We start from the raw sequence: 230,686 nt of genomic DNA, 5'->3' as shown, positions 1-230,686 counted from the left end.
AGGTCGGTGGTCAACGGGCCTGGCGCGATCACCGTGAGGTCCGCCTGCACCAGCACGTGGTCCACCGGCTCCGGCAGCGCCGCCTCCATTTCGGCCTCGGCGTCGGCCACGCTGGTCGGCGCCGCGTGCAGCAGCGCCCGCGCCGCCGAGCCGAGCGCGCCGCGGCCGATCAGCCCGAGCGCCGCCGCCTCCGCCAACGTCTGTTCCACCACCTCCGGCCGGAAGTTCCTGCGCCTGCGCGGCTGCCGCCAGGCCAGTAGGCGGCCGATATCCGCCGCGGCCAGCGCCGTGCCGGACGGGTATTCCGCGAGGAGGGCGAGGATCGCGCGCCGGTCGCGCGGCGCGGTCGGGGTGCGCAGTTCCAGGGACAGAGCGGCCAGCGGCTTGTCGTTGGCATCGCGCATGCCGATCATCCACGGCATCCGGTCCAGATCCAGCCAGGTGAGTCCGAGGGTGGCCCAGCGCCGGGCGGGCGGCGCTTCCAGCCAGGCGTCCACCAGTGGTGTCGGCGCCCAGAAGTCGTCGGTCGTCTCGAAGTCGGGCGGCGGGTCCGGCAAACCCTTCTCGATCAATTTCGCGCCCGCCAGCAGCTCGACCAGCAAACCCGCGCGCTGCTCGTCGACACCGGCCTGCTTGGCGACGCGGCGCAGCTCGCGCACGCCCAGGCCGCCCGCGCGCAAGGCGGGAGCCGGGGCCTGGCCCAGTACCTCGAGCACGGCCGCGCAGTGCCGCAGCAGCTCGCCCACCTCGCCCGCCGCCACCGCGTTCACCTCGGCGGGCGTTTGTTTCGTGGTCTCGGGTCGCGGCGGCGTCAGAGCGTGCGGGTGGGTGACCGGTTCCCGCCGCAGCACCTGGCCGACGGTGACCGGAAGCTCGACGGTCTCGTCATCGATCCAGTGCAACAGCCTGCGCGCCAGCAGGCGCTGGATCGGCCGGTCGGCCGGAGTGCCCGGTGCGGCGTCCTTGGTGCGGCCACGCGGCCCGGTCGCGGCCAGTTTGTCCAGCAGGGATCGTTCGGCCGACGAGAGCTCGGGCAGCGCCGCGACCACTTCGGGTTCGGTGAGCGCGTCGGGGATCTCGGTCGCGGCGCCGATCGGCCACGGCAATGCCTCGGCGGCCGCCGGAATCAGGTGCAGTCCCTGCTCGGCGTCGATCCAGACCAGCGCGCGAGCGGTCAGCCGTTCCAGTGCCTCGTCGATCGCGGCGGCCCGCACCCGTTCGCTCAATTGCACATGCAAATCCGCGGGGCGCAGCGGGCCGCCGTCGGGCCGCGTCACCCCGTGCCTGGCAAGGGTTTCCACGAGGGCGAATTCGAGGGTGTTCAAGTCCTCCGTGGCGCGCAGCACGGACGCGCGCTGCTCGACGCGGGCGGCGAGCACGGCCATGGTGGACGGCAGCGGCACGGCCAGGTCTGGCCGAAGCTGCAGCAGCGTCACGAGCTGGGCATCACTGCGGGCGCCGAGCCATCCGGCAAGGGAGTCGGTCGCGGTCATCCGATCCAGCCTACGATGCTGGGCGATCGCCCGCCGACGTCCGGAGGTACGGGCTGCGGCGCATCCGAGCGCAGCGGCCGGGCTAGCATGGGGCCGTGGTGAACAAATCGAAGAAATCCTATGTCGACAACGGCTGGCCGAAGGTCGCCGACGGTGACCACGCGGTCACCGAACTCTCTTCGGCCCGCTCCGGTGGCCTCTCGCCTTACGGCGAGGACACCGAGTTCCCGGTTCCGGCTGAGCAGTTGCCCTACATGCACCCGAACACGGTGATCAACCGCTGAGCGCGCGACCGGAACGTTCTCGGCTACGAAGAAGGGCCCCGCATCCACGTTGATGCGGGGCCCTTCTTGCGAAGCGTTCCGGGTCAGGAGGGCAACAGGCCCTTGTTCGCCTCGTAGAAGTTCACGATCGCGGGGTCGAGGGTGACTCCGCTGGACTTGGCGGCGTTGAAGAAATCGAGCGCTTCCTTGGGCACCTGGACGCCCTGGCTCTGCACGACCTCGAGGGCGCGGTCGACGGCCGAGAAGATCTGCTGCGTGTCCGCCGGCGCGGCCTGGGCGGGCTGCGGCGCGGGGTTCCAGCGCGGGGTCTCGGCGGTGGCGGGCGCGGAGCGCGGGGTGGGCGCGCTGCTCAGGCCCAGCTTCGAGGAGCAGGAGGGCCAAGCGCCCCAACCCTGCGAGGCGAGCACCTTCTCGGCGACCGCGATCTGCTGTTCGCGGGTGGCCTGGTTGGCGCTGGCGGCGTATTCCTGGCCGCCGTGGGCGCGCCAGGTGCTGGGCGAGAACTGCAGCCCGCCCTGGAAACCGTTGCCCGTGTTGATGCCCCAGTTGCCGCCGGCCTCGCACTGAGCGAGTCGATCCCAGTCGGAGTCGGGTGCCGCGCTGGCGTTGCCTGCGAAGGCCACACCGGCGGTGCCGATGATGGCCCCGGTGACGGCAACCTTGGCTACCGTGCGTCCGGTCGAGCTTGGCTTGCGATGGCGTCCACTCATATCGGGTTCGTCTTCCTCTCGACGCACCTGCGACGTCTTCGGTTCTGGTTCGGACTGAGAGGTCGTCCGTTCCGCCCTCGCCCCTACGTTTCCGTCGGGGGTCCGGTACCCGCGGGGCGAGGCTCGGTGCGGCGGGCCGGTGGTCGCCGGGTGTGCCCCGGCTGGATAAGACGGTACGACGAACCGCGGGAAAAATCACTATTTGGTAACCGGCGTGTACCAATGGGTCTCGGCGCGGTATCGGTGCGAAAAATGGGGCTTCGCGCAGCTAGAGACGCTGCGGTCGGGTCCGCCACCGGTCGTCATCACTCCGTGACCTACTCGTAATGTGACGAGGATCACACACTGGCGTGGGTAACGATCGCGCGGGGTAACCGGTTCGTGGTCGGATCGGCGGTCGGCTCTCCGGGTCAGCGCGACCGCCGGCCGGAGCGCAGGGCGAACACGAGCGCGAGCACGAAGCCGAGCGGTGCGAGCATCGCCCCGAAGTAGAGCCACAGTCCCGGCTCCGCGTCGGTCAGCAAAGGGATCGTGAAGATGGCGATGATTGCCAGCAATCCCAGCGCGAACACCGAGAGCGCGAGCCGCAGCAACCAGTCGCCGCGCCGCCGCTCAGCGTCGCCGGGCGGGGTGGGAGTGGAAGGGTTCGTCACGGATCGACGGTAAAACTGATGTGCTTGCGTTATTCGCACCGGGGTAGACTCGATGGCAATCGCGTCCTGCAATCCTGCTGGGCGCGTTCTTTTCGCACAGGAAAAGAGCCGGTCGCGCGACCGGCTCGGCAGACGGATGTGCTCGGGCCGTAGGGGTCCGAGTTTTCGATGATGAACGGGTGAGCGCAGTGCCGACCGGCAGGGTGAAGTGGTACGACGTCGAAAAGGGCTTCGGCTTCCTTTCCCAGGACGAGGGTGAGGACGTCTACGTCCGCTCGTCCGCGCTGCCCCAGGGCGTCGAGGGCCTCAAGCCCGGCCAGCGCGTGGAATTCGGTATGGCCGCAGGCCGTCGCGGGCCACAGGCGCTGAGCCTCAAGCTGCTCGAGGCGCCGCCGTCGGTGCGGCAGGGCCAGGAACGCAACGCGCGCAAGGAACCTGCCGCGCGTAGGCACACGCCCGACGAACTGCACGGCATGGTCGAGGACATGATCACCTTGCTCGAGGCGAAGGTGCAGCCGGATCTGCGTAAGGGCAAGTATCCGGATCGCAAGACGGCGCAACGCATCTCGGAGGTCGTCCGCGCGGTGGCTCGCGAACTGGACCGCTGATTCCGCTCGGTGCCGCTTCCTTCGAGGCGGCCGTCGAGCTGCCGGTGGAACCGGTTCGAGGTCTGTTCGCCTCGACTGAGCTGAGCGTGGCCCCGTGCCTGCGCCGCGTGTCACCACGCGCGCCGGCACCCGCGAGGTCCACGAAAAGCGGTGCGCTCGGACTTGTCAAGCCGTGCTGATCGACCAGGTGGCGTGCGGCACGTAGAACTCACGGCCCGTTTCGTCGCGGGCCAGGATCGGCAGCTGGAACTCGACGCCGATGAGGCGCAGGTCCGGTTCCGGTTTCGAATCGATGGTGAGGGCGAAAGCCCGGTCCGGGTAGTCGTTACGGCTGATCACCTGGTCGACTTTTTCGCCGTTCGGCAAAAGGTAGACCAGTTGTGCGAGCCACGGCGCGTCGGCGACCTTCTTCGGAAGCGACAGCTGCAGTGGGTAACCGGCGGGGACTTCCAGTTCGACGGTGCGGCCACGGTGGCAGTCCGGTGTGTCCTGGCCGCAGTTCAGCGTCGCGAATACCGTGCCGGGAACGTTGTCTTCGGGCAGGATGCTGCAATCCTGCATGGTCACCGAGCAGTAGCTGAACGGTCGCACGGTGACCGTCTTCCCGTGCGCGTACGCGGTGAGCGTGACGTCGGGCTTCTCGGCGTCGCGGACCAGCACCGCGAGCGCGCCAGCGAAGGCGGCGGTGAGCACGAGCAGTGCGGCCGCGACCAGCGCGGCGATCGTGCGTGCGTTGAGCTTGCTCACCAGATCGGGTCTCCTTGCCCTCGTCGAAAGCGTGTGGTGTCGCCGCCGCGCGGCGCCGGATCCTCTGCCCGTGGCGCGTTCGCCGGATATCCGTGCGGCCGCGTCGTCGGCACTTCTTGTTCCGCGTGCTGGGGACGGTTGCCGCCGAGGCCCGGCAGCAGCGAATGACCTCGGAAGCTGAGGAAAGTCTGCACCAAGCCGAGCACGAGGATCACGGTGACCACCGCGAAGCCCTTCCAATAGTCGGTCGGCAGCAGCACACCGGCCGCCCCGCCGACGACCCAGCTCAGCTGGAGCACGGTCTCCGACCGCCCGAAGCCGGAGGCGATCGACTCCGGCGGCAGGTCGTCCTGGATCGAGGCGTCCAGCGACACCTTGGCCAGCGCGCTCGTCCCCGCCGCGACCAGGGCGGCGGCTGCCGCGCCGAGCAGGTTGTCCGCGAACGTCGCGAACAGTGACACCAGCGCGCACGCCGCCGTGCAGCCGAGCACGATCAGCGATGGCCTGCCCAGTTTCAGCCGGGCGCCCGTCGCGTTGCCCGCGAAATTGCCGACGGCCGCGGCCGCGCCGACCGCGCCGAGCATGAGGGCCTGCTGCACCGGCCGGTGCTCGGTCGCCTTGGCGACGAACGCGACGTAGAAGGTGAGGAACCCGGTCAGCACCCGGATGGCGCTGTTGCCCCACAGGCCGGTCACCACGGCGCGGCCGAGCGGTTGCCTGCGTTTGCGCGGCGGGACCGACGACTCCGCGCCGGAGGAGAGCACCTCGGTGCGCGCGTCGGCGCCGTGATAGCTCAGCGTCGCGGGGACCTCGCCCTCGGTCACCTCCACCCAGGAAGGGATGCGCAGGCTCAGATACGCCCCCGCGCAGGCGATCAGCGCCGCGAAGACCAGCGCGCCGTTGGAGTCCGCGATCGCCGCGGCCAGGCCGGCCAGCGCTCCGGCGCCCATGGTGCCGCCGACCAGCCCGAACACCGTGAGGCGGGAGTTGGTGCGGACCAGATCGATGTCCGGCGGCAGCACCCGTGGCGTGACCGCGCTCTTCAGCACGGAGAACGATTTGCTGCCGATCATCATGCACAGCGCGAGCGGATACAGCGCCCAGGTGTCGAATTGGAAGATCAGCACCACCGCGACCACCGCGCGCACCGCGAACGACGTCGCAAGCGCCAAGCGGCGACCGCGCTGCAGCCGATCGAGCAGCGGCCCGATCAGCGGGGCGATCACCGCGAACGGCGCGATCGTGATCAGCAGATAGAGCGCCACTTTCGTCTTGCTCTCCGCGGTCGCGCTGGCGAAGAACAAGGTGTTGGCCAGCGCCACCGCGATGGCGGCGTCCAAGGCGAAGTTCGCCATGGTGGCGTAGGTGAGCGCCGTGAGGCCGGACTTGTCCGCGCCGTCGGCCTTGGCCGCGCGCTGGAAGGTCGCGATGCCCTTTTCGGTGAGTTCCCTGCCGCGCATCGCGGCCACGCGGGTGACCGTGAGTTTGCGCGGCATCCGCCGTTCGCCGGGGGGCTCGGAATTCGCCGGCTGCTCGGCGTCGGGGCCGACAGGCAACGGCTTGGTCGGCGGGGGTTGCGCGGGCGGTGGCGCGTCGCGTCGCGGGCTCGGCGGCGGTCCCGGCTGGTCGTAACGCTCGGCGGCGCGTCCGGCTCCCGGGCCGAGCGGTGGCAGCGGCCTGCGGCGCCGCGGCGCGTTGGGTGGCGGGTACCGATCGAAACCGGGATGCCGATCGAACGGCGGGACCTCCTCGCCTTCCCACCGATCACGGCCGGGACCGGAAGGTTCGCGGGGAGTAGTCACGACTCCAATTCTGGCGCACTCCCGGGCCGGGCGTTCACGCGCGCTCCGTGGTGGCGGCGGAAAGTGATCGTTGTCGCGACCGCGATCGTGCTCAGGCGGGGGTGAAACGGACCTCGAACATGGTGGGCCAGTTCTTGCCCGTGATCAGGAACCGGTCGGTGCCGGGCAGTTGCGCGATGCCGTTGAGCGCGTCGGCTCCGGCCCGCGCGGTCGCGGGGAGCAGACCGGCGGCGTCGGCGGTCGCGAGCACCGCGCCGGAGTCCGGGTCGATGCGCAGGATGGTGTCGGTCGGCCAGTCGTTGGCGTAGACCGACCCGTCCGCTGCGCACTCGAGTTCGTTGAGACGCGCGCCGTTGTGGCTGGTCAGTTCGATCGAGCCGGTGGGGGCGAAGGTGACCGGATCGCGGAAGGTGAGGCGGTCGGTGCCGTCGCTCATGACCAGTCGTCCGTTCCTGGCGCACAGACCCCAGCCTTCGCCGTCATAGCTCACCCGGCCGCGTTCGGCCAGCGTCGCCGGGTCACGGGCGATGGCAACGCCGTCGTGCCAGGTCAGCTGCCAGAGTGTGGCGCCTGCGAGGGTGATGCCCTCGCCGAAGTACGGGGCGGGCAGTTCGGTTCTGGCCAATTCCTCCCCGGTCGTCAGCCGGGACGCGCGCACGCCGGACGCACCGGCCAGACCGGTGCTCTCGAACAGAACATCGCCGTCGATTTCCAGACCCTGGGTGAACGCCTTCGTATCGTGCGGACGGGTGCCGAGTACCTCGATGTTCATCTCGGGCGCCGGGTCCGCCGCGCCGCCGCATCCGCCCAGGATGAGCAGACCGACCAGCACACTGATGGCCAACGCACGCCGATTGCGCTCCATACGGCAAAATGTAGGCCGTGAGCGCAGTTTCTGTTTCGGAGTCCGGCGTGCGGCCGATTCTGGCTGATGCCGTCGACCTGGCCCGCCGTGCGCTCCTGGAGTTGGAACCGTCGGCCGTCGGCGCGCACCTCGGCGTGATCGCCGAGGACGAGAGCGCGGCGACCCATCGTTTCGAGGCCACGCTGCCCGGTTACCGCGGGTGGCAGTGGGCGGTCGTGGTGGCCGCACCGCCCGGTGCCGACCGCGCGACGGTCAGCGAGTCCGCCTTGCTGCCGGGGCCGGATGCTCTGGTCGCGCCCGAGTTCGTGCCCTGGGAGCAGCGGGTCCGCCCCGGGGACCTCGCGCCGGGCGATCTGCTCGCCCCGCCCGCCGACGATCCTCGCCTGGTGCCCGGCTACGTCGCGACCGGCGACCCGGTGGTGGACGAAGTGGCCTACGAGGTCGGCCTCGGCCGCACCAAGGTGATGAGCAGGGAAGGCCGCGAGGAGGCCGCCGAGCGCTGGTACAGCCAGTACGGGCCCGATTCGGAGATGGCCAAGGCCGCGCCCGCCACCTGTGGAAGCTGCGGCTTCTATCTGCCGCTCGCCGGGTCGCTGCGCGCCGCGTTCGGCGTCTGCGGCAACGCCATGGGCGCCGACGGTCACGTCGTCCACGTCGCCTACGGCTGTGGCGCGCACTCGGACACCAAGGTCCCCACCGGCAACGGGTCGCCGCTGTACGAGGCGTACGACGACTCGGCCATCGAGGTGATCACACTCCACAGGGACGAGCCGCGCGACGGTAAGCGCGAACAGGTCGAGGCAGCTCCGTCCGAGGACGTGGATCGGCATGGCGCGGCCGAGCACGCGGAGGACGTGGCCCAGACCGGTGAACTCCGCCCGGACGCGGACGCCACTGCGCGGGCCCGCGAGGCGGTGGTCGCCGAGGACATCGCGACAGACCAGAATTCCGGGCCAGCCGAGAAGCCTCCGGTCGGGGAGAACTCTGCGGTCGCTGAGAAAGCGGTCGCTGCGTCCGGCGAGAACGCGGTGGCTGAACACGCGGCCGTTGCCCCGGACTCGGTCTTCGCTCAGGGCGGTGCCGCTATCGCCGACACCGTCCCGAACACGGCGGCAGAGCCTGATCCAGGGGCCACTGCGACGGAGTCGGAAGCGCATGTGAGTTCCTCGCCCGCCGAGCCCGCAGCCGCGTCGAGCGTGACCGGTACGACCGTGGGCCAGGCAGAGGGCACGGCTGCTTCGGTGAGCGATGAGAGTGCCGGTCCCGCGACGTCCGAACCGACGGAAGCGGACGCGGCGGGATCGACCTCATCCGCGGCGCTGAGCAGCGGTGCACCGACGCACGTCGGCGAGTCGAATGCCGTCGGCACGAGCGCGCCGGAATCGGATACCGCATCGAGAGAGTCGGTCGCAGCGGCCGGCTCGGACGCCGTGCCGGCCGGCGCGGTCGAGTCGGCCCCGGCTGAAGCCGTCGCGGCGGAGTCGGCCCCGGCGTCCGACGCCGTGGCGGAGGCGCACGAGTCCGCTTCGTCGTCCCCCACTCCGGGACCGGAACCCACCGCTACGTCGGCCGGTACCGAAGACGTCGATGCGCCATCCGGGGCGGGTGTCGCCGAGGACGAGGCACGGCCGGAGTTCCAGTCATCGCCGCGGAGCTGAGCGGGACAGCCGACCCGTTCGGCACGTCGGCGTTGCGCGCGGCGGTGCTCGCCGCATGGCGTGACTCGCCGACCCGGTTGCGGGAGGACGCCGCCACCGAGAACGACTTGGTTCGCGCGGGTTACCGCGACCGATTGCTGACCGAGTTGGCGCAGAATGCCGCCGATGCCGCGCGCAAGGCGGGCGTGGCAGGGGCCGTCGCGGTCTGGCTCGACGGTCGCGACCTGCACATCGGCAATACGGGTGCGCCGCTGGACGTCTCGGGTGTGCAGGCGCTCACCGCCTTGCGCGCGTCGGGGAAATCCGACGGCGGGACCGTCGGCCGATTCGGCGTCGGTTTCACGGCGGTGCTCGCGGTGAGCGACGACATCGAGCTGCGGTCGGCCTCCGGATCGCTGCGGTTTTCCCGTACCGAAACCCGGGAGGCTCTGCGCGACAACGTGATTCCTTTACCCGCCGCTGACGCGGGTGAATTCGCCCCTCCGGTGCTGCGGTTGGCCTGGCCGATCGAGGTCCGCCCGGCGGACGGTCTCGACACCGAGGTGGTGCTGCGGCTGCGCGCCGACGTTGACGCCGAAGCGCTGCTGGCCGCGATGCACGCCGAAGCCGTCGATCTGCTGCTGGAGTTGCCAGCCTTGGGGCGCATCCGGATCGGCACGGCCAAATTCGTCAGCAGTGCCGAGGATATGGGCGACGGCCTGCACGAGGTCTACGTCGACGGCCCAGGCAGCGAACAGCGCACCTGGTGGCAGTACCGCACGCGGCGCGCCCGCTGGCTGCTGCCGGTGCGCGACGGCAGGCCGGTGGCCGCCGCCCCCGACGTGCTGCGGGCGCCGACCAGGTCGGACGAGGAACTGTCACTGCCCGCCTTGCTCATCGCCGATATCCCGATGCAGCCGGATCGGCGCAGGTTGCTGCCCGGCGCGCGGCTCGGCGAACTGGCCGACGGCTACGCGGATTTCGCTCGTGCTCTTCCGCCACGCGACCGGCTCGTGCTGGTGCCGACGCCCGGGTTCGCCCGCAGCGAGGCCGATGGCCTGCTGCGTGAAGCGTTGCTACGCGAATTGCGGACCCGTCCTTGGCTGCCCGTGGTCGCCCCGCACCGGCGCGTTCACTCGGAAGCCGCAATCGAGCGGCTCCCCGCCGATATCGAAGCGCTGGGCCTGCGGGGCTCGGCCTCGGGGACCGAGGCTCTCGATGTGCTGAGCGCATGGTCCGGCACCGAATCAGCCGACGTCACATCGCCTCCTGGCGAACCGGATGCGTTCGCTGTCGCCGCGGCACCGTCGACCGCCGGACCGACGCACCACCAGAACATCGCCGTCCCCACCCGCGCCTACATCTTCGCCGGTCTGACCGCCGAACTGGCCGACCTGCTCGACGAAGTGGTCGGTCCTCTCGTGCTCCCGGACCTGTCCGGGAGCGCGCACGCCGAAGCCATGGGCGTCCTGGACGTGCACCGGCTCGGGCTGGCGCGGCTGGCGGAGTTGTCCGTGGGCTTGGAGCGGCCGCCGAGTTGGTGGCGGTCCTTCTACGCCGCCCTCGAACCGTTCGTGGCGGATCCGCTCGCGGCGGAGGAGTTGGGCGCGCTGGCGGTACCGCTGGCCGACGGCAGGCTCGTCACCGGGCCTCGCACCGTGGTGCTGGACGATCAGCTCGAGGTCGCGATCCCGCTGCACTGGGCGCGGCTGGCGCATCCTGAGGCCGCGCATCCGTTGCTGGCTCGGCTCGGCGCGCGGTCGGCCACCGCCGAGGATCTTCTGACCGATCCCGGCTTGCGCGCCGATCTGGAGGACCACCCGGGCGACCCCGACACCGCGGATGCGATCTTGCGTCTCGCCGCGCATGCCGATCGGGAGGCCCTTCCTTCCTGGCTCGGTTTGCTCGAATTACCCGACGCGCAAGGGGAGTCGCGACCCGCCGACGAACTGCTGTTGCCCGGAGCGCCGCTGCGTGAGCTGCTCGTTCCCGACGCGCCGTTCGGCACGGCAGCCGCCGAACTCGTCGAGCGCTACGGCACGGAGGCGTTGCGCGCCGTCGGCGTCGGCTGGGATTTCGGTGTGCTCGTCGAAGCCGATCCGACCGGCCCCGACCACGACCTGGACGACGAGGAACACTGGTGGTCGACGCTCAAGGAGGACCCACCCGAGCTGGTGGCCGTCCGTGACCTCGATCTGATCGATGACGCCGCCTGGCCGGAAGCGTTGCGGCAGTTGGCCGCATCGCCGCGCACCCGTCGCCTGCTCGCCGACGCCGACGGCTACACCGCGTGGTGGCTGCGCCGGTACGCGCGGGTCGACGGCACTGCGCTGGGGTTGCTGCGCCATCCCGCCGACACCAATTTCGACGGACTGCTCCCGACGTTCACCATCGCCGGTGTCGACCCGGACGCTTGTCGCGCGGTTCTCGCCGACCCAGGGACGATCACCGACGAGTTGGCCGCCGCTTTGCTGGAGGCGCTGGCCGACCCCGTGCGAACACCATCGCCGGACGTGGTTTCGCGCACCCATGCCCGCTTGGCCGCCGCTGTCGCCGCCGGCCTGCTCGATCTCGCCGACCTGCAACCGCCCGATCGCGTGCGCGCGCTCACCGGCGCCGTGGTCGATCCGGAGGACGCGTTCGTCCTCGATCTACCGTGGTTCGGCCTCGCCGTGCCGCCGGATCGCTTGGTGGCAGGCGACACCGAAACGGCATCGTCCCTGGCGGCTCTGCTCGATCTGCCGCTGGTGTCGGAGGTCGTCACCGCCGAGGTGACCAGCACCGGCCGTCGCACGACCTGGGCGGCGGAGCCGCTGGGCGTCGTGCTGCGGCAGCTGTTCACGCTGCCTCCGCAAACGGGTGAGCTGGTGGTGCACCAGAACCTGACGGTGCGGCTGAGCGGTGCGATCGAGACCACGGTCGCGGTGCCCTGGTGGCAGACCGGCTCCGAGGTGCACGTCCGAGCGCCGCGGCGGGACTGAGCCGCGGGTTACTGCGCCGCGTACCCGGTCAGCATCTCGCTCAGCAGATCCAACTGCCCGCGCACGCTCTCGCTGTCGTTGTCCACCAGCCAGCGCAGCACCACACCGTCGATGACGTTCAGGGTGAACCGGCTCAGCGTCTGCACCGGGACCGACCAGGTGTTGCCGGTGGCGTCGCGCGCGTGCTCCAGGATGTCGGCGACCGTGGAGTCGTTGAAGTTGTACTGCTCGCGGGCGATCGCGAGTTTCGCCGGGGTTTGTTCGCCCTCGCGCAACGCGTAAGTGGTCGTTTCGTAAGTGAGCAGCTGTCGTTCCGGAGTGGCTTCGATGTTCAGCCACATCAGTTCCAGACCCGACCGGATCAATTTTTGAAGGGCTTCTTTTCCACTTCCGACGTCCTGCCATACCGTTTCGTTCGCATCGACGGAATCGCGTAATTCCATCGACAACGCTTTGACCAGCTCGGTCATCAGCGCGTCCTTGTTTTCGAAACAGTAATGCACCACACCGAGCGAGACGCCGGCCGCCTGAGCGACATCGCGCGTGGTCACGCCCGCAACACCCTTTTTCTCGGCAAGGCCGATCGCGGCCTCGATAAGGTGGGCCCGTCGTTCTTCGACGCTCAATCGGGAGGACACCCAAGGGAGTTAAGCGCCCACGGCCCCCGCAGTCAATTCATGGGCGGGAAAAATCTGGACTGGACGACTGACCAGTTGTGTGGTTCGCTGCATCCGGACAGAAGGGAGACGGGTATGCCGGTGTCACGCCGAACTGTTCTGACCCGCGCCGCGATCGGGTCCGCCGCGCTCGCGGCCGTGACGGGCACGAGCGACGCACTCGGCGTTCCGGCGGCCGCCGCACCGGATGCCGGCGGTTACGAGATCGGCGTCGGACTCTCCGACATCACCGGCCCGGCCGCCGAATGCGGGATGATGGGCTACTCCCAGCTCGAGCAGCAGACCGCGGGCATCCATCTGCGTCCGCGGGCGCGGGCGTTCATCATCGGCAGCGCCGGGCGGCGGATCGTCTTCGTGGTCGCCGAGAACGGGATGATCTTCCAGTCCGTGCACCGCGGCGTGCTGACCGAACTGGCCCGCCGTTTCGGCGATCGGTACACCGAGCAGAACGTGCTGTTGACCTCGACCCATTCGCACGCGACCTGCGGCGGCTCCAGCAACGACTACGCCTACAACCTGTCCATCCTCGGTTTCCAGCAGCAGGTGTACGACGCCGAGGTGAACGGGATCGTCGAGGCGATCGCCGCCGCGCACGCCGATCTCGGGCCGGGTTCGCTGGCCGTCGGCCGCGCCGAGTTGCGCAACGCGAGCGTGAACCGGTCGCGCGTGGCGTGGGAACTGAATCCACCTGCGGACAAACAACATTTCCCGGACGCCATCGACCCGGCGGTGACCACGCTCGTCCTGCGCAAGGGCGACCGGGTGGCCGGGACCATCACCTGGTTCGCCACCCACAACACCTCCATGACCAACGCGAACCGGTTGATCAGCTCGGACAACAAGGGCTACGCGTCGTTCCGCTGCGAGCACATCGAGCACGGCGTGCGCTACCTGGACGGCAAGCCCGCGTTCGTCGCGGCCTTCGCGCAGACCAACGCCGGTGACATGTCCCCGAACCTGAACCTGCGCCAAGGCTCGGGTCCCACCGAGGACGAGTTCGAGAACACCCGCATCCTCGGCGAACGGCAATACGCGGCGTCCGAGGAGGCGGCGGCTCGGGCCCGTTCGATCTCCGGCCCGGTCGACGGGATGCTGTGCTACATAGATCTCGCCGATATCGCCGTGGACGGCCGTTTCACGCCGGACGGGCTACCGCGGCGCACCGCACCGGCCGCGGCGGGTGTGTCGCTGATCGCGGGCAGCGTCGAGGATGGTCCCGGCCTGCCAGGCGGTCCGATTCCGGAGGGCGTGCGCAACCCGTTCCTGGACGCGCTCGGCGATCCCGCCCAGCCCGCTCCGGGCTGGCTGGCGGACGCGCAGGCGCCGAAAGCGATCGCGGTGCCCCTCGGCTTGCTGCCTCCGGTGCCCTGGGTGCCGAATGTGCTGCCGATTCAGCTCGTTCGCATCGGCGAACTCTATCTGGCGGCGGCGGGTGGCGAGTTCACCATCACGTCGGGCCTGCGCATTCGCCGGGCCGTGGCCGCGGCGCTGGACGTTCCGCTGGAGCAGGTGCTGATGCAGGGATACGCGAACGCCTACCACGAATACGTCACCACGCCAGAGGAATACGATTCCCAGCAATACGAGGGCGCTTCGACGCTGTTCGGCCGCTACACCCTGTGCGCCTATCAGCAGGAGTTCACCCGTCTGGCCACGGCATTCGCCGCCCGCAGGCCGGTGCCGCGCGGCCCCGCCCCGCGCGATGTGTCCCAGCTGCAGCCGAACTTCCAGCCGGGCGCGGGGCCGGACGCGGCCGTGCCGGGCCGCGACTTCGGTGACGTGCTGGTGCAACCGCACCCGTCCTACGGCCCCGGAGATCAAGTGCTGGCGGAATTCGTCTCGGCGCATCCGAAACACGACAACCGGCGCAACGGGACCTTCTTGGAAGTGCAGCGCAGGAACGCGTCGGGCGAGTGGGTGCGGGTGGCCAACGAGGGGGAGTGGGCGGTGAAATACCACTGGAGCAAACGCGGGCTCGCGGAGTCGGTGGCTCGGTTCACCTGGGACATCCCTTCGGACGCCGAGCCGGGACGCTATCGCTTCCAGCACTATGCGACCCGTCTGGATCCCGGCGGCGGGCTCTACCCGCTCACCGGCACCACCGACGAATTCGAGTTGGTCCGGGCGTAATCCGCCCTACAAGCCCGTCTGCGCGCCCTTGTCCCCGCGCCGGGCGCCGCGGCGCTGCACCAGGTAGATGACCAGCCCGATCAGTCCGACCACCAACCCCATCAGGCAGACCGGACGCGCCGACGCCCACCGGTCGCCGCCGGCCCACACCACCACGGTGGCGATCAGCCACAGTGCGCTGCCGACCGCGAGCACGGGGCGCGGGTCGGTCAGGCGCGGCGGAAGCTGCGGGACTTTCGGTGTCACGGGTTCAGCCTAATCGGGCCTGCCGGGCGGAGTCCGCCGACCGCGCGGAGCCGAGGTGGTCGGACCATGGCGGGAAGCCGCGACCGGCCGCCATCGGTCCCGTATCGTTTGGCACTGTGACAACGCCATCGGATGTCAGAGCCCTTGCTGGTGAGCTCTCGCTGGCGGTCGTTCGACTGACGCGACACCTGCGCGGCCGTCGGGCCGACTCGCAGATCTCGCTGACCCAACTCTCCGCGCTCGCCACGCTCGCGCGCGAGGGCGCGATGACCCCCGGTGCGCTCGCGGCGAAGGAACGCGTGCAGCCCCCCTCGATGACCCGTGTCATCGCCTCGCTCACCGACCTCGATCTGGTCGAGCGCAATCCGCATCCGACCGATGGCCGTCAGATCATCGTCTCGCTGTCCCCCGCGGGCCGCGCGCTCATCGCCGACGAAGCCAGCGCCCGCGAGGCGTGGATGACCGAGCAGCTGTCGACGCTCACCGAGGAGCAGCTCGTCGTGCTGACCCGTGCCGTGGCGATCATGAAGCAGATCGTGGCGGAATCCGAGTAGCCACCGCAGCAACAGGATTCGCCGCGCGCGGCGTGGATCAGCGCTTGGTCCGGATGATCCCGGCGCCCCACCACAGCAGCCCACCCGCGACGGTCAGCCACAGCACGAAGACCGGATAGACCAGAACTCCGTAATCGTCGGCCCATCGAGGCAGGTGCGGGAGCTGGGTGGCCGCGCCGATGAGCAGCAGCACCCCCACGATCACCGCGATCGGCGCGAGTGGCGCGGTGTCCGAGTCGGCCCTGCGGGCGGTTCGGTCGGTCATGGTGGAGCCCTCCTGCGCGGTCGGCTCGGCGCCCGCTCGGGACGCTGTGGGCACTGGAAATAAATCAGTTACCTTCTAGCTAACCATCGCACGGGGGTGTGACTTCGTTAACAGTCTGTGATTCAGATCACAGTACTGTCGCGATGCGGCGTGGCTCGCCGTCCCCGCCGCCCAGGGCGTAAACCCCGGTTGAGCTGCCGCTATTGCGCGCCGAACGGCCGGTCGCTGTCCACGATCTCCCGTCCCAGTGGGAACAGCGAAATCGGTATGAATTTCAGGTTGGCCCACCCGAACGGGATGCCGATGATCGAGACGAACAGCGGAATGCTGGTGAGCAGGTGCCCGAGCGCCAGCCACCAGCCCGCGACGACGAACCAGATGATGTTGCCGATCAGCGAACCCGCGCCCGCGCCCGGCTTCTCCACGGTGGTCCGGCCGAACGGCCACAGCACGTAGGCGGCGATCCGGAACGACGCGATGCCGAAGGGGATCGTGATGATCAGGATGAAGCAGATGATTCCCGCCGCGATGTAGCCGAGCGCCAGCCAGAATCCGGCGAGGACGAGCCACAGGATGTTGAGAACCAACTGGATCGGCTTCATGAGACCAGCATGCCAGGCGGCGCGGCGCGGTGCGCGCCCTCAGAAGAACCAGCCCAGCATCGCGTCCCGCTCCGCGCGGAAGGCGTCGTCGAAGGCACGCAGCCGTGCGGCGTCCTTCGCGCGCAACCGGTTCGCCGCCGCGAAGACCCGGGCGGGATACGCACCGAGATACATGCTCGCGAGCACATCGATGCCGAGTTCGATATCGGGCGCACGGTCGGTCGGCTCGCATTCGGCCTGTCCGTTCCGCACGCGCAGTGCGAACGTGCCGCCCGCGTTCCGGAACGGATCGGTCACCGCGAGCGTCACATCCAGGTCGCCGGCGTAAGCGCGCGCCGTCAACGCGGCGGGGACGTCCATCAGGCGCAGCCACAGTCCGTCATAGCGTGCGGTGGTGCGCACCAGCCGGGGATCGGTCAGCAGATAGGGCAGCGGGTCGTGGTCGGTGAGCACGGCATCCACCCGTCGGACCAGATCGAGCCCCAGCAGGGCCCGCCACAGGGCCGCGTGCGCTTCGGTCGTGACCGTCCGCAGTTCGACGACTTCCACCGTCCGCGCCCTGCCGTCCGCGTGGTACCGATACAGCGCGTAGCCGTCGGCGTGCAGGAGCCCGAACAGGGTGGTTCCGCCCTCGCGATAACGCTGTGGATCGTCGAAAACGATGTCCCAGGCCGCCGCCGGACGTACCTGTGCGCCCGGCACCAGCCTGCGCCAGCGGTCGTAGATCGCTTCCGCCGCCGCGCGCAGCTCGCTCGGCGAGCGCAGCGCCACACCGCCTGGATCGGGCGTCGACGGGAGGAATCCGGCGAAGCGCCGGTCGATGCCGACCGCGTTCTCCCGTGTGGCGGTGCCGTAGCCGAACCGGCCGTAGATGCCGCCCTCGCTCGCGGTGAACATGGTCAACGGCAGGCCGGCGGCCTCGACGCGCCGGTGTTGTTCGGCGTACATGGCGCGCAGGATGCCGCGTCGCCGGTGCGTGGGCGCGACGCCGACGCCCGCGATGCCGCACACCCGCACCGTTCGCTCGCCGGGCACGGTCACCGTCATGGTGGTGGACTGGGCGTGCCCGACGACCTCTCCGCCGTCGACCGCCACGATCGCGCTCTCCGGCGGGAACAGCAGCGGATATCGTTCGGCTTCGGCCGGGTCGGAGCGGGTGCCGAACGAGGTCTCCAACAGGGTCGTGATCGCGGGCGCGTCGTGCGCGGTGGCCGACCGAATGGTGATTCCCGGCGGGGTCATGCCTCGACCATCCCACCTTCGCATACCTGCCCGCACCGCATTTTCGCGGTCCGCGACCGCAGGGCGAACACCGATTCGGACCCGGCCGCGGCCGCCCGGCAGGATGGAGCGGTGGCCGAAGTGATCGACATCGATGACCCCGCCGACCCACGGGTCGACGATTTCCGCGATCTCAAGTCGGCCGATCGCAGGCCAGATCTGCCCGGCCGCAAAGGCCTGGTGATCGCCGAGGGCGTCGTGGTGGTCCAGCGCATGCTCGATTCGCGTTTCCAGCCGACCGCGCTGCTCGGCGTGGAGCGCAGGCGCGCCGAACTCGCCGACGACCTGGTGACCGTCGACGTGCCGTACTACCGCGCCACGGCCGAGGTGATGGCCGAGGTGGTCGGGTTCCACCTCAACCGCGGCGTGCTGGCCGTCGCCCGTCGCCCCGCCGAACTCGGCATGAACGAGGTGCTCGAGAAGGCGCGCACCGTCGCGGTGCTGGAAGGCGTCAACGACCACGAGAATCTCGGCGCCATGTTCCGCAACGCCGCCGGGCTGGGAGCCGACGCGATCCTGTTCGGTGACCGCTGCGCCGATCCGCTCTACCGCCGCGCCGTCCGGGTGTCGATGGGACATGTGCTCCGGGTGCCGTTCGCGTCCGTACCGGATTGGCCGGGTGGCCTGGATATACTGCGGCGCAAGGGATTCCAGATCATCGCCCTCACGCCCGATCCGGCGGCGGCGAATCTGGCCGCTGCGATGACGGGGGAGCGGGTGGCGTTGTTGCTCGGAGCCGAGGGGCCGGGACTGACCGAGGAGGCCATGCGGGCCACCGACGTCCGCGCGCGCATCCCCATGACGCCAGGCACCGATTCGCTCAATGTCGCGACCGCGGCCGCGATGGCGTTCTACGAGCGGGTGAGGACGGCGTGACCGAACCGTACCGGCCCTATCGGTCCTATCAGGACCCGACGCCGTGGGGCGCTGGCCTCACCGTGGCGTTCATGGTGGCGCTGCTTTCTGCGGTCGCGGTGTATTCCTTCGGGGCCGCGCTGGCCGAAGTGCATCCGTTGCTCGCGGTGGCGGTGAATCTGGTCGCGGCCGGCGGCGCCGCGCCCACCGCTTGGCGCTGGCGATTCACCCCCGTGACGCGGTGGGTGATCGGCGGCGGTGTGGCGGGCGTGCTGCTCGGATGGGTCGTGCTGGTGCTGGAGGGATTGTTCGGCTGAGGCGTACCTCCGCCTTCGCTCCGGCCGTGCGCGTTGTGCGTACCTCCGGTGTTCGCTCCGGCGGCGCGCGTTGTGCGTACCTCCGGTCTTCGCTCCGGCGTGCGCGGTTTGTCGGCGGACGGTGTCCGGCTGCACTGAGACAGCGCCGCCCGGGGCACGGCGAAGCGGCTAGCCGACGGGGTCGTGTCCGCTCAGCCAGCCGAACAGGCCGCGCTTGCGCGAAGTCGTGTGTGCCCCGCCATCGCCTGAGCCGCGCACCGGCGAGGCGGGCAGCTTGCCCTTCGGGTGCAGCGCGAACTTGCAGATGGGGATGTCCCCTGGCCCGAGCGCGCCGGGCGCGGCGGGACCGCGGTAGTGGAAGCCGAGCCATTCGTTGTTGGCCGCGTCGGCGAAGTCGGGCGGATCGAACGGCAGCGACTGCGGGTCGGGCAGCTCGCCGGCGCGCCAGCGCACCGGATGTTCTCCTGCCCAGTAGGACCGCTCCCACACCAGCGGAAGTCCTTCGTCCTCCAGGATGTGTACCCGCGTCGAGCTGAACGACCTGCGGAACTCGCCGCGCTCCCAGTGCGCGAACGCACCCCAGCCGTGCTCGATGTCGAACGACACCAGATAGGTGTGTTCCGAGGCCAGCGGGCGCACCAGCAATGCCGGGATCTCGGTCGGGCGGATGCGCGCGGCCTGCGCCGAGCACAGCACCGTCACGCCGGGAAAGCAACCGATGCAGACCTCGTCGCTCGCCGGGCCCGCGCAACCCGCCAGCGTGCCTGCCAGGATCGGCTGCACGTCGCGGTCTTCGTGCAGTTGCTTGGCCAGTGCCAGTGCCGCCTGGGGATCGGGATTACGGCTCGCGCGCAGTACTGCCAGCGGGTCCGGTGCGTCGACGTACCAGAGCGACCAAGCCTTGGATAGCATTCCGGCACCTCCCGATAGTCACACGAATCAACTCCGCGAACTTCGAGCAACGCACGACGGCGTAGACCGCGGCACCGCTGCGGCCACCGTCGGCGCCGACGCTCGTCGACCCACCGAAAATCTACTCGCCTCGCTCCGGCCTCGGTGCGGCTTCGCACCGTGAACACCGGTTCGTGACCGCTGATTTCACGCGCTCATCGGAGCCGGGCGAACCCGGGAAGCGCGCTACCGCGCCCCCGATCGGCGCGAAGAAGACCCGCGGTGGCGGGGGCGCTCAGTGACCCGAGCTGCGCACCCCGAGCAGCACGTCCTCCCAGGACGGCATCGGGGCCTTGCCGCGCTTGCTGCGCGTCGGCTTCGCCGGAGCCTTGGCCGCGGGCTTCGCGGGCTCCTCGGTCGCGGCGGGCGCAGGCGCGGCGGTGTCGGCGGGGGTGGCCGCAGTCGCGGCGGCCCCGTTGGCGGGCGCCGCGTTACCGGCGGCGGGAGGCGTGGCAGCGGCCGTCGCCGTCGCCGGCGCCGGCGCGTTGCCCGCCGGGATCGCGGCGGCGCTGCCACCGGCCGCGACGGCCCGCTGTTCGTAGTACTCGTCCAACGTCGGCTGGCTCTGACGGCTCGCGGTGCGCGCGGGCGGCGCGGCCGGGGCTGGACGCGGTTCGGCCACCGGCTCCGGCTGCGGCGCGGGCTCGGGTTCCGGCGGCACGATCGTGGCCAGCCCGCGCAGCGCGCGTCCGAAGTCCGGATCGATCAGGTCGGAGGCCGGGTCGTCGAGCGGAGAGACCGAGCCGCCGTGTGCGTCCGGCTGGTAGCGCCAGTGCGCCGCGATCTCCGATCGCCCGTTCTGCCACTGCAACTGGGCGACCCAGTAACCCTTCTCGTCCTTCCACGCGTCCCATTCGGCGCCCTCGATGTTGTGCCCGCGCGCGGTGAACGCGGCGGTGACCACATCGATGAGGGTGTCGACGGCGGGACCGTCGGGGCGGACCGGGTGGGCCTTCTGGGCGAGCTCGGCGGCGCGCGCTCGCTCCAGCAGCACCGGATAGGCGAATCGCTCGACGCGACTGGCCGGCATTCCGGATTCTTCGGTGACCTGTTCGACGGAGGCCCCTGCACGAATACGGGCCTGGATATCGCGGGGACGCATAGTTGCTTCCATTTCGATCTCGATCTGGCCGAATCGGGCAAGGTCTCCGCGCGCGGCGGCTCGCAGTTTGTCGTCGGCGGGCAGCCGGAACTTCTGACCGGACTCGGTGTCGATGCACACGATGTGCGTGGAGTCGGGCGTCACCCCGATCACTCGAAGTTCACGCACCGTTACCTCCTTATCGCGTCGACTCGCGACACCGCCCACTTTCCGAAACAGTAGTGCACATCTGAGATTCATGGGGCAGGACACGCGGCACGGAAATCTCCTCGGAGATGTCCGTGCCCCGCTAATCTGCTCTGTTCGATCCGCTTTGGCTAATTCAGCGGCGTGTCGATCCCGGGCGTGTTGCGCGCTCCGGACCGAGAAATGCGGCGCTCAGCCGAGATTCTGCACGACCCAATCGATGGAGCGGGTCAGCTGGCTGACGTCGTCCGGATCGATCGCGGGGAACATGCCGATACGCAGCTGGTTGCGGCCGAGCTTGCGGTAGGGCTCGGTGTCCACGATGCCGTTGGCGCGCAGGATCTTCGCCACCGCGGCCGCGTCGACCGAGTCGGCGAAATCGATGGTGCCGACCACCTGCGAGCGGTGCGCCGGGTCCGTGACGTACGGGGTGGCGTACTCGCTCGACTCCGCCCAGGAGTACAGCCGCGAGGAGGAGTCCAGCGTGCGCTTGACCGCCCAGTCCAGGCCGCCGTTGTTGTTGAGCCACTCGATCTGGTCGGCGAACAGCAGCAGGGTGCCCAGCGCCGGGGTGTTGTAGGTCTGATCCTTGGTGCTGTTGTCGATCGCGATCGGCAGCGACAGGAAATCGGGCGTCCAGCGGCCCGAAGCCTTGATCTCCTCGACCCGCTCCAGCGCGGCCGGGCTCATCAGCGCCACCCACAGGCCGCCGTCGGAGGCGAAGCACTTCTGCGGAGCGAAGTAGTAGACGTCGGCGTCGGTGATGGTCACCGGCAGGCCGCCCGCGCCGGAGGTGGCGTCGATGGCGATGAGCGCGTGCTCCGAGCCCGCGGGACGCCGCACCGGGATGGACACGCCGGTGGAGGTCTCGTTGTGCGCCCAGCCGATCAGGTCCGCCGACGGGTCCGACACCGGCTCCGGCGCGCTGCCCGGCTCCGCCGAGACCACGATCGGGTCGCCGATGAACGGGTTGCCCTTGGTCACGGCGGCGAACTTCGAGCTGAACTCACCGTTGGTCAGGTGCAGCGAACGCTCCCGGACCAGGCCGAAGGCCGCCGCGTCCCAGAACGCGGTGGTGCCGCCGTTGCCGAGCACCACCTCGTAGCCGTCCGGCAGGCCGAACAGCTCGCGCAGGCCGGAGCGCACGCGCGCCACCACGTCCTTGACCGGTTTCTGCCGATGCGAGGTTCCGAACACCGAGGCGCCGACGTTCACCAGCGACTGCAGCTGCTCCGGGCGCACCTTGGAAGGGCCGCAGCCGAACCGTCCGTCGGCGGGCTTGATGTCGTCGGGAATGGTCGGAAACGCAGAGGTCATGGCCAACAGGGTAGTCGGTGGTGTCGCTGTGGCGACGCCCACACTCCGGCTAACGTAAGCGCCCATGAGCATGCCGTCAGCAAACTCGGGGTGGCGACTGCGCGAGCGGGCGCGGAATTTCCGCCTGCGCGGCGCGACGGTCTCGGACGCGATGCGGCGGGAGTTGCTGATCCGCGGGGAGGCGGGTACCGCCACGATCCTCGGCGTGCGTCCGCGCCGCACCGAACCGGGCCATGTGTTCTGGGTCCGCGTGCAGCTGGCCGGCGAGTTCCCCTACGAGACCCGGGTGCGGCAGCGGGTGCCGGACGCGGACCTGGAATGGATGCGGCCGGGCGACGCGGTGTGCTGCCGGGTGGATCCGCGCCACCGCGATCGCCTGGTGCTGTACGTCCCCGACCTCGAAGACGCGGGCCGGGCGAGCATCGCGAAGATCCTCGCCGACGGCCGCCGCGCCGACGCCACCGTGCTCGCCGCCGCTCCGGTCGCGGCCGACTACTCCGGTCGTGACGATCCGGTGCTGCGGCTGGACCTCGAACTGCGCGCCTGGGACGAACCCAAGCCGTGGCGGGTGCGGCTGGTGCAGCCGGTGCCGCTGCACGCCCTGCGGCTGGTCGACCTGGGCAGGCATCTCGAGGTCGCCTTCTTCGAGGTGGACCGTGGCGATACGGTCGCCGTCGACTGGGTCGCGTCGCTCGAGGAGTGAATCGCCGGCGAATGCGGCCGGGCGGCTACAGGTGCACGAAGGTGAAACCCATGGCGCGAATCTTCGGCAACGCCGCGATCATCCCGGCCGCGGTTCCGGAGCGCGGCCGATGCATATGGGCCAGGGAAATGGCGCCGGACGCGGCGGCATTCATCGCCGACTGCACCTGGGTGGCCGACGCCGTCGCGCCGAAATCGGCGTTGATACTGAAACCGACCGGCGTTTCACCCAATTCGTTGACGATGGACACCGCGACGTCGTCGTAATGCGCGGTGCCTGCGCGGAAGAATCGCGGCGGTTTGCCGGTGATCGTCGTGAGCAACTCGTGGTTGGCCCAGACTTCGTCGGCCGCCTCCCGCGCCGAAGCGGTTCCGGCGATGCCATAGGCTTCGCGGCCGTTCACCGACAGCGGTTTGTGCGCCACACCGTGATTGGCCAGTTCGAAGAGAGGATTCGCCGCCAGCTGCGCGGTGCGCGCGCGGTTGGCTTCGATCCAGCGTTTGTTGAGGAACAACGTCGCCGGAATCCGCTCGCTGATCAGGAAATTCACCAGCGACTCGTCGATGTCGTTGTTGCCGGTTCCGCCGCAGGCGTCGAAAGTGAGCGCCATCTGTTTGCCCGCGGCGCTGAAAGTACTTGTGATGCCAGGCATCTCGACGCCCCACTGCCGCGGCAGGCTGCCGGCGTGCCTGGCGGCGACGGCGACGGGTGTGCCGGCGTCCAGGCCCGTCGAGACCGGCGCGGCCCGCATCCCCGTGGTCGCGCCGGGCGCGATCGACGCGCGCGCCTGCGCCAAAGACGTGTTCTGCGTGGTGCCGCACCCGGTGGCGGCGAATCCTGCGGCCAGAGCGGCGCCGACGCCGAGCATCCGCCGCCTCGATATTCCTTTGTCCAGCATCCCTCTAGTCCTCTAGCTTCCCCTCCCGGATGCTACGCGAGCCGGACCTGACAGCGGGACAACATCTTCCGCCCTCAGGTCCGGCTCGCGGTCGTGACGCCGTGCGCGCTACGTGTGCGCGATCGTGGCCCAGCCCTCGACATCCTCGGGCTTGCGGGGGCCGGGGCCGGTGTAGATGGCCGCGGGGCGGACCAGCTTGCCCAGTTGCTTCTGCTCCAGGATGTGGGCGCACCAGCCCGCGGTGCGGCCGCAGGTGAACATGGCGGGCATCATGTGCGCGGGCACCTCGGCGAAGTCGAGGATCACGGCGGCCCAGAACTCCACGTTGGTCTCGATGGCCCGGTCCGGACGGCGTTCGCGCAGCTCCGCGAGGGCGGCCTGCTCCAGCGCGGCGGCGACCTCGTAGCGCGGCGCGCCGAGGCGCTCGGCGGTCGCCCGCAGCACGCGGGCGCGCGGGTCCTCGGCCCGGTAGACCCGGTGGCCGAAGCCCATCAGCTTCTCCTTGCGGTCCAGGATGCCCTTGACCAGCGCCCGCGCGTCACCGGTTCGCTCGACCTCCTCGATCATCGGCAGCACGCGCGCGGGCGCGCCGCCGTGCAGCGGGCCGGACATGGCGCCGATCGCTCCGGACAGCGCGGCCGCGACGTCGGCGCCGGTCGAGGCGATCACTCTGGCGGTGAAGGTGGAGGCGTTCATGCCGTGCTCGGCGGCGGAGACCCAGTAGGCGTCGATGGCCTCGGTGTGGCGCGGGTCGGGGTCACCCTTCCACCGGGTCATGAAGCGCTCGGTGACCGTGGTGCACTCGTCGATCTTCTTCTGCGGGACTGCGGGCTGGTAGATGCCGCGCGCCGACTGCGCGACGTAGGACAGCGCCATCACCGAGGCGCGGGCCAGGTTCTCCCTGGCGGTCTCGTCGTCGATGTCCAGCAGCGGCTGGTAGCCCCAGATCGGGGCGAGCATGGCCAGCCCGGCCTGCACGTCGACGCGCACGTCACCGGTATGCACCGGGAGCGGGAACGGCTCGGCGGGCGGCAGGCCGCGCCCGAACGATCCGTCGACCAGCAGCGCCCACACGTCACCGAAGGTGACCCGGTTCCCGACCAGGTTCTCGATGTCGACTCCGCGGTAGCGCAGCGCGCCGCCGTCCTTGTCCGGTTCGGCGATGTCGGTGGTGAAAGCCACCACGCCCTCGAGGCCACTGACGAAATCGCTGGGTACGGTGGCCTGCCCACCGGAAACCGCGGGGCTGGTAGTCATGTCGCGACTCTCCTTGCACTTGGGTCGCATGTTCTCGCCGATGGGAATTGTCGGATTTGACGAGCACATGCCGATCATCAAGACCTTAGCTCCCCGCTACCGAAGAGTAACGTCTGGCCCATGCGTGACCTGGACAATTCATCGGATCTCGCCGCCATGCGGGTCGACTACGGCGGCCTGCCGCACGGCGGCAACGACGACGTCGACTTGGACGAGACCTGGCTGGCGGGCGGCTGGGAGCCGCTGCTGCGGCACTGGATCGAACAGGCCACCGCGGTGGGCATCGCCGAACCCAACGCGATGGTGCTGGCCACGGTGTCCCTGGCCGACGGCACGCCGCGGCCGGTCGCGCGGACCGTGCTGTGCAAAGGGCTCTCGCCCGACGGTGTGATCTTCTACACCAACTACGACTCGGCCAAGGGCGCCCAGCTGACCGCACTGCCGTATGCCGCGGTCACCTTCGTCTGGCCCGCGCTGGGCAGGCAGGTGCATCTGCGCGGCTCGGTCGAGCGGGTTCCCGCCGAGACGACGGCGGCCTACTGGCGTTCCCGGCCCAGGGACTCGCAGCTCGGCGCGTGGGCCTCGCGCCAGTCCCAGCCGATCGCCTCCCGCGCCGAACTGGACCGCACGCTGGCCGAGACGACCGCGCGGTTCGCCGACACCGACGAGATCCCGGTGCCGCCGCACTGGGGCGGTTTCCTGGTCCGTCCCGACGAGGTGGAGTTCTGGCAGGGGCGGCGCGGCAGGCTGCACAACCGCATCCGGATGCGGATCGACGAGGCGACGACCACCGTCGAGCGCCTGCAGCCCTGACGTATTCCCAGCGTGCGGGTGAGAATTCTCGCGTCGATCCGGAACGGAGGACTGATTACGCTGCGGCGGTGAAACTGCTCGCCGACACCACTCCACTGCGCAATCCCGACTTCCGACGCCTCTGGAGCTCGGGCATCGTCACCATGATCGGCGCGCAATTGTCCGTGGTCGCCGTTCCGCAGCAGATCTTCCAGATCACCGGCAGCTCCGGTTACGTCGGCCTGGCCGGTCTGTTCGGCCTGGTGCCGCTGATCGTGTTCGGCCTGTGGGGCGGCGCGCTCGCCGACGTGCTCGACCGGCGCCGACTCCTGCTGATCACCAATTCCGGAACCGGGCTCACGGCGCTGGCCTTCTGGCTGCAAGCGGCGGCCGGGGCGGACAACGTGTGGCTGGTGCTGGGTCTGTTCGCCGTGCAGCAGGCGTTCTTCGCGGTGAATCAGCCGACCCGCAGCGCGACCATCCCCCGGCTGCTGCCGGAAGACCAACTGGCCGCGGCGAATTCGCTGAACATGACGGTGATGCAGTTCGGAGCGATCGCGGGCCCGGTGCTGGCGGGGGTGCTCATCCCCGTCGTCGGGCTGGCCACGCTCTACCTGATCGACGCGGTCGCGCTGCTGGCCACCTTGTGGGCGGTGTGGCGGCTGCCCGAGTTGCCGCCGACCGGGACGGTGCGCAGCGCCGGATTCCGCACGGTGCTCGCCGGTTTCGGCTACCTCGCCACCCAGCGGGTGCTGCTGGCGTCGTTCGCGGTGGACGTGATCGCCATGGTGTTCGGCATGCCGCGCGCGCTGTTCCCGCAGATCGCGCACGAGACCTTCGGCGACCCGGCCACCGGCGGCGTCGCGCTCGGCCTGCTGTTCGCCTCGATGTCGGCGGGCGCGGTGCTCGGCGGGGTCTTCTCGGGGTGGATTCCGCGCATCCGCAGGCAAGGGTTCGCGGTGCTGGTCTGCATCGCGCTGTGGGGTCTGGCCATGGTCGGCTTCGGCGTCGCCGTCGGGCTCACCCGCCACGGTCTCGGTCTGGGCGCCGGGCTGTGGATCGCGCTGGCCTGCTCGGCCTTCGGCGGCGCGGTGGACATGGTCTCGGCCGCGCTGCGGGTCACGATGCTGCAAACGGTGGCGACCGACGATCTGCGCGGGCGGCTGCAAGGGGTGTTCACCGTGGTGGTCGCGGGCGGCCCGAGGATCGGTGATGTTGCCCACGGTTTCGCGGCAGCGAGCCTGGGTACCGCTGTAGCCGCGGCGGGCGGAGGCGCGCTGGTGGTGGCGGGCGTGCTGATCGCGGCGGTCGCGTTTCCCGCCTTCACGCGTTACCGTGTCGCTCGCGCTCATGCCGAAATCGCCGTGTGACGTGCACCGCGGCCACCTGGCGACCGCGTTCGGCCGGGGCAGGCGAACCTCACCGCGCCGGGACGTGTTTGTGAGCCGCCGCAGGACTACCCTCCGGTATTGTCCGCGTCGGCCAACGGCTAGCGTTGAGGCAAGCGCATCGTGCGCCACCGCGCCGGTGCCTGTGGTTCTAGCCTGAGAGGGATCCTTCCGTGCCCGCTGAGAACATCATCAACGTCGACGACGACGCCAAGCCGGTGCTTTCCTACCCCGGCGGCGAGTTCCCGATGACGGTCACCAGGGCCGCCGAGGGCAACGACGGGATCGAGCTGGGAAAGCTGCTGGCCAGCACCGGGTACGTGACGTACGACCCGGGCTTCATGAACACCGCCCCGACCAAGTCGGCGATCACCTACATCGACGGTGAGGCGGGCATCCTGCGCTACCGCGGCTACCCGATCGACCAGCTCGCGGCGGCCTCGACCTTCATCGAGGTCAGCTACCTGCTGATCTACGGCGAGCTGCCCACCCAGGCCCAGCTCGAGGACTTCACCGACCGCATCCGCAGGCACACGCTGCTGCACGAGGACCTGAAGCGGTTCTTCGACGGCTTCCCGCGCAACGCGCACCCGATGCCGGTGCTGTCCTCGGCGGTGAACGCCCTGTCGGCCTACTACCAGGACTCGCTGGATCCGCGCGACCCCGAGCAGGTCGAGCTGTCCACCATCCGGCTGCTGGCCAAGCTGCCCACCATCGCGGCCTACTCGTACAAGAAGTCGGTCGGCCAGCCGTTCCTCTACCCGGACAACTCGCTGAGCCTGGTGGAGAACTTCCTGCGGATGACCTTCGGCTTCCCCGCCGAGCCCTACGAGGTGGACCCCGAGGTCGCCGCGGCACTGGACATGCTGCTGATCCTGCACGCCGACCACGAGCAGAACTGCTCCACCTCCACCGTGCGCCTGGTCGGCTCGTCCGACGCCAACCTGTTCACCTCGGTGTCCGGCGGCATCAACGCGCTCTGGGGCCCGCTGCACGGTGGCGCGAACCAGGCCGTGCTGGAGATGCTCGACGGCATCAAGGCCAGCGGCAGCGACGTCAAGGAGTTCATCCGCAAGGTCAAGAACAAGGAAGACGGGGTGAAGCTCATGGGCTTCGGGCACCGCGTCTACCGCAACTACGACCCGCGCGCCTCGATCGCCAAGAAGCACGCCGACGCCATCCTGAGCAAGCTCGGCGGCCACGACGAGCTGTTCGACATCGCCCAGGCCCTGGAAGAGGCCGCGCTCACCGACGACTACTTCATCGAGCGCCGCCTGTACCCGAACGTCGACTTCTACACCGGCGTCATCTACAAGGCGATGGGCTTCCCGACCCGCATGTTCACCGTGCTGTTCGCGATGGGCCGGCTGCCCGGCTGGATCGCGCACTGGCGCGAAATGCACAGCGAGCCGCTGAAGATCGGCCGTCCCCGGCAGATCTACACCGGTTACGGCGCTCGCGATTACCGCGAGATCAACAACCGTTGACGATATCCATCCACCATCTATCGAAGGGGATAGCCGAATGACCAAACCGGAGATCGAGTTCCAGGCTGGGCCCGCGCCCACCGAGCTGGTGATCAAGGACATCATCGAAGGCTCGGGCAAGGAAGCCGTGCCCGGCGGCACCGTGGAAGTGCACTACGTGGGCGTCGAATTCGAATCCGGCGAAGAGTTCGACTCGTCGTGGAACCGCGGCGAGTCCATCACCTTCCCGCTGCGCGGCCTGATCCAGGGCTGGCAGGACGGCATCCCCGGGATGAAGGTCGGCGGCCGTCGTCAGCTGACCATCCCGCCGGAGCTGGCCTATGGCGGGGCGGGCGGCGGTCACCCGCTTTCCGGCAAGACGCTGGTCTTCGTGATCGACCTGCTGAACGCCAATTAGTTCGGCGGCGCCTTCGGCGCCGCGTGTTCACGGCCCCTTCATGGCTCGCGTCCGAGCGACCACTGCTTGCGACGTCGTCGCTTGCGCAGCGGCCGCTCGGACGCGAGCCGGGCCGTGAACGGCGCATGCTCGGTCTCGCTTCGCTCGAAAGACGTGGTCGAGGTGAGCTGGGCACGTCGGCAAGACGGTTGCGGATAAAAGCGCAGGCGGTTCCAAACGGTCGCGCGATCGGTAACCGTAAGACTCACCGTTGGCCCGCGCGTCGTGAGCCTGAAGATGTTATGGCCCGTCATCCGTGAAGGAAGACGGGCCATCGTCGTATCTACTTTCTGACGATCTCCACCGGGTCGGTCAGGGCGGCTGCCAACGCCGCTTGCTGGGTGCTGCTGCGCTGGGGCAAGGCGGCCACGGCCTTGTCGGTCTGGGTGCTCAGGTTGTGCACGATGTTCTGTAGCTGGCTCACGCCGCCGGTGAGCTGGCCGATGGCGTCGACCAGTTGGGCTCCGCCCTGTTCGGCGAGCTGAGGCAGGCCCTCCGCGAGCTTCGCGCCCTCGGACAGTTGCGCGCTCGCGCTGGTCATGCGGTCGACGACGGTGCGGAGCAGGGTGCCGAGGTCGGTGTCGGGGTCGACCGCGCCGCCGACGAGCGAGCCGAGGCCGGTCAGCTGGTAACCCGCCTGCGCGGACACGCCGCGCAGCGCCTCCAGCTTCCCGATGATGTCGGCGAGCGCCGGGTCGTTCGCGAACGGCAGCGCGCGCAGCAGCGGCAGCACCTGGTCGAGTCCGCCGCTCACCGTGTTCGCCGTCCGTTCCACCTGCGCGATGGTGATGCCGGTGGAATCGAGAGCCGCGGCGAGCCGACCGGCCTGCGCGGCGGCGCCGTCGACGGTGGAGTTCAGCAACGCGATGGCCGAAGTGAGTTGCGAAGACCCCGATTTCGCGAATTCGAGGAAGCCGAGCAACTGGTCGGCGCCGGAGCTGAACTGGTCGGCTCCCGCGGCGGCCGCCTCGACCCCGGCGTTGAGCAACTGGGCGGTGAACTGCACCTGCGACATCTGCGACCTGGCCTGCGCGACGGCGGTGAGCGCGGCGTCGACGCCGGCCGCGCCGATCCGGTGCGTCACCGCGGTCACCGCGCCGTGCACCAGGTCGGCGTCGGCATGTTCGTTGGTGTCCACGGTGACCTTGGCCCGCTTCGGTTCCGGCCCGGCCAGCGTGCCCATCGAGGCGGTGAGATCGGCGGGCAGCGTGATGACAGCGGCGTAGTCGTCGGCGCTCGCCTCGCCCGGCGCCACGACGGTCCATTCGTAGCCGCCCGCGTCCTGCAACGCCTTGACCACGCGCGCACCCGTCGGACCGGCATCGGCATCGACCAGCGCGATTCCCGTCGGCGCCCGATCCGTCCCCCTCCATACGGTGATCCCGGCGCCGAGCGCTCCGGCTGAGACGAGGGCAACGACGAGAAGGCCCCAGCGGGCGCGTTTTCCGATCACGCCGCCGACCCTAAGCCCGAGATATGGCGCGCCCCTTGGCGTTTCTCTGAGAGTTGTCTAAGTTGCCGACCGCTCGGGCAGGTCGAGGACCAAGCGGATGCCACCGAGGGCGCCCGCGTCGAAATACGCCCGGCCGCCGTGCAGTTGGGCCTGCTGGGCGACCAGCGCCAAGCCGAGGCCGGAGCCGCCCTTGCTCGCCTGGCTGCCGCGGAAGAAGCGGTCGAAGACGGCCTCGCGCTCCTGCGGCGGGATGCCGCGGCCGTTGTCGTCGACCGAGATCACGATGTGGCCGCCCGGCGCGCGGTGCGCCGAGACCAGGGCCTCGGTCGCTCCGCCGTGTTTCACCGAGTTGGCCAGCGCGTTGTCCACCGCGAGCCGCAGCCCGGCGGGCAGGCCGCGGGTGACCAGCTCGGCATCGGAATCGATGCGCACGACCAAGCCGGGGAAGTGCCGCATGGCGTCGTGCGCGGCCTGGTCGCACAGGTCGCCGACGTCGGTGGCGACGTGGTCGCGCTCGTTGGTCAGGTCACCGGTGGCCAGCCGCTCCAGCGCGGCGAGCGTGCTCTCCACCCGGCCCTGGCTGCGCTGCAGGTCGTTGAGGATCTCGGCCCGCTGCGCCTCGTCCAGATCGAGCGTGCGCAGCACCTCGAGATCGGTGCGCATCGCGGTCAGCGGGGTGCGCAGCTCGTGGGCGGACACGGCGGCGAAGTCGCGTGCGGTCTCCAGCGCGGCGGCGGTCTGCGCCTGCGCCTGATCCACTCGCTGCAGCATGGTGTTCACCGCGTCGGCCAGTTGTTCCGCCTCGTGCACGCCCGCGCCCTCCACCGGCGCCTGCGGATTGCTCGGATCCGGGAACGCGCTGCGTGCGCCCACCTGCCGGGTGAGCCGGACGATCGGGCGCACCGCCGCGCCCGCGAGCAACCAGCCGAGTCCAGCGGCCGCGGCGATGGCGAGCAGGGCGCCGCCGAGCACCCACCGTTGCTGCTCGGCGGTGGCCTCGGCCGCGTCCGCTGCGGGTATGCCGAGGGCGACCACCCGGCCCGAGGGTTGCTTCTCGGTGGTGGTCAGAATCCGGTACGGGATGCCGTTCACCGGGACGGTGCGGGAACCGACCGGCAGCTCGGGCAGTTCCGGGGGCGTGCTCGCGACGACCTCGCCGTTGTCACGGACGGTCACAGCCATGTTGTTGTTCAGGCCGGTCAGGCTGATGACCCGGACCGCGATCTGCGGCTCGATCAGGACGATGCGCGCGGCGACGTCGAGTTGCTGATCGGATTGCCGGACGTTGTTGCGCTCGATGGCGCGGATGCTGATCAGGCTGATCAGCGTGACGATGATGATCGCGCCCGCGGCGGCAGCGCCCGCGACGCGGGTGCGCAGCGAAAACGACCGGCGCCTGCGAGTTTCCGGCGGTGCGGCGGCGGGCGCCGTCATTTCGGCGCTCGCAGCACGAACCCGACGCCGCGGATCGTGTGCAGCAGGCGCGCAGTGCCGTCCACCTCGAGTTTGCGGCGCAGATAGCCGACGAAGACGTCCACCACATTCGTGTCGGCGGCGAAGTCGTAGCCCCACACCAGTTCCAGCAGACGTTCCCGGCTCAGCACCACCCCGACGTTTCTGGCCAGCGTCGACAGCAGTTCGAATTCCCGCTTGGTGAGTTCGATCTCGCGGCCGTGCAGCAGCGCGCGGTAGCCCGCGACGTCCACCTCGAGCGGGCCGACGGTGACCGCGCCCGGTGTCGCGGGGGCGGGTACGTCCGACCGCCTGCGCAGCAGCGCCCTGATCCGGACCACCAGTTCCTTCAGCACGAATGGCTTGACCAAGTAGTCGTCGGCGCCGGATTCCAGTCCGGCGATGCGGTCGTCCACCGACGCGCGGGCGCTGAGCACGCAGATCGGCACCTCGTTGCCCATCGCGCGCAAGGCGGTCACCACGCCGGCGCCGTCGAGCACCGGCATGTTCATATCCAGCACGATGGCGTCGGGCGCGTGCTCGTTCACACTGCGCAGCGCCTGGGCGCCGTCCCTGGCCACCAGGACTCGGAAGCCGGACAGACGCAGCCCGCGCTCGACCGAGGCGAGCACGTCCTCGTCGTCGTCCACCACGAGAACCGTCGGGTTCGAGGTCGAGGTCACGTCGTCCATTCTGCTCCCCGCCTCCGTAGATCTTCGGTCGTGCGAGCCGGGCGCGTGGACTCGCGTTCGGAACCCGCGGACGACCCGCCGGAACACGCGGATTCCGGCGGGTCACCCAGGTCACCGCGAATCAGTAGTTGTGGCAGGTCTCCGCCACGACGCGGATGGTGTCGCGCAACTGCGCGGTCCTAGGGTCGTTCTCCGCCTGGCGCACCGCGTCCGGGTTCTCGTCGATGGCCCGCCGCAACTCGGCCCTGCGCTGCTCGACCGGCTGGTCGAACCTGCGCTGCAGCTCGGCCTTCTGGCTCGGGTTCGCGTCGAGCACCGCGGCCAGCTGCGGCGCCTTGTCGTGCAGCGCCGCGTCGACCTGGGCGAACGAGCAGTCCGATGTCAGCAGCGGCTCGGCGTATTCCATCGGGCCCGCCGCGGCGACGGCGGGGCTCAGTAGCAACGTGACCGTGGCGATTCCACCTGCTGCCGCGGCGGCGATGGCGGGGCGGCCTACGGAACGTTTCATGAATCTGCCTCCAGATCATCGAGGGGTTTCGGGGCGGTCTCGAGGCTATTTCGAACTGCTGGCACCGATATGAACATCCTCTGAGGAAACTCTGAGGACGTCGACGGCGGACGGAAGTCAGGACGGGGCAACCGGATCCACGTCGGGCTCGACCACGTCGCCGGTGTGGTCGGCGCCGTGCGCCGGATCCAGCCACTCGGGGCGCGCGACGCGGATCTGCTGCTCGAGCGCCGCCAGGACCGCCGGGTCCTCGATGGTGGACGGCACCTCGAACGTCTCGCCGGAGGTGATCTGCCGGAGGGTCTTGCGCAGGATCTTGCCCGATCTGGTCTTGGGCAGCGCGGTCACGATGATGGCGTCGTGCAGCGTGGCGATCGCGCCGACCTGGGTGCGCACCCGCTTGATCAGCTCGTCGCGCAACCGGTCGGGATCGAGTTCGACGCCGGACTTGAGCACCACGTACGCCAGCGGCCGGTGCCCCTTGAGCTCGTCGGGCAGTCCGATGACGGCGCATTCGGCGACCGCGTCGTGCCCCGCGATGGCCGCCTCGATGCTGCCGGCCGAAAGCCGGTGCCCGGCCATGTTGATCACGTCGTCGCTGCGGCCGAGGACGTACAGGTAGCCGTCCTCGTCGAAGTAGCCGGAGTCGCCGGTGAGGTAGTGGCCGGGGTAGGCGGAGAGATAGGAGCGCTCGTACCGCGCCGCGTCACGCCATAGGCCGGTCAGCGTGCCGGGCGGCAGCGGCAGCCCGATGACGATGTTGCCCTCGGTGTTCGGCGCCACCGCGTTGCCGGAGGAGTCCAGCACGCGCAGTCGATAGCCGGGCACCGGCACCGAGGCCGAGCCCGGTTTGATCGGCAGCTGCTGCAGGCCGAGCGGGTTGGCGCAGACCGGCCATCCGGTCTCGGTCTGCCACCAGTGATCCACGACCGGGCAGTCCGAGCGACCCGCGAGCAGGGTCTGCTCGGCCCAGGCGTAGGTGGCCGGGTCGAGGCGTTCGCCCGCGCAGAACAGCGCGCGCAGGGAGGACAGATCGTGCCGGTGGGCCAGCTCGGCATCGGGGTCGGCCTTGCGGATGGCGCGCAGCGCGGTCGGCGCGGTGAACAGCACGTCGACCTTGTGCTTGTCGACCACCCGCCAGTACGCCCCCGCGTCCGGAGTGCCGACCGGCTTGCCTTCGTACAGCAGCGTGGTGGCTCCGACCAGCAGCGGCGCGTAGACGATGTAGGAGTGCCCGACCACCCAGCCCACGTCGGAGGCGGCCCACATCACCTGACCCGCGTCGACGTCGTAGATGTTGCGCATCGACCAGGCCAGGGCGACCGCGTGCCCGCCGTTGTCGCGGACAACGCCCTTCGGCTTCCCGGTGGTGCCGGAGGTGTAGAGGATGTAGAGCGGATCGGTCGCGGCGACCGACACCGGGTCGGCCCTCGGCGCGTCGCGGACGGCGTCGTCCCAGTCGAGCCACTGCGCGGCCACCGTCTCCGCCGAACTCGGCAGGTACTCGGTGGCCGGCTGCGGAGCGGGGAACGGGATCGTGTCGAACTGCGCCCGCTGCTTGACGATCACGGTGCGCGGCGCGGTCGTCTGGGCCAGGTCCAGCGCCCGCAGCACGATGGGCGGGTATTCGATCCGCTTGCCCGGTTCCAGGCCGCCGGACGCTGTGATGATCAACACCGGCTCCGCGTCATCGATGCGGGCGGCCAGCTCGGGGGCCGCGAATCCGCCGAACACCACGGAGTGCACCGCGCCGATGCGGGCGCAGGCCAGCATCGCGATCACCGCTTCGGGAATCATCGGCAGGTAGATCACCACGCGATCGCCGGCGGTGACGCCCAGCCGCACCATCGCGCCCGCGAACCGCGCCACCTCGTCGAGCAGTTCGGCGTAGGTGTAGACGACGGTGACATCGGTCATAGCCGAGTCGTAGATCAGGGCGGGCTGGTCGGCGCGGCTGGGAACGCCGGGGGCGGTGGGGTGGACGTGGCGGTCGAGAGCGTTGAAGGAGGTGTTGAGCCGAGCGCCGGAGAACCACCTGGCCACCGGGCGGGCACCGGAGTCGAGGATCTGCGCTGGCGGCACGTCCCAGTCGATCGCTTCGGCCGCGCCGGCCCAGAACTCGGCGGGATCCACCAAGCTGGTCTGATAGGCCGGTCGATACTCCTGCCGCACGTTCAACCCCGTGACTCCCTAGCCTCGCCTCGATGCCCGCCTCGATAGATCTGGTTGATTGTGGCAGACTTCACGCGACGCCCGGGTGGGTGCCGCGACCTTTGGTTTTGCCTGGAACCGGCAGGTCAATGATCGCGACATCACGCCCCGTCACCCAAGAAGTTATTGATCCGTTAGAATCTGATGTCACTTATTTGGGCCGTCGTAGACGCAATTTCTCGGCCAGCCGCAGCTCTCGGCCAGCTCCACCTGTCGAGCCAAGCACGCGATTGTGGAGGTTCGGTTGATGGCGCGTGGTAGAGGCCAGTTTGGAAAGTGAGTGGGAGATGCGTGACGCCGCTAGTTCCGGCAGTAGCCGCTGGGCGCTGGGCAACTGGGACCTGCGCTGGAAGGTGACGGCGGTGCTCGCCGTGCCGCTCGCGGTCGCGGTCGGGCTCGGCGTCTCCAGGATCTCGTCGGAGTTCGCGGAGTCGAACCGGCTCGCCGACATCTCGGAGAACGTCGCCGCCATCCCATCGGTCACCGCGCTCAGCGCGCAGACCGCCACCACCGCGGGCTCGCAGATGATCTCGCTGGGCACCAACCAGTCCGTGGTGACCGACCAGAACCTCGCGGACCTGGACAAGGCGATCGCCAACGCCGAGAAGGCGGTTTCCAAGCTCGACGGAGTGCCCGGTGCGCGCGCGGCCATCGACAGCATGCTCACCCAGGCCAAGGGCGTGCGCGCCCAGGGCAAATCGGTCTCCACCGGTCCGCCGTCGGACACCCTCGCGCTGATCGACCGCGTCCGCAGCGACAGCGTCCGGATCGTGGAGACGACGGTCGGCCAGGTCAGCGACACCGCGGTGGACGCGGCCAAACTGCGCTTGGTCGACTCGCTCAACACCCGCGCCACCCTGGTCAGCGAGCTCGCCGCCTTCCCCGAGGTGCTGCGCTCCCAACAGTCCGGCGTCCAGAACTTCCTCATCGCCTCCAACACCGAGCGCGCGCTGCTCAACGTGCTCGCGCACCGCTTCTCCGACGGCGACACCTCGATCGCCGACCTGCGCGCCGGCATCGACACCAGGATCGCGCTGCTGACCAGCCCGCAGTCGCAGGCGGGCCAGCTTCCCGTCGGTGATCTGAAGAAGTCGCTGACCGACAGCCTCGCGGTCTACGAGCACGTCGTCGGCAAGGCGACCAAAGACATCGACTCCGCGATGAACTCGCTGGTGACCAACGCCCAGCGCGACGCGTGGACCTACACCGCGGTCGTTATCGCCACCATCCTCGCCGCGCTGTTGCTCGCGGTCTTCGTGGCCCGCTCGATGATCGTCCCGCTGCATCGGCTGCGGTTGGCCGCCCTGCGCGTGGCCGAGAGCGACCTGCCGCACGAGGTCGCCCAGCTCCGCAACGGCGCCTCGCCGGAAGAGGTGCCGCTGGAGCCGATGCCGGTGCGCAGCACCGAGGAGATCGGTCAGCTGGCCCGCGCGGTGGACGACATCCACGGCCAGGCGCTGCGTCTGGCCAGCGACCAGGCGAAGATGCGTTCGCAGGTCAACGACATGTTCGAGACCTTGGCGCGGCGGTCGAAGTCGCTCGTCGACCACCAGCTCACGCTCATCGAGGCGATGGAGTACGACGAGAAGGACCCGCGCCTGCTGGAGAACCTGTTCCGGCTGGACCATCTCGCCGCCCGCATGCGCCGCAACGGCGACAACCTGCTGATTCTCGCCGGCACCAGGCAGCGCCGCGCCAAGTCCGCCCCGGTCGAGATCGCCGACGTGCTGCGCGCCGCGATCTCCGAGGTGGAGGACTACGAGCGCGTGAAGCTCGGCGCCACTCCCCGCGGTTCGCTGAAGGAACCCGCCGCCTCCGACCTCGCGCACCTGTTCGCCGAGCTGCTGGACAACGCGCTGCGCGCCTCGCCGCCGGAGACCGACGTCAAGTTCACCTTCGCGCAGGCGCACGATCAGGGCCTGCTCATCGAGGTGGCCGACCGCGGCATCGGTATGCCGCCCGCCGAGATGGCCGAGATCAACCGCCGTCTGGAGCAGACCGCCGAGCCAGGGCCGGACACGGCCAGGCACATGGGTCTGTTCGTGGTCGGCAGGCTCGCCGAGCGGCACGGTCTCACCGTGCGGCTGCGGCCGACCTTCGACACCGCGCGCGATCCCGGCGTGACGGTGACCGTGCACGTGCCCGTCGGACTCATCGTCGCGGGCAAACCGAGCGCGGGGCAGCCCGTCACCCCGCAGCCTTCGCCGCATGCCGCAGCTCCTCAGCGTCCGTCGGCGCCGTCGTCCATGCAGATGCGGGCCGTCCAGCGGACTCCTGGGGGCAATGTCGTGGTGACCGTCGATCCCGGGGTGAGCGGCCCGATTCCGGCCGTCAGCGCCAAGCCGGCCGCTCCGCCCAGCGGACCGGTCCCCACCGGCCCCGGCGGACTGCCGCAGCGGCAGCCGGGTTCGGCGATGTCGTCGTCCGGCATGCGCTCGGAGGCCCAGCAGTCGGCCACGAGTCTGCGGCCCGCGTCGGGGCAGCCCGCGCCGAGTGGTCCGCAGCGCGGCAAGCTGGCCGCGGCCAACCTGCCCAAACGCAACCTCAACCCCGGCGGTCCGCCGCCGCGCCAGCCCGGTGCCCCCACGGAGCGGCCCGGTTCCGGCCTGCCGCCGCGTGAGCCGAACTCGGGTGAACTGCCGGTGCGTCAGCCGGGCGCCAACGGCGTGCCGCAGCCGAGCACCGGTCTGCCCCAGCGTCAGCCGGGCGCCAATGGCGCGCCTGCGCGAGACGCGTCGAACGGTCTGCCGCAGCGCGAGTCCGCCTCCGGCGGTCTGCCGCAGCGGGAGCCCGGTTCGAGTGGTCTGCCGCAGCGTGAGTCCGCTTCCGGCGGCTTGCCGCAGCGTGATTCGGCGGCGGGTGGTCTGCCGTCGCGTGAGCCTGGGGCCACGGGCCTGCCGTCGCGTGAGCCGGGCGCCACCGGCCTACCGCAGCGGCAGCCGGGATCGAACGGTGTGCCGCAGCGTGAGTCGGCGGCGGGAGGTCTGCCGCAGCGTGAATCGGGTGTCACGGGTCTGCCGTCCCGTGAGCCGGGTGCCACGGGTCTGCCGTCGCGTGAATCGGGTGCCACGGGTCTGCCGTCGCGTGAGCCGGGTGCGAGCGGTATTCCGTCGCGTGAGTCCGGTATCACGGGCTTGCCGTCGCGTGAGCCGGGTGCGAGCGGTATTCCGTCGCGTGAGTCCGGTCTCACGGGCTTGCCGTCGCGTGAGCCGGGTGCGAGCGGTATTCCGTCGCGTGAGTCCGGTATCACCGGCTTGCCGTCGCGTGAGCCCGGTGTGAGCGGTCTGCCCTCGCGTGAGCCCGGTGCCACGGGTCTGCCGTCGCGGCAGCCCGCGCCGGGTCTGCCACAGCGCGACGCGGCGGCCAATGGTCTTCCGCAGCGTGAACCGGGCAACGGTCTGCCGCAGCGGGACGCGGGCGCGCATCGTCTTCCGCAGCGCGAGTCCACCGGTGGCCTGCCGCAGCGTGAGCCGGGCTCCGGCGCGCTGCCCGCGGTCGGCAATGGCCTGCCGCAACGGGATTCGGCCGGCAGCGGCCTGCCGCAGCGGGATGCCGGTGCGCTCAATGGTCTGCCGCAGCGTCCGCCCGCGCCGTCGAGTCTGCCGCAGCGCGAGGGCGGCCTGACCGGTCTGCCGCAGCGCGAGGGCGGCCTGACCGGTCTGCCGCAGCGGCAGCCGGGCGCCCAGGCGCCGCAGCGCCAGCCCGTGCCGCCGGGTGTCGCACTGCCGCAGCGGGATCGCGGTGGCCAGCACGCCGCGAGCGGCGAACAGCCCGCGGCGTCGGCGGGGCGCGATCCGGGCAAGCACAGCTTCCGGTCCAACCCGGCCAAGACGGCTTCGTTCTTCCAGACCAGGCTGCAGCCCGCGGAGGAATCGGATTCGGTGATGGGCGGTACGCCGATCTTCGCCGAGATGATGTCGGCATGGCTGTCGGATCCCAACACGGATAGGTCCCAGGTGGCTGCTTCCTTCGAATCGCCGGGTGACGAGGGATGGCAAGCGGCTCGCCGTGCCAGCGAGGCGCAGCCGGAGGCGAAAACGGCGGCGGGCTTGCCCCAACGCAATCCGGGCGGAAGGCTTGTCCCCGGCGGCGTGAGCGGTGCGGCGGATCGGGCGCCGCGCCGCGACCCAGAAACGATCAGGTCCAGCTTGAGTCGTCACCAGCAGGGCGTCCGGGATGGCCGCGCAATGAGAGCAATGAACCTAACCGGAGATAAAGGAGACCGATGAACCCCGATCTAGGTGGTACGAATCGTCAGCTGGATTGGCTGGTTTCGAACTTTGCCAACGAGGTTCCTGGCGTAGCCCATGCCGTCCTGGTCTCGGCCGACGGCCTACTCATGGCCGCGAGCGCCCAGCTGCCCGTCGACCGCGCCGAACAGCTCTCGGCCGTCACGGCCGGTCTGGCCAGCCTGTCGGTCGGCGTCTCGAACCTGTTCGAGGGCGGCACCGTGCTGCAGTCCGTCGTCGAGATGGAGCACGGTTACCTGCTACTCATGGCTGTCGGCGATGGTTCCTATCTCGCGGTGCTGACCAACACGTCGTGTGACATCGGTCAGGTCGGCTACGAGATGGCTCTGTTGGTCGAGCGGGTTGGCCAGACTGTTCAGGCCACACCACGCGTCACGATGGGTTCCTGATGGTGGGATGGACATAGAAGATCACCGCGTGGGGAGCGTCGAGCCCAGTCTCGTACGCCCATACTCGTTGACCGCAGGCCGCACCAGGCCCGCGGTCGAGTTGGCGTTGGAGGCCCTCGTCGCATCGCATCCGGTCGCCCTGGAGCGGCAGTTCGAACTGACCAACATCGAGACGTCAATCGTGGAGTTGTGCAGAGAATCGCCGTCCGTTGCCGAGGTAGCAGCCCGATTGGGTATCCCAATCGGGGTGGCCCGTGTGCTCGTGGCCGATTTGATCGAGGCCGGGCACGTGCGCGTTTCGGCGACATTGAAAGACGATTCCAGCGACGATGAACGTCGCGAGCTGATCGAAAGGGTTCTCAGTGGACTCCGGCGTATTTGATTCGACGGCGCAGGTCGACACTCGTACCAGTAAGCCAACATCGGCGAAGATCGTGGTCGCGGGTGGCTTCGGTGTCGGGAAGACCACGTTGGTCGGTGCTGTCTCGGAGATCGTTCCGCTGCGCACCGAGGCATTGGTGACCAATGCCAGCGCCGGGATCGACAATCTGACCGGCATCCCGATGAAGTCGACCACCACCGTGGCGATGGACTTCGGCCGGATCAGTCTCGCCGACGATCTCGTGTTGTACCTGTTCGGCACGCCTGGCCAGTACCGTTTCTGGTTCATGTGGGACGACCTGATCCGCGGCGCCATCGGCGCCGTCGTCCTGGTCGACACCCGCAGGCTGGAGGACAGCTTCGCGGCCGTCGACTACTTCGAAGCGCGCGGCCTGCCGTTCCTGGTGGCGCTCAACGAATTCGACGACGCGCCGCGGTACCCGATCGAGGACATCCGGCAGGCGCTGGCCGTGCCTGCCGATGTGCCGATCCTGTCCATCGACGCTCGTCGTCGTGAGCCGGCCAAGCAGGCGCTGGTCGCGCTCACCGAGTACGCGCTGCGCAAGGTGATGCAGGGCTACTGAGTGCTCGCGTGGCTCGCCGGAGCACCGGGTAGGGCCGGATAGGCTCGCCCGGTGCGTACTTCGGCGCGAGAGTTGCTCGAGCAACTGCTCGACAAGGACTCGTTCGTCAGCTGGGACCGGCCGCCGGTGACGGTGGCCGCATCCCCGCAGTACCGCGATGCCTTGCGGAAGGCGGCCGTCGCGGCGGGCACCGACGAATCGGTGCTCACCGGCGAAGGGTTGCTGCGTGGGCGACGGGTGGCCGTGATCGCCTGCGAATTCAGGTTCCTGGCCGGCTCGATCGGCGTGGCCGCGGCCGAGCGGATCGTCTCCGCGGTGGAGCGCGCCACCGAACTCGGTCTGCCGCTGGTCGCGTCGCCGACCTCCGGCGGGACCAGGATGCAGGAGGGCACCGTCGCCTTCGTGCAGATGGTGAAGATCGCAGGCGCCGTGGCGGCACACAAGTCGGCGGGGTATCCCTACGTCGTCTACCTGCGCGATCCCACGATGGGCGGCGTTTTCGCGTCGTGGGGCTCGTTGGGTCACATCACCTTCGCCGAGCCCGGTGCGCTCATCGGGTTCCTCGGCCCTCGGGTTTACCAGGCTCTGTACGGCCGACCTTTTCCGGAAGGCGTGCAGACCGCGGAGAACCTGTATCGGCACGGCGTCATCGACGGCGTGCTGACGATTCCGGTCTTCCGTCGGATCGCGCATCGCGCGCTGAGTGTGCTGAGCGGCACGGAGTTACCGGATCCCGCTACGGGACGCCGGTTTTCCGAGCAGATCGCGGCATCGCAACCGCGGTCGACTCACGATCCTGCTGCGTCTTCCAGATTTGTTGTGCCACAGCATATTCGGTCCGATGCCGAGCGGAATCGTCCTGCGGACGATCGGGTGTGGCAGTCGGTCCTCATCTCCCGCCGCTCACAACGTCCCGGCCTTCGTGAACTGCTTCGTCATGTGACGCAACGGGTTCCGCTCAGCGGCACCGGGCAGGGCGAGTCCGATCGCACCGCCGTGCTCGCCCTCGGCCGTTTCCGCGGGCAGCCGTGCGTCGTGTTCGGCCACGACCGGCGCGGTCAGCAGGGCGAGAACACCATGGGTCCGGCCGCGTTGCGGGAGGCTCGGCGCAGTATGGCGCTTGCTCAGGAATTGCGGCTGCCTCTGGTGCTGGTCATCGATACGGTGGGTGCGGCGCTGTCGAAGGAGGCCGAGGAACGCGGGCTGGCGCCCGAGATCGCCCGCTGCATCGCCGATCTGGTGACGCTGGACACCCCGACCGTTTCGGTGCTGCTCGGCCAGGGCACCGGCGGCGGCGCGCTGGCGCTGCTGCCCGCGGACCGGGTGCTGGCCGCGACGCACGGGTGGCTGGCCCCGCTGCCGCCGGAAGGAGCGAGCGCCATCGTCTTCCGCGACACCGACCATGCGGCGGAACTGGCTGCGGCGCAACGGATCAGCGCCGCCGACCTGCTGGAGGACGGTGTGGTCGACCGGATCGTTCCCGAGCACCCCGACGCGGCCGACGAGCCGATCGACTTCGCCCGCCGGATGGTCGCGGCGATCGCGCGCGAACTGGCGGACTTGCGCGCCCTGCCGGAACCGGAAGTGCGCGCGGCTCGGCACGCGCGTTACCGGCGCCTCGGCCTGCCCGGTATGCCGAGCTGACCGGCGGCGGAGGCGGCACCTCCGCACGGCGCGCCACTGGTTTCTCAGCAAATTGCGGGACAACACACCAGACCGCGTGATTGACGGTTCGCCGCCACACTTCTACCGTCGGAATGTGACCTTCAAAAGCGAGACCAGCACCGTTCCCTCGATCGTGCTGAACGACGGGAACGTGATCCCGCAGCTCGGCTTCGGCGTGTTCCAAGTGCCCGCCGGGGATGTCTTCTCGGTCGTCACCACCGCGCTGGAGGCGGGCTACCGCAGCATCGACACCGCCGCGATCTACGGGAACGAAGAGGGCACCGGCCGCGCGATCCGGGAATCCGGCCTGCCCCGCGAGGAGATCTACGTCACGACCAAGTTGTGGAACTCCGACCAGGGCTACGACTCGACGCTGCGCGCGTTCGACGCCAGTATGCAGCGGCTCGGTCTGGATTACCTCGACCTCTACCTCATCCACTGGCCGGTGGCAGCGGCCGGGCGCTTCGTGGACACCTTCCGCGCCTTCCAAGCGCTGAAGTCGCAGGGCCGGGTGCGGTCGATCGGCGTCTCGAACTTCACGGTGGCGCATCTGCAGCGGCTGATCGCCGAGACCGGGGAGATTCCGGCGGTGAACCAGATCGAGCTGCACCCCCGGCTGGCGCAGCCCGAACTGCGCGAGTTCCATGCCGCCAACGCGATCGCCACCGAGGCGTGGAGCCCACTCGGGCAGGGCACGCTGCTGGCGCAGGACACCATCACGGCGGTCGCCGCCGAGGTCGGTCGTACTCCGGCGCAGGTGATCATCCGCTGGCATCTGCAGCTGGGCAATGTGGTCATCCCGAAGTCGGTGACGCCGTCGCGGATCCGGGAGAATTTCGACGTCTTCGGCTTCGAGCTGACTCCGGAGCAGATGAACGCGATCACCGCGCTGAACACCGGTGCGCGCACCGGAGGGGACCCCGACACGTTCACCATGGGCCTGATCGACTGACGATCCGGGCGGGTGGCCGGTCAGCGCAGCCCGAGGTATCCGGTGAGTTCGTGAGCCGCCGCGCGGCCGGCGCGGTTGGCGCCGATGGTGCTCGCCGACGGTCCGTACCCGATCAGGTGGATGCGCGGATCGGCGGCCACCTGCGTGGCGAGCCGTCCCGTCATGGTGATGCCGCCGCCGGGACCGCGCAGGCGCAGCGGCGCGAGGTGGTCGAGCGCGCTGCGGAACCCGGTGGCCCAGAGGATCACGTCCGCTCGCTGGAAGGTTCCGTCGGCCCACCGCACCCCGTCGGGCTCGATGCGCTCGAACATCGGCAGGCGAGTGAGCGCGCCGCGGGCCCGCGCCGCCCGCAGCCGGTCGTCGAGGGGCAGCCCGGTGACCGATACCACCGATCCCGGCGGCAGCCCGCGCCGCACCCGGTCTTCGACCATCGCGACGGCGGCGCGCCCGGCGGCTTCGGTGAAGTCGCCGTCGCGAAAGCGCGGAGGTGTCCTCGTCACCCAGGTCGTCGTGGTGACCCGGGAGATCTCGTCGAGCAACTGGACCGCCGAGATGCCGCCGCCGACCACCACGACGTGCTCGCCCGCGAATTCCGCGGCGGTGCGGTAGTCGCGGGTGTGCAGCTGGCGGCCGGCGAAGGTCTGCGCCCCGGGATAGTGCGGAACGAACGGATGCTCCCAGGTGCCGGTGCAGTTGATCAGGCCGCGCACCCGGATCCGGCCGGCCGTGTCGGTCTCAGCGTCGAGCACCGGACCGCGCTCGGCGGGGGCGCCTTTCTCCGTGCGATCGCACACCACGGTGACCGATACCTGCCGGTGGACCCGCAGGTCGAACCGTTTCTCGTACAGCTCGTAGTAGTGCGGCACGGCGGATGCCGCCCGCGCGGACGACGAACCGGGCGGCAACGTCTCGGCGAACGACATACCGGGCAGATCGTGCACGCGGTTGACCGTGTCCAGGGTGAGGGAGGGCCAGCGGAACTGCCACGCGCCGCCTGGCCCTGGGGACCGGTCGACGATCAGATAGTGCCGCTCCGGGCGCAGTCCGAGGCGCTGGAGGTGGTATCCGGCCGAGAGTCCCGCCTGACCAGCGCCGATCACCAGGATGTCGAAGTCGGTCGGCACAGCCGGTGATCGTATCGCCCGGCGTGGAACGGGTAGTCCCCTGTGGCAGAGTGAAGAGATCAGACGGACCGTTCAGTCGGGGAGGTCGCATGCTCGGGGTCAGCCGCGATGGTGACGTGGTCACCATCGAACTGCAGCGGGAGGAGCGCCGCAACGCGCTCAATCACGAACTCGTGACACTGCTGCGGGAAGCAGTGCTCGACGCTGTCGCCGACCAGGCACGGGCCATCGTACTGACCGGGCGGGGCCCGGTGTTCAGCGCGGGCGCCGATCTGTCCGGGGTGTACTCCGGCGATTTCCTGTCCGGGTTGCTGGACATGTTGCACGCCATCGAATCGGCGCCGGTCCCGGTGATCTCGGCGATCAACGGCGCGGCGATCGGAGCCGGTGTGCAGCTGGCGCTCGCTTCCGACCTGCGGGTGATCGCGCCGGAGGCCTATATCGCGGTCCCGGCCGCGAAACTGGGCATCACCGTCGATCGGTGGACGGTGCGCAGGCTGGCCGCCTTGATCGGCGGCGGTCCGGCGCGCACGGTGTTGCTGGGAGCCGAGCAGATCTCGGCCGACGATGCCTACGCCTTCGGGTTCGCCAACCGGATCGGCACCGTGGCCGACGCGCAGGCCTGGGCCAAGCACATCGCGGCGCTGGCCCCGCTGTCCCTGCGGCACATGAAGCTGGTGCTCAACGACGACGGAACGCGCGAGCCGGAAACCGCGCAGCAACGCGCGGCGCTGGAGGCCGCGTGGACGAGCGAGGATGCCAAGGAGGGTCGTTTGGCCAGGCAGGAAAAGCGCCCAGCGAAGTTCGTGGGGCGATGATGGACATCAAACGTATCGCGGGCGCGGCGGCGGGTGCGCTCGGCATCAGCTGGCTGGTCCGGGCCGTGTGGGACATCCCGTCGGCCATGGGCGCGTCGATTTCGGCGATCCAGCCGTACGCGATGGGGGCGACGACCTATCGCGATCGGCAGTTCCACAACACCGAGCCCAGTAGCCAGGTGGTCGCCGGTTCGGCTCCCTCGCTCTTGGTCTCGGCGCTGACCCAGCGCAACGTGGGCAGGCCGCGCGGCCGCATCCCGGTACGGATGCCGCAGCAACCGGCCGCGGCGGGCGCTCTCGCCGTCACCTGGTACGGCCACGCCACGACGTTGATCGAGGTCGACGGATACCGGATTCTCACCGATCCGGTGTGGAGCGAGCGGGTTTCGCCATCGCCGCTGGTCGGTCCGGCGCGGATGCATCCGGTGCCGCAACCGCTGGCCGACCTGCCGCCGATCGACGCGGTGCTCATCTCTCACGACCACTACGACCACCTGGACAAGGAGACCGTCCGGGAACTGGTTGCACGCCAGAGCGCGCCGTTCCTCGTTCCGATCGGCATCGGCGCCCACCTGCGGCACTGGGGTGTGCCGGAAGACCGCATCGTCGAATTGGACTGGGGCGGTTCGGTGTCGCTCGCCGAGCTCGGCCGCGACCGCGATGGCGTGGATCTGACGATCACCTGCACGGAGGCGCGGCATTTCTCCGGACGCGGCCTGCTGCGCAACACCACACTGTGGGCGTCGTGGTCGATCGTCGGTCCCGCCAAGCGGGCCTATTTCGGCGGCGACACCGGCTTCACCAAGGCATTCGCCGAGGCGGGCGCGGCGCTCGGGCCGTTCGACCTCACGCTGCTTCCGATCGGGGCCTACGACGAGCGCTGGCCGGATGTGCACATGAATCCCGAGGAGGCGGTGCGGGCACACGCCGACCTGTGCGGCGGGAATCCCGGCCACGGACTGCTGGTGCCCATTCACTGGGCGACGTTCAATCTGGCCTTCCACGGCTGGTCGGAGCCGGTCACGCGGATGGTGGCCGCGGCGCGGGAGGCGGGCACCGCTGTCGCGGTGCCGATGCCGGGGCAGCGTCTCGACCCGTCGAGCGCCCCATCCGCGGATTCCTGGTGGGAGAATATCGGCTGAACGACTCCGGACAACGGCGACAGGAAGGATCACGGCGATGAGCTTCGCGGATACGGTCAAGGGCCTGGTCGACAAGGGGAAGGACGCGGCGGCCAAGAACGCCGACAAGATCAACAACGCGGTCGACAAGGCCGGTGACTTCATCGACCAGAAGACACACGGCAAGTACTCGGACAAGATCGCCAAGGGCAAGGAGGCCGCCAAGAAGGTGGTCCCGCCGGATCAGTCCGGGCCGCACGCCTGAGCCCGCGGCGGAGGCCACGTCGTGGCCTCCGCCGCTACACTTCGGATATGGCGGCCCGCCGCGAGTTCGGTGGTATCGAGGTTGAGCTGAGCAACCTCGAAAAGGTGCTGTACCCGGCCACCGGAACGACCAAAGGCGCGGTGATCGCCTACTATTCGGCCATCGCGCCCGCCATGCTGCCGCACATCGCCGGGCGGGCGGTCACCCGGAAACGCTGGCCCAACGGGGTCGACGAACCCTCCTTCTTCGAGAAGAATCTTCCGTCGCACGCGCCATCCTGGATCGAGCGGCGCACCCTGCGTCATTCCGACCGCAAAGTCGTCTATCCGCTGATCGATTCAGAAGCGGGGCTGGCGTGGCTGGCACAGCAGGCCGCGCTGGAAGTGCATGTGCCGCAATGGCGTTTCGACGGCGACGGCATGGGTCCGGCGACCAGGCTGGTGTTCGACCTCGACCCCGGCCCGGGAGCAGGGCTGGCCGAATGCGCCGAGGTGGCGCTCGCCGTGCGTGAGATGGTCGAGGGCATCGGACTGCACGCCTACCCGGTGACCAGCGGTAGCAAGGGGATTCATCTCTACGTGCCGCTGGATCGCGTGCTGAGTTCCGACGGCGCGTCCACGGTGGCGAAACAAGTGGCGACGAATCTGCAGCGGCTGCACCCGGCCTTGGTGACGGCGACGATGGCGAAGGCGGCGCGCGGCGGCAAGGTCTTCCTCGACTGGAGTCAGAACAATCCGGCCAAGACCACCATCGCGCCCTACTCGATGCGGGGGAGGGCGGAGCCGAACGTCGCCGCCCCGCGCACCTGGAAAGAGATCGAGAACCGGAAGAAGCTGCGGCATCTGCGGTTCGACGAGGTGCTGGCCAGGTACCGATCCGACGGCGACCTGCTCGCCGAACTGGATCCACCGCTGGCACCGGACGACTCGTCCGCGCCGGACGCGTTGACGAAGTATCGGTCGATGCGCGATCCGTCCCGCACGCCCGAGCCCGTTCCCGCTCAGTCGCCGGCGCCGGGGGAGAACAACCGCTATGTCGTGCAGGAGCATCATGCGCGGCGCCTGCACTGGGACGTGCGCCTGGAGCGCGACGGGGTGCTGGTGTCGTGGGCGGTGCCCAAAGGCCCGCCGACCTCGCCCGACCAGAACCGCCTCGCCGTGCACACCGAGGACCATCCGATGGAGTACCTCGACTTCCACGGCGCCATCCCGAAGGGCGAGTACGGCGGCGGGGAGATGACGATCTGGGACTCCGGCACCTACGAGACCGAGAAGTGGCGCGACGACGAAGTCATCGTGCAGTTCCACGGCAAGCGGCTCAACGGCCGGTACGCGCTGATCCAGACCAACGGCAACCAGTGGTTGATGCATCTGATGCGCGCGCGCAACGGAGCCGAACCGCAAGAGGAGCCGGACGAGCCGCCGAGCCGGATCATCCGTCCACCGAACGGACCCGCGACGTTTCCGCGCGGCCTGTCTCCGATGCTCGCTACGCTCGGCGACGTCACCGAACTCGGCGCCGACGAGTGGTGCTTCGAGACCAAGTGGGACGGCTTCCGGCTGATCGCCGAGATCGACAACGGTGCGCTGACGTTGCGCAGCCGGGCGGGGAACGTGGTGACCGACCGCTATCCCCGCATCGGGGCGTTGCGGCGGGAGCTGTCCGGGCATCAGGTGGTGCTGGACGGCGAGGCCGTTGTCTTCGACGATCACGATGTCGCGAACCTCGGCCTGCTGCAGGCCGACGCGGCGCGGGCGGTGTTCGTCGCGTTCGACGTGCTGTACCTGGACGGCACGTCGCTGCTGCGCAAACGATATTCCGATCGCCGCAGGGTGCTCGAGGCGCTCGCGGCGAACGCGCCGTCGCTGGTGGTGCCGCCGCGGCTGGACGGCTCGGGCGCCGACGCCCTGCGCTACAGCCAGCAGCGCGGGCTCGAGGGCGTGGTCGCGAAGCGAAAGGATTCGGTGTACTTGCCGGGCAAGCGCGGGCACGCCTGGGTGAAGCAGCGCAACTGGCGCACCCAGCGGGTGCTGATCGGCGGGTGGCGGCGCAGCGGAGCTCGGGAGTTCAAGTCGCTGCTGATCGGCATACCCCACGACGGCCTGCTGTACTACGTCGGGCGGGTCGGCACCGGCTTCAGCGAGCCGGACATGCGCGAGCTGGCCGCGCGGCTGCGCAAGCTGGAACGCAAGACCTCGCCGTTCGACAACGAACTCACCGCCGAGGAACGCAAGGAAGCGGTGTGGGTGACGCCGAAACTCGGTGGCACCGTGCGTTTCATGAATTGGACCGAGGCGGGCCGGCTGTGGCACCCGGCATGGCTCGGCCCGGCCCCCGGCGCTGGGTAGGGTTGTGGCGCGGTTGTTCTCAGCGCGACAACGAGGAGTGCACGGTGGACTTCAAGAACCTGGCGGGCAAGGCGATGGACCTGGCGCAGAAGAACGCGGACAAGCTGGACGCGGTCATCGACAGGGCGGGCGACCTGGTCGACGAGAAGACGGGCAACAAGTACTCCAGCCAGGTGGACGCCGCCCAGGACGCGGCCAAGAAGGCCCTGCGGGAGCAGTGAGCGTCGACCGGGACCAGGCGCGGGCCTGGTCCCGGTCTCAGGGTCAGTCGGCGCCCGCGAGCAGCGGGGTGATGGTCGCGATGTCGGTCACCAGCGCGTGGCCTTGGAACTCGAAATCCGCGTAAGCGCGCGCCATGGCGTCCTTGTCCCGGCCGCCGACCGCGTCGCTGATCACCACGGGAACGAATCCGAGATCGGTGGAATGCGTGACCGTGGGCGCGATGCCGATCTCCAGAGCGACACCCGCGATCGCGTACGCGCCGATACGCAGGTCGCGCAGCATCGAGGCCAGCGGAGTGCCTTCGAAGGCCGACATCGACGTTTTGTCGAACACCACCTCGTCGGCGCGCGGCCGCAGTTCGGGCACCAGCTCGAAGGCCGGGGTGTCGCGCTGGAGGATGAAGCGCACCTTGTCCACCGAATCCACCTGCTGCCAGTTCATGGCCATGCGCAGCGCGAAAGTCCCGCTGAGCCGTTCGGGCAAGAAGAAGTGGCGGAGGAAGACCACCGGGTAGCCGCCGGAGCGCGCCGCGTCGACCACCCCCGCCACCCGCTCGATGATCTCCTGGCCGTCCGGCAACTGACTGAGCACACCGACCTGCATGTCGTAGACGATCACCGCCATCCGGTCCGGCGCGCACACGTCGGCGAGTCCTTCCGGGATGTCCAGTCCGTTGCCATGCCGCATGCTCGGCTACTCCTCTTCGTCGCGCTCGCGCTGCGGGCGCCGGTCGCGCCGGGCAGCTATTCGCTTGCGCCGGGGGCGTTTTGGCCAACACTGTAACCAGCCGGGCGGACAACAGCGGCGGTGGGTGTGACCTGCGATCGACCGTTGCCGGGCCGGTCGGCCCGGCAGTACCGTTGAAGCAGGTAGGCCAGCTGCCGGCGCCGCCAGTGCCGGGACACTCGCCGCCTCGCCCGGACTGGGGAGGCCCTGATGAAGGTTGTTCACGCGGCGCCTGTCATCGCGCAGGCGAGCGACCATCTTGTGCGAACGACGATCCCGCGGGTCGTGCTATCCGTGTTGCTCGTGCTGGCAGCCTGTCTGGCCGCCGCCCCCGCGGCACACGCCGAGCTACCGCCGCCCGATCTGGACCCGTTCTACGCCGCTCCCGCCGATCTCGCCGCGTACCCCGACGGCGCCGTGCTGGACTCCCGGCCCATCGCGTTGTTCGGGTTGCCCCTGCCGATTTCGGCGTGGCAGGTGAAGTACCGGAGCACCGACTCGAGCGACGAGCCCGTCGCCGACGTGGCGACCGTGCTGGTCCCAATGCTGCCGTGGTTCGGTCCCGGCGCTCGGCCTCTGCTGTCGTATCAGGTGCCGGAGGACAGTCTCGGCACCCGATGCGCGCCGTCGTTCGCGCTGCGCGGCGGCTGGGACACCGGTGCGGTGAACACGCTGATCGACACCCCGTTCATGGCCGAGGCGCTGCGGCGCGGGTGGGCGGTGGTGGCCAGTGACTACGAGGGGCCGCGGTCGCGGTTCCTGGACGGTGTGAACTCGGGCCGCGGCGTGCTCGACGGCATCCGGGCGGCACGTGATCTGCCGCAAGCCGGGCTCGGGCCCGCGACACCCATCGGCGCGTGGGGCTACTCCGGCGGTGCGTTCGCCACGCTGTGGGCCGCGCAGATGCAGCCGTGGTACGCGCCGGACATCCGGTTCGCCGGCATCACTTCCGGGGGGATTCCGGCGGATTGGCCTGCCATAGCGCGCGACGCGGACGGCACGGTGCAGGCCGGGCTGGCGTTGCTCATCCTGTTCGCGCTTGCCCGCAACGATTACGGGACGGGCGTGCTGGACTTGCTCAACGAGCAGGGGCGCGCGGCGCTGGCGGCGAACGGCGCGGCCTGCGGGTCCGATCTGGTGCCGATCTACGCCGGCGCGCGGATCGCCGACTTCACCGCCGTGGCGGATGTGTTCGCGCACCCGGATTTCCGTGCCGCCACCGATGCCCAGGAACTCGGCGGCAGCGCGCCGGAGGCGCCGATGTACCTGTATCACAGCCGCACCGACGACGTGATTCCCGTGGCCGGCTTCACCGACCTGGTCGGCCGGTACTGCGCGCAGGGCGCGACCCTCACCTCGGTGCACTCGATGCTGCCCACGCACAACCCGGCGGCGATCGGTGAGGCGCCGGGCGCGATGAACTTTCTCGCCGACCGGTTCGCCGGTCTGCCGGTGGCTCCTGGATGCCGCGAGCGATAAGGGGACCGGCGCGCGACGGCTCCGGACCGGTTGGGTGATCTCGCGCGGCGTTGCCGCTGACCGCGCACAAACGAAAGCGCACCGAACCGCTTGCCGATTCGGTGCGCGTCGTGCCGAGGTCGCCGGTCAGTTCTGCGGACGCCCGGTGGTGTCCATCCATTTGGTGGTGCCGGGCGGGGCGGCCAGCGTGCTGATCAGATCGATACCGGCGATGATCAGCGCCGGCCCGCCGACGACGATCGTGCCGATGATGCCGCCGATGCCCGCACCGGCGACCACGGTGCCGATCCCGATGGGACCGCCGATCAGGCCGGTCAATCCGACGAGCGCGCCGATGACGGTGCCGATGAACCCGCCGACCGCGGTGGCGATGCCGAACTGCGAGAGGAACGCGTCCATCGCGCGCTGGTTCTCGAACGGCGACGCGACCGGCGTCGCCACCGGGCGGGCCTGCGCCGCGTCCTTGACCACGGTCAGTTCCAGCACGCGGCCCGCGTCCCGCACCACGTGCGCCATGGGATATTCGAGCCCGTCCTGTCGGAAGGCGAGCGGCAGCGTGACCGCGACGTTGCCGGCGGCGTCCTTGATGTCCACGGCGTCACCGCGCACGTCGAACGTGCCCGCGGTGAGTGTCGTGACGATCTTGTCGCCGACCAGCTGGGCTTCGTACCCGATATCGGGCACCGGCGCCGCAGCCGGTTCCGCGTGCACGACGCCTGCCCCGACCGCGAGCGCGGCGACCAGTGGAGCGGCGGCGGCGGTGACTCTCCGGAGAATCATTTCTCGGTTTCCAATCTTCATCAGGTTTCAAGCATTAGAGAACGCGGCACACGCCGAAATTCCTTCCCCCGCCGACGTGTACATCCGTGATGTGATCCAAAATACAGTTACTTCCGAGTGATAACTGTACTGTGGCCCAGGGGGTTTGGGACACGGATTCAGAGGGTAATCCTCCTCCTTTTGCCGAGCCTGGCGATATAGCAATTTGCTATTTCAGGGCCCCGATTCGAGGGGTTCAGGCGGTGCCGGTTGGCCTCCGTGTCGGGGCGTGTAGATGCATGCCTCGTAGTTGGGCATAAATCTCGAATCATTCATATCGCGTCGCGCATAGACGTAAGTCGCGGTAAGTCAAGGGCTTTCGCTGGCACTACGCGCGGGGCGGAGAGGATTGCGCGGTTTTGGTGTTCGACTGCGCACCCGGAGACTCGCGTGGTGGTACCGATCGGTCCCGGTTCGCCGCAATGGGGTCGGCCCGCTGCGCGTTGGAGACGTCAACCCTGTGCGCGAGGCGGGTCTGGGGGTTGCCCGCGGAGAGTTTTCGATGGATACCACTCAGTCTGCAAATGGTCAGCGAATTGGTTGGCCGTAATTTCCCGGTGACCATTAGGGGCCGCTACCGACCGAGGCCCGGTTCGGACCCCGCATTTGCGCGCCCGCGCTCACAGCGCGATGTGCAGCGCGATGGAGCCGAGGCAGACGCCGACGACCAGCGCGAGCGCCACCGCGTCACGCAGGCCGGGTGCGCTGGGACGGGCGGTGAGCTGCCCGGTGCCGCCGCGCGCGGTGATCGCCTCACCCAGTTCTCCGGCGCGGCGGGTGGACACCGCCATGGCCGCGGTGAGGATGTCGATGAGCGGGTTGTCGGCCGCGCGGGCGATCATCATGCGGTCCTTGGGCCGGAGCCTGCGAGCGGCGCGCAGTACCCGGATCTCCTCCATGAGCAGCGGCAGACCGCGGAAGGTCAGCGCGACCACGACAGCCCATTCGTCCACCGGCACCCTGAGCCGGCGCAACGGCGCGCCGAGCTTGGCCAGGGCGGGCGCGATGTCGCCCATCGGCGTGGTCCACGCGATGAGGAAGGAGGCCGCCACCAGGATCAGGCCGAAGAACAGCACCTGGGCATAGCGCAGCACGGCCGTGCCCCCGACCGGCACGTTGATCACGGCTCCCGCGACGAGCAGCGCCCAGAACCACCACGGCAGCCGCGGCACCGTGCCCAGCGGCAACCTGGCGACCGCGCCGACCAGCACCAGGAACGCCGCCATCACACCGAGCACCGGCCAGGACGGCAGGAACATCAGCAGCAGGCTGATCAGGAACACCCCGATCATCTTCGTGCCCGCCCACAACCGATGGACCGGGCTGTCGACCGGGACTTGGCGCAGCAGAACGGTGCTCATCATCGACCTCCGTGCTCGAACCGCCACGCGGTTTCGCCGTGCGCGCGCACCGAGCGGGGACCGGAATCGGCTCGCGCGGCGGAGTCGCTCGGCGCCTGCGCCGTCTGGCGCGCGGACTCCGCACCCAGAATGCGCCCCGACCGCAGCTGCACCGTCCGGTCGCACACCGCAGCCATGTCGGCCACGTCGTGGGAGATGACGATCAGCGTCAAGCCGGCATCCCGCAACCGCGCGAGCAACTCGACGATGTCGGCCCGGCCCTCCGGGTCGAGACCGGCCAGCGGCTCGTCGAGCACGACCACTTGGGGGTGACTGGCCACGATCGCCGCGAGCACCACCCGCTTGGCTTGGCCGCCGCTGAGTTCTTCGATCGAGCGCGCGGCCAGCGCGCGGTCCAGCCCCACCGCGTCCAGCGCTCGGCCGACGGCCCCGGAGCCGGTCGCGCGACCGCCCCAGTCCGCGATCTCCTCGCCGACGGTCTGCTTCTGTAATTGCAGGCGAGAATGCTGGAAGGCGAGTCCAACCCGTCCGATCTGCTTGCCGATCGGCTTCCCTTGCAGCTCGCATCGGCCCGAACTCGGTTCGATCAGGCCCGCCATGATCCACGCGAGGGTGGATTTGCCCGAGCCGTTCCCGCCGACGATGAGCAGGGCCTCGCCTTGGCGCACGGACAGATCGACGCCGTGCAGGGCGGGCGCTTCCCACGGCGTCGCGCGGTTGTAGGTGTGGCGGACGTCGCGTAATTCGAGGATCGGCGCGCCCATCGGCCTGCGTCGCTGATCCCGCGCCGGACGCGGCCACGCGGGCAGGTGCGCGACGGTGCCTCCCCCGGCCAGGTGCACCACCCGGTCGGCGACCGCGGCGTCGGCCTCGTGATGGGTCACCAGCACCACGGCCATCCCGTGGCGTTTCGGCAGCTCGGCCAGCAGGTCCACCAGTTCCCGCCGCCCGTCCGGATCGATCATCGAGGTCGCCTCGTCGGCGATCAGCAGCGCGGGACGCCGGGCCAGCGCGGCGGCGACCGCCAGTCGCTGTTGCTGTCCGCCGGAGAGCGTCGCGGTCTCCTTCGCTCCCATTCCGGCGAGCCCCACCTCGCCGAGAAGTGCGTCCACATCCACCTCGGCGGCGAGTTCGGCGGGCAGCCCCCACACGACGTCGTCGGCGACGAGCACCCCGAGGGTCTGGCTCTCCGGCCGCTGCAGGACCAGGGCCGTCCCGCCGAGCTTGCCGAGCCCGGCCGACCCGGGCCGCCGCACCGATCCCGAGGTGGGCGGCAGCCCTGCCAGCAAGCGGGTCAGGGTCGACTTGCCCGAACCGTTGTGCCCGACCACGGCGACGAACTCGCCGACATCGACGGTCAGGTCGATGCCGCGCAGCGCATCGCGCGCCGCTCCCGGATAGCGGAAGCCCGCGTCGTCAAGCGTGACCGGAAGCGGGGCGACGGGCCGGTCGTCGAGCGGTGCGTCCAGCCGGTCCCGGCCGGGCAGCCAAGCCAGCCGATCCAGCACCGAACCGAGGACGTACCAGGAGAAGACGCCGGTGGCCACCATGCCCAGCGCGACGCTGCCGCCGATCCACGCCCACCACCAGTGCAGCACCGAATCGGTCAGGTCCGCGGCGAGCCGGCCAAGCGGCGCCAACTGCTCCAGGCGCGCCGCGAGATCCTGCACGCCGCGCGAGGCGTTGCGGATGTTGTCGAACAGCAGCTCGCGGGTGGTGGACATCAGCGCGAGCGATCCGACGGCGAACCCCGCCCAGGCCAGTCCGGCGAGCACCGAGAGGCCGAACGCGGTGACGATCCCGCCGCCGCGCCGCTTGACGACGCCGATGATCCCGCCCACGGTGGCCGACGCGACCAGCGCCGTCGCGGACGCGACGCCGGCGGCGACGAAGGTGACCAGCGTCGCCGCGATCGTCGCGGTGACCAGGGCGCGCAGCCGGAAGCGGTGCGCGATCAGCCCGATCGGGACCGCGCCGACCAGTTGCAGCGCGGCGGCGAACGGGATGACCGATCCGATGGTCACCAGCCCGACGGCGGCTCCGCCGAGCACGGCGCCGGTGGCCAACTCGATCGGACGCAGCGGACCGCGCACATCCGATCCGCCCGGACGGGCCAGTTCATTCACAGCACAAGTCTGCCAGCCCGGCGGGCGGTGGCGGGCCGAGGTGAATCCGGGCGGGGCGCGTTCGTCACGAGACGGGCGTGAGGGTGTAGTGCCGTGGGTCGAAGCGACGGGTGCGGCGGCGGTAGCTCGTCTGCGAGCCCGGCCAGTTGTTGGTGATGCGGCCGGCGGAGTTGCGGTACCAGCTCGAGCAGAAGTTCCACGGGGTGCGGTCGAGACGCCGCTGGAGGGCGGTGTTGTAGTCCTCTTCCAGGTCGGCGCGGACGTCGACGCAATGGCCGGGGTGGTCGGCGAGCCACCGCACGGCCTGGCGGATGTAGCGGGTCTGCGACTCGATCATGTAGATGATCGAGCCGACGCCGAGATTGGTGTTCGGCCCGTAGACCAGGAAGAAATTCGGGAAGTCCGGCACCGTGATCCCGTAATACGCGTGTGCGCCGTCGGCCCATGCGTCGGCCAGCCTGCGTCCGCTGCGGCCCCAGATCTCCATCGGCCAGAGGAACTCCGTGCCTTTGAAACCGGTGCCGTAGATGATCACGTCGACTTCGTGCGTCGTCCCGTCGGCGGTGCGTACGCCGGCCGGGGTGATCTCGGTGATCGCGGTGGTCTCCACCCGCACGTTGGGCTGGGTGAGCGCGGGGTAGTAGTCGTTGGAGAACAGCGCGCGTTTGCACCCGATCGGATAGTCCGGGGTGAGTTCGGCCCGCAGCTGCGGGTCTTCGACCTGTTCGGCGAGGTGCCGGGAGGCGATGCGGGCCACCCAGCGGGCGATGGCGGGAACCTCCACCAACCCCAGCGAGACGATCTCCGCGATCGACCACCACCCGAACCGTTCGATCAGCAGCGCGCCCGGCACCCGCGCGAACAGGTTGTGCTGGATCGGCGAGTAGTCGGTGTCGAACTTCGGGATCACCCAGGCCGGTGTGCGCTGGAACAGCGTGAGCCGGGCGACCTCGGGCTGGATCTCCGGGATGTACTGCACGGCGCTGGCCCCGGTGCCGACGCAGGCGACGCGTTTGCCGCGCAGGTCGACGTCGTGGTCCCACTCGGCCGAATGGAAGTACGGGCCGGTGAAGGTGTCGATGCCGGGGATGGCGGGCAGGGACGGACGCGACAACTGGCCCACCGCCGAGATCAGCACGTCGACGACCCAGGTCCTCCCGTCGGCGGCCCGGACGGTCCACCGGCCGGTGGCGTCGTCGAATTCGGCGTCGCTGACGCTGGTGCCGAAGCGGATCGCCGACAGCACGCCGTGGCGTTCGGCGACGCCGCGCAGATAGGAATGGATGGCGGTGCGCCCCGAGTACCGCTGCGGCCAGTCCGGCTTGGGTTCGAACGAGAACGAGTACAGCGGAGAGGGGACGTCGCAGGCCGCGCCGGGGTAGGTGTTCTCCCGCCAGACCCCGCCGATGTCGGCCGCCCGCTCCAGGATGGTGATGTCCTCGAAGCCGTTGCGACGCAGCTCGATCGCCATGCCGATGCCGCCGAAGCCGGCGCCGATGACGAGAATCGATGGCCGATTGCGCGCTGACATGTGAGACTCCTCACTGCGACCGTAGCTCACTCCACTGTAAAAGCCGCCGTGTCGTCGCATAGAGAAATTCGGCCATAATGTCCGCGTGGAGCGGGTGCAGGATCCGGATATCCGCGATTGGAACTTTCCACGCGGTGTGGCCAGCGTGGCGTTGATGGTCGGCTACGCGGCCGAACACGGCGTGCCCACGGGACGCATGCTGCACGGCACCGCGCTCGGCGAGCAGCAATTGCGCGACCCGGACGTGCAGATCGATGCGCACACCGAACTGGCGGTCATTCGCAACCTCGTCCGCGAACTCGCCGATCGGCCCGCGCTCGGCGTGGAGGTCGGCCGCCGCTACCGGATCACCACCTTCGGCATCTTCGGCTTCGCCTGCGTCAGCAGCCCGACGCTCGGGGAGGCGATCAGCTTCGCGCTGCGCTACCTGGACCTCAGCTTCACCTTCTGCATCCCGGTGGCCGAGTGGGGCGAGCGCGAATTCGTCGCGGTGGTGCACGACGAGTCGGTGCCGATCGACGTGCGCCAATTCCTCGTCGAACGCGACGTCACCGCGATGCACCAGGTGATGAGCGATCTGCTCGGCACCCGCTTGCCGCTGACCAGGGCGGAATTCCGGTTCCCCGACCCCGGCTACGCGGAGCGGATCGCCGAGGTGACCCTCGTGCCGCCGCGTTTCGACATGCCGCACAACCTGTTCGCGATCGAGCCGATGCTGCTGGAACAGCCGTTGCCGCAGGCCAACGAGCAGACCTGGGCGATGTGCCTGGCGCAGTGCCGGGAACTGGTGCACCGCCGAAGGGCGCGTACCGGCATCGCCGCCGAGGTGCGCGAACGCCTCGTGCCGCGCGGGGGAGCGGATGGATTCGCCGCCCCGCCCGGCATCGACGCCGTGGCGAACGATCTCAACATGAGCACCCGCACGCTGCGGCGGCACCTCGACGCGGCCGGCACCAGCTACCGCGCCTTGCTGGACGAAGTACGGCGTGCGCTGGCGGAGGAGATGCTCACCGCCACACCGCTGTCGGTGAGCGACGTCGCCATCCGGCTCGGCTACGCCGAGGCCTCGACGTTCATATTCGCCTTCAAGCGCTGGACCGGTAATACCCCGGCGGCCTATCGCCGCGAACGCGCCGTCCGGCGTTAACTCTCTTCGCCGCGACCGCTCCTGCTGCCGGTGTAGGCCAGCTCGCGGATCTTGCCGATGGCCGCGGGAAACAGCTCCACCTCGGCGGGGTGATTGAGCATCGGATCGAAGTAATCCGTGCGGTACTCGGCGGATTCGGCGGGACGCAGCGTGAGTTCGGCGACCCGCCAGGTGGGCCCGCCGAGGCGGCCCGCGGTGAGTGTGAAGCTGACCAGGTCCTCGTCCAAGTGCGCCTGCATCGCCTCGAGCGACGCGGACGTGGGCTGCACGCTGTCCGGCTCGGCGAAGAACCAGGTGGGCGAGGAGTTGCTGATCCGATAGGGCATCAGGCAGCCGTACCGTGCGCTGGCCCAGCCGCGCGCAGGGGTGATCACGAACCGCCCCAGCGGTCCCCGTCCGGTGGTGGCGAGCGCGAAATCCCAAGGCTGCTCGTCGCGATCGAGCACCCGGAACGCCAAGCCCAGCACATCGGGCAGGCCGTTGGGCAGGCCGATGCCTTTGGACACCCGCGCGATGACCGCGCGGTCGCCGCTGCCGAAAAGCGGCTCGAATTCGGGCTCGGCGTGCAGACGACCGGCCAGGTGCAGGCCCGACGGGTGGAATACCCGCGCATGCCGGATCCTGGCTCCGGCCGCGAACGCGTTCTTCACCACTGCGGCTGGTAGATCGACCATGGCGAATCCTCCCGGGTAGGCGTCGTGTGCCTCCCGATTGCCCCCGCTCGGGCCGGGTAAACGCCGTCAGGCCGGTTGCACGCCGATTCGGCCGCCCATCGGAACCGTCCGGAAATGGCTGGTGAGCCGGTGATCGTCACCGATGACGTGCAGCGCCACCGCCGGGTCGGGCGCGTAGTCCATGACGTGGTCGGGCAGGTCGAGTTCCCACTCGCCGCTGAGCACCGACGCGGTGCTCGGGGCTACCAGCAGCGGGCGTCCCCCGAAGGTCGTCGCCGCGGCGGAGTGCGCGTGGCCGGTGACCACGCCGACGATCCGGTCGTCACCGGCCACCAGATCGGCGAGCCGTTGCGGATCGGCCAGCGAGATCACGTCGACGATCGGGCTGAACAGGTGCGCGGGCGGGTGGTGCAGGGCGAGCAGGATCGGCTTGCCCGCGGGCGCCGCGTCCAGCACGCCACCGAGCCAGTCGTAGGTCTCGTCCGCGAGCTGCCCGCCCGGCTGACCCGGGACGCTCGAATCCAGCAGGGCTACCGTGAGATCGCCGACGCGATGCGCGTGGTTGATCGGGGCGTCGGAGGCGGACTCGCCGAGCAGGGCGGTACGGAAGCCGGCGCGGTCGTCGTGGTTGCCGGGAATCGCGTAGATCGGGATCTCGCTGTCGAAAGCGGCCTTGGCCTCCGCGAACTGCTCGGGTTTGCCGGAGTCGGTGATGTCGCCGGTCACCACGATGGCGTCCGGCCTGCGGCGCAGCCCGGCGATGAAGGCCATCACCCGCCGCACACGCTGGGCGTTGCGGGTGCCGAGATCGAAGTGGGTGTCGCTGACCTGAGCAACCAGGATCATCGGCATTCGCTTTCGCTAGGGGTTCGCTGCATTGCGTCAGATGGGCGCGCGCGTCGCGTCCGCGGCACGTCATCAGGCTAATTGACCTGCGTATTACGCGTCGTCATGACGCTCGCCACCGTGCGGCGGTTGCCCGTCGGGTTGTGGGCGGAGTCACATTGTGTTCTTGCTATCTCTGCTGTCCGGACACCGCGTCGGACAGGCTGCGCAGAGCGCGCAGGAACGCGTCGCGGTCCGGCGCGGGAAGCCGCTCGAGCAGCCGGTTCTCGCCGGCCTGGATCTCGCGCTGGACTCGGTCGCGCAGGGTGCGTCCCGCCGGAGTGAGCGACAGCAGGTTGACCCGCCGGTCCGCGGGGTCGGCTTCGCGCGTGATCAGGCCGCGGCGCTGTAGCTCGTCGAGCACGCCGATGATGCGGGTCTTGTCGGCGCCGATCGCTTTGGCCAGCGCCGCCTGGGTGTAGACGGGTTCCGCGCCGAGGCCGAGGAGTACGGAGTACCCCCACATGGACAGGTCGTGCCGCTCCAGGATGGGCAGTTCGAGGGCCATGAGCGCCCGCCCGAGCGGCACGATCATCGCGGCGAGATCGGGACGGGCGTTCGGCATGGGTCGACGATACTGCTTGGCAAAATCGTAAGCTTGCGCATACGATACGCTTATGCTTACTGATGACTTGAAAGAATTGCGCGACCAGCACGCCCGTTCGGTGTGGTTGAGCGTGGACGCGGTCGCCGGAGTCCGTCCCGACCAGCTGGCCGCCGAAACACCCTGCGCGGGTTGGCGTCTTCGTGACCTGCTGGAACACATGATCGCGCAGAACCACGGCTTCGCCGCCGCCGCGCGCGGGAGCGAGGATCTCGAGGACTGGACCGTGCGCGCGTCCGCCGATCCGGTCGCCGACTATCGCGTATCGGCCGACGACGTGCTCTCCGCCTTCGCCGCCGACGAGGTGTTCGAGCGCTCGCTCGTGCTGCCGGAGGTCCTGCCCGGCCAGGGCATCCCGGCCGTGCGCGTGCTCGGCTTCCACCTCGTCGACAGCGTCGTGCACGCCTGGGACGTCGCGCGATCGATCGGCGCGACCGTCACCCCGGATCCCGACGTGGCCGAAGCCGCGCTGACCATCGCCCTCGCCGTCCCCGACGGTCCGGAACGATCCGCACCCGGCGCGGCCTTCGCCCCGGCACTGTCGCTTCCGGAGCAGGCGCCGACCCTCGACCGCATTCTTCTGCTGCTCGGCCGTTCGCCGAACTGGCCGAACTGATCCGCTCGGACCGTTGCTGTTCCGTGCACATGGGCGCCTGGGATGACTGGGGACGAACCTGGAGCCGCGTCCCTCGGGTCAGTGAGCGCGACGTAGCGGGGATTCCTTTACCCGACGTTCTCGGCTCCGCAGGTGCGAACGCCGCACGGCGCGACAAGAGCCGTGGATAGCCAGTTCGTACCGGGGACGATGCTCGGCCCGGACCGGTTCGCGCGGCGTCCAGTTGGGCGGCGGCCTCGAGGCAACTGCCGCTTTAGGCGATCGCGCTGCTCAGACGCTTGCTGTGCGTCCGGCATGGCCCTTCGAGTGCGGCCGAAGTCTCGGCGGTTCTTCGCGATGGTCGCCGCCAAGCCGATCGGGTAACGCGGTGCCGCTAGTCGAGCGTCCGCAACAGGCCGGCCGCGCGGTCGAGGGCCGCTGGGTCGGCGGACTCGTGCAGCGGCTCCCAGAAGGCCGCGTCGGGTTCGGCGGCCAAAGCCAGTTCCGGCGGGGTGCGCCAAGAAGCGGTGAGGCCGAGACGCCAGGAGTGCAAGTAGGTTCGCGGGTGCGCGCCGGAGCGGTCGAACAGGGGATCGCCGACTATCGGATGGCCGGTCCAGGCCAAGTGGACGCGAATCTGGTGGCGACGGCCGGTCACCGGGCGCAGCGCGAGAACGGTGTGCGAAGGGCCCCGCAGCACCGTCGCGAACCGGGTGAGCGAGGGGTAGTTCTTCGCGGGCAGCAGGTCGGCGTCGTCGACGAACCAGCGGCTCGCCTCCTGGCGAATGCTTTCGCGCGGCGCCGCGATGCGCACCCGGTTCTTCCGTCCCACGCTGAGCGGCAGATCGAACACGCCGGTGTCGGGCAGTCCGGTGGCCGCGACGACGGCAAGATACGCCTTGTCGGCGGTCTGCTTGTTGAACTGCCTGGTCAGTTCGCCGTGCGCGCGCAGCTCCTTCGCGAAGAGGATCAAGCCGGAGGTCACCTTATCGATCCGGTGCACCGGATAGAGCGTTTCTCCGGTGGCCGCCGCCAGCTCGACGAGATCGGTGTCGTGGCGCTCGCCCATGACCGAGATACCGGCGGGTTTGTGCAGGGCCAGAATCGCCGCGTCCTCCTCGACGAGGCAACGCGCGCGTAGCTGTGACCAGTCCTTGTCCACCGGACGAGCCTAGGGCCGACGGCGGCGGCCGGTGGCAGGCGGTCGGGCTACCTGCCGTTGCGGCCGTTGCGGCGCAGCAGGTGCGGACGCAGGCGATTGAAGCCGCGCACCCGGACGCTGCGAAGGTGCTTGATCGAGAACGCCGGGTCGCTGTCGAGTTCGGCGGCGGCGTGATCATCGATCAGGACGGTGCCCGGCCGGGCGACGCCGGTGAGCCGGGAGGCGATGTTCACCACCGAGCCGTACAGATCCCCGAATCGTTGCAGCACCGGGCCGTAAGCGAGAGCGACGCGCAGCTCCGGGGTGCCTCCGACCATCATGGTGGACTCCTGGATGGCCAGCGCGATCCGGGCGGCCTCGGCGGCGCTCTCCGTCGCGAACATGACCTCGTCACCGACGTTCTTGATCACCCATCCGCCGTTCTCGGTGATGGCGGCCGTCGTGGTGGACTCGAACGCCTCCAGCAGCATGGACAGTTCGTCGGGATGCAGATGCCTGGTCAGCCTGGTGTAACCGACCATGTCGGCGAAACCGACGGCCAGTTCGCGCACCGACTCGCCCGCGCTCGTCCCCGGGTCGAGCGACCGCGACAGCGACGCGGCCAGATGCCGCCGCCACGCATAGGTGTTCAGCTGCTCCAGCGTGGCGATGGCGCCCTCGGCGGCGACGCGCGCGGTCTCCGCGGGGTCGGCCCCCGGCTCGGCGCGGGCGATGCGCTCTTCGATCTCCGCGAGCACCAGATCGACCTGCCACTCCGCCAGGCGCGCCATTCCTTGGCCGAGCGTGCGCGCGGTCGCCGCCTGCTGTTTGGCGTCGGCCGAGGACAGCACGTTCAGCTGTTCGAAGTTGCGCACCGCCGTCACATCGGCGTCGGCGTAGTCCACCGCGTCGTCGCCGATGCTCGACGGGAAACCGAGCGCCATCCACAACCGCCGGGTCAGCGCCGTCGTCGCCCCCGACCGCTCGGCGACCTCGGTGCGGTTGTACCGGCGCGCTCCGTCGAGCAGATAGGACTCGACGGCCGCTCGCACCAATTCGGACCTCTCGGTGGGCACCATGATCGGTACCTTACGGGCCGAATCCGGCGCGGCGGCTTCCATTGGGGGAGTTCACATACGGGCCGGGACTTTCACCCGGCGGTCGCCGGGGTGCGTCCGCGGAAGGTGCGGCGCAGATCGTCGACCCACGCGGCGGGGATCTCCCACGGGATGAAGTGACCGCCGCGTTCGTGGACGGTGAGGTTGACGTGGTTGTACCAAGCGCCGCGGTCGCTGTCGACGAACGCCTGTACACGGCGGTCGGTGTCGACGCCGGGCGGGTTCTCGTAGGCGACGAACGTGATGCCGGTCGGCGCCTCGACGGGCGGCTGCCGGTCGTGCGACGGCGTCCAGGGATAGCGATTGTTGTTGGCGTAGGTGCGGATGGACGTGCCGATGGAATTGGTGACCCAGAAGATCATCGCGTGAGTGAGCAGGTCGTCCTTGCCGAAGACCGACTCGATGTCGCCGCCGTTGTCGCTCCATTTCACCCAGCGCTGCAGCAGCCAGGCCAGCACCCCGGCCGGTGAGTCGGACAACCCGTAGGCGAGGGTGCTCGGTTCGAGCATGTGCGCGGTCAAATGCACGGCGAAACGCCGTTCCAGTTCCAGGATCCGGTCGCGCACGGCGGCGGGCAGGCCCTCCGGGATGGGCATGCCGCCGGTGATGTCCCACGCGCGGTCGCCGTTGAAAAGGGTGAGCTTCTGACCGGAGCCGATGTGGATGCCGTACAGCTCCTCGGCGTACTTGTGCCCGAGCTGCCCGGTGACCAGCGCGCCCACGTCGCAGCCCGCCGCGGCGTACTTCGCATGGCCGAGCGTCTCGGTCATCAGGACGTGCCAGAGGTCGGCGACCTTCCAGTAGTTCATGTCCGGGTTGTTCGGCAGTGGCGCGGAGAAACCGAATCCGGGGAAAGACGGGACGATGACGTCGAAGGCGTCGGCCGGGTCGCCGCCGAACGCCGCCGGGTCGGCCAGCGGATCGATCACCTTGGCCCAGTGCCAGAAGGTCCAAGGCCAGCCGTGGGTGAGGATCAGCGGCGTCGGGTCGGGGCCTGCACCCGGCTTCCGCAGGAAATGCACCGGCACACCATCGATGTCGACGAAGTAGTGCTCGTAGGCGTTGAGCGCGGCTTCGGCCGCGCGCCAGTCGTAACCGGTGCGCCAGTACTCGACCAGCTCCTGCAGATAGCCGCGCGACACACCGTAGGACCAGTCCTCGTTGCCCGCGTCGACCGGCCAACGCGTCAACTCCAGGCGTCTGCGCAGGTCCTCGAGCACGTCGTCGGACACGTGGATGGGCGTGGGATCGAGCGGGAACGGCCGTGGTCCGGCTGCGCGCGAAGAGGTCTGCTGGCTCACCGGGCCAGTATGCTCCGCGCGCTACGCGCGGGCCGTCGAGCGCTTCCACGGCATGACGACAGAGGTCATCGCCGCCGGCGGCACGCTCCGCTAGCGTCGGGAGGGCGGATGGACGGCTGAGCGGAGGGGCGTTGTGGGCAAGAGCGGGCGGGCCGGGCGGCCCGAGATCGCCGAGGGCGTGCTCGAGCACGGCATGCCCTACTTCGCCCTCGGCGCGGGCCCGCCGCTGGTCTTCCTGCGGTGGTTCAGTCCCGACCACGCGAATCCGCGTGGTCGGATGCTCGCCTCCGAAGTGAAAGTGCTGCGGCCGTTGGCGCGGAACTTCCGCGTCTACGCGGTCAGCCGCGCGCCCGGCATGGCCGAGGGCACCACGATGGCGCGGATCGCGGCCGAGCACGCGGACGCACTGCGCCGCGAGTTCGGCGAGCCGGTGGACGTGCTCGGCATCTCCTCGGGCGGCTCGGTGGCGCTGCAACTCGCCGCCGACCATCCCGATGTCGTTCGCCGCCTGGTCGTCGCGTCGTCGGGCTGCCGCTTGGATCCGGTCGCCAAAGAAGGGCAGATGCGCTACGCCGAAGCGGTCCGGCACGGCCGCCGGGCCGCGCACCATCTCGCGTCGAGCAGCGTCTCCTCGCCCGTCGCCGCTCGTTTCGCGGCGGCGCTCATGTGGTTGCTCGACCCGTTGGGCCGCCCGCGCGACCCCGCCGACACGTACGCGTTTCTCCGCGCCGAGGACGGGTTCGATCTCACCGACCGTCTCGGCGAGATCCACGCGCCCACTCTCGTCATCGGCGGCGGACGAGACGCCGCCTACAGCCTCGACACCTTCCGCCGCACCGCCGACGGCATCCCCGATTCCCACCTCGTCATCTACCCGGGCGCAGGCCACGTGAGCGCGCTCCGGCACCCGCGCTTCGCCATCGACGTCACCGAGTTCCTCGACCGCCCCGCCTGACGCGCCATCGGTGCGCCTGCGGCCACCGAGACCCGAGCAGGCGCCGGCGCGCGGGAGGTGGATCGCGTCCGGCCGGGTCATGGTTTCGGTGTGGGAGTCCAGTAGCCGCGACGACGAGTGCCGGCCGCCGTGCGGATCGCCGCGTGGAGACGATCGGTCAACTGGGCGGGGGCGGACAGATCGCTCCAGCTCCAGCGCACGACCGCCCAGCCGAGGGCGCGCAGCCGATCCGTACGGACCCGCTCCGCGGTGACCGCACGAGCGGCGGGCAGCGGGCCGCGCGGTGCGGCCGTGCGGTGATCGCTTCCGTCGAACTCGCCGATCACGCCGAGATCGGCAAACAGGAAATCGACGCGGCCGACGCAGACCTCCTCATCGGAGAAGACGCGAGCTCGCACCTCGGGAGCAGGAAGACCCTCCCGGTGCAGCAGGATCCGGCTCAACGACGCCCCGACGCTCCCGCTGCGGCCGTCCAGGAAGTCCAGGGCGAGGGCGGCGCGGCGGCATCCGGGCCTGCGCCGGGCCCTGCGCAGGTGTTCGCGCAGTTCCGCCGTGGTGGTCAGGCCCTGGCGCAGTGCGGAATCCCCTAGGACGACCGATTGGTCGAGCCCCTCCGAGCGGGCGATGTCCAGGACCGTCCGCGCCGGGGTGGTCACGCGGATGTCGTCGACCAGGGTGATCTCGTCGGGTTCCATCCGCGCCGAATGGACCACCACCCGGCGGCTCAGCCTGCCGCCGTTGATCCGGCTCCTGGTCAGATGGACCCGGTCGAGCGGAATGCCCCAAGTCGTCATCCCGTGCAGCACCGCCGCCGAACAGTGGCTGGTGACGGCGGAGTCCGACGTGGACTCCGCGGTGGCCAGTGTCATCAGCAGATGCCTGCCGGTGGCGCCGAGACCGGAGCCCGGCGAGTTCAGGTAGTGCCCGGCGCGCAGCCGCTGCCATTTCCCGGTGCTGCACAGCCGGTGCAGCGTCTTGTCGGACAGACCGGATGCCAGCGCCTGCTGACGCGAGATCAGTTGCGGTGCTTCCATACCGGCAATCGTGATCGACCGGCGACCCCGCGCCGCCCGGCGCGGCGGCGGATGTGCACAACACTCGTGCTGTGGACAACTCCGGAGGGTCAGCCCAGCTGGGTCATGCCCGCCGCGACCACGCGAGCCACGTTCAGCACTTCGTCGGCGGTGGGCAGCGGCACGCCGTCGAGCGCGTGCAGCCGATCGGTGCTGGCGATCGCGAACATCGCCGAGACCCAGGCCGCGGCGCACGCGCGCAGGGTTCCCGGCCGGACCGGGCCGGGGGCGCTGGCCTGCAGCACCTTGGCGGTCACCTCCAGCATCTGGTCGCGCAGGCGCCGCAGTTGCCGCCGCACGTCGGGATGGGTGTCGGCCTCCCGCCACAGGATCACCCGCAGCACCGACGAGCGGTGATCGCGCAGGTTCAGCGCGGCGTCGAGATTGACCAGGCTCGTCGCCGGATCGCCCGGGGCCACCACGGTGCCGATGTCATCGATCGGCTGCGCGGGCACCCGCTCGGACATCAAGGCCGACAGGATCGAGTCCTTGGTCGGAAAGTAATAGAAGACGAGTCCTTTGGGGACGCCCGCCGCGGCGGCGATGGCCGCCGTCGCGGTGGCGTCGTATCCCTGTGCCGCGAAGAGTTCCTCCGCGGCGTCGAGGATCAGCTGCCGGGCGTCGCCGTCGGCTTTCGCGCTGCGGCGCCGCTCGGCGCGCCGGGCGCCCGGCCGCTGCATCAGTGATGGGGCGCCATGTCGTGCAGCCGCCCCGACACCGTCGGCAGCGCCGCCACCGCGACCACCGCCGTCACGACTCCGACCACCCATGCGGTCCAGGATGCGCTGCGGTACTCGGTGAAGTCCATGACCCACGGCGAGAGGAACAGCAGTACGCCGCACAGGCCCATCACGTAGTCCGCCGCCGCCATCTCGGGGCGGGACATCTGGGCCAGACCGGTCAAGGCGATGAGCACGCCGAGCACGATCAGCGACCACATGGCGTTGTCGTTGTGGTCCACCCACAGCGGGGACAGTGCGGCGAAGGCTCCGAGCGCGACGGCCAAGAGATCCTGCGCGCGGCTCTCGGTGAACATGTGTACCTCCTCAGGCTGTGCGTATGTCCTGACCTCGGTCTAGTCCTGATTGACCGCCCGATCAACATCGAAACGGACACGGTTGCGCGACAGTTGGCCGGTCGTTCGACGTGATGGTCCTCACAGGGGAATGAACCAAGCACCAGTTAGGGTGAGCTTCGTCGCCCCGCCGATTCCGCGGAATCGGCGGCCGGGTTCCAGCGAAGGGATGGCCGCATGACCGCGCCGATCGTGATCGTCGGAGCAGGCCTCGCCGGCCTGCGCACCGCGGAGGAATTGCGCCGTGCGGGTTATGCCGGTGAACTCGTGCTGGTCGGTGACGAGTCGCGGTTGCCATACGACCGGCCGCCGCTGTCGAAGCAGTTCGTGCGCGGCGAGACCGACGACACCACCCTGCGCCCGAGCGAGTTCTACACCGAGAAGCAGATCGATCTGCGCCTGAACACCGAAGCGGTCGGGGTCGACACCGGGACGCGCCGCGTTCGCCTCGCCGACGGCACGACGCTCGACTACGACCAGCTGATCATCGCCACCGGTCTGCGCCCGCGCCGCCTGCCCGGGCTGCCCGCCTTGCGCGGCGTGCACGTGCTGCGCGGTCATTCCGACGCCGTCGCCCTGCGCGCCGATCTGAGCGGCGCCAGGACGGCGCTCGTCGTCGGCGCGGGTTTCATCGGTTGTGAACTCGCCGCGAGTTTCCGGGCTGCGGGAGTGGATGTCGTGCTGGTCGAACCGCAGGCGACGCCGCTTGCCTCGGTACTCGGCGAAGCGGTGGGTGAACTGGTGGCGCGGATGCACCGCGCGGAAGGGGTGGATCTGCGCTGCGGCATCGGCGTGGACACCCTGCTCGGCGACGACGCGGGGCGGGTGCGCGGCGCGCGGCTGTCCGACGGTACCGAGATCGCCGCCGACCTCGTCGTGATCGGAGTCGGCTCGCGGCCGGTGACCGAATGGCTGAGCGATTCCGGGATCGACTTGGCCGACCCGTCGGCCGGTGGCGGTGTGCTCGCCGACGAGGTGGGCCGGACCTCCGCCGCCGGCGTGTGGGCGGTCGGCGACGTGGCGGCCTGGTTGCACGAGGCCGGATCGCGCAAGCGCGTCGAACACTGGACCAACGCCGGTGAACAGGCCAAATTGGTCGCGTGCGCGCTACTGGGCGCGCAACCGCCGACGGCGGCGCGCGTCCCGTACTTCTGGAGCGACCAGTACGACGTCAAGATCCAGGCGCTCGGCACCCCAGGCCCGTCCGACGAGGTGCGCATCGCCTCCGACGACGGCCGCAAATTCCTCGCCTACTACTCCCGGGGCGGCAACCTCACCGGCGTCGTCGGCGCGGGAATGACGGCCCAGGTGATGAAGGCCCGCGCCAAGATCGCGGCCGGGGCTCCGGTCACCGAGTTGCTCGCACCCAGCTGAGCCCGCGCCGGTGGCGACACCGGACGGGCGGAGGCGGCGAGCGTCGAACCGCGCCGAGCTGTTGACCGGGGTCGATGGCCTGCGATCTAAGGGGTAGCCGGTATCGCGCGCTCCACGATCGTGCGCACCAGTTCGGCGGCCCGCTGCTCGTCGAAAATTCCCGGCAGAGTGAGTCTTTCCAGGATGAGCCAGTTCAGGGCGAGATAGAGCAGTACCACGGCGTCCTCGTCGCCGGGCAGTTGCGACCCCTGATAGTTGGCGATATTGAAGTCCAGATCCGCGCGCACCCGCTCGGTGAGCAGTGCCTGCAATTCGGGGCGCCGGGTGGCCTCCAGCCGCAGTTCGAGGATCGCGAGATAGCCGGTCCGGAAGTGGAAGACCCGGTCGACGACCTCGGTCATGAGTTCGATCATGCTCTCGCGTGTCTGCGGTCCGCGTGATCTCGCCATGGTTTCGTCGCTGGGGATCAGCCGCTCGTAGTAGCGGTTGCCGACCTGGACGAGCAGCGCGTCCCGGTTGGGGAAGTAATTGGACGCGGTTCCGGCGGGCACGCCCGCCTCCTGATCAACCGCGCGGAAGGTCAGTCCTCGTGCCCCTTCGCGGGCCAGGACCTCGATCGATGCATCCAGCAGAGCTTGTCTGCGTTCCGGATTCGTGCGCACCACTTGACACCACTCCATGTGTAGTACTACGGTTCAAATCACTTCGTTCAGAGTACTACACGCTAGGCGGTTAAGTTGCGAAAGCTTGTCTACTACGTTGGCGTCTCCCTCGACGGCTACATCGCGGGGCCGCAGGGCGAATTCGACTTCTATCCGGTGTGCGACGACATGATGGCGTGGATCAACGAGCGGTATCCGGAGACGGTGCCGACGCCCCTCCGCGAATCCGTCGGCTTGCCCATCGACACGCCGAACAAGGTCTTCGACACCCTGGTGATGGGCCGCGGGACCTACGAACCGGGCCTCGCGATCGGCGCCACCAGCCCGTACAACCATCTGAAGCAGTACGTCTTCTCCAGCACCCTCGCACCGGTGGACAACCCGCAGGTGGAGATCGTCGACACCGATCCGGTCGAACTGGTCCGGCAACTGAAGAAGGAAGCGGGCCTGGACATCTGGCTCTGCGGCGGCGGCAAGCTGGCCGGTCAGCTCCTCGGCGAGGTCGATGGGCTGATCATCAAGAGCTACCCGGTGATCGCTGGTGCCGGCGTCCGGGCGTTCACCGGCGATTTCCAGCCGACGCAATTCACGGTCACCCAGCGCCGAGAGTTCAGTAACGGCGCGCAGGTCACCTGGTTCGACCGCGCCTGATCCCGCCGGATCGTCCGGCATCTGCTTCACCAGCTTTTCGAAAGGCGGCACCCATATGCGAAAGCAACGCAGCACCTTCCCGGCCCAGAACAACCAGCAGCGCTTCGCGCCTCGCCCGGCGCATCCGCGAGCGGTGACCAACGCCAAGAGCGGGTGGCCCCGGCACGGCAGGTACGGGGCGCGGTAGTCCGAGTGACGACCTGGGTGCCCGAAGGATCGTTGGCCGCGGCTCGGCCGGAATGGGAGTTGACATGCATACCGACGTGATCATTGTGGGCGCAGGCCCGACCGGCCTGATGCTGGCCGCCGAGCTGCGCCTGGCCGGAGTGCGGCCGCTGGTGCTGGAGCGGCAGTCGCGGCCGCGCGACACCCCGAAGGCCGGTGGTCTCGGCGGGCAGATCCTGGAGCTGTTGCGCTACCGGGGCTTGCTGGATCGGTTCGAGGCGGCCTGCACCGATCCGATCCCCGCTCCGCGGTTCCCCTTCGGCGGTGTGCACGTGGACCTCACCCAGCTTCCCGACTCCCCGCTGCACGCCTTGCCGCTGCCGCAACAGCGGCTGGAGCGACTGCTCGGCGAACGCGCACGCGAGCTCGGCGTCGACATCCGGCGCGGACATCAGGTGCTGGACCTGCGGCAGGACGCCGACGCGGTCACCGCGGAGGTCGGCGGTCCGGACGGGCCGTACCGGGTCACCGCCCGCTATCTGGTCGGCTGCGACGGCGCGCGCAGCCGGGTTCGCGACCTGGCCGGGATTCCGTTTCCCGGCACCGTCTATCCGGAGGTGAACCGACTGGCCCAGATCACCGTGCCGGATCTGGTGACGCGGCTCGACGACGGCGGCCTCGAGGTTCCCGGATTCGGCGCCATCCGCGCGGGCTTCACACGGACGGACCGCGGTCTGTTCGGGATGGGTGCATCGCCCGCGTCGGAGGTGCTGTCGGTCTACACGATCGAGGACGAGGCCGTCGAATACGACGACGACGTGCCGATGACCGTGGCCGAGCTGCGGGACAGCATCCGTCGCGTGCTCGGCGCGGATCTGCCGGTGGCCGACACGCTCCGGCTGTCGCGCTTCACCTTCAAGGCCCGCCAGGCCGACCGCTATCGCGCCGGCCGGATCCTGCTCGCCGGTGACGCGGCCCATCTGTTCCCCGCCACGGGTGTGGCACTCAACGCCGGAATGCTCGACGCGGTCAACCTGGCCTGGAAGCTGGCCGCCGAGGTCCAGGGTTGGGCGCCCGGCGGCCTGCTGGACACCTATGACGAGGAACGTCGTTTCGCCGGAGCGCGCACCATGCTGCACACCCAGGCGCAGGTCGCGCTGCGGCGTGGGCACGACCCGGCCGCCGAAGCGCTGCGGGAGGTCTTCCAGGAACTGCTCACCGACGAACAGCCGCTGCGGCGGATGGGAGCCCTCATCGCGGGCGCCGATATCCGCTACCCGCTGCCCAACTCCGACAACCATCCCTTGACCGGCGCCTTCGCGCCCGACCTCACCCTGCGCACCGACGACGGCACGACCAGTGTCGCCGAACTCCTGCATGCCGCACGGCCCGTCCTGCTCGATCTCGCCGACCGCGCGGACCTGCGCGATGCCGCCCGGGACCGGCGGCACCGCGTGGACATCCGCACCGCGAAAGTGGAGAACCGCACGGCCGACGCCCTGCTGATCCGCCCGGACGGCCACATCGCCTGGGCCGCGAGCGTCGACGAGCCCGCCGACACCGCCGAGCGCGGTCTGCGCGCGGCGCTGTCGTTCTGGTTCGGCGCACCTGCGTCAGGCGCGATCCCGGCTGACGGCTGACGCCCTCCTGTTCGGCGTCAGTCGGCGGCCCTGCTGTCGTACTCCGTTACCGAGCGGGTACGGCGGTTCGGCCGGTTTCTCGCGCCAGAGGCGGCCTGGTTCGCACACCCGCGGCAGCGGCGATCCTGACCGGCGGCTGACGCTCCTGCCGCCCCCGTTCGGCGTCAGTCGGCGGCCCTGCTGTCGTACTCCCTCATCGAACGAGTGCGGCGGTTCGGCCGGTTTCCCCGCGCCGAGGCGGCTGTCGCCGGGGCCGTGCTCGGCATGCGGGGCTGTCGCAGGGCTGTAATACGGTGGTGCGGTGATCGTCGCGCTCATCGACTCGGGTCTGGGGTTGCTGCCCACTGCCGCTTGGTTGCGCAAGTTGCGGCCCGATGTGGATCTGCTGCTGCAGTTGGACCCGGATGGCGCACCATGGGGGCCGAAGCCGGAGGAATGGGTGGTCGAGCGGGTGGTGAACGCCGCGCGGACGTCCCTCCGGTCGGGCGCGGAGGTGATCGTCCTTCCGTGCAACACCGCCAGCGTGACGGCGCTGGAGCATGTGCGGGCGGACGTCGGACCGGACGTGCCGGTGATCGGCACCGTGCCCGCGATCAAGCCCGCGGCGGCCGTGTGCCGGTCGGTGGCGGTGTGGGCCACCGCGGCCACCACTGCGAGCCGGTACCAAGCCGATCTGATCGCGAAATTCGGCGGTGACGCCGACGTGGTGGGGGTGGCGTGTCACGGGTTGGCCGATGCGATCGACCGGGGCGATCTGGCCGCCGCCGACGAGGCGATCGCGGGCGCGGCGCAGCGCACTCCGCCCGGCGTGGAAGGGGTGGTGCTCGGCTGCACGCACTATCCCCTGGTGACCGACTCGATCGTGGCCGCGCTGCCCACCGGCGTCCGGCTGTTCGACAGCGCCCAAGCCGTTGCGGCGCAGACCATCCGGCGCATCGATGCGCTGGGCCGCCCGAGCACCGGCAACGGCGAGATCCGAGTGCTGAACAGCGGACGCCCCGGTGCGCTGCCCGCCAGCGCGGCCGCTTTCGAGTCCGGCCGCGTGCTGGGTGCGCAAGGGTGAACCACTGTCCGGCACCGCGTCCGCCGTGCTGACGACCGGCGCCACCGCGTGCGGTGCGGACTTCGCCGAAGGCGCGGCGCGGAGGGAGGGAACAGGAGCATGGCTCGATGACCGACTCGGTGACCGCGGCCGACGTGCGCGCGGCGCTGCGGGAACTGGCCGACCCGGCCGACGCGGCGAACCTGCGGCGATTCTTCAAGACCGGGCCAGGTGAGTACGGCGAGGGCGAGGTGTTCCTCGGGGTCCGGGTTCCGGCGAGCCGCCGGGTCGCCAAGCGTTTCGCTGCGCTTCCGCTCGAGGAGATCGATCGGCTGCTCGACAGCGACGTGCACGAGGATCGGTTCGCCGCGCTGGTCATCTTGAACGCGCGATTCGCCGCGGCGTCCAGGCCGCGCTCCTTCGACGACGCCGCGCGCGCCGCCATGGTGCGGCTGTATCTGGCGGCCGTGCGCCGGGGCCGGGTGAACAACTGGGATCTCGTGGACGTGTCGGCGGAGCACATCGTCGGCCCGTGGCTGCTGGACAAACCGCGTGATCTGCTGTTCGAGCTGGCGGAATCACAGTCGCTGTGGGAGCGGAGGGTGGCACTGCTGTCCACCTTCGCCTTCATCAAGGCCGGTGACGCCTCGACCACCTTCGCGCTGGGCGAACTGCTGCTCGGCGACCGGCACGATCTGATCCAGAAGGCGCTGGGCTGGATGCTGCGCGAAGTCGGCAAGCGCGTCGACCGCGACCTGCTGACCGGATTCCTCGACCGGCACGCCGCCGCCATGGGACGCACCGCGTTGAGCTATGCGACCGAGCATCTGCCGCAGGAACTCCGCGCGGAATACCGCGCGCGATAGGCCGCCGCAATGGATCGGCAAATCCCGCTATCGCGGCAGAACGCGATAGTGCGTTCGAACTACCGGCGCGCTCAGAACTGGATCTTCAGGTGGTCGGTCACCGGATGCGCCTGGCAGCCGAGGATATAGCCGTTCTCGATATCCTCCGGGTCGAGGATTTCGGCGTTGTCCATTTCGACCTTGCCCTCGAGTACCGTGCACGCGCACGAACCGCATTCGCCTTCCTGGCAGGAATAGGGCACGTCCAGTCCCTTGGCCAGCATGATGTCCACCAGTGTCTGCTTGCGGGGCCAGGTCAATTCGTGCACTTCGCCGTCGAGTTCGACCTCGACGGTCGCCGCGTCGGCCGCCTCCTCCGCGGAGATCTCGACCGGCGCCTGGTCGGCGAACGGGTCGCCGGCCAGCGAGTTGAACACCTCGGCGTGCGTGCGGCTGCGCGGCACGCCCAGTTGCGCGAGCGCGTCGTGCACCCGGTCCATGAACGGCTTCGGCCCGCACATGAACGCGTCGTAGCCGCGGTACGGGGCGACCAGGGTGGCCAGCGCGTCGGCCGTCGGCAGGCCCTGCAGGTACTCGAGCCAGTGGATCACGGTGAGCCGCTGCGGGTGCTTTTCCGCCAGATCGCGCAGCTCGCCTGCGAAGATCACGGACTCGTGGTCGCGGTTGGCGTAGACCAGCACGATGCGGCCGGTGCCGCGGGCCAGCGCCGACTTGAGGATGGACATGACCGGCGTGATGCCGCTGCCCGCGCCGAACAACAGCAGGTCGTCGTCGAGGTCGGCCGGGGTGAAGACGCCCGAGGGCGGCAGCACCTCGATCCGGTCGCCCTCTTTCACGTTGTCGCACACCCAGTTGGACCCGTAGCCGCCGTCGGTCCGCTTGACGGTCACCTTCGGGCGGTCGTCGGTGTAGGGCGAGCTGGCCAGGGAGTAGCAGCGCGCCACCGAGCCGGTCCGGTCGCTGGGAATGCGCAGGGTCAGGAACTGTCCCGGCTGGTAGCGGAACTTCTCGGCCAGCTCGTCGGGAACGTCGAAGACCAGTGAGCGGGTGTCGGCCGTCTCGGCGATGACCGCGGACACCCGCAGCACGACCGAGCGCGAGCCGTGGGGAACCTCGACAGTGGTCATGTCGTCCTCTCGAACCTGGCACGGGCATCCCGCGACGCCAAAACTAGAACGTGTTTCAGTTTCATCGTACGTCGGTGGCCGCCTGGCGGACAAGCTGGGCCTCCAGACCGGCGATCAGCACCTCCATGCCGAAGTCGTAGGAGTAGCGTCCGCGCAGGTCGCCGATGTACCGGGTGGCCCGCTCGACCACCGGTGGCAGCGTGACGTCGGCCGGTGCGGAGCGGTCGCGGGGGTTCACCCGGCTGCGGCCGAACAGGTAGGTGTGGATGGTGGCGTAGGCGGCGAGGATGTTGCGATCGCCGAACCCCGCTTCGTCGAGGATGTCCATGATCGCGGCGATCAGGTCCAGCTGTTTGCCCAGCATCTGCTCGATCAGGATGTCGCCGAGGCCGGGATACTTGCGCAGCTTCTCGTCGATCTGGTCGACCAGATCGCGCAACCGGTGCTGCCAGGAGCCGGATTCCGCTGGTGGCGTGCGCACTCCGGTGAGTGCCGCGCTGGCGACCAGGTCGAGCAGCTCGCGCTTGTCGGCGACGTAGTAGTAGGGCGCCATGGGGGAGACGCCGAGTTCGCGCGACAGTCGCCGCATCGATAGTTTCTCCACGCCGTCCTCGCGTACCACCCGCAGCGCGGCCTCGACGATCTCGGACTCCGACAGTGTGCCGTTCGTGGTGCTCGCGGGCCCTCCGTGGTTACGCAAGGCGCTTCCGCCTCCGAGCCCGTCGCGCGCACGACCGTGTGCCGCCGCCCCCGTTCGCCTGCATTCGTCCGACTCCCATGCCACCTCTACCGCTGCGGGCGTGCCGCCCGTCACGTTCTGTTCAGCTGCTTGCCACCCGCAGTCTAGAGCGCCGTGCGCCGGCCTCGTCGCCGCCTGTTCCGCTCGGCTCCCGGACGCGGCGGCCTCTCGCCCGGCGCGCGGCGGCCGGTGCCTCCCCGCTCGCCGGAACTATGACTGAAACCTGTTCTTTTGTCAGTTCATGACGTTATTGTGTGAGCACGGACTGCGCCGTGCAGTTCGCACACGGATCGTCCTCGCGGAGGTAGCCATGCCGGAATACGGGTCCACCGGACACGCAGACACCGACAACACCGGACGGATGGAGGCCGCCGCGCGGTCGGCCGAAGAGGCCCCGCTGGTCGAGGAGAGCCTCATCGAAGAGGTGTCCATCGACGGCATGTGCGGCGTCTACTGACGGGCGGTCGACGACGATGCTCGATCTCGAGACCCGCTGGCAGCTGCATCCGAGAGTGGCGCTGCGTCCGGAGCCGTTCGGCGCGCTGCTCTACCACTTCGGCACGCGCAAGCTCTCCTTCCTGAAGAGTCCGCGGATCGTCGAGATCGTCCGGTCGCTGCCGGAGCACGCGTCGGCCCGCGCGGCCCTGCGCGCGGCGGGCGTGGCGGACGCGAGCGCGGCGGCTTACGCCAAAGCGCTGACACAGCTCGCCGAATCCGACATGATCATCGGTGCGCCGGCCGGCGCACCGACGGCGTCCTCCGTCGCGAGCGCGGCCACGGCGCCGCCGTCGACGGCGGGGGTGGTCCCGCCGTCGGACGCGGCGGTCCGCCTGGTGGACCGCTTCGAGTCCGGTCTCGCCGCGCCGATCTGCCTGACCTGGGAACTCACCTACGCCTGCAACCTGTCCTGCGTGCACTGCCTGTCGTCCTCGGGGCGCCGTGACCCGCGCGAGCTGAGTACCGAGCAGTGCAAGGCGCTGATCGATGAGTTCGAGCGCATGCAGGTGTTCTACGTGAACATCGGCGGCGGCGAGCCCACGGTGCGCCCGGACTTCTGGGAACTGGTCGACTACGCGACCGCGCATCACGTGGGCGTGAAGTTCTCCACCAACGGGGTCAGGATCACTCCCGAGATCGCGGCCCGGCTCGCGGCCAGCGACTACGTCGACGTGCAGGTGTCGCTGGACGGCGCCGACGCCGAGGTCAACGACGCCGTGCGCGGCCCCGGCTCCTACGCCATGGCCATTCGCGCGCTGGAGAACCTCGCCGCGGCGGGGTTCAGGGACGCGAAGCTGTCGGTGGTGGCGACCAGGCACAACATCGCTCAGCTCGACCAGTTCCGCGCCATCGCCGAAAGGTACGGCGCCACCTTGCGTCTGACCAGGTTGCGGCCGTCGGGCCGGGGCGCGGACGTGTGGGACGAGCTGCACCCGACGCCCGACCAGCAGCGCGTCCTCTACGACTGGTTGCTGCGCAATGGCGATGGCGTGCTCACCGGCGACTCGTTCTTCCACCTGTCGGCGTTCGGTCAGGCGCTGCCCGGCCTGAACATGTGCGGCGCGGGCCGGGTGGTCTGCCTGGTCGACCCGGTGGGTGACGTCTATGCGTGCCCGTTCGCCATTCACGACCGGTTCCGCGCCGGAAACGTGGTGAGCGACAGCGGTTTCGAGGCCGTGTGGCGATCCTCGGAACTGTTCGGGGAACTGCGCGAGCCCAGCGGCGGCGGCGCGTGCGCGTCGTGCAGTCATTACGACGCCTGCCGGGGCGGTTGCATGGCGGCGAAGTTCTTCACCGGGCTGCCCGCCGACGGGCCGGATCCGGAGTGCGTCCAGGGCTACGGCGAGGCGGCGTTGGCCGACACGGCGCGGATGATCCCGCGTTCGTCGGTCGACCATTCCCGCCGGGTCACGCCGCGCGCGGGTGGGCGCAGGAGCGGGCCGGTCCCGTTGACGCTCAGTGCGACGCGCCCGGCCGGATTCACGCCGGAACGCCGTCCCGCCCGGGCCTGCGACGAGAGCCCGCTGGCCTGAGGCCGTGAAGTTTGCTGAAAGTATGCTCCAGTACGGGGATTGGCTATCGTCCGGTTGTGGACCGGGCGATAGCCGTCACGTTGCCGGATGCTGGGAAGTGGGTGCGGGCGAACCCTCGGCATCGGGTGCGGCGCGCGGCCGTTCCGGTGGCGGGCCGGTTTCGCCCGAAATTCCGCCGTTTTTTCCGGACTGTTGATGTCTGCTCGCGAAAGTCCGCCTAGCATGCCAGGAATGCGCCATGATCGCCTGCCCGACGGATTCGGGGTGCGGATCGATCCTCGGGTACGCGCATACTCCGGCGGGCGGGTTCTGATCGGCGGTTCGCCGGCCAGGTTGCTGCGACTTGCCCCGGAGGCCGCCGAGATGATCGGCGACGGGTACCTCGAGGTGACCGGTCCCAAGTCCGCCGTCGTAGCCAGACGGCTGCTCGACTCCGGAGTGGCCAACCCCCGCCCCCGGCTGCTGCCTTCGCCGGAGGACGTCACCGTCATCGTGCCGCTGCACAACAACGCCGAAGGGCTGGCACGGCTGCTGTCGGCGTTGCGCGGGCACAACGTCATCGTGGTCGACGACGGGTCCGACCAGCCGGTCCGGATACCGCGTAACCGCGGCACCCGCTGCCGGGTGACCGTGCTGCGGCACGACCGCAAACAGGGCCCCGCGGCCGCGCGCAATGCCGGCTTACGGGCGGCGACCACCGACTTCGTCGCGTTCCTCGATTCCGACGTGGTGCCGCGCAGCGGGTGGCTGGAAGTGATGCTCGGCCACTTCAGCGACCCGGGGGTGGCGCTGGTCGCCCCGCGGATCGTCGCGCTGGACCCGGAGTCCAACGCGCTGGCGCGTTACGAGCACACCCGCTCCTCGCTGGACCTGGGCAGGCGGGAGGCGGCGGTGCACTCGCGCGGGCTGGTGTCCTACGTGCCGAGCGCGGCGCTGCTGGCCCGGCGCAGGGCGCTGCTGGAGCAGGGCGGCTTCGACGAGTCGATGCACGTCGCCGAGGACGTCGACCTGTGCTGGCGGCTGGAGCGCGCGGGCTGGCGGCTGCGCTACGAGCCCGCGGCGCACGTGGCCCACGACCACCGGGTGTCCTTCCGCGCGTGGTTCGGCCGCAAGCTGTTCTACGGCACCGGCGCGGCGCCGCTGGGCGAGCGGCACGCGGGAACGGTCTCGCCGCTGTCGGTGCCGTCCTGGACGGTGCTGGCCGCGTTCCTGTTCGCCACGCTCACCAAGTGGGGCCTGGTCGGCGGCATCGTCACGCTGATCACCGCGCTGGCCCGGTTGCGCCGCGTCTTCGCCGGGTTGGACAACCCGACCCGGATCGCCGCGATCTACCTGGCGCGGGGCTTCTTCGCCGGACTGTGGCGGCTGGCCTCGGCGATGTGCAGGCACTACTGGCCGATCACGCTGCTGGCGATGGTCTTCTCCGGGCGCGTGCGGCGCATCGCCATCACCATGGCCGTCGCCGACGGCCTGGCCGACTGGTTCACCCACCGCGACTCGGGCGGGCTGGACCCGGTGCGCTACGCGGTCTACAAGCGCCTCGATGACATCGCCTACGGCACCGGCCTGTGGCTGGGTGCGTTCCGCGCGCGCAGCGTGGAAGCGCTGAAACCGACCACACCATCCCACTGATCGACCCGATCGCCCGCGATGACCTGGATCTTGCCCGCACCCTCGCCGCGCCGCTTCCCGGCGACGCGGACCGCGACGAGATACTGAGACGGGAGTCCGAATGGCCGACACGCTCATCGTCGGGGGCGGTACCGCCGGGTGTGTCCTGGCGGAGCGGTTGAGCGCCGATCCGGCGCACACGGTGCGGCTGCTCGAGGCGGGGCGATTGTGGACCAGCCGCGACGCGATGCCCGCCGAACTGCTCGCCGCCGCGGCGCTGCCGATCGGTCCGGAGGCGGAATGGCTGTGGCGGTACGAGGTGGTCCTCGCCGACGACCCGCCGGTGCCGGCAACCATCGTGCGCGGCAAGGTGATCGGCGGCTCGGGGGCGGTCAACGGCGGGTACTTCGTCCGCGCCACGGTGGCGGATTTCGAAGCATGGAGCCGGGCGCTCGGCGGCTCGGACGCCTGGTCGTTCGACGCCGTGCTTCCGTTCTATTGCCGGATCGAACGCGACCTCGACTTCGGCGCGCAGCCCTGGCACGGCGATCGCGGCCCGATCCCCGTGGTGCGCGGCTCGGCTCCAGCGCCGGTGAGCGCGGCGTTCGAGCAGGCCTGCCGCGCGGCCGGATTCGCCGAGATACCCGACCTCAATGCGCCCGGCAGCGGTGAGGGAGTAGGCGCGGTGCCGTGCAATTGCGATGAGGGGAGGCGGATCGGTCCTTCGATCGGCTATCTGCTGCCCGCGCTGGCCCGCCCGAACCTGAGCGTCGCCGGGGGAACGCTGGTCACGCGCGTCCGCTTCGACGGAACCAGGGCGGTCGGCGTGGAGTACGTCCGCGACGGCGAGAGCGGCGTCGAGTGGGCCGACCGCATCGTGCTGTGCGCGGGCGCGATCGAGTCGGCCACGCTGCTGCTGCGCTCCGGCATCGGCGACCCGGAACAGTCGCGCTCCCTCGGCATCCCGGTCGTGCACGCCGCTCCGGTCGGCGCCTGGCTCAGCGACCATCCGGAAGTGGGCATCTCCTACCTGCTGAACGTGGCCCAACCGCCGACCGTCCCGCTGGAGACGGTGCTCGAAGTCGACGATGTCGAAATCCGGCCGTACGCCGTGTCGTTCACGCCCGGGGTGCACCGGCTCGGCGTCACCCTGATGCGTCCGCGATCCTCCGGGGTGCTGCGCTTGCGGTCGGCCGACCCCGCCGCCGCCCCGCTGATCGACTATCGCTACTTGAGCGCCGAAGCGGACCGCGCCCGATTACGCGACGCGGTGGCGACCGCCGGCGGGCTGCTGCGACGAATGAACGCGCGGCCGGTCGATCCGATTCCGCGACCGGCGGATCTGGACGGCTGGTTACGCGCGAATCTCGCCACCTCGCAACATTTGTCCGGCACCTGTCGAATGGGCCGGGAAAACGATGCGGCGGCCGTGGTGGACGAGCGGTGCCGGGTGCACGGAGTTACCGGGTTGTCCGTGGTGGATCTGTCCGTGGTCCCGGTGCCACTCGGTCGTGGTCCGCAGGCTACGACCATGATGATCGCGGAAAAAGCGGCCGCACACCTGTCGGCATGAAGTGAAAGACGGTTCGGTCACAATGTTCGGGGATGCGCACCGGGTGTGACCTGGCGGACAAAGCCCAACATCGGTCGTTGCCGCTTCGAATGCGCCGGTACAGTTTGGGGCGGGAAAGAAAGGCAAATGGTCAGCAACATCGCAGGTGGGCGACCCCCACGGCCGGGCGTCGAGCCGGGCGCCCAACTCGGTGCGCTCGAAGTCTACGCCGCGAAGGCGCACGGATATCTCGGCGCGGGTGGCGATCAACTTGCCCGCCTCGCCGGTCTGCTGCGTCCCGCCGTGCTGGAGTCCTGGCTGCGCAGTCTGCGCGGTGGAATCGACCCGATGGACGCGGTCGACGGCCGCGGTCTGCGCGGCGCCGACCTGCAGCGCTATTTCCAGGCGCATCCGATGGCCGCGCTCATGCCGCTGATCGACAAACTGCTCGTACAAGACACGGCCAGAACGGGTCTGATCGTCGTGGTGGCCGATCAGTTCGGCCGGGTGCTGTCCGTGCACGGCGGCGCCGAGCAGGTCGCGGCCGCCGCGGAGATCGGCCTGCGCGCCGGTGACGACCTGAGCGAACGCCGCATCGGGACGAACGCGGTCGGCCTGGTGGTGCGCACCGGGCGCGCCGCGTGGATCCACGGCCCGGAGCACTTCCTGCACCGGATGCATCAGATCACCGGAGCGGCGGCGCCGGTGCACGATCCGGACGGCAGGCTGGTGGGGGTGCTGATGATCGCAGGCGGTGTCCGCGTGGCGAAACCGGAGATCCTCGCCTTGGTCAAAGCCACCGCGACGGCCGCGGAGATGGACCTGCTGCTCACCGCGATGCGCTCCGGCGAGCGTCGCGCGGACGGTGGCGGCAGGCGCGACCCGGCGCAGCCGCACCCGGCCGGCCGGCTCGCGCTCGACGTGCTCGGTCTCGGGCAGCCGCAACTGAGCGTCGCGGAGGACCGGGTGCCCCTGTCGCAGCGGCATGCCGAGATCCTGCTGCTGCTGGCCGAACATCCGGAGGGGCTCGGCGCCGATCATCTCGCGCTGCTGCTCGACGACACCGATCTGGACAACGGCACCATCCGCGCGGCCGTGTCCCGGTTGCGTGCGGTGGTCGGACCGGCCGTGTTCGATTCGCGCCCCTACCGTTTGCGTGTTCCGGTCGCAACCGATGTGGAGGCGTTGCGCGCCGCGCTCGACTCCGGTGATGTCGATTCCGCATTACGTCTCCATGCCGGGCCGGTGCTGCCGCGCTCGACCGCGCCGGGCATCATCGACATTCGCGACGAATTGCGGGTCAGATTGCGCACCGCGGTACTGGCTTCGGGCGACGCCGCGGTGCTGCGCCGGTGGACCGCGTGCCCTGAGGGTCGCGACGACGCCGCGGCATGGGCCGCCTACCGCGCCACGGTCGATCGCGACTCGCCGCTGTACGCGCAGATCGAGGCCAAGATCCGGGTGCTGGACCGCCGTCTCGGCGCCGATGCAACGCGAATGCAACGTTTCGGCTCATAATCTGCACAGCCATCGGTGTCGCCGCGGTCGTCCGCGATCGCGCATCGCGCTTTGCCTGGACTTCCGGCCCTGGTAGCCGCGCTGGACGACCGTCCAGAAGTTTTTAGTGCAAATTGTTCCTTTTTATTAACGAAGCGCCTAATGTTCGCACTGCACGGATCAGGACCGTGTGACGTAGCTGACATAGCCGTGGCGCTCGCTCCACGGCGATGACGTTGGAGGATTGGCGGCTTTCCGCGCGAGCGTGCCCGAGCACCGCTCGCGCTCTCATCGAATCCACGTGGTGGCCGACGCCATGCGTCCGGGCTGGGCAGCCGGGCGCAGCGGCTTGTTCGTGCTGCTCGAAAGCGTTCGGACAGCCGCTTTTCCGCCGAGTAGGAGGCTCTGGTGCACGATACGGAGTTGGGTGGGGCCAGCGCGTTGCCGCCGCGTTCCGTCGGGCCGAAGCCGTCCGGGGCCGCCGAGCCGTTCGCCTTGGCGCCCGCGCAGCTCGGTGTCTGGTACGCGCAGCTGCTCGAGCCGGACGTGCCGGTCAACGTCGCGCAGTACGTGGACGTGCGCGGTGAGCTGGATGCCGTTCTGCTGCAAGAGGTCTCGGTCGAAGCGGCCCGCGAGTACCAGTCGGTGCTGGTGCGGATCGGGGAATCCGGCGGGGTGCCGCACCAGTGCGTCGACTTCGGCCTCTCGGTCGACATCCCGCTGATCGACCTGCGGGAGGAGACCGACCCGGTGGCCGCGGCGCACGCCTGGATGCGCGCGGACGCGAGCGCGCCGGTCGACCTGCGCGCCGACCGGCTGTTCGCGGGCGCGGTGCTGCGGGTCGCCGAGCAGCGGTACTTCTGGTATCTGCGGGCCCATCACATCGTGCTGGACGGTTACGGCGCGCTCACCAACACCAAGCGGGTGGCCGAGCGGTACACCGCGCGGGTGCTCGGCATCGAACCCGAACCCGTGCGGCCCGGCACCCTCGCCTCCCTGACCCAGTCCGAACTCGCCTACCGCAGCAGCGCCCGGTTCGAGGCCGATCGCGCGCACTGGGCCGGGCGGGTGGCCGGGCTGGACGGAGCGACCAGCCTCGCCGGTCGCCGCGCGCACCGCCGCGCGACCAACCTCACCGCGGGGCGAGGGCTCGCGCCCGAGCTCGTCGAGCGGATGAACGCCCTTGCCGCGAGCCAGGATTCGACGCTCGCGGTGGTGCTGCTCGCGGCGTTCGCCGCCTATCTGGGACGGCTCACCGACCGGGACGAGGCGGTGCTGAGCCTGCCGGTGACCGCGCGGACCACCGCGGGGCTGCGGCGCTCGGCGGGCATGCTGTCGAACATCGTGCCGCTGCGGTTGCCGGTCGACGGCAGCTGGGGCGCGTTGCTGCGCGCCACCCGCGTCGAGGTCGCCGGGGCGCTGCGCCACCAGCGCTACCGCCACGAGGACATCCAGCGGGATGCCGAGCGCGCCGCGGGTCCGGCGCGGCGCGGGCTCTTCGGGCCGCTGGCCAACATCATGCTGTTCCGCAGCGACCTGACCCTCGGCGCCACGGCCGGGCGGTACCACGTGCTGTCCACCGGCCCGGTCGAGGACCTGAGCCTCAACGTCTACTACGGCGACCTGGACCGCGTGCACGTGGACTTCGAGGCCAATCCGCACCTGTACACCGCCGACGACGTCGCACGGCAGCACGCCAGGTTCCTCCGCTACCTGGAGCGCCTGGTCGCCACCGAGCCGGACACCGCGCTCGCCGCGGTCGAGGTCGCGACCGAGCTGGAACTCGAGGTCAGCACCCGGATCTGGAACGAGACGGGATTCGACGTGGAAGCGCGGCTGCCGGGTCGCGGGCCCGGCTTCGCTCCCGTGGCGACGCTGGTGTCGATGTTCGAGGCGCAGGCGGCCCGCACGCCGAGCGCGGTGGCGCTGCGGGCCGCCGGTGCGCCCGACCTCACCTACCGCGAGCTCGCCGCGCGCGCCAACGGGCTCGCCCGCAGGCTGATCGCGCTGGGCGTCGGGCCGGAAACGCTGGTTGCGCTGCACCTGCCGCGCTCGCCGGAACTGGTGATCGCGATGTACGCGGTGCTCGCCGCGGGTGGCGCCTACCTGCCGCTCGACCCGGACCACCCGCCGGAGCGCACGGCGCACATCCTGGCGACGGCCCGTCCGGCGTGCGCGCTGATCACCGGGGACGACCTGCCGCCGGAGCTGTCCGGCCTGCCGGTGGTGCGGGTGGACCAGGCCGACGAGACGGCCGGGACGGGGCCGATATGGGACCGGGAACGAGTCGCGGCCCTGCGGCCGGAGCACCCGGCGTATGTGATCTTCACCTCCGGATCGACCGGTCTGCCCAAGGGCGTCGCCATCACCCACCGCGCGATCGTCAACCGGTTGGTGTGGATGCAGCAGACCTACCGACTATCGGCGCGAGACGTTGTGCTGCAGAAGACTCCGGCCACGTTCGACGTCTCGGTGTGGGAATTCTTCTGGCCGTTGCAGATCGGCGCGACGCTGGTGCTCGCCCAGCCGGACGGGCACCGCGATCCCGCTTATCTGCGCCGCGTCATCGACGAATATGGCATCACCACAGCGCATTTCGTACCCTCCATGCTCGCGGCGTTCCTCGCCGATCAGCCCGCCGCGTTCCGCACGCCGCTGCGCACGGTGTTCGCCTCCGGGGAGGCCCTGCCCGCGGCGCTGGCCCAGCGGATGCGCGAACTCACCGGCGTTCGCCTGCACAATCTGTACGGTCCGACGGAAGCGGCGGTCGACGTCACCTTTCACGAAGTCACCGACACCGATACCCTCTCGGTGCCGATCGGTGCGCCGGTGTTCAACACCAGGCTCTATGTGCTCGACTCGCGGCTTCGGCCGGTGCCGGTCGGGGCGCCGGGTGAGCTGTATCTGTCGGGGGTACAGCTCGCCCGGGGCTACGTGGCGCGGCCGGAGCTCACCGCGGCGCGGTTCGTGGCCGACCCGTTCGGCGGCCCGGCCGGGCCCGCGCGGGCCGGTGACCGGATGTATCGCACCGGTGACCTGGTGCGGTGGACCCCGCAGGGGGAGCTGGAATACCTCGGACGCACGGACTTCCAGGTGAAGCTGCGCGGCCTGCGCGTCGAGCCCGGCGAGATCGAGGCCGTGCTCGCCAGGGTGGACGGGGTCGATCGCGCGGTGGTCGTGGCGCGCGACGACGCGGGTGTCGGCGCGCAACTGGTGGCCTACGTCGTCGCGGCGCGGCCGGGAGCCGTGCGGACCGAACGGCTGCGCGCGGCGGCGGCCGAAGCGCTGCCCGGATATATGGCGCCCGCCGCCTACGTGCTGCTGGACACCTTGCCGGTGAACGCTTCCGGGAAGCTGGATCGCGCCGCCCTACCGGCTCCGAGCAGGGCTTCCACCGGTTACACCGCGCCCGCGACCCCTGTGGAGCGGGCGATCGCGCGGGTGTTCGCCGAAGTGCTCGGTAACAAGCTGGTCGGTCGCGACGACGACTTCTTCGCACTCGGCGGAAACAGTCTGGTGGCCACGCAGGTCGCCGCCCGGCTGTCCGCCGACCTGAACTGCCCGCTCGGAGTCCGCGACGTGTTCGCCGCCTGCACGGTGGCCGAACTCGCCGGGGTCGTCGAGCGGGCCGGTGGATCCGGCGGCGCGTCCTTGGTCGCGCAGCTGCGGGCACGGCCACGGCCGCCGCTGGTTCCGCTTTCCCCGGCGCAGCAGCGCATCTGGTTTCTGAACCGTTTCGAGCCGGGCGCGAGCTACAACATGCCGTTCGTGGTGCGGTTGCGTGGCGCGGTGGACGTCACCGCACTGCGGCAGGCGCTCGACGATCTGGTCATCCGCCACGAGGTGCTGCGCACGATCTTCCCCGCGCTGCCGGGCGACGGCACCGGTCCCGCGGCACGGCAAGTGGTGCTGCCCGCGGCGGAGGTGGCGGGCGCGCCGGAGGCGATCGCCGCCGCCGAGCTGGACGGGCGGCTGAGGGCGTTCGCCGCCGGTGGCTTCGACGTGGAACGCGAGATCCCGATCCGGGCCCGCATCTTCGCGGTGGACGACGGCACCCACGCGCTCGCGCTGGTCCTGCACCACATCGCCGCCGACGGGCTCTCGCTGCGCGTGCTCGCCCGCGACGTGATGACCGCCTACGGGGCGCGGCGCGGCGGCAGCGCGCCCGCATGGGCTCCGCTGCCGGTGCAGTACGCCGACTACAGCCTGTGGCAGCACGAACTGCTCGGCTCCGCGGACGAATCGTTCGCGGCCGCTCAGTCGTCCTTCTGGACCGATGCGCTCGCGGGCGCGCCCGACCAGCTCGACCTGCCCGCCGACCGGCCCCGCCCCGCGGTGGCCTCCGGTCGCGGCGCGGTGTTCGGCTTCGAGTTCCCCGGCGAACTGGTCGCCCGGATGCGCGAACTCGCCCGCGCGCGCGGCGTTTCCTCCTTCATGCTGACCCACGCCGCGCTGGTCGCCTTGCTGGCGCGGCTGTCCGGCGGCGACGACATCGTGATCGGCACCCCGGTCGGCGGCCGGGGCGACCGCGCGCTCGACGACTTGATCGGCATGTTCGTCAACACCCTCGCGCTGCGGACCAGGGTCGAGGCGGCCGAGCCGTTCACCGCCTTGCTGGCGCGGGTGCGCGCGGGCGACCTCGCCGCCTTCGGCCATGCCGAACTGCCGTTCGAGCGGGTGGTCGCGGCGGTGGATCCGCCGCGCTCGCAGGCGCGCCATCCGCTCTTCCAAGTGCTGCTCGCCTTCGACAATGCCGAGGCAATCGCCTTCGAACTGCCCGAACTGTCGGTCGTCACCAGTACCCTGGACACCGGAGTGACCAAGCTGGATCTCCAGCTCACGGTCACCGAGAACGCCGCCGGCGCCGGACTCGGGGAAGGTTCGGCACCGGCGGGCGTTCCCGCGGAATTCACCTACGCCACCGATCTGTTCGACGAAGCCACCATCGCGGGGTACGTCCGCGGGCTGATCGGCTTCTTGTGGGCGATCACCGCTGATCCCGCGATCGCGGTGCGCGACCTGCCATTGCTCGACCCGGACGAGCAAGCCCGCGCGCTGGAGGCCGGGCGGGCTCCCGTGGCTGCGCACGACCCGGCGGAGACTCTGCTGGACGCGTTCGAGGCGCAGGTGCGCAGCACGCCGGACGCGGTCGCGGTGCTCGACGCCGAGCGGCGGCTGACCTATGCGCAGTTCGCGGGCGCGGTCAACCGGCTGGCGCGGCGGCTGATCGCCGCGGGCGTCGGCCCCGAGCGGCTGGTCGTGCTCGGCATGCGGCGTTCGGTCGATCTCGTGGTGGCCGCGTACGCGGTGCTGACCGCGGGGGGTGGGTACGTGCCGGTGGACCCGGACCAGCCCGCGGCCAGGATCGCCCAGGTGATCGCCGCGGCCCGCCCGACGTGCGTGCTCACTCGCTCGCGAGCGGAGGCGGCCGAATTCGCCGATCGGTGCGCGCTCGCGGGCCTCCCCGCGACGCCGGTCGTCACGGCCGATGCCCCTGCGGTGGCCGGATACTCCGCCGCGCCGGTCGGCGACGCGGATCGCCTCGCCCCGTTGCGCGCGGCGTGCGCGGCGTACGTCCTCTTCACGTCCGGATCGACCGGACGTCCCAAAGGCGTGGCGGTGCAGCATGATTCGGCGGTCAATCAGATCAGGTGGATCGCGGAGGAATACCGGATCGCCGCGGGCGACGTCGTGCTGTTCAAGACCCCTGCCACCTTCGACGTGTCGGTGTGGGAGCTGTTCGCGCCGCTCACCCGGGGCGCGCGGATCGTGGTGGCCGACCACGACGGGCACCGCGATCCCCGGTATCTCGCCGCGACCATCGCCGCGCACCGCGTCACGATGACCTCGTTCGTTCCGTCCGTGCTCACGGTGTTCGCCGGCGCCGCCGCGCCGGAGGAGATCGCGTCCCTGCGCACCGTGCTGGTCGCGGGGGAGGCGTTGACCGGTGAGGCCGCCGCCGCGTTCGCCGCGGTGAGTCACGCGCGGCTGCACAACCTCTACGGCCCCACCGAATTCACCGTGCACGCGACGCACGCCCCCGTCGACCCGGCCGCGAGCGGTCCCGCACCGATCGGGCTTCCGGTGCCGGGCAGCCGGGCCATGGTCCTCGACGATCGGTTACGACCGGTTCCGGACGCGGTGGTCGGCGAGTTGTACCTGTCCGGCGTGCAGCTGGCGCGCGGCTACCACGGCCGCGCCGACCTGAGCGCGCAGCGTTTCGTCGCCGACCCGTACGGACCGGCGGGCAGCCGGATGTACCGGACCGGTGATCTGGTGCGCCGCCGCCGCGACGGCGCACTGGAGTACCTGGGCCGCGGCGATTTCCAGGTGAAGCTGCGCGGGCAGCGGATCGAACTCGGCGAGATCGAGGCCGCCCTGCTCGCCATGGACGACGTGCGCGCGGCGGCGGTCCGGATCGTCGCGCAGCCCTCCGGGCAGACGCTGGCCGCTTACGTGGTCGGCGCGATCGCCCCCGACCGGCTAACCGCGGAGCTGGAGCGGCGGCTGCGCCCCGTGCTGCCCTCGTACATGGTGCCCACCGCGTACGTCCCGCTCGCCGCGATGCCGCTGACTCCCTCCGGCAAGCTGGACCGCAAGGCGCTGCCCGATCCCGTGCCGGTCACCAGGGCCTTCCGTGCGCCGGGCACGCCAGCGGAGCGGGCCGTCGCCGCGGTGTTCGGGCAGGTGCTCGACGTCGATCCGGTCGGCTCGGACGACGACTTCTTCGCTTTGGGCGGCAACTCGCTGGTCGCCACGCAGATCGCGGCCCGCCTGGCGGACGCGCTGGACGCCGAAGTGCCGGTGCGGGCGCTGTTCGAGCACCCGACCGTGGCCGCGCTGGCCGCGCACCTGTCCTGCGGCCGGGCGCGCAAACGGGCGCCGCTGGTCGCCGGGCCGCGTCCCGCGCTGATCCCGCTGTCCTACGCGCAGCAGCGCATGTGGTTCCTCAACCAGTTCGACGCGGACTCGGTGGCCGACAATCTGGTGGCTGCCATCCGGCTGCGCGGCGCGCTCGACCAGGCGGCGCTGGCCGACGCGGTGCTCGACGTGCTCGCCAGGCACGAGTCCCTGCGCACGATCTACCCGGCCGCGGACGGCATTCCGTATCAACTGGCGCTTCCGGTCGGGGAGGCGCGGGTCGCGCTGGTGGCGGAGTCGATCGACGAGCGGCGGCTGACCGAGCGGATTCGGGAACTGGTGGCCACGCCGTTCCGGGTGGATCGCGAGCCGCCGGTGCGCCTCGTCCTGCTGCGCGTCGGCGCGGAGCACCATGTGCTCGTCGTCGCTCTGCACCACATCGGCGCCGACGGTTGGTCGCTCGCACCGCTCACCCGTGATCTCATGCGCGCCTACGCCGCGCGCCACGCGGGCGGAGCACCCGAATGGACGCCGCTTGCCGTCCAGTACGCCGACTATGCGCTGTGGCAGCGGGAGACACTCGGTTCCGAGGACGACTCCGGTTCTATGCTGGCCGAGCAGATCCGGTTCTGGCAGGGCGAGCTGGCCGGTCTGCCGGACCTGACGACGCTGCCCGCCGACCGGCCGCGCCCGGCCGTCGCGTCGGGTCGCGGCGCGCGCCATGCGTTCACCGTCGATGCCGCGACGCTGCGCCGGTTGCGCGCGCTCGCGGACGGAGCGAACGCCTCGCTGTTCATGGTGCTGCACGCGGCGTTCGCCACGCTGCTGGCCCGATTGTCCGGACAGCAGGACATCGTGATCGGCACCCCGGTGGCCGGTCGCGGTGAGCGGGCGCTGGACGAACTGGTGGGCATGTTCGTGAACACCGTCGTGCTGCGCGCCGACGTCCGTCCCGAGCTGACCTTCGCCGGCTTGGTCGCGGCGGTGCGCGATCGCGACCTGGCCGCTTTCGCGAACGCCGACGCGCCGTTCGAGCGCTTGGTGGAGGTGCTCGCGCCGGAGCGGTCGGCGGCCAGGCACCCGTTGTTCCAGGTGATGCTGGACCTGCGGAACACCGCGCGCACCGAACTCGAGCTGCCCGGCCTGACCGTATGCGGGCTCGACATCGACACGGGCACGGCCAAATTCGATCTGCACCTGTCGGTGGCCCAGGACGAGTCCGGTCTCGCGGCGGTCTTCGAATACGCGACCGATCTGTTCGACCCGGCCACCGTCGCGTCGTTCGCGCTGCGCCTGCGCCGGGTGCTGGACGCGGTGGCCGCCGACCCGCAGGCGCCCGTCGGCGCGATCGACGTCCTGAGCCCAGGGGAGCGCGCCCGCATCCTGGACACCTGGAACGCCACCGGGCATCCGGTGGATCCGGGCGCGACGCTCGTATCGCTGTTCGAGGCGCAGGCGGCGCTGACGCCGGAAGCGATCGCGGTGACCTGCGACGGCGCATCGCTCACCTACGCCGAGTTCGCGGACCGGGTGCACCGGTTGGGCAGGCTGCTGGTGTCCGTCGGCGTGCGGCCGGACCAGCCGGTGGCGGTGGGCATGCGGCGGTCGGCCGATCTCGTGATCGCCCTGTACGCGGTGCTCGCGGCCGGGGGAGCCTACGTGCCCATCGATCCGGAGCATCCGGCCGAACGGATCGCCGACATGCTGCGGACGGTGCGTCCGGTCTGCGTGCTGACCCGCTCCGTGGACGGGCTCGACCTGTCCGGCCGGGACGCCGGGATGTGGGCGGTGCTGGATGTCGATCTGTTCGACACCGGCGATTACGCCGGTGCGCCGCTCACCGACGCGGATCGGCTGGGCACGCTCACGCCGTCGAACTGCGCTTATGTCATTTTCACGTCGGGTTCGACGGGTCGTCCGAAGGGTGTGGCGGTTCCGCATTCGGCGATCGTCAACCGCCTGGTGTGGATGCAGACTGCCTACCGGTTGACGCCGGCTGATGTGGTGTTGCAGAAGACGCCCGCGACGTTCGATGTGTCGGTGTGGGAGTTCTTCTGGCCGTTGCAGATCGGTGCGCGGTTGGTGGTGGCGAAGCCGGATGGGCATCGTGACCCGGCCTATCTGGCTGAGGTCATCAGCGCCGAGCGGGTGACGGTTACCCATTTCGTGCCGTCGATGCTCGCGGTGTTCGTTGCTGATGTGGCTGCGGCGCAGTGTGGTTCGTTGCGGTTGGTGTTCGCCTCGGGTGAGGCGTTGCCGCCCAAGCCCGCGCATCGTTTGCGGGAGTTGACCGGCGCGTCCTTGCACAACTTGTACGGTCCGACCGAAGCGGCGGTCGACGTCACTTTCCACGAGGTCGTGGATGCCGATGTCGAGACGGTGCCGATCGGTGCTCCGGTGTTCAACACGCAGGTGTTCGTGCTGGATGCTCGGTTGCGCCCGGTTCCCGTGGGTGTCGCGGGTGAGCTGTACCTCGCGGGCGTCCAGCTCGCCCGTGGCTATGTCGCGCGCCCGGATCTGACCGGTGACCGGTTCGTCGCGAACCCGTTCGGTGAGCCGGGTGCGCGGATGTACCGCACGGGTGACTTGGTGGTCTGGACCGAGCACGGTGAGCTCGAGTACTTGGGCCGTACCGACTTCCAGGTGAAGTTGCGTGGTCTGCGTATCGAGCTCGGCGAGATCGAACAGGCGCTGACCGGCTTGGACGAAATCGCGCAGGCAGTCGTGCTCGTGCGCGACGACGCCGGGACCGGCGAGCGGCTCGTCGCCTACCTGGTGCCCGCCTCCGGCGCGGACCTCGAGCTCGGGGCGCTCGAAGCGACGCTGACCCGGCGACTACCGGCGTACATGATTCCCTCGGCATACGTCGTCCTGCCCGAGTTCCCGGTCAACGCCTCCGGCAAGCTGGACCGCCGCGCCCTACCGGCGCCCGCGGCGGAGCCCGCGCGGTTCCGTGCGCCCGCCACACCGGTGCAGCGGCTCGTCGCCGCCGCGTTCGGTGAGCTGCTCGGCGTCGAACGGGTGGGCCTGGACGACGACTTCTTCGCCCTGGGCGGCAATTCGCTCACCGCCGCCAGGGTGGTGGCCCGGCTCGGCTCCGCGCTCGATACCCGGATACCGGTGCGGGCGCTGTTCGACGCGCCGACGGTCGCCGCGCTGGCCGTCCGCGCCGAAACGCATCGAGGCGAGGGCGGACGCGTCCCGCTGCGCCCCCGCCCGCGGCCGCGGCGCGTCCCGCTGTCGCCGGCCCAGCAGCGCGTCTGGTTCGTCAACCGCTTCCACGCCGCCGAGCAAGCCGCCGCCGCCGACGCGATCGACAACATCCCGGTCGCGCTGCGCCTGTCCGGTGAACTGGACATCGCGGCGATGACCGCCGCTCTCGCCGACGTGGCCGCCCGGCACGAGATCTTGCGCACCGTCTACCCGGACGGTCCGGAGGGGCCCGAACAACGGGTCCTGCCGCAAGCCGCGCCCGGACTTCCCGTCACTCGACTGGCCGAAACCGCTGTGCCGGATAGGCTTCGGGAGCTGGCTGCCGCGCCGTTCGATCTGACCACCGACACCCCGCTGCGCGCCGCGCTGTTCGCGATCGACGGCGCGCCGAGCACGGAGCACGTGCTCGCCCTGGTGCTGCACCACATCGCCGCGGACGGATTCTCGCTCGGACCGCTGGCCGAGGATCTGATGACCGCCTACTCGGCGCGCCGGGCCGCCGCCGCGCCCGCGTGGGACCCCCTGCCGGTGCAGTACGCCGACTACACGCTCTGGCAGGCCGACCTCGCCGACACCGAGCGGCAGCTCGACTTCTGGCGCACCGCCCTGGACGGCCTGCCCGAGCAACTCGAACTGCCGACCGATCGCCCGCGTCCCCCGGTCTCCTCCTATCGCGGCGCGACGCACCGCCTGCGGATCGATTCCGATCTGCACAGCGAACTGGGCGAGCTGGCGCGCAAACGCGAGACCACGCTGTTCAGCACGGTGCACGCGGCGATGGCGGTGCTGCTGGCCCGGCTGTCGGGCAGCTCGGACATCGCGATCGGCACCCCGGTCGCCGGACGCGGTGACGCGGAGCTGGACCGGCTCGTCGGCATGTTCGTGAACACGCTGGTGCTGCGCACCGCCGTCGACACCAGAGCCAGGTTCGAGACCTTGCTCGACGCGGTGCGCGATCAAGACCTCGACGCGCTCTCGCACGCCGACGCGCCGTTCGAACGGCTCGTCGAACTGCTCGCGCCGGCCCGCGCGCGCAACCGTCATCCGCTGTTCCAAGTGGCGCTGACCTTCCAGAACTTCACCCTGCCCGACCTGGAACTGCCCGGCCTGCGGGTGCGCGCGCAGGAGTTCGACGCGCCCGTCGCCGAATTCGACCTGCAGTTCACCGTGCTCGAGTCGAACGACCCGGACGGGCGCGCCGACGGCATGCAGGTCGAGATCCGCTACGCCATCGACCTTTTCGACGCGCCCTCGATCGCCGTGCTCGGCAGGCGGTTCACCCAGGTGCTGGCCGCCATCGCCGCCGATCCCACGGTGGTCGTCGGCGACATCCAGTTGCTCAGCGCCGAGGAACAGCATCGCGCCCTGTACGAATGGCCCGTCGGTGCGGCGGGCGTCGTGGACGTCACCGGCAGCCTGGCCGAGCGTTTCGCGCGGGCCGCCGCGCTGGACCCGGCCGCCGTCGCGGTGCGCGACGGCGCGCGGTCACTGGCCTACGCCGAACTCGACGACTGGTCCAACCGGTTGGCGCGACGGCTGGTCGCCGCGGGCGTCGGGCCGGAAGCGCTGGTGGCCGTCGCGCTGCCCCGCTCGGCGGAGTTGGTGGTCGCCTTGCTCGCGGTCCTCAAAGCGGGCGGCGCGTACCTGCCGATCGATCCGGCCTACCCGGACGACCGCATCGAATACGTCCTGGACGACGCGAGACCGATCTGCGCGATCGCAGGAGCCGCCACCGAGTTGCCGCGCGGCTGGTTCGGCGGACCGGTGATCGATGTCGACGCGCCGAATCTCACCGAATTCAGCGGCGCGCCGATCACCGACGCGGACCGGCGCACCCCGCTGCGCTCCGGCGACGCGGCCTACGTCATCTACACTTCCGGCTCCACCGGCAGGCCGAAAGGCGTTGTGGTGCCGCATCGCAACGTGCTGCGGCTGTTGGACAACACGCGACGGCGCTTCGGCTTCGGCCCGGCGGACGTGTGGACCATGTTCCACTCCTACGCCTTCGACTTCTCGGTGTGGGAACTGTGGGGTCCGCTGCTGTCGGGCGCGACGGTGGTGGTGGTCGACTACTACACCTCCCGCTCACCGCGGCAGTTCCGCGAACTGCTGATCGCCGAGCGGGTCACCGTGCTCAACCAGACCCCGTCGGCGTTCTATCAGCTCGTCGCGGTCGATCTGGCCGAGCCGGAACCCGCCGCGTTCGCCTTGCGCACCGTCGTCTTCGGCGGCGAGGCGCTGGAGCCGCAGCGGCTCGCGGGTTGGTTCGCCCGCTACCCGGACGCGCCCCGCCTGGTGAACATGTACGGCATCACCGAGACCACGGTGCACGTGTCCTACCGCGAGATCGACGGACGCACCGGCTCCGCGAGCGTGATCGGCGCGGGACTGCCAGGACTGACCGTCCGGCTGCTCGACGACCGGTTGCGGCCGGTCCCGGTGGGAGTGCCCGGCGAGATCTACGTCTCCGGCGGCCAACTGGCGCGCGGCTACCTGCACCGTCCGGCCCTCACCGCGGGCCGCTTCGTCGCCGACCCGTACGCGGGCGACGGATCGCTCACCTACCGCTCCGGTGATCTGGCCCGGTGGACCGCCGACGGGGAGCTGGAGTACCTCGGGCGCGCCGACCAGCAGGTGAACCTGCGCGGCTTCCGCGTCGAACTCGGTGAGATCGAGGCCGCGCTGCTGGAGGCGTCCGAAACGGTGCGGGAAGTGGCCGTTGTGGTGCGCGCGGATCTGGTGGACGAACCGCGCATCGTCGCGTACGTGGTCGCCGCGGACGACTCGATCGACCCCGCCGCGCTGCGCCAAGCCCTGGTGTACCGCCTGCCCGAGCACATGGTGCCCGCCGCGATCGTCCCGGTGCCGCATATCCCGTTGACGGTCAACGGGAAGCTGGACCGCGCCGCGCTACCCGCGCCACGGTTCGAATCGACCGCCTACCGGGCGCCGTCCACACCGAGCGAACGGGTCGTGGCGCAGGTGTTCGCCGAAGTGCTCGGCGCCGAGCGTGTCGGCGCCGACGACGACTTCTTCGCGCTCGGCGGCAGTTCTCTGCTGGCCGCCAAAGCGGTCACCCGGATCGGTGCGGCGCTGGGCCGGACGGTCGGTGTGCGGGCGCTGTTCGAAGCGCCCCGGGTCGCGGACCTGGCGGCGGCGGCGAGCGCGGTGGCGATGGGAGGCAGCAGGCCCGCGCTGGTGGCGGCGGCGCGTCCGGAGCGGGTGCCGCTCTCGCCGGCGCAGCAGCGCATGTGGTTCCTCAACCGGTTCGATCGGTCCTCCACCGCCTACAACATCCCGGTGGCTCTGCGGCTGTCCGGTGAGCTGGACGTGCCCGCGTTGCGGGCCGCGCTCGGCGACGTGGTGGCACGGCACGAAACGCTGCGCACCCGCTACCCCGAAATCGACGGGGAACCGGTGCAGCTCGCCGAACCCGCCGTCGCTCCCGCGCCGGCGCCCATCGATGTCCCGGCAGACGAGCTGCCGCGGCGGGTGCGGGAGCTGGCGGAGACGACCTTCGACGTCACCGCCGAGATTCCGGTGCGGATACGGCTGTTCCGCGTGGTCCGCACCGGTGCGCGGAGTGAGTTCGTGCTCGCCGCGGTGCTGCACCACATCGCCGCCGACGGCTCCTCCATCGCGCCGTTCGTGCGGGACCTGATGGTCGCCTACACCGCGCGTCGCGACGGCGCCGCGCCGGACTGGACGCCGCTGACCGTGCAGTACGCCGATTACGCACTGTGGCAACGCGAACTGCTCGGCGCCGAGGACGACGCGGAATCGGTGGCGGCGCGCGAGATCCGGTTCTGGACCAGGACGCTGGCCGGACTGCCGGATCAGCTGGCGCTGCCGACCGACCGTCCTCGCCCAGCGAAGCAGACCCTGCGCGGGGACAAGGTTCCGCTGACCATCGGCGCCCGGCTGCACGCGGATCTCGCCGCCCTCGGCCGACGGCACGGCGCGACGCTGTTCATGGTGGTGCACACCGCGTTCGCCGTGCTGCTCGCGCGCTGGTCGGGCACCGGTGACATCGCGATCGGCACGCCGGTGGCCGGACGCGGCGCGGCCGAACTGGACGACGTGATCGGGATGTTCGTCAACACCCTCGTGTTGCGCGTCGGCGTCGACGGCGGCGAGTCGTTCGCCGGACTCCTGGCCCGGGCCCGGGCCGCCGACCTGGCGGCGCTGGAACACGCGACCGTGCCGTTCGAACGTCTGGTGGAAGTGCTCAACCCCGTGCGCTCCACCGCACGGCACCCGCTGTTCCAGGTCGGCTACTCCTTCCAGAACCACGAGCGCGGACAGCTTCGGCTGCCGGGCCTCGACGTCCGCGAGTTCGACTTCGACACCGGCGTGGCGCAATTCGACCTGCACCTGTTCGCGGTGGACGCCTACGACGCCGACGGCGAGCCCGACGGCATCGAGCTGTCGCTCGGGTACGCCACGGATCTGTTCGAGCGGGCGACCGCGCTCCGGTTCGCCGCTCAGCTGCGCCGGGTGCTCGAAACGATCGCGGTACGGCCGGAATTGCCGGTCGGCGACATCGACCTGCTCGGAACCGACCGTTCACAGGTGCTCGCCGAATGGAACCGGACCAGGCAGCCCGTCCAACGGGCCACGCTGGCGGATCTGATCGACGCGCGGACCGCGCGCAGCCCGCACGCGGTCGCGCTGGTGGACGCGACGACCGGCGACCAGCTGCTTTACGCCGAGTTCGACGACCGGGTGAACCGATTGGCGCGCAGGCTCATCGCATCGTGTGTCGGACCGGAGTCGACGGTGGTGCTGGCGATGCGCCGCTCGTTCGAACTGGTGGTCGCGATGTACGCCGTGGTGCGCGCGGGCGGGGCCTATGTGCCCGTCGATCCGGATCATCCCGCCGAGCGGGTCGCCCATATCGTGACCACCGCTGCGCCCGCTGTCGTGCTGACCACCTCGCGCGATGGTTTTCCGTTCGACATCGGCTGCGCCGTCATGGAGATCGATCGACTCGACGGCACGGAGTTCGCCGCGACCCCGATCACCGACGCGGAACGGGTCCGTCCGCTGCGTCCGGAGCATCCGGCGTACATCGTCTTCACCTCCGGATCCACGGGCCTGCCCAAGGGCGTGACGGTTCCGCACGCCGCGATCGTCAATCAGCTCGCCTGGCTGGCGGCGCGATACGGCCTCGGCCCGAATGATCGCGTGCTGCTGAAGACACCCGCGACCTTCGATCTGTCGGTGTGGGAGTTCTGGTCCGCGCTGGTCACCGGCGGCCGGCTGATCGTCACCTCGCCCGGCGCCGAACGCGACCCGGACCTGCTGCGCGCACTGCTGCGCCGCCACGGCGTGACCGTGCTGCACGCGGTGCCCGCCCTGATCGGCATGCTGCTGGCGGCCGAGCCCGCCGCCGCGCTGCCGGAAACCCTGCGCCACGTGCTTGCCATCGGCGAAGCGCTGCCCCAGGCAACGGCCGCCGATTTCCTGCGCCGCCACCGCGACCGGACCGCGCTGGACAACCTCTACGGCCCCACGGAGGCGGCGGTGTCGATCACCGCGTTCGCGGTCGACGCCGAGCCGGAGCACACCGTCCCGATCGGCTCGCCCGCCTGGAACAGCCGGGTCTATGTGCTGGACAGCCGGCTGCGGCCCGCGCCGATCGGGGTGCCGGGCGAGCTGTACCTCGCCGGGGTACAGCTGGCGCGCGGCTACCAGAACCGTGCCGCGCTGACCGCCGACCGCTTCGTGGCCGATCCGTTCGCGGCGGAACTCGGCGCGGCGGCGGGCGAGCGGATGTACCGCACCGGCGACATCGTGCGCTGGCGTCCCGACGGCGCCCTGGAATACCTCGAGCGCGCCGATTTCCAGGTGCAGATCGGCGGCTTCCGCATCGAACTCGGTGAGGTGGAGGCCGCCCTGCTGCGGCAGCCGGGGGTGACCGCGGCGGTGGCGGTGGCGAAAGCCGACGAGCGCGCCGGGGCCCGGCTCATCGCGTATGCCGCAGTCCCCCAAGCTGATCCGCCCACCTACGCCGACTTCGCCGCGTCGCTGCGCGCGGCGGTGGCCGCACGGCTACCCGGGTACATGACGCCCGCCGCCGTCGTCGTGCTGGCCGCGCTGCCGCTGACGCCCAACGGCAAGATCGATCGCGCCGCGCTGCCCGCGCCGGTGTTCGCCGAGGCGGCCTTCCGCGCACCGGCCGGTGCGCTGGAGCGCCTGGTCGCGGACGCGTTCGCGGAGGTCATCGGCGTGGAGTCGGTGAGCGCGGACGACGACTTCTTCGCCAGGGGCGGCAACTCCCTGATGGCCACCCGGCTCGCGGCCCGGCTCGGCGCGGCACTCGGCGGCCATGTCCCGGTGGCCGCGATCTTCGAAGCCCCGACGCCGTCCGCCCTCGCCGAGCGCATCGCGGCCGGCGAGCGCGGCGCGGCGCGGCCCGCCCTGGTCCGCAGGGACCATGCCGGACCGGCGCCGCTCGCGCCCGCGCAGCAGCGCATCTGGGTGGTCGAGCGGCTCGCGCCGGACTCGTCGGCCTACCACATCCCCACGGCGCTGCGGTTGCGCGGCGAGCTGGACGTGGCGGCGCTGACGGCGGCGCTCGGCGATGTGCTCGAGCGGCACGAGACCTTGCGCACCAGATACCCCGACACCGATGCCGGACCGGTCCAGGAGGTCGTGCCCGCGTCCCCGGTCGAGCTGACGCCTATTCCGGTGACGGTCGCCGAACTCGACTCGCGCATAGCGGAATTGGTGTCACTCGGCTTCGACCTCGCCGCCGCGCCTCCGGTGCGCGCCGCCCTGCTCGCCACCGCCGCCGACGAATACGTCCTGGTGGTCGTGCTGCACCACATCGGCGCGGACGGGTACTCGATCGCGCCGCTGACCGCCGATCTGGTACGCGCCTACCTGGCCAGATCCGCCGGGCACGCCCCGGACTGGGCGCCCCTCGCCATCCGGTACCGCGACTACAGCCGCTGGCAGCACGAGCTGCTCGGCGACGCCGCCGACCCGGACAGCCTGCTGACGCGCCAACTATCCTTCTGGCGCGCCGAATTGGCCGGTGCCCCGGAACTGCTCGCCCTGCCCACCGATCGCCCGCGACCGGCCCGACGGAACACGCGGGGGGCGAGCGTTGCCCGCGTGATCGACGCCGAGCGCACCGCCCGCCTGGGGCGACTGGCCCGCGAACACGGCGGCACACTGTTCACCCTCGTGCACAGCGCGCTCGCGGTGCTGCTGGCGAAACTGTCCGGCGCGGGGGAGGTCACGGTCGGCGTACCGGTCGCCGGGCGCGGAGTCCGCGAGCTGGACGAGCTGGTCGGCATGTTCGTCAACACCGTGGCGTTGCGCACCGAGCTCGACCCGAGGGCGAGTTTCGGCGAGCTGCTGCGGCAGGTCACCCGGCGGGACCTGGCGGCGTTCTCGCACGCCGACGCCCCGTTCGATCAGGTGGTCGAGGCGCTCGGCGTCACCCGTTCCGGCTCGCACGCGCCGCTGTGCCAGGTGCTGCTCACCTTCCAGAACCTGCCACGCGCGGCGGTGGAGCTGCCCGGACTGGCGGTGGAGGCGATCGATCTCTCGCCGGCGGAGGCGAAATTCGACTTGCAGGTGACCGTGCTGGAGCGCTTCGCCGCCGACGGCGCACGGGCCGGTCTGGAACTGCGCGTCGGCTATGCGACCGACATCTTCGACGAGCCGACGGCGCACGCCTTCGGAGACCGGCTGCTGCGGGTGCTGGAGACGGCCGCCGCGGATCCGGCGGTGGCCGTGCGCGCGATCGACATCCGATCCGCGGCCGAACGGCTGCCCCGGCCCGCCGCGTCGATGGCGGAACTGCCCGCGCTGATCGCCCGGGCGGCGCAGGCGGACCCCGCCGCCATCGCGTTCGAGCACGGTGACCGGCGCATCTCCTTCGGCGAACTCGACGCCAAGCTCGCGACCGTCGCCAAAGCGATGGGCGCGGCGGCCAAACCCGAAGCCATGATCCATGTCTCGCTCGCCGGGCTGGTGCCCGGCCTGCTCGCCGCCCTCGGCGGCAGCGGTCTCGCGGCCTTGCTGCGGACCCTGCCCGCCGCCGCCGAGGCACTGCTCGCCGACTCGGCGGCGGCCATCGATTCGGAAGGAAACCGCTGATGACCCACGCAGACGCCGTGCGCCGCGGCTACGGCATCGAGGACCTGCCCGGTCTCATCGCGACCGTCGCCGGGTCGGCGCCGGGGCGGGTGGCGCTGCGGCACGGGGAACGCACCGTCACCTACGCGGAGCTGGCCGCCGAACTCGCGGCGCTGTCCGACGCCATGGGCGCGGGGGTGGGCGCGGACGCGCTGGTCCCGGTGGTGATCTCCGGTCTCCTGCCCGCGCTGCTGGAATCCGGTGACGGCGCGCTCGGCGCGGTGCTGGACGCGCTGCTCGGCGACGCGCTCGCGATCGCGCCCGGCCTTCCGGTCGCCGCCGCGCCGGTCGAGACGTTGGTGAGCCTGTTCGAAGAGCAGGTGGCGCGGACCCCCGACGCGATCGCCGTCGAATACGGGGGCGGCGCCCTCACCTACGCCGAGTTCCACGGGCGGGTGAACGCGCTTGCCCACCGCCTGGTCGAACTCGGGGTCCGGCGGGACACGCTGGTGGGTTTGGCCGTCCGGCGGTCGATCGACCTGCTGGTGGGCATGTACGCGATCCTGCGGGCGGGCGGCGCGTATGTGCCGATCGACCCGGACCATCCGGCCGATCGCATCGCGTACGTACTCGCCGTCGCCGAACCGGTGCTCGTGCTCACCACCACGCGCGACGAACCCGACTTCGGCCGCACGGTCGCGACGCTGCGGATCGACGAATTCGCGGGCGCGCCGACGTCTGAGGCACCCGAGGTCGCCCGGTCGGCCGACGACCTCGCCTATGTGCTCTTCACCTCCGGGTCGACCGGCAGGCCGAAGGGCGTCGCCGTGTCGCACCGCGCGATCGTGGCGAATCTGCGCTGGCGGCAACGGATCTACCGGTTGCGCGCCGACGACGTGGTGTTGCAGAAAACGCCGTTCACCTTCGACGTGTCGGTGTGGGAGTTCTTCTGGCCGTTGCAGGTCGGCGCCCGGCTGGTCGTCGCGCAGCCGGACGGTCATCGCGATCCGGCGTACCTGGCGCGCGTGATCGCCGAACGTGGTGTCACGGTAGCGCATTTCGTGCCGTCCATGCTCGCGGTCTTCGTCGCCGAGCCGGGGGCGGCGGCGGTGGACTCGCTGCGGTTGGTCTTCGCCTCGGGCGAGGCGCTTCCGGCCGCCACCGCCGCGGCCTTCCGCGACGTCTGCGGCGCGACGCTGCACAACCTGTACGGGCCCACCGAGGCGGCGGTCGACGTGACCGGGCACGAGGTGACCGGCGCTGACGTGACGGGCGTGCCGATCGGCGTCGCCGCCGACGACACGGAACTGCTGGTGCTCGACGACAGCCTGCGCCCGGTGGCGCGCGGCGTCGCCGGCGAGCTGTACCTGGCGGGCGTGCAACTGGCCCGCGGTTACGTCGCCCGCCCCGGTCTGACCGCCGAGCGTTTCGTGGCCAACCCGGAGGGACCGGCCGGGGAGCGGATGTACCGCACCGGCGATCTGGTGCGCTGGGCGCCCGGTGCGGAAGGCGGGCCCGACGAACTGGAGTACCTGGGCCGCACCGACTTCCAGGTGAAGTTGCGCGGCCTGCGGATCGAACTCGGCGAGGTGGAGGCGGCGCTGCTGCGTCATCCGCGCGTCACCCAGGCGGCGGTGCTGCTGCACCGGCATGCGAGCGGCGATCACCTGGTCGGTTACGTGGTCGGTGCGGGGGTCGTGACCGCCGAGGTACTGGACTCCGTCCGCCGCGAACTGCCCGAGTACATGGTGCCGTCGCTGCTCGTCCCGCTGGCGGCGATGCCCTTGAACGCCAACGGCAAGCTGGATCGCAGGGCGTTGCCCGAACCGGAATTCGGCTCGCGCGCACCGGCCTATCGCGCGCCGGAAACCGAAGCGGAGGCGGCGGTCGCCGCGGTCTTCGCCGAGCTGCTCGACCTGCCGCGGGTGGGCGCGGACGACGATTTCTTCGCCATCGGCGGCAATTCGCTGCTCGCCGCCCGCGCCATCGCCCGGATCGCCGCGGCCATCGGCGCGACCGTGGACGTGCGCGATTTCTTCGACCGTCCGACCGTGGCCGCGGTGGCCGCGTCGGCGCGTCCGGTCGCGCCGCGTCCGCCGCTGGTGGCCGGTCCGCGCCCGGAGCGGATTCCGCTCTCGCCAGCGCAGCGGCGCATGTGGTTGCTCAACCGGTTCGACGCCGACACCGAGCAGTCCCGCGACCTGGGCGCCGCCGCCGTGGACAACATCCCGGTGGCGCTGCGCCTGCGCGGCCCGCTGGACGTCGCGGCGCTGTCGGCGGCGATCACCGATCTGGTGGCGAGGCACGAAGTGCTGCGCACCGTGTATCCGCAGACCACCGACGGGCCCGCGCAATCGGTGCGGCGGGTGCACGCGGTGTTCGACCTGTCGCCCGCCGAAGTGCCGCAGGAGCGGTTGGCCGCCGCGATCCGCCGGGCGGCGGCGCAAGGCTTCGACGTCGCCGAGGAGATCCCGGTACGGGTGCGCCTGCTGCGCTGCGGGCCCGAGGACCACACGCTCGTGCTCGTCATCCACCACATCGCGGCCGACGGCTTCTCGCTCGGGCCGCTGATGCGCGACCTGGCCACCGCCTATGCCGCGCGCCGGGACGGCCGCGGCCCGCAGTGGGCTCCGCTGCCCGTGCAGTACGCCGACTACGCGCTGTGGCAGCAACGGGTCCTCGGTGCGGAGACCGACGCCGATTCCGTTGCGGCGCGGCAACTCGCCTTCTGGCGCGCCGAACTGGCCGGACTGCCCGCGCAACTGGATCTGCCCGCCGATCGGCCGCGTCCGGCCGCGTCCTCGTACCGGGGCGCCACCTATGAGTTCGCCGTCGACGCCACGCTGCGCTGCGGTGTCGAGGCGCTGGCGGCACGGGTGCGCGCGACGCCGTTCATGGTGCTGCACGCGGCGCTGGCCGCACTGCTGGCCCGGCTGTCGGGCACCGCGGACATCGCGATCGGCACGCCCGTCGCGGGCCGGGGCGAGGCCGCGCTGGACGACCTGGTCGGCATGTTCGTCAACACCCTCGTGCTGCGCACCGAGGTGGACGCGGCGCTCGGCTTCGCAGACCTGGTCGCCCACGCCGCCGACCGCGATCTGCGCGCCTTCGCCCATGCCGACATCCCGTTCGAGCAATTGGTGGAGGCGCTGAACCCGCCGCGTTCGGCCGCCCGGCATCCGCTGTTCCAGGTCGCGCTGTTCATGCAGAACATCGGGCCGATCGCGCTGAACATGGCCGGTCTCGACACCGAGCAGGCCGACTTCGACTCCGGTTTCGCGAAGTTCGACCTCCAGCTCACGATCTCGGACGCCGCCGACGGCTACCGCGCCGAATTCACCTACGCCACCGACCTGTTCGACGCGCCGACGGTGCGGGAGTTCGCCGCGAAGTTCATCCGGCTGCTGAGCGCGGCCGTCGACGACCCGGACGCGCCGGTGGGCGACCTGCCGCTGCTGGACGCGGGCGAACTCGACTACGTCACCGCGAGCTGGAACGCCAGCGGACACAAGGTGCCCGATCGCTTCCTGCACGAGGGTTTCGACGCGCAGGCGCGCCGCACCCCGGATGCCGTCGCGGTGGTCGCCGACGGCGAACAGCTCACCTACGCCGAGCTGTCCGACCGCGCCGACCGGCTGGCCAGGATGCTCATCGGCATCGGCGTGGGGCCGGAAGCGCTGGTCGTGCTGGCCTTGCCGCGCTCGGTCGAGCTGGTCGTCGCCATGTACGCGGTGGCGCGGGCGGGCGGCGCGTACGTTCCGGTGGACCCCGCGCACCCGGCCGAACGCATCGGCCACATCCTCGCCATCGCGCGCCCGCACGCGGTACTGACCACCAGTCGGTTCGCCTTGCCCGCGACAACTGCCGCGCCGGTGTATCACCTCGATGAACTCGATCTCTCCGCGTATCCCTCCGGCAAGATCGGCGCCCGCGAACGCCACGGCACGCTGCACCCGCAGCACCCCGCCTACGTGATCTTCACCTCAGGGTCGACGGGCAAACCGAAGGGCGTGGCGGTCAGCCACCAGGCCATCGCCAACCAGCTGGCCTGGATGCACGCGGAGTACGGTCCGCGTACCGGCGATGTCTACTTGCAGAAGACCGCGAGCACTTTCGACGTCTCGCTGTGGGGTTACTTCCTGCCGTTGCGGGCGGGCGCGACCCTGCTGCTGGCCGCGCCGGACGGGCACCGCGATCCGCGCTATCTCGCCGAAACCGTCGCCCGCCATCGCGTCACGCTCACCGACTTCGTGCCGTCGATGCTCGCGGTGTTCGCCGCGCACGCCGAGCCGGGCGAACTGGACTCGCTGCGCGAGGTGTTCGTCATCGGCGAGGCGCTGTCGCCGGAGACGGTCGCGGCGTTCCGGCGGGTGTGCGGCGCGGGGTTGCACAACCTCTACGGCCCTACCGAGGCGGCGGTGTCGATCACCAATCGCGAGGTCACCGAGCTGGACTCGCCGCAGGTGCCGATCGGCGAGCCGGAGTGGAATTCGCAGGTCTATGTGCTGGACGGCCGGTTGCGGCCCGCGCCGATCGGTGTGCCGGGCGAGCTGTACCTGGCCGGAGCGCAGCTGGCGCGCGGCTACCACGGCCGCGTTGACCTCACCGCTGACCGTTTCGTCGCCAACCCCTTCGGCGCGCCGGGCGCGCGCATGTACCGCACCGGCGACCTGGTGCGCTGGAGCCGTGACGGCGAGTTGATCTATCTGGGGCGCACCGACTTCCAGGTGAAATTCCGCGGCCAGCGCATCGAGTTCGCCGAGATCGAGGCCGCGCTGCTGGCGGCGGACGGGGTCGGTCAGGCGGCGGCGCGGCTGGTCACCGGGCCGGCGGGCGAGTTCCTGGCGGGCTATGTGATCCAGGCACCAGGTGCGGCGCTCGATCTCGACGTGGTGAAAGGCGCTGTAGCTCAACGTATACCCCGCTACATGGTGCCGACCGCGTTGGTCGAGCTGGACGAGCTCCCCCGCAACACCAGCGGCAAGCTCGATCGCGCGGCGCTGCCCGCGCCCGTGCTCGCGGCCGAGCGCTTCCGTCCGCCGGTGAGCGCAGCGCAACGTCTGGTCGCCGCCGTGTTCGCGGAGGTGTTGCGGGTCGAACGGGCCGGGCTCGACGACGACTTCTTCGCTCTCGGCGGCAGTTCGCTGGACGCCACGCGGGTCAGCGCACGCACCGGCGAGGCGGCGGGCGTGCGCGTGCCGGTGCGCGCGCTGTTCGACGCGCCGACGGTGGAGGGCTTCGCCGCCGCCGTCGAGCGGCTCGGCGACACCGGGGCAGCGCGACTTCCCCTGGCGCGCCGCCCACGGCCGGAGCGGGTGCCGCTCTCGCCAGCGCAGCAGCGCCTGTGGTTCCTCAACCGCGTCGAGAGCCAGGACGGCGCCGACAGCGTCTACAACCTGCCGATCGTGCTGCGGCTGACCGGCCGTCTCGACGTGACCGCGCTCGAGCGCGCCGTGCTCGACGTGCTGGCCAGGCACGAGACGCTGCGCACCACCTATCCCGACACCGACGAGGGCCCGTGCCAGTCCGTTCGCGACGCCGCCGACATCGGTCTGAGCCTGCACCCGGTGCCGATCGACCGCCGCGCGGCGGAGGACGCCGTGGCAGGCATCGTCCGCGCCGGATTCGACGTGACCGCCGAGTTGCCCTGCCGGGTCGCGTTGCTCGCGGTGGACCGGGTGGACGAGGCGCGCGGCCGCACCGGCGACGAATACCTGCTGGTGTTCGTCGTGCACCACATCGCGGCCGATGCCATGTCGATGGTCCCGCTGGTCACCGATCTGGTGCGGGCCTACCGAGCGCGCCTGACCGGCGGACGGCCGGACTGGGAGCCGCTGCCGGTGCAATACGCCGACTACAGCCTCTGGCACCGGGAACTGCTCGGCGCCGAGGACGTTCCCGGCGACCTCGCCGCTCAGCAGTTGCGTTTCTGGCGCGACGTGCTCGACGGCGCGCCCGCGCAACTGCCCCTCCCGGCCGATCATCCGCGCCCCGCCATCCCTTCGCACGAGGGGGCGGCCGTCGAGTTCGTGATCGAGCCCGAGGTGGCGGCGGGCTTACGTGCGCTGGCCCGGCGCGGCGGCGCGACGCTGTTCATGACACTGCACGCGGCCTTCGCCGCCACGCTGGCCCGGCTCAGCGGCAGCTCCGACATCGTGATCGGCTCGCCCGTCGGCGGACGCGGGGAGCGGGTGCTCGACGGCCTCGTGGGCATGTTCGTCAACACCCTCGCCCTGCGCACCCGGGTTTGCGCCGACGCCTCGTTCGCCGCGCTGCTGACCGAGGTGCGCGACGCGGACCTGGCCGCGTTCGCCAACGCCGACCTGCCGTTCGAGCGCCTGGTGGACGCCATGGCGGTGGATCGCTCATCGGGCGCGCACCCGCTGTTCCAGGTGATGTTCAGTTTCGAGAGCGCGACGCCCGCGTTCGACACGGTGGAGGTGCCGTGGCTGTCGGTGCGCCCGGTCGAGATCCCCGATACCGGAGCGAAATTCGACCTGCACCTGGTTATCGCGGAAAACGGGAATTCCGCGGGGCTTTCGGGCGCCTTGCGCTACGCGACCGATCTGTTCGACGCCGCGACGGCCGAGTCCTACACCGAGCGCTTCCAGCGGATGCTGGCCGCCGTCGTGGCCGACGCCGCCGCGCGGATCGGTGACATCGAATTGCTGTCGGACGCCGAACGCGCTCGCGTACTGCGGGAGTGGAACGACACCGCGCACCCCTTGCCCGACTCCGACACGCTCGCTTCACTGTTCGCCGACCAGGTCGCCCGCACACCGGACGCGCCCGCCATCACTTTCGAGGCGACGACCCCGTCCCAGCTGTCGCCCGACGACCGCGCCCAGGTGGGTGGCTCCGCGCCGCTGGCCCATCTGTCGCCAGAGGACCGTGGTGCGCTGGGTGGCTCCGCGCCCCCTGCTCGCCCGTCGTCCGACTACGACCCCGCGACCAATCGCTCCGCGACGCTGACGTACGCCGAATTCGCGGGCCGGGTCAACCGCCTGGCGCGGTGGCTCGTCGCGCAGGGTGTCGGCCCGGAAACGCTGGTGGCGCTGGGTATGCGCCGATCTGTCGACCTGGTGATCGGCATGTACGCGGTGACCGTCGCGGGCGGCGGATACGTGCCGCTCGACCCCGACCACCCGGCCGAACGCACCGCCGACATCCTCGCCACCGCCGCGCCGGTGTGTGTGCTGACGGCGGGCTCGGACCTGAACTGCGGCCTGCCCGAGACGCGGATCGACCGGCTGGACCTGTCCGGCTACCCGGACACCCCGCTCACCGATGCCGACCGGCGCGCTCCGCTGCGCGCGGCCGACACCGCCTACGTGCTGTTCACCTCCGGCTCGACGGGCAAGCCGAAGGGCGTCGCGATGAGCCACCGGGGCATCGTGAACCGGTTGCGCTGGATGCAGTCGGCGTATGCACCGCTCGGGCCGGGGGATGTGCTGTTGCAGAAGACGCCCGCCACCTTCGACGTGTCGGTGCCGGAGTTCTTCTGGCCGTTGCAGGTCGGCGCGCGCATGGTGCTGGCACGGCCGGATGGGCATCGCGACCCGGCGTACCTGGCGCGCGTCATCCGCGCCGAGGGCGTCACCGCCGCGCATTTCGTGCCGTCCATGCTGGCCGTCTTCGTCGCGGGCGAGTTCGACGTGCCGTCGCTGCGCGAGGTGTTCTGCTCCGGCGAGGCGCTGCCCGTCGGCGTCGCCCAGCGGATGCGCGAAACCGGTGCGCGGGTGCACAACGGCTACGGCCCCACGGAAGCCGCGGTGGAGGTGACCTTCCACGAAGTGCGCGACACCGACTTCGAGACCGTGCCGATGGGCGTGCCGATCTGGAACACCAGAACCTATGTGCTCGACGCGCGGCTGCGGCCGGTGCCCGCTGGTGTGCCGGGGGAGTTGTACCTCGCGGGCGTGCAACTGGCGCGCGGCTATCTGGGCCGCCCCGACCTCACCGGCGACCGGTTCGTCGCCGACCCGTTCGGCCCGCCCGGCGAACGGATGTACCGCACCGGCGACCTGGTGCGGTGGACCGCGACGGGCGAGCTGGAGTTCCTGGGTCGCAGCGACTTCCAGGTCAAGATCCGCGGCCTGCGCGTCGAACTCGGCGAGATCGAGTCGGTGCTGCTCGCGACGCCGGGCGTGACGCAGGCCGTCGTCCTGGTCCGCGACGATCGCGGCGTGGGCGAGCGCCTGGTCGCCTACGTGGTGACGGACGGGCCGGTCGATGTGACGGCGGTGCGTGACGCGGTGGCCCAGCGGCTTCCCGGCTATATGGTGCCGCGAGAGGTCGTGGTGCTGGACCGGTTCCCCGTGAACGCGTCCGGCAAGCTGGACCGATCGGCGCTGCCCGCGCCCACCGTCGCCGCCGCGGCGTTCGAGGAGCCGAGCGGGGAAGCGGAAAAGCTGGTCGCCGCCACGTTCTCGGCCCTGCTCGGCAGCTCCGAGGTCGGAGCGGACGACGATTTCTTCGCCCTGGGCGGCAACTCGCTCAGCGCCACCCAGCTCGCCGCCCGGCTGGGCAAGGCCACCGGGGCCGAGGTGGCGGTACGCACGATCTTCGACGCGCCGACGGTGCGGGCGCTGGCGCGGCGGATCACCGTCGACGCTCCGGCCGAGACCGGGCCCGTCGCGTTACCGCCGCTCACCCCGCAGGAGCGCGGCGGGTCCATCCCGCTGTCGATCGCCCAGCAGCGCATGTGGTTCCTGAACAGGTTCGACACCACCAGCGGCGCGTACAACATCCCGTTCGCGTTGCGCCTTACGGGAGCGCTGAACGTGCCCGCCCTGGAGGCGGCGATCGCCGACGTGATCGCCCGGCACGAAACCCTGCGCACGATCTACCCCGAACACGACGGCGGCGCGACGCAGCTGGTGCTCCCCGCCGGGACCAAGCTGGTCGAACTGGTCGCACGGCCGGTGCCCGCCGCGCAGGTGCCGGAAATCGTCGCCGCCGCGGCGCGAGCCGGGTTCGACGTGACCGCCGAGGTGCCGCTGCGCGTGCGGCTGCTGCGGGTGGAGGACGACGCGGCCGCAGGCGCACATCGAGTGCACGTCCTGCTGTTCGTCGTGCACCACATCGCCGCCGACGGGTGGTCGTTCGCGCCGCTCACCCGGGACCTGGCCAACGCTTACGTCGCGCGGTGCGCGGGCACGGCTCCGGCGCCGGGGGCGCTGCCGGTGCAGTACGCCGACTTCGCGATCTGGCAGCGCGCCGCGCTCGGCTCCGCCGACGATCCGGCTTCGGCGCTGGCAGGTCAGCTGGCCTACTGGACCGAGCGGCTGGCCGGGCTGCCCGACGTGCTGACGCTCCCGTCCGACCGGCCCCGCCCCGCGGTCGCCACCAACCGGGGCGGCGCGCTGACCGCACGGCTCGACGCCGCCCTGCACGAGCGGATCCAGGAACTCGCCGCCGCCCACCGCGCGACCCCGTTCATGGTGCTGCACACCGCGCTGGCCGTGCTGCTGAGCCGCTACGGCGCGGGCCGCGACGTCGTCATCGGCGCTCCGGTCGCCGGCCGCGGCGAGGAAGCGCTGGACGAGCTGGTCGGCATGTTCGTCAACACGCTGGTGCTGCGCACCGAGGTCGATCCGGGTGCGACCCTGGCCGAGTTGCTGGAGTCGGTGCGCGCGGCCGACCTGGCCGCCTTCGACCACGCCGCGGTGCCGTTCGAGCAGCTGGTCGAGGCGGTGAACCCGGTCCGCTCGCAGGCGCACGCCCCGCTGTATCAGGTCGCGCTGACCTTGCAGAACCAGACCGCGCCGGAGTTCCGGCTGCACCGGCTGGCCATCGCGGCGCTGGAGGTGGGCGCCGCGCCGATCCAGCTCGACCTGGACTGGACGCTGACCGACCGCTACACCGCCGACGGCGCGCCCGACGGCATCGACGTGCACCTGCACTACGCGCTCGACCTGTTCGACGAACCGACCGTCGCCGGGTTCATCGCCGCCTTCGAACGGGTATTGCGCGCCATGGCGCGCGACGCCCGCATCCCGGTCGGCGCGGTCGAGCTGATGTCGCCGGCCGAACGCGGCCTGCTGCTGTCGGATCGCAACGCCACCGCGCACCCGCTGCCCGCCGAGACGCTCGACGACCTGCTCACCGCCCGCGTCGCGGCCACGCCCGACCGCGTCGGCGTGCGCTACGAGAACGAAGCGGTGACCTACGCCGAGTTCGCCTCCCGCGTCAACCGCTTGGCCCGCAGGCTGATTCACGCCGGTGCCGGCCCGGAGGACATCGTCGGGCTGGCCGCGGCGCGCTCGATCGACATGCTCGTGGCGATGTACGCGATCGTGCGCGCGGGGGCGGCGTATCTGCCGATCGATCCGGCGCATCCGGCCGACCGCTCGGCGCAGGTCGTCGCGAGCGCGGCGCCGCGGCTGATCCTGACGGCCGGTGGGGCGAGGCTGCCCGCGCTCGACGGGGTGCCCGTGCTCGATCTCGCCGATCTCGACCTCGACGACATCGCCGACGGACCGGTGGCCGATGCCGAGCGGACGGCCGCGCTGCACCCGGACAACACCGCCTATGTGTTGTTCACCTCCGGCTCCACCGGACGGCCCAAGGGCGTCGCGGTCACCCACCGCGCGATCACCAACCAACTGCGCTGGCTGGAATTCCGCTACCAGGTCACCGCGTCCGACCGCATCCTGCAACGGGCCCCGCTGACCTTCGACGTGTCGGTGTGGGAGTGCTTCCTACCGATCGCGGTCGGCGCGCCGCTGGTGCTCGCAAGGCCCGGCGGGCACCTGGACCTGGCCTACTTCGCGGATCTGCTGCGCGAACACCGGATCACCATCGCGGAGTACGTGCCCTCGGTGCTGGCCGCGCTGCTCGGCGAGGGCATGGGCGACGCGCTGCGGTCGTTCCGGCACCTGCACTGCGGCGGCGAGGCGCTCACTCCGGACCTGCTCGCCGCGCTGCGCGGCAGTTTCGACGGCGCGGTGCACAACGCCTACGGTCCGACCGAGGCCGCGATCTCGGCGATCTACCACGAATTCACCGACGCCGACGCCGAATCCGGGCGGGACGTGGCCATCGGCCGCCCGTGTTGGAACACCAGGGCCTACGTGCTGGACGCCCGGCTGCGCCCGGTGCCGATCGGCGTCACCGGCGAGCTGTATCTCGCGGGTGACCAGTTGGCGCGCGGCTACCACGCCCGCCCAGGGCTGACCGCGCAACGATTCGTCGCCGATCCGTTCGGGGTGCCCGGCCGAATGATGTACCGGACCGGCGACCTGGCGCGCTGGAACCGCGACGGCGATCTGGTGTATCTGGGCCGCAACGACTTCCAGGTGAAGTTGCGCGGCCAGCGGATCGAGCTGGGCGAGATCGAGGCCGTCCTCGCCGCCGCGACCGGCGTGACCAACGCGGCGGTGCTCGTCACCCGCGACGGCGCGGGACAGGAATGTCTCGTCGGTTACGTCACCGGTGCGGGCCTGACGCCCGAGGCGGTGCTCGGCGCGGCGCGGGCCCAGCTGCCCGCCTACATGGTGCCCGCGCACATCGCCGTGCTCGACGAGATGCCGTTGACCACGGTGGGCAAACTCGATCGGTCGGCGCTGCCCGCCGTCGAGTTCACCGCCGCGACGGGGGCGTTCCGCGCGCCGCGGGAGGGGACCGAGGCGGTGCTCGCCACGCTGGTCACCGACCTGACCGGCGCGGAGCGGGTCGGCGCGGACGACGACTTCTTCGCCCGCGGCGGGAATTCGCTGCTGGCCATGCGGCTGATCGCGCGGGTCAACGCGGCTTTCGGGTGCGCGCTGACCGTGCGCGAGGTGTTCGAAACGCCGACCGTCGCCGGGCTGGCCTCGCGAGTGACGGGATCGGAACGGGTGGACGTCGACCGGCCCGCGCTCGTTCCGCGAGAGCGGCCCGAGCGCATCCCGTTGTCGCTGGCGCAGACCCGGATGTGGCTGCTGCACCGGCTCGATCCCGACTCGGCGGTCTACCACATCCCGATCACCATCCGGCTCACCGGCGCGTTGGACCTCGCGGCATTGCGCGCGGCCGTGCGCGACGTGATCGAGCGGCACGAATCGCTGCGCACCGTCTTCCCCGCGGATGCCGACGGGCCCGCCCAGGTCGTTCGCGGCGGCGCGGATGTGCCCGAACTGCCGTTGCCGCCGATCGAGGTGGACGAGCCGAACCTGCGGGAGGCGGTGCTCACGGCGATCGGCGCGAGTTTCGACCTGCGCAGCGCTGTTCCGGTGCGCGCGAGCCTGTTCCGCGTCGCTCCCGAAGATCATGTGCTTGCCGTGGTGGTGCACCACATCGCCGCCGACGGCGTCTCCACCGCGCCGCTGGCCCGCGACCTCATGACGGCCTACACCGCGCGCGTCGCGGGTGATGCGCCGTCGTGGCCGCCGCTGCCCGTGCAGTACGCCGACTTCACCCTTTGGCAGCGCGAGGCGCTCGGTTCCGCCGACGACCCGGATTCGCCGCTGTCGCGCCAGATCGCCTACTGGAGAGCCGAACTCGACGGACTCGCGCCGGTGCTGGAACTGCCCGCCGACCGTCCCCGCCCAGCGGTGGCCTCTGGGCGCGGCGCCACCGTCGAGTTCGCGATCCCCGCCGATCTCACCGGCTCGATCGCCGAACTCGCCCGTCGGCACGGCGTCTCGACGTTCATGGTGCTGCACGCGGCCTACGCCGCGCTGCTCGCCCGCCTCACCGGGGTCGGCGATGTCGCGATCGGCACTCCCGTCGCGGGCCGAGGCGAGGCCGAACTCGACGACCTCGTCGGCATGTTCGTCAACACCCTGGTGCTGCGCACGCCGATCGCGGCGGACGCGTCGTTCGCCGCGTTGCTCGGCCGGGTGCGCGAGGTCGACGTGCGGGCCTTCGCCCACGCCGACCTGCCGTTCGAGCGTCTGGTCGAGGAGCTGAACCCGGTGCGCTCGCAAGCGCATTCGCCGCTGGTGCAGACGTTGCTCACCTTCGAGCAGCACGACGACACCGTGCTGCGCCTGCCCGGTCTGACGGTGTCGGCCTATCCGCTGGACAACCGCGTCGCGCAGTTCGACTTGGCGGTGGAACTGACCGAACACCGCGTCGAGACCGGCTACGCGCTGCGCGGCGTGCTGCGATACGCCACGGACCTGTTCGACCGTGCCACCGTCGAGACGTTCGGGGCTCGTTTCACGCGCGTGCTGCGGGCCGCGGTGGCCGACCCGTCGGCGCGCGTCGGCGACCTCGAACTCATGGACGACGCCGAACGGGCGCTGGTGCTCGACCACTGGAACGACACCGCGGTCCCCGTCGACCCGGCCGCCACGCTGATCTCGCTGTTCGAAGCCCAGGTGGCCAGGACTCCGGACGCGCCGGCGGTGACGGTGGAGGGGCGCACCCTGTCCTACGCCGAGTTCGCGGCGCGGGCGCGGCGGCTGGCGCGCTGGCTGGCCGCCCATGGCGTCGGCCCGGACACGCCGGTCGCGCTCGGCATGCGACGGTCGCTGGACCTGGTGGTCGGCGTCTACGCGGTGATCGTCGCGGGCGGCGCGTACGTCCCGCTCGACCCCGACCATCCGGCCGAGCGGCTGGAGTACGTGCTGTCGACCGCCAGGCCGGTGTGTGTGCTCACCTCCGGCCTCGATCTGGACACGGGAGCGGCGCGGCAGGTCCGCATCGACCGGCTCGATCTGTCCCGCTACTGCGACGACCCGCTCACCGCCACCGACCGGCTCGGCACGCCCGCCCCCGGCCACACCGCGTATGTGATCTTCACCTCAGGATCGACCGGCCGCCCCAAAGGCGTGGCCGTCACCCACGCGGCGATCGTGAATCGCCTCACCTGGATGCAGTCGGCCTATCCGCTGGCCGCCGACGATGTGGTGCTGCAGAAGACCCCGGCCACCTTCGATGTCTCCGTCTGGGAATTTTTCTGGCCGTTGGCTTTCGGCGCACGCTTGGTGGTCGCACGTCCAGATGGGCATCGCGACCCGGCGTATCTGGCCCGGCTGATCGTCGGGCAACGCGTCACGATCGCGCACTTCGTACCCGCCATGCTGGCGGTTTTCCTGGCCGATCCGCACACAGAAAAGTGCATTACGCTGCGCAACGTCTTCGCATCGGGCGAGGCATTGCCCGCGGTCGCCGCGCAGCGGGCGCGAGAGGTGATCGGAGCGCGGGTGCACAACCTGTACGGCCCTACCGAGGCCGCCGTCGACGTCACCTATCACGAGGTGACCGATCGGGACGTGGTGTCCGTGCCGATCGGCAGGCCGGTGGCCAACACCCGCCTGCTGGTGCTGGACGCCCGGATGCGGCCGGTGCCCGTCGGCGTCGCGGGGGAGCTGTACCTCGCGGGCGCGCAACTGGCCCAGGGGTATGTGGCGCGCCCGGAGCTGACCGCCGACCGGTTCGTGGCCGATCCGTACGGGCCCGCCGGTGCGCGGATGTACCGCACGGGTGATCTGGTCCGCTGGACGGGCCGAGGGGAGCTGGAGTACCTGGGCCGGACGGACTTCCAGGTGAAGCTGCGCGGCCTGCGCATCGAGCCCGGCGAGGTGGAGTCGGCGCTGCTGGCGCTGGACGCGGTCGCGCAGGCGGTGGTGCTGGTCCGTTCCGACGGGCGGCTGGGCGATCGGCTCGTGGCCTACCTGGTGGCGTCGGACCGCCACGCGATCGACACCGATGACGTGCGCGCCGCGCTTAGCGCCGAGTTGCCCGCCTATATGGTGCCCACCTCGTTCGTGGTGCTCGAGCGGTTCCCGGTCAACGCGTCCGGCAAGCTGGACCGCGCGGCGCTGCCCGCACCGCAGGTCGCGACCGCTGGTTACCGGGCTCCGGCCACGCGCACCGAGGCGACCGTCGCGCGGATCGTCGCGGCGCTGCTGGGCGTCGAGCGGGTCGGAGCGGACGACGACTTCTTCGCCCTCGGCGGAAACTCCCTGATCGCGACCCAGGTCGCCGCCCGGCTCGGCGCCGAGCTGGACGCCGAGATCCCGGTGCGCCTGCTGTTCGAGGCGCCGACGGTGACCGCGCTGGCCGCGCGCGCCGAACGGCTCGCGGGGACCGGCGGCAAGCCCGCGCTCGCGCCGCGGCCGCGCCCGGAGCGCGTTCCGCTCTCGCCCGCGCAGCAGCGCATGTGGTTCCTCAACCGCTTCGATCCCGCCGAGACCGTGCACAACATAGCGGTGGTGGTGCGGCTCGCCGGCTACCTGGACCAGGACACCCTCGCCGCCGCCGTCGGCGACGTGGTCGCCAGGCACGAGACGCTGCGCACCGTCTACCCCGACCACGAGGGCATCGGCTACCAGCGCGTTCTCGACGTCGATCAGGTGCCCGCGATCCAAGCGCTGGAGGCCGGCGCGCTGCGCGAATTCGTCGCGGTCCCGTTCGACCCGACCGCCGAGGTGCCGCTGCGCATCGGCCTGGTGACGCGGTCGGATCGCGACCACCTGCTGGCCCTGGTGGTGCACCACATCGCGGCCGACGGCTTCTCGATGGGCCCGCTGGCCCGCGATCTCGCCGCCGCCTACGCGGCCCGCGCGACCCGCACCGCCCCGGACTGGACCGAACTCGACCTGCAGTACGCCGACTACGCGCTCTGGCAGCGCGAGGTGCTCGGCGCCGAGGACGACCCCGGCTCGGTGGCCGCGCGCCAGCTGGCGTACTGGCGCGAGACGCTGCGCGCACTGCCCGCCCAGCTCGACCTGCCCGCCGACCGACCGCGCCCCGCCGTCGCCTCGCACGCCGCGGCGAGCACCACCGTGGCGCTTCCGCCGGAAATCGGTGCAGGCATCGCCGACCTGGCCGCGCGCTACGAGGCCACACCGTTCATGGTCGTGCACGCCGCGCTGGCCACCCTGCTGGCCAGGCTGTCCGGCACGGCCGACATCGCGATCGGCGCGCCCGTCGCGGGCCGAGGCGACGCGGCGCTGGACGATCTGGTGGGCATGTTCGTCAACACGCTGGTGCTGCGCGCGGAGGTTCCCGGCTCGGACACCTTCGCCGCCGTGCTGCGCCGGGTGCGCGAACGCGACCTGGACGCCTTCGCCCACGCCGACGTGCCGTTCGAGCGCTTGGTCGAGGTGCTGGACCCGCCGCGCTCGCAGGCCAGGCACCCGCTGTTCCAGATCGCGCTGTTCTTCCAGAATCTCGCGCCGGTCACCCTGGACATGGCCGGTGTCACCGTGACCGAGCACGACATCGACTACGAGACCACGCCGTTCGACCTCCAGCTCACCGTCACCGGTGACGCGCTGCGCTTCACCTACGCCACCGACCTGTTCGACGCGGCCACCGTGGCGACCTTCGGCGCGCGCTTCACCCGCCTGCTCGGCGCGGTCGCCGCCGACCCGGAACAGCTGGTCGGCGACATCGATCTGTTCGGCGCGGGGGAACTGCATCGCGTGGTCACCGAGTGGAACGACTCCGCGCACACCGCGCTGGCCGACGAACTGCTGCTCGACGAGTTCGAGGCGCAGGCCGCCGCGACGCCGGACGACCCGGCGCTGGTGTTCGTGCCCGACAGCGCGACGTCTGCGGTCACCGTGACCTACGGCGAACTCGACCGGCGCGCCAACCGGCTGGCCCGCCACCTGATCGCGACGGGCGCCGGCCCGGAAACGCTGGTGGCGCTGGCGATCCGGCGCGCACCGGAGCTGGTGATCGCGATGTACGCGGTGCTCAAGGCGGGCGGCGCGTACGTGCCGATCGACCCGGATCACCCCGCCCAGCGCATCGCCCACATTCTCGGCACCGCCACGCCCGCGGCCGTGCTCACCACGACGGCCGACCGGATCGATGTCGGCGAATCCGTCGTCACCGTCCTGGTCGACGCCGTCGCCCTGGACGGCTACTCCGACGACCCGATCACCGCCGAGGAGCGTCGCGCGCCGATCCACCCGGACAACCCGGCGTACGTGATCTTCACCAGCGGCTCCACCGGGAAACCCAAGGGCGTCAGCGTGTCGCACGCCGCGATCGTCAACCAGATGACCTGGATGCAGGCGCGGTACGGGCTCACCGCCGAGGACGTGTACCTGCAGAAGACGGCGACCACCTTCGACGTGTCGCTGTGGGGCTACTTCCTGCCGCTGCGCGTCGGCGCCACCCTCGTGCTGGCCGCCCCCGACGGCCATCGCGACCCGGCCTACCTCGCCTCGGTGATCGGCGAAAGACGGGTCACCGTCACCGATTTCGTGCCGTCGATGCTGAGCGTCTTCGCCGGGTACGTCGCCTCCGCAGGGTGCGGCGCCGCGCTCGCGTCGCTGCGGACGGTGTTCCTGATCGGCGAGGCGCTGCCCGCCGAGACCGTGCGGGCATTCGGCGCGGTGAGCGCCGCGCGGCTGCACAACCTGTACGGACCCACCGAAGCGGCGGTGAGCATCACCCACCGCGACGTCACGGGCGACAGCGGCCACACCGCCGTGCCGATCGGCAATCCGGAATGGAACAGCCGGGTCTACGTGCTGGATTCGCGATTGCGCCCGACATTGCCCGGCGTGGCGGGAGAGCTGTACCTCGCGGGTGTCCAGCTCGCGCGCGGCTATCACGGCAGGCCGGACCTCACCGCGGAACGGTTCGTGGCCAACCCGTTCGGCGCGCCGGGCCGGCGGATGTACCGCACCGGCGACCTGGTGCGCTGGCAGATCCGGGGGAACACCGCCGAATTGGTGTACCTGGGCCGCACCGACTTCCAGGTGAAGTTCCGCGGCCAGCGCGTCGAGCTCGGCGAGATCGAGGCCGCGCTCGCGGCCGCGCCAGGGGTGGCGCAGGCGGCGGCACGGGTGGTCACCACCGTCACCGGCGAGGACCACCTGGTCGGTTACGTCACCGCCGAACCGGGAACGGTGGTTCCGGACGCCGAGGTGCTGCGTGCCGCCGCGCGCACGCTGCCGTCGTACATGCTCCCCTCGGCGTTGGTCACGCTGGACGCATTCCCGCTCAACGCCTCCGGCAAACTGGACCGGAAAGCGTTGCCGGACCCGGTCTTCGATCGCGTCGCCTATCTCGCCCCCGTCACCCTGGCCGAACGGCTGGTGGCCGAGGCATTCGAAACAGTGCTCGGCGCCGGGCCGATCGGTGTGGACGACCACTTCTTCGCCCTGGGCGGCAACTCGCTCAGCGCCACCCGCGTCGCGGCCAGGCTGGCCGACCGGCTCGGTCGCCGTGTCCCGGTGCGGCTGCTGTTCGAAGCGCCGACGGTGGGAACGCTGGCCGCGCTGCTCGGCGCGCAGGCCGCCGCGACCGAACAGGCGGTGCCCTTGGTGGCCGGTCCGCGACCGGACCGGATTCCGCTCGCGCCGGTCCAGCGCGGCATGTGGTTCCTCAACCGGCTCGATCCGGCGTCCGCCGCGCACAACATCCCGGTCGCGCTGCGCATCGAAGGGGAACTGAACGCCGACGCCATGATCGGCGCGTTCGCCGACGTCGTGGCCAGGCACGAGACCTTGCGCACGGTGTACCCGGCCGACGCTACCGGCGCGGGTCACCAGGTGATCCTGCCCGTGGACGCCGCGGCGGTGCGCTTGACGGTCGAGGCGCTGGACGGTCGCGCCGCCGAGGACCGGATCGCCGAATTCCTCGACGCGGGCTTCGACCTCACCGCCGCCGTTCCGGTGCGCGCGGCGCTGCTGCGGGAACACGCCACCAGTCACGTGCTCGTCGCGGTGGTGCACCACATCGCCGCCGACGGTTACTCGATGAGTCCGCTGCTGCGCGATCTGCTGACGGCCTATCTCTCCCGCGTGCTCGGCACGGAACCGGCCTGGCCCGCGCTCGCCGCCCAGTACGCCGACTACGCCCTGTGGCAGGCCGCCGAGCTGGAAAACACTGCCGCGCCCCAGCTCTCGTATTGGGCCGAGACGCTGCGCGATCTGCCGGGCGAGCTGGAACTGCCCACCGACCGTCCGCGTCCGGCGATCGCGAGCAAGCGCGGCGCGAACGTGCGGGCCAGGATCGGCGGCGGCGTCGCGGGGCGGGTGCGCGAGCTGGCGCTGCGCCACGAGGCGACGCCGTTCATGGTGGTGCACGCCGCCCTCGCCGTCCTGCTGTCGCGGCTGTCGGGCTCCGGCGACGTCCCGATCGGCACTCCGGTGGCCGGACGCGGCGCCGCGGCTCTGGACGACCTGGTCGGCATGTTCGTCAACACCGTGGTGCTGCGCGCCGACGTGCGCGCCGACGAGTCCTTCACCGAACTGCTCACCCGGATCAGGGCCGTCGACCTCGCGGCGTTCGAGCACGCGGGCGTGCCGTTCGATCGGGTGGTGGACTCGCTCGGCGTCGAGCGTTCCCCGGCGCGGCATCCGCTGTTCACCGTGGCGCTGAGCTACCCGAACGCGGCCGCGGACGCCTTCACCGTGCCCGGTCTCGACCTCACCGCCGTCGCATTCGACGAGCCGGTGGCCCGTTTCGACCTGCAATTCACCGTGTCCGCCGAGCCGGATGCCGACGGTCACCTCGCGGTCGAGCTGGACTACGCCACCGACCTGTTCGACGGCGCCACCGCGCGCGCTCTGCTGCGCCGGTTCGGCAGACTGCTCGGCGCGCTCACGGCGCGCCCGGACGCGCCGATCGCCGCCGCCGACCTGCTCGCGCCCGCCGAGCGCGCCGACCTGCTCGGCCGCGGCGGCGACGCGCCGGTGCCGCCGCGCACCCTGGCCGAACTGCTGGCCGCAGCGGTCGCGGTCGATCCGGGCGCGGTCGCGCTGGTCGCGGGCGAGCGGCAGCTGACCTACCGGATGCTGGACGAGCAGTCGTCGCGGCTGGCGCGCATGCTGATCGGGCACGGACTCGGCGCCGAGGACGTGGTGGCCGTCGCGGTGCCGCGCTCGATCACCTCCGTGCTCGCGGTGTGGGCGGTGGCCAAGACCGGCGCCGCGTTCGTCCCGGTCGACCCGACCTATCCGGCCGAGCGGATCGCGCACATGCTGACCGATTCCGGCGCCGCGCTCGGCCTGACGATCGCCACCTGCCGCGCGGCGCTGCCCAGCGACGTCGACTGGCTGGTGCTCGACGCCCCGTCCACCGCCGCGCGGATGCGCCGCAACAGCGGAGCGCCGATCACCGCCGCCGAACAGATCCGTCCCGTCCGGTGCGAGAACCCGGCCTGGATGATCTACACCTCCGGCTCGACCGGGACGCCCAAGGGCGTGGTCGCCACGCACACCGGCCTGGCCGGCGTCGCCCTCGCCCAGCGGGACCGGTACCTGGTCACCGCGGACGCGCGCGTGCTGCACGTGGCCTCGCCCAGCTTCGACGCGTCCATGCTGGAACTGCTGCTGGCCGTCTCCGCGGGGGCGGCGCTGGTGATCGCGCCTCCCGGTGTCTACGGCGGCGCGGAACTCACCGCGCTCATCCGCGATCAGCGGGTGACGCACGCGTTCCTCACCCCGGCCGTCCTGCCCACGCTCGACCCGGCCGAGCTGGACTGCCTGCGGCGGCTCACCGTCGGCGGCGAGTCCTACGGCCAGGACACGGTGCGCCGCTGGGCGCCCGGCCGGTCGTTCCACAACACCTACGGCCCGACCGAGACCACCGTCATCGCGACGATCAGCGCGGCGCTGCGGCCCGGCGATCCGCTCGATCTCGGCACGGCGATCCACGGCATGTCCGCCGTGGTGCTGGACGGCGGATTGCGACCCGTCCCGGTGGGCGTCACCGGGGAGCTGTATCTGCGCGGTCCCGGTCTTGCCCGCGGATATCATGCGCGGCCGGGGCTTTCGGCGTCCCGGTTCGTCGCCGATCCCTATGGTCCCGAGGGCGGGCGGCTGTATCGCACCGGAGATCTGGCGCGCTGGACCAGTTCCGGCGCCCTGCGCTATGTCGGGCGTTCCGACCACCAGGTGAAGGTGCGCGGCCTGCGCGTCGAACTCGGTGAGATCGACGCCGTGCTCGCGGCGCACGAGACGGTGCGCACGGCCGTCACGGTCGGACACACCGACGCTGCGGGCGCGGTGTCGCTGGTCGCCTATGTGGTTCCGGCGGAGGGTCACACGATCGACACCGCCGACCTGCTGGCGCATGCCGCCCGCTCGCTCGCCGGGTACATGGTGCCGAGCAGCGTGCTGGTGCTCGACGAGCTGCCCCTGACCCCGGTAGGCAAGCTGGACCGGAAAGCCCTGCCGCGACCCGAGTTCCGCGCCGCCGAGTTCCGCGCCCCCCGCACCGCGACCGAGCGGGCGGTGGCGCGGACGATCGCCGAGGTGCTCGGGCTCGACGGCGGCGTCGGGCTGGACGACGACTTCTTCGCCCGCGGCGGCAACTCGCTGACCGCCACCCAGGTGGCCGCACGGCTCGGTGACCGGCTCTCGGTCGCCGTCGGCGTCCGTGCGGTGTTCGAGCACTCGACGGTCGAAGCGCTGGCCCGCGCGCTGGACGGCTCCGGCGCCTCCGCCCGCGCCGCGCTCACCCGGCGCGCGGTGACCGGCCCCGTGCCGCTGTCGCTCGCCCAGCAGCGCATGTGGTTCCTCAACCGCCTCGATCGGCAGTCCACCGCCTACAACATCCCGCTGGCGGTGCGGCTGACCGGCGAACTGGACGTGGCGGCGCTGAACGCGGCGATCGGGGACGTGGTCGCCCGCCACGACGTGCTGCGCACCGTGTATCCGCTGCACGCGTCCGGCCCGGTGCAGGTCGTCCTGCCCGTCGCGGACTGCACGCCCGTGCTCGCGCCGATCGCGGTGCAGGCCGACGACCTGGCCGCGGCGGTGGCCGACTTCGTCGGCGGCGGCTTCGACGTCACCGAGACCGTCCCGGTCCGCGCCCGCTTGTTCGCTCCGGTCGACGGCGACGCGGCGGGCACCGAGCACGTGCTCGTGGTGGTGGTCCATCACATCGCCGCGGACGGCTCGTCGCTGGCGCCGTTGGCCCGCGATGTCATGACCGCCTACGCCGCACGCAAACGCGGCGTCGCCCCGGACTGGTCACCGCTTCCGGTGCAGTACACCGATTTCAGCGTGTGGCAGCGCGAATCACTCGGCGCGGAGGACGATCCCGATTCGCCGCTGGCGCGGCAGATCCGGTTCTGGACCGAGACGCTGGCCGGTTTGCCCGCGCAACTGAGCCTGCCCGCCGATCGGCCGCGCCCCGCCGTCGTCTCCACGCGCGGCAGGCATGTCGATTTCGCGATCGCGCCCGAGGTGCACACGCGCCTGGCCGATCTCGGCCGCGCCTGCGGTGCGACGCTGTTCATGGTGCTGCACGCGGCGTTCACGGTGCTGCTGGCTCGCCTGTCGGGCGCCTCGGACATCGCGGTGGGCACCCCGGTCGCCGGACGCGGCGCGGCCGAACTCGACGACGTGGTAGGCATGTTCGTCAACACGCTGGTGCTGCGCGCCCGCGTGGACGCGGGCGAGGACTTCACCGGCCTGCTCGCTCGCGTGCGCGCCGCCGACGTCGCGGCCTTCGCGCACGCCGACGTGCCGTTCGAGCGTCTGGTCGAGGTGCTCAACCCGGAGCGCTCCACCGCCCGCCACCCGCTGTTCCAGGTCGGCTTCTCCTTCCACAACCAGGCGGAGGCCGACTTCTCCCTGGACGGATTGACCGCCCACGCGGCCGATTTCGATTCCGAGGTCGCTCAGTTCGACCTGCACTTGATCGTCACCGATCGTTACGGCCCCGACGGAACTCCGGCGGGCATGGCGGCATCGATCACCTACGCCACCGCCCTGTTCGACGAGTCCACGGTGGCCGGTTTCGCCACTCGCCTGCACCGGCTGCTGGACGCGGTCTGCGCGGACCCGCGGCTGCCGGTCGGCGATCTCGCGCTGCTGGACCCGGCGGAGACCGAGCGCGTGCTGGTCACCTGGAACCGGGCCGAGCTCGCCTTCGCCCCGGCCACGCTGGTCACCGCGTTCGAGGAGCGGGCGGCCCGGTCGCCGGGGGCCGTCGCGATCGTCGACGACGACGTCACGGTCACCTACCAGGAGTTCGGCGCGCGGGTCAATCGCCTGGCGCGCGTCCTCATCGATCGCGGCATCGGCCCGGAAAAGCTGGTGGCGCTGGCCATTCCGCGCAGCGTAGACCTGCTCGTCGCGATGTACGCGGTGGTGACTGCCGGTGGCGCGTACGTGCCGCTGGATCCGGCGCATCCGCTGGAACGCACCGCGAGCGTGCTGGCCGCCGCCGCGCCGCAGCTGGTGCTCACCTCGGCGCGGGCGCCGATGCTGCCCGCGACGGCGTCGGAGCACAGTGTGGTGCTCGACATCTCGGCCGTCGCCGACACCGTGCCCGACGGCCCGGTGCGCGATGCCGAACGGATCGCCGCGCTCTCGCCCGCCGATACCGCCTACGTCATCTTCACTTCCGGTTCGACCGGCGCGCCGAAGGGCGTCGCGGTGCCGCACGCTGCGGTCGCGCACCAGCTGGACTGGATGCAGTCGGAGTACGCGCTCGGCCAGGACGACGCGGTGCTGGTGCTGACCTCCGCCGCCTTCGACCTGTCGGTGTGGGAGTACTGGTGGGCGCCGCGCACCGGAGCCCGGCTCGTGCTCGCGCCCCAGGACGCGCAGCGTGATCCGGCGGGGTTGCTCGATCTGGTGCGCCGCGCGTCGGTGACGACGCTGACGCTGGTGCCTTCGCTGCTGGCGATGCTGGCCGAAGCGCCCGGCGAGCGCCGCCTGCCGCGTTCGCTGCGCCGGCTGCTGGTCATCGGCGAGGCGTTGCCCGCCGCGACCCTGCGGCGGGCCGAGGCGCGCACCGCGGCCAGGATCGACAACCTCTACGGCCCCACCGAGGCCGCGGTGTCGGTGACCCGGTTCCGTACCGCCGCGGGCGTCCGGCAAGCGCTGGCACCCATCGGCACACCGCAATCCGGCAATCGGGTCTACGTCCTCGACGACCGTTTGCACCCGGTGCCCGCCGGGGTGACCGGCGAGCTGTATCTCGGCGGCGCGCAACTGGCTCGCGGCTACCACGGCGGCGCCGCGCTCACCGCGGAGCGGTTCGTGGCCGACCCGTTCGGACCGCAGGGCGCCCGCCTGTACCGCACCGGCGACATGGTGCGCTGGTCCGCCGACGGCAACCTCGAGTACGTCGAGCGGCGCGACTTCCAGGTGAAGATCCGGGGCTACCGCATCGAACTCGCCGAGATCGAGCACGCCATGCGCTCGCTGCCGGAGATCGGCGACGCGATCGTCGTCGCCTACGCCACCGACGGCGCGAACGCCGTGCTCGCAGGCTATTTCACCGCCGCGCAGCGGCTCGAGCCGAGCGCGTTGCGCGCCGCGCTGGCCGATGTCCTGCCCAGCTACATGGTGCCCGCCGCGCTGCGGCAATTGGAGACCTTGCCGCTCACCGCGAACGGCAAGGTCGACCGCGCCGCCCTGCCACGGCCCGAAACGCACGCCAGGGAATTCCGCGCCCCCGGTACCGACTTGGAGCGTGCCGTGTGCGCGGGCTTCGCCGAAGTGCTCGCCGCCGAGCGAGTCGGCCTGGACGACAACTTCTTCGAGCTCGGCGGCAACTCGCTGCTGGCCACCCGCTCGGCCGCCCGGCTGAGCGCGGCGCTCGGCGAACAGATCCCGGTGCTGTGGCTGTTCGCCGCGCCGACGCCCGCCCGCCTGATCGCCCAGCTGGAGCAGCACCGGTCCGGTCGCGGCCGGGTGGACGCGGCAGCCGCGTTCGACGTCGTGCTTCCGCTGCGGACCGGCGGCGCGCGCGAACCGCTGTTCTGCATCCATCCGGCAGGCGGTGTCGCGTGGTCGTTCGCGGGTCTCGCGGCGCACTTGGAGCAGGACCGCGACGTGTACGGCATCCAGTCGCCGGTGCTGAACTCGGCGGCGGCGCTGCCGGAATCCATCGACGACTGGGCGAGCCGCTACGTGCGCGAGATCCGCGCCGTGCAGCCCGATGGCCCGTATCACCTGCTCGGCTGGTCGCTCGGCGGCGTACTCGCGCACGCGGTCGCGGTGCGGCTGCAAGAGCAGGGTCAGCGGGTCGCGGTGCTGGCCATGATGGACAGCTCGCTGCGCGTCCCCATGGACACGGCAGCGGCATTGCCGCTCGCCGACCTGCTCGGCGGGTTGCTCGGCGAAGCGGCCGACGACCAGGACGCCGAACTCGACCTGCCCCGCTTGGCCCGCAGGATCGCCGACCTGCCCGAGCCGTTCGCCTCCTTCGGCGCCGACCGCCTCGACCGTGTGCTCGGCGCGGGCGCCAGGTCACTCGAGTTGATCCGGCGCTACCGCCCCCGCCCCTACAAGGGCAACCTCGTGTACTTCACCGCCGCGCTGGACGATCCCACCGGCGCCGCGGGCGCGGCGAGCTGGGCGGACGCCGTGGACGGCACCGTGCACAACCACGCGGTGCACGCCTCGCACTGGCGGATGACCTCCGAATCCGCGCTGGCGCGCATCGGCCACGTCCTCACCGCCGCGCTGGCCGACACCGACCGCCCCTAGCCCCCACGAACCGACTCAGGAAGGAAATCCGAAATGACCAACCCGTTCGACGACGACAACGCCAAGTTCTACGTCCTGATCAACCAGGAGGGCGAACACTCGCTCTGGCCGGTCTTCGCCGCCGTCCCCGGCGGCTGGTCCATCGCCTACGGCGCCGCCAACCGCAAGGCCTGCCTGGAGTACGTCGAGACGCACTGGGTGGACATGCGTCCCAAGTCGCTCATCGAGGCCATGTCCACCGAGGGGAAGTGACCACCTGAATGCGCGGGGCGCGCCGGTCCACATCCCCCCTGCCGACCGGTGCGCCCCGCCTCGTCCGCCGGCTCAGACCTCGACGTGCGCCGCGTCGATCACCGCGTGCGCGTGCTGCCGCCATTCCGCGACGGCTTTGGTGCGCAGGCCGCCGAGCGCCGAGTCGAACTGTTTGGCGCGCTTGGTGACCGTGAGCCCGACGTAGGTGTGCGCGTTGGTGATGGCGCCGGTCGCCACCGCGCACGCCTCCTCGACTTCGCCCGAGGCCAGCAGCGCCGTGGCGTGCTCGAAGCGCACCAAGGCCGGTTCCATGGTCTCCGACGGGTCGTACAGCGCCATCGCGCGCGCGGCCGCCACGGCGGTCTCCTCGGCGCGGCCGAGGCGGGAATATCCGATCGCCTGATAAAAAGCGAGTTTCTCCGGGCGGAAAGAGAAGATACCGACCGAAAGGTCTTCTGTGCCGACGTCTTCCAACGCCGATGCCGATCGGGTTATACACCGTGCGAATTCATCGGCGTGGCCGAGACTGGCGTGCGCACGCGCCGCCATTCCCCACAACCACGCGGCGGCCGGGCCGTAGGACGGATTTTCTTGCAAGCGCCCGTCGAGTAACTGCAAAACTTCCTTCGGTTTATCGCTATACGTCGGCAAATACGCGAGCCCGGCCAGGGCGATGTCCTCCGAATAGCGGTCGCCGATGTCCTGCGCGGCGTGGATGGCGGTGGCGTACCACATGCGGGCCTGACCGAAGTGCCCCTCGTTGAACAGGATCTCGCCGACCACGTTCGCCAGCCGCCCCGCCGTGCGCACCAACCGGACCTGATGATGGGTCGGCTGCCGTTCGCCGAGACAGCCACGCACCAAACGGAATTGCTCCAGCCCCGTCTGCAACAGCTCGTGCGGCGGGACCTGCACCACCCGCGTGCCCAGGACCTCGGCCGACTGCTCCAGGAACGCCAGCCGCCGTTCGCTGATGGACCCCGCGTCGAGGGTTGCCAGCATCCGTTCGGGTTCACTCGCCACCAGGTCCGCCGCCTGGCCTGCCAGGCCCGCGCCGATGCAGGCCAGCAGTTCTCGCCTTCTCACGTCGTCTTCCTCGACTTCCTTGTCGAGCCCGATTTCCCTACCGAGCTTGGTGTGCCTTTCGGGCGCCGAATCGGCGCTTTCGTAGTCGGGGGCCGTCTCCTGGCGCGTGGTGATCGCGCGTTCGAATCGTTCGGCGACGACGGAATCGACGCCCGACAGGACCCTGTCCAGGAGACGCTGGCTAGCGGCGTGCATCCGGGTTGTTCGGCCGTTCTCCCACAGGACCACGGTGCGCGGTGTGACGCCCACCAGACGCGCGAATTCGTAACGGCTTCGCTTCATCGCCGTGCGAAGCGCATGTACAGCTTCGCCCGTCCAGTCGACCTCCACCATAGGTCTCTCTTCCTCGCTCCAGGCCGCTACAAACGGAAAGTACTCGCAATTACCGCATTCGGGTCTGTTATCTACCGAATCGCAACGCGCACTGTTGAATCGCACCCGGCATCGGGGGTCCGCCCAAACCCTGTCGAGGGCGCCCGTTGCCCGGAGCCCGGCGCACGGTCCCGACACGGCCCGATCCATCCGTGTCGAGCGCGGCTCCGGCGGCGCCTTCTCGATGCCGGGTGCACTGCGCTGATGGAGGTTGACGATGGACGTGTTGCACTCGGATGTCCGAGAGCTGTGGTTGATCCAGAGCCGCGACTGCACGCAGGAGCCGCTCGGCCTGACCTATGACCGCGCGCGTTTCCTGTGTGCTGTCCACGCCGGGCACGGCGCGCAGTGCAGGCAGTACCTATCCGCGTCGGCATTCTGTTCCCGGCAGGCCGCGGGCCAGTGAGCGGTCGTGAATCCGCTGCTGAGCATGCTCGGCGCGTGCACCTTGCTGGTGGCCGCGATCCTCGGCGTCGGCTCCTGCCTGCCGCGCGGCGGCGCCGAGGACGCGCACCGGCCGCCCGATGAGCCGTTCACCGTCGAACAGGCGCACCGGGTGATGCAGGGCCACCGGCCGTGCCGCGCCGACGTCTGCCCGCGCAAGCGAGCGGCCTTCCGCGCCCTGGTCGCCTCCGGCCGCGTCGTCCCGGACAACCGGGCCGACGGATACTCGCGCTGACCGAGCGTCGGCGTGCCGAACTCGTTGCCGTCCGGCGTGATCCGCCCGCCAACGAGATTCACCGCTGCCCGGGACTACGGCGAGGGAGCCCCGGCAGCGCCGGCGTCCTCGTATCCCCGTACCGCGGGGCTACGAGGACGCCCCGGAGCCCGCCGATGCGAGTCGCCGCGTGCCCGCCGCCGGGTCACGCACCGGAAGGGGTCCGAGGGCCGATGACGGAGAGAAGCCTCAGTTTCTCGTAGCTCTCACTGCCGGGGGCGGCGGTGTAGACGAGCAGCAGATGCGACTGCTCCGGGTCGACCAGTGTCTGGCAGGTCAGCTCCAAGGAGCCGACCTCGGGGTGTGTGTAGCGTTTGACGCCGTTGTAGTGGACGCCGATTTCGTGCTCGTTCCAGATGGCGCGGAATTCCTCGCTGCGGTCGAGCAGCAGGTCCATGAGGTGAGCGGCCCGTGAGCCCGGTCCGCGGAGCGTGACCATCTTGCGTAGTCCGGCGGCGAAGACGCGGGAGTGCAGCGCGTGGTCGTCCGGGTGGTACATCGCCCGGGTGGCCGGGTCGGTGAACCACCGGTAGCCGATGCTGCGGGACGGACCGGTGTATCGGGTGGTGTCGCCGGTGAGCGCGACGCCGAGCGGGGTCTGCCGGAGTGTCTCGCCGAGTTCGGTGACGATCTCGGCGGGGGTGTCGCCGAGCCGGTCGAAGATGCGCAGCAGTCCGGGACTGATGTGTTCGCTGGTCGCACCTCTCGCGGGCGGATTGTGCCCGGCGAGGCGGAACAGGTGATCGCGTTCTTCCAGGGACAGATGCAGACCCTGCGCGATCGAGGCGATCATCTGCTCGGACGGGTGCGGTCCGCGTTCCCGCTCGAGCCGGCTGTAGTAGTCGGTGGAGATGTGGCAGAGCGTGGCGACTTCCTCCCGCCGCAGACCGGCGGTCCTGCGCCGTCGCCCGCGGGGGAGACCGACGTCTTCGGGTTGCAGTGACTCCCGCCGGCGGCGCAGGAACTCGGCGAGCCCCGCTCGATCGATCACGGCTGCTTCCTCCCTTTCGGTCCGCTGCTGTTCAGTCTGCCTTCGTTGCCGGATGGCTGCCTGAGCGAGCCTGGGATCGAGAGGCCGTGGATATCCCGGTTGATCGGCCGCAGCCTGAGAGCACATCCACTTTCCAGGGAACCAGGAGCAGCACATGGCACGCACCCGACCGGACGTCACCGTTCCCGACCTGTCCGGGAAGCTCGCCGTCGTCACCGGAGCCAGCGACGGGGTCGGCCTGGGCCTGGCGGCTCGCCTCGCCGCCGCCGGTGCCGAGGTCGTCATGCCCGTCCGCAACTCTCGCAAGGGCGAGGCGGCGATCGCGAAGATCAGGCAGCGGCACCCGGAAGCCGTGGTGTCCCTGCGGGACCTCGACCTGTCGTCGTTGGACTCGGTCGCCGCGCTGGGAACCACGCTGCGCGAGGAGGGCCGACCGATCCACATCCTGGTGAACAACGCGGGCGTGATGACTCCACCGGACCGGAAGACCACCACCGACGGCTTCGAGCTGCAATTCGGCAGCAACCACCTCGGGCATTTCCCTCTCGTCGCCCACCTACTGCCCCTGCTGCGCGCGGGACGGGCGCGCGTGACCTCGCAGATCAGTATCGCCGCGAACGAGAACGCCATCAACTGGGACGATCTGAACTGGGAACGGTCCTACCACGGCCGCCGCGCCTACAGTCAGTCCAAAATCGCGTTCGGCTTGTTCGGGCTCGAACTGGATCGGCGCAGTGCGGCCGGAGGCTGGGAGATCACCAGCAACCTCGCCCATCCCGGTGTGGCTCCCACCAGCCTCCTGGCCGCGCGCCCCGAGGTCGGCCGGGCGCATGACACCGCCGCCGTGCGTGCCATCCGTGCTCTCTCTCGCCGCGGCATCGTTTTCGGGACGGTCGAGACCGCGCTGCTACCTGCCCTGCTGGCCGCCACCGCACCCGAAGCGCGCGGCGGCCGCATGTACGGTCCGAGCGGTCTCGGGCACCTGTCCGGCCCGCCCGCCGAGCAGGCCGTCTACTCCCGCCTTCGCAGCGAGGACGACGCCGAGCGCATCTGGCGGGTCTCCGAGCGCCTCACCCACATTCGCTTTCCGGCCATCGAGTCCGCCAGGCCCAGTTCGGCATCGATAGGTCCTCGCGGTCCGCGGTGATCGCGCTGCTTCTTGCTGTGGATCGTCCAGCGTCGATATTGATCGCGTTGCACATTTCGCTGCCGGAATCGGCACTGTCCGCACTGGGCGACCACGTATCCGGAGCGCCGGGCGCCGCCTCGGGCGTTCCGAATCGGGGAGACGGTGCGACTTCGAGGGTTCCTCGTCCCAGAACCCTCAACCACCGGCCGCGGGCCTAAGGTTGGTCCTGTGCCACAGTCACGTACGGTGCGATGGCTGCTCGGGGGGATCGTCGTTCTGGTCCTGCTCGGGGCGGTCTTCGTGGATACCACCTTCGGTCATACCGAGGTACGTAAGGTCCATACCCAGCCGGAGACCGTCGAATACGACGGGGCCACATATCACGTCGGCGTGGTCCGTCGCGAAAGCGCGCTGCTACGGCGGCGGTCTCCCGACGAGGTATGGGTGAGCCGGCAACCGGATATGAGCTACGGGCATGCGGTCGAAGTACGAATCACGGGCACGCCGGATCTAGTGATACTGGAGGCGCAATGGCGGGCCGACGGGGTTTCCGTCCGCTTCGAATCCGGACACGAACTGTTCGTTCCCGCACGGTTTTTCATCGGCGGTCGCTGAGTGCGTGCCCCTGGCGGGAGCGATGACGTGCGCATCGCCGCGCGGGCGTGACATGCCGCCATCGCTCGGCGCCGAGCATCATCCGCGCATGCGGTTGGCGACGCCATCGATGAGGGCGGTCAGCCCGAACTCGAATACCGCTGCCGCAGCGGCGTGCGCACCTTCCCGCTCCGGTGCGCCCTCGGCGGCGACGGCGATGAGGGCCGGAAAGCGTTCGGCGCCACCGAACTCGGTCATCACCGCCGGATCCAGGACCGGCCCCGCGTGGCCGGGAGCGCCACGCCCCTTGGTCGGGTCGATCTCGAGGCGGGTCACTCCCGCGGTGAACGCGCTCATCGACAGCAAGGTCTCGGTCACCAGACTCGGCGGCAGGCCTCCGTCGAGCAATGCGCGCGTGGCGACTTCCCCCCACAAGGCTTCGTTCGGTCCCAGGTAGCGGTTGCCCGTGCCGACGGCAAGCACCCAGGGGTGGCGCAGATACAGCTGCCGCATCGCGCGGGTCCATTGTTCGATCGCCCGCCGCCAGTCACCGGACGGCAGCTCCGGGGGCGTTGCCATCGCCGCGTCGAGCATGAGCGAGATCAGGTCGTCTTTGCTGGGCACGTGCCGGTAGAGCGACATGGTCGCGGCACCGAGTTGCTTGGCGACCCGCTGCATCGACAGTGCTCCGATGCCGTCCGCGTCGGCCAGCGCGATCGCTTCGGCGACGATGCCGTCGAGCGTCAGCGCGGGGCGCGGCCCGCGCCCGGATCCCCGCTGTCCCGACCACAACAACCGCGCGACCGCGGGTAGCTCATCGCTCACAAGTCACTCCTCATGGGCATTGCGTATGGCATACGCATCTGCGTATCTTATACGCAGTCATGCTTCTCGGTTACTCCCGGATGGTCCCTCATGAGTGTTCCGACCCGGCAATCGCCTCGTCCCGCCCCCACGTCCTGGTGGCGACGCCCGTGGACGGGGCCGCTGCTGGTACTGGTGTTCGCTTTCGTCGCGTTCTCCCTTCCGCCCTACCTGACTTTCGATCGTTCCCTGTCGCGAGTGCCCGACCCGGGTCTCGCCCTGCACTATCCCCTGCTGGTGGTGCACGTGATCTGTGCGTCGGCGGCCATTCTGAGCTGCGGCTTCCAGGTCTGGCCGTGGTTTCGCGCGCGGCATCCGCGGCTGCATCGGATCCTCGGCCGCGCCTATGTTCTCGCGGGCGTGCTTCCGGCCGGGCTCGCCGGGTTGGTGATCGGCGCGACCAGCCCGTTCGGTCCGGTCGCTCGGGTGAGCAATGTGATGCTGTCGCTGCTGTGGCTGGTCACGACGCTCGCCGGTCTGCGGGCGGCCCGTGAGCGCCGGTTCGGCGACCACCGGCGGTGGATGATCCGCAGTTTCGCGCTGACTCTGTCGATCATGCTCAACCGCGTGCTGGGGGCGATCTTGTTCCTGATGCTGAACCCGCTGCTGGACACCACCTTCCATGGGGACGAGACGCTGCTCATCCAGACCATCGCCGGCATCGGCACCTGGCTGGGCTGGACCTTGTCGCTGCTGATCGCGCAATGGTGGCTGGACCGGCGACCCGGCCCCGCGACGGTTTCCCCGATGAGGCGGCGCCGCCTCGATCCGGCCGCCTGATCCTGTGCGGTTCTCGGGCCGCCTCTCGCCACACACAAAGGCCGGCTGTGAATCCGGCGAAGCTCTGGCCGCAGGCGTTTCAGGGAGAACGCGGCGTGCGGCTGTAGTCCGCCGACCGAATCCGGCGGCGGCATCGATATTTTGAATCGACCGCGCTCAACGGGCGGCAAAGTGAGAAGGAGCATCATGACTACGGAGAACACGGTGCGGCGCTGGTTGATCACCGGTGCCAACAGCGGCTTCGGTGCGGCGTTCACCCGCGCCGTGCTCGCGGCCGGCGACGAGGTGGTCGCGGCTGTGCGCCGACCCGAGACGATGGCCGAGCTCGCTGCCGCACAGCCGGACCGGGTGCGGGTCGTGCCGCTGGACGTGCGGGATCCGGCGGCCGCCGAGCGCGCGGTGAAGGAGGCCGGGCGCGTGGACGTGCTGGTCAACAACGCCGGTTACGGCGTCGTCGGCGCGATCGAGGAAACCGATGAGGCCGATGAGCGCGCCGCCATGGATGTCATGTTCCACGCCCCGCTGCGACTGACCCGCTTGGTGCTGCCCCAGATGCGGGAACGCCGATCGGGCGCGATCGTGCAGGTGACGAGCATGGGCGGGTTCATGTCCTTCGCGGGCGTCGGCATCTACAGCGCCGCCAAGGGCGCGCTGGAACTGGCCAGCGAAGCCCTTGCCCAGGAGGTCGAGCCGCTGGGCATTCAGGTGCTCATCGTCGAGCCCGGCGCGTTCCGCACCGGTTTCGCCAAACCCGCCGCGCTGGCCGTCAGCGCCGCGATCCCCGACTACGCCGCCACCGCCGGCGTGGTCCGCGACGGGTTGCCCGAGTCCGATCAGCAGCAGGAAGGCGACCCCGACAAAGCCGCCGCCGCGGTCTTGGCCACCGTCGGCCGGCCCGGCGCACCGCTGCGCCTGGCACTTGGCCCGGATGCCGTCCAAGGCATCCGGGGCAAGCTGGCTCGAGTCGCCGCCGAGCTGGATGCGACCGCCGAGCTCGGGTTGAACACCGGCTTCGATTCCTGAAACCACACGCGAACCACCAAGTGGTCGCGTTCGGAGGCGCCCGCACACAGCGGGTGCCCCTCCGACGGCCGTGCCGACTATTTCCCGGCCGACCCGGTGGCGGCCGACAGCGCCTCGAATTCCTTGTCGGTCAATTCGATTCGCGCGGCGGCGATGTTCTCTTCGACGTGCGCGACGCTGGAGGTGCCCGGGATCGGCAGCACGACGGGGGAGCGGCGTAGCAGCCAGGCCAGGGCGAGCTGGGCGGGGGTCGCGCCGTGCCCGGCGGAGATGGCCGCCAGCGGACCGCCTGGGGCGGCGAGTTCGCCCGTGGCGATGGGGAACCACGGGATGAAGCCGATGTTCTCCCGCTCGGCGTAGTTCAGCACATCCTCGTCGGCGCGGTTGGCGAGGTTGTACAGGTTCTGCACCGAGACGATGGTGGCGAGTTCGCGCGCCTGCCGCAGCTGTTCGACGGTCACCTGGGAGAGGCCGATGTGCCGGATCTTGCCCTCCTGCTGGAGCGCCACGAGTTCACCGAGCTGATCGGCCAGCGGCACCTGCGGGTCGATGCGGTGCAGCTGGTAGAGGTCGATCCGGTCGACGCGGAGATGGCGCAGGCTGAGTTCGGCTTGCTGACGCAGGTATTCGGGTCGCGCGACCGGACGCCACTCGTTGGGACCCTGCCGGGTGAGACCGGCCTTGGTGGCGATCACCAGGCCCTCCGGATACGGGTGCAGGGCCTTGCGGATCAGTTTCTCGCTGACGAACGGGCCGTAGGAGTCGGCGGTATCGATGAAATTCACGCCGAGTTCCACCGCGCGGCGCAGCACCCGCACCGCCTCGTCGGGGTCCTTGGGATCACCCCATACGCCGGGGCCGGTCAGCTGCATCGCGCCGTACCCCAGCCGATGCACCGGTAGATCGCCGCCGATGGCGAAGGTTCCGGAGGCCGCGGCGGGTTGCGCGTCGAGATCTGTGCTCATGGATTCGTCCTTCCGAAGTCGGAAAACTACATCGATGCTCTACGAACGCCGCGCCGGTCGGGCCGCGCGCTCTTCCTGCCCCAACAGCGCTGTCGGCGGCTCGATTCCCGCCGCGCTGTTCGCCGGCGGCGTAAACCGCCCGCATCCTCGAGCCGGCCGAGGGCCTGCGCCCGAAGTCCGGCCTACCGGCAACGCCCAAGTAGCCGGCACGAGTCCCACCGTACTTCGGACGCGATGACCGAGCACCCCGAGCGACCGGCACCTGAACGCCGCGACCCCACCCGGACCGCCTCCCGGCGGGTACGTCCGGCCTCCCGTGCGCCGGGCTGGTCGACGTCGGTGGAGTGACACACCGTCGCGGGCCGCACTCGCGATTCGCCGCATCCATGTGCCACTCGCGGTGGACGCGCTGTGATGGGCTCAGCCGGTGCGTCACCGCCTCCGTCCGTGGATCGGTGGACGTCGCCGTGGAGCGTCGCGCTAGTGCGCTGGGCGGCCGAAGAGGATCACTTGCATCAGGCGGATGACGCGCCGGGGGGAGCAGGCCGGGTCGGTGGAGCCGAAGCGTTCGCCCAGGTCGACTACCAGGGCGAAGGCGGCGTGGACCAGTAGCCGCGCCTCGGCGGCGGACAGCTCGGGCCGCACATCGGCCAGTAGTTTGGCCCATTCCTCCACGTTGAGGCGCTGGATATTGCGCAGGACGGTGCGCTCATCCGGCGGCACGTTGCTGATCTCGGCGTAGTAGACGAAGGTGAGCTCGCGCTCGGCGAACGAGCCCGCCACATACAACTCGATCAGCGTGTCGAGCGCTTGTTCGGGCGTCTCGGCCGCGGAGACGGCAGGGCCGATGGCGGCCGACACCCGTTCCGCCGCGCGGCGGAACGCCGCCGTGAGGATGTCGCCCTTGCCCCGGTAGAACCGGTACACCGCCGAGGAGGCGGGCAGTCCGGCTGCGGTGGCGATGTCCTCCACGCTGACGTTCGGGTACCCGCGCTGGTGGAACAGTTCGACCGCGCGCATCAGCAGCAGCTCGTGTTTGAAGGTCAGCGGGATCTCGGTCGCGGTGAAGCGCTCGGCTTCGGCGCTGCCGGGCGGCGGCAGCTCGCACGCGGCAAGCGCCTGGCAGGCCGCGGTCAGTCGTGTGGTGAGTGTCCGTACCGGGATCGACACGTGGTGATCGCCGATGCTGCTGAGCACGCTCAGCTCCGCCGCGGCGAGCACGGCGCGGTCGGCCTTGGACAGCGCGGGCCTGGTCTCGGCGAGCAGGGAGGTGAGCGTCGCGTTCACGCCCGCGAGCTGATCGGCCAGCGTCGCCGCGTCCTGTTCCTCCAGGTAGCGCCGCTGCCAGCGCAGCAGTGCGGCGCTGCGCCGGTTGGCGATCGCGGCCTCGATCAGGGCGTCGAGCACCCGCGCAAGGCGTTGCTCGGCGGGCAGCTCGGTGGCATCGGGCAGCCGGACCGCTTCCGCGCTGACCGTGCCCAACCGGAGCACTTCCTCGCGGAACAGCGCGTATTTGCTCGGATAGTGGCGGTACAGCGCCGCGGAGCTGATGTCGAGCCGCGAGGCGATGTCGTCCATGCTGACGCCGTGGTAGCCCAGAGCCCCGAACGCCTCGGCCGACGCCGCCGCGATCTGGGCTCGGCGGTCGCGTGGTCGGCGCCGGATCACCCGTGCCGGTGTCCCGTCGGCCGCCTTGTCCGCCGCGTGGCGATCCTGGGCACCCATGCCGCGATGGTAGCCCACCACAGCGTTCGGTACGCCAACGCTACCCTGTGCCGAGAAGAAATGAATGGTAGATCACAAAAATCCTGTGATCAGCCTGCCAGGTCGCACTATGCGGCCAGAAGAACGTGAATATCGGCTAACTTATAGCGCTATCGCGCGGGCCGTCCGAACAGCACCAGCTGCATCAGCAGCCGCACCCGGTCCTGGGCGGCCAGTGGTTCGTCGCCGAACGCGCGGCCCAGGTCGACGACCACCGCGAAGGCCGCGTGCACGAGGATGCGCGCCTCCGCCGGAGCCAGTTCCGGACGCACCTCGCGCAGCAACCGGGCCCACTCCTCGACGCTGAGCCGCTGGATATTGCGCAGCACCGTGCGTTCTTCGGCGGGCACGTGCTGGAATTCGGTGTAATACACGAAGGTCAGAGCGCGCTCGGCGAACGACCCCGCGACGTATTGCGTGATCAGCGCGGTGAGCGCGTCCTCGGAATCGGTGGCGGCTGCCACGGCCGGGCCGACGGCGCCGGACACCCGTTCGGCGGCACGGCGGAACGCGGCGGCCAGGATGTCGCTCTTGCCCCGGTAGAACCGGTACACCGCCGAGGCCGCCGAAAGCCCTGCGGCGGTGGCGATGTCCTCCACGCTGACGTTGGGATAGCCGCGCTCGTGGAACAACTCGACCGCTTTGCGCAGCAGCAGTTCGTGTTTGAACGAATTCGGAATCTCCACCACCGCGACCGGCTCCACCGCGCCCGTCGCGGGCAGCTTCGCGTGCGCCACCGCCCAGCATGCCGAATGCAGCAGGCGCGCAAGGGCTTTCGCCGGGAGGGCGGCATGGTGGTCGGCGATGCTGGTGATCGTGCTGAGCAGCGCGGCGCGCAGCACGCGCACGTCTTCGTCGGAGAGTTCCGGGCGCAGCGCGGCCAGCTGGCCGCCCAGCGCGCCGAGCACCGTTGCCTGCTGTTCGTTGAGCGTGACCTGGTCGTCGGGCTCGAGGTACCTGACCTCCCAGCGCACCAGCGTGACGGTGGGGCGGTTGTCGATGGTGACCGCGATGAGCGCGTCGAGCACGTGCCGCAACCGCTGCTCGGCAGTCCACTCGGCCGCCGCCTCGGGCAACTCGACCGATTCGGTCATCGCCTGGCCGACGCGCAGCAGTTCCTCCCGGAACAGCGCGTACTTGCTCGGATAGTGGCGATACAACGCCGCCGAGCTGATGCCGAGCCCGGAGGCGATGTCGTCCATGCTCACGCCGTGGTAGCCGAGCGCGCCGAACGCGGCGGCCGACGCCGCGGCGATCTGGGCACGGCGGTTCTTCGGCCTGCGCCGGATCTCGCGGGGTGCCGAGTCGCCGGTGCTCGCCTTCCGCGCCGTACGGCGATTGTCGACACTCATGACGAACATCGTAACGACCTGGCCGTATGGCCGGGCCCGCCGTGTCACGGGATACGGCTCCCGGGGATGAGCGGCCCCCGGGAGCTGTACCTGTTCTCCGGTGTGCGCCGGCGCGCGACAAGGCGGGATGCGCGCGCCGGCGCGTCCGGAGGTCGACGACCGGACTCGGCCGAAGCGCGGGGCACCGTGCGCGCCGTGCCGTGGTTCGGTCTGTCGAACAGAGACCAACTTACACGAATATAGATCCAGTACAAGAGCTGCACTGGCAAAGAATCATTGTTCACATACTGGTTGGCTGCCGGTCGACCACCACCCGCGCCCTGCCGCGCGGCACGGTGGTGATGTTGCGGATCTTGCCGCGCTCCGGCGCGCTTCCCGCGGGGAGCGAAAGGTTGTGGCGGACGAGGATTTCCCGCAGCACCGTGGTGCCTTCGAGCAGTGAGAACCCCGCGCCGATGCACCGCCGCACGCCGCCGCCGAACGGTAGCCAGGTGTTCGGCGCCACTTCGCCGTCGAGGAAACGGGCCGGGCGGAAGACGGCGACGTCGGGGTAGGCCTCGGTACGCCGGTGTGCGAGGACTATCGAGGTGGCGACCACGGTGCCGGCCGGAAGCCGCTGCCCGCCGATCGTCATGTCTCTGGTCAGTTTTCGATTGGTGCCGGAGATGATGGTGCGCAGCCGCATGGCCTCCTTGAGCACCGCGTCCAGATATCGCTCGTCGCCGGTGCGCGCCGCCTCCGCCGCCTGCCGCTGGATCCCGGGATCGGCGGCGAGTTCGTAGAGTGCCCAGGACAGCGCCGACGCGGTGGTCTCGTGCCCGGCCAGCAGCAAGGTGATGAGCTGATCGCGGAGTTCGGCGTCGGTGAGCGGCGCGTCGCCGTCGTCGACTTGGAGCAGGCGCGAGAGCACGTCGGTACGCCCGGCCAGATCGGCCGCCCGCCGCCGATCGGCGATTTCCGCGTAGAGCAAGGCGTCCACCGCCGCGAGGTTCTCGGCGAAGCTCTTCCATGGCCCGATCCGGCGCAATCGGTCGCTTTTGAACCCGAGGAAGACCAGCGGGTTCAGGTGGACGATCCGGTTCAGGCGCGGGTTCAGCTCGGCCCTGATCCGCTCGTCGGTGACGCCGAAGACCACTCGGGTGATCACCTCGAGGGTGAGCGCGTTCATCCGGTCCAGCATGCGCACCGTGGATCCGGCCGCCCAGCTGCCGGCCTCCGCGGCCGCGATCTCGGTGATCAGCGCCCGGTAGCCGCGCAGCGCCGCACCGTTGAACGCGGGCATGAGCAACCTGCGCGCCCGCGCGTGCTCGGCCTCGTCGGTCAGCAAGAGCGAGTGCGGACCCATGATCGTTCCGAGGATCTGGTTGCCCTCGCCCGCGTGCAAGTCGCGCGGATCGCCCGCGAAGATCTCCTTGATGTGTTCCGGCCGCGAGTACACCACGACGTGGTCGGCGAACGGCGGGATCCGCAGCGTGAAGACGTCACCGTAGCGGCGGGTCATCGCGGTGAGGAAGCGGGCCCGGTCCCGCTGGAACAACGCGCTCTGCACGAGCGGCGGCAGCGCCGGTCCCGGCGGAAAGCCCGCGGGCCCGGTGCGTTCTCGGACGTCCTGTGCGGCCACGATGCCACCTCCACGCGGATGTCGAACCATCTGTCGCTTCCACGCTAGGAGAAACCCGGACGCCGGTCCATGCCACCTGCGAAAGCCGGATCGCCATCCGGCGCTCTCGTGCGTCCGGACGCGGCGAATCAGATGCCCGTGCCGGAGCGCCACCGCTCGATTCAGTCGAATTCGCCTGTACCGGTGCGTCTTTCTGGTAAGGAGTTCGTCATGGCGTTGGCTTTGCGCCCGGTGGACCCCATACCGGTGCTCGGCGCCGTGATCGCCGCGATACGGCGGATCACGGCGCGCTATCGGCTCACCCCACAGGAGAAGCGCAACCTGGAAGCCGCCCGCGGCGCACGTGCGGCGGTCTTCACCGCGTCCATCGGCGGCCGCGCCTACCGCGGATAAGACCCTGCGCCGCAGCCGAACTCGTAACAGCCCGGAAGCCTCACGTTCGGCATCCCAATTCGGTCCAGGTCGGGCGGGTAGTCGTGCGCAGCCCACCCGCACGCACCGTGACCGTGCACTTCCCGCGCCGGGTGCGACCACGCCGGTGCGAAAGTATTGCTGCCAAGGTTTCGCTGGATATATCCTTGCATATATGAAGACGATGATCGATCTCAACGACGAAGCTCTAGCCTTAGCCGCCAAGGAGTTGGGCACCACCACCAAGAAGGACACGGTCAACGCGGCGCTGGAATTCGTCGCCGACCGGCGCCGCCGGATCGAGCAAGTGTTGACCGACCCGTACGGGTTCGGAGTCGGCCCTGACATAGGTGACGCGGACGTCATGCGCGAGGCCCGCCGTTGACCGAGACCACTCCGCTCCGTTTGCATCTGGTGGACACCTCCGCGAGCGCCAGGCTCGCGTATGAGCCGGTACGCACGGTCATCGCCGGCCTGATCGCCGACCGTGCGGCCGCGACCTGCGTGACGGTGGACTTGGAGGCCGGTTACTCGGGGCGCAACCTCGCCGACGTGCAGAACGTCGCACAACGACGGCGCTCCCTCTACGTCAACCTCCCGATCAATGAGACGATCGCCGACCGTGCGCGCGAAGTTCAACAATTGATGGCGCGCAAAGGTCACCATCGAGCCGCGGGGATCGTGGATCTGCTCACCGCCGCGGTGGCCGAGTTCCACGGGGCCGTACTGGTCCACTATGACGCGGATTTCGAACACATCGCGTCGGTGACGAGGCAGCCCCATGTCTGGGTGGTGCCACAGGGCAGCCTCAACCAGGAAGTCGCCGTACGTGGTCCCGGACGCGCGCCGTCGTAGTCACCCGCGCACGCTGGGCCGGATGGTGGCGTACCAGTCGAGCAGGTCCGGGTTGTCCACGGCGCTGCGTTCGACGACGCGGCTCGGGTCGGCGCCCTGGAACAGTTTCTTGATCGGTACCTCGAGCTTCTTGCCGGTGCGGGTGTGCGGGATGCCGGGGGCCAGGATTATCTCGTCGGGCACGTGGCGGGGGGATACCTCGGTGCGAATCGTGCCGGCGACGCGCGCTTTCAGCTCGTCGGTGAGTTCCGCGCCGGGCGCCAGGGTGACGAACAGCGGCATCCAATATCCGCCGTCGGGTTGCTCGGCGCCGATCACCAGCGCTTCGGCGATCTCCGGGAGCCGTTCGACGGACTGGTAGATGTCGGCGCTGCCCATCCGGATGCCGTGCCGGTTGAGCGTGGAGTCCGAGCGTCCGTGCACGATCACGCTGTGGTGGTCGGTGATGGTGATCCAGTCGCCGTGCCGCCACACGCCGGGGAACATGTCGAAATACGCGTCGTGATAACGCTTGCCGTCCTCGTCGCGCCAGAAGGAGACCGGCATGGACGGCATCGGCGCGGTGACGACGAGTTCGCCCACCTCGCCGCGCACCGGCTGCCCCGCCGGGTCGTAGGCGTCCAGCGCGACGCCGAGGTAGGGCGCGGACAGCTCGCCCGGCCACACGGGCACGGTGCGCACGCCGCCGATGAACGCCGACACCACGTCGGTGCCGCCGCTGATGGACGAGACCTGGACGTGCTCGCCGACGTTCTCGCCCAGCCACAGCGCCGAGGAGGTGGGCAGCGAGGAACCGGTGATGCCGACGGTGCGCAGCGCCGACAGGTCGTGGTCGGCACGCGGCGCCGAGCCCGCCTTGATGCAGGCCAGGACGTAGCCGGGACTCGCGCCGAGCACGGTGGCGCCGACCTCGGCGGCGATCCGCCACAGCGCGTCCGGCGCCGGCGCGGTGGGGCTGCCGTCGTAGGTCACGATGGTCGCCCCGGTCAGCAGGCCCGCGATCTGGAAGTTCCACATCATCCAGCTCGGGCTGGTGTACCAGAAGAAGGTGTCCTCGGGGCCGATGTCCGATTGCAGGGCAACGGCTTTGAGGTGTTCCAGCAGCACGCCGCCGTGGCCGTGCACGATGCCCTTCGGCAGGCCCGTGGTGCCGGAGGAGAACACGATCCACAGCGGATGGTCGAAGTCGACCGACTCCGTGGTGATCACCGGAGGCGGCGAGTCCGTGGTGGTCACCGCCTCGTCCCAGGAGGTCGTGCCCGGCACGTCGAGCCCGAGCCGGGAGACCGCGATCGTGCCCTTCAGCGAGTCCAGGCCCGCTCGCAACGCGGCGATGTCGTCGCGCTTGTCGTGCGCCTTGCCGCCGAAGCGGTAGCCGTCGGCGGTGACCAGGACGGTGGGCTCCAGCTGTCCGAGCCGGTCCAGCGCGGCTTTCGGCGAGTAGTCCTGTCCGCAGGCGCTCCAGACCGCGCCGATGCTCGCGGTGGCGAGGAACGCGATCACCGCCTCCGGGATGTTGGGCAGGTAACCCGCCACCCGGTCGCCCGGCCGCACGCCCAGCGAACGCAGCGTGCGCGCGAAAGCGGCGGTGTGGTCGATCAGTTCGGCCCAGGACACCTCCCGGATCGGTGCGTCCTCGCTGACCGCCTTGATCGCGGGCCGGTCGGTGCGCAGCTGCCGGATCACCTGGTCCACATAGTTCAGCCGGGTGCCGGGGAACCACTGCGCGCCGGGCATCCGCGCGCTCGCCAGCACTTCGCCCGCGATGTCGCCGAGTTCGAAGTAGTCCCACAGCGCGTGCCAGAACCCGGCGAGATCATCGACCGACCACTGCCACAGCGCGTGATAGTCGGCCGCGCGCACACCGGTGCGCTCGGCCACGAAACGTGCGAAGTCGGTGATCCTCGCCGCGGCGATGTCCGCTTCGGTCGGCACCCATTGTGGTTGCATCGCGGTCCTCCTGACTGTGGAAACTCGGTGCTCAGGCGCGGTCGGCGCGCCGCACGATCTGCTCGGCGTGCCGGAACACGGGGCCATCGACCATCCTGCCCTCGAAGGCGAAGACGCCGCGGTGGTTCGGCGCTTCCGCCAGCACCCGGCGGGCCCAGGCGACCTCTTCTTCGGAGGGTGCGTAGGCGGCCCGCAACACCGGCACCTGGCGCGGGTGGATCGCGACCTTGGCGTCGAATCCGACGGCGACCGCGTCCTCGGCTTCGGTGCGCAGCCCGTCCAGATCGCGAATGTCCAGGTACACCGAGTCGAGCGCGAACTTGCCGTACGCCTTGGCGGCCAGCAGCGCGGTGGAGCGCACGTGCCGGGCCACGTCTCGATAGCCGCCGTCGGCGTGCCTGCTCGCGGTGCCGCCGAGCCCGGCGACCAGATCCTCCGCGCCCCACATGACGCCGATCGCGTTGCGCGCCGTCATCGCCGCGCCGACGGCGAGCGCGCCGAGCGGCGACTCGATCAGCGCGATCACCTCGTAGTCCGCCAACGTCGTCACCTGTTCGGCCGCTTCGCATTTCGGCAGCATGAGCCTTCGATAGGAGGTTTCGGCGATGGCCGCCAGATCGAGCGCGTGGTCATCGGTGCCCGCGGCGTTGACCCGCACCACCGTGGTCTCCGGATCCATGGGGGTATCCAGCAGCGCCTTCCGTGCCGCGGCCTTGTCGTGCGCGGCGACGCCGTCCTCCAAATCGAGGATCACCACATCGGCCGCGTCCGCTGCCTTCGCGAAGCGCTCCGGGCGGTCGGCGGGGCAGAACAACCACGCCGGGCCCGCCATCTCCCAGCTCACGCGGCATCACCTCCGGCATGCGCGCGGCACTGCCATCCCGAGGTCCGAAACCTCATGCCAGGGTGATCATGGGTACGTGCGCAGCCCGTGCCGACGCCGCGCTGTCGCCCACCCGGCCCCCTCATGCGCCGCCCTCCGGCGCCTTGCGCACCAGCGTCTTGCGCACCGCGGTCGCGACGATGTCGCCGTGCTGGTTGCGCGCCGTGTGCGCGAAGGTCACGATGCCCTCGCCGGGACGGCTCTTCGACTCGCGCGTGCCGGTGACCACGGTCTCGGCGTACATGGTGTCGCCGTGGAACAGCGGCTTGGGGAACGCGACTTCCGAGAAGCCGAGATTGGCCACGATGGTGCCCTGGGTCAGCTGCGCCACCGAGAGCCCGATCAAGGTGGACAGGGTGAACATCGAGTTCACCAGCCGCTGGTTGAACGGGGGCAACCGCTCGCTGAACGCCGCGTCCAGATGCAGCGCCTGGGTGTTCATGGTCAGCGTGGTGAACAGGACGTTGTCCGCCTCGGTGATGGTGCGGCCGGGCCGGTGCTCGTAGACCACCTCGGTGTCGAACTCCTCGAACCACAGGCCGCGCTGCACGACCGTCCGCCGGGTCACAGGCCCAGCTCCCGTCCGATCAGCATCAGCTGCACCTCCGTCGTCCCCTCGCCGATTTCCAGGATCTTGCTGTCGCGATAGTGCCGGGCGACGGCGTACTCGTTCATGAACCCGTAGCCGCCGAAGATCTGTGTCGCGTCGCGGGCGTTGTCCATGGCGGCCTCGCTGGCCACCAGCTTGGCGATCGACGCCTGCTTCTTGAACGGCTTGCCCGCCAGCATCAGCGCCGCCGCGTCGTAGTAGGCCGTGCGCGCCGCGTGCGCCCGCGCCTCCATCCTGGCGATCTTGAACGCGATGGCCTGATTGCGCCCGATGACCTGGCCGAACGCCTCGCGCTCCTTGGCGTAGCGCACGCTCTCGTCGACGCAGCCCTGCGCGGCCCCGACCGCGAGCGCGGCGATGGCGATGCGGCCCTCGTCGAGGATGCGCAAGAAGTTCGCGTAGCCGCGCCCGCGTTCACCGAGCAGGTTCTCCTCGGGCACGCGAACGTCGGTGAAGCTGAGCGGATGGGTGTCGGAGGCGTTCCAGCCGACCTTGTTGTAGGCGGGCTCGGCGACGAAACCGGGCGTGTCGGTGGGCACCAGGATGGTCGAGATCTCCTTCTTGCCGCCGGTGGTCCCGGTCACCGCGGTCACCGTGACCAGCTTGGTGATGTCGGTGCCGGAGTTGGTGATGAACTGCTTGCTGCCGTTGATGATCCATTCGCCGCCGTCGGCGACCGCGGTGGTCCTGGTGCCGCCCGCGTCGCTGCCTGCGCCCGGCTCGGTGAGCCCGAACGCGGCGAGGTTGCGGCCGCTGGTCAGCTGCGGCAGCCATTCCTGCTTCTGCTTGTCGTTGCCGAAGCGATAGATCGGCATCGCGCCCAGCGAAACGCCCGCCTCCAGCGTGATCGCCACGCTCTGGTCGACCTTGCCCAGTTCCTCCAGCGCCAGGCACAGCGCGAAGTAGTCGCCGCCCATGCCGCCGTACTCCTCCGGGAACGGCAGCCCGAACAGGCCCATCTCGGCCATCCCCGCGACCACCTCGTACGGGAAGGTGTGGTTCGCGTCGTGCTCGGCCGCCACCGGAGCGACCACCGACCGCGCGAAGTCGCGCACGGTCAGCGCGAGATCGCGGTACTCCTCCGGCAGCGTGCCGGTGGACAGGAAGTCGGTCATGCGGAAATTCCTTCTCGTTCGGGGTGATTCGTTGCGTCCTGCGCGACGATGCGCGCCAGCACTTGGTCCAGGCGCACTTGGGCGCCCGGTTCGACCAGTAGTTCGACGGTTCCCGCGACCGGCGCGGTGAGCGAGTGCTCCATCTTCATCGCCTCCACGATGACCACCGGATCGCCCGCGGCGACGGTGGCGCCGGAGGCGACCGGCGCCGCGATCACCGAGCCGGGCATGGGGGAGCGGATCTCGGCGTCGCCCACGTGCTCGTCGCCGCCGCGCACGTTGACTTCCGCCACTTCGCGCAGCGCCGCGATGCCGGAGGGCCCCGCCACCCACAGCAGGCCGTCCTGCTCGGCGACCCGGTAGGTGCGGCGCAGGCCGTCCAGCGTGAGCGTGAGAACGCCCGCGCCCCGATCGCCGGATGCGGTGAACGATGCGGTCAGCGAACGACTTTCGCCGTCGTCGACCCGTACCGTGCCGTCGTCCGGGGTGCCGGAGAGATAGACGTGCTCGATCCGTTCGCCGCCCGCGAGCCGGATCGGCGTGGGCGCGTCGGCCCCGATCCGCCAGCCGGACGGGATCTCCCACGGATCGCGCGGCGCGGCGGGCCAGCGGCGCAGCCAGTGCCAGGCCGCCGCGGCGGCGAACTCGTCGTCGCCTACTGCGGCGGGCCGGAAGTCGGTGACGCGCCGGTCCAGCAGGCCGGTGTCCAGCCGTCCCTCGGCCACGTCCTGGTCGTCGAGCAGGAAGCGCAGGAATTCGATGTTGCTGGTCACGCCGAGCAGCACGGTGTCGGCCAGCGCCCGATCGAGTTTCGCGAGCGCGGCCGAGCGGTCGGCGGCGTGCGCGATGACCTTCGACAGCATCGGGTCGTAGTCGCTGCCGACGCGCGTGCCGATCCGCAGACCGGAATCGACCCGGACGCCGGGACCCTCCGGCTCGTCGAGGTCGAGCACCGTACCGCCGGTGGGCAGAAACCCGCGACCGGGATCCTCGGCGTACACCCTGGCCTCGATCGCGTGCCCGACCATGCGGATGTCGTCCTGCGCCACCGCCAGTTTCTGCCCCGCCGCCACCCGGACCTGGCATTCCACCAGGTCGACGCCGGTGACCAGCTCGGTGACCGGATGCTCGACCTGCAGGCGGGTGTTCATCTCCATGAAGAAGAACTCGTCGGGCCGGTCGGCGGAGACGATGAACTCCACGGTGCCCGCGCCGACGTAGTCCACGCTGCGCGCGGTGTTGCAGGCGGCCGCGCCGATCCTGGCCCTGGTGGCCGCGTCCAGCAACGGTGACGGCGCTTCTTCGATCACCTTCTGGTGGCGGCGCTGCAAGCTGCATTCGCGCTCGCCCAGGTGCAGCACGTTGCCGAACTGGTCGGCGAGGATCTGCACTTCGATGTGGCGCGGCTGGGTGACGAACCGTTCCAGAAACAGCGTGTCGTCGCCGAACGCGGCGGCGGCCTCGCGCCGGGCGCTGCGCAGCGCCTCCGGCAGCCGGGCCGGATCGTCCACCCGGCGCATGCCCTTGCCTCCGCCGCCCGCGGACGGCTTGACCAGCACCGGATAACCGACTTCGGCGGCCGCGGCGATCAGGTCGTCATCGGTCAGGCCGGGTGTGGCGATGCCTGGCACCACCGGGACGCCGAACGCGGCCACGGTGTTCTTCGCGGTGATCTTGTCGCCCATCACCTCGATGGCGCGGGCGGGCGGGCCGAGGAACACGATCCCCGCCTCGGCCAGCGCGGCGGCGAAAGCGGCGTTCTCCGAGAGGAATCCGTAGCCGGGGTGCACCGCTTGCGCGCCGGTGCGCACGGCGGCGGCCACCACCCGGTCGATGTCGAGGTAGCTCTCCCGTGCCGGGGCCGGGCCGAGGCGCACCGCCGTGTCGGCTTCGTGGACGTGGCGGGCGTCGGCGTCGGCGTCGCTGTAGACGGCCACCGAGCGGATGCCCAACGCGCGCAATGTGCGGATCACCCGCACCGCGATCTCGCCGCGGTTGGCGACGAGCACGGTGTCGAACCCCACGGGAACGGATTTGTTCAGCATCGTCATCACATCCGGAAAACGCCGTAGGAGACGGGTTCGAGCGGAGCTTGCGCGCACACCGACAGCGCCAGCCCGAGCACGGTTCTGGTGTCGGCGGGATCGATCACTCCGTCGTCCCACAACCTGGCCGTCGAGTAATAGGGATTGCCCTGGCTCTCGTATTGCTCCCGGATCGGTGCCTTGAACGCCTCCTCGTCCTCGGGCGACCAGGGCCGCCCGCTGCTGTCGAGCTGGTCGCCGCGCACCGTCGCCAGCACCGACGCCGCCTGCTCGCCGCCCATCACCGAGATCCGCGCGTTCGGCCACATCCACAGAAACCGCGGCGAATACGCGCGCCCGCACATCGAGTAGTTGCCCGCGCCGTAGGAACCGCCGATGACGACGGTGAGCTTGGGCACCTGCGCGCAGGCGACCGCGGTGACCATCTTCGCGCCGTGCTTGGCGATGCCGCCCGCTTCGTAGTCGCGGCCGACCATGAAGCCGGTGATGTTCTGCAGGAACAGCAGGGGGATGCTGCGCTTGTCGCACAGCTCGATGAAATGCGCGCCCTTCATGGCGGATTCGCTGAACAGCACGCCGTTGTTGGCGACGATGCCGACCGGATGTCCGTGGATGCGCGCGAACCCGGTGACCAAGGTCTTGCCGTATTCGGCCTTGAACTCATGGAAACCGCTCTCGCCCTCGGCCGTGCCGTCGACCAGGCGGTGGATCACTTCGCGCACGTCGTAGGGGGTGCGCAGGTCGACAGGAACCACGTCGTAGAGCTCGGATTCCGGCGCGGCGGGCGCGATGACCGGCCGCACGTCCCACGGAACGGGGGTGCGCGGGCCGAGCGTGGCCACGATCCGGCGCACGATGCGCAGCGCGTCCTGATCGTCCTCGGCCAAGTGGTCGGTGACGCCGGAGGTGCGCGAGTGCAGCTCGCCGCCGCCGAGTTCCTCGGCCGTGACCACCTCGCCGGTCGCGGCCTTCACCAGCGGCGGGCCGCCGAGGAAGATGGTGCCCTGGTTACGGACGATCACGGCCTCGTCGCTCATCGCGGGCACGTAGGCGCCGCCCGCCGTGCACGAGCCGAGCACCGCGGCGATCTGCGGAATCCCCTTGGCGCTCATGGTCGCCTGGTTGTAGAAGATGCGCCCGAAATGCTCCCGGTCGGGGAACACTTCGTCCTGATGCGGCAGGTACGCGCCGCCCGAGTCGACCAGGTAGACGCACGGCAGCTGGTTCTGCAACGCGATCTCCTGCGCGCGCAGATGCTTCTTCACCGTCATGGGGTAGTAGGTGCCGCCCTTGACCGTCGCGTCGTTGGCCACGATCACGCATTCCCGCCCGGAGACCCGGCCGATCCCGGTGATGATCCCGGCGCCGGGGGACTCGTCGCCGTACATCCCGGTCGCGGCCAGCGGGGACAGTTCGAGGAACGGGCTTCCCGGGTCCAGCAGTTGGTCCACGCGCTGCCTCGGCAACAGCTTGCCGCGCGCGACGTGCCGATCGCGCGCCTTCTGGGGTCCGCCCAACGCCGCGGCGGCCAGCCGGGCGCGCAGGTCGTCGACCAACGCCGCGTGCGCGGCGCGGTTCCCGACGGCCTCTTCGGTAACGGTCATCACGCCATCCTGTCGTCCAGTTAGTCGACGATAACTGGAATTCAGGTTAGTGTTGATTAACCGAGTTGTCCAGATCGGCGGAAAGGACCGCGTGTGACCAGTGCCGAATCCGTCGCGCCCACGCGTCGTGAGCAGTTGAAGGCGCAGCGAAGGGCGCAACTGCTGGAAGCGGGAGCGCGCTTGATCGCCGACCGAGGCTTCCTCGGCATGCGCCTGGACGACCTCGGCGCCGCCGTCGGCATCAGCGGTCCCGCCGTCTACCGGCACTTCCCGAACAAGGAGGCGCTGCTGGTCGAGCTGCTGGTAGGGGTGAGCCAGCGCCTGCTCGACGGCGGCAAGAAGGTGGTCGCGGGCACCGATTCCGCCGAGCAGGCGCTGGCCGGACTGGTCGATCACCACCTGGACTTCGCGCTCGGCGAGCCGGAGCTGATCCGCATCCAGGACCGCGACCTGGACAACGTGCCCGCCCCCGCCCGCCGCGAGATCCGCCGCACCCAGCGCCAATACGTGGAGATCTGGGTGGGCGTGCTGCGCGAGCTGCATCCGGACCTACCCGAGGAGGCGGCGCGGGTGCAGGCCCACGCCGCCTTCGGACTGATCAACTCCACCCCGCACAGCGCTAGCGAGGCGACCGCGGCGCGGGCCCGGCCGGTGCTGCGCAGGATGGCGCTGACCGCGCTGGGGTGAGCGCGCCCTCATCGCGCGCTCCACCCGCCGTCCATCGTGTAGGCCGCGCCGTTCACCATGCCCGCCTCCGTCGACGCGAGCCAGGCCACCAGCGAGGCGACCTCCTCCGGCTCGACGAGCCGCTTGATCGCGCTCTCGGTGAGCAGGATCTTCTCCACCACCTCCTGCTCGGGCACGCCGTGCGCCCTGGCCTGATCGGCGATCTGCTTGTCCACCAGCGGCGTGCGCACATAGCCCGGGTTCACGCAATTGCTGGTGACGCCGTGCGGGCCGCCCTCCAGCGCGGTGACCTTCGACAGGCCCTCGAGCCCGTGCTTGGCCGTAACGTAGGCGACTTTGTATTCGGAGGCGCGCAGGCCGTGGATCGAGGAGATGTTGACGATCCGTCCCCAGCCCTGCCGGTACATGTGCGGCAGCGCCGCGCGCACCAGCAGGAACGGGGCTTCGACCATCAGCGTGAGCAGATCGCGGAAGCGCTGCGGCGCGAAGTCCTGGATCGGGCTGACGTGCTGCACCCCGGCGTTGTTCACCAGGATGTCGGCCTCGAGTTCCAGCGTCTCCAGCGCCGCGACGTCGAGCAGGTCCACCGCCCACGATTTCCCGCCCAGTTCCCCGGCCACGGTCTTCGCGCCGGCCTCGTCGACGTCGGCCACCGTGACGGTGGCGCCGCGCGCCGCGAGCGCGCGGGCGCATGCCGCGCCGATGCCGCTCGCGCCGCCGGTGACCAGGGCGCTGCGCCCCGCCAGATCGCTCATCGCACGGTCACTTCGGCGCGCGCGCCGACGGTCTCGGCGTCGGCGTGGTCGATGCTCTCCAAGGTCAGCCCCTTCGTCTCTCGTGCGACGAGCACGGCGATCGCGCTCACCGCCGCCGCGCCCGCCAGGTACCAGGCGATCGGCACCGCGGAGTGGTAGGTGTTCAGCAGCCGGACGGCGATGATCGGCGCCAGCGAACCGGCCACGATCGAGGTCACCTGATAGCCCAGGGACACACCGGAATAGCGCATCCGGGTGGGGAACATCTCGGCCATGATGGCGGGCTGCCCGGCGTACATGAAGGCGTGGAAGATCAGGCCGATGATGATGGCGGACATGATGACCGCGTTGTGGCCGCTGTCCATCATCGGGAAGGCGAAGAAGCCCCAGGTGCCCGCGGTGAGCGCGCCGATCAGATAGACCGGTCGCCTGCCGATGCGGTCGGACAGGCCTCCCACCAGCGGGATCACCGCGAAGTGCACGGCGTGCGCGGCCAGCAGCCACCACAGGATCACTTGGGTGTCGGCGTGCACCTGCGTCTTCAAGTAGGTGATGGTGAACGTGACCACCAGGTAGTACATGACGTTCTCGCCGAAGCGCAGCCCCATCGCGGTGAGCACTCCGCGCGGGTAACGGCGCAGCACTTCCACCACGCTCAGGGAGGTCGCCTTGATCTGCTCGGCTTCCCGCTGCGCCGCGACGAAGATGGGCGCGTCCGTGATCTTGGTGCGGATGTAGTAGCCGATCAGCACCACCACCGCCGAGAGCCAGAACGCGACTCGCCAGCCCCAGCCGAGGAACGCCTCGTCCGACAGCGTGGAGGTGAGCACCAGCAGCACCACCGTCGCCAGCAGGTTGCCCGCGGGCACGCCTGCCTGCGGCCAGCTCGCCCAGAAGCCGCGACCGCGGCTCGGGCTGTGCTCGGCCACCAGCAGCACCGCGCCGCCCCACTCGCCGCCGACGGCGAAGCCCTGGATGAATCGCAGGGCGACCAGCAGCGCGGGCGCCCAGTAGCCGATCTGCCCGAAGGTGGGCAGGCAGCCCATCAGGAACGTCGCGCTGCCCACCAGTACCAGGCTGAACTGGAGCAGCTTCTTGCGGCCGTACTTGTCACCGAAATGCCCGAACACCACGCCGCCGAGCGGCCGCGCCGCGAAACCGACCGCGTAGGTGACGAACGCGGCCAGAATGGCGTCCAGGTCGCTGGTGCCCTTGGCGAAGAACACCTTGCTGAACACCAGCGTGGCGGCGGTGCCGTACAGGAAGAACTCGTACCACTCCACCACCGTGCCCGCCATCGACGCGGCCACCACGCGGCGTAGACCGCTGGTCGTCGCGCCCGAATCCGCCGCTACGGCGTCGTGCTCCCTCATCGCACTTCTCCTTCGTGCCCGGGGCCACACTTCGGATCCCGATGTGACGGCCCCCACAATGCTTGGCTGCACCGAGTATTGGTGCAGAGGAATCGTGCCGCAATGACCATTTGTGCAGTGCGTCTCTGCAAAGATGCAGATATGCGCCCGGCCTCTCCCGGTCGTCCCAGCGCGGACGACCTTCTCGTCCTCCTGGCCGTCGGGCGCTCCGGCCGATTCGTGACGGCGGCCGAGGAACTCGGGATCAACCACACCACCATCTCCCGGCGCATCGCCGCCTTGGAACACACGCTCGGCGGCCGGGTGCTCACCCGGGTGACCGGCGGCTGGGAACTGACCGATCTCGGCAGGGAGGCGCTGGCCGCGGCCGAGGCGGTGGAGGCGGCGGTGAAATCACTGGCCGCGGACGCCGAAGGCAACCGGGTGCTGGAGGGGGTGGTCCGGCTCTCGGCGACCGACGGCTTCAGCGCCTACATCGCCGCGCCGGCGGCGGCGGAGGTGCAGCGGCGGCATCCGAAGATCTCGGTGGAGATCGTGGCGATCACCCGGCGCGCCTCGCAACAGCGCTCGGGGCTCGATCTCGAGATCGTGGTGGGCGAGCCGCAAGTGCACCGCGCCACCGCCACCCACCTGGCCGACTACTGTCTCGGCCTCTACGGTTCCCGCGAATACCTGCGTGAGCACGGCGCGCCCGCGACGATCGACGACCTGTCCCGGTATCCGCTGGTCTACTTCATCGATTCCATGCTCCAAGTGGACGACCTCGACCTGGCCTCCAGCTTCGTGCCCGCGATGCGGGAATCGGTCACGTCCACCAACGTTTTCGTACACGTGGAAGCCACCCGCGCGTCAGCGGGCCTTGGGCTGCTGCCCTGCTTCATGGCCGATCGCCACCCCGATCTCGTTCGGGTGCTGGCCGATTCGGTGACCGTCACCCTCGGCTATTGGCTCGTCGCCCGCACCGAAACGTTGCGCCGCCCGGAAGTGGCCGCCGTCGTGACGGCGATCCGGGCCGTGGTCGCCGATCAGCGCGACATCCTCCTCGGTCGTCTGTGATCCGAGCTGCTTCGGCTGAGTCGGGTTTCAGCCGCGATATTGACATTGCCAGTGATTTCAGTGAAGACTGAAATGACTAGCAACGACGGGAGATTTGATGGATCTCGAGATCGAGCATGTGACGTTCAACAGCCTTGGCACCGCGTGTGCGGGCGATCTGTATCTGCCCGCGGCGGACGGCTCGGCCCCCGGTCTGGTGCTGGGGCACTCGGGGGTGATGGTGAAGGAGGCGTTGCGGGTCTTCGCACCGTATTTCGTGCGGGCGGGGTTCGCGGTATTGGCGATCGACTATCGCACGGTCGGTGCCAGCGCGGGGGAACCTCGCGGCCAGGACTACCCGCAGCGACAGGCAGAGGATTTCCGTAGCGCGGTGTCGTATCTGCAAACCCGCGCGGAGGTGGACCCGGATCGAATCGGAGTCTGGGGGGTCAGCATCGGGGGGTCGGTGGCGACGCAGGCCGCGGTCTTGGACCGGCGCGTGAAATGTGTTGTGGTGCAGAGCCCGAGCGTGTGGAACGGGTGGCGGTATCTGGAGCGGCTGCTCGGCAGGGAGGGCGTGGGCGGGCTGCGGGATCGGTTGGACGAGGACTGGCAGCGCCGATATGCCGGCCACGAGAGCGCTCGGGTGCCGCACCTGACGCTGCAAGGCGAAAACGTCGAGAGCACACCGGATCTCGCCGCCGAGATGTTCCCGAACTATCGGAACGAGAAGACCCTCGATTCCGCCGAACATCTCCTGACCTTCGCGCCGGAGGACCTCATTCACCGCCTGGCGCCGACCCCGCTGCTGATGATCGCCAACGGCGGCTGGGACCCATACCACATGCTCGAGGAAGCACACAGCGCCTTCGCCAAGGCCGGTGAGCCGAAACGCCTCGAGATCCTGCCTTACGACGTGCTCGGTCTCTACACCGGTCCCGGGCTCGATGAGGCCATGGCTCTGGCCGTCGAGTGGTTCGACCGGTATCTGCGCCGGACCCGCCTCGTCGCTCCCACCCCGGCGCCTACCTGGGAGTCGGTGACCGCTGTGCCACAGTAATCCAGCCGAACACAGCGCAGGAGGACACAGCATGCCGGACACGGACCGACAGGACGCCACGCTGAAGTGGGTCGAGCGAGTCGCTACCTTCTGCGTCGAGGAATGGGGACTGCCCCCCATCACCGGCCGCATCCTCGGACTCCTGATGATCTGCGATCCGCCGGAGCAGTCCGCAGGCCGGATCGCCGAGGCGATCCGTGCCAGCCGCGCCTCGCTGACCTCCAACATGCGCCTGCTGACCACGATCGGCCTCGTCCGCAAGGTGCGGATCCCCGGTGACCGCACCGCCTACTACCGCATCGAGGACGACGCCTGGGAGAAGGTCATCGAGCGCAAGATCGCCGGCCTCGGCGCCTTCGGCGACATCGCCGAGGACGGACTCGCCTTGGTCGGGGGCGCCGATCCCGCGCTCACCGAGCGCATCCGGGCCGCTCAGCAGGCATTGACCTGGCTGCGCGACCTCGCCGCCCGACCCAGGGACACCACCACATGAAGGACCGATCGTGCTTCGAATCCGACCCGACCTGAACCCGATCCAGGAAACCCTGCTGCTCACCCTGCGAGCCCGAGCGCTGGACGCGACCACGCGCACCCCGATCCTGGACGACACCCACCAGGCCGAGCTGGCCGACCGGATCGACTACGACTACACCAAACTGAAGCTGAAACCCAGCCTCATCTGCGGAACGGCGCTACGCGCGAAGAAACTCGACGACGCGGTGCGGGCGTTCACCGCGACGCACCGAAATGCGGTGGTAATCGATCTCGGCTGCGGCCTGGACACCCGCATGCTGCGATGCGATCCCTCCGCCGATGTCGACTGGTACGACATCGATTACCCGGAAGTCGTCGAAATGCGCGGGCAATTGCTTCCGCACAGCTCCCATCTGTTGGGCGTCGATCTCACCCAGCCGGGCTGGACCGAGCAGCTGCCCGCCGATCGACCAGCCATGATCGTCGCCGAGGGCCTGCTGCCTTTCCTGCCCGGCGACACCTTCCACACCCTGATCCGCGAGGCGACCACGCATTTCCCGACCGGTGAACTCGCCCTCAACGGCTACACCCGTTTCGCCGCCTGGGCCATGAAGTACCACCCCTCGATCAAAGCCCTCGGCATCAGCGCCGCCCAAGGATTCGACGACCCCCACGAACCCGAAACCTGGGGCGCTGGCCTGAAATTGATCGAAGAACAACTCCTCACCCGAGCCCCCGAAGTCGCCCTCTTCCCCCAACCGCTACGCGCCACAACCCGCGCCACAGCCCTCAGCCCAGCACTGTCCCGGCAAGCCAACCGCATACTTCGATACGCCTTCTAACGTCTCGAATCGTTGGTCAGCGCCGTGGGAGGGAGTGTCGGCTGCGCCGCAACCTCACAGATCCGGTCGAACCCAGGTCACGCCGTGTGGGCGAGCGCGTCGAAGCGGTGGCGGAAGTGTTCGGCGTCGTCGCCTCGGGTGTGGGTGGCGGCGACGCGGACAGGGCGTAGTTCGGCCAGGAGGCGTGGGGAGTTGACCGGGCCTTCCAGCAGGGTGATTGCGGTGTGGGCTTCGGTGATGGCGGAGGGGGTATCGCCGAGGCCGGTGAGGGCGGCGGCGTAGTAGGCGCGGTAGGACGCTTCGTCGCGGGGGAAGCAATTCCGCTGGCCGACGCTCTCGCTGTACAGCTGAACCGCCCGGTTGTGGTGGCCCAGCATGCGGAGTCCGCGCGCCTCGTGGGCGCGCAACTCGGCCTCGTTGACGTGCTCCAACCATGCCGGGTCGTCCGGGTCGTCGAGGCCGCGGTCGGCTTCACGCCAGACGCGCGCCATCGCGCGGGTGAATTCCCGCTCGTCGCCGACGGCCGCATAAGCCGTTGCTTCCTCCGCGGCCTTCAACGCGTTCATGCGCGCCGACGGCATTCCCCTGACGAGTTCTGTCGAGCGCCGGGCGAGGCGCACGGGCTCGGCTGAGGAAGCAGGTGAGGAGGCGGCGAGGTTCGCGAGATCTCCGAGGGCGGCGGCCAATAAGGTGGTGTCACCGCATTGTTCGGCAAGCAGGATCGATTCTGTGAGGTGCCGCCGGGATGTGCCAGGGCGATTACTGTCCCGCGCCAGCCATGCGACGGTATTCGACAGCCACCCGGTGGCGCTGACCAATTCGACGCCGATGCGGTCGCCGTAGGTTCGGGAGTCGAGTAGCCGCCGTATGGACGCGTATTGCCTTGCCGCGTAATCGAATATCGCGCCGCTGCCGCGATGATGGTCATGCTCCCACAGCCGCTCTGTGAGCATGCGGATATATGTGACGTGCCCGGAGCCGACTCGAATCGGTTCCGCGGCCCTGGTCGGCGGTATGGAGACGCCCGTAAACGCCGTCATCGTCGCTGCCAGGCCGAATTGTCTGCGGTCCACGTCATCGACTCCTTCGCAGGCTCCGTTGTCGATGGTCCCCGTCTCGGGGGTCGCGAGCAAGAGGGGCAGCAATGCCGTGCGTGGCACCCCGAGTGCGTCGGCGGCGCGGACCAGTTCACGGATGTCGAAGATGGTCCCGACTTCCCCACGCTCCACGCGCCCGGCGTGGGTTCGGTCCCAGTGCAGGAGCGCGCCGAAATCGGCTTGAGACAGTCCCATTTTCTTGCGAACGAGCGCGAGGGCCTGACCTGGACGTCCCTCGCCGAGCAACTTACGAAAGTGCGGCGACTGCCATACGCGGTCGATTTCGCTGTTCGCCACATCCGCCCCCTGCGTCGAAGTCATTGTGCCGCCGCACTTTAGCGCCATGGCGCTGGCCCCGACGGACAACCGCAGATGTCGCACACCTGGTCGCGCGCGCTTGACAGCGTCGCGGTGGACCCTTCGTTGCTCGAGGCTGTGTCGTGCGCGCGCCGCCGGGGTGATGCCGTGCCGGGCACGGCACTTCGGACGCGGTGAGCCGCGGACGGGGGCGAGAGCCCCCGGCGGCGGGCGCTCCCATCGAACGAGAGGTGATGATGAAGCCGAAAGTGGTCGGATATCTGCGCCGCGATATCTCCGGACGCCGCGCGCGCAGGCATGAAATGGAAATTCGCGCGCTGGCGAAGGCGTCGGGGTTCGATCTGGCGCGGACCCTGGTCGCCGGGCCGACCGCGCCCGCTTCGCTCGCGGCGCTGCGCACCGTCGTGGTTCGCGTCGGCGCGGTCGCGGTGATCACGCCGACGCTGGAACATGTGGAATTCCGAGCGGACGAGATCATGGCGGTATGTGCGCTGATCACGCTCGGATCCCGGCACATCCCGCCGCGGGGGACGACACCCGGCCCGCCGCGTGATCCTTCGGGCCCGCACCGGCGATCGGACGGACGACTGAGGTGGTCACCGTGACTTGGCCGCTGGATCGGCCGAGCGCATGGATGCCGTCGCCGATCGTGCCCACCGGGTCCCGAGTAGCGCTGGAGGATGGGGTTTCCCGCGCTGCCGATCGGTCAACTAACGAGGCGGCGGACCGCGGGCCGGGAGCGCGGGCGCCGAGGAGCAGGTCTCGTTGCCCGGCATTCCAAGTGCGCCGGATCATGGCGCAGAAGGAGGACAGAAGTGCGTTCCATCCGAGCCGGTCTCATCGCCGTCACACTCGCCGCCGCCACCGTGGTCGGCGCGAGCGCGGCGCACGCCGAGGACACCCTGCCCGGCGCACCCGAGGACGAGATCATCTCGGTCGATATCAACCTGCTCGGCTGCTCGCTCGGAGCCGGACTCGGCCTCGACCTCCTGCTGGCCCTCACCGCAGGCAACGGTTCCAGCACCACCATCGGCTCCGGTCTGGCGACCCGCTTGCGCCTCGCGGGTTGCCTGCCCTGGCAGCGCTGACACCCGTGCCGGATACAGCGGCCGCCGGGTGAGATCCGGCCGTTCGGATCTATCCGGCCTGTGGGTGCGGGCGCCGTTCGATCGTGTTCCGCGCCCGTGCCCACACTTCCTCCGCTTCGAACTTCGCGGCCTGCCACGAGTCGGTGGCCAGACCGACTCGGCCGCGCCATTTCCGCATGATGTCGGCGTGCACCGGCCAGCGCACGAACCGTCGCATGTCGTGCTCGGTCTCCCACACCGAGATCGAGCCGCCGCGCGCCTCCGACGGCCGAGCCCACAGCCACAGGCCGACCGCGCCCTGCATCACCGGCCAGTTCCGTCCCAGGCGCATCCCGGTCTTGTAGATCGCCTGCACGTCCGCTTCCGAGGCGGCCAGGAAGTCGGTCACGCTGACGAACACCGCGCCTCCGGTGTCATGCAGCGGCCCCGCTTGCCAGGGCATCAGCACGGTCCCGTCGGAAAAGGGCTGCTGAACAGGCTCGCTGGGGTTGTCGTCGGATCGGTTGGCCAGGCTATTGGTAAGCATCCGCAGATGATATGCGCTCGCTTATCGAATAGCCAACCTTGTCCGTCGCTACAGGGCCTCGCGCGGCATGGCCGTGTGGCCGGGTACGGCAGGCGATGACTGATAAGGCCGGGCGGATTCGTGATCCGCCCGGCCTGTGCCGACACTTGGATGGGATTCCTCCCCGATCGATCAGAACGGTGTGAAGAAGAAGCCGAACCAGGCTCCGACGGCAGCGCCGACCGCGCAGCCGATGACGGCGCCGACCACGAAGAACCAGATGCCGATGGCGATGCCGATCGCGCAACCGATCGCCGCGCCCACCAAGGCGCCACCGAACAGGGCATCATGCATCAGGCCCTGCAATTCGGGTGTGACCGCGGCGGGCGACGGAACACCTGCCGCCGGCGTGAGCGTCAGCGTCCTTGCCGACGGGTCTACCGACGGTATGACGCTGAAGTTCTGGCCGGTCTCCATACGCAGCGTCGTCGGGATCGTACCGACGATCGCGCCGTCCTCGGACAGCACGTCGACCGCTGCCGGTGTCACCTCGAACCGTCCCGAAGCAAGATCGACCGTAGCGGTGCGGTGATCCGCCGCGAGGGTCGTCGTGTAGGAGATCGGTCCATCCACCCCGTTCATCGTGAGGTCTGCCAGGGTGCCCTCACCGTGTGCCGTGGCCATCGCTATGCCCGTCGACGCGACGGCCAAAAGGGCGGTAGCCACCAATTTCTTGATAAACATCGGAAGTCCAATCATCGGACGATGGTGTTGGAATTCCCCCGGACGGGCGACATCGACCGTCAATAGTTGATCCTTCTCCTTTGCCCTGGACAATGTCGATAGGTGATCGGTATGGGTAAATTTCGGAATTTCGGTCGGAAATTAACTCCCGCCCGCCGATCACGTTGTAGCGGCGGCATTCACCCCACCGGTAAAACGCCGCGATCGGGGTCGAACGGCGGATTATCGGTCGGAGCGGTTTCGGGTGCGAGGCGCCCGTCGACCATGCGGTAGACGGCGTCCATCCGGTGTAGATGGGAGCGGTCATGGGTGACCAAGAGGGTGGCGGTCGCGTGGTCGCGGGCGACCGACAGGATCAGGTCGATCACCGCCGCGCCGCGTTCGGTGTCCAGTGCGCTGGTGGGTTCGTCGATCAGCAGCAGGGCCGGGTCGTTCATCAGGGCGCGGGCGATGTTCACTCGTTGGCGCTGGCCGCCGGACAGTTGTGCGGGGCGTTTGTTCCGCTGCTCGGCGAGCCCGACCGAGTCCAGCAGGGCCAGGGCGCGGGCGCGCGTCGTGCGGCGCTGCCGGCGTGACGTGGCGATTCGCTGCCCGAGGCGGGCCATCGCCTCGAGGTGCTCGACGGCGGTGAGCGCCGGGATCAGGTTCGGTTGCTGGAAGACCACGCCGATCGACGAGCGGCGCAGCGCCGCGGCTTCGCGACGGCTCGCGGTGGCTAGATCGACTGAGAAATAAGGCGTTTGAAGTCCGATCCGTCCGGCGTCCGGGCGGATCAGGGTGGCGGTCACGGCCAGCAGGCTGGATTTGCCCGAGCCGGAAGGGCCGGTGATGGCGGCGATCTCGCCGCCGGCGACCCGCAGATTCACTCGGTCCAGTGCGGTGAGGCGGCCCGCGCCGTCCGGGTAGGTGAGCGTTACGTCCGCGAGGGTGAGTGTGGTCATGGGCAACTCCGGTGGCGTGGGCGGGCAGGCGGCGCGGGTGCTCGCAGGGCGAGTGTTACGGCCGCGGTCGACGGTCGGACGGCGTAGTTCAGCGGTTCACACCGAGTGCGGTGAGTGGGTCGGCGGTGAACACGAAGCGCAGGGCGAATGCCGCGCCGAGCAGGCCGAGGAGGATGAGAGCGGCCGAAGGGAGCAGCGTGGTGGCCGGGCTCAGCACGAACGGCACCGCGTCGCCGAGCAACGCCGCCGTCGCGGTGGTGATCCCGAGGCCGGTCGCTATACCGGCCGCGAGCACGATCGCGGCTTGGCCGAGTGCGTCGCGCACGAGTGAGCCCGAAGTCGCCCCCAACGCTTTCAGAATGGCGATGTCGGGCATCCGCTGAATCGTCCACACGGTGAAGAACGCGCCGATCACAAGCGCCGACACGGCGAACAGCAGCACGGTCATCATGGTGAGCGAGCCGTTCTCGGCGCGGTAGGAGCCGATCGCCGAACGCGCTCCGGGCACGTCGGTGGTCCGGGTGTGCGCGGTGGCGTTCACCGCGTCCGGATCGGTCGCGCCCGACACGGCGAGCACGGTGGCCGCGCCGGAACGAGGGTTGAGCGCCTGCCAATCCGCGAGCGTCATCCAGACCACGGGCGTGTGGCTGTACCAGTCGTCGCCGCGCACCGCCGACACGGTGAAGGCGCGTCCGCCGATCGCGACGGAATCACCCGGCACGGCACCGAGACCGGCGGCCGCGCCGGTACTGAGCAGCACCGTGCCCGCTTCGGTCGCCGAGTGATCGCCGAATGCCGTGTCCGTGCCGAACAGAGCGACCTGCGCGGGCGCGCGGCCGTCACCGGCCGCTTTGCCGCGGGCTATGCCGACCGGTGTCACGCCGTCGGCGGCGGCGCGCCAGGCCGCGAGCTGGTCCTCGGTCAGCACCGAGCCGTCGAACGAGGGAGCGCCGCCGGTGTCGGCGAAGACCACGGTGTCGCCGGGCATCGACTCGACGGCCGAGACGTTCTGATGCGCGAGCCCGGCCGTGAGCCCGCTGAGGAAGCTGACCAGCACCGCCACCAGCGTGACGACGAGTGTGATCAGTGCGAACCGGCCGCGGGCGGCGCGAAGGTCTCGGAGTGCGACGAACATGTTCCCACCTTCGCGCCGCGCCGGGGCGTCTCCATCGCACCGGGGGAGGAAGTGCGGATGAGCGAAAGTCGGCGACAGTTTTCCACCTTTCGATGGATGCCCGTGCGACAGCGGTCCATAAGCTGGCACCGTGCACTCGTCCCCGCTGACCCCGGTTTTCACCACGTTGCGGCTCGGGCTGCACGTGCTGATGACCGGCTTGGCGGCGGTGGTCGGGGTGCGCGCGGTGCTGCCGGGGGCCGCGCATCCGGCGGCGACCGTGAGTCTCGCCGCGGCCTTCCTCGCGACCTACTTCGCGGGCGCCGCGTTCGCCGGAGAACGACGCGCGATCCCGGCGTGGCTCGGCGCGCTGACGGCGCTGTGGCTCGGGCTCGTCGTGCTCGCGCCCGACGCCGGCTACCTCGCGTTCGGCCTGTTCTTCCTGTACCTGCACTTGTTGCCGCGCGTGTGGAACCTCTGCGCCGTCGCCGCCGCGACCGCCGTTGCGGTAGTGGGCTTCGGCCTGCATCGGGGCTGGTCGGCGGCCGGTGTCGTCGGGCCGGTCATCGGTGCGGCCGTCGCCGTCGGCATCGGGCTCGGTTATCAGGCGTTGTTCCGCGAGGCCGCCGACCGGCAACGCCTGATCGACGAATTGCTCAGCACCAGAGCGGTATTGGCCGAACGGGAACGCACGGCGGGCAAGCTCGCCGAGCGGGAGCGGCTGGCCGCCGAGATCCACGACACGGTGGCGCAGGGGCTCAGCTCCATTCAACTGCTGCTGCACGCCGTCGAACAGGAAGCGCCGGATCACCCCGCGCTGCGACGGATCCGGCTGGCCAGAGAGGCGGCCGCGGAGAACCTCGCCGAGACCAGGCGCCTGGTCGCCGAACTGGCTCCCGTCGCGCTGGACGGGCAGTCGCTGGCCGATGCGCTGGAGCGGATCACCCAGCGCGCCGCACCGCCCGGTCTGGACGCCCGGTTCGCGGTGGAGGGTCGGCCGGAGCGGCTGCCCATGCCGATCGAGGCCGCGCTGGTCCGAATCGCGCAGGGCGCGGTCTCGAACGTGGTCCGGCACGCCGGTGCGAGCCGGATGCGCGTGACGCTCACCTACGCGCACGACGCGATCCATCTCGACGTGGTCGACGACGGCGTGGGCATCGCTCCCGAACTGCTCGAGCGCAGCCCGTCGGGATCGTTCGGGCTGGCCGCCATGCGGTCGCGGGTACACGAGCAGGGCGGCGCCATGGCGGTCGAGTCCGAGCCGGGGCACACGGCGGTCACCGTGTCGTTCCCGCTCGACACGGTCCCGGCGGGCGAACGCGGCGCGGTGTCGCCCGGCTTGGCGCAGCCGCCGCGCACGGAACCGGCCGCCTGGACGGAATCGGCTGCGCCGAACCCCGGCGGGCCGGTCTCCGGCAATCACGGTAGATCCGAATCCGCTGCCGACCAGGGCAGGGCGGACACGCAGCCGCGCGACCCGGGCACGGAGGAGCAGGAGTGATCCGCCTGCTGCTCGCCGATGACCACGCGATCGTCCGCGCCGGGTTGCGCGCACTGCTGGATGTCGCCGACGACATCACCGTCGTGGGTGCGGCGGCCACCGCGGAAGCCGCCGTCGCGTTCTGCGCGACCACGCCGGTCGATCTCGTGCTGATGGACCTGAGTTTCGGGTCGGGCCGGTCGGGAGTCGAGGCGACCGCGCGGCTGCGTGAACTGGCGATGCCGCCGAACGTCCTCGTGGTGACCAACTACGACACCGACGCCGACATCCTCGGCGCCGTCGAGGCGGGCGCGTGCGGTTACATCCTCAAGGACACGCCGCCCGCCGAACTGCTGGCCGCGGTCCGGGCGGCCGCGGCGGGGGACAGCGTGCTCTCGCCCGCGGTGGCCTCCAAGCTCATGACCAGGGTTCGCCGCGCCGACACCACACTGAGCAGGCGCGAGATCGAGGTTTTGCGGCTGGTCTCCGACGGACGCTCCAACCGCGAGATCGCCAGACAGCTGTTCCTCAGCGAGACCACCGTCAAGTCCCACCTGGTGCATATATACGGAAAACTCGGCGTGCGCTCGCGCACCTCCGCGGTGGCGCGGGCCCGTGAGCGCGGCATGCTGTGAGGCCGAGCGCGACCGAGTTCGCCATGCCACCGTTCGGGCGGATCGCCGCGCGAAGAGGTCATCACTCGGCCACTCGTCGCGTGCCCGATCAACTACTGTGACCGGCATCGGATTCTCTATCTCTGGGGGTTTCACATGCTGATCTGGGGCTGGCAGAAGCGTGTCCACACGCTCGCCATGATCACCTTGATCTGCGGTCGCTGCGGCAACCCCGCCGCACACGCGCTGCGCAAACTCGTCACCAAGTTCACGCTCTTCTTCATCCCGCTTTTCCCGATCAGCACCAAGCACCACTTGGATTGCACCTGGTGCGGCGCGTCGTCGCCGATCGCAGGACCGCAGGTCGCCGACCTGCTCGCCCGCGCAGGCGCCGAGAACGCCCAGTACCAGCACCCCGCTCCGGGCGCGCAGTGGCCCCAGCCGCCGGCCCCCAACCCGACCGACACCAATTGGCAGCGCTGACCCGGCGTACGCGCGACACCGAGGCATCCCGCGCATCGACCGCCAGGCTTCGCCTACGGGCCCTTACCGCGTCGAGGCAGCTCATCCGCGGTCCGCGGCGGATCGAACGACCCCCCATCAGCCGAACGGTGCCGATCTGATCAACCGTGCCGAGCGATCGCGAAGCGACACCTAGGGTGAGCGGATGGCTTCTCTTTCCGATCCCGAAGTGCGCGAGTTTCTCACCCACGGCACCCGCACCGGCAAGGTGGCGTTCGTGGCCGCCGACGGCACGCCGATGGTGACGCCGGTGTGGTTCGTCGTCGAGGGGGACGACCTGGTCTTCAACACCGGCAAGTCCACCGTGAAGGGCAAGGCGTTCGCCAGGGACGGGCGCGTCGCGGTGTGTGTCGACCTGGAAGAGCCGCCCTACGCGTCGGTCCAGCTGCGGGGCACGGTCACCCTCTCGGAAGACCCGGACGAACTGCTGCGCACCGCCACCGAGATCGGCGGCCGCTACATGGGTGCCGACCGCGCCGAGGAATTCGGCAAGCGCAACGGCGTGCCGGGCGAACTCGTCGTCCGCCTCCGCCCGGACAAGGTGATCGCCCACTTCGACGCCACCGCCTGACCGGCGCGTCCGCGCGACGCTCGATTGCCGGGCCTCCTGAGCGCTGACGCGCTGGAACGGGGTGGGGCGAGAAGATCGACTGGGCTGCGGGTGAGACCGCCGCGCCCACCGGACATCGGCTTCCGGTGTTCCCGCCGCTCCGGAGGGATCGGGCGCACTCCGGCGCTCGGTCGCCGAAGGAGCGATGCCCGGTGGTCAATACACTCGCGCCCATGACCGTGCACTTCATCGGGGCCGGGCCGGGCGCGGCCGATTTGTTGACGGTGCGCGCGGTCGAGTTGCTGCGCGCGTCGCCGGTGTGCCTGTACGCGGGGACGTATCTGGATCCGGACGTGCTGGCGTACTGCGCGCCGGACGCAGAGCTGGTGGATACCCAGCACTTGGACCTCGACCAGATCACCGAGCATCTGCTGCGGGCGCACCGGGACGGCCGGGACGCGGCCCGCCTGTGCTCGGGCGACCCGTCGCTGTATTCGGCGCTGACCGAGCAGACCCGCAGGCTGGACGCGCTCGGGGTTCCTTGGGACGTCACACCGGGCGTGCCCGCCTATGCCGCCGCGGCGGCGGTGCTCGGTGCGGAGCTGACGGTGCCGGAGCTGGTCCAGTCGGTCGTGCTGACCCGCGCGCAGGCACGCTCCACCGCGATGCCCGAGTCCGAAGCGCTGGCGAACTTCGCGGCCACCGGCGCCACGCTCGCGCTGCACCTGGCTATCACCCGCATCCGCGTCTTGGCCGCCGAACTGGCCGCCGATTACGGGCCGGACTGCCCGGTCGCCGTCGTCTACCGGGCCAGCCAGCCCGAGCAGCTGATACTGCGCGGCACCCTGAACGACATCGCCGACCAGGTCGAGGCCGCCGGACTGCGGCAGGCCGCGGTGATCCTGGTGGGCCGCGCGCTCACGCCCGCGGTGTCGTGCGCGCAGTCCCACCTCTACGACCCGGCGCGCGTGCGTGGGCCGGCGGGCGCATCGCGCGATTAGTCGTGGCGGCCGCCCATCTGCCCTGGTCGGCGGGCAGCAGTCGGCGGGGCAGTGCGGTCGGAGTAGTGCGGTCGGCGGGGCAGTGCGGTCGGAGCAGTGCGGTCGGCGGGGCAGTGCGGTCGGAGTAGTGCGGTCGGCGGGGCAGTGCGGTCGGAGTAGTGCGGTCGGCGGGCAGGGCGGACAGCGTGGTCGGTGGGCAGGGGGTCGTCGCGGGATCGGCTGGGTAGGCGTGGCTCGGGAACCCAGGCGGCGGCGCGCGGCGATCCTGGTCCACGGTGCCCCCGTCCGGTGACGGCAGCTGCCGTAGGCGCCCGCCTCCCTCGGCGCGAAAGTGCCGGTTTGATACGCGGGTGACTCATGTGAGAACCGCAACATCCTCCTGGCAAACCTTTTCCAGGGCGGTAACCAGCACTGATGTTTATCGGCTATGACCGTTGGTTGGTTGCCCGCCGGGGGCGACGGTAGATTGATCCGGTGATTCGCAAAGAAGGTCCCGGCGGAGCCGGTCGGTGGGTGCTGGGCGCGGTCGAGCCCATGTAACGAGCCCGGCCGGTTGGACAGATAGTTCAAATGAACATTTTTTGCCTGATTTGATGTGAGAACTGAACCTGGAGACGCAGGCGCCACGCTCGGATAGGTGGGCGCCCTCTCCGGGTGTGGTCGGGGAGCGCTTGCGTGGTGTTCCGGAAGCGAGGTTACGGTTGGACCGGCTGGATTTCGGCGGAAACGGCGAAACTGGTGGCGAACGGACGGACGCTGGTGCAGGGGTTGACCCCGGCTTGTCCGGCGCTTTCCCGTTGTCCCCTGCTCAGCTGGGTATCTGGTACGCGCAGCATGTCGACCCGCAGGTGCCGGTCAACATCGCGCAGTACGTCGACCTGCGCGGGGAGCTGGACGTCGAGCTGCTCAACCGGGCCAGCATCGACGCCTCGCACGAGCTGGGTTCGGGTTTCCTGCGGATCGTCGAGCGTGACGGCGAGCCGTTGCAGTTCGTCGACCACTCGATCGCCGACTACGACCGGGTCGAGTACGTCGATCTGCGCGCGGAGGCCGATCCGGAGGCCGCCGCGCTGGCGTGGATGCGCGCGGAATACAGCCGCCCGCTCGATCTGACCACCGACCGCCTGATCAAGGCGGCCGCGCTGCAACTGGCCGACGATCACTGGTACTGGTACAGCCGCTCGCACCACATCGCGCTCGACGGCTTCGGCGCCATGACGAACGTCAACCGGATCGCCGAGCTGTACACCGCGTACGCCGAGGGCGTCGAGCCCGCGCCGTCGAAGGCGACGGACCTGCGCACGCTGTTCGAGCAGGAGATCGCCTACCGGGAGAGCTCGCGCTTCACCTCCGACAAGGAGTACTGGGCCCAGCGGGTGGCGGGGCTGGAGGAAGGCACCAGCCTGACCGGCCGCTCCGCGCCGCCCGCGGCGATCAACGGCATCGCCAGCGCGGCGCTGTCGGACGAGCAGAACGCCGCGCTGGACGCGGCGGTCGCGCGACACGATTCCTCGCCCGCCGGGCTGCTGCTGGCCGGCTTCGCGGCGTATCTGGCGCAGTGGAACGGCGTCGAGGACGTCATCCTGAGCCTGCCGGTGACCGCGCGCACCACCGCGGCGATGCGCCGCTCGGGTGGCGCGTCGTCGAACATCGTGCCGCTGCGGTTGCGCGTCGGCCACGACACGACGGTGGCTGAGCTGCTCAAGCAGGTGCAGGTCGAGGTGTCCGGCGCGCTGCGGCACCAGCGCTACCGGCACGAGGACATCCGCCGCGACGCGGCCGGTGACGGCGTGGTGACCACGGAGTTCTTCGGTCCGTGGGTCAACATCATGCTGTTCCACGACGAGATCGCGCTCGGCTCGGTGGTCGGCCAGATGCACGTGCTGTCCACCGGCAGCATCGAGGATCTGGGCGTCAACTTCTACCAGTCGGTCGCGGGCACCCGCTCGCACATCGATTTCGAGACCAACCCCAACCTCTACACCGAGGACGAGGCGCGTCGTCACCACGGCCGCTTCCTGGAGTTCTTCGATCGCTTCCTCGCCGCGGAAGCGGACGCCACGGTATGGGCGCTTCCGGTCACCACCGCCGACGAGCGCGAGCGGACGCTGCTGGAGTGGAACGACTCCGAGCAGGATGTCCCGGACACCACGCTCGCCGCGCTGCTGGACGCGCAGATGGCGCTGACCCCGGACAACGTCGCGCTCGATTTCGAGGGCGCCACGCTCACCTACGCGGAGTTCGACGCGCGGGTCAACCGGCTGGCCCGCTTCCTGATCGCCGACGGCGTCGGCCCCGAGTCGCTGGTCGCGCTGGGCATGCGCCGTTCGCTGGAACTGGTGATCGGCATGCACGCCGTGCTGAAGGCCGGTGGCGCGTACGTGCCGATCGATCCGGACCATCCGGCCGAGCGCACCGCCTACATCCTCGACAGCGCCGCGCCGGTGTGCGTGCTGACGCTGTCGGCCGACGAGCTGGAGCTGCCGGATTCGGTGCGACGGGTGGAGATCGACACCCTGGACACCTCGGCGTACTCCGCCGACCCGGTGACCGACGCCGACCGCCTCGCGCCGTTGCGCCCGGACAACACCGCCTACGTCATCTACACCTCGGGTTCGACCGGTCGCCCCAAGGGCGTCGCGGTCACCCATCACGCGATCGTCAACCAGCAGCTGTGGATGCTCGACGAGTACCGGCTGACCGCGGCGGACGTGTATCTGCAGAAGACCGCGACCACGTTCGACGTGTCGCTGTGGGGCTACTTCCTGCCGTTGCTGGTGGGCGCGAAGCTGGTCATCGCCTCGCCCGACGGGCACCGCGACCCGCTGTACGTGGCGGAGATGATCCAGCGGCACGGGGTGACCGTCACCGACTTCGTCCCGTCCATGCTCACGGTGTTCGTCGCGCACGCCACGCGGGCCCAATGCGCCACGCTGCGGGCGGTTTTCGTGATCGGCGAGGCGTTGCCGCCGGAGACCGCGGCTGGTTTCCGCGCGATCACCGACGCGGGGCTGCACAACCTGTACGGCCCGACCGAGGCCGCGGTCTCGGTGACCTACTGGGAGGCGACGGCCGCCGACACGGTGACCGTGCCGATCGGTATCCCGGAGTGGAACGTCCAGGTCTACGTGCTGGATTCGCGGCTGCGCCCGGCCGCGATCGGCGCGCCGGGCGAACTGTACCTCGGCGGGCGTCAGCTCGCGCGGGGTTACCGCGGCCGTCCCGACCTGACTTCCGACCGCTTCGTCGCGAACCCGCTGTCGACCACCGGTGAGCGGATGTACCGCACCGGCGACCTCGTGCGCTGGAACGAGGCGGGCACGCTGGAATACATCGGCCGCACCGACTTCCAGGTGAAGTTCCGCGGCCAGCGCATCGAGCTCGGCGAGATCGAGACCGATCTGCTCGCCCATCCCGCGGTCAGCCAGGCCGTGGTGCTGGTGGTGGACACCGCGACCGGTCAGCAGTTGGTGGCCTACGTCGTGCCCGCTCCCGGCCATACCGTCGAGCCGGTCGAGCTGACCAGGTTCGCCGCCGAGCAGCTGCCCAGCTACATGGTGCCCGCATCGATCATGGTGCTGGACGCCTTCCCGCTCAACACCAGCGGCAAGCTGGACCGCAAGGCCCTGCCGGAGCCGGTGTTCAGCGCCGACGCCGGTGACTTCCGCGCGCCGCGCACCCAGGCCGAGCAGATCGTGGCGGGCATCTTCGCCGACGTGCTCAGCCAGGACCGCATCGGCATCGACGACAACTTCTTCGACCTCGGCGGCAACTCGCTGGTCGCCACCCAGGTGGTGGCGCGCATCGGCGCCGCGTTCGGCACCCAGATCGGGGTGCGCGCGCTGTTCGAGACCCCGACCGTCGCCGGTATCGCCGCGCGCGCCGAGAACGCCGCTCCCGTGGGCGAATCGCGTCCGCCGCTGGTGGCCCAGCAGTTGCCGGAGCGGGTGCCGCTGTCGCTGGCGCAGCAGCGCATGTGGTTCATCAACCAGTTCGACCCGACCGTGCCGACCTACAACCTGCCGTTCGTGGTGCGGTTGCGCGGTCAGGTGGACCTGGACGCGTTGCAGTCGGCGCTGCTGGACGTGGTGGAGCGACAGCAGTCGCTGCGCACGGTCTTCCCCGAGTCCGGCGACGGCGGCTACCAGCAGGTGCTGCCGGTGGATCAGGTCGATCTCGGCATCGAGGTGCAGCCGATCGACGAGGCCGAACTGCACGGCGCGCTGGCCGAATTCGCCGCGCGCGGGTTCGACGTCTCGCGCGAGCTGCCGATCCGGGTGCGGGTCTTCGCGGTCACCGGCGGGCGCGGCAACGGCGCGGCCGACTACGCGGTGGCGTTCGTGGTGCACCACATCGCGGCCGACGGCTTCTCCTTCGGACCGCTCGCGCGCGACGTGGCCGCCGCCTACCTGTCCCGCGCCGCGGGCGAGGCGCCGAGCTGGGCGCCGCTGCCGGTGCAGTACCAGGACTTCAGCGTCTGGCAGCGTGAACTGCTCGGCGCGGAATCCGATCCCGCGTCCATGGCGGCGCGCGAGATCGCCTACTGGCGCAGGGCGCTGGCGGGCCTGCCGGATCAGCTCGACCTGCCCGCGGACCGCCCGCGTCCGCCGGTGCAGAGCTTCCACGGCAGCCGGGTGAGCTTCGACATCGACGCCGAGCTGCACCGGCGGCTGGTCGCGCTGGCCCGCGCGCAGGGCGTCAGCCTGTTCATGGTCATGCACGCCTCGCTGGCCGTGCTGCTGGCCCGGTTGTCCGGCACCAGCGACATCGCGATCGGCACGCCGGTGGCCGGGCGCGGCGAGCAGGCGCTCGACGACCTGATCGGCATGTTCGTCAACACCCTCGTGCTGCGCTCGGAGGTGGACGGCAGCGAGTCGTTCGCCGAATTCCTCGGCCGCACCAGGGAAACCGACCTCGCCGCGTTCGCGTTCGCGGACGTGCCGTTCGAGCGGCTGGTCGAGGTGCTCAACCCGACCCGCTCGCAGGCGCGCCACCCGCTGTTCCAGGTGATGCTGTCGTTCCAGGAGATGTCGCACGCGACGCTGGAACTGCCCGGTCTCTCGGTCACCGCCGACGAGCTCGAGGTGGACATCGCCAAATTCGACCTGCAGTGGACGGTCACCGAGGAGCGCGGCGCGAACGGCGAGCCCGCGGGCATGGGCGCGGTCATCTCCTTCGCCACCGACCTGTTCGACGCGCCCACCGTCGCCGAATTCGGCCGCCGCTACCTGCGTGTGCTGGAAGCCGCGGTCGCCGCGCCGGGAACCACGGTGCGCGACATCGAGATCCTCGACGAGGCCGAGCGCGCCCGGGTGCTGACCGAGTGGAACCACACTCGCCACGACGTGCCCGCCGCCACCGTGCTCGACCTGTTCGAAGAGCAGGTGCGGGGCAGGCCGGACGATCCGGCCGTGGTGTTCGACGGCGGCTCCCGCGGCGCGGAGGAGTTCGGCGCGCCGGTCGAGCTGACCTACGCCGAGTTCGCCGCGCGAGTGAACAGCCTGGCGCGCAAGCTGATCGAAGCGGGCGTCGGCCCGGAGACGTTGGTCGCCGTCGGCATCCGCCGCTCGGTGGACATGCTGGTGGCGATCTACGCCACGCTGACCGCGGGCGGCGGCTACGTGCCGATCGACCCCGACCACCCGGCCGAGCGCACCGAGTACGTGCTCGACAGTTCCTCGCCGGTGTGCGTGCTTACCACCACCGCCGACAACGTCACCGCCGCGGACATCCCGGTGCTGACGCTGGACACCCTCGACCTGAGCGGGTTCGACGAGGGCCCGGTCACCGACGCGGAGCGCCGCGCCCCGCTGCGCCCGGCGAACACCGCGTACGTGCTCTACACCTCCGGTTCCACCGGCCGCCCCAAGGGCGTCGCGGTCAGCCACGCGTCGGTGGTCAACCAGATCGCCTGGATCACCGCCGAATACCGGATCGGCCCGGCCGACGTGATTCTGCAGAAGACGCCGGTCACCTTCGACGTGTCGGTGTGGGAGCTGTTCGGCACGCTGGCCGTCGGCGCCCGCATGCTGATCGCCGCGCCGGACGGTCATCGCGATCCGATCTACCTCTCGGAGATCATCGGTCGGCACCGGGTCACCATGACCTCGTTCGTGCCGTCCATGCTCTCGGTGTTCGCTGGCGCCGCGGACACCGCCGAATGCGCTTCGCTGCGTGCGGTTCTCGTCGCCGGTGAGGCGCTGCCGCCCGCGACCGTCACCGCGTTCCGGCAGTTCTCCACCGCCGCGGTGCACAACCTGTACGGTCCGACCGAGTTCACCGTGCACGCCACCGCCTGGCACCTCAACGAGGTCGCGCCGACGTCGGTGCCGATCGGCCGCCCGGTGTGGAACGCGCAGACCTACGTGCTCGACGAGGGCCTTGCTCCGGTGCCGGTCGGCGTGCCCGGCGAGTTGTACCTCGGCGGCGTGCAGACCGCCCGCGGTTACCACGGCCGCGCCGACCTGTCCGCGGAACGCTTCGTCGCCGACCCGTTCGGCCCGCCCGGCTCCCGCCTGTACCGCACCGGCGACCTGGTGCGCTGGGTGCGGCCGCGCGATCCCGAAGTGGGCAGCGCCGGTGTGCTGGAGTACATCGGCCGCACCGACTTCCAGGTGAAGTTCCGCGGTCAGCGCATCGAGCTCGGCGAGATCGAGACCGCCCTGCTCGACCACCCGGCCGTCACCCAGGCCGTGGTGCTGGTCATGGAGACCGTCGCGGGTGATCAGCTGGTCGCCTACGTGGTGAGCACCGGCGGCCCGGTCGACATCGACAACATCAAGAACGCCCTGCACCGCACGCTGCCCGCGTACATGGTGCCCTCGGCCATCGTGGTGCTCGAGGCGTTCCCGCTGAACGCCTCCGGCAAGCTGGACCGCAAGGCGCTGCCCGCGCCGGTGTTCGAGGTGCGCGAATTCCGCGCGCCCACCACGCCGATCGAGGAGATCGTCGCGCAGATCTTCGGCGAGGTGCTCGGCATCTCCCGCGTCGGCGTCGACGACGACTTCTTCGAGCTGGGCGGCAACTCGCTGATCGCCACCCAGGTGGCCTCCCGCCTCGGCATCGCGCTGGACACCAGGGTGCCGGTGCGCATGCTGTTCGAGGCGTCCACGGTCGAGGCGCTGGCCGCGCGGGTGGAGTCGCACGCCGGTGACGGCGCGCGCAAGGCGCTGGTCGCCAGGCAGCGCCCGGAGCAGGTGCCGCTGTCGCTGGCGCAGCAGCGCATGTGGTTCCTCAACCGGTTCGACACCTCGTCGGCGGTCAACAACATCCCGGTCGCGATCCGGTTGTCCGGCGATCTGGACATCGCCGCGTTGCAGGTCGCGGTCATCGACGTGATCGACAGGCACGAGTCGCTGCGGACGGTGTTCCCGGAGACCAAGACCGGCCCGGTGCAGGTGGTGCTGGACGCGGCGCAGATCGTGCCGGACCTGACCCCGGTGCCGGTGACCGAGCACAACCTGATCGATCACTTGGTCGAGCTGGCGTCGATGGCGTTCGACGTGACCAGCGAAGTGCCGCTGCACGCGCGGCTGTTCGAGATCAGCGAGACCGAGTACGTGCTCGGCATGGTGGTGCACCACATCTCGGCCGACGGCTGGTCGATGGGCCCGCTGGCCCGCGACGTGATGGTGGCCTACGCCGCGCGCACGTCGTGGGAGGCGCCCGCCTGGTCGGCGCTGCCGGTGCAGTACGCCGACTACGCGCTGTGGCAGCGCGAGGTGCTCGGCTCCGAGGACGACCCGAGTTCGCTGATCTCCAATCAGATCCGGTACTGGACGCGCGAACTGGCCGACCTGCCCGACGAATTGACGCTGCCGTCGGATCGGCCGCGCCCCGCCGTGGCGTCCTACCGCGGCGGCACCTACCCGTTCGTGATCTCCGGCGAGACCCAGCGCGCGCTGATCGAGCTGGGCCGCAAGCACAACGCCTCGCTGTTCATGGTGCTGCACAGCGCGCTGGCGGTGCTGCTGGCGCGCGCGAGCGGCACCAGCGACATCGCGATCGGCACCCCGGTCGCCGGTCGCGGTGAAGCCGCGCTGGACGACCTGATCGGCATGTTCGTCAACACCCTGGTGCTGCGCACCGAGGTGGACGGCGCGATGAGCTTCGCCGACCTGCTCGCCCGCGCCCGCGAGACCGACCTGCACGCGTTCGCGCACGCCGACGTGCCGTTCGAGCGTCTGGTCGAGGTGCTCAACCCGGCGCGCTCGCAGGCGCGCCACCCGCTGTTCCAGGTCATGCTGACCTTCCAGAACACCAGGCAGGCCAGCCTGGAGCTGCCCGGTCTCTCCGTCAACGGCATCGACTACGACGCGCGGCTGGCCAAGTTCGACCTGCAGCTGACGCTGTCGGAGACCCAGGACGAGCAAGGCGATTCGGCGGGCATGTCGGCCGAGTTCTCCTACGCCCTCGATCTTTTCGACGAGCCCACCGTCGCGGCGTTCGCCCGGCGCCTCGACCGCATCCTCGCGGCCGTGACCGCCGACCCGGACGTCCCGATCGGCGACATCGAGTTGCTGGCGTCCGAGGAACGCGCTCGGGTGCTGGTCGATTGGAACGACACCGGACACCCGGTGGATCAGGTCGCGACGCTGGTCTCGCTGTTCGACGCGCAGGCGGCGGCGACGCCGGACGCGATCGCGCTGGACTTCGAGGGCGAGCGGCTGACCTACCGTCAGTTCCAGGAGCGGGCCAACCGCATCGCCCGCCAGCTCATCGGCGCGGGCGTCGGCCCGGAATCGCTGGTGGCGCTGGCGCTGCGGCGTTCCACCGAACTGGTGGTCGCGATGTACGCGGTGGTGCAGACCGGCGCGGCCTATGTGCCGCTGGACCCGGACCAGCCCGCCGAGCGGATCAACTACATCATCGAGACCGCGCGCCCGCGGATGATCCTGTACCGCTCGGCGGACGGATTCGGCCTCGACCCGCAGCCGGAAGTGACCGCGCTGTCGGTGGAGGGCATCGAGGGCGTGCCCGGGTTCGCCGAGACCAGCGGCGCGCCGATCACCGACGCCGAGCGCACGCGCCCGCTGCGGCCGGAGAACACCGCGTACGTGATCTTCACCTCCGGTTCCACCGGTCGTCCGAAGGGCGTGGCGGTCAGCCACGCCGCGATCGTGAACCGGCTGCTGTGGATGCAGCACGAGTATCCGATCGGCCGCGACGACGCGGTGCTGCAGAAGACGCCCGCCACGTTCGACGTGTCGGTGTGGGAGTTCTTCTGGCCGTTGCAGACCGGCGCAAGGCTGGTCGTCGCGCGCCCGGACGGTCACCGCGACCCGGTGTACCTGTCCCAGATCATCGCCGAGAAGCAGATCACCACGGCGCATTTCGTGCCGTCCATGCTGTCGGTGTTCGTCTCCACGCTGGGCAACGAGAACGGCGACGGACTGCCGTCGCCGCGGCTGCGGCAGGTCTTCGCCTCCGGCGAGGCGCTGCCCGCGCAGACCGCGCAGCGTTTGCGCGAGCTGACCGGCGCGCGCCTGCACAACTTGTACGGCCCGACCGAGGCCGCCGTCGACGTGACCTATCACGAGGCGACGGACGCCGACACGGTGTCGGTGCCGATCGGACGCCCGGTGTGGAACACCCGCGTCTTCGTGCTCGACAGCCGCCTGCACCCGGTCGCGCCGGGTGTCGCGGGTGAGCTGTATCTCGCGGGCGAACAGCTGGCGCTGGGCTACCTCGGCCGCACCGACCTGACCGCCGACCGGTTCGTGGCCAACCCCTACGGCGCGCCGGGCGAGCGGATGTACCGCACCGGCGACCTGGTGGCCTGGACGCCGCACGGCGAGCTGGACTACCTGGGCCGCACCGACTTCCAGGTGAAGCTGCGCGGTCTGCGCATCGAGCTGGGCGAGATCGAGGCCGCGCTGCTGGCGCAGCCCGGGATCGCGCAGGCGGTGGTCGTGCTGCGCTCCGACGCGCACGCCGGCGACCAGCTGGTGGGTTACCTGGTCTGCGAACCGTATGTGGCCGTCGACATCGACGAGGTGAAGACCGCGCTGGCCGGGGCGCTGCCCGGCTACATGGTCCCGGCCGCGCTGGTCGTGCTGGACGCCTTCCCGGTCAACGCCTCCGGCAAGCTGGATCGCAAGGCGCTGCCCGCGCCGGTGTTCGAGGCCAGGGTGTTCCGCGCGCCGTCGACTCCGATCGAGGAGATCGTCGCGGAGATCTTCGCCGACCTGCTCGGCGTGCCGCGCGTCGGCGTGGACGACGACTTCTTCGAGCTCGGCGGCAACTCGCTGGTCGCAACGCAGGTGGTCGCCCGGGTCAGCGCCGCGCTGAACACCGAGGTCGGCGTGCGTGTGCTGTTCGAGGCGCCGACCGTCGGCGCGCTCGCCGCGCGGATCGAGTCGCACGCGGGAAGCGGTGCGCGCCAGGCGCTCACGGCACAGGTGCGTCCCGAGCACCCGCCGCTGTCGCTGGCGCAGCAGCGCATGTGGTTCCTCAACCGCTTCGACGCCGACTCCGCCGCGAACAATATCCCGGCCGCGGTGCGGCTGGAAGGCGCGCTGGATCTGGACGCGCTGCGCGGAGCGATCGCCGACGTGGTCGGCCGCCACGAATCGCTGCGGACCATCTACCCGTCCCGCGACGGTGTGGCCTACCAGCGCGTGCTGAACGCCACCAGGGCGATCCCCGAACTCGACGTGGTCGAGGTGGCCGAGGGCCAATTGCTGGGCGTGCTCTACGAGTTCGTCGAGCGCGGTTTCGACGTGACCACCCAGCCGCCGGTGCGCCTGCGCGCCTACCGGCTCGCCCCCGACGACTACGTGCTGGTCGTCGTGGTGCACCACATCGCCGCGGACGGCTTCTCCATGCGTCCGCTGGTCCGCGACCTGATGACCGCCTACGTGGCGCGCACCTCCGCGGCCGAGCCCGGCTGGCCGCCGCTGGCGGTGCAGTACGTGGACTTCGCGCTGTGGCAGCGCGACACGCTCGGCTCCGAGGAGGACCCGACCTCGCTGATCTCCGAGCAGCTCGACTACTGGCGCGAAACGCTGGCCGGACTGCCCGACGAACTGCGCCTGGCCGGTCGCCCGCGCCCCGCGGTCGCCTCCTACGGTGCGGGCACCTACCGGTTCCGCGTGCCGGGCGAGCTGATCGAGGACCTGAACCGGGTCGCGCAGACGCACGGCAGCACGCTGTTCATGGTGGTGCACGGCGCGTTCGCCGCCCTGCTGGCGCGGTTGAGCGGCTCCGAGGACATCGCCATCGGCATCCCGGTCGCCGGTCGTGGCGAGCAGGCGCTCGACGATCTGGTCGGCATGTTCGTCAACACCTTGGTGCTGCGCGCTCAGGTGGACACCGCCGAGTCGTTCGCCGAGCTGCTCGGCCGGGTCCGCGAACGCGACCTGCAGGCGTTCGCGCACGCCGACGTGCCGTTCGAGCGGCTGGTCGAGGTGCTCAACCCGGCGCGCTCGCAGGCGCGCCACCCGCTGTTCCAGGTGATGCTGTCGTTCCAGAACCTCGGCCGCACCGCGCTGGAGCTGCCCGGTCTCACCGTCTCCGAGCTGGGCATCGACCAGCCGACGGCGAAGTTCGACCTGCAGCTCACGCTCAGCGAGGTCCCCGGCGCGGAGACGGCGATGGACGCCGAACTCGTCTACGCCACCGATCTTTTCGACGGGGTGTTCGCCGGGACGTTCGCCGAGCGCTTCGTGCGCGTGCTGCGCGGCATCGCCGCCGATCCGTCGGTCACCGTCGGCGACATCGATCTGCTCGACGACGCCGAGCGGGCCCTGGTCATCGAGCGGTGGAACGCCACCGAATTCGCGGTCGACGCCGCGCTCACCTCGCCGGTCGGCGACGCCGCCGCGACGCTGGTCTCGCTGTTCGAAGCCCAGGTCGCGCGGACCCCGGACAGTCCCGCCGTGACGTTCGAGGGGACAAGTCTCTCCTACGCCGAGTTCGCCCGCCGGGTCCACCAGCTTGCGCGCTGGCTGAAGGTCAACGGCGTCGGGCCGGAATCGTATGTGGCGCTGGGCATGCGCCGCTCGATCGACCTGGTGGTCGGCATGTACGCGGTGAACGCCGCGGGCGGCGCGTACGTGCCGCTGGATCCGGACCATCCGGCCGAGCGCATCGACTACATCCTGGAGACCGCGCGCCCGGTGTGCGTGCTGACCTCCGGTTCCGATCTGGAGACCACCGTCTCCCGCCAGGTGCGCATCGATCAGCTCGACCTGTCGGAGTTCTCCGACCAGCCGCTGACCGACGCCGACCGGCACAAGCCGCTGCGTCCGGCCAACACCGCGTACGTGATCTTCACCTCCGGTTCGACCGGCCGCCCGAAGGGCGTCGCGGTCTCGCACGCCGCGATCGTCAACCGTCTGGTGTGGATGCACGCCGAGTACGGCTTGGCGGCCTACGACGTGGTGTTGCAGAAGACGCCCGCGACCTTCGACGTGTCGGTGTGGGAGTTCTTCTGGCCGTTGCAGGTCGGCGCGCGCCTGGTGGTGGCCAAGCCGGACGGGCATCGCGATCCCGCGTACCTGGCGCGGCTGATCGTCGACGAGCAGGTCACCACGGTGCACTTCGTGCCGTCGATGCTGTCGGTGTTCGTCGCCGAGGAGCGTGCGGCCGAATGCACCAGCCTGCGCAACGTTTTCGCCTCCGGTGAGGCGCTGCCCGCGGTGACCGCGCAGAAGCTGCGCGAGCTGACCGGCGCGCGGCTGCACAACCTGTACGGCCCCACCGAGGCCGCGGTCGATGTCACCTTCCACGAGGTGACCGACCACGACACCGTGTCGGTGCCGATCGGCGCCCCGGTGTTCAACACCCAGGTGTACGTGCTGGATTCGCGGCTGCGGCCGGTTCCGGTCGGCGTGCCCGGCGAGCTGTACCTCGCGGGCGCGCAGCTGGCGCACGGCTATGTGGGCCGCCCCGACCTGACCACCGAACGTTTCGTGGCCAACCCGTTCGGCGACGCCGAGCGGATGTACCGCACCGGCGACCTGGTGGCCTGGACCGAAGACGGTGAGCTGGAGTACCTGGGCCGCACCGACTTCCAGGTGAAGGTGCGCGGTCTGCGCATCGAGCTCGGCGAGATCGAGTCGGCGCTCACGGCGCTGGATTCGGTGGCGCAAGCGGTGGTCGTGGTGCGCACCGACGAGCGGACGGGTGACCAACTGGTCGCCTACTTGGTGACGGACCCGGACCGGGTGGTGGACGTCGAGTCGGTCAAGGCCGAACTCGGCGCGCGGCTGCCCGGGTACATGGTGCCCGCGGCCTACGTGGTGCTCGACGAGTTCCCGCTGAACGCTTCCGGCAAGCTGGATCGCAAGGCGCTGCCGGAGCCGGTGTTCGAGGCCAAGGTGTTCCGCGCGGCCACGACGCCGGTGCAGGAGATCGTGGCCGAGACCTTCGCCGAGGTGCTCGGCGTGGAGCGGGTCGGCCTGGACGACGACTTCTTCGAACTCGGCGGCAACTCGCTGGTCGCCACCCAGGTGGCGGCGCGGCTGGGCGAGGCGCTGAACACGCAGGTCCCGGTGCGCACACTGTTCGAGGCGTCGACCGTGGCCGCGCTGGCGGCGAAGGTGGAATCCGTCGCGGACGAGGGCGGCCGCACGCCGCTGGTGGCGCGGGAGCGGCCCGAGCTGGTGCCGTTGTCGCTCGCGCAGCAGCGGATGTGGTTCCTCAACCGGTTCGACAACCGCACCGCGGTGAACAACATCCCGGTCGCGCTGCGGCTGACCGGTGCGCTGGACGTCGCCGCGCTGGGCGCGGCCATCGGTGACGTGCTCGCGCGGCACGAGGCGCTGCGCACCATCTACCCCGAGGTGGAGGGCACCGGGTATCAGCGCGTGCTCCCGGCAGGCGAGGTCGGCTTCGACCTGGTCGCCGAGCCGGTCGCCGCGGAGGAACTGCCCGCGCGGATCGTCGAGCTGGCGAGCGTCGGTTTCGACGTGACCGCCGAGATCCCGTTCCGAGCGAGCCTGCTGTCGCTGTCGGCGACCGAGCACGTCGCGGTGCTGGTGATGCATCACATCAGCGCGGACGGCTTCTCGCTGCGGCCGTTGCTGCGCGATGTCGTGCTCGCCTACACCGAGCGCGCTCGCGGCGAGGTTCCCTCGTGGGCCCCGCTGGAGGTGCAGTACGCCGACTACGCGCTGTGGCAGCGCGAGGTGCTCGGCGCCGAGGACGACGCGGACTCCGTGGCGGCCAGGCAGATCGCCTACTGGACCGAGCAGCTGCGTGACCTGCCCGACCAGATCGAGCTGCCCGCCGATCGGCCCCGGCCCGAGATCGCCTCGAACGCAGGCGGCACGCACGACTTCGCGGTGGACGCGCAGGTGCACGAAGCGCTGGCGGAGCTGGCGCGCGCTCGCGGCGTGACGCTGTTCATGGTGGTGCACGCCGCGCTGGCGGTGTGGGCGGGCCGGTTGTCGGGCAGCACCGACATCGCGATCGGCACGCCGATCGCGGGCCGTGGTGAACGCGCGCTCGACGACGTGGTGGGCATGTTCGTCAACACGCTCGTGCTGCGCAGCCAGGTGGAGCCGGGCGCGGGCTTCGACGAGCTGCTCGAGCAGGTGCGCCGCACCGATCTGGCCGCGTTCGCCAACGCCGACGTGCCGTTCGAGCGGCTGGTGGACGTGCTCAGCCCGGCGCGCTCGCAGGCGCACCATCCGCTGTTCCAGGTCGCGCTGACCTTCGAGGCGGCCTCGGCGGCCGATCTGGGTGCGGTCGCGCTGCCCGGCGGCCTCGAGGTCGCCGCGGTCGAATTCGACCCCGGGACCGCGAAATTCGATGTGCAGCTCACCGTGGGCGAGGCCGCCGACGGCGGGCTGACGCTGTCGTGGAACTACGCCACCGAACTGTTCGATCCCGAGACGGTGGCCGCGTTCGCCGATCGTTTCGTGCGCATCCTGCGCGGCGTCGCCGAGGATCCGCGAGTCGTGATCGGCGACATCGATCTGCTCGGCGAGGGCGAGCGGCTGGACGTCGCCCAGCGCTGGGTGTCGTCGGGCTCCGAGAGCGTCGCGGGCCTGTTCGCCGATCCGGACATCACCCTGGTCGGATTGTTCGACGCGGCCGTGGCCGCGCACCCGCACCGCGTGGCCGCCCGCTTCGGCGTGGAGACGCTGACCTACGCCGAGCTGGACCGGCGCGCGAATGTGCTGGCGCGCAGGCTGATCAGCGACGGCGCCGGGCCGGAGACGCTGGTCGCGGTGATCCTGCCGCGCTCGCTGGACCTGGTGGTCGCGCTGCTGGCCGTGGTGAAGACCGGCGCGGGTTACGTGCCGGTCGACCCGACCTACCCGGCCGAGCGCATCGCCTACGTGCTCGCCGATTCCCGGCCGACCAGCGTGGTGCTCGACTCCACGGTGCAGGTCGAGGTGCCCGCCGGGCTGCCGTCGGTCGTGCTGGACGGGTTCGCGGTGGAGACCGGCAACATCGAGGACGCCGACGACGCCCCGATCACCAACGCCGACCGCAACTCCGCGCTCACGCCGGACAACGTCGCGTACGTGATCTACACCTCCGGCTCGACCGGCCGCCCGAAGGGCGTCGCGGTCGCGCACCGGAACGTGGTGCGGCTGTTCGCCAACACCGACCGCGACTTCGGTTTCGGCCCCGAGGACGTGTGGACGCTGTTCCACAGCTACGCCTTCGACTTCTCGGTGTGGGAGCTGTGGGGTCCGCTGCTGTTCGGCGGCACCCTCGTGGTGGTCGACTACTACACCTCGCGCTCGCCGGAGCAGTTCCTGGAACTGCTGCGCGCCGAACGCGTCACGGTGCTCAACCAGACCCCGTCGGCGTTCTACCAGCTGGCCGAAGCCGACCGGAACGCCGCGGCCGACGCCGCGCCGCTGGCGCTGCGGTACGTGGTGTTCGGCGGTGAGGCGCTGGAGCTGCGCAGGCTGTCGGAGTGGGTGGCGCGCCACGGCGACGGCACCGGTGCCTCCACCGGGCCGCTGCTGGTCAACATGTACGGCATCACCGAGACCACGGTGCACGTGTCCTACCGCGCGCTGGACGCCGCGACCATCGCCGCCGCCTCCGGCAGCGTGGTCGGCCGCGCCATCGCCGGGCTGCGGGTGTACGTGCTCGACAGCAGGCTGCGCCCGGTGCCGGTCGGCGTCGCGGGTGAGATGTACGTGGCAGGCCCGCAATTGGCGCGCGGCTACCTCGGACGCCCCGACCTGTCGGCGACCCGTTTCGTCGCCGACCCGATGGGCGACACGCCGGGTGGGCGACTGTATCGCTCCGGCGACCTCGCCCGCTGGAACCGCTTCGGCGAGCTCGAGTACCTGGGCCGCGCCGACGATCAGGTGAAGGTGCGCGGTTTCCGCATCGAGCTCGGCGAGATCGAATCCGCGATCCTGGCCCAGCCCGGCATCGCCCAGGCCGCGGTCATCGTGCGCGAGGACCAGCCCGGCGATCAGCGGATCGTCGCGTACGTGGTGTCCGAGCCGGGCGCCGAGCCCGCGCTGGACGCGGTGCGCGACGGCGCGGCCGCGCAGCTGCCCGCCTACATGGTGCCCTCGGCCGTGGTGCGGCTGGAGTGGATCCCGCTGACGGTCAACGGGAAACTGGACCGTCGTGCGCTGCCCGCCCCGACCGCGCAGTCCCGTGCGTTCCGCGCGCCGGTCACCCCGGTGCAGGAGACCGTGGCGGCGGTGTTCGCCGACGTGCTCGGCCTGGACCGGGTCGGCGTGGACGACGACTTCTTCGACCTCGGCGGCAACTCGCTGATCGCCACCAGGGTCGTCGCCCGCATCGGCTCCGCGCTCGGCACGACCGTCGCGGTGCGCACCCTGTTCGAGGCCTCGACGGTGGAAGCGCTCGCCGCGCGGGTGGAATCGCACGCCGACGGCGCGGCGCGGGCTCGTCTCGTCGCCCGCGAGCGCGCGGCGGGCGAACTGGTGCCGCTGTCGTTCGCGCAGCAGCGCATGTGGTTCCTGAACAAATACGACACCTCCTCGGCGGCCTACAACCTGCCGATCGCCATCCGGCTCACCGGCGCGCTGGACGTGGAGGCGCTGCGGTTGGCGGTGGCCGATGTGGTGCGCAGGCACGAATCGCTGCGCACCCGCTACCCCGAGCACGGCGGCACCCCGGTCCAGGTGATCGTGCCCGCCGAGGACATCGCGCTGGATCTGCATCCCGAGCCGGTCGATCCGGCGCGGCTGATCGAGACCGTCACCGAGTTCGTCACCACCGGCTTCGATGTGGCCGAACAGGTTCCGCTGCGCACCCGGCTCTACGCGGCCGGCCCGGACGAGCACGTGCTCGTCGTCGTGGTGCACCACATCGCGGCCGACGGCTTCTCGATGGGCCCGCTGACCCGCGACGTGATGGCCGCCTACACCGCGCGCAGCACCGGCAGCGCCCCCGGTTGGGCGCCACTGGCGGTGCAGTACGCCGACTTCGCGGTCTGGCAGCGCGAGATCCTGGGCTCGGAAGACGATCCCGATTCGCTGCTGGCGAAGCAGGTCGCCTACTGGCGGCACGCCCTCGACGACATCCCCGACGAGCTGGCCCTGCCCACCGACCGCCCGCGGCCTGCCGTCGCCTCGCACCGCGGCGCGACGCTGCACCGCGAGCTGTCCGGTGACCTGGTCGCCGCGCTGGAGGAGATCGCGCGGCAGCGCGGCGCGTCGCTGTTCATGGTGATGCACGGCGCGCTGGCGGTGCTGCTGGCGCGGCTGTCCGGCAGCGACGACGTCGCGGTCGGCACGCCGGTCGCAGGACGTGGCGAGGCCGCGCTGGACGACCTGGTCGGCATGTTCGTCAACACGCTGGTACTGCGCACGGGCATCGCGCCGGGCGAGTCGTTCGCCGATCTGCTCGACCGGGTGCGCCGCACCGACCTGGACGCCTACGGCAACGCCGACGTGCCGTTCGAGCGGCTGGTGGAACTGCTCGCGCCGGAGCGCTCGCAGGCCCGCAACCCGCTGTTCCAGGTGATGCTGGCGTTCCAGAACCTGGAGCGCACCACCCTCGAGCTGCCCGGCCTCTCGGTGTCCGCGCTGGACCTGGAAGAGAACGTCGCGCGCTTCGACTTGCAGTTCACCCTCGCCGAGCGCGGCGAAACCGGTTCCGGCGCCATGGCGCTGGCGCTGACCTACGCCACCGAGCTGTTCGACGAGACCACAGCGGCGGCCATCGTGGACCGCTGGGAGCGTGTGCTCGCGGCGGTGGCGGCCGATCCGTCGGTGACCGTCGGCGCGATCGACGTGCTCGACGCCGCCGAGCGCGCCGACCTGGTCGCGCGCACCGGCGCCCCCGCCACACCCGCGCGGACGCTGCCCGACCTGATCGCCGAGGCCGCCGCCATGAATCCCGAAGCGCCCGCCGTGGTGTTCCAGGGGAGAAGTGTGTCCTACGGCGAGCTGGACGCGCGGTCGAACCGCCTGGCCCGCTTGCTGATCGAGCGCGGCATCGGCACCGAGGATCTGGTGGCGGTCGCCGTGCCGCGATCGGACGAGTCGTACTTCGCCGAGTGGGCGGTGTCGAAGTCCGGTGGCGCGTTCGTGCCGATCGACCCGACCTATCCGGCCGACCGCATCGCGCACATGGTCACCGACTCCGGCTCCCCGATCGGTCTGACCGTGGCGTCGGTGCGCGCCGAGCTGCCCGAGTCGGTCGAGTGGCTGGTGCTCGACGAGCTGGATCTCGACGGGTTCGACGCCGCCGCGATCACCGACGCCGACCGGGTGCGCCCGGTGCGGCCGGAGCACCCGGCCTACGTCATCTACACCTCCGGTTCCACCGGCGTGCCCAAGGGCGTCGTGGTCACCCACGCGGGCCTTGCCAACTTCCGCGACGAGCAGAACGAGCGCTACGACGTCGATTCCGACACGCGCGCACTGCATTTCGCCTCGCCCAGCTTCGACGCATCGATCCTGGAATTCCTGCTGGCGATCGGTCGCGGCGGCGCGCTCGTGGTCTGCCCGCCCGGCGTGTACGGCGGCGAGGAACTGTCCGAGCTGATCCGCGCCGAGCGGGTCACGCACGCCTTCATCACCCCATCGGTGCTCGCCTCGCTGGATTCGGCCGCGCTGGCCGGGATGCGGGTGATCGTTGCGGGCGGCGAGGCGGTGCCCGCCGATCTGGTCGCCAAGTGGGGTGGCGCTCCCGACGGTTCTGGCCGCCGTTTCCACAACGGTTACGGTCCGACCGAGACCACGATCATGACCAACATCAGCGACGCGCTCACGCCGGGCGACCGGGTCACCATCGGTGGCCCGACCCGTGGCATGCAGTCGCTGATCCTGGACGCCCAGCTCAGGCCCGTTCCGGTGGGTGTCGCAGGTGAGCTGTATCTGTCGGGCGTCCAGCTGGCGCGCGGCTACCACGCCCGCCCCGGCCTGTCGGCGGAGCGTTTCGTCGCCAACCCGTACGTGCCCGGAGCGCGGATGTACCGCACCGGTGACGTGGTGCGCTGGACCCGGGTCGGGCACTCCGCAGGCTCCGCGCCCGTTGGAGGAGTCGAGTCGCTTGTCGTCGAATACGTAGGCCGCTCCGACTTCCAGGTGAAGGTCCGCGGTTTCCGCATCGAACTCGGCGAGATCGACGCCGCGCTGGCCTCGCACGAGACCGTCGACTTCGCCGTCACCGTCGGCCACAAGAGCGCCGCGGGCGCGGTGTCGCTGGTGTCGTACGTCGTTGCCGCGCAAGGACAGTCGATCGACGTGGCGGCGCTGACCGCGCACGTCGAGGAGCGCCTGCCCGCCTACATGGTGCCCTCGTCGATCATGGTGATCGACCACGTGCCGCTCACCCCGGTGGGCAAGCTGGACCGCAAGGCGTTGCCGGAGCCGGTGTTCGCGACCGAGGTCGTGTTCCGCGCGGCGCGCACCCCGCTCGAGCAGACCATCGCGGAAGTGTTCGCCGAGGTGCTTGGCGTGGAGCGGGTCGGCGTGGACGACTCCTTCTTCGCGCTCGGCGGCGACAGCATCGTCTCCATCCAGCTGGTGTCGCGGGCCAAGGCGCGCGGCGTGGTGTTCACCCCGCGGCACGTCTTCGAGCAGCGCACGGTGGCGGGTCTGGCGTCGGTCGCCGAGACCACCGAGGCGGCCGAGGCGTCGGCGACGACGCTGGCCGAGCCGCCGGGCGGAGGCGTCGGCGTCATGCCGCTGACGCCGGTGGTGCGGTTCATGGCCGAGCGGCGCGGCTCGTTCGGCCGGTTCAACCAGACGCTGGCGCTGGAACTGCCGGTCGGCATCGACCGCGCGGGCATCGCCGCGACGGTCGGCGCTGTCATCGATCGCCACGACATGCTGCGCGCGAGCCTGCGCCGCGACGGTGACGACTGGGTCGTCGAGACCGCCGCGCCGGGCACGGTCGAGGTGGATGCGCTGATCGACCGCACCGAGTTCGCCGCGGGCGTCACCGACGTCGAACTGGTCGAGATCGCCTCGGCCGCGCTGGACGAGTCGCTGGACCGGCTCGATCCGGCCGCCGGCGTGGTCATCCGGTTCGTCTGGCTCGAGCCCGACTCCGCCGAGCGCGCCGGACGCCTGATCGTCGTCGCCCACCACTTGGTGGTGGACGGCGTCTCCTGGCGCATCCTGGTGCCGGACTTCGTCACCGCGTGGGGGCAGCGCACCGCCGGGCAGACGCCCGAGCTGGTGGCTCCGGCCACGTCGATGCGCGCCTGGGCGCACGCGCTGGAGCGCGAGGCGGCCAGCCCGGAGCGGGTGGCCGAACTCGACTACTGGCGTTCGGTGGTCGCTACCGCCGATCCGCTGCTGACCGAGCGTCCGATGGACCCGGCCGTCGACACCTCCGGCGTCATCGCCAAGCATCAGGTCGAGGTGTCCGCCGAGGTCACCAAGGCGCTGCTCACCACGGTTCCGGCGCTGTTCCACGGCGGTGTGAACGACGGTCTGCTCACCGCGCTGGCGCTGGCCACCGCCAAGTGGCGGGCGCGCCGGGTGGCCGCGGACGCCGGGGACGCGCTGCTGCTGCGCCTAGAGGGTCACGGCCGCGAGGAAGACGTGGTGCCCGGTGCGGATCTGTCGCGCACCGTCGGCTGGTTCACCGCGATCTACCCGGTCGCCTTCGACCTGTCCGGCATCGACGTGGACGCCGCGTTCACCGGCGGCCCCGCGCTGGGCGCGACCCTGAAGGCGGTCAAGGAACAACTGCTCGCGGTGCCGGACAAAGGCATCGGCTACGGACTGCTGCGCTACCTGAACGCCGAGACCGCGGCCGAGCTGCCGCGCGAACTGCCCGGTCAGGTGAGCTTCAACTACCTCGGTCGCGTCTCCGAGGGCGACGTGCCGGAGTCGCTGCGCGGCTTCGGCTGGATTCCCGCGCCGGAACTCGGCGCGCTGGGCGGCGCCTACGACGCGGACATGCCCGCGATGGCGCCGCTGGACGTGAACGCGATCGTGGTGGGCGACAAGCTGACCGCGAACATCGGCTACCCGTCCACCCTGCTGTCGGCCGACGACGTGCGCGAGTTCGGCGAGCTGTGGACCGCCGCGCTGGAAGCCGTGGCCCGGCATGCCAATTCGGCGGGCGTGGGTGGGCACACCCCGTCGGACTTCACGCTCGTGCGCAGCACCCAGCGGGATATCGACGTCTGGGAGCGGCGCTTCCCGGCGCTGGCCGACGTGTGGCCGCTGTCGGCGCTGCAGGCCGGTCTGCTGTTCCACGCCCGCCTCGCGGCGAGCTCGGTGGATGTGTACACCGCCCAGGCGGTGCTGACGCTCACCGGCCGGGTGGACGCCGCCCGGTTGCGCGCGGCCGCGCAGGCGCTGGTGGACCGCTATGAGAACCTACGCACCGCGTTCGTCACCGACCACGACGGCAACCCGGTGCAGATCGTGCTGGACAGCGTCCGGGTGGCGTGGGCCGAGCACGACCGGATCGAATCCGGTTCGGCCGAAGACCTGATCGAGGCCGACCGCATGCGCCGGTTCGACCTGGCCGAGCCGCCGCTGATCCGCTTCACGCTGATCCAGGTGGCAGACTCTTCGGCGGAAGGAGGGGCCCGCTGGCAGTTCGTGGTGTCCAACCACCACATCCTGCTCGACGGCTGGTCGATGCCGCTGCTCATGCGGGATCTGCTGGTGCTCTACGCCGCGCACGCGGACGTCTCCGCGCTGCCCGCGGTGCGGTCCTACCGCCACTTCCTGGACTGGACCCGGCAGCAGGATCACGCGGCGTCGCTGGCCGCGTGGGCGCGCGCGCTGCGTGGCGTCGGCGAGCCGACCCTGCTGGCGCGGCCGGACGCCGGTCGCGAGATCACCTCGCTGTCCGGCGAGTACTTCTTCGAGCTGGACGAGGCGACCACCGCGCGGCTGACCGCGCTGGCCGGCTCGCTGGGCGTCACGCCGAACACGGTGCTGCAGACCGCCTGGGGCATCCTCGTCGGCCGCATGACCAGCCGTGACGACGTGCTGTTCGGCACCACCGTCTCCGGTCGTCCCGCGCAGCTGTCCGGCGTGGAGGCGATGGTCGGCCTGTTCATCAACACCGTGCCGGTGCGGGTGCGTTTCGACTCGTCGGAATCGGTGCGCGACCTGCTGACGCGGACCCAGGGCGAGCAGGCCGATCTGCTCGACCACCACTACGTGGGCCTGGCCGACATCCAAGCGGTCGCGGGCATCGGCGGCCTGTTCGACACCCTGGTGGTGTTCGAGTCCTACCCGGTCGACGCCGCGGGCTTGCAGGCGCAGGCGGCGGATATCGACGGCATGGCCGTGGTCGGCCTGGACGCGGCCGACGCCACGCACTACCCGCTGACCTTGATCGCGCAGCTGGATTCGCGGTTGCGGGTGCGCGCGGGCTACCTGCGCGACCTGTTCGACGAGCAAACGGTGCGCCGCATCGCCGACCGCCTGATCCGGGTGCTGACCGCGATCACCGCCGAGCCCGACGCGGTCGTCGGCGACATCGAGTTGCTGGATGCCGCCGAGCGCGAGCTGGTGGTGTCGGGCTGGAACGACACCGCGCACCCGGTGGACAACACCGGCGCGACTCTGGTCTCGATGTTCTACGACCAGGTCGAACGCACTCCGGACGCGACCGCGATCACGTTCGAGGGGACAAGTCTGTCCTACGCCGAGTTCTCCTGGCGGGTGAACCAGCTGGCGCGCTGGCTGATCGCGCGCGGCGTCGGCGCGGAATCGTATGTGGCGCTGGGTATGCGCCGCTCGATCGATCTGGTGGTCGGCATGTACGCCGTCGCCGTGGCCGGTGGCTCGTACGTGCCGCTGGACCCGGATCACCCGGCCGAGCGCACCGAGTACATCCTCGCCACGGCCGATCCGGTGTGTGTGCTGACCTCCGGCAGCGATCTGGACATCGATACCGCGCAGGTGCGGATCGATCTGCTCGATCTGAAGGGCCTGTCCGAGGCGCCGGTCACCGACGCGGACCGTCGTGCGCCGCTGCGTCCGTCGAATACCGCCTACGTGATCTTCACGTCGGGTTCGACGGGTCGTCCGAAGGGTGTCGCGGTTCCGCATTCGGCGATCGTCAACCGCCTGGTGTGGATGCAGACTGCCTACCGGTTGACCGGTGCTGATGTGGTGTTGCAGAAGACGCCCGCGACGTTCGATGTGTCGGTGTGGGAGTTCTTCTGGCCGTTGCAGATCGGTGCGCGGTTGGTGGTGGCGAAGCCGGATGGGCATCGTGACCCGGCCTATCTGGCTGAGGTCATCAGCGCCGAGCGGGTGACGGTCACCCATTTCGTGCCGTCGATGCTGGCGGTGTTCGTCGCGGATGCCGCTGCGGCGCAGTGTGGTTCGTTGCGGTTGGTGTTCGCTTCGGGTGAGGCGTTGCCGCCCAAGCCCGCGCATCGTTTGCGGGAGTTGACCGGTGCGTCCTTGCACAACTTGTACGGTCCGACCGAAGCGGCGGTCGACGTCACTTTCCACGAGGTCGTGGATGCCGATGTCGAGACGGTGCCGATCGGTGCTCCGGTGTTCAACACGCAGGTGTTCGTGCTGGATGCGCGGTTGCGCCCGGTTCCCGTGGGTGTCGCGGGTGAGCTGTACCTCGCGGGCGTTCAGCTCGCCCGTGGCTATGTCGCGCGCCCGGATCTGACGAGTGACCGGTTCGTCGCGAACCCGTTCGGTGAGCCGGGTGCGCGGATGTACCGCACGGGTGACTTGGTGGCGTGGACCGAGCACGGTGAGCTCGAGTACTTGGGCCGTACCGATTTCCAGGTGAAGTTGCGTGGTCTGCGTATCGAGCTCGGCGAGATCGAACAGGCGCTGACCGGCTTGGACGAAATCGCTCAAGCCGTCGTCGTGGTGCGCTCCGACCCGCACGCGGGCGACCAGCTGGTGGCCTACGTCATCCCCGCGCCGGACGCCGCGCTGGACACCGACCTGGTCCGCGAGGACCTGGGCCGTCAGCTGCCCGCCTACATGGTGCCGTCGATCGTGATGACGCTCGACGAATTCCCGCTCAACGCCTCCGGCAAGCTGGACCGCAAGGCGCTGCCCGCGCCGGTGTTCGAGGCCGCGGTGTTCCGCGCCCCGACCACGCCGGTCGAGGAGATCGTCGCCGCCACCTTCGCCGACGTGCTCGGCCTCGAGCGGGTCGGCCTGGACGACGATTTCTTCGCCCTCGGCGGCAACTCGCTGTCGGCCACCCAGGTCGCGGCCAGGCTGTCGGCCGCGCTGGACACCGATCTCGGCGTGCGCGAGCTGTTCGAGGCCTCCACCGTGGTCGCGCTGGCGGCGCGCGCGGAGACCAAGGCGGGCGCGGGCGGCCGTGCGCCGCTGGCGCCGCAGCAGCGGCCCGAGCTGGTGCCGCTGTCGCTTGCCCAGCAGCGCATGTGGTTCCTCAACCGCTTCGACCCCGACTCGGCGGTGGACAACATCCCGGCCGCGGTGCGGCTGTCGGGCCTGCTGGACCGGCAGGCGCTGCAGATCGCCGTCGCCGACGTGCTGGCCCGCCACGAGTCGCTGCGCACCTTCTACCCCGAGGTGGACGGCGCCGCGCATCAGCAGATCGTGGCCACGGCCAAGGTCATCCCGGACCTGACGCCGATCGACGTCACCGAAGCCGAACTGCCCGAGCGCCTTTCGCAGCTGATCGGCACGGCCTTCGACGTCACCGCCGAGGTGCCCTTCCGCGCCAGGCTGTTCGAGATCAGCCCCACCGAGCACGTGCTCGCCCTGGTGGTGCACCACATCTCGGCCGACGGTTTCTCCATGGGCCCGCTGACCCGCGACGTGATGACCGCCTACGGCGCCCGCGTCGACGGCGGCGAACCGGCCTGGCGTCCGCTGGAGGTCCAGTACGCCGACTTCGCGCTGTGGCAGCGCCAAGTGCTCGGCGCCGAGGACGATCCGGCTTCGGTGATCTCCGAACAGATCTCGTTCTGGTCGGACACGCTGCGCGGGGTGCCCGAGCAGCTGGACCTGCCGTCGGACCGGCCGCGTCCCGCGGTGGCCTCCGGCCGCGGCGCCACGCACGTCTTCGAGATCGACGCGCAGACCCACGCCCAGCTCACCGAACTCGCCCGCACCAGGGGCGCGACGCTGTTCATGGTCGCGCACACCGCGCTGGCCGTGCTGCTGTCGCGGCTGTCCGGCGAGGAGGACATCGCGATCGGCACGCCGGTCGCCGGACGCGGTGAGCGCGCGCTCGACGATCTGATCGGCATGTTCGTCAACACCCTCGTGCTGCGGACCCCGATCGAGTCCGGTGCGACGTTCACCGAACTGCTGCGTGCGGTGCGCGCCACCGACATCGCCGCCTTCGGGCACGCGGACCTGCCGTTCGAGCGGCTGGTGGAGATCCTGAACCCGGCGCGTTCGCAGGCGCGGCATCCGCTGTTCCAGGTGATGCTGTCGTTCCAGAACACCGGCCAGAACAGCTTGGAGCTGCCCGGCCTGACGGTGAGCGGTGTCGAGCTGCCCATCGACGTCGCCAAGTTCGACCTGCAACTGGTGCTCTCCGAACGCGACGCCGAAACCGGCGCAGGCTCGGCTCCCGCGGGCATCGCGGCCGAGCTGATCTACGCCACCGACCTGTTCGACCCGGCCACCATGGCCGAGTTCGGGCGGCGCTTCGGCCGGCTGCTGAAGGCCGTCGTCGCCGCGCCGGACCGGCCGATCGGCGATATCGTCCTGCTGGACGAGCCGGAGACCGAGCAGGCGCTGCGCGGCTGGAACGACACCGCGCGCGACCTCGGCCCGGCGAGCACGCTGGTCGACGAGTTCGCCGCGCAGGCCGCGGCCACGCCGGACGCGGTCGCGGTGATCGACCCGGCCACCGGGACGCACCTGACCTACGCCGAATTCGCCGCCCGCGTGCGGCGGCTCGCGCGTCGCCTCATCGAGGCGGGCGTCGGCCCGGAGACCCTGGTCGCCCTGGGCCTGCGCCGCTCGGTGGACCTGGTCGTGGCCGCCTACGCGGTGCACGCGGCGGGCGGCGGTTATGTGCCGCTGGATCTGGACCAGCCCGCCGACCGCGTGCACTACGTGCTCGACTCGGCCGACCCGGTCTGCGTGCTGACCACCGCGCGCGACGCGTTCGACGGCGCTGGCCGCCCGACGCTGCGCATCGACGAGCTGGAGCTGTCCGGCTACGCGGACGCCCCGGTCACCGACGCCGAGCGCATCGCGCCGTTGCGCCCGCAGCACCCGGCGTACGTGATCTTCACCTCCGGCTCCACCGGACGCCCCAAGGGCGTCGCGGTGCCGCATTCGGCGGTCGTCAACCAGATCCGCTGGATCACCGGTGAATACGGCATCGGCTCGGGTGACGTGGTGCTGTTCAAGACCCCCGCCACCTTCGACGTGTCGGTGTGGGAGCTGTTCGGCCCGCTGAGCACCGGCGGGCGGATCGTGGTCGCGAGCCCGGACGGGCACCGCGACCCGCAGTACCTGGCCGAGGTGATCGCGGCCGAGCGGGTCACCATGACCTCGTTCGTGCCGTCGATGCTGACCGTCTTCGCCGGCGCCATCGACCCGGCCGACGCCGACGCGCTCGCCTCGCTGCGCACGCTGTTCGTCGCCGGTGAGGCGTTCACCGCCGACGCAGTGGTCGCGATCCGCCGCGTCAGCGACGCCGCGCTGTACAACCTGTACGGCCCCACCGAGTTCACCGTGCACGCCACGCACGGTCCGGTCGCCGACCAGGTGGACGGTGCTGTCCCGATCGGCCTTCCGGTGTGGAACGCGCAGGCGTACGTGCTGGATTCGCGGCTGCACCCCGTACCGGCGAACGTCGCGGGCGAGCTGCACCTCGCGGGCGACCAGCTGGCGCGCGGCTACTTCGGCCGCGCCGACCTGACCGCCGACCGCTTCGTGGCCAACCCGTACGGCGCGCCGGGTGCGCGGATGTACCGCACCGGCGACTTGGTGCGCCGGGACGCAACTGGCGCCATCGAGTACTTGGGCCGCACCGACTTCCAGGTGAAGCTGCGCGGTCTGCGCATCGAGCTCGGCGAGATCGAGACCGCGCTCACGGCGCACGAATCGGTCGCCCAGTCGGTCGCGCTGGTGCGTTCCGACGCGCGCACCGGCGACCAGTTGGTGGGTTACGTGGTGCCCGCGAACGGCGCGACCGTGGACGTCGAGGCGTTGCGCGCGCACCTGGCCGCGCAGCTGCCGTCGTACATGGTGCCCGCCGCGATCGTGGTGCTCGACGCCATGCCGCTGAACCCGAACGGCAAGCTGGATCGCCGCGCGCTGCCCGAACCGGTCTTCGAGGCGCGGGAATTCCGCGCGCCTTCGACGCCGGTGGAGGAGATCGTCGCCGACGTCTTCGCCGAAGTGCTCGGCCTGGCAACGGCCGAACGCGCCGTCGGCCTGGACGACGACTTCTTCGACCTGGGCGGCAATTCGCTGATCGCCACCCAGGTGGTGGCCCGCCTCGGCGCCGCGCTGGACACCAGGATCCCGGTGCGCACGCTGTTCGAGGCGCCGACCGTGGCCGCGCTGGCCGCGCGGGTGGAGACGCACCAGGGCACCGGCCGCCGCCGCGAGCTGGTCGCCGGACCGCGCCCGCCGAAGATCCCGCTGTCGCTGGCCCAGCAGCGCATGTGGTTCCTGAACCGGTTCGACAACCAGACCGCGGTGAACAACATCCCGCTCGCGGTCCGGCTCACCGGCACCCTGGACACCGAGGCGCTGCGCCAAGCTGTCGCCGACGTGGTCGACCGGCACGAGGTGCTGCGAACGGTCTACCCGGAGACCGCCGACGGCCAAGGCGTGCAGGTGGTGCTGCCCGCCGGGCACAGCGCCATCGATCTCACCCCGATCGAGGTGTCCGAGGCCGAGATCTCCGATCGGATCAGCGAACTGGTGCTGACCGGCTTCGACGTCACCGCCGAGGTCCCGGTGCGCGCACAGCTGTTCCGCATCGCGGGCTCGATGGACGGCTCCCAGCCCGACACCCACGTGCTGGTGTTCGTGGTGCACCACATCTCCGGCGACGGCTGGTCGGTGCGCCCGCTGGCGCGTGACGTGATGGTGGCCTACTCGGCGCGTTCGCGCGGCGAGGCGCCCGCGTGGGCTCCGCTGCCGGTGCAGTACGCCGACTACGCGCTGTGGCAGCGCGAAACCCTCGGCTCCGAGGGCGATCCCGCCTCGCTGATCGCCCAGCAGGTCGCGTTCTGGTCCGACACCCTGGCCGGGCTGCCCGACCAGCTGGACCTGCCGTCGGACCGCTCGCGTCCGGCGGTGGCGTCCAACCGCGGCGGCGTGTACGAGTTCTCGCTCGACGCTCAGCTGTTGCGGGAGCTGAACGCGCTGGCCCGCGCGAACGGCGCCAGCCTGTTCATGGTGGTGCACGCCGCGTTCGCCGCGCTGCTGGCGCGGTTGTCCGGCAGCGACGACATCGCCATCGGCACCGCGGTCGCCGGCCGCGGCGAGGCGGTGCTCGACGACGCCATCGGCATGTTCGTCAACACTCTGGTGCTGCGCAGCGCGGTCGATCCCGCCCTCGCGTTCACCGAACTGCTCGCGCGCACCAAGGACACCGACCTCGCGGCGTTCGCGCACGCGGACCTGCCGTTCGAGCGGCTGGTGGAGATCCTGAACCCGGCGCGTTCGCAGGCGCGGCATCCGCTGTTCCAGGTGATGCTGTCGTTCCAGAACACCGGCGAGGCCACCTTCGAGCTGCCCGGCCTGGAAGTGGCCGGGGTGCCGCTGGACGTGGTGACCGCCAAGTTCGACCTGCACCTCAACCTCGCCGACCGGTTCGACGCCTCGGGCTCGGCCGACGGCATGACCGCCGAATTCGCCTACGCCACCGACATGTTCGACCCCGACACCATCGCGGGCGTCGCGGCGCGGCTGGTGCGGCTGCTGACCGCGATCGCCGCCGATCCGTCGGTGGCCATCGGCGATGTCGAGCTGCTCGACAGCGTCGAGCGCACCGAGGTGCTGGAGCGGTGGAACGACACCGCGCACCTGGTCGACCCGGACGCCACCCTGGTGTCGATGTTCGCCGCGCAGCTGGCGCGGACTCCGGACGCGACCGCGGTGACGTTCGAGGGGACGAGTCTGTCCTACGCCGAGTTCGCTGCCAGGGTGAACCGCCTCGCCCGCCATCTGATCTCGCTGGGCGTCGGCCCGGACTCGATGGTCGCGCTCGGCATGCGCCGCTCGATCGACCTGGTGGTCGGCATGTACGCGGTGAGCGTCGCCGGTGGCGCGTACGTGCCGCTGGATCCGGACCATCCGGCCGACCGCACCCGCTACGTGCTCGACACCGCACAGCCGGTGTGCGTGCTCACCACCTCGCGCGACGGGTTCGACGCGGGCGCGACCAAGGCCGTCGAGATCGATGTGGTCTCGCTGGCCGGCTACTCCGACGAACCGGTCACCGACGCGGACCGCCGTGCGCCGCTGCGCCCGTCGAACACCGCCTACGTGATCTTCACCTCCGGTTCGACCGGCCGCCCGAAAGGCGTGGCGGTCTCGCACGCCGCGATCGTCAACCGCCTGGTGTGGATGCAGGACGAATACGGCTTGGACGACACCGACGTGGTGTTGCAGAAGACCCCGGCCACGTTCGACGTGTCGGTGTGGGAGTTCTTCTGGCCGTTGCAGGTCGGCGCGCGCCTGGTGGTCGCGAAGCCGGACGGGCATCGCGACCCGGCCTACCTCGTGCAGGTCATCACCGGCGAGCGGGTCACCACGGCGCACTTCGTGCCGTCGATGCTGTCGGTGTTCGTCGCCGAGGAACGCGCCGACGAGTGCACCAGCCTGCGCAACGTCTTCGCCTCCGGTGAGGCGCTGCCCGCGCAGACGGCGCAGAAGCTCGTCGAGCTGACCGGCGCGCGCCTGCACAACCTGTACGGCCCGACCGAGGCCGCCGTCGACGTCACCTATCACGAGGTGACCGAGGACGACGCGGTGTCGGTGCCGATCGGCGCTCCGGTGTTCAACACGCAGGTGTACGTGCTGGATTCGCGCCTGCACCCGGTGCCGGTGGGTGTCGCGGGTGAGCTGTATCTCGCGGGCGTCCAACTGGCCCGCGGCTACGTCGCGCGCCCCGACCTGACCGCCGACCGGTTCGTGGCCAACCCGTTCGGCCGGCCGGGCGAGCGGATGTACCGCACCGGCGACCTCGTCTCCTGGACCGACAAGGGCGAGCTGGAATATCTGGGCCGCACCGACTTCCAGGTGAAGCTGCGCGGTCTGCGCATCGAGCTCGGCGAGATCGAGTCGGCGCTCACCGCGCTGGACTCGATCGCCCAGGCCGTGGTGGTGGTGCGTTCGGACGAGCGGCTTGGCGATCAGCTGGTCGCGTACGTCATCGCGACGGCGGGACGCTCGGTGGACATCGAGGGCGTGCGCGCGGAACTCGGCGGCGAACTGCCCGCGTACATGGTGCCGTCGGCGTTCGTCGTGCTGGACGCGTTCCCGTTGAACGCCTCCGGCAAGCTGGACCGCAAGGCGCTGCCCGCTCCGGTGTTCGAGGCCAAGGTGTTCCGGGCGCCGTCCACCCCGATCGAGGAGATCGTGGCGGGCACCTTCGGCGACGTGCTCGGCGTCGCGCGGGTCGGCTTGGACGACGACTTCTTCGAACTCGGCGGCAACTCGCTGCTGGCCACCCAGGTGACCGCGCGGCTCGGCGCCGCGCTGGACACCCAGCTGGCGGTGCGCGACCTGTTCGAGGCGTCCACCGTGACGGCGCTGGCCGCCCGGGTGGAGCGCAACGCCGGGTCCGGCCGGGCCCGGCCGCGCCTGGAGGCGGGGGAGCGCCCGGAGCGCATTCCGCTGTCGCCCGCGCAGCAGCGGTACTGGTTCCTCAACCAGTTCGACACGGCCACCTCGGCGGTGGACAACATCCCGCTGGCCGTCCGGTTGTCCGGCACGCTCGACGTGGCCGCGCTGGAGCAGGCCATCGGCGACGTGTTCGCCCGCCACGAGGTGCTGCGCACCACCTACCCGCGCTCGGCGGAGGGCCCGCATCAGGTGATTCGGCCCGCCGACCGGTCCGCGGCGGCGCTCACCCCGATCGACGTCACCGAGGACGACCTGCTCGGCGCCGTCATCGGGTTCGCGCTCACCACCTTCGACGTCACCGTGGAGGTGCCGTTGGCGGTGGCGCTGTTCCGGATCGCCGACAACGAACATGTGCTGGCGTTCACCGTGCATCACGTAGCGGCCGACGGCTCGTCGATGGGCCCGCTGGCCCGCGACGTGATGGCCGCGTACGTGGCCCGCGTGCAGGGCGAGGCGCCGCAGTGGCAGCCGTTGCCGGTGCAGTACGCCGACTACGCGCTGTGGCAGCGCGCGGTGCTCGGGTCGGAGGACGATCCGGAATCGCTGGCCGCCCAGCAGGTGGCGTACTGGAAGCAGGCGCTGGCCGGCCTGCCCGATCAGCTGGAACTGCCCGCCGACCGGCCGCGCCCGCCGGCGCAGTCGTTCCAGGGCAAGGCGATCCGCTTCGAGATCGACCCGCAGCGGCACGCCCGCCTGCACGAGCTGGCGCGCGCGCACAACGCGTCGCTGTTCATGGTGGTGCACGCGGCGCTCGCGGTGCTGCTGTCGCGGTTGTCGGGTACCGACGACATCGCGGTCGGCACCCCGATCGCCGGTCGCGGCGAGCGCGAACTCGACGACCTGATCGGCATGTTCGTCAACACCCTGGTGTTCCGGACCGAAGTGAAGGCCGGTGACTCGTTCGCCGCTCTGCTCGGCGACGTCAAGGAACGCGACCTGGAGGCGTTCGCCAACGCCGACGTGCCGTTCGAGCGCCTGGTCGAGGTGCTCAACCCGGTGCGCTCGACCGCGCGCAACCCGCTTTTCCAGGTGGGCCTGTCGTTCCAGAACCTGGCCGAGACCACCTTCGAGCTGCCCGGCCTGACGGTGAGCGCGGTCAACTTCGACTCGCAGCTGGCCAAGACCGACCTGCACGTCACGCTCTACGACCGGTACGCCGAGGACGGCACGCCCGCCGAGATCATCACCGAATTCGGCTACGCCACCGACCTGTTCGACGAGGACACGGTGCAGGGCTTCGCCGACCGGTTCCTGCGGGTGCTCGACGCCGTGCTGGCCGACGCCACGGTGCGGGTCGGCGAGATCGATCTGCTCGCGGCCGAGGAGAGCGAGCGCATCCTCACCGCGTGGAACGCCACCGAGCACGAGGTGGACACGACCGCGACGCTGGTGTCCCTGCTGGATGCCACGGTGGCCGCGACCCCGGCGGCGGTGGCGCTGGTCGCCGACGAGCCGACCGGCCGCCGCGAGCTGACCTACGCCGGGCTGGACGCCCGGGTCAACCGCCTGGCCCGGTACCTGATCGGCCGCGGCGTCGGCCCGGAGGACCGGGTCGCGCTGGCGATCCGCCGCAGCAGCGATCTCGTGATCGCCATGTACGCGGTCGCCAAGGCCGGTGCCGCCTACGTGCCGATCGATCCGGATCAGCCCGCGGAGCGCACCGACTACATCCTCGGCACCGCCGCGCCGGTGTGCGTGCTGACCACCGGCCGCGACGGGTTCCACACCGCGGCGGCCGACGTCGTGCAGATCGACGCCATCGACCTGACCGACCACCCGACCGCCCCGGTGACCGCTGCCGAGCGCAGGGGCGCGCTGACCCCGGCGAACACCGCGTACGTGATCTTCACGTCCGGTTCCACCGGCCAGCCGAAGGGCGTCGCGGTCCCGCACGCCGCGATCGCCAACCAGTTGCAGTGGGAGACCTCCGTCTTCGAGCTCGGCGCGGCCGACGCGGTGCTGCTGAAGACGGCGGCGACCTTCGACCTCTCGGTCTGGGAGTTCTGGTCGGCCGCGGTCTCCGGTGGCCGCCTGGTGATCGCCTCCGCCGACGGACACCGCGACCCGGCGTACCTGAACGAGCTGATGCGTGCCACCGGCGTCACCACCCTGCATGTGGTGCCGTCCATGCTGGACGCGCTGCTCACCGAATCCGGTGGCCGCCTGTCGGATTCGCTGCGGCGAGTGCTGGCCATCGGCGAGGCGCTGCCCGCGGCGACCGCCCAGCGGTTGCGCCGCAACAACGCCGCCGAACTGCACAACCTCTACGGCCCGACCGAGGCGGCGGTGTCGATCACCAGCCACCTGGTCACCGACGCCGACGAGGCGTCGGTGTCGATCGGCGCGCCGGAGTGGAACAGCCGCGTCTACGTGCTCGACTCGCGCCTACGGCCGGTTCCGGTCGGCGTCTCGGGTGAGCTGTACCTGGCCGGTGCGCAGCTGGCGCGTGGATACTTCGGCCGCCCGGACCTGACCGCGGACCGGTTCGTCGCCGACCCGTTCGGCGCGCCGGGCCAGCGGATGTACCGCACCGGCGACCTGGTGGCCTGGAGCGCCACCGGCGAGCTGGACTACCGCGGCCGCACCGACTTCCAGGTGAAGATCCGTGGTTTCCGCATCGAACTCGGCGAGATCGAGGCCGCGCTGCTGCGGCAGGACGCGGTGAGCGCCGCTGCCGTCGTCGCGCACACGGATCCGAACATCGGTGACCGGCTGGTCGCCTACGTGGTGACCCGCACGGGCGCGCTCGACAAGCGCGCGCTGCAGTCCGCCCTGTCGGCCGAGCTGCCGTCGTACATGGTGCCGTCGATGCTGATCCAGCTGGACGCGTTGCCGCTCAACGCCAACGGCAAGCTGGACCGCAAGGCGCTGCCTGAGCCCACCTTCGAGAAGGCGGTGTTCCGCGCGCCGGTCACGCCGATCGAGCAGATCGTGGCGAACACCTTCGCCGAGGTGCTGCGGATCTCCGATCGCGACGGCGGCTCCGGCGGGTCCAAGCGGCTCGGTCTGGACGACGACTTCTTCGCGTGGGGCGGCAACTCGCTGCTGGCCACGCAGGTCGCCGCCCGGCTGGGCGAGGCGCTCAACACGCGGGTGCCGGTGCGCCTGCTGTTCGAGGCGTCCACCGTGGCCGCGCTGGCGGTGCGGGTGGAGCAGCACGCCGACATGGGCGGTCGCCGCGCGCTGACCGCGGGACCGCGTCCGGAGCACATCCCGCTGTCGCTGGCGCAGCAGCGCATGTGGTTCCTCAACCGGTTCGATACCCAGTCGGCGGCCTACAACGTGCCGATCGCGGTGCGCTTGTCCGGCGCGCTGGACGTGGCCGCGCTGCGTGCCGCGATCGCGGACCTGGTGAGCAGGCACGAGATCTTGCGGACGGTCTACCCGCAGACCGAGGCGGGGCCGGTGCAGGTCATCCTCCCGCCCGCCCAGGCCGTGCCGCGGCTGGAGGTGCGGGTGGTCGCGCCGTCGCAGATCGAGGCCGCCGTGGTGGCGCTGACCTCGACGATCTTCGACGTCACCACCGAGGTGCCGGTGAAGGTCGCGCTGTTCCAGGTCGCCGGGGATGGCGCGCAGACTCCGGCGGACGGGTCGGTGGACTACGTGCTGGCCATGGTCGTGCACCACATCTCCGGTGACGGCTCCTCGGTCGGCCCGCTGACCAGGGACCTGATGATCGCCTACGCCGCCAGGTCGGCCGGCGAGGCGCCGAACTGGGCGCCGCTGGAGGTCCAGTACGCGGACTACAGCATCTGGCAGCGCGAACTGCTCGGCGACGAGAACGATCCGGAATCGCTGGCCGCCAAGCAGGTCGCCTACTGGAAGCAGGCGTTGGCCGATCTGCCCGATCAGCTGGACCTGCCCTCGGATCGGCCGCGCCCCGCGGTGCAGTCGTTCGCGGGCGGCAAGGTCGAACTGCGGGTGGACGCGCAGACCCATCAGGCGCTGATCGAACTGGCGCGTGCCGAGGGCGCGACGCTGTTCATGGTCGTGCACACCGCGCTGGCGGTCCTGCTGGCCAGGTTGTCCGGCACCGACGACATCGCGATCGGCACGCCGATGGCGGGCCGTGGCGAGGCCGCGCTGGACGATCTGATCGGCATGTTCGTCAACACCCTGGTGTTCCGCACCCAGGTGGACGCGGGCGAGGCGTTCACCGATCTGCTCGGCCGTCAGCGCGAGATCGACATCCAGGCGTTCGCCAACGCCGACGTGCCGTTCGAGCGCCTGGTCGAGGTGCTCAACCCGGTGCGTTCGACCGCGCGGCACCCGCTGTTCCAGGTGGGTCTGTCGTTCCAGAACCTGGCGCAGTCGGCGCTGGAACTGCCCGGCCTGAGCGTGTCCGGTCTGGACATCGACACCGAGCTGTCCCAGTTCGACCTGCACCTGATCGCGACCGACCGCTACGACGACGCCGGCGCGCCCGAGGGCATCACCGGCTTCTTCACCTACGCGACCGACATGTTCGACCGCGCGACGGTGCAGGGCTTCGTGGACCGGTTCGCGCGCTTGCTCGGCGAGATCGTCGTCGCGCCGCGCACCCCGGTCGGCGACCTCGAGCTGCTCGACGCCGCCGAGCGGACCCAGCTGCTCACCGCGCGCAACGCGACCGACCAGCCGGTGGACACCTCCGCCACGCTGGTGTCGCTGCTGGACGCGACCGTGGCGGCCGGGCCGAAGGAAGTCGCGCTCGTCACCGAGGACGGCGAGTCGATCACCTACGCCGAACTCGATGTGCGGGTGAATCGTCTTGCGCGGCACCTGATTTCGTTGGGTGTTGGTCCGGAGTCGCGGGTGGCGCTGGCGTTGCGTCGGTCGGTGGATCTGGTTGTGGCGATGTATGCGGTGGCGAAGTCCGGTGGTGCGTATGTGCCGGTGGATCCGGATCAGGCTGCTGAGCGGACGAGCTACATTCTCGAGACGGCGGCACCGGTGTGTGTGTTGAGCAATGCCGAGGCGGAGTTCGGCACTGATGTCGCGCCGGTGGTGCGGATTGATGATCTGGATCTGTCGGGTGTGGATGCCACGCCGGTCACGGATGCCGATCGGGTCGCACCTCTGCGTCCGGAGAACACGGCGTATGTGATCTTCACGTCTGGTTCGACGGGTCGTCCGAAGGGTGTGGCGGTTCCGCATGGGGCGATCGCGAACCAGTTGCAGTGGAAGAGTGTCGAGTTCGGTTTGGATGCGGCGGATGCGATTCTGCTGAAGACGGCGGCGACGTTCGACTTGTCGGTGTGGGAGTTCTGGTCGGCCGCTGTCTGCGGCGGTCGCTTGGTGATCGCCTCCCCGGACGGTCACCGGGACCCGGCGTACCTCAACGAGTTGATGGCTCGCGAGTGGGTCACCACCCTGCATGTGGTGCCGTCCATGCTGGACGCGCTGCTGACCGCCGGTCTGCCGAACTCGCTGTGGCGGGTGCTCGCGATCGGTGAAGCCCTTCCGGGGTCGGTCGCCCAGCGGTTCCTGCGGGAACACCCGCGCACGGAGCTGTTCAACCTGTACGGTCCGACCGAGGCGGCGGTGTCGATCACCAGCCACCGGGTCACCCTCGCCGACGAGACCTCCGTGTCGATCGGCGCGCCCGAATGGAACAGCCAGGTCTACGTCCTCGACTCCCGGCTGCGGCCGGTGCCGGACGGCGTCTCCGGCGAGCTGTACCTCGCTGGTGCGCAGTTGGCGCGGGGCTACTTCGGTCGTGCGGATCTGACCGCGGATCGGTTCGTGGCCAATCCGTTCCAACCCGGTGAGCGGATGTACCGCACGGGTGACTTGGTCGCGTGGACCAGCACGGGTGAACTCGAGTACCGGGGTCGTACGGACTTCCAGGTGAAGATCCGAGGTTTCCGTATCGAGTTGGGTGAGATCGAGGCTGCGTTGCTGGCGCTGCCGCAGATCGCGCAGACAGCGGTGATCGCGAAGTCCGATCCCAAGACCGGCGACCGTTTGGTGGCCTATCTGGTGGCGAGTGATGCCGAGGCCGGTGTCGATGTGGCCCAGGTGAAGTCCGAACTCACCGCTGGGTTGCCGTCGTACATGGTGCCCGCGGCGTTCGTGGTCCTGGATGCGTTGCCGTTGAATGTCAACGGCAAGCTCGACCGTAAGGCGTTGCCGGAACCCGAGTTCGAGGTTCAGGCGTTCCGTGCGCCGTCGACGCCGATCGAGGAGATCGTGGCGAACGTGTTCGCCGAGGTGCTCGGTGTGGAGCGTGTCGGCGCGGACGACGATTTCTTCGCGCTCGGTGGTAACTCGCTGTTGGCGACGCAGGTCGCGGCGCGGATCGGCGCTGCGCTGGATGCTCGTGTGCCGGTGCGTGTGCTGTTCGAAGCCTCCACCGTCGCCGGACTGGCCGCGAAGGTCGAGCAGCACGCGGGCGCCGGTGGCCGCCGCGAACTGGTCGCCGGTCCGCGTCCGGAGCACATCCCGCTGTCGCTGGCCCAGCAGCGCATGTGGTTCCTCAACCAGTTCGACACCGCATCGGCGGTGAACAACATCCCGGTGGCCGTGCGGCTCACGGGCGAGCTGGATGTCGCAGCGCTGCAAGCAGCGGTCGGCGACGTCATCGCCAGGCACGAGACCCTGCGCACCGTCTACCCCGAACAGGACGGCGCCGCGCACCAGGTCATCGTGCCCGTCGAGCGGGCCATGCCCGACCTGCGGCCGGAAGCGGTTGCGCCCGAGGACATCCGGCACCGGATCATCGAGGTGATCTCCGCCGGATTCGACGTGACCACCGAGGTCCCGTTGCGGGCCAAGCTGTTCCGCGTCGCCCCGACCGAATACGTGCTCGTGTTCGTCGCGCACCACATCAGCGCCGACGGCTGGTCGATGGGCCCGCTGACCCGCGACGTGATGCTGGCCTACGCGGCCCGTTCGGCCGGTGTGGAACCGGGCTGGGCGCCGCTGCCGGTGCAGTACGCCGACTTCAGCCTGTGGCAGCGCGACGTGCTCGGCTCCGAGGACGACCCGGAGAGCCTGATCTCCCAGCAGGCCGAGTACTGGCGCACCGCGCTGGCCGGGCTGCCCGACGAGCTGAACCTGCCCGCCGACCGGCCGCGTCCGACGACGCAGTCCTTCGCGGGCGGGCGCGTGGTGTTCCCGATCTCCGGCGAGCTGCACGGCAAGCTCACCGAGATCGCCAGACAGCAGAACGCGACGCTGTTCATGGTCGTGCACGCCGCGCTGGCGCTGTTCCTTGCGCGCATGTCCGGCACCGACGACATCGCCGTCGGCACCCCCATCGCGGGCCGCGGCGAGGCCGAACTCGACGACGTGATCGGCATGTTCGTCAACACCCTGGTGCTGCGCTCGCACGTCGAGGGCGACCTGACCTTCGACCAGTTCCTGGCCCGCACCAAGGACGCCGACCTGCAGGCGTTCGCGCACGCGGACCTGCCGTTCGAGCGGCTGGTGGAACTGCTCAACCCGGAGCGCTCCACCGCGCGGCACCCGCTGTTCCAGGTGGCGCTGTCGTTCGAGAACCTGCCCGAGAGCAGCTTCGAATTGCCGGGGCTGCACGTGGGCGCGGTCGACTTCGACGTGGACACCGCCAAGTTCGACCTGTCGCTGACCATCCGCGAAGCCGGGGAGAACCCCGACGACGCGGGCATGTACGCGGAGTTCTCCTTCGCGCGCGACCTGTTCGACGACGAGACGGTGCGGGTGTTCGCCGAGCGGTTCACCAGGCTGCTCACCGCGATCGCCACCGACCGCGAGACCCCGATCGGCGACCTGCCGTTGCTGGACGCGGCCGAATACCACCTGCTCACGCACGTGGCAGGCGAGGACGTCATGGCCACCGGCCTGCTGCCGGACCTGCTGCAGCACGGCGCGCGGCTGGACCCGGACCAGATCGCGGTGCGTTACCAGGGCCGGTCGATCACCTACCGCGAACTGGACGAGTACTCCTCGCGCCTGGCACGGGTGCTCATCTCGCGCGGTGTCGGGCCGGAGCGCATCGTGGCGCTGTCGTTCCCGCGCTCCTACGAGATGGTCGCCGCGTTCTGGGCGGTGGCGAAGGCGGGCGGCGCGCACGTGCCGGTCGACCCGACCTACCCCGAAGACCGCATGCGGCACATGGTCAACGACTCCGGCGCGGTCATCGGCATCACCGCCAGCGAGTACGTCGACCGGTTGCCGCGCGACGTGGAGTGGCTGCGCATCGACGACCCGGCGCTCGGCGAGCTGATCGAGCGCGAGTCCGGCGAGCAGATCACCGATGCCGACCGCAACGCCGCGCTGGCGATGCGCCACCCGGCGTACGTCATCTACACCTCCGGCTCGACCGGTATGCCCAAGGGCGTCACCGTGACCCACGCGGGCATGGGCGGCCTGGTCGGCGTCGCGGCGGATCTGTACCAGCTGGAATCGCACCACCGGTTCCTGCACATCTGCTCGCCGAGCTTCGACCCGTCGGTGCTGGAATGGCTGTGCGCCGCCTACACCGGCGCGACGCTGGTGGTCGTGCCATCGACCATCATCGGCGGACCGGACCTGGCGGAGCTGCTGCGCACCGAGCGGGTCAGCCACACCATCATCACCCCCGCGGTGCTCGGCACGGTCGATCCGGAAGGCATGGAGGCGCTCGAAGTGGCCTCGGTCGGCGGTGACGTCACCACGCCGGAACTGCTGGCCAAGTGGTGGCCGGGCCGCAAGTACTTCAACGCCTACGGCCCGACCGAGACGACGATCATCTCGTCGTACGCCCAGCTCAGCCCGGGCAGGCACATCACCATCGGCCGTCCGGTGCGCGGCATGTCCGCGCTCGTGCTCGACAACCGGCTCAACCCGGTGCCGCCTGGCGTCGCGGGCGAGCTGTACCTGGCCGGTGGCGCGCTGGCGCGCGGCTACCACAACCGCCCCGACCTCACCGCGGAACGGTTCGTCGCCAACCCGTGGAGCGACGAGGGCGCGCGGATGTACCGCACCGGTGACGTGGTGCGCTGGTTCGCCGAACCGGGCGAGCGCGCGGGCAACGCCGCATTGCCTTCGGTGCCGTGGCAGCTCGACTACGTGGGCCGCTCGGACTTCCAGGTGAAGATCCGCGGCTTCCGTATCGAGCTCGGCGAGATCGACACCGTGCTGGCCGGCCACTCCGACGTCGAGTACGCGATCACCATCGGCCGCAAGACCGACGCGGGCGCGACGATCCTGGTGTCCTACGTGCTGGCCGCGCCGGGCCGGGAGATCGACACGGCGAGGCTGTCGGAGTACGCCTCGCGCACCCTGCCGCCGCACATGGTGCCGACGGCGATCGTGGTGATCGACGAGATCCCGCTGACCCCGGTCGGCAAGCTGGACCGCAAGGCGCTGCCCGAGCCCGAGCTGGCTCCGCGCGAGTTCCGCGCGCCGGCCAGCGAGGTCGAGGCCGTCATCGCCGAGGTGTTCGCCGAAGTGCTCGGCGTCGACCAGATCGGTCTGGACGACTCGTTCTTCGCGCTCGGCGGCGACTCCATCCTGTCGATCCAGCTGGTTTCGCGGGCCAAGGCGCGTGGCGTGCTGTTCACTCCGCGCGACGTGTTCGAGCGGCGCAGTGTGGCCGCGCTGGCCGAGGTCGCCGCGCTGGGCGCGGGCACGGAACAGACGCGGCTGGAGGAACTGCCCGGCGGCGGTGTCGGCGAGATCCCGCTGACCCCGATCATGCGGCAGATCCTCGCGAGCGGTTCGACCTACCAGCGGTTCTCGCAGACCATGGCGCTGCGGCTGCCCGAAGGCATCGACCGGGAGACCCTGGTCGCCACCATCGCGGCGGTGTTCGACCACCACGACGTGCTGCGGTCGCGCTTGCGCCGCACCGGCGCGGACTGGACGTTCGAAGCGCTGCCGCACGGCGCGGTCGACGTCGACGCCTTGGTGCGGCGGGTCGACCTGGCCGCCGACACCGACGAAGCGGAGCTGGCACGGGTTGCCACCGAAGCGCTCGACGGTGCGCTGGGCAGGCTCGATCCGGCGGAAGCGTCGATGGCGCAGTTCGTTTGGTTCGCCTTCGAGGGCGAGCGGCGGGACGTGCTGCTGATCGTCGCGCACCACTTCGTGGTCGACGGCGTGTCCTGGCGCATCCTGATCCCGGATCTGGCGGTGGCCTGGTCGCAGCTGGTCGCCGGTCAGCCGGTGACGCTGCCCGCCAACGGCACCTCCATGCGGCGCTGGGCGCACAGCCTGGTCGAGGCGGCGAGCGCGCCGGACCGGGTCGCGGAACTGCCGTTCTGGCAGCAGGTCACGGCCACGCCGGATCCGCTGCTGGGTGAGCGTCCGTTCGATCCGGCGGTGGACACGTTCGCCACCGTCGAGCGGGTCGAGGTCACCGTGCCCGCCGAGGTCACCGACGCGGTGCTCACCGCGATCCCCGGCCTCTACCGCGGCGGTGTGAACGACGGCCTGCTCACGGCGCTGGCCATGACGGTCGCCCGCTGGCGCGGCGACGGCCCGGATGCCGCCTTGATCAAGCTGGAAGGCCACGGCCGGGAAGAGGACGTCGTGCCGGGCGCGGACCTGTCGCGCACGGTCGGCTGGTTCACCTCGGCCTACCCGGTCCGGCTCGATCTGGCCGGCGCCGACCTCGCCGACGCGTTCGCCGGTGGCGCCGCGCTGGGCGAGATCGTGAAGTCGATCAAGGAGCAGTTGCTCGCGGTGCCCGACAAGGGTCTGGGCTACGGCCTGCTGCGGCAGCTGAATCCGGAGACCGCGCCGACCCTCGGCTCGTCCGGGCAGATCAGCTTCAACTACCTGGGCCGGATGTCGGCCGGGGAGATCCCCGAACAGCTCGCCGAGATCGGCTGGGTGCCGGTGGCCGACCTCGGTCAGCTGGATGTCGACATGGACCTCGACATGCCCGCCAACGCGACGATCGACATCAACGCGATCGTCACCGACTCCGACGAGGGTCCGCGGCTGGGCGCGTCGTTCGCCTTCCCGACCGGTCTGCTGACCAGGGAACGGGTCCAGGAGTTCGCCGACCTGTTCGTCGCCGCGCTCACCGCGCTGGCCACGCACGCGCGGCGGCCGGACGCGGGCGGTTTCACGCCGTCGGACATGCCGCTGGTGCGGGTGGGGCAGCAGGACATCGAGCAGTGGGAACAGGCATACCCGGCGCTGTCGGAAGTGTGGCCGCTGTCGCCGCTGCAGTCGGGTCTGCTGTTCCACGCGATGATGACCCAGTCCACCGTGGACGTGTACACCATGCAGGCCGTGGTGGACCTGGGCGGCACGCTGGACGTGGCGCGGCTGCGGGCGGCGGCCCAGGGCATCATCGACCGGTACCCGAACCTGCGCACCGCGTTCGTCACCGACGCCGACGGACAGGCCGTGCAGGTGGTGCTGGACCGGGTCGAAGCGCCGTGGCGCGAGGTGGATCTCACCGAGCTGCCCGCCGACGAGCGGACCGCCGAGCTGCGCAGGCAGGTCGCGGCCGATCAGGCGACGCACTTCGACATGGCCACCCCGCCGCTGATGCGGTTCACGCTGTTCCGCAGCGATGCCGCGCAATGGCACCTGGCCATCACCACCCACCACATCCTGCTGGACGGCTGGTCGATGCCGCTGCTCATGCGGGACCTGCTGGTGCTGTACGCGGTGCGCGGCGACCAAGCCGCGCTGCCGCGGGTGACCCCCTACCGCAACTTCCTCGGCTGGCTGGCCGGGCGGGACCGGGACGCGTCGCTGCGTGCCTGGGCGGCGGCGCTGGAAGGGGTCAACGAACCCACCCAGCTCGCGCCGCAGCCGCGCGGAGCGGAGACCTACGAGATCGGCAAGGTCGTCACCGAACTCGACGCCGACCGCACGCGCCGGATCACCAAGCACGCCGCCGAACTCGGCGTCACGGTGAACACGCTGGTACAGGCCGCGTGGGGCATCCTGCTCGGACGGCTCACCGGCCGCGGCGACGTGGTGTTCGGCGCGACGGTGTCCGGCCGCCCGGCCGAGCTGCCCGGCGTCGAGTCGATGGTGGGTCTGTTCATCAACACGCTGCCGGTGCGGCTGCGCATCGATGACCGCCAGAGCATCGGCGAACTGCTGGCGCGGTTGCAGGGTGACCAGGCGGGCCTGCTCGAGCACCACTACGTGGGCCTCACCGACATCCAGCGGGTGGCGGGCACCGGGTCGCTGTTCGACACGCTGCTGGTGTTCGAGTCGTATCCGATGGACAAGGAGGCGATCTCGGCCGCCAGTTCGATCGACGGCATGTCGGTGACCGGTGTCGGCGTCAACGACGCCACGCACTACCCGATGACGCTGCTGGTGATGTCCGAGGCCACCATCGAGCTGACCCTGAAGTACCTGGGCAGCCGGTTCACCGCCGAAGAGGTCGAGACGCTCGCCGAGCGGCTGGTCCGGGTGCTCGACGCGCTGCTCGGCGATCCGGACGCCTTGGTCGGGGACATCGACATCCTCGACGAAGGCGAACGCGCCCGCCTGCTGGCCGAATCCGGCGTCACGGCGGCGGCTGCCACGCCGGAGCCGGTGGGCCGGGTCGGCGCGCGCACGGTGGCCAAGGTGCTCGGCGAGGTCGTCGAAGAGGACCCGGAAGCGCCCGCGCTGCTGGCCGGCGAGGACGAGGTCGCCTTCCACGCGCTGGACCGGCGTTCCTCGCAGCTGGCCCGGGTGCTCATCGACCGCGGCGCCGGACCGGGCGACGTGGTGGCGGTGACGCTGCCGCGTTCGGTGGACGCGGTGGTCGCGGCCTGGGCGGTGCAGAAGGCCGGTGCGGCATGCCTGTTCGCGGGCGACCTCACCGCCGAGGCGCTGACCGCGGCCTGCGCCGCGTTCGGCATCGGGTCGCCGGTGGCCGACAGCGACATTCGCTGGCTGGCGCTCGACGACGCCCAGGTGCGGGCCGACATCGACGCGGCGGCCGCGCACCCGGTGTCCTACGCCGACCGGGTCCGCCCGCTCGGCGAGGAACATCCTGCGTTCGTCGTCACCACGGCGAACGGGGTCGTCGCGATCACCCAGTCCGAGGCGCTGGACGAGGCCGAACGCGTCCGCGAGGAGCACGAGATCGACTACGAGTCGACCACGTACACCACGGCACTGTCCGGCCGCCCCGCGATCATGGAGTTCCTGACCTCCGCCACCGCGGGAGCCCTGTCCGTCCTGCCGACCGGCGACCTGGAAACCGACCTCACTGAGGGCGAGGTCACCCACTGGTTCGCGGGTCCGGGCGAAGCGACCGACGCGGCGGGCGAGGAGATCACGATCGTGACCGCGGAGTAGGTCCCGGTTGAAACCGACGAGCCCCACCCAACGCGGGAGGGGCTCGTCGGTTCACGTGGACAGATATGATCGACCGTCGACACTCGGCCTGATCAGCCTGGTGGATGTGGGTCAGGTCGGTCCGCCCGACCGGCGACTGCCGTGTCGCCGTCGTTCGACGAAGTCGGGAGGTTCGACACGATGCCGGTTCCACGCGGCGACAGGTGGACGGCCGCCGATCTCGATCACATGCCCGAGAACGGTCTTCGTTACGAGGTCCTGAACGGTCAGCTTGTCGTGAATGCCGTGCCTACGCCAAGGCATCAGTGGTTGATAAAATCGCTCGTCCGGGCTCTGGATGCGGTATCGCCGCCAAACCATATCGTGCTAACCGGCATCGGGCTGCGTTCCGGCGACGACGAGCCGATACCGGACCTGGTGGTCGCGGTCGGCCCGATCGATCCGAACGGCAAGGGGATTCCCGCCGACCGGATAAAGCTCGCAGTCGAGGTGGTATCGAGATCTACGATGATGTCCGACAGGCTCGTCAAACCCATTCTTTATGCAGAGGCGGGCGTCAGAAACTATTGGCGCTTGGAGCCCGAACCGTTCCAAGGACAGCTACCGGGCGAGTCCTTCCCCGTTCTGTTCACGTACGAACTCGGTGCCGCCCGCAACTATGAGCTGACCCACAGGGTGTCCGCGGGCAACACGGTCACTCTGCGCAGTCCCTTCGACTTCACGTTCGACCCGGAGACGTTGCTGCCCTGACCTCGCTGTAGCGGAATCTCCGCAGTGTGGTGACGGGCGGTTCCTCTCGCCGCCGGGGGGCCATCAGCCGAGCCCGTGGTCCGGTCCGGCGCGAACTGCAATGATGTGCGCTATGAGCGGTCCCGACGACGCCCCGCGTGTGACGGCCGAGCAGTTCGCCGATGGGGCGACTGCCGGGCTCGGCGACATCGAGATCGTCGACGGGCGCGTAGTGCGACTGATGGCCCAAAGCCCCGTGCACAGCCGTGTGGTGCGGCGGCTGGCCGGAATGCTCGAGGCAGCTCGACGCGATGGCGGGCCGTGTATGGTCGTGGACTCCGATGTGGCCGCTCGATTCGCCGACGCGGAAGCCGCGGCGGCGGATCGGCGGTTGAACATCCGCTATCCCGATATCTGGATCCGGGACTGCGAGCCTTACGACGTCAACACCGTGCGTGACCATATCTTGCTGATAGTCGAGGTGACCTCCGTATCGACCATCGACGCCGATATCACCGACAAGCGAATCCAGTACGCTGCCGCCGGAATTCCTCGGTACCTGATCGTCCGGCTGGATCAGAAGGAAGAACGCATCGAGGAGATCGAGGAATACCGTCTGGACTGGTCCGGCCGCCGCTATCTCGCCCACACCGTCCACCGCCGCGTCCTGCTCCTCGACGACCCGGTCGAAGCAACCATCCCTTTCGACATCCTGGAACAGCCCTGACGCCCGGCCCGCGAGTGGCACATCATCGCGGCGAAGCGCGAGAAGCCCCTCCACCATGTGCCACTCGCGGAATGGTTCAGGGGTTGGTGGGGCGGAGGGTGGTGGTTACGAGGAGTGTGAAGGCCACCAGGGCGCAGGTGGTTCGGGCGATGTGGAAAGTTTCCCATCGGCCGAGGATTTCGGCGTAGTCGGCGGGCGGGCCGGTGACTGCCCAGACCTTGATCTTCTGGTTGATTGGGACGTTGCCGAGGCGGGTGATCAGGAAGGCCGCGACGGCGAGGGCGCTCGCGGTGCCTGCGAGCAGGCGTGCGCGGCCGGTGGAGCGGATGGCGAGTACCAGGGCGCTCAGGATGGTCAGGCCCATCAGTGACTGCATGACCACGCCGTTGACGCTCATCAGCGCGGTGTGGAAGGTGAAGCGCACATCCAAGGGGACTTTGCGGAACGCGTACAGGACATTGACCGCCCCGTAACCGAATGCCCCCGCGAGCAGCCCGGCCGGGATCACCGCGAATGCCCGCGCAGGCAAGGGTCTCTCGGCGATTCTCACGCGTGCCGCTCCGCCGGGACGAGCGCGAGCAGTTCGTCGACCGACCACTGGTCGTTGACGTGCGCGCCGTGCTTCGCCGCGAGCACCCGTCCGTCGGGGGAGATCAGGAAATCGCCGGGCAGCCCGAGACTGCCGCCCTCGGGTTTGGTGGGCGGGGCGGCTTGCTTGCGGCGCAGGGTCGCGTAGGCGTCGTGGGCGACACCGCGCAGGATGGCGGGCCAGCCGCGCGGGTCGAGCAGGGCGCGCGGCGAGGTCTCGACGCCGAACTCGCGGTAGAGCTTCCGGTCCGGATCGGCAATGAACTCCAGCGGCAGTTCAGCGGTGTACTTGCGCAGTTCCGCCGCGCTGGAATGGAAGACGATCACTTCGCGGACGCCCGCGGCGGCGATCTCCGCGTGCCGCGTGACGATCGAACGCAGGTGCAGGTTGCACACCGGGCATCCGGCGAAACGACGGAATTGCAGGTGGATCAGGCGATCCGGGTCCGGCACCTGGACTTGTGCACCGGAGACGGTGACCAGTGTCCGGTCCGGAACAGCGGTCGGCAGCGACATCAGGGCTCCTTTCGTAGGTGTACTTTGTACGCCTACGACCAGTATGCGCGTAACGCGTACGCTGTCAATCCGTGCCCCGCCCGCGCTCGCTGACCACCGCCGATCTCGCCGCGGCGGCCCTCGCCGTGCTCGACCGCGAGGGGTCTTCGGCGCTGACCATGCGCGCGGTGGCCAAGGAGCTGGGTATGGCCACCATGGCCCTGTACCGCTACGTGCGCGATCGCGACGAACTCGAGGTGCTGGTGGCTGACCAAGTGTTCGCCGCGATCGACACCACGCTCCCGGACGGCCGCGACTGGCGAGAACGCGTGACGGTGCTGCTCGAGAACATCCGGGACGGGTTCTCGGCCCATCCGGCCGCCGTGCCTATCGTGTTGCGGCGCAGGCAGTCGGCGGTCGAGTCGTTGCGCGTGATGGAATCCATGCTCGCCGTGCTCACCGAGGGCGGCTTCACCGGGCCCGCCCGCGTCATCGCCCAGCGCACCCTGATCGCCTTCCTGATCGGCTACCTGCAGAACAAGCACTACGCGCCACTGCCGGGTCAGGGAACGATGGTGCTGGCCGAGCTGCCCCCGGAGAAATACCCGCATCTGGCCCAGACCGCGGGCCAGGCCAAGGGCATGTCGGCCGACGACGAATTCCGCGGGGGAGTCGAGATCGTGCTGCGCGGTCTGCAACCTTAGCGTTCGGCCGCATCCCGGCCGAAAAGGGCTGTGAGGTCAACCGTCTCGGCCATGGCGCGAGCGCCCGCGTCGTTGAGGTGCATACCGTCGCCGCTGTCGAGATCGGGTCGGATGAAGTCCGGCCGCTGCGGGTCCTCGACCGCGCGGGCGACGTCGAACACCGAATCGAAAACGTCGGTGCCGCGCAGCCATTCGTTCACCCGGCGGCGGGTCGGCAACGTCTCGGCAATCGGCAGGCCCTCGTAGACGCAGCCGCCGTAGGGACCGATGGTCGCGGCGTGGATGGGCAGCCCCGCCGCGTGCGCGCGCCGCGCGATGGCGGTGAAGCCCGCGATCAGTTCCTCGGCGGTCGCGGGCGGCTGTCCCGCCATCCCGCCCAGGATGAGGTCGTTGATGCCGAAGTTGATCAGCACGCTCGTCACGCCGGGCACGGCGAGCACGTCATGCTCGAAACGCTCCAGTCCCGGCTCGCCGATCTCGTCGGTGAGCAGGCGATTTCCCGAGATGCCCTGGTTGACCACCCAGCCTCGGTCCAGTCGCGCGTTGAGGTAGTCCACCGACCTGTGGTTGGCGCCCACGGTGGTACCGAAACCTTCGAACCACGAATCGCCGAACGCGACGGCCACCGGCGTCCGCGCGGGCGCGAGCACGTCGACGCCCGTGACGTAGAACCGCGCGGGGATCTCGCCGGCGTCGCCGAAAGCGGTCGCGGTCGCGACGTTTCCGGCGGCGACGTAAGCGATTTCGCCGGGTTGGTGGGAGTAGGTCGCGAGCCCCGTCGGGCCGGGCAGGTAGAGGCTCAGCGTCAGATCCGCACCCGCGGGCGCGGCCAGATCCACCGGGTCGCTGAACACTTCGCCGCCGACCGGGATGATCACCTGCTCGGCCCCGTCGAACCGCAACGCGGTATCGGTCTCGGCGACGATCTCGCTGCCTGTTTTGCGGAGAGCGACCCTGGCAGCGCCGATCGTCAGCGGTGTCTTCCCGTAGCGATTGGTCAGCCCGACCCGCACTCGCGCGCCACCGCCCGCCAGATGCAGCACCTGGCGCACGGTCTGGTCGGTGAACGCGCGCGGCTCCGCGAGCTTGATCTGCTCGTCCGGGCGAATCACCGCGGAGCGGAATCCGGCGATCCAGGCGGTCGACGACATGGGAACCTCCAGTATTTGACGCGAGGAATATTGCTCACGCATATTTCTACGGTGACTTATTCCTCATGTCAACTATCCGCAGCAAAACTTTGCGCTAGGTTTGCCATATGGACGTGACGGAGCTGTTCGAAGATCCGCGCCTGACCACGATGGGTCTGCTGTTCGAGGCACACGGCGGTGTGCTCGCCAAGCTGGAGCAGGTGTGGAAGGCGCACGGGCTGTCCGGACTGGATCTGAACGCCCTGATGCGGCTGAGTCGTTCGCCGGGGCGGCGGCTGCGCATGACGGAGCTCGCGGTGCAGACCGCGCTGTCCACCAGCGGGGTCACCCGGCTCGTCGATCGGCTGGCCCGCGCCGGCCTGGTGGAGCGGGAACTGGACCCGGGGGATCGGCGCAGCGCGTACGCGGTGCTCACCGAGGCAGGCGCGGCGCGGCTGGCGCAGGTGCTGCCGGACTACCTCGCCGCCGTCGACCGCTGGTTCGTCGGATTGCTCACGCCCGAACAGCTCGCGGCGTTGTCCGAGGCGCTGCGGATCGTGCGGGACACCGCGAACCCGGATGCCACGTTCCGGATGGATTGAGCTCGTCCACCTGCTTCAGAGTCCGCTGATGCCTCTTCCGGTTACGACCGCGCCCATGATCGCGAGCACCAGGGCCATCACCACATGGTTGTTGGCTTGCAGCCAGCCTCGGGTCCACTCCAGGGGTTCGCGGAGCCGATCGGCGGCGAGGCTGTAACCGAGGACCACCGCTACCACGCTGGAGGCGGCGAGCACGGTGAACACGACGACCGCGACCGCCTGCTCGCCGACGCTGATTCCGGCCGAACCGATCACCACGCCCGCGGACAGGCACAGCAGCAGGTTCTTGGGATTCACCGCGGAAAGCGCCGCTCCCAGCACGGTGGCCTTCACGATGGTGAGCTGGTCGATGGCGCGCATCCAGCCCGGCACCGCGGTATCGGCCCGGGAACGCCACTGTGCGATGGCCAATCCGAGCAACAGCACCCCCAGCACGATCCGCACCCACGACCCCGCCGCCGAGGGCTGCCGGTCACCGGCCCCGCCCAACGGACCGGCCGGCAACACCACGATCGCGGTGGCCGCCGCGATCCCGGCCACCCAGCCGAGCGCGAACCCACGGGCGGCCGCGCCGGCGTGCGCCGCCAGGATCATCAGAATCGCGGCCAAGATCGGGATCGGGGAGATCGCCACCCCCACCGCCAAGGGAAGCAGATCACCGAGCGCAGCGCCCATCCCCGGAGAGTAGAGCAGAAGCCCAGCTCAGCGCCGGTGTATCCGGTGGGGCCCCGTGTCGTTGTCGCATCGTGACCCTCCGTTCCCCTCGACCAGCGGGTTTCACCGGCGCGGGGTGATGCGCTGAGGGCGGCAGGCCGTGATCGGGTCAGGTCGCGGGCGAGCCCGTCCCGGAGGCAGTGATCGTCGTCTGAGCCGGACGCCGGGTCATCCGGCCGAGACCGCGCCCCGGCGCTCCGCCAGATAGTCGGCCCAGGTCAGCTTGCCGACATCAGCCCCGTCGGTCACCAGGTTCCCGCCCGCGCGGTAGACCCGGCCCGCCTTGCCGGGCACCCGGACGGTCAGCAGCGCGCGCCGCTTGCCCAGCAGCGCCACGTAGTCGCGCACCAGCTCGCGCATGCCGATCACCTCGGGCCCGACCAGATCGGGGACCCGTCCGGCGGGCGCGCCTGCCGTCAGCTCCGCCAGCCGCGCCGCCACCTCGCGCACGTGCACCGGTTGCAGCCGCACTCCGCCGAGCACCGGGAGCACCGGTGATTTCAGCATCGAGTCCACCAGCTCGGGCACGAAATCGTGGAATTGCGCGGCGCGCAGCGTGGTGAAGGGAATGCCCGACTCGGCGACAGCCTGCTCGGCGGCGAACTTCGCGCGGAAGTAGGTCATCGGAAGCAGTTCGGCGGCGGTGACCGAGATGTACACGATGTGCCCGACGCCCGCGGCCGTGGCGGCGCGCAGCAGATTCGCGGTCGCCACGTCGTCGCCCTTCGCGTCGCCCGCCAGATGCAGGATGGTGCCGACTCCCGCCACCGCGGCGTCGATGCCGGTGCCGCCCAACAGGTCTCCCGTGACGAACTCGAGGCCATCCTTCGCCGGACGTTCGGTGCGGCTCAGCACGCGCACGTCGGCGCCCGCGTCGCGCAGCAGCGGGAGCACCGCACGACCTAGGGTGCCCGTGCCGCCGGTGACCAGGATCTTCGCGGTCATGACTGTCTCCGATCTCGTCGGTGCCGATGGGGCGCTCCCATCGCTTCACCGAGACGACGACGCATGAGCGGGGAGTGTGACACCCGGGGTCACTCCCGCTCGCGGTAGCGGCGAACCTTGCTGAGGTTGCCGCAGCGGTCCATCGAGCACCAGCGGCGGCGGCCGGGACGCGAGGCGTCGACGAACAGCAGGCCGCAGTCGTCGGCGGCGCAGACGCGGATGCGGGCGGACAGCGGACCGGCGAACAGGTCGATGGCGTCCCTGGCCAGCGTGGACAAGGCGGCCGCCGCCGTCGGGCGCGCGTATCCCGCGGTGGCGTCGCCGCGCAGCTGCGGGATCAGTGGAGGCTGCGCGGCGACGGCGTTGATCGCCGCGATGTCGTCCGGCCGCAGCGGTTCTCCGGCGGCGAGGCCGTACGCGGCGCTGGTGATCGCGGCCCGCAGGGCGCGCATCGTCGGCAGATCCGCTTCGTCGGCGTTCAGCTCGTCGAGTTCGAGGATGACCGCCAGGAAGCGGCGCAGGTCCTCGACGGTGTGCACGATCTCCCACGCCGCGAGCTCGCCCTCGCCTCCGGTGTGCGCGAGGTCGAGGGCGGCGCGCCCGGTGCGGAAGCGGCGGCGCAGATCGGGTGGCAGGCTGGCGCGGGATTGCATGACACCAGTTTAACTGGTTACAGTGCTGGCATGACGATCACCACGCACATCAATCCCGCCTCCATGCACAGCAACCCGGCTTTCACCCAGGTAGTGCGGGTGTCGGCCGCGGCGGACACGATCTATGTCGGCGGGCAGAACGGGGTCGACTCCTCCGGGCGTGTGGTCGGTCCCGGCGTCGCCGAGCAGGCGCGTCAAGCGCTCGCCAACTTGCAGACCTGCCTCGCCGCCGCGGGCGCTTCCCTCGAGCACGTGGTGAAGTGGACGATCCTGATCCGTGAGGGCGAGCCTTTGGGAGACGGATTCGCGGCGTTCGGCGAAGTGTGGGGCGGCCGCCCGAACCCGCCCGCCATCACGGTCGCGCAGGTGGCGGGCTTCGCCGTGCCCGGCGCTGTATGCGAGATCGAAGCCGTCGCCGCCGTACCGGTCTGAGCGAGGTCAGTCGACCGCCGCGCCGAGGCGCGCGGCGAGTTCGCGCAGGTGCGTGCGAAGTTCTGGCGGTTCGTGCACCCGGAAGGGAAAACCGAAGCCCGCGACGTAGACGGCGAGTTCGTCCAGCGAATCGGAACCGGTGCGCAGCACACAGCTCTCGGCGTCCACCGCCTCGATCACCCCGACGGTCGGGGCGATGCGCTCGGCGGCAATCTCCGCGGCGACACCGAGGGTGATGCGGGCCGCGTAGCGGTACGGCGCGGTCGTGACGCCATGGGAGAGATACCCGGGCAGGTCCGCGTCGGGCGCTTCGCGCGGGGTGAAGCGGGGGCCGGTCGGTATGCGGGGCCGCAAGCGGTCGACGCGGTAGGTCCGCCAGTCCGCGCGGTCGACGTCCCAGCCGATCAGATACCACCGCCTGCCCGTGTGCGCGAGCCGATGCGGTTCGGTGACGCGCAGCGATATGACGCCGTCGTGCGCGCGGTAGTCGAAGCGCAGGCGGTGGTGGTCGCGGATGGCGGCCGCGACGGCGGTGAGGACGTCCGGGTCGACGGTCGGGCCGCCCGCTGGCACGGTGACCATGGCCGCCTGGAGCATGCCGACCCGGTGGCGCAGTCGCGCGGGCAGCACCTGCTCGAGCTTGCGCAGCGCGCGCAGCGAACTGTCCTCGATTCCCGCGATGGTGCCGCCCGCCGCGGTGCGCAGGCCGAGTGCCACCGCCACCGCCTCGTCGTCGTCCAACAGCAGCGGCGGCAGCTGCGCGCCCGCGCCGAGCCGGTAACCCGCAACGCCGGGCGTCGCGTCCACCGGATAACCCAGCGCGCGCAGCTTGTCGATATCCCGGCGGACGGTGCGCACATCCACGCCGAGCCGTTCGGCGAGCGCGGCGCCGGTCCAGTCACGCGGAGTCTGAAGCAGCGACAGCAGGCGCAGCAGCCGCGCCGAGGTTTCCAGCATGGGAAAAGTGTGCCGGAAAGCTAGGGCCGAAACTGTCCTAACCGGGTCATACCGTCGAGGACATGACCAACGACATCACACCGTTCCGTATCGACATCCCGCAGCGGCAACTCGACGATCTGCGTTCTCGTCTGGACGCCACCCGCTGGCCCGCCCCGCTGCCCGGCGACGGCTGGGACACCGGCGTGCCGACCGCGTGGCTGCGCGAACTGGTCGACCACTGGCGCACCGGATACGACTGGCGCGCGGCCGAAGCGCAGCTGAACGCCTATCCGCAGTACACCACCGAGATCGACGGGCAGAACATCCACTTCCTGCACGTGCGCTCACCCGAGAGCGGTGCGCTGCCGCTGCTGCTCACCCACGGTTGGCCCGGATCGGTGGCCGAATTCCTCGACGTCATCGGGCCTTTGAGCGACCCGAGGGCACACGGTGGCGACCCGGCCGACGCCTTCCACCTGGTCATCCCGTCGCTGCCGGGTTTCGGCTTCTCCGGCCCGGTCGCCGAGGCGGGCTGGACCATCGAACGGATCGCGAAGGCATGGGCCGAACTCATGCGCAGGCTCGGTTATGAGCGATATGGGGTGCAGGGCGGCGACATCGGCGGGGCGGTGAGCCCGGAGGTCGGCCGGACGGCGCCGGACCAGGTCGTCGGCGTCCACGTCAACGGCGCGCCCGGTCTGCCGCCGTTGCCGCGCGCGGAGGCGGAGCTGGCGAGCCTGACCGAGTTGGAGCGCGATCGCGTGCGGCGGATGCAGGCGTTCATGCGGGAGGAATACGGCTACATCGCCGTGCAATCCACCCGTCCGCAGGCGCTGGCCTACGGACTGACCGACTCGCCGGTGGGACAACTGGCCTGGATCATGGACAAGTTCCGGGAGTGGACCCATCCACGCACCGTCGAGCCGGACAAGATCCTCGGCCGGGACCGGCTGCTGACCAACGTGATGATCTACTGGCTCACTGGCACCGCGGGCTCGTCGGCTTATGTCGGCTACGCCCAGGACGCGCCGTGGGGCGAGCCGAAGCGCAACTCCGGCGTGCCGACCGCCGCCCTGGTCTTCGCCCACGACGTCGGCATCCGCCGCTACGCCGAGGAAGAGCACACCATCACGCGCTGGAACGACGTCGATCGCGGCGGCCACTTCGCCGCCATGGAGGAACCCGCGCTGCTCACCGCCGACATCCGCGAGTTCTTCCGCGACCTACGCTGAGCTCTTACGGTCTGCGCGCGCGCCGATCTCGCACGCGGTCGTGAGCTATGTGGATCTCACCCTGTGCGCTCGTGCGCAGAGGTCGGTTGCCGTCGTGGTCTGTGTGGATAGTTCGTCTGGTGTACTGCGTGCGCAGAGGTCGGTTGCCGTCGTGGCCTGTGTGGACAGTTCGTCCGGTGCGCTCCTGCGCAGAGGTCGGTTGCCGTCGTGACCTATGCGCACACCTCATCCCGCGAGTTCCCCAGCCGAACGCCAGGAATTGCGTTCGGCGGTGAACGCTTCCGTCTGCTTCGCGCGGAACGCCTCTATGGATTCGGCGTTCTCGGCGAGGAACGCCCGATACTCCGCCAAGCGGAATTCGCCGTCCTCGGCACGCACCCGCGCGTTGCCCGCGGCGAAGTCGGCACGCAGGTCGAGCAGTTCCTCCGCTTCGACGGGATACCAGCGGATCCGGTCGAAATAGCGCAACAGCCAGGGTGTTTCCGCTCCCGAGGCGGCCCGGTCCGCGCCAGGGGGAACCGGGGCCGCACCGGCTCGGTGGTTCCACACCTGCGTGGTGCGCCCGACGAACTGATAGCCGCCAGGCCCTTCCATGCCGTAGACGCACAGGTAGGCGCCGCCGATCCCGACCGCATTCTCCGGTGTCCAGGTGCGGGCGGGGTTGTATTTCGTCGTGACCAGCCGGTGCCGCGGATCGGTGGGGGTGGCGACCGGCGCGCCGAGGTAGACGTCGCCGAGGCCGAGCACCAGATACTCGGCCCCGAACACGGTGTCGTAGACGTCCGCGACGGAATCCAGGCCGTTCATGCGCCGGATGAACTCGATGTTCCACGGGCACCACGGCGCGTCGGCGCGCACGCCGTGCATATAGCGGGTGATCGCCTCGCGCGTGGACGGATCGTCCCAGGACAGCGGCAGATGGACGACCCGGCTCGGCACGATCAGCTGGTCGGAGGCGGGCAACCGCGCCTCCGTCTCGGCGAGCAGATCGAGCAGCGCGGCCACGGACAGCACGTGCGGATCGACCCGGATCTGCAACGAGCGGATGCCGGGGGTCAGCTCGGTCACCCCGCGCACCCCGGCGGCGAGCAGGTGCTGATGCAGCGCGTGCACGCGGGCGCGCAGGCCGAGATCCAAGGTCATGGCGCCGTATTCGACGAGCACGCCGTCGTCGCCTGCGCGCCGATACGTCACGGCGGTCTCGTCATCGACGTCGCAACGCCGCAGCACCCCGTCGTCGCCGTCGCCGCCCGCCGAGAGCACCGTCGGCCACCCGGCCCGGCGCGCGGGCCCGAACTCCCGGATCGAGGCCGCGCGGTCGCCGCGGACCGGCACGAACCGCACCTTGTCGCCGGGCGAGAGCTGTCCGAGCTTCCAGCGGTCGGCCGCCACGACCGTGACCGGGCAGACGAAACCGCCGAGGCTCGGTCCGTCCGGGCCGAGCAGGATGGGCGTGTCGCCGGTGAAGTCCAGCGCGCCGACGGAATACGGGGTGTCGTGGATGTTGGACGGGTGCAATCCCGCTTCGCCGCCGTCGGTGCGTGCCCACTCCGGTTTCGGCCCGATCAGCCGGACGCCGGTGCGGTCGGAGTTGAAGTGCACTTCGTAGTCGGTGCCGACGACGGTCTCGAAGTCGGCGCGGGTGAAGAACTCGGGCGCGCCGTGCGGGCCTTCGGTGACCGCGAGTTCCCAGCGCCGGGTCAGCACGGGTTGCTCGTCCATCGGCACGGCGGTGGCGACCCGGCCGTGGTGCGCGCCCAACGCCAGGGATTCCCCCGCGCGCAACGCGCCGCCGGTGCCGCCGCCGAAGCGCCCGAGCGTGAATGTGGCGCTGCTGCCCAGGTATTCGGGGACGGCGATACCGCCCGCGATCAGCACGTAGCAGCGCATCCCCGGTCCGCGCACCGCGCCGACGTCCAGCACGCCGCCCGCGGGCACCGGCACCGTCCGCCACTGCGGCACGGCCGCACCGTCCACGGTCACCTGCGCCGGAGCGCCGGTGACACAGACCCACCCCGGTGCGGTGAACCGCAGCGCGGGGCCGCCGAGGGTGCATTCCAGTCCGGCGGCGCCCTCGGCATTGCCGAGCGCGCGATTGCCGAGGCGGAAGGACAAATCGTCCATCGGACCCGACGGCGGGACGCCGATGTGCCAGTACCCGACCCTGCCGGGCCAGTCCTGCACGGTGGTGAGCATGCCGGGACGGACGACCTCGATCCGGCCGGGTCGCGTGGCCCGCTCCGTCCTGGCCGCCGGTAGCTCGACGACGGTCATCGCGACACCACCATGCGCACCGGGGTCGGGTCGAAGCCGTTGCACGGGTTGTTGATCTGCGGGCAGTTCGACACCAGCACCAGCGTGTCGATCTCGGCGCGCAGCGTGACCCGCTTGCCGGGCGCGGACAGTCCGTCCACGATGCCCAGCGTGCCGTCGGCCTCGACCGGAACGTTCATGAACCAGTTGATGTTCGACACCAGATCGCGTTTGCCCAGGCCCCAGCGCAAGGCCTCGGTGAGGAAGTTCTCCACGCAGGCGTGCTGGTGGCGGGTGTGGTGGCCGTAGCGCAGCGTGTTGGATTCCTGAGAGCAGGCGCCCGCGATGGTGTCGTGATTGCCGACCTCGTCGGCCACCACCGTCATCAGGGCCGTGCCCGCGTCGCTCAGCAACACGCTGCCGGTGGTGAGGAAGATGTTGCGCTGGGCGGTGATCGTGGCCTGCGCGCTGTAGCGGTCGGCGTGATCGGCCGCCGAGTACAGCAGGCAGTCCACCGCCTGATTGCCGTGCAGATCGATGATCTCCAGGTGTTCGCCCGCCCGGACCACCGCCGACCAAGGCGAGCGGGCCGGAACGGTCTCGTCGAGCACGACGGTGCGTGTCGTGGTCATGCGGTTGCCTCCAGGGTGAGCGCGGCGGTCCAGGCTTGTTCGGTGTTCTCCAGCGCCCGGAGGTATTCCGGGTCTTCGCTGCCGGGTACGGCGAGGTCTTCCGGCGCGGCCCACGCGACGAAGTCGAGGTCCGTCGCCGGCCGGTCGTCCAGCGGGTGCGCGGAGTTGGCGACCAGCACGGTGACCGGCAGGTGCACGAGCAGATCCACCGAAGAGCCGGGGGCGGCGCTGCCGGTGGCGACGAGCGCGCCGTCCCGCGCGACGCGCACGCCACGGAAGAACGAGACCGTCGGCCCGATGTCCCTGGGCTCCAAACCGTGTTTGGCGCCCGCGAGGCGCAGCGAGTGGCGGGCCTGGGCGGTCGGTCCGCAGAGCGTGTCGTGGTGGCCGGAGGTGTCGGCGAGCACGGTCGCCAGCACACGGCCCTGGTCCGACAGCAGCGGATGACCGCTGCCCAGGTACGCCTGCCACGGCACCTTGACCGTGTCGGCGACGTTGAGGCGCTCCCACGGCGCGTCGGTGCGCACCAGCAGCAGGTGCGCGCAGGCCCCGCCGTCCGGGTCGGACAGGCGGACGCGGGTGCCGCGTCCGAGCGCGATGTTCGCGTAACCGTCCGCCGGGATCCGCTGCGCGAAGGTGATCTTCGAGGCCGGTATCCGGGCGGGGAGCACGGGAGTCGCGATCGCCGCCGCCGCGGCCTGCGCCCGTGCGTGCGCTCGCGCGCCGGAGGTGTCCGCAGTGCTTGTCACGATGATTCCTTTCGGATGCTGCGTGTGTGGGTGTGCGGCGGCGCCGGGCGCGCCGCCGCATCGGAGGCGCTCAGGCCGGTTGCGGCGCGGGCTCGGCGGCGGCGACGCCGCGCGACCAGCCGACCACGAAGCGATGCACCAGAACACCGACGGCGAGCACCAGCAGCACGAACAGCGGTGCGGCCCAGAGCATCCACCAGCCGCCCCCGGCCGGGGTGTATACCTCGGCGCGCGGCCAGGCCAGGTTCACCACCATCGCGACGCCCCAGACCACGGCGAGCGCGTTGACCGGAATGCCGAACCGGCCCAGCCCGAACAGCCGCGCGTCGGTGCCCGCGTCCGGCAGGCCGGTGAACCGGCGGATCAGCAGCGGCACGGTCACCAACAGGTAGGCCAGATACAGGGTGACGATGCAGACGCTGGCCAGCGTCGCGAAGATCGCGGCGTTGCCGAGGTTCAGCACCAGCAGGCCGATGCCGAGCGCGCCGATCACGATCGCGGGCAGCGCCGGCGTGCCGTACCGCGGGTGCACTGCGGCGAGCCTGCGGGCGAACGGCAGTTTCCCGTCCCGCGCCATGGAGAACATCAGCCGCGAGCCCGCGGTCTGAATCGCCAGGGTGCACACGGTGATCGCCACCGCCACGCAGCCGAGCAGCACCTTGCCCGCCGGGCTGTCCAGCTTCGCGGTCAGGACGTAGGCCAGGCCGTCGGAGGCCAGCGCGCCGTCGGACAGGCTCGGCGCGGCCATCAGCGCGCCCAGCAGCATCAGCCCGCCGCCGAGCGCCGAGACCGACAGCGCGGTGAGAATGGTGCGCGGCGCGACCCGGCGCGGGTTCTTGGTCTCCTCGGAAAGCTCACCGGCGGAGTCGAATCCGACCATGACGTAAGCCGCCATCAATCCCGACACCAGGAACGCGGCCCAGTAGGGCCCCGGCGCGGCCTGGTCGGTCTCCAGTACCACGCCGGGCCCGCGCTCGGTGTGGGTGAAGAACAGCGCGATGATCGCCAGCACGCCGACGATCTCCACGGTGACCCCGATCGAATTGATCCGCGCCATCAGATCGATGCCGATGACGTTGATCAGTGTGGTGACCACCAGCAGGATGCTGCCCAGCAGCACGGCGTTGGTCGCGCCGGACGGCGAGGTGAGCGCGGTGTCGGTGCCGACGAGCTGGAATCCGCTCCAGATCGATGGCAGCACCACTTGCAGGGCGATCGCCGCGGCTGCGGCCGTGACGATCTGCGCGATGATCATCATCCAGCCCGCGAACCAGCCGACGAGTTCGCCGCCGAGCCGCCGCGACCACTGGTAGATGCAGCCGGAGATCGGGTAGCGCGCGGCCAGCTCGGCGAAGTTGAGCGCGACGAGGAACTGTCCGGCGAACACGATCGGCCAGGTCCAGAAGAAGGCGGCTCCGCCGAACGAATAGCCGAAGCCGAAGAACTGGAAGATCGTGGTGAGGATGGAGACGAACGAGAAACCGGCCGCGAAGGAGGCGTAGCGGCCGAGCTTGCGGTGCAGGACGGGCTGGTAGCCGAACCGGGCGAGGTCGGCGCTGTCGCCGGTCAGGTCGGGCGGCGGGGTCGGGGCGAGCGTGGTGGCCATGGGCGGTCCTTCGGCGTGCCAATAACTATCAGGCGATAGTTTTGCCGCCGCGATCGCGCTTTCGGTGACCTGCGTGTATCGCTTTCGAGACCTTCGGTAACTTCTGTGTTGCGGGGATTTCTGTCAAATGACAGAAAACGCACCGCGCGCCGTCACGGAGCTGTGCGCACGACCACCGCGGCAGAGCTTCCCCGCGCCGACCTGCCAGAATGAACCCGTGGCAAACCTCGGGCCCGGACGGCCGCGTCTCGAACAGCGACGCAGGCGCGGATCGACGCCGCGCGCCGAGATCCTCGACGCCGCAGGTGAACTGTTCACCACCAACGGGTACGCCAACACCTCCACCCGTGCGATCGCCGACGCCGTCGGCATCCGCCAGGCCTCGCTGTACCACCACTTCGCGGCCAAGGACGACATCCTCGACGCGCTGCTCGCCGAAACCGTCGCCGCGCCGATCGAACTGGCGCACCGGCTGCGGGCGGCATCCGAGCCGCCGCCGGTCCGGCTGTACGCGCTGGCGCTGTTCGACGTGCGGCAACTGTGCGCGTCGCGCTGGAATCTCGGTGCGCTGTACCTGCTTCCAGAGCTGCGCACCGAGCGCTTCGCCGCCTTCCGCCTGCGCCGCGACGAGTTGCGCAGCCACTACGAGGCTTTGGCCGCCCAGGTGCTGGCCGAGGTAGGGGCGGTGAACGTGCCGGGCACCGAATCGCTGCCGTTCCGTCTGGTGGAGACGGTAATCAGCATTCGCTCCGACGAAGGGACCGCGCCCAGGTACGCGGAGCGGGCGATCCCTGGGGCGGTGCTGCGCACGCTCGGCTGGTCCGGTGATCTCGACCCGGTCCGGGCCGAAGCGGCCGTGCTGCTGGACCGCCTGGCATCGCCCACCCCATGACCAGGAACTCGTGCGACTACCGGTTGCGCTCGATTCCCCGGCTCCGATCCTGGCTGTGCCAATACCCCCGCACAGCTGACGGAGCATGACCCGGCGGCTCCCGCACCGCCGCCGACGGTGGTTCCGCTTGACCGAGCCCGAGAATCTTAACCACCTCCGGCGGCATTCCCTGCGCTTGCAGCCGCGCGAGATGTTCCGCGCGCTCCTGCTCCGCTGCCTCGCGCTCCTGCTCCGCTGCCGCGCGTTGCTTCTCCGCTGCCTCGCGTTCTGCCGCACAGGCCTCGGCCGCCTCTCTGGCCGCCCGTTCCTCGGTGTCGGCGGCCGATCGCTCCTGGTGCTGATCGGGCGCTGGGAATTCCCGCGCGACCCGCTCGGCGGCCTCACGTGCAACCCGTGCGGGCTCGGTCTCCGGCGCTCGAGGTGCTTGCCTGGCTCGCTCGGCTTGCTCGTGGACTTGCCTGGCGTGTTCGGCTCGCTGCGGGGCTTCCACCCGCCCACGAGCGGCGCCTTCCCGGAACCGGAGCATATTCCGGAACTTCTCGGCCCGCTCGCGTGCCTTGTTCGCCAGCTCCGCTAATTTCGACCGGTGCTCGCGCTGTTGCGCCTTCTGCTGCCGCGCCTTCTCGCCGACACCGGGCAATTCGAGCTGCTGGCCTCGCTCCAACGCCAGACCGCGTGCCCAGATCTCGCGTGCATCGGCGCGCGAGATGACCCGGTGCGTGAACCGATCCCCGAAATCCCGGAGCAATCCTCTGATGAGTTCCTGGGCCTTACTCGAGATGAATTCGCCTTCGACGGATCGCAATGTGTGTTGATGCACCTCACGATTGGCGAGAAGGGCACGTATCACCTTGAGCTGAGTTTCGTCCTTGTCTCCCTCGATTCTGCCGGATTTCTCTTCGATGGAGCTGATTATTCCTCGATCGTCTTTGATCTTGTCGAATCGGGTTTTACCCACGCCTTCGACGCGGTATAACCGCGACTGCTGAACGTATCCGTTCTCGCGGTCGCTAAAGAAACGGCCGGTGCCGTTTTCGAATATTCTGCCGCGCTCATGATTCCTGACCTTGTCGCGGTCCCGGTCGTATCCGTCCGGCATAGCTGGACACACCCCCCGGTGTTCGTGGTGTCCTGGTGAGAAGGCGTGGAGAATCAAGCCTTCACGTGCGGTCGGTGGATTCCTCTTGCCGCTTCTCTTCGTGGTAGGAGGCGTATTCGCGCACTGCAGCGGCAATGTAGGAGAACATGCCGTCATGATCTTCGGGGTTGTAGCCGATCATGCTGTCTACCAGTCGCCACATCACGATTTCGTCTTCGTCGTAGGTGTCGCATTCCACTGCGGGATTCACGCGCGGGTAGAAGGAATAATCTCGGCCGAACCATTCGCAATCGAACCATCGTGCGCCCGCGAATCTGATGAAGCATTCACCGACGAAGCAGATGAAAGCGTCCACCATGTCGGCATTCTCCGGAGCCATCGCGGTAGCCAGGTCCGGGAACAACTCCGCGACGATGGGGTCCAGCCGTTTCACCTCCGGCGAGTCTTCCGGCCACGGTTCGGAAGGGATGCGGCTTATGCCGGCATGGTCCATGAACTTCTGTGCCTGCGCCTTGCGGCGCTCAGGGTCTACCCATTTGCCCCATTCGGTTTGTTCGACGGGTACGCCGAGATCGATGGTCAACTGCTCGTCATTTCCCACGCCCAGCTCCTTCTCGTCATGGTCCGAACAGGTCAGTGTCGCGCGTGCACCGGCCAGCGGGCAAGGAACTCTCCAGAGTTCCAGGTACAACCTCTCGTTCGGCAACCTGGGCCAGCCCTCGGCATTATCTGGGAGTATGTGCACCGCGTCGACGTAGTGGCGTTTCCGGTGGTCTTCCATGAACGTCAACGCGGCGGTGAGGCAGGCCGTGAAGTCGAGCCGGACGCCGTGCAGGAAGACCGACAGATGTACATCCGGATCGTTCGGCAGCGGAGAAGTCATCGCGTTTTCTCCCGTCATCGCCTGCCTGGATCGGCACATGCCCGGATGGCCTGGACTACAACCATTCCGGACGGGCGGTATCTGTCCTGCGGTGTCTCTATCCAATGCCGGACAGCGCCGGACTCGGCTGTGGGCGACGGCAGTGCCACCGTGCCGCCCTCCCGGACAATCGACACGTCGAGCCGGAACATCTCCGCGAAAAGCTTTGTGTCGTCGGGAAGATCCGGCCGCACAATGTAGGTCCACCTGTTCGAGCGAGGATGCGCCACAATCGGCCCAATGGCATCCCGGCGGCGCTGCATGACTTGCCTTACGGCTCGACCCAACGGAGCGGGCATGGTCAACGCTCCAACGTACGACGCGCGCATGATGATGCGCCCCAGCTCCGGCGGGTCGATGACAGCGGGCAAATCACACACGCGCCGGTAGAAGTGGCAGCGAGACCGGGGTGTGTCCCCGAAAGATATGTGTGCCATCGGTGTTAGACCTCTTGGTCAGCTTGCTCGGCCTTGGTGTGGGCCCGCCGCCGGGGAGCCGATCAAGGCATCGCATCGACCCGGCGACGGGGCTCTTCCAGCTTGTCCGTGCTGAGCATGTGATCCCAGGCACACAACTCGCCTCGAGGTCGTACGCTTCTCGTACGGACCGTTGGAGGGCACGGGCGAGGGGTGGGTATTGATCGTCAGCACATGGACACGAAAAGAAGTCCGAGCGCTGCGCGAGGTTGCTTTGCGCATGACACAAGAGGAGTTCGCCGAGAAGGTCGGATTTCAGACTGCGACTGTGCAGAAGTGGGAACAGAGGACCACAGCGGAGCGTCCGGTCAGAGGGCGGTCGGCCGAAGCGCTCGACACGATCTACAACGGCCTCGAACCGGCGCAGCGGGAGCGGTTCTGGCATCAGTTGGCAGGTGCACCACCGAAAACCGGAGGGCATCCTGTTCTTAGCGGGGCAGAAACCATCCATCCCGAACCGGCCAATGCTGGTGACGGTGCGGTCGGTATGCATGTGCGGGAAGTCGAGGACGATGTGAAGCGGCGTGAGTTCAACAAGCTAGCCGCGGTAGGCGCGGTCGCGGTGCTTGTCCCGGACAGCGCCGACCGAATCGGCATGAGTATCGGCATGAGTGATGCCGAACGGCTGTTGGCCGAAGTCGATGCGCTCGGTCAGGAGGATCAGCGCACAGGCGGTGCACAACTGGTCGGTTTCGCTGTTGACAAGCTGGCGCACGCCCTGGACCGGCTTCAAACCGGTGTATTCGATTCCGCTACTGGCAGCGCCTTCACCAAGGCGACCGGAGAACTCGCCGTGCTCGCCGGGTGGTTGGCCTATGACGCGGACCGGCACCCTCTTGCGCGCCGGTGCTTTGCTGATGCCATGGCTCTCGGCACCGAGGCGAACGATGATGACCTCATTGCACACACTTGCCTGATTGCGGCGAATCAATCCAGCTCCCTTGCTCGCGCCAATCGAGGAGGAAGCCCCCACAAGGCACTGCAACTCGCTGATCGTGCCCGCACCTTGATGCGCGGTCGGCCACCAGGTCGGATACATGCTCTGATAGCCGTTCGTGAGGCGCAGGCGTACGGAATACTAGGTGACAGAATGGCATTCGGGCGTGCTATCGCGACAGCATGGCGAGAGCTGGATCATGCCATGCAGTCCGAGCCGCTGGAAGAAGTTCCGCAATGGCTGCAATTCGTCACTTACTCGGAGGTCGCCGACCACGAGGCTCGCGGCTATGCAGATATCGGCGACCTGCGCCGATCTGTCGAACTGTACTCGGCTGCGGTCGATCACCCTGCGGCGATGCGTAACGCCACAATCGTCCGCGCATGGTCGGCCGCGACCAGGGCTCGTCTCGGCGATATCACCGGCGCGCTCGAGCATGGGTTCCCGGCGTTGTCGGAACTGTCTGCCATTGCATCGACACGCACATTGCGTCGACTCGAGCCGGTTCGGACAGCAGTCGATCGAGTGCCCGCCGGTGCGGAGTTCCGCGACTTGTACGACTCCCTGGCACAGAAGGCGGTGACCGTATGACCGGTCTCCCGGATGGCCTGAAATTCGAGCACTACACCGCTGACGAAGCACGCGCGCGAAGAGAGATTGTCGAGGATGTCTACCGGCGTTCGTACGTCGATGCCATCGCCTCCGGAGACCCATTCGACTCGCCCTCGGAATTCATGCGCCGGTTCGATTCCTATACCGGTCGTCGTGACAGCGGATTCGAGTATGTGCTTGCCCGAGTCGACGGTGAACCTGCGGGGCAAATCTGGGGATGGCCGTTACCGCCGAACGCGCGATGGTGGACGGGATTGCATCTCGACAGTGGCGACCTCGAAGAGTTCACTGCCGAAGACGGC

143 protein-coding genes and 3 pseudogenes (2 of these 146 cut by a window edge) are annotated in these 230,686 nt (G+C 70.3%); 74 read left to right on the top strand and 72 right to left on the bottom strand.

Annotated features, from left to right (window positions below; genetic code table 11):
* Positions 1-1,493: the 5' portion of a helicase-associated domain-containing protein gene (locus ACWDMM_RS08055; protein ID WP_449936647.1), read on the bottom strand. The gene continues 802 nt to the left of window position 1, outside the view; only the first 1,493 of its 2,295 coding nucleotides appear in the window; the start codon lies at positions 1,491-1,493; the stop codon falls past the left edge of the window.
* Between the two features lie 95 nt (positions 1,494-1,588).
* On the opposite strand from ACWDMM_RS08055, the gene ACWDMM_RS08050 reads away from it, so the two are divergent.
* A complete protein-coding gene (locus tag ACWDMM_RS08050) occupies positions 1,589-1,777 on the top strand; it encodes a hypothetical protein (protein WP_039795086.1) in 189 nt (62 codons plus the stop codon).
* 83 nt (positions 1,778-1,860) lie between these two features.
* Here ACWDMM_RS08050 and ACWDMM_RS08045 read toward each other — a convergent pair whose 3' ends face one another.
* Together ACWDMM_RS08045 and ACWDMM_RS08040 are read right to left on the bottom strand one after the other, a co-directional pair.
* Positions 1,861-2,487, bottom strand: coding sequence for a resuscitation-promoting factor Rpf1 domain-containing protein (locus ACWDMM_RS08045; protein ID WP_195078230.1), 627 nt, complete (start codon positions 2,485-2,487; stop codon positions 1,861-1,863).
* 410 nt (positions 2,488-2,897) lie between these two features.
* Positions 2,898-3,140, bottom strand: a complete 243-nt coding sequence (locus ACWDMM_RS08040; RefSeq protein ID WP_357206549.1) for a hypothetical protein — start codon at positions 3,138-3,140, stop codon at positions 2,898-2,900.
* 188 nt (positions 3,141-3,328) lie between these two features.
* Here ACWDMM_RS08040 and ACWDMM_RS08035 point away from each other — a divergent pair, with 188 nt between their 5' ends.
* Entirely contained in the window at positions 3,329-3,748 is a 420-nt protein-coding gene (locus tag ACWDMM_RS08035) for a cold-shock protein (protein ID WP_063023190.1), read from the top strand.
* A 165-nt stretch (positions 3,749-3,913) separates the two neighbouring features.
* Here the strand turns inward: ACWDMM_RS08035 and ACWDMM_RS08030 are convergent, their stop codons facing one another.
* The 3 genes from ACWDMM_RS08030 to ACWDMM_RS08020 form a co-directional block, all read right to left on the bottom strand.
* Entirely contained in the window at positions 3,914-4,495 is a 582-nt protein-coding gene (locus ACWDMM_RS08030) for a DUF2771 domain-containing protein (protein ID WP_195078231.1), read from the bottom strand.
* Positions 4,492-6,297, bottom strand: coding sequence for an MFS transporter (locus tag ACWDMM_RS08025; RefSeq protein WP_357112768.1), 1,806 nt, complete (start codon positions 6,295-6,297; stop codon positions 4,492-4,494). Before ACWDMM_RS08025 ends, ACWDMM_RS08030 begins: the two co-directional genes overlap by 4 nt.
* Before the next feature lie 91 nt (positions 6,298-6,388).
* Positions 6,389-7,162: a glutaminyl-peptide cyclotransferase gene (locus ACWDMM_RS08020; RefSeq protein ID WP_195078233.1), complete on the bottom strand. Its 774-nt coding sequence runs from the start codon at positions 7,160-7,162 to the stop codon at positions 6,389-6,391.
* Positions 7,163-7,179: 17 nt separating this feature from the next.
* On the opposite strand from ACWDMM_RS08020, the pseudogene ACWDMM_RS08015 reads away from it, so the two are divergent.
* Together ACWDMM_RS08015 and ACWDMM_RS08010 are read left to right on the top strand one after the other, a co-directional pair.
* Positions 7,180-7,914, top strand: a pseudogene (locus ACWDMM_RS08015) (DUF3027 domain-containing protein); the annotation flags it as partial.
* Positions 7,915-8,852: 938 nt separating this feature from the next.
* A complete protein-coding gene (locus tag ACWDMM_RS08010) occupies positions 8,853-11,780 on the top strand; it encodes a sacsin N-terminal ATP-binding-like domain-containing protein (RefSeq protein ID WP_449936643.1) in 2,928 nt (975 codons plus the stop codon).
* Between the two features lie 8 nt (positions 11,781-11,788).
* Here ACWDMM_RS08010 and ACWDMM_RS08005 read toward each other — a convergent pair whose 3' ends face one another.
* Positions 11,789-12,406: a TetR/AcrR family transcriptional regulator gene (locus ACWDMM_RS08005; RefSeq protein WP_228827672.1), complete on the bottom strand. Its 618-nt coding sequence runs from the start codon at positions 12,404-12,406 to the stop codon at positions 11,789-11,791.
* Positions 12,407-12,532: 126 nt separating this feature from the next.
* Here ACWDMM_RS08005 and ACWDMM_RS08000 point away from each other — a divergent pair, with 126 nt between their 5' ends.
* Positions 12,533-14,587, top strand: a complete 2,055-nt coding sequence (locus tag ACWDMM_RS08000; protein ID WP_195078235.1) for a neutral/alkaline ceramidase — start codon at positions 12,533-12,535, stop codon at positions 14,585-14,587.
* Positions 14,588-14,593: 6 nt separating this feature from the next.
* Here the strand turns inward: ACWDMM_RS08000 and ACWDMM_RS07995 are convergent, their stop codons facing one another.
* Entirely contained in the window at positions 14,594-14,833 is a 240-nt protein-coding gene (locus tag ACWDMM_RS07995; protein WP_195078236.1) for a DUF2530 domain-containing protein, read from the bottom strand.
* Between the two features lie 116 nt (positions 14,834-14,949).
* On the opposite strand from ACWDMM_RS07995, the gene ACWDMM_RS07990 reads away from it, so the two are divergent.
* Positions 14,950-15,387, top strand: coding sequence for a MarR family winged helix-turn-helix transcriptional regulator (locus ACWDMM_RS07990; protein WP_043686798.1), 438 nt, complete (start codon positions 14,950-14,952; stop codon positions 15,385-15,387).
* 37 nt (positions 15,388-15,424) lie between these two features.
* Here ACWDMM_RS07990 and ACWDMM_RS07985 read toward each other — a convergent pair whose 3' ends face one another.
* From ACWDMM_RS07985 to ACWDMM_RS07975, 3 genes are all read right to left on the bottom strand, one after another.
* Entirely contained in the window at positions 15,425-15,652 is a 228-nt protein-coding gene (locus ACWDMM_RS07985; RefSeq protein WP_195078237.1) for a hypothetical protein, read from the bottom strand.
* A 200-nt stretch (positions 15,653-15,852) separates the two neighbouring features.
* On the bottom strand, positions 15,853-16,254 hold the full coding sequence (locus ACWDMM_RS07980) for a YccF domain-containing protein (protein ID WP_195078238.1): 402 nt from the start codon (positions 16,252-16,254) through the stop codon (positions 15,853-15,855).
* A 39-nt stretch (positions 16,255-16,293) separates the two neighbouring features.
* Positions 16,294-17,496, bottom strand: a complete 1,203-nt coding sequence (locus tag ACWDMM_RS07975; protein WP_195078239.1) for a GNAT family N-acetyltransferase — start codon at positions 17,494-17,496, stop codon at positions 16,294-16,296.
* A gap of 111 nt (positions 17,497-17,607) precedes the next feature.
* Here ACWDMM_RS07975 and ACWDMM_RS07970 point away from each other — a divergent pair, with 111 nt between their 5' ends.
* Both ACWDMM_RS07970 and ACWDMM_RS07965 read left to right on the top strand, forming a co-directional pair.
* Positions 17,608-18,411: a TrmH family RNA methyltransferase gene (locus ACWDMM_RS07970; RefSeq protein WP_195078240.1), complete on the top strand. Its 804-nt coding sequence runs from the start codon at positions 17,608-17,610 to the stop codon at positions 18,409-18,411.
* Positions 18,408-18,707, top strand: coding sequence for a DUF2537 domain-containing protein (locus ACWDMM_RS07965; RefSeq protein ID WP_195078241.1), 300 nt, complete (start codon positions 18,408-18,410; stop codon positions 18,705-18,707). The genes ACWDMM_RS07970 and ACWDMM_RS07965 overlap by 4 nt, the downstream gene beginning before the upstream one ends.
* Before the next feature lie 168 nt (positions 18,708-18,875).
* Here the strand turns inward: ACWDMM_RS07965 and ACWDMM_RS07960 are convergent, their stop codons facing one another.
* From ACWDMM_RS07960 to serC, 3 genes are all read right to left on the bottom strand, one after another.
* Positions 18,876-19,619: a DUF6928 family protein gene (locus tag ACWDMM_RS07960; RefSeq protein ID WP_357206544.1), complete on the bottom strand. Its 744-nt coding sequence runs from the start codon at positions 19,617-19,619 to the stop codon at positions 18,876-18,878.
* A 274-nt stretch (positions 19,620-19,893) separates the two neighbouring features.
* Positions 19,894-20,928 carry a septation protein SepH gene (sepH, locus tag ACWDMM_RS07955; RefSeq protein ID WP_357206542.1) on the bottom strand — a complete coding sequence of 345 codons (1,035 nt, stop codon included), beginning with the start codon at positions 20,926-20,928 and terminating at the stop codon, positions 19,894-19,896.
* 210 nt (positions 20,929-21,138) lie between these two features.
* Entirely contained in the window at positions 21,139-22,263 is a 1,125-nt protein-coding gene (gene serC, locus ACWDMM_RS07950) for a phosphoserine transaminase (RefSeq protein ID WP_357206540.1), read from the bottom strand.
* Between the two features lie 64 nt (positions 22,264-22,327).
* On the opposite strand from serC, the gene ACWDMM_RS07945 reads away from it, so the two are divergent.
* Complete coding sequence (locus tag ACWDMM_RS07945; RefSeq protein WP_357206538.1) at positions 22,328-22,966, top strand: hypothetical protein; 639 nt, start codon at positions 22,328-22,330, stop codon at positions 22,964-22,966.
* Positions 22,967-22,991: 25 nt separating this feature from the next.
* Here the strand turns inward: ACWDMM_RS07945 and ACWDMM_RS07940 are convergent, their stop codons facing one another.
* A complete protein-coding gene (locus ACWDMM_RS07940; RefSeq protein ID WP_357206536.1) occupies positions 22,992-23,864 on the bottom strand; it encodes a polysaccharide deacetylase family protein in 873 nt (290 codons plus the stop codon).
* 108 nt (positions 23,865-23,972) lie between these two features.
* On the bottom strand, positions 23,973-25,121 hold the full coding sequence (locus tag ACWDMM_RS07935) for a citrate synthase 2 (protein WP_195078246.1): 1,149 nt from the start codon (positions 25,119-25,121) through the stop codon (positions 23,973-23,975).
* A gap of 120 nt (positions 25,122-25,241) precedes the next feature.
* Between ACWDMM_RS07935 and pdxH the strand changes: the two genes are divergently transcribed.
* The 4 genes from pdxH (at position 25,242) to ACWDMM_RS07915 (ending at position 29,185) form a co-directional block, all read left to right on the top strand.
* The gene (pdxH, locus tag ACWDMM_RS07930; RefSeq protein ID WP_357206534.1) at positions 25,242-25,934 is read left to right on the top strand and encodes a pyridoxamine 5'-phosphate oxidase; all 693 of its coding nucleotides are present in this window, start codon (positions 25,242-25,244) and stop codon (positions 25,932-25,934) included.
* 68 nt (positions 25,935-26,002) lie between these two features.
* Positions 26,003-27,283, top strand: coding sequence for an MFS transporter (locus tag ACWDMM_RS07925; protein ID WP_195078248.1), 1,281 nt, complete (start codon positions 26,003-26,005; stop codon positions 27,281-27,283).
* A gap of 191 nt (positions 27,284-27,474) precedes the next feature.
* Positions 27,475-28,788 (top strand): citrate synthase, encoded by a 1,314-nt coding sequence (locus tag ACWDMM_RS07920; RefSeq protein WP_083880375.1) that lies wholly within the window; start codon positions 27,475-27,477, stop codon positions 28,786-28,788.
* A 37-nt stretch (positions 28,789-28,825) separates the two neighbouring features.
* Entirely contained in the window at positions 28,826-29,185 is a 360-nt protein-coding gene (locus tag ACWDMM_RS07915; protein WP_039795159.1) for an FKBP-type peptidyl-prolyl cis-trans isomerase, read from the top strand.
* Between the two features lie 322 nt (positions 29,186-29,507).
* Here ACWDMM_RS07915 and ACWDMM_RS07910 read toward each other — a convergent pair whose 3' ends face one another.
* The 5 genes from ACWDMM_RS07910 to ACWDMM_RS07890 form a co-directional block, all read right to left on the bottom strand.
* Positions 29,508-30,677: a YhgE/Pip domain-containing protein gene (locus ACWDMM_RS07910; protein WP_195078249.1), complete on the bottom strand. Its 1,170-nt coding sequence runs from the start codon at positions 30,675-30,677 to the stop codon at positions 29,508-29,510.
* Positions 30,678-30,734: 57 nt separating this feature from the next.
* The gene (locus tag ACWDMM_RS07905) at positions 30,735-32,111 is read right to left on the bottom strand and encodes a sensor histidine kinase (protein WP_449936631.1); all 1,377 of its coding nucleotides are present in this window, start codon (positions 32,109-32,111) and stop codon (positions 30,735-30,737) included.
* A complete protein-coding gene (locus tag ACWDMM_RS07900) occupies positions 32,108-32,821 on the bottom strand; it encodes a response regulator transcription factor (RefSeq protein WP_195078251.1) in 714 nt (237 codons plus the stop codon). Before ACWDMM_RS07900 ends, ACWDMM_RS07905 begins: the two co-directional genes overlap by 4 nt.
* Positions 32,822-32,942: 121 nt before the next feature.
* Positions 32,943-33,329: a hemophore-related protein gene (locus tag ACWDMM_RS07895; protein WP_195078252.1), complete on the bottom strand. Its 387-nt coding sequence runs from the start codon at positions 33,327-33,329 to the stop codon at positions 32,943-32,945.
* 117 nt (positions 33,330-33,446) lie between these two features.
* Positions 33,447-35,507 carry an AMP-binding protein gene (locus ACWDMM_RS07890; protein ID WP_449936628.1) on the bottom strand — a complete coding sequence of 687 codons (2,061 nt, stop codon included), beginning with the start codon at positions 35,505-35,507 and terminating at the stop codon, positions 33,447-33,449.
* Between the two features lie 320 nt (positions 35,508-35,827).
* Here ACWDMM_RS07890 and ACWDMM_RS07885 point away from each other — a divergent pair, with 320 nt between their 5' ends.
* The 6 genes from ACWDMM_RS07885 to ACWDMM_RS07860 all read left to right on the top strand — a co-directional run bounded on the left by ACWDMM_RS07885 (position 35,828) and on the right by ACWDMM_RS07860 (position 43,761).
* Positions 35,828-39,769 carry an ATP-binding protein gene (locus ACWDMM_RS07885; protein WP_449936625.1) on the top strand — a complete coding sequence of 1,314 codons (3,942 nt, stop codon included), beginning with the start codon at positions 35,828-35,830 and terminating at the stop codon, positions 39,767-39,769.
* Entirely contained in the window at positions 39,766-40,179 is a 414-nt protein-coding gene (locus ACWDMM_RS07880; RefSeq protein ID WP_011207200.1) for a roadblock/LC7 domain-containing protein, read from the top strand. Before ACWDMM_RS07885 ends, ACWDMM_RS07880 begins: the two co-directional genes overlap by 4 nt.
* Positions 40,180-40,186: 7 nt before the next feature.
* Complete coding sequence (locus ACWDMM_RS07875) at positions 40,187-40,561, top strand: DUF742 domain-containing protein (protein ID WP_039795171.1); 375 nt, start codon at positions 40,187-40,189, stop codon at positions 40,559-40,561.
* Entirely contained in the window at positions 40,542-41,144 is a 603-nt protein-coding gene (locus ACWDMM_RS07870; protein WP_174186021.1) for a GTP-binding protein, read from the top strand. The genes ACWDMM_RS07875 and ACWDMM_RS07870 overlap by 20 nt, the downstream gene beginning before the upstream one ends.
* A gap of 51 nt (positions 41,145-41,195) precedes the next feature.
* The gene (locus ACWDMM_RS07865; RefSeq protein ID WP_449936621.1) at positions 41,196-42,788 is read left to right on the top strand and encodes a carboxyl transferase domain-containing protein; all 1,593 of its coding nucleotides are present in this window, start codon (positions 41,196-41,198) and stop codon (positions 42,786-42,788) included.
* A gap of 115 nt (positions 42,789-42,903) precedes the next feature.
* A complete protein-coding gene (locus ACWDMM_RS07860; protein ID WP_195078256.1) occupies positions 42,904-43,761 on the top strand; it encodes an aldo/keto reductase in 858 nt (285 codons plus the stop codon).
* Positions 43,762-43,781: 20 nt separating this feature from the next.
* On the opposite strand, the gene ACWDMM_RS07855 is transcribed toward ACWDMM_RS07860, so the two are convergent.
* Positions 43,782-44,885, bottom strand: a complete 1,104-nt coding sequence (locus ACWDMM_RS07855) for an NAD(P)-binding domain-containing protein (protein WP_195078257.1) — start codon at positions 44,883-44,885, stop codon at positions 43,782-43,784.
* Between the two features lie 89 nt (positions 44,886-44,974).
* Here ACWDMM_RS07855 and ACWDMM_RS07850 point away from each other — a divergent pair, with 89 nt between their 5' ends.
* Genes ACWDMM_RS07850 through ACWDMM_RS07830 form a run of 5 tightly spaced genes read left to right on the top strand, consistent with a single transcriptional unit; the run spans position 44,975 to position 49,658 of the window.
* Positions 44,975-45,703, top strand: a complete 729-nt coding sequence (locus ACWDMM_RS07850; protein WP_195078258.1) for an enoyl-CoA hydratase — start codon at positions 44,975-44,977, stop codon at positions 45,701-45,703.
* Positions 45,703-46,845 carry an MBL fold metallo-hydrolase gene (locus ACWDMM_RS07845; RefSeq protein WP_195078259.1) on the top strand — a complete coding sequence of 381 codons (1,143 nt, stop codon included), beginning with the start codon at positions 45,703-45,705 and terminating at the stop codon, positions 46,843-46,845. Before ACWDMM_RS07850 ends, ACWDMM_RS07845 begins: the two co-directional genes overlap by 1 nt.
* A gap of 37 nt (positions 46,846-46,882) precedes the next feature.
* Entirely contained in the window at positions 46,883-47,089 is a 207-nt protein-coding gene (locus ACWDMM_RS07840) for an antitoxin (RefSeq protein ID WP_067795782.1), read from the top strand.
* 47 nt (positions 47,090-47,136) lie between these two features.
* On the top strand, positions 47,137-49,437 hold the full coding sequence (locus ACWDMM_RS07835; RefSeq protein WP_195078260.1) for an ATP-dependent DNA ligase: 2,301 nt from the start codon (positions 47,137-47,139) through the stop codon (positions 49,435-49,437).
* A 44-nt stretch (positions 49,438-49,481) separates the two neighbouring features.
* A complete protein-coding gene (locus tag ACWDMM_RS07830) occupies positions 49,482-49,658 on the top strand; it encodes an antitoxin (protein ID WP_449936615.1) in 177 nt (58 codons plus the stop codon).
* Positions 49,659-49,701: 43 nt separating this feature from the next.
* Here ACWDMM_RS07830 and ACWDMM_RS07825 read toward each other — a convergent pair whose 3' ends face one another.
* The gene (locus ACWDMM_RS07825) at positions 49,702-50,346 is read right to left on the bottom strand and encodes a cysteine hydrolase family protein (protein WP_195078261.1); all 645 of its coding nucleotides are present in this window, start codon (positions 50,344-50,346) and stop codon (positions 49,702-49,704) included.
* A 249-nt stretch (positions 50,347-50,595) separates the two neighbouring features.
* Between ACWDMM_RS07825 and ACWDMM_RS07820 the strand changes: the two genes are divergently transcribed.
* Positions 50,596-51,864, top strand: a complete 1,269-nt coding sequence (locus ACWDMM_RS07820) for a lipase family protein (RefSeq protein WP_449936611.1) — start codon at positions 50,596-50,598, stop codon at positions 51,862-51,864.
* A 126-nt stretch (positions 51,865-51,990) separates the two neighbouring features.
* Here the strand turns inward: ACWDMM_RS07820 and ACWDMM_RS07815 are convergent, their stop codons facing one another.
* The 4 genes from ACWDMM_RS07815 to ACWDMM_RS07800 all read right to left on the bottom strand — a co-directional run bounded on the left by ACWDMM_RS07815 (position 51,991) and on the right by ACWDMM_RS07800 (position 57,701).
* Positions 51,991-52,644: an ammonium transporter gene (locus ACWDMM_RS07815; protein ID WP_195078263.1), complete on the bottom strand. Its 654-nt coding sequence runs from the start codon at positions 52,642-52,644 to the stop codon at positions 51,991-51,993.
* A 659-nt stretch (positions 52,645-53,303) separates the two neighbouring features.
* Positions 53,304-54,044 carry an energy-coupling factor transporter transmembrane component T family protein gene (locus ACWDMM_RS07810; RefSeq protein WP_449936608.1) on the bottom strand — a complete coding sequence of 247 codons (741 nt, stop codon included), beginning with the start codon at positions 54,042-54,044 and terminating at the stop codon, positions 53,304-53,306.
* The gene (locus tag ACWDMM_RS07805; protein WP_449936605.1) at positions 54,044-56,170 is read right to left on the bottom strand and encodes an ABC transporter ATP-binding protein; all 2,127 of its coding nucleotides are present in this window, start codon (positions 56,168-56,170) and stop codon (positions 54,044-54,046) included. The genes ACWDMM_RS07810 and ACWDMM_RS07805 overlap by 1 nt, the downstream gene beginning before the upstream one ends.
* A 64-nt stretch (positions 56,171-56,234) precedes the next feature.
* Positions 56,235-57,701 (bottom strand): flavin-containing monooxygenase, encoded by a 1,467-nt coding sequence (locus ACWDMM_RS07800; protein WP_449936602.1) that lies wholly within the window; start codon positions 57,699-57,701, stop codon positions 56,235-56,237.
* 85 nt (positions 57,702-57,786) lie between these two features.
* Between ACWDMM_RS07800 and ACWDMM_RS07795 the strand changes: the two genes are divergently transcribed.
* Positions 57,787-58,848, top strand: coding sequence for an AraC family transcriptional regulator (locus ACWDMM_RS07795; RefSeq protein WP_323124135.1), 1,062 nt, complete (start codon positions 57,787-57,789; stop codon positions 58,846-58,848).
* Here ACWDMM_RS07795 and ACWDMM_RS07790 read toward each other — a convergent pair.
* From ACWDMM_RS07790 to ACWDMM_RS07780, 3 genes are all read right to left on the bottom strand, one after another.
* Positions 58,845-59,522 carry a phosphodiesterase gene (locus ACWDMM_RS07790; RefSeq protein ID WP_195078266.1) on the bottom strand — a complete coding sequence of 226 codons (678 nt, stop codon included), beginning with the start codon at positions 59,520-59,522 and terminating at the stop codon, positions 58,845-58,847. The genes ACWDMM_RS07795 and ACWDMM_RS07790 overlap by 4 nt on opposite strands.
* Positions 59,523-59,588: 66 nt before the next feature.
* Positions 59,589-60,374: a metallophosphoesterase gene (locus ACWDMM_RS07785; RefSeq protein WP_323124136.1), complete on the bottom strand. Its 786-nt coding sequence runs from the start codon at positions 60,372-60,374 to the stop codon at positions 59,589-59,591.
* A gap of 163 nt (positions 60,375-60,537) precedes the next feature.
* A complete protein-coding gene (locus tag ACWDMM_RS07780) occupies positions 60,538-60,972 on the bottom strand; it encodes a MarR family winged helix-turn-helix transcriptional regulator (protein ID WP_195078267.1) in 435 nt (144 codons plus the stop codon).
* A gap of 52 nt (positions 60,973-61,024) precedes the next feature.
* On the opposite strand from ACWDMM_RS07780, the gene ACWDMM_RS07775 reads away from it, so the two are divergent.
* Entirely contained in the window at positions 61,025-61,627 is a 603-nt protein-coding gene (locus ACWDMM_RS07775) for a TIGR03086 family metal-binding protein (RefSeq protein ID WP_357206522.1), read from the top strand.
* 373 nt (positions 61,628-62,000) lie between these two features.
* On the opposite strand, the gene ACWDMM_RS07770 is transcribed toward ACWDMM_RS07775, so the two are convergent.
* The 3 genes from ACWDMM_RS07770 to ACWDMM_RS07760 form a co-directional block, all read right to left on the bottom strand.
* On the bottom strand, positions 62,001-62,768 hold the full coding sequence (locus ACWDMM_RS07770; protein WP_195078269.1) for an RluA family pseudouridine synthase: 768 nt from the start codon (positions 62,766-62,768) through the stop codon (positions 62,001-62,003).
* Between the two features lie 47 nt (positions 62,769-62,815).
* On the bottom strand, positions 62,816-63,826 hold the full coding sequence (locus ACWDMM_RS07765; protein ID WP_195078270.1) for an adenylate/guanylate cyclase domain-containing protein: 1,011 nt from the start codon (positions 63,824-63,826) through the stop codon (positions 62,816-62,818).
* Between the two features lie 71 nt (positions 63,827-63,897).
* Entirely contained in the window at positions 63,898-65,166 is a 1,269-nt protein-coding gene (locus ACWDMM_RS07760; protein ID WP_449936594.1) for an epoxide hydrolase family protein, read from the bottom strand.
* A gap of 133 nt (positions 65,167-65,299) precedes the next feature.
* On the opposite strand from ACWDMM_RS07760, the gene ACWDMM_RS07755 reads away from it, so the two are divergent.
* Positions 65,300-66,121 (top strand): alpha/beta fold hydrolase, encoded by an 822-nt coding sequence (locus ACWDMM_RS07755; RefSeq protein ID WP_323124137.1) that lies wholly within the window; start codon positions 65,300-65,302, stop codon positions 66,119-66,121.
* A 77-nt stretch (positions 66,122-66,198) separates the two neighbouring features.
* On the opposite strand, the gene ACWDMM_RS07750 is transcribed toward ACWDMM_RS07755, so the two are convergent.
* The 3 genes from ACWDMM_RS07750 to ACWDMM_RS07740 all read right to left on the bottom strand — a co-directional run bounded on the left by ACWDMM_RS07750 (position 66,199) and on the right by ACWDMM_RS07740 (position 68,230).
* Entirely contained in the window at positions 66,199-67,155 is a 957-nt protein-coding gene (locus ACWDMM_RS07750; RefSeq protein ID WP_195078272.1) for a type IV toxin-antitoxin system AbiEi family antitoxin domain-containing protein, read from the bottom strand.
* An 89-nt stretch (positions 67,156-67,244) separates the two neighbouring features.
* Positions 67,245-67,874, bottom strand: coding sequence for a TetR/AcrR family transcriptional regulator (locus tag ACWDMM_RS07745; protein ID WP_195078273.1), 630 nt, complete (start codon positions 67,872-67,874; stop codon positions 67,245-67,247).
* A complete protein-coding gene (locus ACWDMM_RS07740; RefSeq protein ID WP_449936589.1) occupies positions 67,874-68,230 on the bottom strand; it encodes an SPW repeat domain-containing protein in 357 nt (118 codons plus the stop codon). The genes ACWDMM_RS07745 and ACWDMM_RS07740 overlap by 1 nt, the downstream gene beginning before the upstream one ends.
* Before the next feature lie 216 nt (positions 68,231-68,446).
* Between ACWDMM_RS07740 and ACWDMM_RS07735 the strand changes: the two genes are divergently transcribed.
* Complete coding sequence (locus ACWDMM_RS07735) at positions 68,447-69,643, top strand: NAD(P)/FAD-dependent oxidoreductase (RefSeq protein ID WP_449936586.1); 1,197 nt, start codon at positions 68,447-68,449, stop codon at positions 69,641-69,643.
* An 86-nt stretch (positions 69,644-69,729) separates the two neighbouring features.
* Here the strand turns inward: ACWDMM_RS07735 and ACWDMM_RS07730 are convergent, their stop codons facing one another.
* Positions 69,730-70,308: a TetR/AcrR family transcriptional regulator gene (locus ACWDMM_RS07730; RefSeq protein ID WP_357104056.1), complete on the bottom strand. Its 579-nt coding sequence runs from the start codon at positions 70,306-70,308 to the stop codon at positions 69,730-69,732.
* Positions 70,309-70,380: 72 nt separating this feature from the next.
* On the opposite strand from ACWDMM_RS07730, the gene ACWDMM_RS07725 reads away from it, so the two are divergent.
* The 5 genes from ACWDMM_RS07725 (at position 70,381) to ACWDMM_RS07705 (ending at position 74,669) form a co-directional block, all read left to right on the top strand.
* Positions 70,381-70,956 (top strand): dihydrofolate reductase family protein, encoded by a 576-nt coding sequence (locus tag ACWDMM_RS07725; protein WP_357104053.1) that lies wholly within the window; start codon positions 70,381-70,383, stop codon positions 70,954-70,956.
* Positions 70,957-71,011: 55 nt separating this feature from the next.
* A complete protein-coding gene (locus ACWDMM_RS07720; protein ID WP_357462310.1) occupies positions 71,012-71,143 on the top strand; it encodes a hypothetical protein in 132 nt (43 codons plus the stop codon).
* Between the two features lie 64 nt (positions 71,144-71,207).
* Complete coding sequence (locus ACWDMM_RS07715; protein WP_449936580.1) at positions 71,208-72,761, top strand: FAD-dependent monooxygenase; 1,554 nt, start codon at positions 71,208-71,210, stop codon at positions 72,759-72,761.
* A 301-nt stretch (positions 72,762-73,062) separates the two neighbouring features.
* Positions 73,063-73,824: a glutamate racemase gene (locus ACWDMM_RS07710; RefSeq protein WP_195078277.1), complete on the top strand. Its 762-nt coding sequence runs from the start codon at positions 73,063-73,065 to the stop codon at positions 73,822-73,824.
* 107 nt (positions 73,825-73,931) lie between these two features.
* Complete coding sequence (locus tag ACWDMM_RS07705) at positions 73,932-74,669, top strand: DNA alkylation repair protein (protein ID WP_195078278.1); 738 nt, start codon at positions 73,932-73,934, stop codon at positions 74,667-74,669.
* 71 nt (positions 74,670-74,740) lie between these two features.
* On the opposite strand, the gene ACWDMM_RS07700 is transcribed toward ACWDMM_RS07705, so the two are convergent.
* The gene (locus tag ACWDMM_RS07700; RefSeq protein WP_195078279.1) at positions 74,741-75,796 is read right to left on the bottom strand and encodes a 2Fe-2S iron-sulfur cluster-binding protein; all 1,056 of its coding nucleotides are present in this window, start codon (positions 75,794-75,796) and stop codon (positions 74,741-74,743) included.
* Positions 75,797-75,857: 61 nt separating this feature from the next.
* Positions 75,858-76,496 (bottom strand): mycofactocin system transcriptional regulator MftR2, encoded by a 639-nt coding sequence (mftR2, locus tag ACWDMM_RS07695; RefSeq protein WP_195078280.1) that lies wholly within the window; start codon positions 76,494-76,496, stop codon positions 75,858-75,860.
* A gap of 400 nt (positions 76,497-76,896) precedes the next feature.
* On the opposite strand from mftR2, the gene mftA reads away from it, so the two are divergent.
* From mftA to ACWDMM_RS07650, 9 genes and pseudogenes are all read left to right on the top strand, one after another.
* Complete coding sequence (mftA, locus tag ACWDMM_RS07690; protein WP_157111451.1) at positions 76,897-76,992, top strand: mycofactocin precursor MftA; 96 nt, start codon at positions 76,897-76,899, stop codon at positions 76,990-76,992.
* Positions 76,993-77,008: 16 nt separating this feature from the next.
* Positions 77,009-77,203: pseudogene (gene mftB / locus ACWDMM_RS07685) on the top strand (mycofactocin biosynthesis chaperone MftB); the annotation flags it as partial.
* Positions 77,204-77,254: 51 nt separating this feature from the next.
* Positions 77,255-78,565, top strand: coding sequence for a mycofactocin radical SAM maturase (gene mftC, locus ACWDMM_RS07680; protein ID WP_449936665.1), 1,311 nt, complete (start codon positions 77,255-77,257; stop codon positions 78,563-78,565).
* A gap of 231 nt (positions 78,566-78,796) precedes the next feature.
* The gene (mftF, locus tag ACWDMM_RS07675) at positions 78,797-80,197 is read left to right on the top strand and encodes a mycofactocin biosynthesis glycosyltransferase MftF (protein ID WP_195078282.1); all 1,401 of its coding nucleotides are present in this window, start codon (positions 78,797-78,799) and stop codon (positions 80,195-80,197) included.
* A gap of 100 nt (positions 80,198-80,297) precedes the next feature.
* Complete coding sequence (gene mftG / locus ACWDMM_RS07670) at positions 80,298-81,749, top strand: mycofactocin dehydrogenase MftG (RefSeq protein ID WP_195078283.1); 1,452 nt, start codon at positions 80,298-80,300, stop codon at positions 81,747-81,749.
* A gap of 126 nt (positions 81,750-81,875) precedes the next feature.
* Positions 81,876-83,246 carry a GAF domain-containing protein gene (locus tag ACWDMM_RS07665; protein WP_195078284.1) on the top strand — a complete coding sequence of 457 codons (1,371 nt, stop codon included), beginning with the start codon at positions 81,876-81,878 and terminating at the stop codon, positions 83,244-83,246.
* A gap of 387 nt (positions 83,247-83,633) precedes the next feature.
* On the top strand, positions 83,634-101,414 hold the full coding sequence (locus ACWDMM_RS07660) for a non-ribosomal peptide synthase/polyketide synthase (protein ID WP_449936572.1): 17,781 nt from the start codon (positions 83,634-83,636) through the stop codon (positions 101,412-101,414).
* On the top strand, positions 101,414-126,748 hold the full coding sequence (locus ACWDMM_RS07655; RefSeq protein WP_449936570.1) for a non-ribosomal peptide synthase/polyketide synthase: 25,335 nt from the start codon (positions 101,414-101,416) through the stop codon (positions 126,746-126,748). The genes ACWDMM_RS07660 and ACWDMM_RS07655 overlap by 1 nt, the downstream gene beginning before the upstream one ends.
* Positions 126,749-126,781: 33 nt before the next feature.
* Positions 126,782-127,000 (top strand): MbtH family protein, encoded by a 219-nt coding sequence (locus ACWDMM_RS07650; protein WP_195078286.1) that lies wholly within the window; start codon positions 126,782-126,784, stop codon positions 126,998-127,000.
* A 72-nt stretch (positions 127,001-127,072) separates the two neighbouring features.
* On the opposite strand, the gene ACWDMM_RS07645 is transcribed toward ACWDMM_RS07650, so the two are convergent.
* Positions 127,073-128,524, bottom strand: coding sequence for a helix-turn-helix domain-containing protein (locus tag ACWDMM_RS07645; RefSeq protein WP_195078287.1), 1,452 nt, complete (start codon positions 128,522-128,524; stop codon positions 127,073-127,075).
* Positions 128,525-128,675: 151 nt separating this feature from the next.
* Between ACWDMM_RS07645 and ACWDMM_RS07640 the strand changes: the two genes are divergently transcribed.
* Positions 128,676-128,864, top strand: coding sequence for a hypothetical protein (locus ACWDMM_RS07640; RefSeq protein ID WP_195078438.1), 189 nt, complete (start codon positions 128,676-128,678; stop codon positions 128,862-128,864).
* Positions 128,865-128,870: 6 nt separating this feature from the next.
* Positions 128,871-129,137 (top strand): hypothetical protein, encoded by a 267-nt coding sequence (locus ACWDMM_RS07635; protein WP_323124139.1) that lies wholly within the window; start codon positions 128,871-128,873, stop codon positions 129,135-129,137.
* 184 nt (positions 129,138-129,321) lie between these two features.
* On the opposite strand, the gene ACWDMM_RS07630 is transcribed toward ACWDMM_RS07635, so the two are convergent.
* Entirely contained in the window at positions 129,322-130,167 is an 846-nt protein-coding gene (locus ACWDMM_RS07630; protein WP_449936566.1) for a helix-turn-helix transcriptional regulator, read from the bottom strand.
* Between the two features lie 154 nt (positions 130,168-130,321).
* On the opposite strand from ACWDMM_RS07630, the gene ACWDMM_RS07625 reads away from it, so the two are divergent.
* Entirely contained in the window at positions 130,322-131,314 is a 993-nt protein-coding gene (locus ACWDMM_RS07625; protein WP_449936564.1) for an SDR family oxidoreductase, read from the top strand.
* 228 nt (positions 131,315-131,542) lie between these two features.
* A complete protein-coding gene (locus ACWDMM_RS07620; RefSeq protein ID WP_195078290.1) occupies positions 131,543-131,911 on the top strand; it encodes a hypothetical protein in 369 nt (122 codons plus the stop codon).
* A gap of 78 nt (positions 131,912-131,989) precedes the next feature.
* On the opposite strand, the gene ACWDMM_RS07615 is transcribed toward ACWDMM_RS07620, so the two are convergent.
* Complete coding sequence (locus tag ACWDMM_RS07615) at positions 131,990-132,715, bottom strand: TetR/AcrR family transcriptional regulator (RefSeq protein ID WP_357206506.1); 726 nt, start codon at positions 132,713-132,715, stop codon at positions 131,990-131,992.
* 90 nt (positions 132,716-132,805) lie between these two features.
* Between ACWDMM_RS07615 and ACWDMM_RS07610 the strand changes: the two genes are divergently transcribed.
* Together ACWDMM_RS07610 and ACWDMM_RS07605 are read left to right on the top strand one after the other, a co-directional pair.
* Complete coding sequence (locus ACWDMM_RS07610) at positions 132,806-133,534, top strand: DUF2306 domain-containing protein (RefSeq protein WP_449936559.1); 729 nt, start codon at positions 132,806-132,808, stop codon at positions 133,532-133,534.
* Between the two features lie 186 nt (positions 133,535-133,720).
* Positions 133,721-134,557 (top strand): SDR family NAD(P)-dependent oxidoreductase, encoded by an 837-nt coding sequence (locus ACWDMM_RS07605; protein WP_195078293.1) that lies wholly within the window; start codon positions 133,721-133,723, stop codon positions 134,555-134,557.
* A gap of 77 nt (positions 134,558-134,634) precedes the next feature.
* On the opposite strand, the gene ACWDMM_RS07600 is transcribed toward ACWDMM_RS07605, so the two are convergent.
* From ACWDMM_RS07600 to ACWDMM_RS07585, 4 genes are all read right to left on the bottom strand, one after another.
* Positions 134,635-135,522 (bottom strand): aldo/keto reductase, encoded by an 888-nt coding sequence (locus ACWDMM_RS07600; RefSeq protein ID WP_449936556.1) that lies wholly within the window; start codon positions 135,520-135,522, stop codon positions 134,635-134,637.
* 480 nt (positions 135,523-136,002) lie between these two features.
* Entirely contained in the window at positions 136,003-137,247 is a 1,245-nt protein-coding gene (locus ACWDMM_RS07595; protein WP_195078295.1) for a TetR/AcrR family transcriptional regulator, read from the bottom strand.
* A gap of 149 nt (positions 137,248-137,396) precedes the next feature.
* Positions 137,397-138,638 carry a TetR/AcrR family transcriptional regulator gene (locus tag ACWDMM_RS07590; protein WP_195078296.1) on the bottom strand — a complete coding sequence of 414 codons (1,242 nt, stop codon included), beginning with the start codon at positions 138,636-138,638 and terminating at the stop codon, positions 137,397-137,399.
* 280 nt (positions 138,639-138,918) lie between these two features.
* On the bottom strand, positions 138,919-140,259 hold the full coding sequence (locus ACWDMM_RS07585) for a cytochrome P450 (RefSeq protein ID WP_323124140.1): 1,341 nt from the start codon (positions 140,257-140,259) through the stop codon (positions 138,919-138,921).
* A 210-nt stretch (positions 140,260-140,469) separates the two neighbouring features.
* On the opposite strand from ACWDMM_RS07585, the gene ACWDMM_RS07580 reads away from it, so the two are divergent.
* The 3 genes from ACWDMM_RS07580 to ACWDMM_RS07570 all read left to right on the top strand — a co-directional run bounded on the left by ACWDMM_RS07580 (position 140,470) and on the right by ACWDMM_RS07570 (position 141,525).
* Positions 140,470-140,652 (top strand): hypothetical protein, encoded by a 183-nt coding sequence (locus ACWDMM_RS07580; protein ID WP_357104013.1) that lies wholly within the window; start codon positions 140,470-140,472, stop codon positions 140,650-140,652.
* Between the two features lie 193 nt (positions 140,653-140,845).
* A complete protein-coding gene (locus ACWDMM_RS07575; protein WP_084485632.1) occupies positions 140,846-141,055 on the top strand; it encodes a type II toxin-antitoxin system VapB family antitoxin in 210 nt (69 codons plus the stop codon).
* A complete protein-coding gene (locus ACWDMM_RS07570; protein WP_323124141.1) occupies positions 141,052-141,525 on the top strand; it encodes a PIN domain nuclease in 474 nt (157 codons plus the stop codon). The genes ACWDMM_RS07575 and ACWDMM_RS07570 overlap by 4 nt, the downstream gene beginning before the upstream one ends.
* Here ACWDMM_RS07570 and ACWDMM_RS07565 read toward each other — a convergent pair whose 3' ends face one another.
* From ACWDMM_RS07565 to ACWDMM_RS07540, 6 genes are all read right to left on the bottom strand, one after another.
* Entirely contained in the window at positions 141,526-143,475 is a 1,950-nt protein-coding gene (locus tag ACWDMM_RS07565) for an acetoacetate--CoA ligase (RefSeq protein WP_357104008.1), read from the bottom strand. It abuts the gene before it with no gap.
* A 31-nt stretch (positions 143,476-143,506) separates the two neighbouring features.
* Positions 143,507-144,319 (bottom strand): HpcH/HpaI aldolase/citrate lyase family protein, encoded by an 813-nt coding sequence (locus ACWDMM_RS07560; protein ID WP_195078300.1) that lies wholly within the window; start codon positions 144,317-144,319, stop codon positions 143,507-143,509.
* 121 nt (positions 144,320-144,440) lie between these two features.
* The gene (locus ACWDMM_RS07555; protein WP_449936549.1) at positions 144,441-144,926 is read right to left on the bottom strand and encodes a MaoC family dehydratase; all 486 of its coding nucleotides are present in this window, start codon (positions 144,924-144,926) and stop codon (positions 144,441-144,443) included.
* Positions 144,923-146,083 carry an acyl-CoA dehydrogenase family protein gene (locus ACWDMM_RS07550; RefSeq protein ID WP_195078302.1) on the bottom strand — a complete coding sequence of 387 codons (1,161 nt, stop codon included), beginning with the start codon at positions 146,081-146,083 and terminating at the stop codon, positions 144,923-144,925. The genes ACWDMM_RS07555 and ACWDMM_RS07550 overlap by 4 nt, the downstream gene beginning before the upstream one ends.
* The gene (locus ACWDMM_RS07545) at positions 146,080-148,128 is read right to left on the bottom strand and encodes an ATP-binding protein (protein ID WP_449936547.1); all 2,049 of its coding nucleotides are present in this window, start codon (positions 148,126-148,128) and stop codon (positions 146,080-146,082) included. Before ACWDMM_RS07545 ends, ACWDMM_RS07550 begins: the two co-directional genes overlap by 4 nt.
* A 5-nt stretch (positions 148,129-148,133) precedes the next feature.
* The gene (locus ACWDMM_RS07540) at positions 148,134-149,732 is read right to left on the bottom strand and encodes a carboxyl transferase domain-containing protein (protein ID WP_449936544.1); all 1,599 of its coding nucleotides are present in this window, start codon (positions 149,730-149,732) and stop codon (positions 148,134-148,136) included.
* A 93-nt stretch (positions 149,733-149,825) separates the two neighbouring features.
* Here ACWDMM_RS07540 and ACWDMM_RS07535 point away from each other — a divergent pair, with 93 nt between their 5' ends.
* Entirely contained in the window at positions 149,826-150,419 is a 594-nt protein-coding gene (locus ACWDMM_RS07535) for an SACE_7040 family transcriptional regulator (protein ID WP_195078305.1), read from the top strand.
* Between the two features lie 8 nt (positions 150,420-150,427).
* Here the strand turns inward: ACWDMM_RS07535 and ACWDMM_RS07530 are convergent, their stop codons facing one another.
* Together ACWDMM_RS07530 and ACWDMM_RS07525 are read right to left on the bottom strand one after the other, a co-directional pair.
* Complete coding sequence (locus ACWDMM_RS07530) at positions 150,428-151,174, bottom strand: 3-hydroxybutyrate dehydrogenase (RefSeq protein ID WP_195078306.1); 747 nt, start codon at positions 151,172-151,174, stop codon at positions 150,428-150,430.
* Positions 151,171-152,547 carry an MFS transporter gene (locus tag ACWDMM_RS07525; RefSeq protein ID WP_357103997.1) on the bottom strand — a complete coding sequence of 459 codons (1,377 nt, stop codon included), beginning with the start codon at positions 152,545-152,547 and terminating at the stop codon, positions 151,171-151,173. Before ACWDMM_RS07525 ends, ACWDMM_RS07530 begins: the two co-directional genes overlap by 4 nt.
* Before the next feature lie 141 nt (positions 152,548-152,688).
* On the opposite strand from ACWDMM_RS07525, the gene ACWDMM_RS07520 reads away from it, so the two are divergent.
* The 4 genes from ACWDMM_RS07520 (at position 152,689) to ACWDMM_RS07505 (ending at position 155,958) form a co-directional block, all read left to right on the top strand.
* On the top strand, positions 152,689-153,603 hold the full coding sequence (locus tag ACWDMM_RS07520; protein WP_449936540.1) for a LysR family transcriptional regulator: 915 nt from the start codon (positions 152,689-152,691) through the stop codon (positions 153,601-153,603).
* Positions 153,604-153,700: 97 nt separating this feature from the next.
* The gene (locus ACWDMM_RS07515; RefSeq protein WP_449936537.1) at positions 153,701-154,642 is read left to right on the top strand and encodes an alpha/beta hydrolase; all 942 of its coding nucleotides are present in this window, start codon (positions 153,701-153,703) and stop codon (positions 154,640-154,642) included.
* Between the two features lie 31 nt (positions 154,643-154,673).
* The gene (locus ACWDMM_RS07510; protein WP_195078310.1) at positions 154,674-155,135 is read left to right on the top strand and encodes a GbsR/MarR family transcriptional regulator; all 462 of its coding nucleotides are present in this window, start codon (positions 154,674-154,676) and stop codon (positions 155,133-155,135) included.
* Positions 155,136-155,145: 10 nt separating this feature from the next.
* Positions 155,146-155,958, top strand: coding sequence for a class I SAM-dependent methyltransferase (locus tag ACWDMM_RS07505; RefSeq protein ID WP_449936534.1), 813 nt, complete (start codon positions 155,146-155,148; stop codon positions 155,956-155,958).
* 77 nt (positions 155,959-156,035) lie between these two features.
* On the opposite strand, the gene ACWDMM_RS07500 is transcribed toward ACWDMM_RS07505, so the two are convergent.
* Complete coding sequence (locus ACWDMM_RS07500) at positions 156,036-157,376, bottom strand: helix-turn-helix domain-containing protein (RefSeq protein WP_195078312.1); 1,341 nt, start codon at positions 157,374-157,376, stop codon at positions 156,036-156,038.
* A gap of 230 nt (positions 157,377-157,606) precedes the next feature.
* On the opposite strand from ACWDMM_RS07500, the gene ACWDMM_RS07495 reads away from it, so the two are divergent.
* Positions 157,607-157,978, top strand: coding sequence for a hypothetical protein (locus ACWDMM_RS07495; RefSeq protein ID WP_449936530.1), 372 nt, complete (start codon positions 157,607-157,609; stop codon positions 157,976-157,978).
* Positions 157,979-158,188: 210 nt separating this feature from the next.
* Entirely contained in the window at positions 158,189-158,461 is a 273-nt protein-coding gene (locus tag ACWDMM_RS07490; protein ID WP_195078314.1) for a hypothetical protein, read from the top strand.
* 49 nt (positions 158,462-158,510) lie between these two features.
* On the opposite strand, the gene ACWDMM_RS07485 is transcribed toward ACWDMM_RS07490, so the two are convergent.
* The 4 genes from ACWDMM_RS07485 to ACWDMM_RS07470 form a co-directional block, all read right to left on the bottom strand.
* Positions 158,511-158,987, bottom strand: a complete 477-nt coding sequence (locus tag ACWDMM_RS07485) for a hypothetical protein (protein ID WP_357103985.1) — start codon at positions 158,985-158,987, stop codon at positions 158,511-158,513.
* Between the two features lie 171 nt (positions 158,988-159,158).
* On the bottom strand, positions 159,159-159,773 hold the full coding sequence (locus tag ACWDMM_RS07480) for a hypothetical protein (RefSeq protein ID WP_323124142.1): 615 nt from the start codon (positions 159,771-159,773) through the stop codon (positions 159,159-159,161).
* Positions 159,774-159,889: 116 nt separating this feature from the next.
* Positions 159,890-160,651 carry an ABC transporter ATP-binding protein gene (locus ACWDMM_RS07475; protein ID WP_357103982.1) on the bottom strand — a complete coding sequence of 254 codons (762 nt, stop codon included), beginning with the start codon at positions 160,649-160,651 and terminating at the stop codon, positions 159,890-159,892.
* 88 nt (positions 160,652-160,739) lie between these two features.
* Positions 160,740-161,786 (bottom strand): ABC transporter permease, encoded by a 1,047-nt coding sequence (locus tag ACWDMM_RS07470; RefSeq protein WP_195078317.1) that lies wholly within the window; start codon positions 161,784-161,786, stop codon positions 160,740-160,742.
* 130 nt (positions 161,787-161,916) lie between these two features.
* Between ACWDMM_RS07470 and ACWDMM_RS07465 the strand changes: the two are divergent.
* The 8 genes and pseudogenes from ACWDMM_RS07465 to ACWDMM_RS07430 all read left to right on the top strand — a co-directional run.
* Positions 161,917-163,065, top strand: a pseudogene (locus ACWDMM_RS07465) (sensor histidine kinase); the annotation flags it as partial.
* Between the two features lie 197 nt (positions 163,066-163,262).
* Entirely contained in the window at positions 163,263-163,880 is a 618-nt protein-coding gene (locus ACWDMM_RS07460) for a response regulator (protein ID WP_195078319.1), read from the top strand.
* Between the two features lie 135 nt (positions 163,881-164,015).
* Positions 164,016-164,342: a zinc ribbon domain-containing protein gene (locus ACWDMM_RS07455; protein WP_195078320.1), complete on the top strand. Its 327-nt coding sequence runs from the start codon at positions 164,016-164,018 to the stop codon at positions 164,340-164,342.
* Positions 164,343-164,526: 184 nt separating this feature from the next.
* The gene (locus ACWDMM_RS07450; RefSeq protein WP_195078321.1) at positions 164,527-164,952 is read left to right on the top strand and encodes a PPOX class F420-dependent oxidoreductase; all 426 of its coding nucleotides are present in this window, start codon (positions 164,527-164,529) and stop codon (positions 164,950-164,952) included.
* A gap of 212 nt (positions 164,953-165,164) precedes the next feature.
* Positions 165,165-165,932 (top strand): precorrin-4 C(11)-methyltransferase, encoded by a 768-nt coding sequence (gene cobM / locus ACWDMM_RS07445; RefSeq protein WP_357206477.1) that lies wholly within the window; start codon positions 165,165-165,167, stop codon positions 165,930-165,932.
* A 701-nt stretch (positions 165,933-166,633) separates the two neighbouring features.
* The gene (locus tag ACWDMM_RS07440; RefSeq protein WP_449936519.1) at positions 166,634-210,316 is read left to right on the top strand and encodes a non-ribosomal peptide synthase/polyketide synthase; all 43,683 of its coding nucleotides are present in this window, start codon (positions 166,634-166,636) and stop codon (positions 210,314-210,316) included.
* A gap of 180 nt (positions 210,317-210,496) precedes the next feature.
* Positions 210,497-211,066 (top strand): Uma2 family endonuclease, encoded by a 570-nt coding sequence (locus ACWDMM_RS07435; protein ID WP_449936516.1) that lies wholly within the window; start codon positions 210,497-210,499, stop codon positions 211,064-211,066.
* Between the two features lie 112 nt (positions 211,067-211,178).
* Positions 211,179-211,772: a Uma2 family endonuclease gene (locus ACWDMM_RS07430; RefSeq protein ID WP_195078325.1), complete on the top strand. Its 594-nt coding sequence runs from the start codon at positions 211,179-211,181 to the stop codon at positions 211,770-211,772.
* A 76-nt stretch (positions 211,773-211,848) separates the two neighbouring features.
* Here the strand turns inward: ACWDMM_RS07430 and ACWDMM_RS07425 are convergent, their stop codons facing one another.
* Both ACWDMM_RS07425 and ACWDMM_RS07420 read right to left on the bottom strand, forming a co-directional pair.
* Positions 211,849-212,322, bottom strand: a complete 474-nt coding sequence (locus tag ACWDMM_RS07425; RefSeq protein WP_323124144.1) for a DUF1772 domain-containing protein — start codon at positions 212,320-212,322, stop codon at positions 211,849-211,851.
* Entirely contained in the window at positions 212,319-212,876 is a 558-nt protein-coding gene (locus ACWDMM_RS07420) for a peroxiredoxin-like family protein (protein WP_449936511.1), read from the bottom strand. Before ACWDMM_RS07420 ends, ACWDMM_RS07425 begins: the two co-directional genes overlap by 4 nt.
* Before the next feature lie 71 nt (positions 212,877-212,947).
* Here ACWDMM_RS07420 and ACWDMM_RS07415 point away from each other — a divergent pair, with 71 nt between their 5' ends.
* Positions 212,948-213,559 carry a TetR/AcrR family transcriptional regulator C-terminal domain-containing protein gene (locus ACWDMM_RS07415; protein ID WP_195078327.1) on the top strand — a complete coding sequence of 204 codons (612 nt, stop codon included), beginning with the start codon at positions 212,948-212,950 and terminating at the stop codon, positions 213,557-213,559.
* On the opposite strand, the gene ACWDMM_RS07410 is transcribed toward ACWDMM_RS07415, so the two are convergent.
* Positions 213,556-214,710, bottom strand: a complete 1,155-nt coding sequence (locus ACWDMM_RS07410; RefSeq protein ID WP_449936508.1) for a GDSL-type esterase/lipase family protein — start codon at positions 214,708-214,710, stop codon at positions 213,556-213,558. The genes ACWDMM_RS07415 and ACWDMM_RS07410 overlap by 4 nt on opposite strands.
* A 107-nt stretch (positions 214,711-214,817) precedes the next feature.
* Between ACWDMM_RS07410 and ACWDMM_RS07405 the strand changes: the two genes are divergently transcribed.
* Positions 214,818-215,291, top strand: a complete 474-nt coding sequence (locus tag ACWDMM_RS07405; protein ID WP_195078329.1) for a MarR family winged helix-turn-helix transcriptional regulator — start codon at positions 214,818-214,820, stop codon at positions 215,289-215,291.
* A 15-nt stretch (positions 215,292-215,306) separates the two neighbouring features.
* Here ACWDMM_RS07405 and ACWDMM_RS07400 read toward each other — a convergent pair whose 3' ends face one another.
* From ACWDMM_RS07400 to ACWDMM_RS07390, 3 genes are all read right to left on the bottom strand, one after another.
* Positions 215,307-215,966, bottom strand: a complete 660-nt coding sequence (locus ACWDMM_RS07400) for a GAP family protein (protein WP_195078330.1) — start codon at positions 215,964-215,966, stop codon at positions 215,307-215,309.
* Between the two features lie 207 nt (positions 215,967-216,173).
* Positions 216,174-216,950: an SDR family oxidoreductase gene (locus tag ACWDMM_RS07395; protein WP_195078331.1), complete on the bottom strand. Its 777-nt coding sequence runs from the start codon at positions 216,948-216,950 to the stop codon at positions 216,174-216,176.
* A gap of 89 nt (positions 216,951-217,039) precedes the next feature.
* The gene (locus tag ACWDMM_RS07390; RefSeq protein ID WP_449936503.1) at positions 217,040-217,603 is read right to left on the bottom strand and encodes a CGNR zinc finger domain-containing protein; all 564 of its coding nucleotides are present in this window, start codon (positions 217,601-217,603) and stop codon (positions 217,040-217,042) included.
* A gap of 30 nt (positions 217,604-217,633) precedes the next feature.
* On the opposite strand from ACWDMM_RS07390, the gene ACWDMM_RS07385 reads away from it, so the two are divergent.
* Positions 217,634-218,035 (top strand): RidA family protein, encoded by a 402-nt coding sequence (locus ACWDMM_RS07385; RefSeq protein ID WP_357103959.1) that lies wholly within the window; start codon positions 217,634-217,636, stop codon positions 218,033-218,035.
* 6 nt (positions 218,036-218,041) lie between these two features.
* On the opposite strand, the gene ACWDMM_RS07380 is transcribed toward ACWDMM_RS07385, so the two are convergent.
* Positions 218,042-218,992 (bottom strand): helix-turn-helix transcriptional regulator, encoded by a 951-nt coding sequence (locus tag ACWDMM_RS07380; protein WP_449936499.1) that lies wholly within the window; start codon positions 218,990-218,992, stop codon positions 218,042-218,044.
* Between the two features lie 62 nt (positions 218,993-219,054).
* Here ACWDMM_RS07380 and ACWDMM_RS07375 point away from each other — a divergent pair, with 62 nt between their 5' ends.
* Positions 219,055-220,206 (top strand): epoxide hydrolase family protein, encoded by a 1,152-nt coding sequence (locus tag ACWDMM_RS07375; protein ID WP_195078335.1) that lies wholly within the window; start codon positions 219,055-219,057, stop codon positions 220,204-220,206.
* A 225-nt stretch (positions 220,207-220,431) separates the two neighbouring features.
* On the opposite strand, the gene ACWDMM_RS07370 is transcribed toward ACWDMM_RS07375, so the two are convergent.
* The 4 genes from ACWDMM_RS07370 to ACWDMM_RS07355 all read right to left on the bottom strand — a co-directional run bounded on the left by ACWDMM_RS07370 (position 220,432) and on the right by ACWDMM_RS07355 (position 225,446).
* Positions 220,432-222,480: a 5-oxoprolinase/urea amidolyase family protein gene (locus ACWDMM_RS07370; protein ID WP_449936496.1), complete on the bottom strand. Its 2,049-nt coding sequence runs from the start codon at positions 222,478-222,480 to the stop codon at positions 220,432-220,434.
* Positions 222,477-223,091: an urea amidolyase associated protein UAAP2 gene (locus ACWDMM_RS07365; RefSeq protein ID WP_449936495.1), complete on the bottom strand. Its 615-nt coding sequence runs from the start codon at positions 223,089-223,091 to the stop codon at positions 222,477-222,479. The genes ACWDMM_RS07370 and ACWDMM_RS07365 overlap by 4 nt, the downstream gene beginning before the upstream one ends.
* Complete coding sequence (locus ACWDMM_RS07360) at positions 223,088-223,840, bottom strand: DUF1989 domain-containing protein (protein ID WP_449936492.1); 753 nt, start codon at positions 223,838-223,840, stop codon at positions 223,088-223,090. The genes ACWDMM_RS07365 and ACWDMM_RS07360 overlap by 4 nt, the downstream gene beginning before the upstream one ends.
* A 70-nt stretch (positions 223,841-223,910) precedes the next feature.
* Positions 223,911-225,446 (bottom strand): amino acid permease, encoded by a 1,536-nt coding sequence (locus ACWDMM_RS07355; protein ID WP_449936489.1) that lies wholly within the window; start codon positions 225,444-225,446, stop codon positions 223,911-223,913.
* A 217-nt stretch (positions 225,447-225,663) separates the two neighbouring features.
* Here ACWDMM_RS07355 and ACWDMM_RS07350 point away from each other — a divergent pair, with 217 nt between their 5' ends.
* Positions 225,664-226,338: a TetR/AcrR family transcriptional regulator gene (locus tag ACWDMM_RS07350; protein WP_323124145.1), complete on the top strand. Its 675-nt coding sequence runs from the start codon at positions 225,664-225,666 to the stop codon at positions 226,336-226,338.
* A 16-nt stretch (positions 226,339-226,354) separates the two neighbouring features.
* On the opposite strand, the gene ACWDMM_RS07345 is transcribed toward ACWDMM_RS07350, so the two are convergent.
* Together ACWDMM_RS07345 and ACWDMM_RS07340 are read right to left on the bottom strand one after the other, a co-directional pair.
* Positions 226,355-227,437 (bottom strand): hypothetical protein, encoded by a 1,083-nt coding sequence (locus tag ACWDMM_RS07345; protein ID WP_449936486.1) that lies wholly within the window; start codon positions 227,435-227,437, stop codon positions 226,355-226,357.
* 61 nt (positions 227,438-227,498) lie between these two features.
* Positions 227,499-228,320: a hypothetical protein gene (locus ACWDMM_RS07340; protein ID WP_449936483.1), complete on the bottom strand. Its 822-nt coding sequence runs from the start codon at positions 228,318-228,320 to the stop codon at positions 227,499-227,501.
* A 735-nt stretch (positions 228,321-229,055) separates the two neighbouring features.
* On the opposite strand from ACWDMM_RS07340, the gene ACWDMM_RS07335 reads away from it, so the two are divergent.
* Together ACWDMM_RS07335 and ACWDMM_RS07330 are read left to right on the top strand one after the other, a co-directional pair.
* Complete coding sequence (locus tag ACWDMM_RS07335) at positions 229,056-230,363, top strand: hypothetical protein (RefSeq protein ID WP_449936482.1); 1,308 nt, start codon at positions 229,056-229,058, stop codon at positions 230,361-230,363.
* Positions 230,360-230,686 carry the 5' portion of a GNAT family N-acetyltransferase gene (locus ACWDMM_RS07330; RefSeq protein WP_449936479.1) on the top strand. It continues 246 nt past the right edge of the window, so only the first 327 of its 573 coding nucleotides appear in the window; the start codon lies at positions 230,360-230,362; its stop codon lies beyond the right edge, outside the window. Before ACWDMM_RS07335 ends, ACWDMM_RS07330 begins: the two co-directional genes overlap by 4 nt.

Source organism: Nocardia sp. NPDC003726 (assembly GCF_053586955.1).
Note: the sequence above shows the minus strand (reverse complement) of the source record. Positions and strands in the feature narration are given on the sequence as shown.

Excerpts from the sequence above, each read along its gene's own strand:
- ACWDMM_RS08045 (WP_195078230.1), bottom strand. The coding sequence starts at position 2,487 with ATGAGTGGACGCCATCGCAAGCCAAGCTCGACCGGACGCACGGTAGCC.
- ACWDMM_RS08020 (WP_195078233.1), bottom strand. The coding sequence starts at position 7,162 with ATGGAGCGCAATCGGCGTGCGTTGGCCATCAGTGTGCTGGTCGGTCTG.
- ACWDMM_RS08000 (WP_195078235.1), top strand. The coding sequence starts at position 12,533 with ATGCCGGTGTCACGCCGAACTGTTCTGACCCGCGCCGCGATCGGGTCC.
- ACWDMM_RS07985 (WP_195078237.1), bottom strand. The coding sequence starts at position 15,652 with ATGACCGACCGAACCGCCCGCAGGGCCGACTCGGACACCGCGCCACTC.
- ACWDMM_RS07980 (WP_195078238.1), bottom strand. The coding sequence starts at position 16,254 with ATGAAGCCGATCCAGTTGGTTCTCAACATCCTGTGGCTCGTCCTCGCC.
- ACWDMM_RS07975 (WP_195078239.1), bottom strand. The coding sequence starts at position 17,496 with ATGACCCCGCCGGGAATCACCATTCGGTCGGCCACCGCGCACGACGCG.
- ACWDMM_RS07960 (WP_357206544.1), bottom strand. The coding sequence starts at position 19,619 with ATGCTATCCAAGGCTTGGTCGCTCTGGTACGTCGACGCACCGGACCCG.
- serC (WP_357206540.1), bottom strand. The coding sequence starts at position 22,263 with ATGACCTCTGCGTTTCCGACCATTCCCGACGACATCAAGCCCGCCGAC.
- ACWDMM_RS07945 (WP_357206538.1), top strand. The coding sequence starts at position 22,328 with ATGAGCATGCCGTCAGCAAACTCGGGGTGGCGACTGCGCGAGCGGGCG.
- ACWDMM_RS07940 (WP_357206536.1), bottom strand. The coding sequence starts at position 23,864 with ATGCTGGACAAAGGAATATCGAGGCGGCGGATGCTCGGCGTCGGCGCC.
- ACWDMM_RS07935 (WP_195078246.1), bottom strand. The coding sequence starts at position 25,121 with ATGACTACCAGCCCCGCGGTTTCCGGTGGGCAGGCCACCGTACCCAGC.
- pdxH (WP_357206534.1), top strand. The coding sequence starts at position 25,242 with ATGCGTGACCTGGACAATTCATCGGATCTCGCCGCCATGCGGGTCGAC.
- ACWDMM_RS07915 (WP_039795159.1), top strand. The coding sequence starts at position 28,826 with ATGACCAAACCGGAGATCGAGTTCCAGGCTGGGCCCGCGCCCACCGAG.
- ACWDMM_RS07905 (WP_449936631.1), bottom strand. The coding sequence starts at position 32,111 with ATGACGGCGCCCGCCGCCGCACCGCCGGAAACTCGCAGGCGCCGGTCG.
- ACWDMM_RS07900 (WP_195078251.1), bottom strand. The coding sequence starts at position 32,821 with ATGGACGACGTGACCTCGACCTCGAACCCGACGGTTCTCGTGGTGGAC.
- ACWDMM_RS07895 (WP_195078252.1), bottom strand. The coding sequence starts at position 33,329 with ATGAAACGTTCCGTAGGCCGCCCCGCCATCGCCGCCGCGGCAGCAGGT.
- ACWDMM_RS07885 (WP_449936625.1), top strand. The coding sequence starts at position 35,828 with ATGCGTGACGCCGCTAGTTCCGGCAGTAGCCGCTGGGCGCTGGGCAAC.
- ACWDMM_RS07880 (WP_011207200.1), top strand. The coding sequence starts at position 39,766 with ATGAACCCCGATCTAGGTGGTACGAATCGTCAGCTGGATTGGCTGGTT.
- ACWDMM_RS07875 (WP_039795171.1), top strand. The coding sequence starts at position 40,187 with ATGGACATAGAAGATCACCGCGTGGGGAGCGTCGAGCCCAGTCTCGTA.
- ACWDMM_RS07850 (WP_195078258.1), top strand. The coding sequence starts at position 44,975 with ATGCTCGGGGTCAGCCGCGATGGTGACGTGGTCACCATCGAACTGCAG.
- ACWDMM_RS07845 (WP_195078259.1), top strand. The coding sequence starts at position 45,703 with ATGGACATCAAACGTATCGCGGGCGCGGCGGCGGGTGCGCTCGGCATC.
- ACWDMM_RS07840 (WP_067795782.1), top strand. The coding sequence starts at position 46,883 with ATGAGCTTCGCGGATACGGTCAAGGGCCTGGTCGACAAGGGGAAGGAC.
- ACWDMM_RS07835 (WP_195078260.1), top strand. The coding sequence starts at position 47,137 with ATGGCGGCCCGCCGCGAGTTCGGTGGTATCGAGGTTGAGCTGAGCAAC.
- ACWDMM_RS07825 (WP_195078261.1), bottom strand. The coding sequence starts at position 50,346 with ATGCGGCATGGCAACGGACTGGACATCCCGGAAGGACTCGCCGACGTG.
- ACWDMM_RS07820 (WP_449936611.1), top strand. The coding sequence starts at position 50,596 with ATGAAGGTTGTTCACGCGGCGCCTGTCATCGCGCAGGCGAGCGACCAT.
- ACWDMM_RS07815 (WP_195078263.1), bottom strand. The coding sequence starts at position 52,644 with ATGATTCTCCGGAGAGTCACCGCCGCCGCCGCTCCACTGGTCGCCGCG.
- ACWDMM_RS07810 (WP_449936608.1), bottom strand. The coding sequence starts at position 54,044 with ATGAGCACCGTTCTGCTGCGCCAAGTCCCGGTCGACAGCCCGGTCCAT.
- ACWDMM_RS07800 (WP_449936602.1), bottom strand. The coding sequence starts at position 57,701 with ATGTCAGCGCGCAATCGGCCATCGATTCTCGTCATCGGCGCCGGCTTC.
- ACWDMM_RS07790 (WP_195078266.1), bottom strand. The coding sequence starts at position 59,522 with ATGGTCGATCTACCAGCCGCAGTGGTGAAGAACGCGTTCGCGGCCGGA.
- ACWDMM_RS07785 (WP_323124136.1), bottom strand. The coding sequence starts at position 60,374 with ATGCCGATGATCCTGGTTGCTCAGGTCAGCGACACCCACTTCGATCTC.
- ACWDMM_RS07780 (WP_195078267.1), bottom strand. The coding sequence starts at position 60,972 with ATGCCGAACGCCCGTCCCGATCTCGCCGCGATGATCGTGCCGCTCGGG.
- ACWDMM_RS07775 (WP_357206522.1), top strand. The coding sequence starts at position 61,025 with ATGCTTACTGATGACTTGAAAGAATTGCGCGACCAGCACGCCCGTTCG.
- ACWDMM_RS07765 (WP_195078270.1), bottom strand. The coding sequence starts at position 63,826 with ATGGTGCCCACCGAGAGGTCCGAATTGGTGCGAGCGGCCGTCGAGTCC.
- ACWDMM_RS07750 (WP_195078272.1), bottom strand. The coding sequence starts at position 67,155 with ATGGAAGCACCGCAACTGATCTCGCGTCAGCAGGCGCTGGCATCCGGT.
- ACWDMM_RS07745 (WP_195078273.1), bottom strand. The coding sequence starts at position 67,874 with ATGCAGCGGCCGGGCGCCCGGCGCGCCGAGCGGCGCCGCAGCGCGAAA.
- ACWDMM_RS07740 (WP_449936589.1), bottom strand. The coding sequence starts at position 68,230 with ATGTTCACCGAGAGCCGCGCGCAGGATCTCTTGGCCGTCGCGCTCGGA.
- ACWDMM_RS07735 (WP_449936586.1), top strand. The coding sequence starts at position 68,447 with ATGACCGCGCCGATCGTGATCGTCGGAGCAGGCCTCGCCGGCCTGCGC.
- ACWDMM_RS07720 (WP_357462310.1), top strand. The coding sequence starts at position 71,012 with ATGCGAAAGCAACGCAGCACCTTCCCGGCCCAGAACAACCAGCAGCGC.
- ACWDMM_RS07715 (WP_449936580.1), top strand. The coding sequence starts at position 71,208 with ATGCATACCGACGTGATCATTGTGGGCGCAGGCCCGACCGGCCTGATG.
- ACWDMM_RS07705 (WP_195078278.1), top strand. The coding sequence starts at position 73,932 with ATGACCGACTCGGTGACCGCGGCCGACGTGCGCGCGGCGCTGCGGGAA.
- ACWDMM_RS07700 (WP_195078279.1), bottom strand. The coding sequence starts at position 75,796 with ATGACCACTGTCGAGGTTCCCCACGGCTCGCGCTCGGTCGTGCTGCGG.
- mftA (WP_157111451.1), top strand. The coding sequence starts at position 76,897 with ATGGAGGCCGCCGCGCGGTCGGCCGAAGAGGCCCCGCTGGTCGAGGAG.
- mftC (WP_449936665.1), top strand. The coding sequence starts at position 77,255 with ATGATCATCGGTGCGCCGGCCGGCGCACCGACGGCGTCCTCCGTCGCG.
- mftF (WP_195078282.1), top strand. The coding sequence starts at position 78,797 with ATGCGCCATGATCGCCTGCCCGACGGATTCGGGGTGCGGATCGATCCT.
- mftG (WP_195078283.1), top strand. The coding sequence starts at position 80,298 with ATGGCCGACACGCTCATCGTCGGGGGCGGTACCGCCGGGTGTGTCCTG.
- ACWDMM_RS07665 (WP_195078284.1), top strand. The coding sequence starts at position 81,876 with ATGGTCAGCAACATCGCAGGTGGGCGACCCCCACGGCCGGGCGTCGAG.
- ACWDMM_RS07655 (WP_449936570.1), top strand. The coding sequence starts at position 101,414 with ATGACCCACGCAGACGCCGTGCGCCGCGGCTACGGCATCGAGGACCTG.
- ACWDMM_RS07650 (WP_195078286.1), top strand. The coding sequence starts at position 126,782 with ATGACCAACCCGTTCGACGACGACAACGCCAAGTTCTACGTCCTGATC.
- ACWDMM_RS07640 (WP_195078438.1), top strand. The coding sequence starts at position 128,676 with ATGGACGTGTTGCACTCGGATGTCCGAGAGCTGTGGTTGATCCAGAGC.
- ACWDMM_RS07625 (WP_449936564.1), top strand. The coding sequence starts at position 130,322 with ATGGCACGCACCCGACCGGACGTCACCGTTCCCGACCTGTCCGGGAAG.
- ACWDMM_RS07610 (WP_449936559.1), top strand. The coding sequence starts at position 132,806 with ATGAGTGTTCCGACCCGGCAATCGCCTCGTCCCGCCCCCACGTCCTGG.
- ACWDMM_RS07605 (WP_195078293.1), top strand. The coding sequence starts at position 133,721 with ATGACTACGGAGAACACGGTGCGGCGCTGGTTGATCACCGGTGCCAAC.
- ACWDMM_RS07600 (WP_449936556.1), bottom strand. The coding sequence starts at position 135,522 with ATGAGCACAGATCTCGACGCGCAACCCGCCGCGGCCTCCGGAACCTTC.
- ACWDMM_RS07595 (WP_195078295.1), bottom strand. The coding sequence starts at position 137,247 with ATGGGTGCCCAGGATCGCCACGCGGCGGACAAGGCGGCCGACGGGACA.
- ACWDMM_RS07590 (WP_195078296.1), bottom strand. The coding sequence starts at position 138,638 with ATGAGTGTCGACAATCGCCGTACGGCGCGGAAGGCGAGCACCGGCGAC.
- ACWDMM_RS07580 (WP_357104013.1), top strand. The coding sequence starts at position 140,470 with ATGGCGTTGGCTTTGCGCCCGGTGGACCCCATACCGGTGCTCGGCGCC.
- ACWDMM_RS07575 (WP_084485632.1), top strand. The coding sequence starts at position 140,846 with ATGAAGACGATGATCGATCTCAACGACGAAGCTCTAGCCTTAGCCGCC.
- ACWDMM_RS07565 (WP_357104008.1), bottom strand. The coding sequence starts at position 143,475 with ATGCAACCACAATGGGTGCCGACCGAAGCGGACATCGCCGCGGCGAGG.
- ACWDMM_RS07550 (WP_195078302.1), bottom strand. The coding sequence starts at position 146,083 with ATGACCGACTTCCTGTCCACCGGCACGCTGCCGGAGGAGTACCGCGAT.
- ACWDMM_RS07545 (WP_449936547.1), bottom strand. The coding sequence starts at position 148,128 with ATGCTGAACAAATCCGTTCCCGTGGGGTTCGACACCGTGCTCGTCGCC.
- ACWDMM_RS07540 (WP_449936544.1), bottom strand. The coding sequence starts at position 149,732 with ATGACCGTTACCGAAGAGGCCGTCGGGAACCGCGCCGCGCACGCGGCG.
- ACWDMM_RS07530 (WP_195078306.1), bottom strand. The coding sequence starts at position 151,174 with ATGAGCGATCTGGCGGGGCGCAGCGCCCTGGTCACCGGCGGCGCGAGC.
- ACWDMM_RS07525 (WP_357103997.1), bottom strand. The coding sequence starts at position 152,547 with ATGAGGGAGCACGACGCCGTAGCGGCGGATTCGGGCGCGACGACCAGC.
- ACWDMM_RS07520 (WP_449936540.1), top strand. The coding sequence starts at position 152,689 with ATGCGCCCGGCCTCTCCCGGTCGTCCCAGCGCGGACGACCTTCTCGTC.
- ACWDMM_RS07515 (WP_449936537.1), top strand. The coding sequence starts at position 153,701 with ATGGATCTCGAGATCGAGCATGTGACGTTCAACAGCCTTGGCACCGCG.
- ACWDMM_RS07510 (WP_195078310.1), top strand. The coding sequence starts at position 154,674 with ATGCCGGACACGGACCGACAGGACGCCACGCTGAAGTGGGTCGAGCGA.
- ACWDMM_RS07500 (WP_195078312.1), bottom strand. The coding sequence starts at position 157,376 with ATGACTTCGACGCAGGGGGCGGATGTGGCGAACAGCGAAATCGACCGC.
- ACWDMM_RS07495 (WP_449936530.1), top strand. The coding sequence starts at position 157,607 with ATGATGAAGCCGAAAGTGGTCGGATATCTGCGCCGCGATATCTCCGGA.
- ACWDMM_RS07485 (WP_357103985.1), bottom strand. The coding sequence starts at position 158,987 with ATGCTTACCAATAGCCTGGCCAACCGATCCGACGACAACCCCAGCGAG.
- ACWDMM_RS07475 (WP_357103982.1), bottom strand. The coding sequence starts at position 160,651 with ATGACCACACTCACCCTCGCGGACGTAACGCTCACCTACCCGGACGGC.
- ACWDMM_RS07470 (WP_195078317.1), bottom strand. The coding sequence starts at position 161,786 with ATGTTCGTCGCACTCCGAGACCTTCGCGCCGCCCGCGGCCGGTTCGCA.
- ACWDMM_RS07455 (WP_195078320.1), top strand. The coding sequence starts at position 164,016 with ATGCTGATCTGGGGCTGGCAGAAGCGTGTCCACACGCTCGCCATGATC.
- ACWDMM_RS07450 (WP_195078321.1), top strand. The coding sequence starts at position 164,527 with ATGGCTTCTCTTTCCGATCCCGAAGTGCGCGAGTTTCTCACCCACGGC.
- cobM (WP_357206477.1), top strand. The coding sequence starts at position 165,165 with ATGACCGTGCACTTCATCGGGGCCGGGCCGGGCGCGGCCGATTTGTTG.
- ACWDMM_RS07435 (WP_449936516.1), top strand. The coding sequence starts at position 210,497 with ATGCCGGTTCCACGCGGCGACAGGTGGACGGCCGCCGATCTCGATCAC.
- ACWDMM_RS07430 (WP_195078325.1), top strand. The coding sequence starts at position 211,179 with ATGAGCGGTCCCGACGACGCCCCGCGTGTGACGGCCGAGCAGTTCGCC.
- ACWDMM_RS07420 (WP_449936511.1), bottom strand. The coding sequence starts at position 212,876 with ATGTCGCTGCCGACCGCTGTTCCGGACCGGACACTGGTCACCGTCTCC.
- ACWDMM_RS07410 (WP_449936508.1), bottom strand. The coding sequence starts at position 214,710 with ATGTCGTCGACCGCCTGGATCGCCGGATTCCGCTCCGCGGTGATTCGC.
- ACWDMM_RS07405 (WP_195078329.1), top strand. The coding sequence starts at position 214,818 with ATGGACGTGACGGAGCTGTTCGAAGATCCGCGCCTGACCACGATGGGT.
- ACWDMM_RS07400 (WP_195078330.1), bottom strand. The coding sequence starts at position 215,966 with ATGGGCGCTGCGCTCGGTGATCTGCTTCCCTTGGCGGTGGGGGTGGCG.
- ACWDMM_RS07395 (WP_195078331.1), bottom strand. The coding sequence starts at position 216,950 with ATGACCGCGAAGATCCTGGTCACCGGCGGCACGGGCACCCTAGGTCGT.
- ACWDMM_RS07390 (WP_449936503.1), bottom strand. The coding sequence starts at position 217,603 with ATGCAATCCCGCGCCAGCCTGCCACCCGATCTGCGCCGCCGCTTCCGC.
- ACWDMM_RS07385 (WP_357103959.1), top strand. The coding sequence starts at position 217,634 with ATGACGATCACCACGCACATCAATCCCGCCTCCATGCACAGCAACCCG.
- ACWDMM_RS07380 (WP_449936499.1), bottom strand. The coding sequence starts at position 218,992 with ATGCTGGAAACCTCGGCGCGGCTGCTGCGCCTGCTGTCGCTGCTTCAG.
- ACWDMM_RS07375 (WP_195078335.1), top strand. The coding sequence starts at position 219,055 with ATGACCAACGACATCACACCGTTCCGTATCGACATCCCGCAGCGGCAA.
- ACWDMM_RS07370 (WP_449936496.1), bottom strand. The coding sequence starts at position 222,480 with ATGACCGTCGTCGAGCTACCGGCGGCCAGGACGGAGCGGGCCACGCGA.
- ACWDMM_RS07365 (WP_449936495.1), bottom strand. The coding sequence starts at position 223,091 with ATGACCACGACACGCACCGTCGTGCTCGACGAGACCGTTCCGGCCCGC.
- ACWDMM_RS07355 (WP_449936489.1), bottom strand. The coding sequence starts at position 225,446 with ATGGCCACCACGCTCGCCCCGACCCCGCCGCCCGACCTGACCGGCGAC.
- ACWDMM_RS07345 (WP_449936486.1), bottom strand. The coding sequence starts at position 227,437 with ATGCCGGACGGATACGACCGGGACCGCGACAAGGTCAGGAATCATGAG.
- ACWDMM_RS07340 (WP_449936483.1), bottom strand. The coding sequence starts at position 228,320 with ATGACTTCTCCGCTGCCGAACGATCCGGATGTACATCTGTCGGTCTTC.
- ACWDMM_RS07335 (WP_449936482.1), top strand. The coding sequence starts at position 229,056 with ATGACACAAGAGGAGTTCGCCGAGAAGGTCGGATTTCAGACTGCGACT.